Raw genomic sequence first — 220,658 nt, forward strand, 5'->3', positions numbered from 1 at the left:
GTGTTCCGCGAGGTGAGTCAGCGCCGACGGACCGGACTCGGCAGTGACTACCTGATGACCGTCACGTTGCAAGCGGCGCGAGAGGAGACCGCGGTTGCTGGTGATGTCGTCGACGACAAGTATGCGGCCACCGTGACCGGAGCTTGCGTCGTGCTCTGCCTTGATCAGTGCCCGTTCGAGCCCTGCCACATCGATCTCAGCCTGATCCGTGGTCCGCGGTTCCTCGCTGTCGGGTGCGCGCGAGAGGCCGGCAATCGCATCGACATGCGCCAGCAACTCAGCCGCCGCGGCGAGCATCACCCTGACATCCTCTTCCAGCGCGTATTCGTGCAATTCTTCGGCTTCTTCACGAATCATTTCGGAATAGCCGATGATGGCGTTGAGCGGCGTTCGCAAGTCGTGGCGCAGTTTCGCCTCGATCTCGACCCCTGCCCGGTTCTGATTGTCCGCTTTGCCGTGGATCAAGCTGTCGATCAGGCTACTCAATTCGCAAGCAGCGGCGCCAACCTTCTCTAGATCCGGTCTCATGTGGGCCAGACCGAGGTCCTGCACCTGCTCGGTTAGCAACTCCTGAAATCCTGAGATTGCCCGCGCCGGTCCGGCGAGCTGTTGCGCCAGATGGACGGCGATCGCATGGCGTTGGAACTTGTTCTTAGCAGGCATATTTTCAAACCGTCGGTCCGCGCCTCATCGATTCGCGGCAAGCAATTGTTCAATTTTCTGGACAAGTCGCGACAGGTCCACCGGCTTGCTATCGTAGTCATCGCAGCCTGCCTCGAGTGCCATTTCGCGATCGTTGGCCATCGCGTGCGCAGAAAGCGCAATGATCGGGATCCCGGAGGTGGCCGGATCAGCCTTGATCCGCCGGGTCGCCTCCCACCCGTCCATGACCGGCAAGCTCATATCCATGAGGATGAGATCGGGCCTTTCCGAAACGGTGAGTTCCACGCCCGACTGTCCGTTTTCCGCAATGAGGACTTCGAACCCACGCCGTGACAACCGCCGCAAAAGCATGTCGCGGTTCAATTCGTTGTCTTCTACCAGAAGGATCCTCGTCATCTTTAGCTTCCTTCAGCCATGGGGGCGGTTCCGCGATCGGCAATGCTGGCACCTGTCGACCCAAGTGGGAAGATCTGGCGCTCGAGGGCCTCGACCAACTGAGACCGACTATTTGCGCCCTTGATTACAACCGCGACCGCCCTGTCGCGAAGCCACTTGAGCTCGTCCGCCGATAAATCCTTGGAAGTCACGACGACGACCGGAATGTTCTGAAGCTCGGGCACCTGCTGCATCTCGTTCAGGGTCTGGAACCCGTCCATTTCGGGCATCAGCAGATCAAGCAGGACCAGACGCGGTAACAACCGCTTCATCAGCTTGAGGCCGCGCAGGCCATCGCTTGCCTCGTGAACCCGCCAATCCTTCTTGATCAGGATACGCCGAAGGAAGTCGCGGGAGGCTTGATCGTCGTCAATAACAAGCACATCGCGGTTGCCGCCGCCGCAAGCCTCTATTGTTCGTATAAGCTTCTGGGTGTCGATCGGCTTCGTGAGGTATTCGACCGCACCGAGTGAGAGGCCGAGTTCGCGATCTGCAAGTATCGTCGCAAGGATTACCGGAATCTCGCAGAGCTCCTTATCGCCCTTCAGTGAGCGCAGCACTGACCAGCCGTCCTGATGCGGCATGATGATGTCGAGAACGATTGCGGCCGGGCGATGCGCTCGCGCCGCGGCTATGCCTTCCTCGCCGCTTGCTGCTTCGATTGATGCCAGTCCCGCCTCAGCCAAGGACCTGGCGATGAGAGTTCGGGCGGCTGGTTCGTCATCTATGATCAGAACCGCCTGCTCCGAGGGCCTCGACGACAGCGGCTCGGCGGGTTTCTGCTCGCCAGGTTCTTCGTCGCACTCGGCTGGAATCTCCATTGTGAAAGTCGAGCCTTTTCCGAACTCGCTTTTAACGGTTACAACGCCTCCGATCATGCGGCAGAAACTCCGGGTTATGCTGAGGCCCAATCCCGTCCCGCCGTAGTTGCGAGTGGTGGAGGCGTCTGCCTGCGTAAAAGCATCAAAGAGCCGTTCTTGCTGCTTTGGCGTCATCCCGATCCCGGTGTCGGACACTGTGAATATCAGCCAGTCGCCGTCCGATCTCCTCTCGCGTCGAATCGCCAGTGTTACACGGCCCCCCTCGGTGAACTTGGCTGCGTTACTGAGGAGATTGAAGAGGTTCTGACGCAACTTCGTCTGGTCCGAATGCATCTTCCCGAGGTCGCCCGCGAGGTCCATAACGAAACTGTTTCGGTTTTTCGCCATCAGTGGCGCGACTGTGGCCTGGACATCGCGCAACAAGTCGGCGACGTCGAAAGTCTCGAGGAAATTTGCCATCTTATTTGCCTCGATCTTCGACAGATCGAGGATGTCGTTGATGAGCGCGAGGAGATGGCGACCGGCCCCGGCGATCTTTTCCACATCTGGCACGAACTCATTCATTTGCTGGTCGCTCGCCTCTTCGATCAGCATCTCGCTGTAGCCAATGATCGCGTTCAGTGGAGTGCGCAGCTCGTGGCTCATGGACGCGAGGAAGCTGCTCTTGGCCTCATTTGCCGCTTCAGCATGACTCTTGGCCCGCTCGAGTTCGACCTCTCTCTGCTTCAGTTCCGTGATGTCGGTGTAAACGGCGACGGTCCCGCCGTCAGGGGTCTTTCGTTTGCTGACGCGGACCCAGCGTTCTCCGAAGCGACCCTCGTGGACGAAGCCTGCCGGATCCTTCTGGATGCGCAGCCTCTTCGCAATCCATTCCTCCGGCGACGCGCCCTCAAGGTCGACGTGCCCGCTCGCCAAGCGTCTTTTCAGAATATCCTGAAGGCTTTGCCCCGGCAGAGTAGCTCGGTCATTGTCGGGAAAGATTTCGCAGTATTTGCTGTTGGCAAGAAGGACCTTGTCCTCCGAATCGAACAGGACAAATCCGTCAGAAATCGCCTCGAGTGCCGCTCCGATCGTCCGTCTTTGCCGTTCCGCCTCATCCTCCAGTCGTTGCTTTGCAATTGCGCTCGCCCGGAAAAGCCGAAGCGTCCGCGCCATCGCGCCGAGCTCGTCCCCTCCCTCTGCCTGTATTTCGACGTCGTAGCGTCCTTCCGTCAGATTTCCGATTACCCGGTTCAGCCGCCGCAACGGTCCGACGATCGAGCGAAGAACAAGGATGGTGAGAAGTGACCCGATCATCACCACGATGGCCACCAGAACGGCAGCAGTAGTCGCCGTTTTCTGGGTTTCCGTTACGACCTCGTTGCGAGCGGCTTCTGCCTCGGCGCTCGCTCGGTCGACGAGTTTGTTAAGCGCAGCATCCACGTTTGCGCTGTGGGTGCGCGCCTCGGCGAGGAGAGTGTTGCCGATGATGCGGTTGTCTTGAGTATAGCTGTCTGCCGCCTCCAGCGCTGTTTTGACATAGGCATCCATCTCAACGCGGATTTCCCTGACCGCATCCGGTGATGATTTCGAAAGGCGGTCCAGATGTGCCAGTAGTCGCTCGCGCGCCTGCTCGGCATTACGCTGGGAATTCATCAACAAGCTAACCGACAGATCAGTCAGCCAGTATCGCAATTCGCCGAATGTTGCGTGCGCCGCAGCCGCAGTGGACGCGGCGTCGAAAAATGCTTTGGTCTCCGCAGTTCGATCTGCACTGCGATAAAGTGCCTGTGTGAGAAAGATTGACGATACGATAAGGCTGATAAGGCCGGCCGCTGTCAGCGCAGCTATGCGGGCCGAAATCGGTAGATGGGCAAAGGGCCTCGCCGGCGCCGATACCGTTTCCACGCGGTGCGGTGATTGTTCCAAAGCGCTCATTTGAACAAGACGATGCTTATCGCGCCTCCCAGATCGCCCGCTTTGCCGCCCTCCTTTGGGTATCCTGTCACGTCGATCTCGCCCTTCGGCTCGCCGTGGCAGGAAAGACACGAGCCAGTATAGTATTCGGGCAGCAGCATTCGAAATGCAGGGCGCCCATCCGCCTCGGTGACTTCCGTGTAGGCTTCTCCCTTTGCTCTCTGCGGATCCAGCAAGACGCTTTCGATGATCCGTGCTTCCCATGCGTCCGGAAGCGATTTGCGGTTGCGCACGAGTTGCTCTGGCGCGGTCACGCGCACCCGAGCTTCGTTGCCGGCCTTGGCAGCGAACTTGTCATTCATCAGACGCGCAAACACCGCTGGCACGAAGCCTTTGAAAGCGGTTCCCGCGCGGTTGATGTTATCTTGCTGTTCGTCCACCACCTCTCGCATCGCCTCAATCTGGGCCTCAAGCAGACGCCGGTCGCGCTCGGTCAATCCGCCCGAAAGCGGGTCGTGGCCGGTGTGTTTTGAGTATGCGGCGATGGCTTCTCTCGTAATGCGCTCACCGTCGAGGTGCTTGTCGCCAAGAGCAGGATCATTGATGAGCGTCTGATAGTTCGAGATGATGCTTCGCCCCGCACGGAGCAATTCCGCGAGTCGCGTTCCCGTCACGACATCCTCGGTAACTCCCGCTCCGATGGCAGACGAGACGACGAGTGCGCAGCCGACAAGAACAGCGGCAATGAAAGTCCGGGTCAACGTTGACATGGCGGACATTTCCGTTCCCTTCAAGGACGGCCTTTAGGGTATATTAGCATAACACGATAAAAGGCGGGGACCCAGCGGCAAACTTTGCTGGTTCCGCAACGAACAGTCTGGGCGACTTGCGACCCGCGAGCTCGGCCCTTTTTGTTGCGCTGTGGGTCGGCTTGAGCGAGATTCTAATCGCCTGCCCGGCAAAAGCCATGATCACCGCTATGTCAGGCGGGCATGACCGTTGCGAGAATTGAAAATTATGAAGGCAAACCAAGCCTGAACAGGCGCATGCTGCTCAGAGCTGCCGGCCTTGGTGCCCTTGCCGGGCTCGCCGCCTGCGCAACCGCCGTGCTGCCCACCGGCGAAGGCGCCGGTGTCTCTGCTTCCGCGGCCGGCACCCTGAGCGGCATTCGGGCCTCAGCCGGTCTTGGACCGCTTGTCGCCGATCCTCGTCTCGAACAGGCGGCCTTGCAGCAGGCCGGCTACATGGCGCGCCGCGGCCGCATGAATCACACCACCGGCTGGGGCAAGGACTTTGCCTCGCGCGTCAAAGACAATGGCATTGCCGGCGCCGCCGCCGAGAACATCGCCGAAGGCCGCTTCGACCAGCAGAAGCTGTTCGATATCTGGGTGCATTCGCCAGGCCACCGCCGCAACATGCTAGACCCGCGCTTCACCCGCTTCGGCCTCGCCTATGTACGCGACGGCCGCGACAACACGCTTCGCTACTGGTGCCTTGTGCTCGGAAGATAGCACGGTTTCGCCTTTGGTCGGCGGAGTCCGTGCCGGATGATCGAGCCGTCAGTCTTTGCGGCCGCCGAGCAACTCCTCGATGTCCTGCGCACAAACCGGTCTGCTGAAATGATAGCCTTGCATTTCGTCGCAATTGTTCCTGCGCAGGAAGGCCACCTGATCATCTGTCTCAACGCCCTCGGCGATGACCCTCAGGTTGAGATTTTGCCCCAATGAAATCACCGCGCTGGCCACAGCCTGGTCGTTCTCGTCGGCGGCGAGGTCCTTGATGAAGGACTTGTCGATCTTCAGCCGCGCCACGGGAAAGGTTTTGAGTGCGCTGAGGCTGGAATAGCCTGTGCCGAAATCATCGATCGAGATCTGGACACCCAGGCTTTGCAGGGCGTTCATGGTCGCGACGGCGAGCTCGATATCCTGCATGATAAGGCTCTCGGTCACCTCCAGTTCGAGATACCTGGCCTCCAGGCCGCTGTCCTTCAGCGCGCTGACGATGCGATCGATCAGGTTGCGCTCCCTGAATTGCCGCGCCGACACATTCACGCAAACGGTCAAGGGCGGCAGCCCGGCGTCTTGCCAGGCTTTGTTCTGCCGGCACGCCTCATGCAGAACCCAGTCGCCGATCGGTACGATCAGACCTGTCTCCTCGGCGGTCGGGATGAACATCGTCGGCATTATCGTGCCAAGCGTTGGATGGTTCCAGCGTATCAGCGCCTCGACCGCAAAAATCCGACCTGACCGAAGGTCCACTTGCGGTTGGTAGAGCAGAGTGAATTCCGAACGCGCCAAGGCGTTTCGCAACTCTTCCTGAAGCACGAATTTTTCATGCGCCCGGGTATTGAACTCCGGAGCGTAAAACTGGAAATTGTCGCGGCCGAACTCCTTGGCGCGATACATGGCCGCATCGGCATTTGCCAGCAGCGTATCGGGATCAGTCCCATCCTTCGGATAGTTGGCAATGCCTATGCTGGCCGTCGCCCGCACAAGATGCGCTCCGAGCCGAACCGGTTCGGCGAGTGCCGACCTGAGCTTTTGCAAGGTCTCGGAAACGAGATCGACGTTCGCCGGCTGGTCGAAAAGCACGATGACGAATTCGTCGCCGCCAAGCCGCACGACGGTATCGGTTGCCCTCACGCAGTCGACCATGCGACTTGCGACGATCTTCAGAAGCTCGTCTCCGGCATTGTGGCCGAGCGTGTCGTTGACAAATTTGAAATTGTCCAGATCGATGAACACCACCGTCACCCAGCGATCGTATCGCTGGGCGTACAGGACCGCCTGCGAAAGCCGATCCTCGAGCAAGGCGCGATTGGGAAGCCCGGTCAGCACGTCATGATTGGCCATGAAGTGGATCCGGTCTTCAGCCTGTTTGCGTTCGATGGCGATCCCGGCGATGCGCGTGGTGAAATCGATCAGGCGGGTCTCGGCCTCGGTCGGTTCGCGCACCGTCATCGAATACATCGCAAAGACGCCAAGCACCGCGCCCTGATGCGACAGGATCGGGGTCGACCAGCACGAACGCAAACCGTGCGGCCGCGCGAGTTCGCGATAATCCTGCCAAAGCGGATCCTGCATGATGTCAGCGACAATCGCCGGCTCGTGCCGATAGACCGCCGTTCCGCAAGACCCCGCCCGAGGGCCGACCGCGGCGCCGTCGACGGCGTCGGTGTAGTCTTTCGCCAGGCTCGGCGCGGCGGCGTGGCGCAAGTGGCTGCCATCCTTGTCGAGCAGCAAGACCGAACCGAATATCCCCGCCAGTTGGGACTCGACCAGACGCATGAGCCGCTCGAGCACGTCTTCGAGGGGAGCGCTCTTTGCGATCATCTCGAGGATATGCGCCTGCCCATCGCGAAGGATTTCGGCCTGCTTGCGCGCAGTGATGTCGCGGGCAATGCCGACGAGGCCGAAAATGTTGTTTTGAACGTTGCGCAACGGCAGTTTCGTAGACAGGAACCATTTGCCGGTGCCTGACGCATCGACGACGAACTCCTCCTCGTCGATCATCGGTTGTCCGTCGCGCATCAGTTGCTGCTCGACGAAGCGAAATTTCTGCGCAAGATCCGGCGCGTGAAGGTCGAAGTCGCTCAGGCCGATCATGTCGCTCGTGCTGTCTCGACCGCTGTCGGACGCAATGGCTCGGTTGGCGACGACGAAGCGGCTTTCGGTGTCCTTCACCCACATGTAGTCAGGCACCAGGTCGATCAGCGTCTGCAAGGAGATACGCTCGTCGACAACCAAGCGGTTGGCGCTGAGCTCGCTGATGTCCTCGTGCGTGGCCACCCAGCCGCCGTCAGGCATCGGTTGATGGCAGACCTGAATTGTCCGGCCATCGGCGAGCTCGGCTGTCCAGTTCCCCGAAGCAGTGCCCGAATTGACTGCCCGGGCCAACGCCAGATAGGCGTCCGCATTCATTGCCGAGGTCCCGACAGCGACGCGCCGCTCGACGATTTCGCGCAGCGCCGCCCCCGGCTGCAATTGCTCCGGCGCAAGGCGATAGATTTCCGCATAGCGCCGGTTGCACAGGATCAGCCGTTCATCGGCGTCAAAAAAGCAGATGCCTTGCGAGATGTTCTCGATCGCGGTCTGGAACCGCAGTGCCTGGTCTTGAAGCGCTGCAATCGTGGCGCGAAGCTCGCGCTCGAGCGCCTCATATGAGGCAGTCGCCAGTTGTGCCAGCGTCGTCAAATTGGCGGATTCGGGCACTTCGGCGGTTTGCCTGGATGATTTCGTGGCCAAATACAGTTCCTCCCGCTGATGCTTGAGGCAAGCAAAGGAGGCTCGCCTTCAACCCAAAAGCGAGTGCATATTGGTCGGGATATACTAATGGCAGGTGAACCGGCTCAACGCCGACGCGACCGGCACAGGCAACGGAAGCCGTGAGTCGGTCGCGGTTGCCGGAGCCGTGAGACTTAGTCCATATGCGCGGCAGGCGCTCCACCGGCGGGCGGCGCAGCCTTTGGCTTGCGCAGCAGGAAAACAAACGGGACGGCAAGCAGTGTCATCATCATCAGCAGCTTGAAGTCATTGACGTAGGAGACCATCATCGCCTGGATATTGACCATGCCATCCATCAGCGACAGCGCCGTCGGATCGCCGCCCGCCGCTGCCGGCGACGCCGCCCAGAGGTTGGGATTGAACGGATTGATATAGGCCGAGAGCTCAGCGTGGTTGATCTGCGTGTTGCGTACCAGCAGAACCGTCACCACCGACACGCCGATCGACGAGCCAAGATTGCGCACCAGGCTGAACAACGCCGTGGCATCGGTGCGGAAGCGTGCGTCGAGCGTGGCGAAGGCCACGGTGGACAGCGGCACGAACACCATTCCCATTCCAAGGCCCTGGATGACGCCGGAGCTGAGGATAAGCCAGTTGTCCATCTGCGGCGAGAAGCTGGACATCGTATAGAGCGATTGCGCGGTCAGCAGGAAGCCGATGACGACGAGGATCCTGGCATCGATCCTGTGCATGATCCGCCCGACGAACAGCATCGCGATCATCGTGCCGACACCGCGTGGCCCCAGGACGATGCCGATGGTGAGGGTCGGATAGCCGAAGATGGTCGACAGCATTGGCGGCAGCAGCGACATGCTCGCCAAAATGAGCACGCCCATGACAAAGATGAACGCCAGCCCGGTGACGAAATTGCGATCGAGGAAGATCTTCGGGTCGATAAAGGGGTGCTCCGCCGTCAACGTGTGAATGGTGAATACCCAGAAGCCGGTGATGGAAAGACCAAGCTCGATCCATATCTCGATCGAGGAAAACCAGTCGACCTCACCGCCACGATCGAGCATCAGTTGCAGCGCGCCGACACCGAGCGAGAGCATGGCGAAGCCGAAGAAATCGAAGCTGCGCACCCGCCGGGCCACGCTGGGGAGATATGCGGCCATGCCGAGGAAGGCGATGATGCCGACCGGCAGGTTGATGAAGAACACCCAGCGCCAGTTGAAATTCTCGGTCAGCCAGCCACCCAGCGTCGGGCCAAGGATCGGTCCCAGCATGATGCCGGCGCCCCAGATGGCCATGGCCTGGCCGTGGCGTTCCCTAGGGTTGATGTCGAGCAGGAAGGTCTGCGACAGCGGCACGATGGCCGCGCCGAAGACGCCTTGCATCAGCCGGAAGAGAACGATGGTCTCCAGGCTCCAGGCTATGCCGCACAGCATGGAGAAGACGGTGAAGCCGACCACCGCCGTCAGGAACAGCTCCTTGCGACCGAAGCGGTCGGCAAGCCAGCCGGTCACCGGCGTCATGATCGCGGCGGCAACGATGTAGGAGGTCAGCACCCAGTTGATGTTGTCGGGGGAGGCGCCGAGATCGCCGGTCATGGTCGGCAGCGCGACGTTGGCGATCGTCGTGTCGAGCGCCTGCATGATCGTCGCCAGCATGAGCGCAACTGTGATCAGGCCGCGGTGCGGTACTTCGCGAAAGGGTTCTGGGGTGCTCATGACGTAAAACTTCCAGCAGGTAACAAAAACGTGTACATTAGGTTTCCGGACGGCGAGGCCCTCGCTGCAGAGAGACCCTCATCGCGGTGGGACGCGAGCATCGATGTGGGGGTTACATCGACTGAGCGTCTCGACAAAGCGGGCGCCTGCCGCCCGGAAACCTGAGGACCGAAGATCCTGCGCAACGTTGTCTGGTTTAGCCAGGCCGCAGCGCAGCCCGTCTACGCATTCAACTCTTCCTGCGCCTCCCTCGGACCAATCCTGTCACCTGCATCCATCTCGCTGTTTGCCATGCGGCCGCTGTCAGGCCTCTTTACTTGGCCTCGCCTGCCGTGGCGCGGCGGAAAATGCCCGGCAGCCCGCGGGAAACGCCGGTGTCCACCGTGACGGTCGCGCTCATGCCGGTGCGCAGCGCCATCTTGGCGTCGGCGTCGGTCAACTCCAGGCGGACCGGAATGCGCTGCGTGACCTTGACCCAGTTGCCGGTGGCGTTCTGCGCGGGCAGCAGCGAGAACTCGGCCCCGGTGCCGGCGCCAATCGCCTTGACGGTGGCTTCGAACGTCTTGCCCGGATAGGTGTCGACCACGATTTCGGCCTTTTGGCCCGGATTCATGTTGGTGAGCTGCGTTTCCTTGAAATTGGCGTCGACCCAGGTATCGCCGGTCTCGACCAGCGAAAACAGCGGCGTGCCCGAGCCGACATACTGGCCGACCTTGAACGAAGCGGCCTGGCTGATGATGCCGTCGGCAGGCGCTTTGACTGTTGTCTGGACCAGATCGTAGGCCGCCTTGTTGCGTGCGGCGAGCGCCGCCATCACTGTCGGATGCTTGTCGGTCTCGATGTCGGGATTGCCGCCAAGTGCCGCCTTGGCGCTGACGATCCCTTGCTGGGCCACGGCCAGCTGCTGCTTGGCCTTGTCGAGGTCGTTCTTGGCCTCGTCCAGCGACGACTTGGCGTTGATGCCCTTGCGGGCAAGGTCGGCGGCGCGGTCATACTGCGACTGCGCGTACTGGACCTGGCTTTCGTCGGACTTCTCTTGCGCCAGCGCCTGGCTGTAGGCCGCACGCAGCTGCTCGACATTGAGCCGCGCGCCGGCCACCGCCGCATCGGCCTGGGCCAATGCGATCCGGTAGGGCTCGGGATCGATGGCGAACAACACGTCGCCCTGCTTGACAGACTGGTTGTCGAAAATATCGACCTGAACGATGCGGCCCGCCGTATCGGCGGCTATCGACACCTTGGCCTGCTGCAGATTGGCGTTCTCGGTCTCCTGATAGCGGCCGCCGGTCACCCAGACATAGCTGCCGCCGGCGATCAACGCAGCGGGCAGCACAAACATCAAAAGGAAGCGGCCGGCACGACGCTTCTTCTTCGGCGCCACTGGCGCCGGAGCTACCTGCGGAGCGACCGTTACCGGAGCTGCCGCCGGCTTCGCGGGAGCTTCCATCTCCAGCTTGGCCGCATTCTTATCTACTTTGGCTACCGCGTTCATGCTGCTGCGCCTTCCGTATTCTTCACTTTTTCCGAGGGCGGCGTCTCACCATCCGCAAGATTCTGCACCATTGTCTCCAGCGCCTTGACCAGGACGCGGCGATCTTCCGGCGAAACGCCAACGAGCGATTCCTCATACACCTCGCCGGCAAGGCTCTTGACGTGGGCGTAGGCTGCGTTCGCCTTGGCGGTCGGGAAAATCATGCGCACTCGTCTGTCGGTTGCGTCGGGACGGCGCTCGATCCAGCCGCCCTCCTCCATGCGATCGACAAGGCGCGAGACGCTGATCGGCTCGATTTCGAGAAGCTCGGCAAGCCGCGCCTGCGCGACACCCGCCTCCTTGGCGACACGGACCAGAAGCCGCCATTGCGCCGAAGAAAGGCCGAAACCACTAGCGCGCGCCTCGAAGCGCTTGCGCATCAGGCGCTGCACGTCGTGGATCAAAAAGCCCAATCTGTCGATGCCGTCGGAAACCATGAGCGACATATATAATAAGCGTGCTCATAATTCAAGGAGCCGGATTGTGCCAGAAGCCGGTAAGTGTGCATGGCAGTCACATCATGAGCGATTGCGAATGAGCATCGTGACCACGAAGAAAGCGCCGACCGAACTGGTGATGATGCCGATCGGCAGTTCCTGCGGCGGCAGCAGCGTGCGCGCGAGAAGGTCGCTTGCCAGCAACAGCACCGCTCCGAAGAGGGCGCAGCTTGCAATCAGGCGCAGATGAAGCGGGCCGGCCAGGGTCCTGGACAGATGTGGGATCATCAAGCCAACGAAACCTATGACGCCTGCGACCGAGACAAGGATCGCCGTCGAGAAAGCGGCGACGAGAAATGTCATCCTGCGCATCCGCGCAACCGGGACGCCGAGGCTTTCAGCGGCATTCTCGCCGGCCAGGAAAGCGTCGAGCCGGCGGTGGTTCCAAAGTCCATAAACAAGGATGGTGCCTGCGCCCAGAGCAGCCAGCTCGATATTGTCCCAACGGGCCAGCCCGAGCCCGCCCATCGTCCAGAACAACACCGAGTGAGCGGCGCGCTGGTCTCCGGCAAAGACGAGATAGTTAGTCAAGGCGGTGAACATGAACGAGACGGCAAGCCCGGCGAGGATCAGCCGTTCGGGGCCTTGCCCCCTCACCCGCGAAACCAGCAAAAGCACGATGCCGGCGGCCAATACGCCGCCCGTGAAGGCCGCGACCGGCAACGTCCAGATACCGAAATGGTCGCCAAAAATGGTGATGACGGAAACCGCGCCGGCCGCGGCTCCGGACGACAGGCCGAACAAGAACGGATCTGCGAGGTCGTTGCGCGTTACCGTCTGCAGCAGCGCGCCGATGACGCCCAGCCCGGCGCCGACACAGATGGCCATAATCGTGCGCGGTAGCCTAAGATCGAGGACGATCTTGGCAATCGGGATCTTGCCGGCCGGACCGGACACGATGTCTCCGTCCAGCCCGGCGGCATGTCCGAGCGCAGCAATCACGTCGCTCAACGCGATGACCGTCGATCCATAGGCAATCGACAGCAGAGCAAGAGCGGCAATCGCTGCTGCTCCTGCTGTCATCGCCAATTCGAACGCTCTCTGGCGCAAGCTCAGAAAGCTTCCGGGTGCATCGCCCTGGCGATCTTGCCGATCGCCTCGATGTTGGCAGGCCCAGGCGTCAGTTCGGCATAGCGCAGCGCAATGAAGTGCTCATTTTTGACCGCCTCAGTCTCCTTCATCGCCGGATGAGCTTTCAGGAAATCGAGCAGTTTTCTGTAGCCGCCGTCCTGGTAGTCGAGCAGGATAAGAAATTGCGGATTGCGGGCCGCCACCGTCTCCCAATCCGTATTGCCCCAGCTCGTCGGCATGTCGGCCATGATGTTGTCGCCGCCGGCTGCGGCGATCATGGCGCTGGGGATCGCGAACTTGCCTGATGTGAAGGGTTTGTCTTCGCCGGAGTCGTAAAGAAACACACGCGTTCCCGTGCGGTCGCCGATCTTTGCCGTGATATCGGCGAGCTGCGCCTTCCAGTTCGAAACAAGCTTTCCCGCCTCCGCCTCCTTGCCAAAAATCTTGCCCAGCTTTTCGACATCACCATAGAGCAGGTCCATCGAGGCTGCGGGGCGGTTCTGGTCGAGATGGACGCAACTTTCCGTCAGCACCAGCGTCTTGATACCGTGCGGGGCCAGCGTATCGGGCGTCACCTCGCCGCCAGGCTTCATGCCGTAATACCAGCCGGCGAAGAAGAAATCGGGCTCGACGGCGACGAGGTTTTCGAGGGTCGGGTATTTCGGCGCGAGTTCCGGGATCGCGCCCTGCTCGGCCTTGAATTCCGGACCGACCTTATACCATCCGGTGATGCCGGTCAGGCCGACGATCGATGGTTGCAGCCCCAGCGCGAAGGCCATCTCCGCCATGTTCAGATCTTGGATGACGGCGCGCTTCGGCGCGGCGTCGAACGTCAGCGGCGTGCCGCAGCTATCAACGGTTACCGGGAAAGCGAAGGCGGTCTGGGCAAGTAGGAGGGAGGCAAAAGACAGTACGAGGCGTTTCACGGATGTTGCTCCTTGGTCAAATCGGGATGTGAAGAGGCGCGGTTCGGAACGTCGAAGACCGTGAGTTCGCGGTCTTCGGTGGGATGGCGCAGCCAAAGCACGTCAACGCCGAAAATCTCGCGGATCAACTTCTTGGTCAGCGCCTCGCGCGGACTGGCAAGTGCCTGCAGGCGGGCCTCGTTCATCACCGCGACCCTGGTGGCAAATGGCGTGACAAGCGACAGATCATTGAAGCACCGCCACGACGGTCATGCCAAACTGCGATACGAGTTCGAGAAGGTCGCTGCGGGCGCGCGGATCGAGATGATTGGTCGGTTCATCGAGGAACAGGATTTTGGGCTCCTGGGCGATGGCGCGCGCCAACTGGGCGCGTTGCCGCTCGCCACCGGATAGCGAGCCGATCGTGCGGCCGAGCAGCGGCAGCAGGCCGGTTCTGCGAAGTGCTTCAATGACGATGTCGCGTTGCTCGCTCCACCGACGCAAGCCGGCATGCGGGACGCGCCCAAGCTCGACGTAGTCGATCACGGCAAGCCGCGGATCAGGCTGATCGGTCTGGCCAACGACCGCCATGTGCAGTGCCCGCTCGGCGGCCGAAAACCTCTCCAGCCGGCGTCCGGAAAATCTCACATCTCCCGCGCTTGGCCGCAGCGTACCGCATAGCATGCGCAGCAGCGTCGTCTTGCCGGCGCCGTTGGGGCCGATGATGGCGAGGCGGTCGCCCGCCGCTACCGAAAGGCTCACCGCGCTTACCAGGCACCGGCCGACACGACCGATGTCCACGTTTTCTCCCGGCACACCCCGTCCGGTCAACTCATGCTGATGGCAGGTCTCCTGGCTCGCGGGTCTTTGCGCCATCCTGCCTTCCCAGCCTTGCCGGCCAGTGGCATTTCGGATTTTGCTCGCCGCTTACAGTTGCGGGGGCAGCCACGGCCTCGATCCAAAGGATCTCACCGTGTTCCCTTTTCACCCCTTGCCTTGCGACTCGGGGACCATCAGTCAGCCACCCTAGTTTTCCGCCAATCACAGCGCAATAAGTCTTGTCAGAAGGAGCCATATAGACCTCGTGACGTAATAACGTTACATTTAAAAGGACGTTCCAGGCGAGATCGGCGACGTCGCCTATGGCGTCTGCGTCAACGGCGACGACGCCGGCAATTTCGACTACATCGCTGGCGTCGAAGTGTCCGATTTTTCGGACCTGCCGAGGGAGTTTTGGCGTGTGCGCGTGCCGGCGCAGAAATACGGCGTGTTCGCCCATCGTGACCATATCTCGACCATCCGCCGCACGGTCAACACGATCTGGAACAAATGGCTGCCAGCCTCTGGGCACGAGATCGCCGATGCGCCGGAATTCGAGCGTTACGGCCCCGAATTTGATCCGCGCAGCGGCAATGGCGGGCTGGAAATCTGGATACCGATCAAAGGGTGAGGCACGGCAGGCCGACGCCGAAGCGCCGGAAGCGCTGCTACAGTTCCAGGTTCCAGTTCTGGCCGACCAGATCCCTGCCGAAGGAATGGTGGCACTCCTCGTTGGTCAATTTAAAGCCCACAGACTCATAGATGTGGCGGGCGGCGGCGAGCACGTCGTTGGTCCACAGCGTCAGTGTCCTGTAACCCGTGGCGCGGCAAAAGCCGATACATTCCTCGACCAGCCGCTTGCCGATGCCGAGACCTCGCGCCGAGGGCTCGACGTAGAGCAGGCGCAATTTCGCCACCGCGTCCGACTGGCGCACGACGAAGACGGAGCCGACGACCTCGCCTTCCCGCTCGGCGATCCAGCTGCGTTCCCATTTCGGATCGAAGGATTTGACGAATGTGCCGAGGATTTCAGCGACCAGCGCCTCATAGGTTTCGTCCCAGCCATATTCCTGCGCGTAGAGCAGGCCCTGGCGATGGATGATCCAGCCGATGTCGCCGACCTGCAGAGGCCGCAGCGTGTAGGGAATGTTGGGTTCGGCGGTCGCGCCCAGCAGACGCTGCACCGTCTGCATGGCCTTGACCAGCCTGTCCTGTTCGGGAACCGAAAGCCGGTCGAGCAATGCCGCGACCTGGTCGTGCGAGCCCTGGTTCAGCGGCGCGAAAGCCTGCCGCCCGGCCTTGGTCAGGGCGATCGACGAACGCCTTGCATCCGCCTCGATCGTGGCGCGCTCGACCAGATGACGTTCCTCGAATTTCTTCAGCAGCCGGCTGAGATAACCGGGATCGAGGCCGAGATCGCGCCCAAGGTCCGTGGCGGTCAGGCCATCGCGATGCGCCAGTTCATAGAGCACCCGCGCCTCGGTCAGCGAGAAGGTGCTTTTCAGCAGCCCTTCGTCGAGCAGCCCGATCTGGCGGGTATAGAAGCGGTTGAAGGCTCGCACCGCGTCGATCCGCTCCTTGCCTGGGTGATGATGAATGGTCATGGCATCCTCCTGCCGGTAAGATCAGCCATTTAGTTGACTTGGTCAAGTATCTGTTTGAAGCATCCGTTTGAAGCAATTGTTCTGATGATGCTCACCGGGCGCCTTGACTCGCGCGAGTTGCCAGACTATTTCAGCGCCACGTTAGCACTCCCCCAAGATGAGTGCTAACCATGTCCGGCGCCGCCGGACGGAGGAACTGTTCTCACCATTCTCATCGAGGAATAAAAAATGGCAAAGTCGAAGTTCCGCCCGCTTCATGACCGCGTGGTCGTTCGTCGGGTCGAATCCGAATCCAAGACCGCGGGCGGGATCATCATCCCCGACACGGCGAAGGAAAAGCCGCAGGAAGGCGAGATCATCGCCGTCGGTTCCGGCGCCCGTGACGAAGCCGGCAAGCTCGTCCCGCTGGACGTCAAGGCCGGCGACCGTATCCTGTTCGGCAAGTGGTCGGGCACCGAAGTCAAGCTCAATGGCGAAGACCTTCTGATCATGAAGGAAGCCGACATTATGGGCATCATCGGCTGAATATCGGCCTCACCCTCATTTAAATCTTCGGGCTCAATCCAAGCCCCTGCCAGGAGCTAAAAATGGCTGCCAAAGACGTAAAATTCTCCCGCGACGCTCGTGAGCGCATGCTGCGCGGCGTCAACATCCTCGCCGACGCGGTGAAGGTCACGCTCGGCCCCAAGGGCCGCAACGTCGTCATCGACAAGTCGTTCGGCGCACCGCGCATTACCAAGGACGGCGTCACCGTTGCCAAGGAAATCGAGCTTGAAGACAAGTTCGAGAACATGGGCGCGCAGATGGTCCGCGAAGTTGCTTCGAAGACCAACGACATCGCCGGCGACGGCACCACGACCGCGACCGTTCTGGCACAGTCGATCGTCCAGGAAGGCCACAAGGCGGTTGCCGCCGGCATGAACCCGATGGACCTCAAGCGCGGCATCGACCTCGCCGTCGCCGACGTCGTCGCGACGCTGATCAAGAACGCCAAGAAGATCAAGACCTCGGAAGAGGTTGCCCAGGTCGGCACCATCGCCGGCAATGGCGACGTTTCGGTCGGCTCGATGATCGCGGAAGCGATGCAGAAGGTCGGCAATGAGGGCGTCATCACCGTCGAGGAAGCCAAGACCGCCGAGACCGAGCTCGAAGTCGTCGAAGGCATGCAGTTCGACCGCGGTTATCTCTCGCCCTACTTCGTCACCAACGCCGAGAAGATGGTTGCGGATCTGGAAGACGCCTACATTCTTCTCCACGAGAAGAAGCTCTCCAACCTGCAGGCCATGCTGCCGATCCTCGAGGCTGTCGTGCAGACCTCGAAGCCGCTGGTCATCATTTCGGAAGACGTCGAGGGCGAGGCCCTGGCCACGCTCGTCGTCAACAAGCTGCGTGGCGGCCTGAAGATCGCCGCCGTCAAGGCGCCTGGCTTCGGTGATCGCCGCAAGGCCATGCTGGAAGACATCGCTATCCTCACCGGTGGCCAGGTCATCTCCGAAGACCTCGGCATCAAGCTCGAGAATGTCGGCCTGAACATGCTCGGCCGCGCCAAGAAGGTGTCGATCTCCAAGGAGAACACCACCATCGTCGACGGCGCCGGCAAGAAGGCCGAGATCCAAGGCCGCGTCGCCCAGATCAAGCAGCAGATCGAGGAGACCACCTCGGACTACGACAAGGAGAAGCTGCAGGAACGTCTCGCCAAGCTGGCGGGCGGCGTTGCCGTCATCCGCGTCGGCGGTGCGACCGAAGTGGAAGTCAAGGAAAAGAAGGACCGCGTCGATGACGCCCTCAACGCGACCCGTGCGGCCGTCGAAGAAGGCATCGTTCCCGGCGGCGGCGTCGCACTGCTGCGCGCTTCGCTGAGCATCAAGGCAACCGGCGCCAACTCCGACCAGACCGCCGGCATCAGCATCGTGCGTCGCGCGCTGCAGGCTCCGGCCCGTCAGATCGCGGCCAACGCCGGTGCGGAAGCATCGATCGTTGCCGGCAAGATCCTTGAGAACAAGGGCGCGACCTTCGGCTACAACGCCCAGACCGGCGAATATGGCGACATGATCGCCATGGGTATCGTCGATCCGGTCAAGGTTGTGCGCACGGCTCTGCAGGACGCGGCCTCGGTCGCCGGCCTGCTGGTCACCACCGAAGCCATGATTGCGGAGGCTCCGAAGAAGGAGTCGGCTGGCGGCGGCATGCCTGGCGGCATGGGCGGCGGCGGCATGGGCGGCATGGGCGGTATGGATTTCTAATCCAACCCATCAGCCTTCATGTACGGAAAGGGCGGCCGAGAGGTCGCCCTTTTTCGTTGATGGGACGGAGGATGAGAGGCGGTCCGATTCCAAAGCAAGCGGAAGCATACCCCTGACCGTTTCTTCGGCGTCGGCGCAGAACGTGAATTGCAGAGCTGGAGCGTCGGCCCTTCGGCAGGGCTCCGCGCTGGCCTCGATGCCGTGGAAGCGCGAAACGTCAATGCGCCGTGACTGCGATCTCTTTCGCCGGCAATGCCCCCTCAATCAGCGCCGCGACCTCATCGGCTACCGCCAGCACCGGGGCGCGGTCGCGGGTGGCGCGTGCGATCACCATCAGCCCTTCCAGCGATGATTCGACCAGCAGCGCCAGCGCGTGCGCGCGGCGCTCGGGAACCCCTGCCCTGACGAAGGCCGCCCTGAGCAGGCCTATCCATTGCTCGAAGGCCGACCGGCACAACTCAGCCAACTCCGGCATGTCGGTCGGCGAATCCAACACCACGGGCGCGATCGGGCAACCGAGCGTGAACTGGTTGTCTTCCAGCATGCGCGCGACCGATTGGTAGATGTGGTGGACCGCCACCGCCGGATCTTTTTCGGCAGCGAGCGCGGCGTCCAGCCTCTGCGTCACATCGGCGACGCTATCGCGCGTAACCTCGACGACCAGCTGATCCTTGCCGCCCGGAAAGTGGAAGTAGAGCGAGCCTCTCGGTGCGCCTGAGGCGCTCAATATGTCGTTGAGCGACGTGCCGTGGTAGCCGCGCTGCCTTAGCAGCAGCGCCGTCGTCTCGAGTATGCGGGTGCGGGTGTCGTTCGCCATGTCAACCTCTGTCAGGAATGAGCATTATAGGCCTTGCCTCGAATATGACAACCGGTCTATATAATATGTAGATCAGTCTATATATCAGCGAGGGGCGAATGCGTAGTTACCGTCTTGAAGGAACCGGCGTGACCAAGTGCCTGGTGATGCGCGACGGGACGCAGCCGACGCCGAAGCCGCACGAGATCGTCGTGCGTGTCCGCGCCACATCGCTCAACCGCCGCGATACGATGATCCTCAACGGCACCTATCCGCTGACGCCGCGCCAAGGCGTTATCCCGCTGAGCGACGGTGCTGGGGAAGTCGTTGCCGTCGGAGATGCCGTCACCCGCTTTGCCGCCGGCGACCGCATCACCGGCAGCTATTTTGCACGCTGGATTGATGGCCGCATCAATGCCGGGCTGATCGACCAGCTTGGCTGCACGCTGGACGGGATGCTGACTGAATACGCGGTGCTCGACGAGCAATGGGCGGTGTGGCTTCCGGATCATCTCGACTGGCATCAAGCGGCGACACTGACCTGTGCCGGCCTGGCCGCTTGGAATGCCGTGACGGCGGCCGAGATGCCGAAGCCCGGGCAGTGGGTTCTGGTCATCGGTTCAGGTGGCGTCGCGCTGTTTGCGCTGCAATTCGCCAAGCTGCTCGGCTGCCGGGTCGTGGCCGTCAGCTCGCGCGGCGAGAAGCTGGACCGGCTGCGGGCGCTGGGCGCCGACCTCGTCGTCTCGACGGCCGACATGCCGGAATGGGGTGCAGCTGTGCGCGAGCAAACCGGTGGCATCGACCTCGTCGTCGAGACCGGCGGCCCGCCGACCTTCGCGCAATCGATGATCGCCTGCGCGCTTTACGGGCGCATCGTGCTTCTCACCATACAGGATGCGAAAGGCGGGACGGTGCAGATCCCCGGCCCGGTCTACCAGCGCAGCCTCGCCACCATCAGCCGCCTCTTCGTCGGCAATCGCACCAACCTCGAAGCCATGCTGCGCGCCATCTCGGTGCATCGGCTTAAGCCTGTCATCGACAAGGTGTTCGCCTTCGACGAGGCCCAAGACGCCTACCGTTATTTCCAGCAAGGCGACGTCTTCGGGAAAGTGGTCGTCGACGGCGCCTGACTGGTTCGCCCCCAAAATCTGATTGACCCCCTCAAATCAAAGGAGAGACACAATGACCATTCGTGAAGCAGAGGCCCAATGGCAGGGATCGTTGAAAGAAGGTTCGGGCCGGCTGAGGCTAGGCAGCGGCGTATTCGAAGGCGCCTACTCCTTCCCGTCGCGTTTCGAGAACGGTCCCGGCACCAACCCGGAGGAATTGATCGCGGCGGCGCATGCCGGCTGCTTCCCGATGGCGCTGAGCGCCATCCTGGGCCGCGAAGGTTATACTCCCGCACGCATTCACACAATCGCGAAAGCGCATCTCGGCGCCACCGCGGCCGGACCGACGATCACCCGTATCGAGTTGGAGACGGAGGCAAGCGTGGCCGGGCTGGCTGCCGGGGATTTCGAGCGGCTGGCGCAGACGGCCAAGGAGAGCTGCCTCGTGTCGCGGGCGCTGGCCGGCGTCGCGGCGATCACGCTCAAGGCCCGCCTCGTCGAAACCGTTGCTGATCACTGAAGGGAAGGAATATCCAATGACACAGGAACTCATCATCGACATCGCCGCGGCAAAACGCTCCGCCGAAACGGCCGAGATCATGCGGCGCTACAACGACGTCTTCCAGCGCCACGACGCGTCGGCGCTCGACGATCTGGTGGCGGAAGATTGCGTGATCGAGAACACCACGCCGGCCCCGGACGGCGCCCGCCGCATCGGCAAGGGCGCCTGCGTCGAACTGTGGTCGGCGATCGCGACCGGACCCGGCATGCGCTTCGACATCGAAGAAACCTTCGTCGCCGGCGACCGGGCGACGATCCGCTGGCGCTACTGGATGGCCGACGGCAATTCGCTGCGCGGCGTCAACCTGATGCGTGTGGCGGACGGGCAGATTGTCGAGGCCATGGGCTACGTGAAGGCATAAGGCTGTCTACCGGTCCGCCAGCGCCAGTTTGGCGCCGAGCATGACAAAGGCTCCGGCGAAGGTGCGGCGCATCCAGGTCAGCACCTTTGGTCGCGACACGACATGGCTGCGGATCGACGCCGCGAAGATGCCGTAGCCGACAAAGACCACGAAGGTGAGCAGCATGAAGACGCTGCTGAGCTCCAGCATCTTCGACAGCGCATGCGATTCGGTGGTGCTGACGAATTGCGGCAGGAAGGCAAAGAAGAAGATCGACAGCTTCGGATTGAGGATGTTGATGAGGATGCCCGAAGTGATCACTTTGCCGGCCGAGCGCGGCGCGACATTTTCGTCGACGCTCAGGCCGCCCTTCTCCTTCAGCGTGTTCCAGGCCATGTAGAGCAGGTAGGCGACGCCGAGATATTTCAGCGTCTCGAAGGCGACGGCGCTGGTGTGCAGCAGAGCCGCGAGGCCGGTGATGGCGGCCGCCATATGCGGAATGATGCCGAGCGTGCAGCCGAAAGCGGCAATGATGCTGGCACGCGCACCACGCGAAAGCCCGGCGCTCAGCGTATAGAGAACGCCAGTGCCGGGCGAAGCCACGACAATCAGCGACGTCAACAGGAATTCGATGCTCACAGATGGTCTCCCGGTGCTGGCCCTGCCGCCGGCAGCGTAATCAGCGAAACGTGCGGGCACAAGCCAGCCTGAGAGCCTATCCGCATTCAGATCATGCTATTGGCGTGCAGCTTGCTATCCGCGATGGGTTGCCGAACTTCCCAGTGTTCGACGAGCTTACTTTCGTTCAGCCTGAAAATGTCGACGATGGCCAAGCCCTCCTCTTCGGGTTCGCGTTTTGCGTGCATGTGCACGATGACGAAATCCCCTTCGGCAAAAATCCGCTTCACCTCTCCCCTCACGAGGGGAAATGACTGTTTGAGCTGCTGCAGATAGGCTTTGAAGCCGTCCGCACCATCCGCAATGTTCGGATTATGTTGGATGTAGCGTTCGCCAAAATGCATCGAAGCAGCTTCGATGTTGCCCTGGTTTACTGCTTTGTCGATGAAGTCCAGGACGATCGTCTTGTTGGTTTCGAGCGAATTATGACTCTTGGCTGTAACTGGATTTGATGGTTCGTCACGCATGTTTTGCTCCGTGAGGTGGCTGCTTCCGCCTGTTGTGGACAGGAGCGTCCGCAGGCCGACATTGCCAACATAATCAGCCACGCTTGTGAGATGGTCGATATGCCATTCCGCTAGATTCTTATCCAATCGTCTAATATCGTTGTCCGATTCATCATCGGAGGATGGTTCTCATGGATGCCTTGTCCGAAGTTCTTGCTTCGCTGAGATTTGGCAGCGCCATGATCGGCAGCGCGACCCTGCATCGGCCATGGGGTATTTCGGTCGATCCGACAAGGAATGCCGCCATCCACGTCATACAGAACGGCGAATGCTGGCTGCGGCTAGCCGGTGAAAAGGAGCCGATCCGCTTAGGCGAGGGAGACGTCATCCTTGTCGCGAGCGGTATCGGGCATGCCCTTTGCAATCCGGCGGATGCACCGACGGCATCGATATCCGCCGTCCTTTCCGCAAATCGGAGCGGACTGGAACCGAAAAGCGAGAGCGGCGCGACAACTCTTCTTTGTGCGAGATATTCACTCGACGGCGTCGGACCATATCCGATGGTTTCGCTGCTTCCACCGCTGATCCATTTGACCCGAGATCAGATCGACACCAGCGAGCCGCTGCGGCTTGCCCTGGAACTTCTGCAGGTCGAAGCAAAAAGCAATCTCGGCGGTCACGACATTGTCGCCCCACGTCTTCTCGACAGCACGTTGATCTTCTTATTGCGTGCCTGGATAGAACATCAGCCTCTCGGAACAGGCGGATGGTTTGGCGCCTTACGCGATAAAGGCATTGCGCAGGCTTTGCGCCTGATCCACGAGCGGCCGGATGGTCCCTGGACTATCGCTTCCCTTGCCAGCGGCGCGGCACAGTCCCGGGCCACCTTCGCGCGTCGCTTCGCTCAACTCGTGGGACAGCCGCCGCTGTCCTATGTGACTCGCTGGCGGATGAACCTTGCCGCCAAGGCTCTGCGGGAAACGAACCAGAACATTGGCGAGATCGGGTGCGCCGTCGGATATGAGTCGGTGCCGTCGTTCTCGCAGGCATTCAAACGGTTGACCGGACGATCGCCCGGCCTCTACCGCAGCGACTTTCGCTCATCTGACTGACGAATTTCAAAAGTGAGACGCCAGCCCGAGGGCCGTCATTACAGCGTCGGCAGTCCGTGAGCCAGGCGCGCCATCAGGCAGTCGTCATCGCCCGGCATGCAGGCGCGGCAGACGTCGGGACGGATCTCGTAGATGCCGCAGGCGGTCGACTTGCCGACCTCGCCGCACAGTGCCGAACAGCGCGCGCCGTCGCAGCGCATGCCGGCTTCATCGGCAGCCACGTATTTTTGCGGGATAAGGTCGAGTTGCGCGTCATCCTCGGTTGAAAAGCGCGGCCATCTTGACGAGTAGGCGCAGCAGGCGCCACAGGTCTGGCAATCGAAGGCAACCGGATCGGCGCCCTCTTGTGGCGACAAAAAATCCTCTGCGACCGCCAGGGCAAGCAGCCTTGGCGCAGATTTCCGGCCGGCATTTTGCTGCAAGGGTGCTATTTCTTCTTCGGCTTGCGCGGCGGTGCTTCGGCCGGCGACCTGAACAGATCGGTACCCGCTTCGGCGGCTTCACCGGTTTTTGGTGCGGCGGCCGGCTTGGCCGGCTTCACGGCGGCAGCAGGCGCGGCTGGCTGGCCCTTGGCGGAAAACTTGATTGCCATATCAATCCTCGTCAGAGAAACGCGATGATGGCGCATTCGGATTGCGAAGGCGGCCGATGAGCGCCGAAACGGCCGTGATGTTCATTTCTTCGGGCGACCAGTTCCTGGCTTCCTCGATGTGCCGGGGCGCCAGCTCGCGATGCGTGCTGCCACTGTAGGCGGCGTCCTGATAGGTCACGCGCTCGTGCGTCTTGGCGTTTTCCCGGACGTATTCGATCAGATAATTGGGGCATTCGGCACGGCCGCGCACGCCGAGCCGCACCTGGGCATCGCCGTGGACACGCCGGCAGCGCTCGAGCTTTTCGAGCACGCGCCGGACATATTCGACCGGCTTGTCGAGTTCACCCACGACATCGGCGATGGTCGAATCGGCGGCGATCGCCTTTTGAGGCACGCGTTTGGTGGCCATCAGCGTTTGCCCGCGCGTTTCGGCGAGGCCGCGAGCGCTGCCGCCATGTCGTCGGCTTCCTTTTCCAGGCGCAGTTCGCGCAGCCGCGCGGTCTTGGCTTCGCGCGCCTGGCTGACGGCATCCCGTTCGGAATTGATGCGGTCGAGCGACATCGACTGGGTCCGCGTCTTGCTAAAAATGGATTCGGCCTGGTCGCGGGGTCTTTTTGAAGTTGCGGTCAAGGTCTTTCTCCCGGTTCGGAGCGCGCCGCCGAAAAGTGGCGAGACTGGTCTTTCGGCCAGGATCCCGCACAAAGCAATACGGCAGCCGGTTTCAAATTGCTGGAACGTCCTCAGAGACCGTTTGGAAATTCTACTCTGACGGCCGTCTGATGGCCGTCAGAGCGAATTTCGAAACAGCCTCTTAGCACGTCCGGGCCGTCGAGCAGCGCTCTTTCGGCGGTCGAAGCGCAAAAATGAAAAAGGCCAGGCACCGCCTGACCTTCCATGAGAGCGCATGCGCATCCCGAGAGACGCGCAAAGAAACGTTCTTCTCATGCGCATGAACGGGGACTTAACCTCCCGCGATCATGTGCTGGAATTTGCCATTCACCGGTGCCAGTACATCCGTGGTCACCGGTGAGGCTGAATTCCGTTTTAGGCCGCCTTCAACTGGTCGGCGGACATCTTGCCCGACTTGTTGTCGCGGACCATCTCGTAGCCAAGCTTCTGGCCCTCGACGATGTCGCGCATTCCGGCGCGCTCGACGGCTGAGATGTGGACAAAAACGTCGGCAGAACCGTCGTCAGGCTGAATAAAACCAAAACCCTTGGTGGCGTTGAACCATTTAACTGTGCCTGTGCTCATAACGAACCCTTTCCATGGCAAATATTCGTTCGCCGTCATGCGGATGCACAACAACGTTTGTCTCGATTTTGATGGGGAAGTTCGTCAAAGGCGCGCCTCGGCACGCGGATAACAAAAGTCGGTCAAACAAACATCGACAAAATTCTTGTAGACTTCTTTGCGCGCTGTGTCAATTTTTTGATTTGCAACACTCGTGGAGATGCGCGGCGGCGGCAAATACGACAGCGAAAACCGGGCTATTGCCCGCCGAAAAAACCACTTAGCCGGGAACCATTTTGGCGCCGGAGCATTTTTTCGGTGTCGAACGCCGTTCTCGAAAGAGCGATCTTGAGAAAAGGCGGACGATCACCAGGACGCCCCCCGCGCAGATAAAAGGCACGAGGGGCGTTCCTGTGTGATGCGACCATTCGCGCCGCCGCCCCCTGCTCCTCACACCATGCCGCGACTGAGCCCGCCATCCACCGGCAAAGCCACGCCGGTAATATAGGCGGCGGCGTCGCTGGCCAGGAATGCTGCAACCGCACCGAATTCGGCGGGAGTGCCGTAGCGCTTTGCCGGGATATCGGCCTGACTCTCGGCGGCGATCACGGCAGCGTCGACACCCCTGTCGGCGGCGTCCATGGCGTCGAACTGTTTGGTCCGGTCCGTCGCAAAACGGCCAGGCAGCAACAGGTTGACGGTAACGCCGTCCGCCGCCACTTCGCCGGCCAGCGTCTTGGCCCACCCGGCGAGCGACGCACGCAGCGCATTCGAGGCGGTAAGGCCGGGGATCGGCTCGCGGACGGAAGTCGAGGAAACGGCGATGATGCGTCCCCAGCGCCGCGCCCGCATGCCTGGCAGGAAAGAAATGGCAACGCGCATCTGGCTCAGCACCATGCTGGTGAACTGCTTCTCCCAGACGCTCGCATCGAAGACGCTGGCCGCGAAGGGCGGCGGGCCGCCGCCATTGAGCAGGACGATGTCGATCCGCTGATGCTCGTCCTCGACGGCATGGATCAGCCGGGAGACGCTGTCGTGGTCGGAGAGGTCGGCGCTGAAGGTCGAGCAGATGTGGCCGGCGGCCTCGATCGCGCGCCGCGCCACATCCAGGGTCGCCTCCCCTCGTCCGACCAGGATGATCTCGGCGCCTTTCGCCGCGAGCGCTTCGGCAACGCCGAAACCGAGGCCCTTGCCTCCGCCGAGAACAAGCGCCCTCCGCCCCTCAAGATTTGCATCCATCAAGCCAAGCCTCCTGCTGGTTTCACTGGCTATTTCGAGCGACTTCCCTAGCGGACATGCACGATAGCGTCGGCTTCGACCGGAACATTGGCCGGCAAGCCGGCCATGCCGAGCGAGCAGCGGGCGTGCTCGCCACGCGCGCCGAAAACATGGAGCAGAAATTCGGATGCTCCGTTGCCGACCTCCGAATAGGCCGAAAAGCCGGCCGTCGCATTCACATAGACGGTCAGCTTGGCGAATTTCACGACACGGTCAAGATTGCCGTCCAGTTCCTTGTCCAGCCAATAGACGATGTTGGCCGCGCAGAGCCGGGCGGCGTTCTGCGCAGCAGCCAGATCGATCTCTCTGCCGACCTGGCCGATCGCGGCGATCTCCTGCGCGATCTCGGGAATCTGACCGGAGACATAGACGATGTCGGCGACCCGAACCGTCGGCGAGAACGGCAAAGCAGGCCGCTCGAGCGACGGCCAGGCGACACCGAACTCCTCAAATCTTCTTCTGTAGGACAAGGTGGCTGCTCCTGTTTTCGTTCGTGCGAGCGGACCTTGAATTCAGATCGGGCTTTCGGATAGCCTGATAGTGCTGACACAGCTATCAGGAATTCTTATGACTGGAGATATCGACGTCAGGCTGCTGCGTGCCTTCGTCACCGTGGCCGATACGGGAACGGTGAGCCGGGCGGCCGATCGACTTGCCCGCACCCAGGCGGCGGTGAGCATGCAGCTTCAGCGCCTCGAGGGTGAAGTCGGCGCCGAGCTGCTGCGCCGTTCGCCGCGCGGCGTGACGCTGACCGAGGCCGGCGAGATCCTGCTCGCCTTCGCCCGCAAGGCCATCGCGATCGGCGACGATGCCAGGCGCGAGATAGAAGGCCGCAGGCTGGTCGGCCGTGTCCGGCTGGGCATCATCGAGGATTTGGCGGTGACACGGCTGCCGCTGATCATTGCCGACTTCCGCCGCCGGCATCCTTCCGTGGAGATCGAGCTGACATCGGCCAGCAGCGCCGATCTCAGCAAGTCGCTGGGCGAAGGAAAATGCGACATCGTCATGGCCGATCCGGCGCGCTTCACAAAGGCGCCGCGAGGTCATCTGTCACGACAGCTGGTCTGGGCGGCAAGCCGCATGATCGAGATCGATGACGAGGTCGAGCTTCCGCTGGTCATCTTCGAAGGCGCCTGCTCCTGGCAGGACAGAATGCTGGCCTCGCTCGCCGAGGCCGGGCTCGGCTGGAAGATCGGCTGCCGCGTGTCGACTTTCGCGACGCTGATCTCGGCGCTGAGGGCCGGGCTTGGCATCGGCCTTCTGCTGCAGGAAGGACTGCCGCCCGACTGCCAAAGCCTCAACGGACGCTTCAACCTGCCGCCGGCGCCGATGGCGGATTTCGGCGTCTACCTTGCGAGGGACCCGTCCCGGCTGGTCGAGGAGTGTGGCGATTTCCTGCGGGCGGGATTCGAAGTCTAACGAAACGATCCGACGTCATTCACCGTTCCTGGTCGGTCGGGCGGATGACGATCTCGTTGACGTTGACGTGCGCCGGCTGGCTCACGGCGTAGAGAATGGCCGCGGCGATGTCCTCGGCGGCCAGCGCCTCCATGGCGGCGAGCCGCTGGTCGAGCCCAGTCTTCGCCGCCGGATTGGTGATATGGTCGCCGAGCTCGGTGCGCACCAGGCCGGGTTCGATGACGGTGACGCGAACCTTGTCGGAGTAGACTTCGCGGCGCAGCGATTCGGAAAAGCCGACGACGCCGAACTTGGTTGCGGCATAGCCGCTGGCGCCGGGATTGGCGACGCGGCCGGCGACCGACGAGACATTGACGATGTGACCCTTGGCGGCCCTGAGATGCGGCAGCGCCGCTTTGGTGACACCCATCAGCGCCAGCAGGTTGAGCTCGACCATGCGGCGCCAGTCATCGAGCACCGCCTCGGCGGCCGGCGACAGAAGCATCACCCCGGCATTGTTGACGAGGATGTCGAGGCGGCCCCATTCGGCGACAACCTTGTCGACCATGGCGGTGACATCGTCGTTGCTGGTGACGTCGGCCGCGATACGGAGTGCCGTGCCGCCGGCCTTTTCGATACGCGCGGCCAGCGCTTCGAGGCGATCGGCGCGGCGGGCGGCAATCGCCACCTTTGCCCCGGCGGCCGCCAGCGCCACAGCGGTTGCCTCGCCGATGCCCGACGAGGCGCCGGTGACAAGCGCGACCTTGCCGGCCAGTGCGGAAGAAACAGCTGTCATTGTGAAGTCTCCAAAGCCCCTGCCCGATCTTCAGATAGGCCGCGGGCCGCGAAGTGGAAGACCAGCTCGCCGGTTGCTCGGCTCATTCGTCGGGGCCGGGCTCCGGCCATGGCTCCTTCGCCGCCTCCGCATACCAGTGGCGCATCGCCGGCATCGAAAGCACGGCATCGACATAGGCGCGGGTGTCGGGCGCCAGCGTGCCGCCATAGGTGTCGAAGCGGGTGACGACCGGCGCGTACATGGCGTCGGCCGCGGTGAAATGGCCAAACAGGAACGGCCCGCCTTTGCCGTATTTTTCCCGGCATTGCCGCCACAGATCCTCGATGCGCGCCCGTTGCGCCTCACCTTCGGCGTCGAGCGGCTTGTGGCCTTTTGGCCGGCGCAAATTCATCGGCCAGCCATAGCGGACCTCGCGAAAGCCGGAATGCATCTCTGTCGCCGCCGAGCGGGCGTGCGCGCGAGCGCCGATATCGGCCGGCCAGAGCTTCTTGTCGGGAAACAGGTCGGCAAGATATTCAAGGATGGCAAGGGTTTCCCAGACGATCCGGATCTCGCCATTCGGCAGCCGATGGTTCAGCACCGGCACCTGGCCGGTCGGCGATATCCTGGCCAGATTGGCGGCGGTCTCGGGCGTGCGCAGGCGCACAAAACCTTCCTCGAACGGTATCTCCAGATGCTTCATCGCCAGCCATGGCCTCAGTGACCAGGACGAGAAGCATTTGTTGCCGATGAAGAGCGTGAATTCAGCCAAGATGGTCTCTCCGTGTCGAGCCCAGCGGCTCAGTTTGCTTGTGCCGCGGCCAATTGTGCCCCCGGCGTGACGCCGGCGCGAGCGCGGATGGCGGCGACCGCCTTGGTGATATCCGTATTGACCAGCAGCGCCTCGCGACCGGCCGCGATGGTGAGGTCGACCTGATCGACCGGCAATTTCAGCCGCGTCGGGACAGCGTTCAGCTTGGCCTGTGTCGCCTGGTCGAGGTCGGCAAAGGACAGATATTGGACCACGAGTTCAACATCGCGGCAATCCCAGCCGGCAGTCGAGCCGCGATAGGCAGCCACGGTCGAGGTCGGCAAAGCACAGCGGTAGCGGACCAATTCACCGCGCCATTGCGAGACGGCCAGCTTCAGTGCGTCGGCTTCGTCGCGCACCGCGGCCGCCATGGTGGTGCTCGTCACGGCGTCGAGCAACTCGCTAAGCCGCGGTCCGTGGATAGACTTGGCCCAGCTCACGTCGTTGTCGGCGCCGGCGTCGGCAACGATGAAAAGCAGCGTCCTCAACCGGACAGCGGCGGCCGGCGACAGCGGACCATAGGGGGTGCCGGCGGCGGAGCGCTCCAGGGTAAAGCCGGTGACGCCGAGATTATCGGTCAGACCACCGTCCAGCAATTTCACATAGTCGAGGGGATCGGCGTTTTGATAGGAATCGAGCGCGCTGGCATAGGCCTTGAGCCTGATCGAGGCATTGTGATCGGCCAGTGCCCGGCTCAACCATTGCGGCCTGCGGTAGCCGCAATCCGGGCTGGTGGCGGAAACCACGATCGGCGCGAAGACCACCGGCACGGCAGCGGAAGCCGCGACCGCATCAGCCAACCGCATCTTGTCGAGATCGCTACAAAGCGCCGCGAAAGTGTCGTAGCTGAACAGAAATGGCGTGCGGTTATAGATATCGGACGCGTTGATCCAGATGATGGGCCGGTCCGGCTTGGCGAACGCCTCGAATGTCGCATCGTCGAAGAGATTGTCGTTCAGCCATTTGGCAAAACCGCTGCGGTCATTGACGCCGCCATAGTAGGCGCGGACAAGGTTGAACGGCGACAACCTTGTTCGAAGGTCGGCCTCAGCATTCTGGATCAGGAATCGTTCGCGAAAGTCGCGGTAGCCGTCCTCGCCCTTGTAGCCGAAATAGGCGGCAGTCACCGCGCCGCCTGATGCACCGGAAATCATCCTGATGTCATCGACCAGCGTGCGCCGCCGCGGCTGCTCGTCGATGACGATGTCGTCCAGCGCCCGCAGAACGCCGTAGGAGAAGGCCGCGGCCCGGGTGCCGCCACCGGAGAAGGCGAGGCCGAGCACAGTCGAGCCGTCGTCGCCCGGATCTGGAATGAAAGCCGGCGACGGCCTGCCGGCTTCGGGCGTAAAGACGTTGATCGGCCCGACATCATCGGCGACGCAGCCTGCCAAAAGCATGGACGTCGCAACGGCACAGGCAAGGCGAAAACGCATCGAAATCCCCCCGGGCAGAGCCTAGCCGCATTACCGCGCCGGGTGCAACCGGTTGTCCGGCGATGCATGGAACCGAAGCGGTGCCTGACCGTTTGCCTCGCAAATAAAACTCCGGAACTCCAGGAGATGCGCGATGGTGAACAAGGATCAGGTGGCAGGCGTCGCCAAGCAAGCCAAGGGCTCGGTCAAGCAGGCCGCCGGCAAGGCCACCGGCAACAGGCGCACCGAGGCCGAAGGCGACGTCGACAAGGCGACCGGCAAGATGCAGAAGGCTTACGGCGACGTGAAGGACAAGGTGAAGAAGGCGCTTTGACACTGGCCCCCTTCGCGAACCAGGAAAAAGGCGGCTCGGCCGCCTTTTTTGCGCCCTCTCTTACCGTAAGAAAGTCAGGCTTTTGCTGTATGCATTGGTGAAGGTGACCTCGCCATGATTTCCGGCGGCTTCGCCCAGCACCACATCCATGCTGTTTCCGGTCACCCGCGCCAAGGCAAAGCCGCCCATGAAGGCGGCCTTCGGTTTGAACAAGTCGAGCCCGTCACGGCGGTAGATCATCGGCGTTGCGTGCTGGTGGCCATGGAAGATGCCGACGACATTGTAGCCTTTCAGCACGGCCAGCAGCGCCTGCCTGTCGACTTCGCTCCACCAATGCGGCGGACCCGTGCCGCTGTCGTCGAAGGTTCTCTCGGCGGCGTCCCATCTTTCGATCGAAAAAGTATCCCAGCCATAATGCTGGAACAGGATGACCGGGCGGCCGTCGCCGGCATAGGTCGCCAGATCCTGCTTCAGCCATGGCAGGCTGTTGGCGGCGCCGTGGCCGGTATCGCCGGCAAAACGGTGCGTCTGGACAAGATGCAGACCGCCCCAATCCCATGAATAGCAGTCGGTCTCGACGTCGTAGTCGGTCGCCGGCGCAGGCGGCTTGAAGAACACGCCGGGGCGGTGGTTGACCTCGACATAGTCGCGCATTTCGCGGCGGTACCAGTCGACATGCGAGCGCGGGCCGTTCTGGTCGAGGTCGTGGTTGCCGAGGCCGACATAGACGGGCATGTGCACACGGTCGGGGCCGACGCCCTGCTGGTAGCGCTGGCTGAACTGAAGCAGCTGCGTGCCCTCGCTGGGCTGGGTGATCTGGCCGCCGCCGTCATCGGTGATGTCGCCGCCGACGACGAGGCCGAGCGGCGTGCCGATGTTGCCCGTCGAGCGCAGGCCGGTGGCAACGCCTTCGATTTCAGCCGGCCATTGTCTGTCACCGACGCCGTTGAGTGCGGCGACGTTGCGCAGCAAGGCAGCGTCGGTCTTGCCCTCCTGCTCGCAATGCGGGCTCAATCCGTTCGCCATTCGGCAGGCATGGACATCAGCGATAAACAGGAAGGTGGCGTCGATCGGCGGGATGCGCTGCCCGGTCTGGCCGAAGGCCGGGCGCGAAACGGCGCCGGCCGCGGCAACGGCCGCTGCCTGCATCAGGAAGCTGCGCCGAGAAACCGGTAGGGCGGGAATGCGATGCATCATGCGCTAAAATTCAGCACGACGCGGATCGGCAGTCCAGTTGCTCGCAAAGTATGTCGACACGTTCTCCCAGGTCTGGCATTGCTTTCGGCATTCAACTTGCGCGGGCAGAGGAGGACGGCATGAAAACTGCATCCATCGGCATGACAATGGCCATTCTGGCGGTGACGAGCGCAGCGCATGGCGCCGAGTGCATCGACGTCAAATCGGCCAAGGCCGGCTTCATTCTCGAAAGGCCTGGCATCCACAGCGAATTTCGACCGGCAGCGGGCGGAATGGTGGCCGTTGCCAACAAATACCAGTCGCAATCGCCGCAGTCGCAGTACCTGTTCGGCGGACTGATCGAGGTGTTTCGCGACAGCAGCACGGGGCAGCTGGCGATGATCCCGTTTTCCGATCTCAGGAAGGTGTTCCCGCTGAAGGCGGGGGCTAAGAACAAGATCGTGTTTGCCCGCCTCGCACCGAACAAGCCGCCGAAGGGCACCGAGACGCTGGAGATCAACGTCAAGGGCAAGGAGACGTTCAGCCTGGGTGAATGCAAATACTCCGTGCTCGCGGTCAAGCAGACGATCAGGAGCGAGGCCGGCGAGACGCGGGACGAGTTTACCGCGCTTTACGCACCCGACTTGCAGGCAGTTGTGGCCAGGCGCTATGACGAGGGCACCAGCGCCGAAAGCGTGGTCGGCTACGAGCTGATCAAGCCGCTGCCGAATTAAGAGCTCGGCCTCCCCACCTCGGTCATAGTGAGCGACGGCGGCGCCTCTGTCCTGCCGGCGTCAAGGGGCTTTGTGGAGTATCCTGCGACGTCGCCTCGTGACTCCCTGTTCCAAGGCCATCAGGCAGTCGCGCAGCACTCTTGTGTCCTGTGCGGTCTTGGCCATCGACATGGCGCCGGAATAGGTGGCGACGGCGAGCGCTGCGAAGCGCTGCGGATCGGTGCCCTGCTCCCGGCCCGCCTGCTGGTCGGCCCTGATCTTGTCGGCAATCGCCTGACGCCAGGCCGAAAAAATGTCGGCAAGGGCAATGCGGAAATCCGGATCGGCAAGCGACAGTTCGTGCGCCAGATTGTTGAGCGGGCAGCCGCGCACGAATCCCTGCTGCTCCAGCTCCGCCGCGACGGCCGCGAACACGGCGCGCACGCCCTCCCGCGCCGAGCCGGCCCTCCGCACTGGCGCGATCCAGGTCTCCTCGACGGCGGCGGCGACCCGCTCTTCGACGACTGCTAGCGCCAGCGCCTTCTTGGTCGCGAAATGGTGGTGCAGCGCGCCGCCGGTGACGCCCGCCGTCGCCATCAGGTCGCCCATGCTGGAGGCGTGATAGCCGCGTGCCTGAAACGCCTCTTCGGCGACATCGAGCACCTTTTTGCGCATGCCTTCGGGGTCATTGGTGCGTTTTTTAGCCCGCGCCTTTGGGCGGGCTGTGGTCTCTGCTGACATTTCCACACGATAGCAGATTGACAAAACAGGACAACCGGTCTGTTTTATAAAACAGGATGACTGTCCTGTTTTTGAGATCGAGCGATGAACCTGCCTTTGAATGCCGCGCCTAAATCCGATCTGCTCGCCTCGCCCGTCGTCGAACTTCGGCAATACACGCTGAAACCTGGCCGACGCGAGACGCTGATCGGCATCTTCGACAATCATTTGATCGAGGGCCAGGAAACCGCGGGCATGACCATCATCGGCCAGTTCCGCGACCTCGACCGGCCAGATATGTTCGTCTGGTTGCGCGGCTTCGACGGCATGATCGCGCGGAAGCATGCGCTGGCCGCCTTCTATGACGGGCCGGTCTGGGCGGCCTGGCGCAACGCCGCCAACGCCACGATGATCGATTCCGACGACGTGCTGCTGCTGAAACCGGCTTGGCCGGGCGCCGGCTTCGACCTCTCGGGATTGCAGCGAGTACCCCAGACGGATCTCGAAAAACCGAGCGCAAGCAGTGCTTTGCAGGCAATTGTTGTCATCAGGATTCATCATTTGCGACCGGGCCTCGAAGCCGGCTTCGCCAGGGATTTCCAGACCGGGGCTCTTCCGGTTCTTGCCGCACTTGGCGGACAACCGCTCGCCGCCTTCGTCACCGAGCATGCCGAAAACAGCTTTCCGCGGCTGCCGGTGCGGGCCAGCGAAAACGTCTTCATCAGCATCACCGGTTTCGACAGCGCCGAGGCGCATACCCGCCACGAGGCGGCCTTGGCCGCCTCCCCAGACTGGCAGGCGCTTCAGCAGACCGTACAACGGGAATTCGCCAGGCCCGCGGAGGTTTTGCGTCTGTTACCGACGGCGCGATCGCTGCTCGGGCAGCACCCAATTTCGGTATGAACCAACATCGTCGACGCCTCCTACGTCGCCGGAGCCTCCTGGTTCATGCCTGAAAGTGTCTGGCATGGATCGCCTGGTAGCGCGCCGTCCATGCGGTTGCCTGCTCCAGGTCAAGGGAAACGCGCAGCAGACGGTGATCCTCGTTCTTGCGGCCAATGAGCTGGATGCCAATCGGCAGGCCGCCTTTCGACTGGAACAGCGGCAGGCTGGCGGCCGGTTGGCCGGTGACGTTGAAGATTTCCGTGAAAGGCGCAAAGCCGTAAGCCCGGCTCGCCCAAGCCTCGTAATCAAAGAGAGCACCATCGCCATGGATGGCGCCAAGCCGGGGCGGCAGGCCGGCCGTGGTCGGCGTCATGATCAGGTCGAACGCATCGAACGCCCTCGCCATCGCCAGCGAAGCGCTGTGCACATGGTCCTGCGCCCTGAGATAGTCGGCGGCCGAGGACCGTCGAAAACAGTCGAGCGCGTGACGACTGAGGCTTTCGATTTCGCCGGCCCCCGGCATCCGCCCGATCTCGTCGGCGCGCTCGTCAACCAGCCGCGCGACCTCCGACATCCAGAAGATGCTCCAGTCCGCTTCGGCGCTGCCTTCCCGCGGGAAACGCGCCTGTGTGACCTCGTGCCCCATATCCTCGAGGAGGACCATGGCTTGACGTAATTTTTCCTCGATCTCGGGCGCGACCGGCGCGCCATCCGGCCGGTGCGCCAGGCACGCGACGCGCAGATGCTCGCCGGGCGAAGACAGCCAGTCCAGGTAGGACGGCACCGATTTTGACACGGAGTAAGGCGCTCCTTGTTCTGGACCGGCAGTTATGTCCAGCATGGCGGCGCTGTCGCGAACGGTGCGGGACAGGACGTTGTCGGCGTAGAGCCCGGCGCCGACCTGACCTCGACAGGGGCCGACAGGCGTGAGTCCGCGCGACGGCTTCATGCCGAACACGCCGCAACAGCCAGCCGGCACCCGGATCGAGCCGCCGATATCGGAACCGTGGGCGACCGCCACCATGCCGCTTGCCACCGCGGCAGCAGCTCCACCGCTTGAGCCGCCCGCCGTCAGCGAAAGATCCCAAGGGTTCAAGGTGGGGCCGCGAAAGCTGGGTTCGGTGACGAAGTCATTGGCGAATTCAGGCGTGTTTGTCTTGCCCAGCAAGATCAGACCGGCGGCCCGCCATCGCCGGACGATCTCGCTGTCGGGTTTCGGCGCGGCATCCTTGAAGTAGAGCGACGAGTGCGTCGTCGGCCACTCCCGCACATTCACGCCGGTGTCCTTGACCAGGAAAGGAATGCCGGCGAGTGCGGCGTGCCGGTTGCAGCTTGCCGCCGCGGAAAGCGCCCGGTCCGCATCGATCAGTGTCACGGCATTGATGGCGGGATTGATGCTTTGGATTGCTTCGATAGCCGCCTCGACGACCTCGACAACGGACAGTTCGCCCGAACGAACGTGCCCGGCCAGGGCGACGGCATCCAACGCCACATATTCGGAAAGGTTCATGACTGCTCTCAGCCCGGACTGCCGGTCGCGTCGGCCGTCGACTGGGATCCAGCTTTACTCCGGACCTTGAAATATCGGGCGATGGCTGCGGCGACCAATGCCGGATCCTCCCAGTGCGGGTTATGCCCGCACCGCGCCGCGCCCACGAACTCCGCGGCAGGGATTTCTTCGAGGAGCCGCTGTTGGTGCGTTTCGTCGAAGAGCAGGTCGCGCCCGCCAGCAATGACAAGCGCCGGCAGGCGCAGCGTACGCGCCTTGTCGGTAAGATCGACGCGCCGAACCTGCTCCAGGATTGCTCGCCAAAGTGCCGCCGGCATGGCTGACGCCTCCTTTGCAACCATGGTCAGGAAGTCCGCTGGAACCTCGGCCTCGCAGGCATGCCAATAGTCATAGAACGGATCGGCCGGCGATATCGGGTCTCGAAGTGCCCGCACACCAATGGTCATCGGGTGATCCTCACCGATCTGCGGCCGCACCGTTCCGGCCATCAGCACCAGGCCGCCAATCATCTCGGGATAGCGCGCTGCTGCCTCGATCGCCACCATACTGCCCAAGGAATGCCCGACCAGAACCGGCCGCTCGAGGCGCAACCGCTCGATCAAACTCACCACATCTTCCGCGAAATCCGCTGACGCGAAGCCGCGTGTCCCGGCCGGCGAGGCGCCATGCCCGCGCAGGTCTGGGATGATAAGCCGGCGCCCGGCGAGATGCGGCGCCAGCAAGGAGAAGCTGCGGCTCGTGTCGGAGAAGCCGTGCACCAGCACCAGCGCGGGCTCCTGCCCGGCGATTTCGACGCAGGCCGTTTCAGTGCAGCCGGCACCGACCTTGCGCTTGCGGCCGTTCCAGCCAGCCTGATCGACCGATATCAAAGGCCGAGCTGCTGCTTGACCGCGTCGAGCGCGGGCTTGCCATCGAATGTGGTGACACCGGCAAGCCAGGCGCCGAGCCTATCCGGATTCCCTTTGATGGCCTTCAGGCCGGCTTCCTCCGGCTTCAGGCCGTCATTGATGAGATAGCCCATGCCGAGATTTTCGAAATCGATGTCGAAGGCGAGGTTCTTCAGCAACTGCCCGACATTCGGGCATTGCTGCAGATAGCCCTTGCGCACCTGCGTCGTCACCGTCGCGGCGCCGAAGTTCGGGCCATAGAACTTGTCGCCGCCGCTCAGATATTTGAAGTCGTACATCGTGTTCATTGGATGCGGCGCCCAACCCTGGAAGACGATGAAGCGCTTTTCCTTGATCTCGTAGCCGACCTCGGAAAGCATGCCGGCTTCACTCGATTCGACGACCTGCCAGCCATCGAGGCCCAGCGACTTATCGGCGATGGCGTCCATCATCAGCTGGTTCGAGCCCGGCTCGATGCCATACATCTTCCTGCCGAACTTGTCGGCGAACTTTTGCAGGTCGGCAAAATCCTTGACGCCGGCCTCCCAGACGTAAGTCGGCACGGCAAAGGTGTATTTGGCGCCGACGAGATTGACGCGCACATCGTCTACCGAGCCGTCCTTATTATAGGGCTCGTAATAGGTGATCATCGCCGGATCCCAATAGCCAAGGAACACGTCCAAATCATTGTTCTTCAAGGATTCATAGATGACGTTGATGCCCAGAAGCGAGCTTGCCGGCTTGTAGCCGAGCGCATCGAGCAAGACGCTGGTGACGCCGGTGGTGAAGGCAAGGTCGTTCCACCCAGGCTCGGCCATGCGCACGACCTTGCATTGTTCAGGTTCAGCCGCAAAGACCGGCTGGGTCGCCAGCAGGACCCAGAGCGAGGCGCCTATTCCAAGGCTACGAAGCATTTCGGTTCTCCTCATTTCACCAACGGTGTTGACCATTCGGTCCTTATATTGTCCCACCGGTCAATTCTTGATCTCGGCGGACGAAAATGTCAACGTCGGTTTTCGATGCATGGATCCGGCCCGTGAAACTCAAGCGCCTCAGCGACATACGCCGCAAAGAGCTGCGGCAAGCCGCCTTTGCCGTGCTTCAGCGCGAAGGCATAGCTGGCGCCACCATAGAAAAAGTGGCGGCACAGGCCGGCGCGTCGAAGGGCATCGTGCTGCATTATTTCAACAGCAAGCGGGAACTGTTCGAGCACGCCATGCGCGAGTCGAACCTGGTGCTGCGTCATGCAGTGGTCGAGCGGCTGAAGCAGGCGCGCACCCCAATGCAACGGATAGATGCCATCATCGAAGGCAATTTCGAGCCGCATCTCTTCCAGCCGTCCCTCTGCCACGCCTGGCTTTCGCTTTGCGCGGAGGTGCCGCGCGACGAAAAGCTTGCCCGCATTCAGAAGGTGATCCATGCGCGCATGCGCTCCAACCTGCTGTCCGGCCTGCGCGGTCTCACGCCGGCGCGCGATGCTGACGAGATCGCTTTCGGCGTCACCACGCTGATCGACGGGCTGTGGCTGCGGCTTGGCCTGCAGCCAGGCAGCGTTACGCGTGAACAGGCCATTCATCAGGTCAAGGATTTTGTCGCTCTCCGCCTGGCTGTTCGGCGCGATGCAGCCGCTGCCGAATAGACCATCGTGCCCCGACAGCCGAAGTTCATACTGTGAGATAGGCCGGCGGCTTGACCACAATCGGCAACGGCGCTGCTCTCCTTACCAGACAAGACGGCAATGCGCGGGAGTGCTGGATGAGACTAGGCGGCAAACGGGCACTGGTCACCGGCGGCTCGGACGGGATCGGGCTGGCAATCGCCGAGGCTTTCTTGCGCGAAGGCGCTGGCGTGCTGATCGTCGGCCGCGACGGCAAAAAACTCGACGCCGCCCGCAAGCAGCTCGGGGATAATGTCGAAACGCTGTCAGCTGACCTGTCGGCCAGCGCCGGCATCGATGCCGTGGTCGAGCATGTCAGGCGCGGCCCACCTCTCGATATCCTCGTCAACAATGCCGGCGTGGCGTTCCTGATGCCGTTCGAAACCGTCAGCGAGGACCAGTTCCAGCAATCGTTCGCGCTCAACGTCACGGCGGTATTCTTCCTCACCCAGCGACTGTTGCCGCATCTCGCGCCGGGCGGGGCATCGGTCATCAATGTCTCGTCCTATTTTGCGCACAAGATGATCCCAAAGCGGCCGTCCAGCCTCTATTCGCTGTCGAAGGGCGCGCTCAATTCGCTGACCAAGTCGCTCGCCTTCGAGCTCGGGCCGCGCGGCATAAGGGTCAACGCCATCGCGCCCGGCACGGTCGACACCGCAATGCGGCGCAGGTCGATCGAAAACCTGCCGGAAGCCGCGCAGGCCGAGCTCAAGGCCTATGTCGAGCGCAGCTACCCGCTCGGCCGCATCGGCCGAACCAGCGACCTTGCCGGCATCGCGGTCTATCTCGCCAGCGACGAAGCGGCGTGGACCAGCGGCGGCATCTTTGCAGTGGATGGAGGGTACACGGCGGGGTGAGGAGCGCGCGCTCTTCCTTCTCCCCTTGCGGGAGAAGGAAAAGGCGCTGCTTCAACCGATTTGCATCCCCATCGTCCGCAATCTCCGCTTGAAGGCATTTGTGCAACGCGATACGCCGTTTGCAAATTTGCAACCCGGAGAGACTTCGTGAGCGCGCCAGAGACCAGAACCGAAACCGACACGTTCGGTCCCATCGAGGTCGCCGCCGACCGCTATTGGGGCGCGCAGGCGCAGCGTTCGCTGGCCAATTTCAAGATCGGCTGGGAGAAACAGCCGGCCTCGATCGTGCGGGCGCTGGGCATCGTCAAGCGGGCGGCAGCGGAGGCCAATATGGAGCTGAAGCGGCTCGATCCGGCGATCGGCAAGGCCATCATCGAGGCCTCGCAGGAGGTCATCGACGGCAAGCTGAACGAGCATTTCCCGCTGGTCGTCTGGCAGACAGGCTCAGGCACCCAGTCCAACATGAACGCCAATGAGGTGATTTCCAACCGGGCGATCGAGCTTTTGGGCGGCGTCATGGGATCGAAGAAGCCGGTGCATCCCAACGACCACGTCAACATGAGCCAGTCGTCGAACGACACCTATCCGACGGCCATGCACATCGCCTGCGCCGAGCGCATCACTCACGACCTGCTACCGGCGCTAAGACATTTGCATACGGCACTCGAGGCCAAGACCAGGGCTTTCGCCCACATCGTCAAGATCGGCCGCACCCACACCCAGGACGCGACGCCGCTGACGCTTGGCCAGGAATTCTCCGGCTACGCGGCGCAGGTCGCCTCGTCGGTCAAGCGCATCGAAATGACCCTGCCCGGCCTGCAGGAGCTGGCGCAGGGCGGCACCGCGGTCGGCACCGGCCTCAATGCGCCGGTCGGTTTTGCCGAAAAGGTGGCGGCGCGCATCGCCGCGATCACCGGCATCGATTTCGTCACCGCGCCGAACAAGTTCGAGGCGCTGGCCGCCCATGATTCCATGGTCTTCTCGCACGGCGCCATCAATGCCTGCGCGGCGGCGCTGTTCAAGATCGCCAACGACATCCGCCTGCTCGGCTCCGGCCCGCGTTCGGGCCTCGGCGAATTGTCGCTGCCGGAAAACGAACCGGGCTCCTCGATCATGCCAGGCAAGGTCAATCCGACCCAATGCGAGGCGATGACGCAGGTTTGCGTGCAGGTGTTCGGCAACAATGCGGCGATCAGCTTCGCCGGCAGTCAGGGCCATTTCGAGCTCAACGTATACAATCCGCTGATGGCCTATTGTTTCCTGCAATCGGTACAGCTGCTGGCCGACGCTTCCGTGTCGTTCACCGACAATTGCGTCGTCGGCATCGAGGCCCGCGAAGACAACATCAAGGCAGCACTCGACCGTTCGCTGATGCTGGTGACGGCGCTTGCGCCGACGATCGGCTACGACAACGCCGCCAAGATCGCCAAGGCGGCGCACAAGAACGGCACCACGCTGCGCCAGGAAGCGCTGGCCACCGGGCTGGTCAGCGAAGCCGATTATGAGCGGCTGGTGCGGCCGGAGGACATGACGCATCCAGGCTAGGGCGTTGATATCCTGGATCTCAACACCCATGTTGATCGCGAAAACGTTACCTTGGTGAACAATCCGTAACCAATCTGGCATCTTTGGTGAACAGTCGGCCTGCGCTAACTAGACGGGTATCCCAAGCCGTTTGGCCAAATCCTTCTGGAGAGTTACGCATGTCCACCAACACGTCCGCCAATACTTCGTTTGCCGGTTCCGGCACCGCCGCCGGCGCCTCGGGCACGATCCTGCTCGGCCGCATCCTGCTTTCGGTCATCTTCCTGCTTTCGGGTTTCGGCAAGCTGACGGCGATTGCCGGCACCGCCGGCTATTTCGGCAGCCTTGGCCTGCCGCTGCCGATGGTGACCGCCATTGTCGTCGGCCTTATCGAACTGCTTGGCGGCCTGGCCATCCTCGTCGGCTTCCAGACCCGGATCGTCGGCTGGGTAATGGCGATTTTCACCGTCGCCACCGCGCTGGTCGCCCACACCGGCTGGGCCGATCAGATGCAGATGATCAATTTCATGAAGAACCTCGGCATTGCCGGCGGCTTCCTCGTGCTCGCCTCCTCGGGCCCAGGCGCGTATTCGATCGACGCCAAGCGCGGCTGAAGCAGTCCAGCATTTCCTGAACAAAAGGGGCGCGGAATTTTCCGCGCCCCTTTTTCGTTGTCGTTTGTGCCTGTCGGTCCGCTGACCGGAATTCTGCTAGGATCGGGCTCTTGGCCACCCGGCCGACAACGGAGGTTACCATGCCCCGCAATGCGCTGCTTTTGCTTTCCCGACTGCTGTTCGCCGCACTGTTCGTGCCGTCCGGCTTCCACGCGCTGACCGACATTGCCGGCACGACCGGCTATTTCGCCGGCCTTGGCCTGCCGCTGCCGACGCTGGCTGCCTGGGGCACCGGGCTGTTCGAACTGATCGCCGGGCTGCTCATCCTCGTCGGCTTCAAGACGCCGATCGTGGCGCTGCTGCTCGCCGCCTTTTGCGTCGCGACAGCGTTCATCGGCCACTATGGCCAGGGCGGCGGCGATCCGACGCTGACCTTCATGCATTCGCAGATGCTGATGAAGGACATCGCGATATCAGGCGGTTTTCTGGCGCTGGCGATGGCTGGCGCGGGTGCATGGTCGGCCGACGGCCGGATGGCTGCAGGGACTGGCTAAGCTGCCGCCCGGCTCGGCTCATTTGCTGTCGAGAAAGACGAACTCCGCAAGCCTGGTTATGTTTATGGGCTGAGAGAGGAAGCCCCCATGCCCCATTCGGCCGACGCTGATGGTCAGGCAAACCTGTCTGCTTTGTACCGCGATCGGCAACCATTCATATCCATATTGATCTGCCCCCTTGGGGGAGTAGCTCCGAAGATTGCTGTCAATCGCGACATACAGGTAGTTGCGCAGTTGGATCAGGCTTGCCCTCTTAACGTATGGCAACAGGTCGATTCGGCCCGCGACAGGCTCAAGAAAGTTGCCGAGGGGCTGATGAACGGACACGGTTCGATCGACAGCGCCAGGACAGAGATTAACGTCCGCATAAAACGTGTTCATCGAAATCGATCTTTGAAATTTGATCATTTCGTCGCTTATTCTAAATACAAAATAGTTTATCTTTTGCCCGCTTTTAGGTTTTAGAAAACCTGTGAGCAAATTGAACAGTGTTTTTCCGTCTGCGGCTTTTGGATAACTCTTGTCAAACTCAAACGCGCCTTTTGCAGCAACGGAAACCTTGGAAACCGTCTGAGCTCTGGCCGCGTCGAAAATCAACAATGGCAGGATGGAAAGCAGCAGCAGGATTTGACTGGATTTCACGATCTTCTCCCAAGCGTGGAGCTCGCAGCGAATTGCCACATGCAATTGGCGTCGTGCCTGAAACTACTTCACTGAAACGCTAGGCCCGCCCTCGACCGCCAGCACCAGCCGACGGTTGGTGACCCTTGCCAGTTGTGCCAGCCGGCCGGCGGGCCGCTCGCCGTAAAGATCGGCCAGCGCTGCCGGCAGCACCAGCGCCAGCACGCCATTGCCGCGGTTTTCCCATTTCAGTCGCGACATGACGCCGGGCATTGCCGCCGTCAGGAGATAGACGACGCGCAGCAGCGCCGCCAGCACGCGGGCCCGTTCGAGATAGCGCGGTGTCGCCAGTCCGCGGATTTCCGGAGCGGCTTCATTGAACACGCCCTCGTGGCGAAACAGGCTGACAAGCGCCAGGAAGGCGCGGCCGGGATGATCGACGCCGATGAAGGAGGCGTGGGCGATGATGTTGAGCGATTGCTTGCCGCGATATTCGGGATGGGCACGCCAGCCGATATCGGCGAGCAGGCAGGCGGCGTGGCGGTAGCGCGCCTCATCCCTGGTCTCGTCGATGCCGAAGGCGGCGAACGCCTTGCCGGTCCACTCGACAAGCTCATGCGCGTGGTCGACCGAGCGCGAGCGCAGGCGGGCAAGCTCTTCCGCCGCCGAGATCAGCGGATCGGCTTTCTGCTCGGCCTTGTCGAGCAGCGAATAGAGAAAGCCCTCGCGCACGCCCAGCGCCGACACGATGATCTTCGACGGCTGCATCGCCGCCATGATCTCCTGCAGCACGATGGCGCCATAGGGCAGCAGCGACCGGCGGTTCTTGGAGATGCCCTCGATGCCTTTGATCTTGTCGATCTCGGCCTTAGCAACCTGCCGGAGGAAGTTCGCGGCGCTTTCGATGCCGATCTCGTAATGGTGCATGACGCCTAGCGGGTAGTTGGTCATTTCCATGTGTAGCCGGGCGAGATTTCGCCAGGTGCCGCCGACCGTGTAGAACGCCCTGCCCTGCCCGCCCTTCAGCAATTTCGCCCGCGCCAGTTGCTCGCGCGTGATCTTTGCCGCCTGGGTCAGCGAGTTCTTCGCCATGTCCTGCAGGCGCAAGCCGCCCAACGGCAGGGTGATGCCGTCACCGATCGCCTCGCCGTCGATATCGATCAGTTCGAGGCTGCCGCCGCCAAGATCGCCGGCGATGCCGTTGGCCGGGTGGAAACCGGAGATGACGCCGAGCGCCGAATAATGGGCTTCCTCGCGGCCGCTCAGCACCTGGATCTCGGTCTTGAGTACATCCTCGGCGCGGTGGATGAAGTCGGGGCCGTTGACCGCCTCACGGGCGGCGGCGGTCGCCAACACATACATGCGCTCGGCGCCGGCCTGGTCGGAGAGCGCGCGGAAACGGCGGAACTCTTCCATCGAGCGCGTCACCGCCTCGGGATCGAGCTTTCCGGTCGAAACGATGCCGCGGCCGAGGCCGGCGAGCATCTTTTCGTTGAACAGCAAGGTCGGCGAGCGCGCCAGCCCTTCATAGATGACAAGACGGATCGAGTTCGACCCGATATCGATGATGGACAGCGGTCGGCGGTCCTGAAGCCGGCCCTGGGACGCTGAAATCATCAGCCCGTCGCTGCGTTCTGTTTCTTGCGGCGCTTGAACTGCGCGATGCGCTTGGGCGCATGCGACTTCAACGCATCGCCCCGTCCGGACAGGCTCGGATTGGTCATGAAATATTCCTGCGCGTTGAACGGTTCCTCGCCCTCCTCCAGCACAACGCGCCGGGAGGTTCCGTCAGCCAATACGTCGAAACTTTGCTGGTTGTCCATGATGTTGCCGAGCATGATCTGGCCGAGCACCTGTTCATGCACAGTTGGATTGGTGATCGGCACCATGGTCTCGACCCGGCGGTCGAGATTGCGCGGCATCAAATCGGCCGAGGAGATGTAGACGATCGCCCCGTCCGAGGGCAGGCCGTGGCCGTTGCCGAAGCAATAGATGCGGCTGTGCTCGAGGAAGCGGCCGACGATCGACTTCACCCTTATGTTCTCCGACAGGCCCGGCACCTGCGGTCTCAGGCAGCAGATGCCGCGCACGACGAGATCGATCTCGACGCCGGCGCGGCTGGCATCGTAGAGCGCATCGATGATGATCGGATCGACCAGCGCATTCATCTTCATCCAGATGCGAGCCGGCCTGCCATCCAGCGCGTGGCCGATCTCGTCCGAAATATGCTTGAGGATGCGGTTGCGCAGCGTGAACGGCGATATGGCCAGCCGCATCTGCTCGGCCGGCTCGGCATAGCCGGTGATGAAATTGAACAATTGCGCGACATCGCGCGCGATCGTCGGATCGGTGGTGAAGAAGGACAGGTCGGTGTAGATGCGCGCGGTGACCGGGTGGTAATTGCCGGTGCCGAGATGCACGTAATTGCGTAGCCTGCCATCCTCGCGCCGCACCACCAGCGACATTTTCGCGTGGGTCTTCAGCTCGAGAAAGCCGAAGACGACCTGGACTCCGGCGCGCTCGAGGTCGCGCGCCCAGCGGATGTTGGCCTCCTCGTCGAAGCGCGCCTTGAGCTCGACCAGCGCCGTCACCGACTTGCCGGCCTCGGCGGCGTCGACCAAAGCCCGCACGATCGGGCTGTCGTTGGAGGTGCGGTAGAGCGTCTGCTTGATCGCCACCACTTCCTGATCGGCCATCGCCTGGCGCAGGAACTGCACCACCACGTCGAAGGATTCGTAGGGGTGGTGGACGATGATGTCCTTCTCGCGGATGGCGGCAAAGCAATCGCCACCATGCTCGCGGATGCGCTCCGGGAAGCGCGGATTGTAGGGCGTGAACTTCAGATCGTCGCGAGCGACGGCGACGATCTCCGAGATCTGGCTAAGCGCCAGCGGCCCGGTAAGCACGCTGATGCGGCTGGCCGAGACGCCAAGCTCGCCGGCGACGAAGTCGCGCAATTCGGACGGCATCAGCCTGTCGAACTCGATCCGGATGACCGAGCCGCGGCGGCGACGCTTCAGCGCCGTCTCGAACAGCCGCACCAGATCTTCGGATTCTTCCTCGACCTCGATATCGCTGTCGCGGATGATGCGGAACGTGCCGGAGCCCTTGACCTCGTAGCCGGGGAACAGCTTGCCGATGTAGAGACTGACCGCCTCTTCGAGCGGAACGAAGCGGACGTGATGCTTGCGATCCGGCAAGCGGATGAAGCGCCTCAGCGCTACCGGCAGGCGCAAAAGCGCGCTCATTTCCTCGCCGTTCTTGCGGTGGCGCAATTGCAGCGCCATCGAGAAACCGAGATTGGGAATGAACGGAAACGGATGCGCTGGGTCGATCGACAGCGGCGTCAGGACCGGAAACACCTGCTCCTGGAAATGGTCCTCGAGCCAGGTCTTCTCGTCCTTGGTCAGCGCATCGCGGGTGATGCTCTCGATGCCTTCCTTGTTGAGCTGCAGCATCAGCGCCGAAAGGCTGTTCTGCTGGTCCTCCTGCAGGCGCTCGACCTCGCGCAACAGCTGTTCGAGCTGCTGCTCGGGGGTGCGCCCGTCCGGGCTCTTCAGCACGATGCCCTCGCGCACCTGGCCGGCAAGACCGGCGACGCGGACCATGAAGAACTCGTCGAGATTGGCCGCCGATATCGACAGGAAGCGAACGCGCTCGAGCAGCGGATGATTGGCGTTCAGCGATTCCTCGAGCACGCGCCGATTGAATTGCAGCCAGGAAAACTCGCGGTTGACGAAGCGGTCAGGATTGCCGCCTTCGCGGCTCGCAGCCTCGATGGTGATGAATTCGTTCTGGACCGGCTTCAGTTCGTTCATAGTTCCTGCTCTTCTCACACCCGTCCGCGGATTACGGTGTTAACCGGCTTAACTTATCCTCTGACAGGCTTTTGCGACAGTTTCATTTCATCGATCTTGCAAAGAGACGGGTTATGATCCAGATGCAATCGACAAGATCAGGAGACGACGATGGCAGGCGGTTCCATTCCCCATTTCCAGAACGATGCGGGCTATCCGGCAATCGACATCGGCGTCAAGGAATTCATGTGCACCGGCGCCAATCCGCCTTTCGACCATCCGCATGTATTTCTCGACATGGGCGACGACAATGAAAAGGTCTGCCCCTACTGCTCGACGCTCTATCGCTATTCGCCGAAGCTGAAGGCATTGGAAACGGTGCCGCCGGGCTGCCTTTATATCGACCAGGCCGCCTGATTCTCCTGCGACAAGCCTGATGCAGGAAACGCAGTCCCGGCAGGTCGTCATCGCCGGGGCGGGCGTTGCCGGGCTGACCGCGGCACTGGCCTTCGCCGAGCGCGGCTATCGGATAAAACTGTTCGAACAGGCGCAGCACCTCGAGGCTGCCGGCGCCGGCATCCAGTTGTCGCCCAACGCGACACGCATTCTTCGACAACTCGGCGTACTCGATCGGCTGCTGCCGACGGCGGTGCGGCCGGAGGCGGTTGTGCTCAAGGATGCCGCCACGCTGGGCGAGCTGGCGCGCGTACCGCTTGGCCCGGCCGCCGAAACGCGCTGGGGGGCACCCTATCTCGTCGCCCACCGCGCCGATCTGCAGTCAGCGCTGATGCAGCGGGTTTCGGAGCAGCCCGGGATCGAACTGGTCGCTGGCGCGCGGGTGACCGACATCGCAGCCGGACCGAAAGCTGTTGCCGTCACTGCATCGGCTGATGGCGAAACGGTCGAGGCTGGCTGTCTGCTGATCGGCGCGGATGGCGTCTGGTCGTCGGTGCGAGAACAACTGGCCCGCAAAGCGGCCGAATTCGGTAGTAGCCGGTTTTCAGGTGAGCTGGCGTGGCGCGCCACCGTCGGTGCCGACAGCCCTGCTGGCCAAGCCTTTGCAGCGATCGGTGCGCCCGATTGCGTTACCGCATTCCTCTATCCCGGCTTCCATATGGTCGCCTATCCGGTCAGCCGTGGCACTGCCTTCAACCTCGCCGCCTTCACCAGGGGCGAGCGCATCGCCGAGGGCTGGTCGGGGCATGCCAACCCCGCCATCCTCGTCAGCGCCATGCGCGGTACCGCGCCGGCGCTGGTCCGTCTGGCGAGCGAGGCGGCGCCGTGGACGGCATGGCCGATCCACACCGTCGAGCAGCGGCGGTGGACGACACCGGAAGGCGTCGCGCTGATCGGAGATGCGGCGCATGCGATGACGCCCTTTGCCGCACAGGGCGCGGCGATGGCGATCGAGGACGCGGCGACGCTTGCCGGCTTCGTTGCCACCTCGCCTGCCGATCTCAGCGGCGCGCTTGCCGCTTGGGAACAGGCGCGGCGGCCGCGCGTCGCCCAGGTCGCCCGCCGCGGCGCGGTCAACCGCCTCGCCTGGCACGCGGCCGGGCCGGTGGCGATGGCCCGCAACCTGTTCCTGGCGATGCGCTCACCCGAAAAGCTCGCCGCCGATCTTGATTGGCTTTATGGCTAGCGGGCGCGCGAGTCTGGGGATCGGCGATAAAAAGCTCGATAGGCCGGCGGGACAGCGCCCCCCTCTGTCCTGCCGGACATCTCCCCCACAAGGAGGGAGATTGGCAGTTTCGGCGCCTTGCTAGGTCCTGCAACGTTAGAGATTGGCGAAAGGAGGGCTCGAAGGATCGCGGCGTTGATCAGCCGGAACCCTCTTCAATTGTGAAGCCGCATCGACAGGCCGAGCGAGGCTGGCAGCGGGTTCCACCAGCCGGTGCGCAGCCCGGCCGTGCGCAGTGCCGCCGCCGTCCAGGTGTTGCAGCCGATCAGCGCGTTGAAATGGCCATTGGCTTCGAAGAAACGATCGAAGCGGGAATAGGCCGCGTTCTCGATCGGAATGGCCCCGTTCGGCCCCCGCTGGAAGCTTGCTGCAATGAAATCGAGCAGCGCCGCAAAGCGTTCCTCACTTACGTCGAAGCCGGCGACGTCGGGATGCGGCTCGGCGATTTCGCCTGAAATGTCGACATGCATCACCGAAGCATCGACGGTCAGCGCCTTCATCACCGGCACTGCCTTCAGTTCCGACCAGGTCGGCGTCTCGAGATAGAAGGCGCGGCCTCCCCAGCCGAAGACGATGTAGCGGACCTCCGCCATGTCGGCCGGAATGCCGGCATCGACCAGGAAGTGGAAGCGCCGGCGCACGTCGTCGTCGACCGGGATGGCGATGTCGGTGTGGATCGGGTTTTTCAGCACCAGGATGCGGTGGCTTGCGCCGATCGGATCGGCAGCGGCCGCCGGCCAGAGCGGGCGCGGCAGCAGCGTGCCCAGCGCCACCGCAAGGACTGCTGTAACGACCAGCAGGCCAAGAAAACGGGCAAGCTTCTTCATGGGGAAGGCATAGACCAAGCAATGTTCAAGGTGAAGCCTCTCCGGAAATTGCACAGCTGACTTAGAGCTTGACCCGTATCCTCCCCGGGAGGATATGCTGGAGGCATGTCAGATCACCTCCACGCCTCACATCCTTCCATCGTAAAGCGCCTGAAGCGCGCGCAAGGCCACCTTGCGGCGGTGCTGGCCATGATCGAGGCGCATCGCCCTTGCGTTGATCTGGCGCAGCAGCTTCATGCCGTCGAAAGGGCCATCAGCAGCGCCAAGCGCGAGCTGATCAACGATCACATCGAGCATTGCCTCACGGACAGCGTGGAAACCGGCGGCAACTCGCTGGCGGAACTCAAGCAGCTGGCGAAGTATCTATGAATGCCATCGTAGCCCGCATTCTGGACTGGCTCGGGTTCGGCTCGCACGCCGCACATCATCACGGCGATCACGGTTCGCACGGTCACACCCACGGCGTCATCGATGCGACAATTGCTACCACCGACCGGGGCATCTGGGCAATCAAATGGTCGTTCGTAATCCTGGCCATCACCGCGGCGTTGCAGATGGTCGTGGTTGTGCTGTCGGGGAGCGTGGCATTGCTGGCCGACACGATCCATAACATCGGCGATGCGACAACGGCGATCCCGCTATGGATTGCGTTCGTGCTGGCGCGGCGCAAGCCGTCGCGGACCTTTACCTATGGCTTGGGCCGGGTCGAGGATCTGGCCGGCATCATCATCGTGCTCATCATCCTGTTCAGCGCTGTTGTCGCCGCCTACCAAGCCATCGACAGGCTGATCAATCCACAAGTAGTGACACACCTCGGCTGGCTGACGGCGGCGGGCATTGTCGGCTTCCTCGGCAACGAGGCGGTTGCCGTGTTCCGTATCCGCGTCGGCCGCGAAATCAACAGCGCGGCACTCATTGCCGACGGCTACCACGCCCGCACCGACGGACTTACCAGCCTTGCCGTGGTCATCGGAGCCATCGGCGTCTGGCTCGGCTTTTCCTTGGCCGACCCGATCGTCGGCCTGCTGATCACGATTGCGATCTTCGGTATCGTGTGGCAATCGGCCCGTTCGGTGCTGACCCGCATGCTGGACGGAATCGAACCCGGTGTGATGGATGAAATCCGACATGCCGCCGAGCATGTTGCGGGCGCGCATATTGTCGATGCTAAGGCGCGCTGGGTCGGTCATAGATTGCACGCCGACATCGCAATTGCCGCGGACGAAACCTTACCGCTGTCGGCGGCGAACAAGATCGCGGCAGCGCTGAAAGACGAACTGTCCCAGCATATGCCAGCCCTGGCTGAGGCGAATGTCCGGTTTTCAACGGAACGTGGAGAGAACGACCATCCGCACCCTCACGAGCACACGCATGACCACGGCCACATGCACTGACGCTCGCCGATTTTCTGCTAGTCTCGTCCGATGTTCCAGACGCTCGTCGAATTTCAGCGCACGATCTATCTGACGCTCGGCGAGCAGATCAAGCTGCTTGCGGCCGGAGGCAATTGGCTGGCATTCATGGCCTTCCTGCCGATGGGCGTCGTGTTCGGGGCTGCCCATGCGCTGACGCCGGGTCATAGCAAGGCGGTCCTGGCGACCTATCTTGCCGGTTCGGATGCGAAGGTCTCGCGCGGCCTGCTCGTGTCTATCACGCTATCGTTCACGCATGTGACGATTGCCGTTCTGATTGCGGCTCTCTCGCTGCCACTGGTCTCCATAGCATTGGGCAGCGTTGGCCGCGCTCCGCTCCTGGAGCATATCAGTCGTGGGCTGCTCGGCCTCATTGGCGTCTGGATGCTCTGGCGCGCTTTGAGCCACAGCCATCACCACAGGCACGAAGGCGAGGCTGTCGGCGTGATGGCAGGCCTGATCCCCTGCCCGCTGACGCTTTTCGCGATGACTTTCGCGATCTCCAGGGGTGTTCCGGCAGCGGGCGTCCTGTTTGCCATCACCGTGATGGTCGGCGTGGCGCTGACGCTGTCCTGCGTCGCGGTATTGTCGATCGTGTTTCGGGAACGGCTTGTACAGTTTTTCGCGCGCCAGCCACGGCTGTTCGAAACCATCTCCCGGGCCATCGAGGGCGCTGCCGGTCTCGCCCTTGCCGGCGTCGCTGTCTGGCAGATCACATCAGCTTAAGAGAAAACATGGTTTCAGCCACTGCATGGCGTCCGGGCCGGTGCAGCGGTTGGAACGAGCCAAGCCGACGCCGGTCATGTCACATCGATCACGACCATCAGCCCGCCGCCGCCCTTCTCCTCGACATTGTTGTTCGTGGTGTGATGCGGGATGTGGCAATGGATCAGCCATTTGCCCGGACGCTGCGCCTTCCAGATCACGTCGTAGCGCTGACCCGGCCCGACATTGACCGTATCGGCAAGGAAACGACCCGAGGCAGGGATCGTCTCGCCGTCGCGGGCAACGACCTCGAACGGTCCGCCATGGATATGCATCGGATGGATGAAGCCGTTATTGGTGCCGATGAACCGCACCTTGAGCGTCTCGCCGACCTTCATCGGGATCGTCTCGGTCGAGGGATAGGCCTTGCCGTTGATGGTGAAGAAATTCGGCATGCCGCCGTCCATCGGCATCGACGGGTACGTCAGCCCTTCCCGCACCAGCCATTCCTGAAGCTCGATGACGTAATCATGGTCGGCCGCGACCTCATCGGCGGGATTGGCGGGATCGATGATCAGCGCACCGTAGAGGCCGAGCGCCTGGGTCCGGTCCGGCTTGGCGTGGGGGTGGTAGAAATAGGTTCCGTGCTGGGTTGCGGTGAATTCGTATGAATAGGATTGGCCGGGCTCGATCGGCGCCTGCGTGATTTCGGCTGGCCCATCCATCTGGTTCGGCAGGATCAGGCCATGCCAATGCACCGTCGTTTCCTCAGGCAGGCCGTTGGTGACGTTGATCCTGATCCGGTCGCCCTGGCGAATATGAATTCGCGGGCCGGGAATCTGGCCATTATAGGCATAGGCGTCGACCGCAACGTTAGGCAGGATTTGCCAGCGGACCACCGAAGGCCTGAGCTCGAACACCTTGATGCCGTTCTCCATTCGAAAAGGCAGGTCCTGGTCACCCTTTGCCGTCAGATCATAAGAGGCGGCCACAAGGCGAGGATCGGTGGCGGCCATGTCGCGCATCGCGTCGGCCGGCGTGTCGCGGTCCATGATCATGCCTTGCGGCATGATCACCCCGCCGACATCGCGCGCCGACAAGGTTAGGTTCAGCCAGTTCGCCGGCGCGATCATGCCGATGGCGAGGGCCAGCAGGGAGACCATGCTGAGGGCGGCGACTTGCGGGGTCGTGGCATCCGTCTCCATGTGATGACCGGCGCCGCCTTTGCCTTTGTGGGAAGCCATATCGTGGTGCTGCCTGTGATGGCCGCTGGCGTCGGCCTGCTGCATTTGCATCTGCGCGTGTTGCCTCGTGGCAGGCTGCTGCCGACCATTGATGCCGGCTGCCTGCGCGCGCTGCGTCATCAACCCGTGCTTCAGCCCCCGGGCGACCAGCCAGACGTTGGCCGGGTAGGCAAGCGCAAAACCGGCGATGACGCCGATCGACATCACGCCCCAGAATAAGAGCTCCGTCGGTTCCATTGCGCGCATGTCGCGGCCCATCATCAGAAAACTCATGACCGGCGCCATGCCGGCCATCATGAAGTTCATCGAGATGAATTCGGGCAGGAAGCTCTTGCGCACGTTCTCCCAATAGGTGCCGCCCATCATCGATTTCATGAACAGCGACTGGAAGATGAACAGGCCGAAGGCAAAGCCGGCGAGATATTCGACGATCAGGTCGATCCACATCGGCAGGCCGAGCGCCGCCGTGACGGCGGCGGCAAGAATGATGCCGGTGGCATCGCCGGCGACGCAGTGGATGGTGGAGCCGACGCCCTGCTTCCAGAGCGGCTGAGTGAAGAGTTCATGCTCGCCCGGCCGGGGCTCCTTGTCGGCGAGCACGTAGAGTAGCAGGCCGAGCGGACCCATGTAGAGGGTAACCAGGATGAAGCCCCATTTCATCACCACCGGCTCGGGGTTGTTGCGATATTGGTCGAAGCCGACATAAAGCGTCGAAGCCAGCGCCAGCGCGAACCAGACGACGAGGAAATAGTCGATCGGTTGGATGAGCATCAGGATGAGCCCTTAACCTGCCGCCGCACGCGCCCACGCGGCTTGTTATACAACTCCTAATGGCAATGAACGCAGCCGGCGCGCTTATGATCCGTGCCGGCCTTAGTTACCAGGTTGCAAGGTGACCACTCGAGCGGCCTGAAGCACGCTTGCTATCTTCTCGCGCCGCGCACGGTCAGCGCTCGTCGAATACGCGTAAGGCCCTGAGCAAGGCAGCGAGCCCGGTCCGCCGGCCTTGTCACGAACCGGCGTACAGGATCAGTGCAGGATCTGCGACAGGAACAGTTTCGTGCGTTCGTGGCGCGGGTGGTCGAAGAACTCGGCCGGCGTGTTCTGCTCGACGATCTGGCCTTGGTCCATGAAGATCACCCGGTTGGCGACTTTGCGCGCAAAGCCCATTTCATGGGTGACGCAGAGCATGGTCATGCCTTCCTCGGCCAGCCCGACCATCGTCTCCAGCACTTCCTTGATCATTTCCGGGTCGAGCGCCGAGGTCGGCTCGTCGAACAGCATGATACGCGGGTTCATGCACAGCGAGCGGGCGATCGCCACGCGCTGTTGCTGGCCGCCGGAAAGCTGACCGGGATATTTGTTGGCCTGTTCCGGGATCTTGACGCGCGTGAGGAAATGCATGGCGATTTCCTCGGCCTGCTTCCGCGGCATCTTGCGCACCCAGATCGGCGCCAGCGTGCAATTCCCGAGGATGGTCAGATGCGGAAACAGGTTGAAGTGCTGGAACACCATGCCGACTTCGCGGCGCACCTCGTCGATCTTCTTCAGATCGTTGGTCAGTTCCTTGCCGTCGACTATGATCTTGCCCTTCTGGTGTTCCTCCAGCCGGTTGATGCAGCGGATCATCGTCGATTTGCCGGAGCCCGACGGGCCGCAGATGACGATGCGCTCGCCGCGCATCACCTTCAGATTGATGTCTTTCAGCACATGGAATTCGCCGTACCATTTGTGCATGGCGATGATGTCGATGGCGACATCGGTGGTGGAAATATGCATCTTGGCGGCATTGACCTTGATCTCTTCCGCGCTGACGGCGTTTTCTATGGCCATGACAAGGTCCCCTTTTTAGCGTTTGTGGCCGGTGTCGAGACGGCGTTCCGTGTACATTGAATAGCGCGACATGCCGAAGCAGAACAGCCAGAAGATGAAGGCCGCGAACACCAGGCCGGACCTGGCCGTCTGCGGCGTTGCCCAGCTGGCGTCGGAGAAGTTCTGCTTGACGATGCCGAGGAGGTCGAACATCGAGATGACGATGACCAGGCTGGTGTCCTTGAACATGCCGATGAAGGTGTTGACGATGCCGGGAATGACCAGCTTCAGCGCCTGCGGCATGACGACCAGACCCATCTTCTGCCAGTAGCTGAGGCCGAGCGAATCGGCGCCCTCATACTGGCCTTTGGGGATCGCCTGCAGGCCGCCGCGCACCACTTCGGCCATGTAGGCGGCGGCAAACAGCGACACGCCGATCAGCGCGCGCAGGAACTTGTCGAAGCTGACGCCGGCCGGCAGGAACAGCGGCAGCATCACGCTGGCAAAGAACAGCACCGTAATCAGCGGGATGCCGCGTACCGTCTCGATGAAGATCACGCACAGCAGCTTGACGATCGGCATGTTCGAGCGCCGGCCGAGCGCCAGCACGATGCCGACCGGAAGCGACACAGCGATGCCCACGAAGGACAGGCTGAGTGTCACCAGCAGTCCACCCCAAAGCGGGGTTTCGACATAGGGCAGGCCGAACATGCCGCCGAGCAGCAGAACGAAGGCGACGACCGGCAGTGCAAAAAAGAGAAGAATGGCATTCAGCCCCTTGCGCGGTACGCGCGGAATGAGCAGTGGCACCAGCAGCGCCACGAACAGGATGGCGACCAGGATCGGGCGCCAACGCTCTTCCAGGGGATAGCGGCCGAACATGAACTGGCCGAACTTGGCGTTGACAAAGGCCCAGCAGGCGCCGGTCCAGCCGTCCGGCTGGATGCCGCCCTGCGCCACGGTGGCGCAGACCGTGCGGTCCGGTCCCGTCCACTGGGCGTTGATGAAAGCCCAATTGACGATCTGCGGCAGGATCATGGCAACCAGCACGATGCCGATGATGGTCAGGATGGTGTCGCCGGTCGACGCGATCAGATTCTTGCGGACCCAGGCGCCGAGGCCGCGCTCGCTCGACGGCGCCGGCTGCGCCAGCGCCATCTCCGTCCGCACCCAGGACATATCGTGCTCTTGCATGGCCTTATCTCTCCACCAGCGCCATCCTGGCGTTCACCACGTTCATAACCGCCGACGTGATCAGGCTGAGCGCCAGGTACACCGCCATCATGATCACCACGCCTTCGACTGCCTGCCCGGTCTGGTTCAAGACCGTGCCGGCCGTCGCCGTCAGGTCCGGATAGCCGATGGCGATGGCGAGTGAGGAATTCTTGGTCAGGTTGAGATACTGGCTGGTCAGCGGCGGAATAACGATGCGCATCGCCTGCGGCACGACGACAAGCCTGAGGATCGATCCCGAGCGCAGCCCGAGTGCAGCGGCCGCCTCGGTCTGGCCTGCGCTGACGCCCCTGATGCCGGCGCGCACGATCTCGGCGATAAAGGCGGCCGTATAGCACGACAACGCCAGATAGAGTGACAGGAACTCGGGCCTGACCTGAAAGCCACCGACGAGATTGAAGGTCGACTGCTTTGGAAATTCAAAGCTCAGCGGAAAGCCGCTCAGCGCGTAGGCCAGCAGCGGCAGGCCGACGATCAACGCTATGGATGTCCAGAACACCGGGAATGGCTGCCCCGTCGCCATCTGCCGCTGTCGCGCCTTGCGGGCGACGAACCAGGCCATGGCGATGCCGAGGAGCAGTGCGACCAGGATCAGCCAGGATCCCTCGCCCCACATAGCGCGGGGAAAATAGAAGCCGCGCTGGTTGAGAAAGGAGCCGAACGGCAAATTGATGCTGTCGCGCGGCGGCGGCAGCACGGCGAGCACGCCGGAATACCAGAAGAAGATGACCAGCAGCGGTGGGATGTTGCGGAACACCTCGACATAAACGGTGCAGATCTTCCTGATCAGCCAGTTATGCGACAGCCGGCCTATGCCGACGATGAAACCGATGATGGTGGCGGTGATGATGCCGACGACAGCAACGATCACGGTGTTGATAAAGCCAACCAGGATGGCACGGAAATAGGTCGAATCCGATGAATAAGCGATGGCGCTTTCGCTGATGTCGAAGCCGGCGCGGCCCTTGAGAAAGCCGAAGCCGGAAGCGATGTGCAGCCGCGTCAAATTGGCGATGACGTTGTGGGTGACCCACCAGACACCCGCTACCAGCAGGACGAGGACCAGTGCTTGAAAGAATATGCCGCGGACGCGAGGATCATTGATGAAGGAACCGCGGCTTGGCTCCTCGCGAAGAATTTCCTGCGATGCCATTAAACCACCACCCTTCTGGCGACCATCCCCTGGAAAGAGAAACCGGAAGGCAGGAAGCTGTCTTCCGGATCACATTTCGATCAGCGGATCGGCGGAGCGTATTGCAGGCCACCCTTGGTCCACAACGCGTTGATGCCGCGCGCGATCTTCAGCGGGCTGCCCGAACCGACATTGCGTTCGAACATTTCGCCGTAGTTGCCAACTGCTTTGACGATGTTGACGACCCAGTCGTTGGAGACGCCGAGATCGGTGCCGATCTTGGTGTCGGCTTCCTGGCCGAGCACGCGCTTGATCTCAGGATTGTCCGAGTTCTTCATCTCGTCGACATTAGCCTGGGTGATGCCCAGTTCCTCGGCCTGCAACAGCGCAAAGTAGGTCCACTTGACGATGTGGTACCACTGGTCGTCACCCTGGCGCACGGCCGGGCCGAGCGGTTCCTTGGAGATGATCTCTGGCAGCACGACATGGTCGGCCGGCGCGCTGAGCGTCAGGCGGATGCCGTAGAGACCCGACTGGTCGGTGGTGTAGACGTCGCAGCGGCCGGCGTCATAGGCGGCGTTGACCTCATCCAGCTTTTCGAAGACGACGGGGTTGTATTCCATCTTGTTCGCCTTGAAGTAGTCGGCGAGATTGAGCTCGGTCGTGGTGCCGCTCTGCACGCAGACCGCCGCGCCCGAAAGCTGCAGCGCCGAATTGACGCCCGGCAGTTTCTTGGCGTTGATCATGAAGCCCTGACCGTCATAATAGGTGACGCCGACGAAGTTCAGGCCAAGTGCCGTATCGCGGTTGATGGTCCAGGTGGTGTTGCGCGACAGGATGTCGACCTCGCCCGACTGCAGCGCGGTGAACCGCTCCTTGGCGCTGAGCGGCGTGAATTTGACTTTGGTGCCATCGCCGAAGACGGCGGCCGCCACGGCGCGGCAGAAATCCACATCGATGCCTTTCCATTCACCCTTGTCGTCCGGCGCCGCGAAGCCAGCAAGACCTGTGTTGGTGCCGCACTGGATGAAGCCTTTCGCCTTGACGTCGTCGAGCGTGCTCGCGGATGCGGCCGAAGCCGCGAATCCAAACGCGGCGGCGCCCAAAACGCCGATTGCAATGTGTTTCATGACCCACAGACCCTTTTCTGTTTTTTCCAGGCGAACCTGACTTTTTCCCGTGTGAACGCAGCTTCGTATCCCGGCCCATTACCGGAATCCCGCATCGTAACCGACGCGCTGTCTCCCATTCACGAACAACATCGAAGGCGATTATTCCTGTGAGGTCAAGGGAAATGACCAAATCCGAAAGACTTTGAAAACCAACTGGCTGAAATGCCTGAATCGCAGACAAACGCGCCCGCAAATCGGTCAACGCGCCAATAAAGCCGGCAAAATCCGATCGCGCCTTCCCGACCGCGACTTCCCGACCGCGCCGGGCGCCCTGCGGATCTACGGCGCATTGCTGAATTGGCATATTCAAGACCTTTGCCTGGCGAGTGCGGTGCGGTTGCGCGGCCAATGCCGCCGCACTATGGCTAACGACCTACTCACGGGACGAAATGCAATGGCAAAAGACGGCAGCGAGATGGGCATCAACACGCGGCTCGCCCATTCCGGCAACAACCCGCATGACTATTTCGGCTTCGTCAACCCGCCGGTGGTGCATGCCTCGACCGTGCTTTATCCCAACGCGGCGGCGATGGCTTCACGCAGCCAGAAATACACCTACGGAACGCGGGGCACGCCGACCACCGATGCGCTGAACAGCGCGATCGATGCGCTGGAAGGCTCTGCGGGCACGGTCGCGGTTCCATCGGGCCTGGCGGCGGTGACGCTGCCGCTGCTCGCCTTCCTGTCGGCCGGCGATCATCTGCTGATCGTCGATTCCGTCTATCACCCGACCCGCAATTTCGCCGACACGATGCTGAAGCGGCTGGGCATCGAGGTCGAGTATTACGAACCGCGCATCGGCGCCGGCATCGCGGCGCTGATCAAGCCCAACACCAGGGTGGTGTTCACCGAATCGCCGGCCTCCAACACTTTCGAGGTGCAGGACTTACCGGCCATCGCCAAGGCAGCGCATGCCGCCGGCGCCATCGTCATGATGGACAACACATGGGCGACGCCGCTCTACTTCCGCCCGCTCGACCATGGCGTCGACATCTCGATCCATGCGGCGACGAAATACCCGGCCGGCCATTCCGACGTGCTGCTCGGCACGGTCTCGGCCAACGCAGCCTGCTGGAAGCAGCTTTGCGAGACGTTCAACACGATGGGATGCTGCGCCGGGCCGGATGACGTCTACCAGGTGCTGCGCGGCCTGCGCACAATGGGCGTGCGGCTGGAGCACCATCAAAAGAGCGCGCTTGCCCTCGCCGGCTGGCTGGAGGGCCAGCCGGGCGTGGCGCAGGTGCTGCATCCGGGGCTGCCCAGCCATCCCGACCACGTTTTGTGGAAGCGCGATTTTTGCGGATCGAGCGGCATCTTCTCTATCGTCCTTGCAGGCGGCGGACAGAAGCAGCAGCACGCCTTCCTCGACGCGTTGAAGTTTTTTGGCCTCGGCTATTCCTGGGGCGGCTATGAGAGCCTTGCCGTGCCGGTATTCCTGGGCGACCGTACCGTCGCCAAGGGCCCGTATGACGGACCGCTGGTGCGCCTGCAGATCGGGCTCGAGGATGTCGAGGATTTGAAGGCCGACCTGGCGCGCGGGCTGGCGGCGGCCGCAGAGGCCTGAGCCAGCACCTTGCCAGACTGAGTCAGGAATCGGCGTAACAGCCTGGAAACACTGCGATCCTGAGCGGTGTCATGGCGACCGATCAGCCGATGAAGCGGCGTCTACAAAATAGAGACGCCGGCGTGGCGGAAGCGATAGAATAGCTTCTGCCGGCGCTTGATGCGGATCGAGGCTGGCCGGCGGATCGGTCGGGAACCTTTTGTCGGCCGATGCATCCAATATCCCGATGAGAAGCCTATCAGGAGATCGCCAATGCCGGCTGTGTTGACGGCAACGTCCGCCGCTTCCGGCGACATGCAGCTTGTCGGCCGCGCGCTGGCACGCGATGGCGATGCATTCCGCACCATCATCAAGACGCACAACCAGAGGCTCTACCGCATCGCCCGCGGCGTTGTGCGCAACGACAGCGAGGCCGAGGACATCGTCCAGGAGGCCTATGTCAGGGCGTTTGCCCACCTCGAGGCCTTTCGTGGCGATGCCTCGCTCGCCACGTGGCTGTCGCGTATCGTCATCAACGAAGCGCTCGGCCGCTTGCGCAAAAGGCGGCGAATGGTGGCGATACCTGAAAATCCGCAAGCCGAAATCATCCGGTTTCCCCTCAACCCGAGCGACGATCCGGAGCGGACGATGGCGCAACGGCAGATCCTTGAGCTTGTCGAACGGGCAACCGACAGTCTTCCCGATGTCTACCGGCTGGTGTTCGTGGCGCGAGTCATCGAGGGGCTGAGCATCGAGGAGACCGGCGAACTGCTTGGCGTGCGACCAGAAACCATCAAGACCCGGCTGCACCGCGCTCGTGCGCTGGTGCGCAAGGCGCTGGACGACCAGATCGGCCCGGTGCTGCTCGACGCGTTTCCGTTCGCGGGCCGGCGCTGTGAACGGCTGACCAATGCCGTGATGCAGCGGCTTGGTCTTTCCGGATAGGTCGCGTCGATTTTCGCGGGAACGTTTTCCGGCGACCTGCATCCAATGAGCATCACTGAAAACGAAGCCCGATGCAGCTCGGCGTCGGGGCGAAGGAGAGCATCATGTTTATTCGATCGACCACGGCACTGGCCGCATTTTTCCTGCTTAGCGCAGCGCCCTTGTCGCAAGCTGCCGACAAGCCGACCGATCCGCAGATCGCACATATCGCCTACACAGCGGGCGTGCTTGACGTCGAGGCGGCCAAGCAGGCGCTGCAGAAATCGAAAAACAAAGAGGTCGTAGATTTCGCCAAGGACATGGTGCGGGATCACGAGGCCGTCAACAAACAGGCTCTCGACCTGGTCAAGAAGCTCAAGGTCACGCCTGAGGACAATCCGACCAGCAAAGCGCTGACCAAGGCGGCGGCCGAGGAACGTGCCAAGCTTGCCAAGCTCAAGGGCGCGGCGTTCGACAAGGCCTATGTCGCCAGCGAGGTGGCCTACCACAAGCAGGTCAATGGCGCGCTCGAAACTCTGCTGATCCCGTCGGCCGGCAATGCCGAGCTGAAGAGCCTGCTGGAAACCGGCCTGAAAATATTCCAGGGCCACGAACAGCACGCCGAACACGTCGCCGGTATGCTGAAGTGAGGATCGGGCCAATGGTGTCGAGGCGGCATCTGTGGGTTGCGCTGGCGCTGACCATCGGCGCCGCACCTGCCAAGGCCGAAACCATTGAGGTGACGATCGACAAGGTTGTGTTTTCGCCCGGAAACATCGAGGCGAAGGTCGGCGACACGATCAAGTGGGTGAACAAGGACGTGTTCGCCCACACGGCAACCGTCAACGGCGGCTGGGAAGTGATGATCCCGCCGAAGCAGGCAGCAAGCCTGATGGTGAAGAAGGCCGAATCGGTCGATTATTTCTGCCGCTTCCATCCCAATATGAAGGGCCATGTGACGGTGACATCGCCCTGACTGGCTAATGCCTGTCGCGCAAAAGTGTGCAGCGGTTTTGCGATAACGACATGCATAAAACAAGAGCCTAAAGCGCGTCGCATGAGGCCGGTCGAACGCGACGTGCTTTTAGGCCGCCAGCCATGCCGTCCCGACAAGAAGCGTGACCAGCGTCAATGGCAGGCCAACCTTGAAGAAGGCGATGAAGCCCAGCGGCTTGCCGGAGACCCGCGCGTGCTCGGCAACGATCAGATTGGCGACCGAGCCGAGCAGCGTGAAATTGCCGGCCAGGGTCGAGCTCATGGCGACGACCAGCCAGGCACGCTCTGGATTCTCCAGGCCGGGTATGAACGGCCGCAGCGCCAGCACGGCCGGAACGTTGCTCATGATGTTGGACAGCACTGCGGTGAAGCCGGACAGCCGCCAGACATCATTCAGCCCAAGGTCCTTTGCCGAAGCGACGATGTCGGGCGTCAGCAATGTCTTTTCGGCACCGGCGACGACGATGAACAGCCCGGCGAACATGAACAGCAGCGGCCCGTCGATCTCGCGATAGATGCGCTCAGGCTTGATGGCGCGGGTCAGCAACAGAATCGCACCGCCAATCAGCGCCGCCTTGGCTACGGGAACGCCGGCAAAGAAAGCGACCGCCAAACCGATACAGACGACCACCGCCTTGAGCACCTGCCCCGGCAGCATGCGGCCGCGATAGACTTCGGGGCTGAGCTCGGCCTTGCGCGAAAATTCGGCGCGGTAGACGATGCGGATGATGACGATGACGGCGAAGAGGCCGAACGCCGCGACCGGTGCAAGTGCCGCCGAGAAGGCCGGATAGGAAATCCCCGACAGGGCGCCGATGACCATGTTCTGCGGATTGCCGGTGATGGTGGCGACACTGCCGCAATTCGAGGCCGTGGCGGTGGCGATCAGATAGGGAACCGGGTTGCGGTTGATGACGCGGGTGACATGGACGACGATCGGCGCCATGACCAGGCAGATGGCGTCGTTGACCAGGAATGCCGACAGGACGCCGGTCAACAGCGTCACCATCACCAGCAGCATGAATGGCGCATGCGCATGCTCAATGGCGAACCCGCCGAGCGCGCGAAAAGCGCCGGACACTTCCAGATGCGCCACGACGATCATCATGCCGAGCAAAAGCGTGATGGTGTCGAAGCTGATGGCGCGGTAGGCGTCCTCCATGCTGAGCGCGCCGATGGCGATCATCGCCGCACCGCCGAGCAGCGCGATGCCTGCCCGGTCGAGGCGTAGCCCTGGTATCGTGCCGATGGCGACGCCGGCATAGGTCAGGACCAGGATCAGCAATGCCGCCGCGCCCATCGCTGTCATGTGTTGGAAATCCTGTTCGCGACTGGCGAGTGAACCTGTCCGGAATGGACGCTGAAATATTGGCGATCCCGACAGGATTCGAACCTGTGACCATCGGCTTAGAAGGCCGGTGCTCTATCCAGCTGAGCTACGGGACCGCTGGCCGGCCGCATGACCGGCTGATTGTTGGCGCCGGCAGGGCCGGTATGAGATCAATGCGTCCAGGGCGTCCTGCGGTCATAGCGGAAATTCTCCGCATAGGAAATCTGGCGGCGTTTGATTTCCTTCGGCTCCTCGACGCGGAAAGACAGCCCTTCCTTCTCGGCATAGGCGACCGCCTCTTCCCTGGTGTCAAAGGTCAGCCTGATCTGGCTTCGCATGTCGCCGGACGTGGTGTAGCCCATCAGCGGATCGATCTTCTTGCGCTGCTCCGGATCGAATTCCAGCACCCAATAGCCGGTCTTGGCCTTGCCGGACTGCATCGCGGTTTTGGCTGGGCTGAAAATGCGGGCTGACATGACCACCTCATTGCTGGTTGCAAGCACACGACCTCGAAACCAGATTACTATTCTCTGGCCATGCACTAGCCCGTCATTACTGCGCAATGGCGCCGGCAGCAAGGCCGATGGCTTTTTACGCTTGCTTTGGCGGGCCGAAATCAATAGGCAACAGACCGTTCGGAGTGTAGCGCAGCCTGGTAGCGCATCTGGTTTGGGACCAGAGGGTCGGGAGTTCGAATCTCTCCACTCCGACCATTCATCAAGCAAATCTCGTCGGCAGCGCAAGCTGATCACGCTCGAGCGTGATCCGTCGCCGTATCATGCTCAGGCAACGGACGGACAGCACGAGCCTGCGCTGCCCGTCCGATATGGAAGATGTCAGCCCTGGATGAAGGCCAGCAGATCCGGATTGATGATCTCCGGATGGGTGGTGCACATGCCGTGCGGCAGGCCCTTGTAGATCTTGAGCGTGCCGTGCTTCACCAGCTTGGCCGCAAGCAGCGCGGAATCGGCGATCGGCACGATCTGGTCGTCGTCGCCATGCATGATCAGGACGGGAACCTCGATCTTTTTGAGATCGTCGGTGAAATCGGTCTCCGAGAATGCCTTGATGCAGTCGTAATGGGCCTTGGCTCCGCCCATCATGCCCTGGCGCCACCAATTGTCGACGGCGCCTTGCGAGATCTTGGCGCCGTCGCGGTTGAAGCCATAGAACGGGCCGGCCGGCACATCCCTGTAGAACTGGGCGCGATTAGCGGCCAGAGCCGCGCGAAAGCCGTCGAAGACTTCGATCGGCAAGCCGCCGGGGTTGCTGTCGGTCTTGACCATAATCGGCGGCACGGCGCCGATCAGCACCGCCTTGGCAACACGGCCTCCGCCGCCATAAAGCGCGACGTAACGCGCCACCTCGCCGCCACCGGTCGAGTGGCCGATGTGGATCGCATCCCTGAGATCGAGATGCGCCGCGAGCGCCGCAACATCGGCGGCGTAGGTGTCCATCTCATTGCCGGTCGCGGTCTGCGACGAGCGGCCGTGGCCGCGGCGGTCATGGGCGATGACGCGGTAGCCCTTTTCGACGAAGAACAGCATCTGGTTGTCCCAGTCGTCTGAGCTCAGCGGCCAGCCGTGATGGAACACGATCGGCTGGCCCTTGCCCCAATCCTTATAGAAAATCTCGGTGCCGTCATGGGTGGTGAATGTGCTCATCGTCCTACTCCTTGATGGAAAGCTGGGAGGTAACAGGGAAGCTTTTAGCCCCTTCAGCTGGACAAATTATAACAGTGCGGTCAGGGTGAGCATTGGCAAAACGGACATTCAACGTGGCAAAACTGACAAATGACGGCTGCGCGTGATCTGATCGAAATCGGCCTTGTCTTGTATCCCGGCGTGCAGGAAGCAGCCGTGCTCGGCCTGACCGATCTTTTCATGCTGGCAAACCGGCTGGCTGTCGAGCGGTCGCCGGAGGCGGCGAGGCTTCGCGTCAGCCATTGGCAATTGGACGCGGGCAATACCGTAATCCGCACCTTCGACAGCGACCCCGGCGCCGACAATGAACCGGCCATGGTCATCCTGCCGCCGACCCTGCTGCAGCCGATCCCTCGCGAGGCGGCCGCGCCCTATGCCGGCTGGCTCAGGGACCGTCATGCGGCAGGCGCGACGCTCGGTTCGGTCTGTGCCGGCGCCTTCGTGCTTGCCGAGACCGGCCTGTTGTCCGGTCGCGCCGCGACAACGCACTGGGCCTATCGCGACGCGCTGGCGCTACGCTTTCCAGACATCTTGCTCGACGCCGACAGGCTGGTCATCGACGATGGCGACATCATCACCGCGGGCGGCTACATGGCCTGGACCGACCTCGGCCTCAAGCTCGTGGACAGGGTGCTCGGGTCAACCGTCATGATGGACACGGCGCGTTTCATGCTGGTCGATCCGCCGGGCCGCGAGCAACGTTTTTACAGCCCGTTTGCGCCGCGATTGACCCATGACGACGAAGCGATCCTCAAGGTGCAGCATTGGCTGCAGGCGAACGGCGCGCGCGACGTGACGCTCGGCGCCATGGCCGAGCATGCGGGGCTGGAGGAGCGGACCTTTCTGCGACGCTTCCGAAACGCCACTGGCCTCAGGCCGACCGAATATTGTCAGCACCTGCGGGTCGGCAAGGCGCGCGAGATGCTGGAAACCACGATACGATCGATCGACCAGATCGCCTGGGAGGTCGGCTATGACGATCCCGGCTCCTTCCGCAAGGTATTCGCCAGGATAACCGGCCTGGTGCCCGGCGATTATCGCCGGCGCTTTGGCGTGGAATGAGCTGTGATTGCGGGTGGAGAGAGCTGAGGCCCGGCCGCCGCGCAATGGCGCTATCGATTCGATGCTGCCAAAGGCAAGCTCGCCGGGAAGAGAACCCCAACCACCCCATCTCCCGGCGAGCCTACTTACCTGATTGATACGCAATCAGGACCGGGATCAGCCGGCAAGCTCTTTGTTGCAAGACAGATGCCAGTCTTTCTTCTCGAAATGGGACACAGACGGGAATGAGCTCCCTGATGTTCACGCCGAGGCTTTTTGCCTGATGTGCCGGATCAGTCGAATTCCTGAAATTAGCAGCAATGCGCCTCCGACTTCCACGACCAGGATCACGGCCGAGCCCCAGGGAATAGCTGGCCAAAACTCCGAAAAGGCTTGCCTGAGCCAGGTGCTATGAGCAGGCTCCTCGCCGTAGGTCCTGAGCATCAAGTCCGCGTAATCGAAGATCTCTTGGACCACGATCGCCGACCAGAACAGCGATGAGACAAGCCATATCAGTGCGATTCGTCTGACGATCGGGCTCATTCCAATACCTACTGTCAAAAAGATCGACTTGATTAGCACACCCGCCAAACGAGATCATCCCGCTATATCTCGAACTCGCCCTGCCCTTCATCCATGGCGCTGACCGTCTCGGCTGCGAGCGCTCGCGTTATCGGCGTCTTGCGCTCGAGCGCGGTGCGGTCGAGCCGTTCGACCACCCGCATGGCGGTGGCCAGCGAGCGTTCGATGCGGCGCACCAGGTATTGCACGACATGCGGCTCGACCTCGACCTGGCGGTCGGCGAACAGTTTTGTGATGACGCCGGCCAGCAAGAGATCGTCGGGCTCGTGGATCTCGACGGTAGCCGCCGCCTTGAGCCGCGACGCCAGGTCGGGCAGCCTGACGCCCCAGGCGGAGGGAAAGCGGCGCGCCGTCAACAGTAAGGTCGAGCCGGCGCCGCGCACCGCATTGATCAGGTGGAACAGGCCGTGCTCGTCGACCGGGCCGGCGTCGACATCGTCGATCAGGGCCGGATGCGCGCCGAGATTTTCGATACAGTCGCCGATGCGGGCGGCCTCCACTTTCACCGCGTCGGCGCGGGTCCGCCAGATCGAGGCCAGATGGGTTTTTCCCGAGCCGGCCGGCCCAGCCAGCACGACAACCGGCGACGGCCAGTCCGGCCAGCGGTCGACAAGCGCCGCGGCCTGGCTGTTGGTGGCGGAGACGACGAGCTCGTCACGCGAATAGCCGGTGCCGTGGCCTAGATCGAGCGGCAATTGGCGCGGCGGATCGATCTTGTTGTCCGGCATCTGGCTCAACCGCGCGCGCCCCCGCGGCGCCGAACCGGCAGCGGCGGCACCGGCTCGTCGGCATGGCCCTTGTAGAGCGGCGATTCGAGATAGCGCGCGATGGCGAAACGCACCAGAACGGCAACGGCGGCGGAAGCCGGAACGGCGATCAGCAGGCCGACGAAGCCGAACAGCGCGCCGAAGGCAAACAGCGCAAACATCAGCCATACCGGATGCAGGCCGACGCTTTTGCCGACTAACCGCGGCTGCAGGATGTTGCCCTCGATGAACTGGCCGACGAAGAACACGCCTGCCACTGCCGCGATCATGGTCCAGTCCGGCCAGAACTGGACGAAGGCAACGCCGACAGCCAGCACCAGCCCGGTCAGCGAGCCGACATAGGGGATGAACGAGATCAGCCCGGCGAACAGGCCGATGAGGATGCCGAAATTCAGGCCCGTCAGCGTCAGGCCGGTGGCATACATGGCGCCGAGCACCAGGCAGAGCGTACCCTGGCCGCGCACGAAGCCGGCGGTCGCGGTGTTGATGTCCCTGGCGATCGCCCGGACCGTCTTGACATAGTCGCGCGGCACCCAGCCGTCGACGATTGCCACCATGCGGTCCCAGTCGAGCAGCATGTAGAAGGCGACGACCGGCGTCACCACGAACAGGCTGACAACCGAGACCAGCGCCACGCCGGAGCTCCAGATCGAGGTGAAGACCGTAGTCAGGAGACCGAAGCCGGAGGTCAGCAGCGAGTTCAGCCCTTCGCGCAGGCCATTGGCGTCGACGCCGAATTTCTCTTCCAGCCATTTCGGGTCGAAACTGGTGATCAGGCTCTGCAGCCGGGTCAGATAGTCCGGCAGCTTGCTGGCGAAATCAGCCATCTGCGAGGCGAGCACCGGAACCAGGATGACGACGGCCAGCACCAGGACGACGATAAAGGCGATGAGGATGACCACCGTCGCCATCAGCCTGGACAGGCCGAGACGCTCCAGCCGGTCGGCGACAGGGTCGAGGAAATAGGCGAGCACCATGCCGGCGACGAAGGGCAGAAGGATGCCGCTGAAGACATAGAGGAAGACGGCGAGGATGATGGCGCTGACCAGCCAGAAGCGGATCTGGCGGCGAAACGACGCCGATGCCGCAGCCTCCGCTGCCGCGGCTTCGGCCTCGGCGTCGATCGACCGTTCGTCGGGTCCCTGGTGTTCAGGTGCCCCGCGTTCAGGTGCCGGGTGTGGAGCCTTCGCCATAGCCGCTCATATGCCTCAGCCAAGCCACGAGATAGGCCGCGGCCGAAGCCACGGTCAAGACCCCGGACAGCAATATGAGGGCCGGCCTCAGCGGATCGAGACGGATGTCAAAGGCGAGTTCGCCCAACACCACTGCCGCCAGCACGATCTGGATCGCGGTGTTGGCCTTCGACACCAGGAGCGGCTTCATCTCAACCGGATGCGCCATGACGGTGGACAAAAGCACGGCGCAGACGATCAGCGCGTCGCGCGACACCATGGTGATGACCAGCCATAGCGGCAACTCGCCGCTGATGCCCATGACCACGAAGACGGAGACCAGCAGCAGCTTGTCGGCCATCGGGTCGAGATAGGCGCCGAGCCTGGAAAACTGATTGAAATGGCGGGCGATGAAGCCGTCGACGCCGTCGGAAATGCCGGCAATGAGGAAGCCGGCAAAGGCCCAGTCCCAGCGTTCCTGCAGCATGGCCAGCACCACGGCCGGCACCAGCACGAAGCGCATGATCGTGATCATGTTGGGGATGGTCAAACGCATTATCCCGTCGCTCTTGTTTGTCGATACATGATGGAGATGGAGGGTCACGGCAAGTGAGAAGCGACAAAAGTTGGGCCGTGCACGGGTTTGTCGAGAGCGCACTGGCCGCGAAGCTATTTTGGAACAAGCGGCGCAGTGGCTGGACTCTTCGGCAACCATCAAGGCACCATGGCGCAACAAAGAGGGAGTGGAACCTTGTCTTTGGCCGTTGGCGAAGCGCGTAAGTATCTCGATACGTTCATGATGGGACATGGCTTTCGCCGCATCCGGAAAGGCGTCTTCGAAGTCGACCGGAGCGACGATATTGCCTGATTCTCGAAGAAGCCTTTACTGCAAGCTCTGGCGATGTTCATGTGAACATGCTCGTTTACCTGGACTTTCTTACCGTCAGGCCGTTGCTTGAAAGGCTGTACGGCAAAAAATGGATCTGGCCCGGACTGTCGCAGTTTCATCCCGAAACGATATTTAACAATGAGCTGAAAGCTTATGGTCGTTACTTCGAGAACCTTGACCAGACGAGCATAGATAGGTTGCTGGGGAAATATGTCGAGCTGGCGCGACGGATCAGGGCTCAGAATCCGGACCTCGCCAGTTACGTCGCCGGACATAGCGAGCTGCTCGACAAACCTTACGAATTCACACAGCCCTTCGCCGTTCGGATCCTCGCGCTGATTGCCTGCGAAATCGAACTTGGCACTACGAGCGGGTGAGGCAGGCTGTGCACTGGATTCGAACGAACAATAGCGGAATAGCGCTGAGCGGCTACGCCAAGGCACAACTCGACCGCGTCGACATGGTTCTGGCGGAACGAGAGGGACGTCCATAAGGGCGGCAGCTTGGGCGACTGTCCACTCTTTTGTCGAGCCAAGACAGTCTGATCCCGCCGTCATCCTTGCGAGGTGCGGCCGTTCATGCGAAGAGCCCGGGAAAGCAATAGCTTATTTTCCCTACTGCTGAATGACGATGGCGCAGAGAATCACAATCGCTTGGCGAGTAACGCTTTGCTATCTGGCCGGACTGACAGAAAGTCTGCTGGCTTTCGCATCTTTCGGAGCCCCGCACCGCAACATAGCGACGCAAGATCTTCTGTGGGCCTTCGCTCTTGAGCTGGCCGTGGGCGTGGTCGTCTCTTGGCCCCTCTGGCTGACGGCTGCGGTCGTGGCGTTTCTGTTCGCGAGGTCGGTCGTTGCAAATCCAGGTCTGTGGGCTGCCGCGGCGGCTTTGGTCGCCGCCGGCTTCTCGTATGGAATCCTGCCCTTCGACGGTGAAATCAGGTCTCTTGCCACCGTCGGTGGCCTCGCCGCAATTCTGGCGGGGATTTCTTTTTACTGTTGGAGTATATCGCGCCCGGTTCCGCCGGTATCCAACTGAAAACACCATCATCGCGCGCTTGCCTTGCGGGGCAAAACCGTTCATGCGAAGAGCCCGCAAGCGAATGAAACCAGCGACAGGCAAGCGCAACAGATGAGCAGGCGCCGGAAATGAGCAAGCGCAAGAACGGGCTCACCTATGCCGAAGCGGGCGTCGACATCGATGCCGGCAATCTCATGGTCGAGAAGATCAAGCCGCTGGTGCGTGCGACCCGCCGGCCGGGCGCCGATGGCGAGATCGGCGGCTTCGGCGGCCTGTTCGACCTAAAGGCCGCCGGCTTCACCGATCCGGTGCTGGTCGCCGCCAATGACGGCGTCGGCACCAAGCTGAAGATCGCCATCGACGCCGGCAAGCACGATACGATCGGCATCGACCTCGTCGCCATGTGCGTCAACGACATCGTCGTGCAAGGCGCCGAGCCGCTGTTCTTCCTCGACTATTTCGCCACCGGCAAGCTCGATCCCGACCAGGGTGCTTCGATCGTCGGTGGTATCGCCGCCGGCTGCCGGCAGGCCGGCTGCGCGCTGATCGGTGGCGAGACGGCGGAAATGCCGGGCATGTATCACGACAAGGACTACGACCTTGCCGGCTTTGCAGTTGGTGCCGCCGAACGCGGCCAGCTGTTGCCGACCGACGACATCGTCGAGGGCGACGTGCTGCTCGGCCTTGCCTCGTCGGGCCTGCATTCGAACGGCTTTTCGCTGGTCCGCCGCATCGTCGCGATAAGCGGCCTTGGCTGGGGCGATCCGGCGCCGTTCAATGACGAGGCGACACTGGCCGAGGCGCTGCTCGAGCCGACGCGCATCTACGTCAAGTCGATCCTCAAGGCGATCCGCAACACGCATGGCATCAAGGCGCTGGCCCATATCACCGGCGGCGGCTTTCCCGAAAACATCCCGCGCGTTCTGCCCAAGGATTTTTCGGCCGAGCTCGATCTCGGCGCCATCGAGGTGCCACCGGTGTTTTCGTGGCTGGCCAAGACCGGCGGCGTCGCGCCGGAAGAGATGATGCGCACCTTCAATTGCGGCATCGGCATGATCCTGGTCGTCGCCTCCGGTCAGGCGGCGCAGGTCGCCGCCGTTCTGCAGGAGGCCGGCGAGACGGTGACGCCGATCGGCCAGATCGTGCCGCGCCGCGATGCCGGCGTCATCTATCGGGGCTCGATCGGCCTATGACCAGAAAACGCACCGTAGTGCTTATTTCGGGGCGCGGCTCCAACATGACGGCGCTGATCGCGGCCGCCGGCAGCCCGGCCTATCCGGCCGAGATCGTCGGCGTCATCTCCGATCGCGCCAATGCCGCCGGCCTCGGCATCGCCGCGGCTCGCGGCATCGCCACCAAGGTGATTTCGCGCTCCGATTATGCCAGCAAGGAAGCGCATGACGGGGCGATCGATGCGGCCCTCTTGTCGTTCGGCGCCGAAATCGTCGCGCTGGCCGGCTATATGCGCATCCTCGGCGCGCGTTTCGTCGAGAAGTGGCAGGGCCGGATGGTCAATATCCACCCTGCCCTGCTGCCTGCCTTCAAGGGGCTGGATACGCACGCGCGAGCCATCCGCGCAGGCATGCGCATCCATGGCTGCACAGTGCATTTCGTCACGCTCGACATGGATGACGGGCCGATCATCGCCCAGGCCGCAGTGCCGGTGATGGTCGGCGACAATGAGGACACGCTGGCCGCGCGCGTGCTCAAGGCCGAGCACCAGCTCTATCCGCTGGCGCTGGGCCTGGTCGCCGAAGGCAAGGCGCGGATGGAAGGCGGCCGCACGGTGTTTTCGCGCTTCGCCGACGATGCCGACAACGCCACGTCGGTGGTGATCGCGCCCGACCCGCTGCGTGAAGAGACCGATCTTGAGCACCTGGCGCGGATAACGCCGTGATTGCTTTTCAATCGGCTGGGTCGTGAACCCCACAAATTAGCCGTGCGGTGGGCTGCGAAAGCCTGCTGTGTCTCGATAGCGGCCAGATTTTCGGCAGCACAGCGCAAGGACGCGATGTGCCAAAGGCAGACGCCAGTGATATTGATTTCGGGTATAACGAGGTATGACGTCCGTGCCCGAAACGACAGACTATGACACCATCGCCGGGCGTTACTCGGCGATGATCGATGAGCGGCCCTGGAATGCTCTCTACGAGCGCCCGACGACCTTGCATCTCCTGCCACCGGTCGACAATATCGATGTTCTTGATGCCGGTTGCGGTCACGGCTGGTACGCCGATTGGCTGATGTGCCACGGTGCTCGCGTGGTTGCTGTCGACCGTAGCGCCGCAATGGTTGCTCTCGCGCAAAAGCGCGTCGCAGGTCGCGCCCGCGTGATCCAGGGCGACGTGAGCAATCTGCAAGGTATCCTCGGCGACGAGACTTTTGACCTCGTGCTATCTTCGCTCGTCCTCCATTACCTAGCGGACCTACCAGCCGTTTTTTCTGAATATGCGCGGCTGCTTCGACCAACTGGCACGCTGGTATTTTCGACGCATCACCCAGTTCACGATCAAGTCAGCATTCTCGATCCTGGATATTTGAATGCCGAACTGATCGAGGAGGAATGGGGATGGCTCGGGCAGAAAATGCGCTACTATCGAAGGCCGCTACGCGATCTGACTGACCCTCTTGCGGATGCTGGATTTGTCATTGAGCGGATGTGCGAGCCGACGCCAAGTGAGGAACTGAGACTGAAGGACCCAAAGGGATATGATCGACTTTGCCGCCTCCCGGCGTTCATTTTCGTGCGCGCCCGGAAGGGCAGCTCATAGACGATGCGACGTCGCCGACAGCACAGGTAAGTCATAGGAGACAGCTTGATGGCGACCGTCGAAAAAGTCAGCGAGGTGCTACCCGAATGCGGGCTTGGCCAGCCCTTGCGCATAGCCGAAGCGGAGCGATTACGGAAAGCCTGGGCGGAGGGGCTGGAGAGTGGTCCGTCCGCCCCGTTCGACATCGAGGATATAAAACAAAAAGCCCGCAGCAGGTTCGGCAACGCCATCAAAAACCAGCGGAATGGCTGACATCCGGATCGTTGACGGCAAATTATCTCGTGCTTTATTGACTGGCCGAACAATGCGTCGAGATTGTCCGCGTCGTGCATGGCGCACGCGATGTTTCGGCCTTATTTTGAAACCATGATGCAATTGCTGCTCCTGCGTCACGCTAAATCGAGCTGGGACGATCCTGGCCTCATCGATTTCGACCGGCCGCTGTCCGGGCGCGGGCGGAAAGCAGCGCCGCTGGTCGGGCGCGAACTGACCCGGCGCGGCTGGCTGCCGGAGCTGGCGCTGGTGTCGCCGGCGCTGCGCACCCGCGACACATGGCGGCTGGTTTCGGCGGAATTGCCGGCGAAGGTGCAGGCCAAATTTGTCCAGGCGCTCTACGAGGCAGCGGCGGCGGACATCCTCGCCAAGGTGCGGCAAGTAAAGGCGGAGACCGGAACGCTGCTGGTGCTTGGCCACAATCCCGGGTTGGAGGAGTTCGCGCGCGGGCTTGCCGGGGCTGGATCGGATGAAGCGGCGCTGAAAAAGCTGGCGGAAAAATTCCCGACCGCGGCCCTGGCTCGGTTCGACGTCGATGGCGATTGGGCCGGTCTCACCTTCGGCAGCGCCCGACTGACGCACTGCATTTGGCCGAAGGATCTGCGTTAGGGATTTACCAACAGGCCGGGGGAAAAACCGCCGATCCCTCGACCGACCGAGCTTCGCACAAACAAGAGCGGCGGGCCAAGCCCGCCGTTCTTTGTGCTCCCGGGGTTTGAGGAACTAGCGGCCCCAGTTGCCCCGGCCAGATTGGGGCACTACGGGCTGATCCGTGCCGAATCGGGTCGTCGCCCCGGTGTCGACGGCGTTGTGCTCAGCCGCCAGCGGCTTGCGGATGGAACCGGTAAACCCGCTGTCGATAGCGCCGACAGGCGCATTGCCAACAGGCGCGGCCGGCTGGTTGGCACCGTCCGAACCATAGTGGTCGCTGCCGGCAAAGGCGCTGCCCGTGGCGGTGAGGACGATAGCGGCGATGGTAAGAGCAATCTTGGTCATTTCGGGTACTCCAGTGTGCTGGTCATTCGTGAGTTGTCGTTGCTTTCGACGCATTCGAGATGAGAGCGCTGCCCGCGCCGACGAATACGCATCGGCTTTTTCCGACGTGCACGTTGCTGGACGATTTCAGCAACCGAGATTGTGGCTACAGATGAAACCTGCAATTCAAAGTATTCGATTGGCGCAGGATTCGATCCAGCGCTCGTCCCGGCTGATACGCGAAAGCAAGAGTAGCGGGCCGAGCCCGCCGCTCTTTGTGTTCCGGGGCTGTGATAATCAGCGGCCCCAGATGCCTTGGCCGGATTCAGGCGCCACCGACTCGGAAGTCGTCTTGGCACCGGTATGCTCGGAAGTAACCGGCTTGCGGATCGAGCCGGTGAACGTGTTGTCAACGTTGGCAGCAGGAGCGGCCGGCTGGTTGACGTTGTCTGAGCCATAATGGTCGCTGCCGGCAAAAGCAGTGCCGGTGGCAACGAGGATGGCGCCGGCGGTAAGAGCGATCTTGGTCATTTCAGGTACTCCGGTAGTTCTTTGGTCTGTCCGTCAAGTGGCGTGCCTTGGGAAGAATTCGCGTCGCTCGGACCGCCCCGAGATGGGTCCGCAAGCTTGTCGTTTCCAATCACAAAAATTTTGTACGGGTGCGCCAAATTGGCCGCTTGAAATTCGACATGGGGCTCCTTTCGCCACAATGTTCTTATTTCTTTTCAATTGGTTATGCGGTTATTGGTGATTTTCAGCGCGAACATTCTGTGAGCCGGCGTTCACCCATTCCTGTACCCTCTGTCAACAGAACCGAACCGTTCGGTTCAAACTATTTTACGTTTAGCTGGATCAGCGCTTCAGAGCCTCGATCGACATGCCTGCCGACCGATCAATGCCCAGTAAAAATCACGCTGCCAGCTCAGCGCCAGCGGTGTCATGCTTGGGCCGCGCGCTGGCCAGAAGCACGACGGGGCAGTTGCAGGCGGCTAAAACAGCGCTGGCGGTTTCGCCGAAGAACAGGTCCTCACCCGGACGTTGGGTGACACCCATCACGACGATCGCCGCGCCTTTGGCCGCCTCCCTAGTGATCGCCTTGTCGGGTGTGACGCGGGTATGGAACGCGGTGTCGATATGCAGGCCGTAGCGGCCCGCCAAGTCGGCGATGTCTTTCAGCACGGCCTCTTCGCGGCTATGCGACACGGATGTCGACCTGCGCCCCTTGGCTGCTTTTTGCGAGACGTAGAGAACCTTGATCCGCGCCCGGTTTGGACGGGCCAGCGCCAGCGCCAAGTCGGCGGCGCGGCGCGCCACCTGGGTACCGTTGACGGGGACGAGAATGCTGGTGCCGGCCTTCAGCGTTGGCATCTTTTCGGCAGCATTGCCGCCGTTCAGGACCAGGCAAAGCGGGCCGTCAAATCCTGCGGCAATGTCGTTGAGGGCCGGCGCGAAGGCGCCATCGGCGGTCAGCACATTGTCAAGGCCGACCAGCAACAGGCCGTATCCCTTGCGGGCCTCTTCGGCGATCGTCTCACCGGTGGCTTCCAACTCGGTGCGGGCCGTCAGGTGGACTTTGCCGACAAGCGTATCTTCGATCCGTTTTACCGCCTGGGCGCTTTTCTTTGCACCCTTCTTGATTTCCTGCAGGGCGCGCTCCTGTCCCTTGCTGTCGCTCGGCCTGTCAATTCGGCCGTCTTTCGGCTGAAGCAAGGTGGTGGGCAGGCGAAGCAAGGTAGTGGGCATGCCGCTGCCTCCGCCGACCAGTCCGGCGAGATGGGCAGTGAACTTGCCAATCCTGCTGTCGTCGACCAGCACCAGCAGCCGCTCCAGCCTGGAAATGAAGCCGTATTCGTCCAACGCCTCGCGCTCGACACGCTGCTGCTCGTCGTGCCCAACCGGCAGCCGGCCGAGCGCCCAGCGCAGCATCGGCGGCATGGCCAGCGTGGTGATCACGGCCATGGTGACGATCATGGTGAAGAGATTGTGCGACAGGATGTTCATCGACAGGCCGATGCTGGCGACGATCACCTCGGTCGAGCCGCGCGCGTTCATGGCGCTGCCCACGGCGATTGCTCCCTTGAACGACATGGCGGCGAGCCTAGCGCCGATGAACGCGCCGCCAAACTTGCCGATGCTGGCGATAACCACCAGAGCGCCCGTCAGCATGGCAAGCGTCGGATCGGCAAGCACTGTGAGATCGGCGGAAAGCCCCGCCATGCCGAAGAAGATCGGCATGAACAGCGCGGTGATGACGCCGCGCAGCTGGCCTTCGATATGGCTGGAGAGGATGGGCGATTCCCCGACAAGGATACCGGCGACGAACGCACCCAGCACCGTATGCACGCCTATCATATTGGTGATCAGCGCCATCACGCCCATGATGATGAGGATCATGGTGATCACAGCGAACTCGCTGTGGAATTGATCGTTGGTCCAGCGGATCAAGGTGAAGACAAGACGGCGGCCAATGGTGAAGGAGAACACCATGAACAGTGCCACCGCGGCGATGGTGGTCACCAGCGGCGCGAACTGCAGCCTGCCATTGGTGGCGATGCCGAAGGTTACGGCGATGATAAGCCAGCCGATCGTGTCCTCGATGATCGCCGAGGAAATAATCACCTGTCCGAGGTTGCGGCGCATGAAGTTCATCTCGCGCACCACCATGGCGACGATCTTGACCGACGAGATCGACAGCGCGGTGCCCAGGAACAGCCCGGCGACGGTGCGTTGCGTGGCGTCAGACAGCAATGCGTCCGGCAGGAACTGCGCCAGCGCGAAACCGCAGATGAAGGGCACCACGACGCCGGTCGCCGAAATGGAAAAACAGGCCGCGCCAACCCGGCGCACCAGCCGCAGGTCCGTCTCCATGCCGGTCAGCAAAAGCAGCATCAGGATGCCGAGCTGTGAGACGGCGTCGATCATGCCCTTTTGCGCAGGATCGCTGGGAAAGATCAGGTGCTGAGCCGATGGCCATAGCCAGCCGAACAGCGAAGGACCGAGCAGGATGCCGCCGATCAGTTGGCCCATGATTGCCGGCTGGCCATAGCGCTGCAGCACTTCGCCCAGGCCGCGCCCGACAAGCAGCAGCAGGACGATCTCGGCAACGAAAGCGCCTTCGCCCGAACCGCCCATTCCCGAAGCCTTGGTTCCGGCAACAAGCGTCTCCGCCGCCCGGGCCGCTCCTGCGGGGACGAATGCACAAACCAACAGCGCCAGGCTGGAACGTGTCGGAGCCTGCCAAGCCATGAAACCCCCATCGCCCAATACACCTGCCCCACAACGCGCGACAGGCCGTTGCGTTGCTAGACAGGGCATTGCTAGACGTGGACGTCACCGAAGGAGAGTTCGCCGTCGTCGCTCTCCGTCAGGTAGGCTGCCATCAGCAGGCCGGCATAGAGGACGGCGACCAGCACGACGATGGCGCCACCAGGAACTGGACCCAGCGCAGCACTGGCGACGGCCTCACGCATCGACCCGACGAAGCCGATGCGGACGCCTTCGTTTAAGAGGCTGGGGGTCGACAGTTTGAGGATCCAGGCCAGCAGCAGGATCAGCAGCATGTAGATGTAATTCCGACGCAGACGGCGCGCCAAAGCCACGCGTTGCGAAATCAGGAATTTTGGTGCGCGCAGGCTCTCGCCGACGATCAACAGCCAATCGGACGCGAAATCCGGCTGCGGCGAGAATACCTGTGCGAAATAGTGCCGTTCGAACTGGCGCACGCGAGCCCGATAGAAGTCGAAGAAGCGGTATCGCCGCGCCTCGATCCACAGCAGCAGCAGAACAAGCAGCATGGCAAACAGCAGCACGCCATGGTGAGCGCTGGCTGTCGAAAGCGAGACGGACAGCATCGCCGCGACAACCGTTATCGCCCAATTGCTCGTCCGGTCCAGGCGGTCGCGCCACCCAGCCATGCGCGCAATCTCGGCGCGATGGAAGTGGGACATCGTGGTTACGAGTTCGCCGGACGAAAGCGTTCGCCCGATGGGGTCCGGCGCCGCCAACGCTTCTGCCATGACCATGCCTCCACCCGCCATGCGAAACGGCCGGAGGAACATATCGTTCCGAACGCTTCAAGTTGCCGGGCGCAGCCAGACCTTGTTGTCGTGGAAGGCGGCGCCGCCATAGGGCGCCGGCGCATCGGCGCCAGTCAGCACGTTGATGCCCTCGCCGCGCTCATGGGCGCTGTTCGGCCAGATGCCTTCGGCGATGACCACGCCGCGCTTGATGCCGTCGAACAGTTTTGCGTGCAGCACCACTTCGCCACGCTGGTTGCCGACTTCGATGCGGCCGCCGTCGGCGACGCCGAGTGCCGCCGCATCATCGGGATGCAAGAGCAGCTCCGGCCGGCGCTCTTTTGCCTGCGACACCGGCGTTTCGGTGAAGGTCGAATTGAGGAAATTGCGCGCCGGCGAGGTGGTCAGCCGGAACGGGTGCGCCTCGTCCGCCACCTCGATCAGATCGACATGGTCGGGGAATTCCGGCAGGCTCGCCACCGGCCCGAACAGGCCCATGCTTTTCGGTGGCCGATTGGGCGACGCCTGGCCCGTCCAGTCGGCGCGAAAATGAAACTTCTTGTCGGCATGGCCGAAGCCGTCGAGGTAATGCGCGGCATCGAAATCCGGCTGCAAATCGACCCATTTCTGCTCTTTCAGGCTCGAAAAGCTGCCCAGCCCGCGCTTGCCCAGAATGACGTCGATATGCTGCTGCTCGGTCATGCCGAAGCCCGGGCGATCGGCGACACCGAGTCTTTTGCCGAGTTCCTCGATGACGAAATGGTTGGTGCGCGGACCTTCCGGCGGGTCGATCAGCTTCGGCCCGAGCGTGATGTGCTGGTTGCCGCCGCCCTTGTAGACGTCGTCATGCTCAAGAAACATCGTCGCCGGCAGCACCACATCGGCGAGCTTGGCGGTGTCGGTCATGAACTGCTCGTGCACGCAGGAGAACAGATCGTCGCGCAAAAAACCCTGCTTCACCAGCCGCTGCTCCGGCGCGACATTGACCGGATTGGTGTTCTGGATCAGCAGCGCCGTCACCGGCGGGCCCCCATAGAGCGCATCCTCAGCCCCGGTCAGCACCGGGCCGATGCGCGAATGGTCGAGATGACGGATCGCGGGGTCGCGCATCCGCGTGCCTTCGAGCAGTTCCTGATTGAGCTTGAAGATGCCCGAATTGGTATGGAAGGCGCCGCCGCCTTCATATTGCCAGCAGCCGGTGACCGCGGCGATCGAGGCTGCGGCGTGCATGTTGACCGAACCGTTGCGCTGGCGCGAAAACCCGTAGCCGAGGCGGAAGTAGGTCTTGTTCGTCGTGCCGACGAGACGGGCGAAGGTCTCGATTTCGTCGACAGAAAGCCCGGTGATATCAGCGGCCCATTGCGGCGTCCTCGTTTGAAGATGCGCTTCCAGACCATGCGGGTCGTCGGTGTATTTTTCCAAATAAGCGCGGTCGGCCATGCCGTCACGGAACAGCACGTGCATCACCGCGCAGGCCAGCGCGCCGTCGGTGCCGGGCTTCAGCACCAGGCCGAGATCGGCCTGCTTCATCGTCGCGTTCTCGTAAACATCGATGACGACGATCTTGGCGCCGCGTTCCTTGCGCGCCTTGATGGCGTGGGTCATGACGTTGACCTGCGTGACCACGGCGTTGGTGCCCCAGATCACCACGCAATCGGACTTCGCCATCTCGCGCGGATCGGGGCCGCGCAGTGCGCCTGCCCCCATCATCCAGCCGGTCCAGGCCAGATTGGTGCAGATCGAACTGAAGAAGCCGGAGTATTTCTTGGCATGCCTGAGCCGCTCGATGCCGTCGCGCTGCACCAGACCCATCGTGCCGGCATAGTAATAGGGCCAGACCGTCTCCGAGCCGAATTTTGCCTCCGCCGCGATGAACTTTTCGGCGACAAGGTCGAGTGCGGCCTCCCAGCTCGCTTCCTTCCAGGCGCCCTCGCCCTTGGCGCCCGCCCGGACCAGCGGTTTCAGCAGGCGGTCGGGATGATGGACGCGGTCGGCGTAGCGGGCGACCTTGGCGCAGATGACGCCGGCCGTGTAGCTGTTGGCCTTGGCGCCATGGACGCGGCCGATACGCCTGGCGTCAAGCAACTCGACCTCGAGCGCGCAGGTTGAGGGACAATCATGCGGACAGGCCGAATGGCCGATTTTGAGCTTGGCGTGCTGATTCATGGGAGCAAACTAGCCGGTTGTGATAGCGGCGTGTAGGGCCAGTTACACGCCATCAATGCGCTTGAACAAGGCGTTGTAGGCACCGCATTTCGGGCAATGTATGTGGCGCTCGACATGCGATGATCCGGCTCCGGCGTCGATGACCAGCAGATTGCCGTCTCCACACTCAGGACATTTTACGACAGCTCCGGAATTGACGGCCAAAACCTTGGCAGCTTCGATCCACAGTTTTGCCGACATCGTCCTACTCCGCCGTGCCTTCCTCGTACTCCGCCGAGATCGACAGCCATTTCTCCTCGTGGCCGGCCAGCTGTTGCGCGAGTTGTGAGCGTTCCTTGGCCAGCCTTGTCGCGGTCGAGGGGTCCTTTTCGTAGACGGCCGGATTGGCGAGTTCGTCCTCGATCAGGTCGATGCGCTTGCGGAGGCGGTCCATCAGCGCTTCGGTGGCGCGGATTTCCTTGGCCAGCGGCTCGAAAGCGGCGCGGCGCGCGGCTGCATCGCGGCGGCGGTCGGCCTTCGAGGCTTTGTCCGCCTCGCGCTTGCCGCGGCGGTCGCCGGAGACGCCGGTGACCAGCGTCTTGTAGTCCTCGAGGTCGCCGTCATACGGGTTAACCGCGCCCTCCTTGACCAGCCACAGCCGGTCGGCGGTCGCCTCGAGCAGATGGCGGTCGTGCGAGATCAGGATGACGGCGCCGGGAAAATCGTTCAGCGCATGGATCAGCGATTCACGGCTGTCGATGTCGAGATGGTTGGTCGGCTCGTCGAGGATGAACAGGTTCGGCCCCTCGAAGGCCGACAGGCCCATCAGGAGCCGCGCCTTTTCGCCGCCGGACAGGTCTTTGGCGGCGGTGTTCATCTTTTCGGTGGTCAGGCCGAACTGCGCGACGCGGCCGCGCACCTTGGATTCCGGCGCGTCCGGCATCAGCCGGCGGACATGCTCATAGGCGTTTTCGTCGGGCCTGAGGTCGTCGAGCTGGTGCTGGGCGAAGATTGCCACCTTCAGCCCGGGCGCCACGGTCATGCCGCCGGTCTCCGGCTTCAGCCGGCCGGCCAACAGCTTGGCGAAGGTCGACTTGCCGTTGCCGTTGGCGCCGAGCAGCGCGATGCGGTCGTCGGCATCGACGCGCAGCGTCATCTTCTTCAGGATCGGCGCACCCTCGGTATAGCCGACATGGACGTTGTTCAGCGCGATGATCGGCGAGGCCACCGTCTTCACCGGCTCCGGAAAGGAGAACGGCCGAACCGTGTCGTTCACAATCGCGGCGATCGGCTTCATCTTCTCCAGCGCCTTGATGCGCGACTGCGCCTGCCTCGCCTTCGACGCCTTGGCGCGGAAGCGCTCGACGAAGGATTCCATGTGCTTGCGCGCGGCTTCCTGCTTCACGCGGCCCTTCTCCTGCAATTCGCGCTGCTCGGTATATTGGCGCTCGAACTGATCGTAGCCGCCGCGCCAGAACGTCAGCTTCTTCTGGTCGAGATGGACGATCGAATTGACGGCTCGGTTGAGCAGGTCGCGGTCGTGCGAAATCAGCAGCACAGTGTGCGGGTATTTCGACACGTAGTTTTCCAGCCACAGCGTGCCTTCGAGATCAAGATAATTGGTCGGCTCGTCGAGCAGCAGCAGATCGGGCTCGGCAAACAGCACCGCGGCCAGCGCGACGCGCATGCGCCAGCCGCCGGAGAAGGACGAGGCCGGGCGCCGTTGTGCGGCGTCGTCGAAGCCGAGGCCGGCGAGAATGGTGGCGGCGCGTGACTCGGCCGAGTGCGCATCGATATCGGCCAGCCGCATATGGATATCGGCGATGCGGTGCGGATCGGTCGCCGTCTTTTCCTCTTCGAGCAGCGCACTCCGTTCAAGGTCGGCCTTGAGCACGATCTCGATCAGCGGCTCCTCGGTGCCCGGCGCTTCCTGAGCGACCTGGCCGATGCGTGTGTTCTTGGGCAGACTGATCGAGCCGGTCTCGGAGGCGAGGTCGCCGGTGATCGCCTTGAACAAGGTCGTCTTGCCGGTGCCGTTGCGGCCGACAAGGCCAGCCTTGCTGCCGGCCGGCAAGGTCAGCGAGGCATGGTCGAGAAGCAGGCGTCCGGCCATGCGGAGCGAAAGGTCGTTGATGATCAGCATGGCCGCGCTTTTGCACGGGACAACCATGCTTCGCAAGGGCTTGAGCCCCGGTTCGCCGCATAAGGCGCGAAAACCGGCAAGCAGGTGACGTCGACCCCCGCGCACCGCGACTTCCCGCAAAACGCAAAAAGAACCCGCTATCCTGAGGGGGGACAAGGAAAGCGGGTTCTTTCGTGAACGGCGGCCTTGGGAGCGTCCGATCGACACCCAAACACGCAGCAGCCGGGTTTGTTCCATGGGATAGACAAACCATGTGATGAACAAACGCCGGCGTGGCGGCAGGTTTGTCCACAGGGCGTGCCGTTTGTACGCTATCGGACCATGACGCTGCGGAAAGACTCGGCTATTCTTGGATGTGCGGCGGGCCTGATCTCCGCCTGGCCGGCGTCATCAGCTTCCTCCCAAGCGGCGCCGGCCACCCTTTTTTGACCGGCGCCGACGCCATTTGAAGCGGTCATTGTTTCGGCGGCGTGCCGGGCTGATCGCCGCCGGTCGTCGACTTCGGCACCGGATTCTTGTCGACCTGCGGATTCTGCTCGACCGTATCGCCAGGGGCCTTGGTCGGCTGGATGTTGTTGTCGCAACCCGCAACGGTCAGCGCTGCCACAAGCAGCAGGATTGAGCGCTTTTTCATCGCAGTCTCCTCTCGCCGACAACGAGGCGTCGGCGATTTGGTTGCGCGATCGGTGTCGTTCCCGCATTCGCCGAGCAGTCGGGGAACAAAATGCCGCGTCTCCGGTTGCTCCAGAATCAATGGAGGAAGCCATGATCCGTCTGCTTATCGCCGGGGCAATCGTCTATGTTGCCTATCGCGTCGCCAAGAAAGTGATCGACGAGGTGCCCGACGATTTCGATCCGCTGCTGCTGCCGCCACCAGAAGACGATCGCGAGGCGCTGCGGCGGCAATCGGCAAGGATGGGCGTCGAGCCCGGGCGTTAGTCAACGGGCCTGCCCGCAAGGCTTCTTCGTTCACGAGCCCCATTCCGGCTCCGCAAACCGTTGCGAACAAAGCGGAAACGATGCTTGATGGGCGATGAACCTCGCCGCCCGTGATTCGTCCTTCCAGCCGGCCTATCTGGCAAAGCTCAACGCCGAGCAGCGGCTTGCCGTCGAACATGGCGATGGCAAGGTCGCGGGACCATTGCTGGTGATTGCCGGCGCCGGCTCCGGCAAGACCAACACGCTGGCGCACCGGGTCGCGCATCTGATCGTTAGGGGTGCCGATCCGCGCCGCATCCTCTTGATGACATTTTCCCGCCGTGCCGCGGCGGAAATGGCCAAGCGGGTCGAGCGCATCGCCGGCGAGGTGCTGGGCCGCGATGCTTCTGTCATCACCGATGCGCTGAGCTGGGCCGGCACGTTCCACGGCATTGGCGCCAGGCTGCTGCGTGATTATGCGCTGGAGATCGGTCTCGATCCCGCCTTCACCATCCACGACCGCGAGGATTCCGCCGACCTGATGAACCTCGCCCGCCACGAGCTTGGGTTTTCGAAGACCGAAGCCCGCTTCCCGACCAAGGGCACCTGCCTTGCGATCTATTCGCGTGCCGTCAATGCACAGGCGCCGCTCGGCGAGGTGCTGGGTTCGGTGTTCCCGTGGTGCGCCGGCTGGGCCGAACAGCTGAAACAATTATTCGCCAGATATGTCGAGGCCAAGCAGGCGCAGAACGTGCTCGATTACGACGATCTGCTGCTCTACTGGGCGCAGATGGCCGGCGAGCCGGAAATCGCCGCGCATCTGGGTGCACGTTTCGACCATGTGCTGGTCGATGAATACCAGGACACCAACCGGCTGCAGGCCTCGATCCTGACGGCCCTCAAGCCCGACGGATCGGGGCTGACGGTGGTCGGCGACGACGCGCAGTCGATCTATTCATTCCGCGCCGCGGAAGTGCGCAATATCCTGGATTTTCCCAAGCAGTTCGCGCAGCCGGCCGAGGTCGTCATGCTGGAGCGCAACTACCGCTCGACCGAGACGATCCTGGCGGCGGCCAATGCGGTGATCGGCGAAGCGTCGGAACGTTTCACCAAAAATCTCTGGTCGGAGCGTAAATCGGCGGAAAAGCCGAAGCTGGTGAGCGTGCGCGACGAGATCGAGCAGGCGAGCTATGTCTGCCAGGCGATACTCACCGAGCGCGAGGCCGGTACCGTTCTCAAAGCGCAGGCCGTGCTGTTTCGCGCCTCGCACCATAGCGGCCCGCTGGAGATCGAACTGACGCGCCGCAACATCCCCTTCGTCAAATTCGGCGGGCTGAAATTCCTCGATGCCGCCCACGTCAAGGACGTGCTGGCCGTGCTGCGCTTTGCCGAAAACCCGCGCGACCGCGTCACCGGCTTTCGCGTGCTGCAACTTCTGCCCGGCATCGGCCCTTCGGCCGCCAATGCGATCGTCGAGACCATGGCGACGTCGCTCGACGAGACGATGGGGCTTGCGCGCTACCGGCCGCCGCAACGGGCCGCCGACGACTGGCCGGGCTTTGTCGCGCTCTATTGCGGCCTGCGCGCCGGCGCAAAGAAATGGCCGGCCGACATCGAGCAGGTCAGGCTCTGGTACGAGCCGCATCTGGAACGCATCCACGAGGATGCGACGACGCGCCGGGCCGATCTCCTGCAGCTCGAGCAGATCGCCTCCGGCTATGGATCGCGCGAGCGCTTCCTCACCGAGCTGACGCTCGATCCGCCGGACGCGACCAGCGACGAAGCCGGACCTCCGCACCGCGACGAGGATTATCTGATCCTGTCGACCATCCATTCGGCCAAGGGCCAGGAGTGGAAGAACGTCTTCGTGCTCAACACCGTCGACGGCTGCATCCCGATCGACCTAGGGGTCGGCAGCAAGGAGGACGTCGACGAGGAGCGGCGGCTGCTCTACGTGGCGATGACGCGGGCCAAGGATAGCCTGCATTTGGTGATGCCGCAGCGTTTTTTCGTCCACGGCCAGGCAGCGCGCGGCGACCGCCATGTCTATGCCTCGCGCACGCGCTTCATCCCGCGCCCGATCCTTGGTGCCTTCGAGCAGGTGGCTTGGGCCAGCGTCCAGGCCAGGGACGATCCGCGCCGCCAGCCGCAGGTGCGCGTCGACCTCGGCGCCCGCATGCGCGGCATGTGGAAATAGGCACGCGCCCTCGGCGCGCTGCTCACCCGGGCGAGCGAAAAAAACAAATCACGGCAACATGGAACCTCGCGCCGTGATCCGCGTTTCTGCCCGACCCCAGACCGGAGAACGGCGTCCGCCGTGACCTCCGCCCATTCGAGAGGCCAGAATGCACGACAGGACGTTTTCCACACCGGTCGCCCTAACCGTTGGCGCCGGCTACAAGCGGACGATCGCTTCGTTCTCCGAGATGCACGAGTTCCTGACCGAGTTCCCGCCTTCGCGCCGGCGGCTGAGCTATGGCGCCGCGGTAAAGGCCTGCGAGGCGGCACGCGCCGGCGAGATCTCGGCCGAAGCGGCACGCGACGCCCTGATCACCTTCGCCGTGACGGCCGGCATCCTCTGGCCGGCCGCCCAGCCGGCAGTCTCGGTCAAGCCGGTCGTCCGGGGCCTCGGCGGCTACGCCGCCTGACGCAACCTCTTCGTCATCTTGGCCGGCCGGAGATGCGGTCCGTTGTCGGTGGTTTTAGGTCGGCAGATCCTAAATCAGCTGCCTTCTGATGCTCATCCGGGTCACCGCAGTCACAAGAATGGCGCCGATCATGAAATAGATGGTCGCGACAATGTCGCCCTGGTGGAAATAATAACCGGAGTTGAGAAGCGCCAGGACCACGGCGAAGAACGCCACAAGGCGCAAGGGTTCATTGGGCATGCGTGCCAATTCTCGCTGTTGCTGCTGAATGCTGCTGAAGCGGCCGCCCTCACGACCATGCGCTCCATAAAATGTTTTGGCGCTTTTTGCAATCTCGGCAGATCGTCCGCTATCGACCATCCGCTTCACCAGCCGCCCCAGGTTCAGGCGAATGCCCTGCCCTCCTCGCTGCGCTGGAACATCGTCAGGTCCAGTCCGAGGCTTGGCTTGCCCAGAACGGTCAGGATCGCATGCGCCTGGCCGCGGTGGTGGGTCTGGTGGTTGAAGAAGTGGTCGAGCGCCGGCGCCAGCCGCTGCGAGACGGTGCGCATATCCGAGACGGTCATGTAGGAGAAGCGGCCCGACAGCGCCTTGTCGCTCAAGCCGGCAACCCAGTCGATGATCCGTTTGTCCTCGGCCTCGCGCGCCAGCCGCAAGCCTGGCAAGGCGCGGTGCAGGATCGTGTCGAGCCTTGCCGGCGCGTCGCCCTCGCCGGTGAAGCGTTTCATCCAGATACGGTCGGCTGCCAGGAGGTGGTTGAGCGTTCCCATCATCGAGCCGAAGAAGACGCCGACATTGCGGTCGAACTCTTCCTCGTCGAGATCGGCGGCGGCATCGTAGATGCGGCCATTGGCCCATTGATTGTAGGCCGCAAACATCCTGAAATGCTGTTTCATTCTTCTCTCGACCTGCGAGACCCTGTTTCGCGTGGGTCTGTTTCGGGCATAGTTAGACTGCAAGGACGCTGCCGCCAATGACCATTCTGCTCTACGACCTTGTCGGACGCGACGCCGCCCGCCCATTCAGCCCACATTGCTGGAAGGCGGCGATGGCGCTGGCCCACAAAGGGCTCGACATCACCAGCGTGCCGACCCGTTTTCTCGAAGTGCCGAAGGTGGAAGGCGGCGTCTCGAAGCTCGTTCCGGTGATCCGCGACGGCGAGACGGTGGTCGCCGATTCCTTCGCTATCGCGCTCTATCTCGAGGAGGCCTATCCCGAGCGGCCGACATTGTTTCCGGCGACGGCGGCAAGGCGACGGCGCGCTTCATCGAACGTTGGTCGCAGCTGACCATCCATCCCTACGTCACCACCGCTGCGATATTGGACCTGCACGCCATGCAGGACGAGGCGAACGCCGCCTATTTCCGGCAGAACCGCGAGCAGCGCTTCGGCAAGCGCCTGGAGGCGGTATACACCACCCGCGACGCTGGGCTCGCCAGCTTCCGGGCCTCGCTGGAGCCGCTCCGCTCGATGCTTGGCTATCAGCCCTTCATCGGCGGCCCGTCGCCGCTATTTGCCGACTACATCGTTTTCGGCGCGCTGCAATGGGCGCGCATCGCCACGCCCTACCGGCTGCTCGACGACAGCGACGTCGTGGCGCAATGGTTCGAACGATGCCTCGATCTGCATGGCGGCCTCGGCCGCACGGTCGCGGCGGCGGCGATCGCCCCGCTCGATAGTTGAAATCGGCAGTTTCATCGGCAACGCCACATTTTGTTCTTGCTTTGTGCCGGCAGCTATGCTACTAATTTGGGTATGGTGCTGATTCGTACCGACGACCCGCCCGGCTTGCCGAGGCGGGTTTTGTTTTGCCGGTCGAGGTCCAACTGCGTTGCCGGCAGGGACGTTGTCCGGCCTTAACTGAAAGTTGCCAGCCGGCGAAATGCGACAATGCGGGTAGACGAAGTGTCGCTCGAAGCGCCTCATCCGTGCCTGGATCGAAGCAAACAAGACGAACATCCGGCGAACCGGGCAATCACAACAAAGGCAGCGCGCCATGACCGCAAACCCAGAGTTCCCGGCCGACTTTCGCGCCGGGCTCGCCAATCTCTTCCTGTGGCGGCGCGACGTCAGGCGGTTCAAGCCGACGCCGCTCCCCGAAGGGGCGCTGGAGCGGCTGCTCGAGCTTGCCAGCGCCGCGCCTTCCGTCGGGCTGAGCCAGCCCTGGCGCTTCGTCGTCGTCGAGAGCGAAGCATGCCGCGCTGCCGTCAGGGCCTGCTTCGAGCGCTGCAACGCGGAGGCACTCGCAAATTTTTGCGGCGAACGCGCCGCGCTCTATGGGCGCCTGAAGCTTGCCGGCCTGAATGAGGCGCCCTGCCAGCTTGCGGTTTTCGCCGACCGCGCAACCGAGCAAGGGCATGGGCTCGGCCGCCTGACCATGCCAGCCACCATAGACTATTCCGCTGTCATGGCAGTCCACACGATGTGGCTGGCGGCGCGCGCCGAAGGAATAGGCATGGGCTGGGTCTCGATCCTCGATCCGGCCGAGGTGGCGACGATCCTGGACGTGCCGGCGGAGTGGACGCTGATCGGCTATTTCTGTGTCGGCTATCCAAGCGAGGAACACAGCGTGCCGGAACTGGAACGGCAAGGTTGGGAAGTCCGGCGCGCTTCGATCGTGATAAAACGGTAGTGCAACGGCGGCGCTGCCATTCTTTTTGCAGGAAAGCCATTCTCTTTGCAGGGGAGAATGACTCCTCCGCTGCAGGGCAGAATGGATATCATGGATGTTTCGCCGATCGTTAGCATCGCCAACAAGAGACCAAGGCAAAGCCAGTCGTGACGGCCTTGATCTGAGGAAGGGCATAGAATGTTTCGCTGCGAGGTGCAGGCCGAGATCTGGGTCTATCCGGGCAAGGGCGGCTGGCATTTCGTGACGCTACCGCCGGAACCTGGAGCATGGATCAAGACGGCGATGGTGGGGATGGCAAGGCCCTGGGGCTCGCTTGGCGTGGAAGCCGTCATCGGCCAGACCAGATGGCGGACATCGCTGTTTCCCGACAAGAAATCCGGCAGCCTGCTCTTGCCGATCAAGACGGCGGTGCGGGTCCGCGAAGGCCTTAGGGCTGGCGACACGGCCAACCTGACGATCGAGATAGAGCTATGACACATTGGGTCTGGCTGACGGCGACGCGCTGTGCGCCCACCTCCCCTTGGCAAGCCGGCGGGCGGCTTGTATAGAGCCCGCCACCCTCAATTCCACTCTCCATCACAAGGACGATCCCATGGCGCTCGAACGCACCTTTTCCATGATCAAGCCGGACGCGACCCGTCGCAATCTCACCGGCGCCATCACCAAGATACTGGAAGATGCCGGCCTGCGCGTCGTCGCTTCGCGCCGGGTGTGGATGAGCCGCCGCGAGGCAGAAGGTTTCTATGCCGTCCACAAGGAGCGTCCGTTCTTCGGCGAGCTGGTCGAGTCCATGTCGTCGGGCCCGACCATCGTGCAGGTGCTGGAAGGCGAGAACGCCATTGCCAAGAACCGCGAAGTGATGGGCGCCACCAATCCGGCAAGCGCCGCCGAAGGCACCATCCGCAAGCTGCACGCGCTGTCGATCGGCGAGAATTCCGTGCATGGTTCCGATGCGCCGGAAACCGCCGCGCAGGAGATCAAATACTGGTTCTCGGACACCGAGATCGTCGGCTAAGCCGGCATCCCGAACCCATCAAAGAGGCCGGCGCAACGCCGGCCTTTTTCGTTAGCAGACATTTCAGGTTCAGGCTCCTCGACGGGTCATGGGTGCGTTAAGCTCGAGGGCACGGATTAAACGCGGTCGCGACAACGGAGCCGACCAGGCCATGACCAGCACCATTCCCGGCTTGTTTCAGGGCACCGAGATGCCGACCGGCGGCTGGTGGGAGGCGTTGTGGCCCGACCCTGCCGGGGTGTTGACGGCGGTGGGAATGAAGCACGGCATGGATGTGGTCGATCTCTGCTGCGGCGACGGCTGGTTCACGCTGCCAATGGCCAGGGTCGTTCGTCAGGTCATCGCCATCGACATCGATGCCGATCTGCTCGAAGTCGCCCGGCGGCGGCTGGCCGACGGAGGCGCGAGCAATTGCGAGTTTGTGGCGGGCGACGCCTATGAGCTTGCCAGGCTGGTGCCCCGGCCCGTCGACTTCGTCTTCATGGCCAACGCTTTCCATGGCGTTCCGGACCGGCCGCGCCTTGCCCGCGCCGTGCGGGCGACGCTTGGCAGGGCCGGTCGTTTTGCCATCGTCAACTGGCACCAGCAGCCGCGCGAGCAGACCACGGTTCTGGGCGAGCCACGCGGACCGAAGACCGAGCTGAGGCTGTCACCCGGACAGACCACCGCGGCGGCGGAAGCAAGCGGGTTCAAGCTCGCCGAACTGATGGATATACCGCCCTACCACTACGGCGCGGTATTCAAACTCGCGACAAATTGAGAATGCCTGGTGTATGCGGTCGTCGCCCGATAGATCTCGCCCGCCGCCCCCTAGCGGCGGGTTCTGCCAGTCTATTTCGCCTGGCGTTCCTTCACGTTCGCATGTTCGTTCGCCGCTTCCGTGTCGGTGGCCGGCGTCTGTGTATCGTGACCTGTGAACGGGCTACCCTGCCCGGGCGCGAGATCGCCGCTATGACCAGCCTTGTTGGTCTGGAAAGGCTGGCTGTCAGGACTGAGACCATGTTGAAGGGCATCGAACAGATGGTCGTCCGCCTTGGCAAGGCCGGTGAAGGCAAGGAGCGATGCACCGGTGGCGGCAAGGATAAGCGCGTGCGTTTTCATGTCTGGACTCCTTTGAGTTAAGGCCAGAACGAGCCGCAGCCATTCTGGCGGCATCAACGAAGGGACAAACATCCCTTTTGCCTTACCCGCCATCGTATGAGGACGTAACGCGCGCTCTGTCCGGTTTATTCCGGCTGAAACACAACGTGATCGACATGCGGCCGATCAGGCGACCGAATAGCCGCCATCGGCGAGCAGGCCGTGGCCGGAGACGAACGAGGCGTCATCGGAAGCAAGGAAGGCCACGACCGTCGCTATCTCTTCCGGCGAGCCAGCCTTTGATGCGCCGCTTCGGCCTGACGTCTGCGCCGCCACCACAGGTGTGATCGTTTCGGAACGGTCCAAGGCCTGTTGAGAATCAGGGCAGGCCGAGCCGGTGCAGGCCTCACCTGAATATCGACAAGTCTCAACTCGCAGCATTGAACCGCAGGATGACGCGGTCATCCTTGTCGGCGATGATGAGCTTGCCGGCGTCGATATGGTACGACGCTGCCTTGGCCAGCGCCTCGAACAGCGCCTTTTCCTCGGCCATGGTCTCGGACGCGCAGGCCTTGAAGGTCGAACCGATGTCACTGATGGTAATCGTCGAACCATCGACTTTGGCGGTAGCGAAATAGACGTTGCAAGGGCCGCTGCCGCCGGCCTTGCCGGCTTCGCTGATCCGGAATGTCGCCCGCGGCTCGGCAATCACGCCGATGCCGTCGATATATTCGACCAGCCAGCTTTGGCCGAACACGGAAGCTGTCGCCGGCTCGGCGCTCGGCGCCGCCATTTTCAGCATGATGGTCTGTGGCGCGTCGCTGAGCGGGTCGACCTGGTGGCGCGCACCTGTGACGAACAGCAGCCGGTCGTCGACAGTGATGCGCGCCTGCAGAGCGTAGGTCATATCAGGCCGGATCACCTGCGGATCGAAGCTGATCTCGAACTTGATCGGCACCTGGCCGGCCGGCACCACCTTGCGCTCACCGATGATTGCGGCCGGCGCGTCGGCCAGCGACACGTCGGCAAGCTGCACGGAAAGCACGGCATTAGGCGGCAGGGCGATGCGCTCGCGATACATCACCTCGCCCTTGAGGGTCTTTTCGGCAGCCGCGGAATGATCCGGAACGGCCAGGATGCCGAGGGCCAGCGGCACCAGCCCGAAGATGAAGAACTCGGCAATCTTGTCCAGCATGATCCTGCTCCCCTTCCGGCCAAGGGTCTCGCAGGATTGCGGTCAATAAATGGCCGGCAGGGTATGGGAACGGCCGTCGGGATTTTATTCGGACGGCGGCTGCTTCCAGCGGCTCGCCGCCTTGTCGTCGGCCTCCTTGGCGTCGACCCAGCCGCCCTCCGAACCGTCGCTATGGTGTTCCTTCTTCCAGAACGGCGCCCGTGATTTCAAATAGTCCATCAGGAAATTCGCGGCCTCGAACGCCGCCTGCCGGTGGGCGGAAGCCGCCACCACCAGCACGATGTTTTCGCCGGGCGCGATCTTGCCGTGGCGATGGATGGCGGTGAGGCCCTGCAGTGGCCAACGCTCGATTGCCTCGCCGGCGATGCGGGAAATCTCGGCTTCGGCCATACCGGGATAATGTTCGAGCTCAAGCGCGGAGAGCCTGCCTTGCTCGTCGCGGCAAAGGCCGGAGAAGGTCACCACAGCGCCGATGTCGTTGCGACCCTGGGTCAGCCTGGCGATCTCGGCGGCGACATCGAAGTCCTCCGCCTGGATGCGCACCACAGGCACCACCGCGGACATGGTTCAGCCACCGGTCATCGGCGGGAACAGCGCGATCTCGCGCGCGCCGGCGATCTTCTCGCGGTGCTCGACATGTTCCTGGTTGATGGCGACGCGGATCACATCAGGATATTGCAGCGCGTTCTCGTATTCCTCGCCGCGTGATTTCAGCCAGCGCAACAGGTCGGCGACGGTTTCAATGCCGTCCGGCAGTTCGACGTCTTCCTCCGGTCTGCCGATCCGCTCGCGCACCCAGGCGAAATAGATGAGCTTGGTCGACATGTTACTCGTCCATGATGTGCTTGAGGCCGGCGCGGAAATAGTCGTAGCCGGTGTAGAGCGTGACCAGGGCTGCGATCCACAGCAGCACCAGCCCGGTCTGGGTGGTCAGTGGAAAGATCTTGTCGCCGGCGGGGCCTGCAAGCAGGAAGGCAATGGCGACCATCTGGATGGTGGTCTTCCATTTGGCCAGTTGCGTCACCGGCACCGAGACCTTCAGGGCCGCCAGATATTCGCGCAGACCCGAGACCAGGATCTCGCGGCACAGGATGATGATCGCCGCCCACAGCGACCAGCCGGCGATGCCGGCATGGCGGTCGGTGTCGGCGGCGAGCAGCAGCAGGCAAGTGGCGACCAGCAGCTTGTCGGCGATCGGGTCGAGCATCTTGCCGATATTGGAGGTCTGCTGCCAGGCGCGCGCCAGATAGCCGTCGAAGTAATCGGTGATCGAGGCGAGCAGGAAAATGATGAGCGCCGACCAGCGGGCGAAGTCGCTCGATTTCAGATGCCCTTCCAGGAAGAAGCACAGCACGACCAACGGCACCGCCAGAATGCGGGCATAGGTGAGCATGTTAGGCAGGTTGAACGCGCGCTGGGCCATGTTTGGGAACTCTTTCTGCCTGCTTAGTCAAATCAGAAGCGAATGTGGGGGGTCAACAGGCCAGAATCGATTAGCCAGCCGAAATATCGGCAATAGATCTTAGCTCTCGTGAAAATGATTGTAGACCAATTTCGCCACCTGCTCGGAAATGCCGTCAACCTTGACCAGATCCTCAACGGCGGCGCGGCTGACCGCCTTGGCCGTGCCGAAATGCATCAGCAGCGCGCGCTTGCGGCCGGGGCCGATGCCGCTGATCTCGTCGAGCGGGCTCTTGACCATCTCCTTCTTGCGGCGGGCGCGGTGCGAACCGATGGCGAAGCGATGGACCTCGTCGCGCAGCCGCTGGACGAAATAGAGCACCGGATCGCGTACGGGCAGCGAGAATGAGTCCCTGCCCTTGACGAAGAAGCGTTCGCGGCCGGCGTCACGGTCCTGACCCTTGGCGATGCCGATGGCCACGACGCGGTTCTCGATGCCGAGATCGGACAGGATCTTGCGCACCGCCGTCATCTGGCCTTGGCCGCCGTCGATGAGGATGACGTCGGGCCAGGCCGGAAAGCCGCCGGCGTCCTCGACATCGTCGCCCGGTCCGGTAGCGCTCGCCTCGTCCGCACTCTCGGTTTGCGGGGCATCGCCATGTTCCTTCAACAGCCGCGAGAAGCGCCGCTGCATCACCTCGCGCATCATGCCGAAATCGTCGCCCGGCGTGATCTCGGTCGAGCGGATGTTGAACTTTCGATACTGGTTCTTCACAAACCCTTCCGGCCCGGCGACGACCATGGCGCCGACGGCGTTGGTGCCCATGATGTGCGAGTTATCATAGACCTCGATGCGCACCGGCGGCTTTTCCAGGCCGAAGGTCTCGGCAAAGCCGGTGAGCAGCCGCGCCTGGGTCGAGGTCTCGGCGAGCCGTCGGCCGAGCGCTTCGCGCGCGTTCTGCAGCGCGTTGTCGGTCAGGTCCTTCTTCTCGCCGCGCTGCGGCACCGAGATCGACACCTTGCGGCCGGCGCGCGTGGAGAGCGCCTCCGCCAGCAATTCCTGGTCCTCGACGCCATACGACAACAGGATGGTGCGTGGCGTCGGCTTGTCGTCGTAGAACTGCGCCAGGAACGAACCCAGCACCTCGCCAGCTTCGAGCGCCGGATCGGCCTTGGGAAAATAGGCGCGGTTGCCCCAGTTCTGGCCGGTGCGGAAGAAGAACACCTGGATGCAGACCTGGCCGCCCTCCTGATGAATGGCGAAGACGTCGGCCTCGTCGACAGTCTGCGGATTGATGCCTTGATGGCTCTGCACATGCGACAGCGCCGCCAGCCGGTCGCGATAGATGGCGGCGCGTTCGAAATCGAGGTTCTCCGAAGCCTGCTGCATGGCGGCGGAGATCTCCGTCTTCACCTTCTGGCTGCGGCCGGAGAGAAAATCCTTCGCCTCGGCGACAAGCCTTGCATAGTCGCCATGCGAGATCTCGCCGGTGCACGGGCCGGCACAGCGCTTGATCTGGAACAAAAGGCAAGGCCGGGTGCGGTTCTCGTAGAAGGAGTTGGTGCAGCTCCTGAGCAGGAAGGCGCGCTGCAGCGAATTGATGGTGCGGCCGACGGCGCCGGCTGAGGCAAAGGGGCCGAAATAGTCGCCCTTGCGCGAGCGCGCGCCGCGATGCTTGTAGATGCCGGGGGAGACATGGTCGCCGGTCAACAGGATATAGGGAAACGACTTGTCGTCGCGCATCAGCACGTTGAAGCGCGGCCGCAAGCGCTTGATGAGGTTGGCTTCAAGCAGCAGCGCTTCGATCTCGGTGCGGGTGACGACGAACTCCATCGTCGACGTCTCGCGCACCATGCGGCCGATGCGGCTGGTGTGGAACCGACCTTGCGCGTAGTTGGTGACCCGCTTCTTCAGGCTGCGTGCCTTGCCGACATAGAGCACGTCGCCGGCGGCATTCATCATGCGGTAGACGCCGGGCGCGTTGGGCAGCCGCTTGACCAGCGTCTGGATCACCTCGGCGCCGACCATGCCGTCGGCATCGCCGGCATGCGGCGTCCAGTCGATGGCGGTGAAGGTGACGTCCGGACCAGCGGCTGCAGGCTCGACGACCTCCTCGGCTGCCTCGTCCTCGAGGTCGATTTCGGGCGGCAGGTCGTCGGCGCCGCCGCGCGTTTTTTGTTTCTGGTCCATGGGGCTCATTCCGTCATGCCTGTCACATCGGGCGTCTGCCATGCAAGATGCTGGCCGCCGTCAAGCGCGATCATCTGGCCGGTGACCGAGCGTGCCGCCCAGAGGTAACGGATGGTGTCACCGAATTCGGGCAATTCCGGGCCGCGCTTCAGGATCAGGCCGGCAATCTGCGCGTCGAAATCGCTGTCGTGCTGGCGCGTGTTCTTCAAGGTCGGGCCCGGACCGATGGCGTTGACGCGGATGCGGGGACCCAGCGCCTGCGCCATCATCTCGGTCGCTGCCCACAAGGTCGACTTCGACAGCGCATAGGAGAAATAACGCGGCGTCGGCCGCCAGACGCGCTGGTCGATCATGTTGACGATCAACCCCTCACTGCTCTGCGGCAAGGCCCGGGCGAAAGTCTGCGCCAACAGAGCCGGCGCCTTGACATGCACGGCGAAATGGCGATCCCAGGCCGGCCAGTCGAAATCGTCAACACTGTCGTGCTCGAACAGCGAGGCGTTGTTGACCAGCAGCGACACCGGTCCGAGCGCCGCCGCCGCGCGGCCGACAAGGTTGCCGACGGCGTCCATGTCGGTCAGGTCGGCAGCAACCACAGCGGCCCTGCCGTCTCGACCAAAATGACCACTGTTGATCCCGGCCGCCAGTGCCTCCGCCTCGGCCAGCGAGCGATTACAGTGAATGGCGACGGCAAAACCGTGCGCAGCAAGATCCTCGACGATCGCCCTGCCGATCCGCTTCGCCCCGCCTGTCACCAGTGCCGTCGCGGCGACCTTGCTCATCTGTCAATCCTCAATCTGATGCCGATTCCGACCTGCCGGGACCGGGCCGGCAAAATATGGCCTGCCAAGTGTTAAATCCCATTTCCACCTGGGGCAGGATTGTGGCAAAGTGGCCCGGTCGGCATTCTGGCTCGACCGGAATCCGGGCCAGCCCGACCGCAATATAGGGCGCGGGAGCCCTTGCACCAAGCCGTGTGCAGTGCAGCACGGCGAACCTGCTGACATCTCGCTGTTGCGAAGATGCAACGTCAAGGTTCTGCCTCATTCGTGCCAGGGAATGACCCAAGTTCAGGTTCGCTTCAGCCGCATTTCGACACGACATTTGGAACCGTTGAACGCCGGATCCGTTTCACCCCCCGGACGGGTTGAGGGCGCTCATGAAAAAACAAGCCTGTGTCCTGTGGCTTAAGGAGTAAAGAACAATGCAAGCCAATCTTAAATTTGCGCGACCGCTCGCGGTGGCGTTTGGGCTGTTCGCCCTCGGCGGAACCGCCTATGCCGCGGACGTGGTTCAGGAAGAGCCGCCGGCACCTGCCCCGATCGCCGAACTTCCGGTCGCATCCTGGGCCGGCCCCTATGCCGGTGTGAGCGTCGGCTACGGCTTCGCCGGCCATGCCGATGCCAAAACCGTTGGTGTCGACATCGATACCAAGGGCTTCGTCGGCGGCGTCTTCGGCGGCTACAACTGGCAGCAGGAGAACTTCGTCTACGGTGCCGAAGCCGATATCGGCTATAACGGCGTCAAGGGCGACGATGCCGGCATCGAGGCCAAGGGCGGCGTCGAAGGCTCGCTGCGCGCTCGCCTCGGCTACGCTGTTACCCCGGAAATCCTGCTCTACGGCACCGCCGGTGGCGCGCTGAAGAACCAGAAGGTGGAAGCCGCCGGCTTCAGCGACACCAACACCATGCTCGGCTGGACGGCCGGCGTCGGCACCGACATCAAGATCACCGACAATGTGTTCGGCCGTGTCGAGTACCGCTACACCGATTTCGGCGACAAGAACTTCGACGGTATCGGCAAGGTCAAGTCGACCGACAATCGCGTCACTTTCGGCGTCGGTATGAAGTTCTAAGTCGTCCAAGCCACGACACGAAAAAGCCGGGCCTCGCGCCCGGCTTTTTTTTGTGCCCGGTGCCCATCCTGTCGGCATGGGCACGCGTGATCTCGAGGTCAGCGTTGAGCCAGCATCCGGTCGACCAGGACCAGAACTTCGGCTGCTGCGATGAAACCGAGGGCGATAGTGGCGCCATTCGACATGACTGCGACCCAGCCATTGGCGGACACATCTATGAACGGGTAAGCGTATTTCCCTTCAGCGACACCACGAGCCAGGGCATAAGCGAGATAGGCCAGGGGATAGAGCGCCCATAGAAGCGGATCGCGCCACGAGAGCCTCCCCTTTCGCGTGAATAGAAGCCAGAACAATAAGACAAGGACAGGATTGAGTTGGTGGAGCAGAAAGTTTGCTTCGGCGGTCGCGCCAGCCAAAGTGCGCAGCCCTTGGAGCAACACCGCGAAAATCACCCCGACCAGGGCCATCACGGCAGCCGTCCACGCCACCAGCGTTGGATGGTCGAAACGCTCCCCGAGGAGCGCTATGGCTGCGAATACAATGGCGACAAGACCGTTGGTCAGGATCGTGAAATATCCCACCAACACCCACAGCGAGCCAAGCATCGATGCACCGCCCTTGATCAAGGTGCTGAGTTCAAGGCCAATGCCAGTGCACGCGGATAGACAAATGATCAGGGCAAACAAGCGCTGTATCAAATCGCCCTCCCCCACCGGCTTACGTTTGAGAAAGCGACGATAAGACTGGGCGGAACGTCTGTCGACCAAAATGCCCCCAAGACCAACCTTCCAGCCTCGCCGGCCCGGCTCACTCCCAGCATGTCGAAATTGGCCGTTGCGCCTCCCCCGCCAGGAATCCGCTAAAGCGCGTCGCGTTCGACCGGCGGCATGCGACGCGCTTTAGGTTCCTGTTTTATGCATGTCGTTATCACAAAACCGCTGCACACTTTTGCGCGACATGCATTAGGGGAAGATCGGTAGCTTCGCCATCCCCGCCCTCAAGCCGGGATGCCGGGCTTCAGCTCCGGGAATTTCTCGTCGAAGCGTGCCGCCCAGCGCGTCAGCCGGCCGCGGCCCTTTTCCCATTTTCCGGCGAAGCGCAGCGAGAGATAGCCGAGGCAAGCGCGCAGCGCGATCTGGCCGACAGTGATTTTCTTCGGCAGCTTCGGCGGGTTGGCGTTGAGCAGATCGAGCGCGGCCGAAATCTTGCTCCACTGGCGCTCGAGCCAAGGCTGGTAGACTATCTCTTCGGGCCGCGTGCGCCGCTCATAGACCATCGACAGCGCGCAGTCGCAGATGCCGTCGGCCAACGCCTCCAGCACCTCCGCCTCGAGGCGCTTGTCGGGATTGCGCGGAAACAATGCGTTCTTGGACATCCGGTTGAGATGCTGGGTGATGGCGCGGCTGTCGTGGACCGAGCGGCCGTCGTCGAGCACCAGCACCGGGATCTTGCCGAGCGGATTGGCGCCGATCAGCGCGGCCGGCTTTTCCTCGGTCTTTATCGGCACGAGATCGACCGCAATGCCGGCATGAAGTGCTGCCATGCGCACCTTGGAACTGTAGGGAGAAGTAGACGCGTAGAGCAGTCTGGGCATTGTCGATTCCTGTTTACCGGCTACAGCTCCATATGTCCTGTTGGACGCGCAAGAGGACGCGGTAGCATTGTGACTTCGCGCATGACCCTCACCGAAAATCGATTCCGATTGGGGCTCGTGCGTGGGCACTGTTGACGACCGATCATGCTGGCTTCATCAACGGCCAGAGGCGGAAAACCGCGCCGCCAGCGCTCAGCCATTGTCTCGACTTCAATCTGGATGCGATGAGCCGGAGGTGCGGCGGCAGAAGCGAGCAGGTCGGACAATCCAAATCCGATCAGCTACCAACTCGGCCTTGCACCGAAGGTTGGTCTTTGGCAGCCACGAAAATCCCACCGGACTTCGCCGCGTGGCGAAGTCCTGGGAGCTGCGAAAAGACATCTTCCTCCCGCCTCTTTCTCGTCCTGCCCGACCGTCAGCTAGCAAGCGAGGCGCCTGTCCGGCATCCCGCCCTGGCTGTCTTGAGTACTGTCCCCGGCGATCGGAGAGCGGCGACTACTTCTTGGCCTTCGCCTTTGCGGGCGCTGCCTTCGGCTTGGCCGCGGGCGCTGCTTTCTTCACTGCTGCGGAAGATTTTGCAGCGGCGGCCTTTGCCGGTGCTGCCTTCTTCGCAGCGGGTTTCGCAGCGGCCTTTGCAGCCGGCTTCTTGGCCGGTGCCGCCTTCTTTGCCGGTGCAGCCTTGGCCTTGGCCGGTGCTGCTTTTGCCTTGGCAGGTGCTGCTTTCTTCACGGCTGGTTTTGCTGCCGCCTTGGCGGCCGGCTTTTTCGCCGGCGCTGCTTTTGCCTTAGGCGCGGCGGCCTTCGCTTTGGCAGCGGGTGCTGCTTTCTTCACAGCAGTTGCGGCCTTTGCCGCCGCTGCTTTTACTGGTGCTTTCTTTGCCGGTGCCTTGGATGCCGGCGCTTTGGATGACTGCTTAGCCATATCATGCCCCTTCCGTTGTGCCGACGGCCGTTATTGACCCGGCGCGCAATGCATATCTGACTCGCGGCTTGCTAGCCAGCGAAGCATTAGAATGATTTCTGCAGCTTAAGTTTCGGTTACGGCGAGCGCGCGACCATTTTACCGGTGCAAAAATCGGCTGCGAATCTTTGTGTCGCGCAGCGAAGTTCTGCGACAGAAATTCTGCTCGCTCTATCTCGACCGGTCTTCGCGTCAAGCTCAGGACCTTTTCGACCAGCTCTGCGCTTCAACGTCCGACGCTCAGCGCGAACATTGTCAAGAGCGAAGGCGGTCGCCCGCCTCGTCTTGTCCGAAACGATAAACTACAGGTAAGTACGAAGCAACGCGACGAGCACGCCGCTGCACTATCTTGCACGACGCGATGAAAGTAAGCAGATAGCTCGCATTTCTGAAAGACAGGATATCGCTCGATAGATCCGGTCGAGCCGATCTCCTAATCGAAAACGCTCGGCCGTTCAGGCGCCGAGCGGCTCGCGCTGCTTCTGCAGCCGGCGCGAAGGCTCGGCCCTGTGGAGATGGACGGCGAAGGTATCCCATGGCGGCGTGACGGAAATCTGCGCCAGGATGCGCCCCGCTTCACCGCGATGATAGACGCCGTGCAGTACGACGTGGGTCAGCATTTCCTGTCGCGACATCAATGCCTTATCCCCGTCGGTGAACACGAATGCGACGGGCTCGGAGAGCTGTTGCGACGAAACGGTTTCGAGATAATCGAGATACCACCGATCGGTCGCCGCGACTGCGGCACGAAGTTCGTCGAGGGCCGGCGTGTCCTCGCTGGCGTCGGCGGAGTAGCCATGGCTTGCACCAACCAGGTGGGCTGAGAATATGGCTGTGATCGATGAGCCGTATCACGGCCTGCCGTTCCTTGCCGTGAACGGGCGGGTCGAGACTGACGAGCCTTTCCAGCAGTTCGTCATTTGCCCAGGCCTGATAGGCAAACAGGCTGCGAAGCAGGGCGTGCGCACTCATGGTCGGTGTCCTTTTCTGGAAATGCGAGTATGTTGTTCATATTTTCAGGAGAATGGGCGGGCGTGTCTACTCGCATTGCAAAACCGTATCCGCGCATGCGCAAGCAGCCGCGCCAGGCGCGTTCCAGGGCGACCGTAGAGGCGATCGTCGAGGCAGGGGCTCATGTTCTGAGCGGGCTGGGCTGGGCCGGCTTCACCACCAACAAGGTGGCCGAGACTGCGGGCGTGAGCATCGGCACGCTCTACCAGTATTTTCCCGACAAGCTTTCCCTGCTCGAAGCCGTCCGGCGCCGTCATTTCGATCATGTGCTGTCGGTCATTCGCGATTCGGCGGAAGGCCAAAAGCCGCTCAGGAAATTCGCGCAGGAGCTGGTGCGCGGCATGATCGCGGCGCACAGCATTCACCCGACACTGCATCAGGTGCTGCTCGACGAGGCGCCGGGCGATCGCGGCTCCAGGGCCGCCCACGCTTCGTTCCAGACACAATATCTCAACCACTACGCGACCGCCGTCGCCGCCTATCGCAAGCCAAGGAAAGGCGCCGACATGGAGACCGTCGCGCGCGTGCTGTCGTCGGCGATCGAAGGTGTGATCCATAACGCGGCACGCCGGAACATGCTCGCCGCGCCGGAGCTGCAAAAGCAACTCGTCGAACTGATCTGCGCCTACCTATCGGGCGCGGGCCGCATCGGTCGATAGCGCAGGGCACGGCGGAAGTCGGGGATTTCTGTACGTCGGATTCAAACCCGGCTCATGAGATGCGGCAAGGCCGATGCCAGCAATGCCGCACCTGATGCGGCCAAGAGCGTGAGGACGATCTTTCGAAACGTTGCTTCGCTGATGCCGATGTAGAGTCTCGCGCCAAGGAGTGTCGGTATCAACATCGCCGGCGCGACGATGGCAAACATCGGCAGCATTTCGAGCTTGATCTTTCCGGTCGCAAGATAGGCGGCCATCGTCATGGAGAGGGTCACAAGGTTGAAATTCTGGATGACAATGCGCTGCCTGTCCTTTTCCCATTGCCGCAGCACGCACCACAACGTTGGAACCGGGCCGGTGAAGCCGCCAAGCCCGCCCATGATGCCGCCAACCAGACCTATTGCACCGTCTGCAACAGGACCCCCGAACGTGATGGGAGGGAGGCGACGGGCAAAAAGCATCAAGGGACACCAAACGACCAGCAGCGCGCCGAAGATCAACTTGAACAAGTGCACATCCAGCAGGGGCAGGATGGCGACACCGACCGGAATTCCTATGGTCCCGCCGATCAGGAATGGCAGCAGAAGCTTGAGGTCGAAACCCCGGCGGACGGTGACGGCGGCGATGATTTGGCCGGTGAGCGCCCCAAAGACCGCCATGGCAGCAGCAAGCTGGGGCTCCACGGTCCAAACCCAAAACGACATGGCAACCAGGCTGAAAGCGAACCCGGACAGCCCTTGGACGAAACCTGCAACGACCGCCCCAATTGCAACAATATAAACAAGCGAATCCATGTAGTGCTGTTTCCCCGCAAAGTGATCGATGTGGCCGGTTGGCGTTGACCTGCATGGAAATCTACGATTTTCGCAACCTCCGTCCGACCTTGAGCGCCGGACAGTCCACACACCAAAGAGGTATGAATGCCCCCCTTGCCGAGCTTGGCATTTGTCACATGGTTTTCGGCTGACCCCAGATCAGCCGCGGCTTTCTATGCGAATTTCGGAATTGTCTTCAGGCAAGAGCAGCACGGCTCCGGTCCGATACATTTCGCGTTCCAAGGTCAAGGGCTCGCGATCGAACTCTATCCGGCAAACGAAGGAACGACGGCGGAAGGAGCGGGAACGATGATCGGCTTCGAGGTCACCGACGCGGACGAAGCGGCTTCTGCCGCGAAGGCCAATGGTTTTGGAATCATTGCGGATGTCAAGGCGACGGCTATGGGCAGGCGTGTGATCGTCCGCGATCCTGACGGCCGTCAGGTGTTTCTTTTCTCGACCACCTAAGTGACGCAACAATCCATCGGGAATCGGAAGGCACTGGTTCAGCGCAGGACGCGGCAGCGGCCGTTGTAGACCATCCAGCGATCGAAGCCCGAGACGCAGAATTCGACATTGTCGCCTATCGAGGCAAAGCCTTGGCCTTCCTCGATCAGATACCAGATGGTGCGGGCGTGGCCGTCGGAGAGGCTGACGGTGGCGCCGCAATAACGGCGGCCGATCGGCCAGGTGTCGTCGGCCGGCAGATAGCGATGCTGGTGGATGCGCTGGAAATCGACGATCTGCACATCCGGCAGATGCGGCACGTGATGCACCTGATACGAGAAGCGGTCGGTGATTTTGTTCAGCACCCAGGCCTCGCCGCAGACGCCGCTGTCCTCATCGGTATAGATTGCAAGGTCGGCGGCCTGCACCGCCTGAGTAACGCCGAGAGGCGCAGCCAGCGGCGTGCAAACGGCGAGCAGTGCGGCAAGGGCGGATTGGGCGAAGCGAGTCATGGCAGCCTCTCAAGGTCGACTGCGCGCACTGTGCGGATTCGCTGACGCGCGGTCAAGCGGTTGTAGTGACGATGGTTACGGTGACGAAGGTTGCGCTGAGGGAACGGCAAGGACCGCACCTCAAACTACTCTCCCGCCAGCCAGTCCAGCGTCCAATGCGATGGCTGCTCGACAGCAAGCAGCCGGTGCAGCGCCGGCAGCAGCGTCCGCAACTCGCCCTCCAGGGTGAAGGGCGGATTGACCATCACCATGCCGCAGCCGTCGAGGCTCGGCTCGACCGAGGCCGGCCTAATCTCAAAGCCGACGTCGAGCAGCCTGGGAATGCCCGTTTGCTTCAGCGCCTTTCGGAAGGCGGCGACCGCCTTGCGGTCCTTGAGCGGATACCACAGCGCGTAAATGCCGCCTGGCCAGCACCGATGGGCTCTTTGCAGCCCGTCGACCAAGCGACCGAACTCGCCCTCTTCCTCGAAAGGCGGATCGATGAGCACGAGGCCGCGCTTCTCCTTTGGCGGCAGATGCGCGCCGAGCGCCAGCCAGCCGTCGAGCTCGATCACCCGGGTCTGGAAGTCACCGTCGAACAGCGCCTTCAGCCTGGCAGCATCCTTAGGGTGCAGCTCGACCGCCGACAGCCGGTCCTGCTTGCGCAGCAGGTGCCGGGCGATCAGCGGCGAACCCGGGTATTTTTTCACGCCGCCGTCCGGATTGAGCGAACGGACGGCTCCAAGATACGGTGCCAGCAATGCCGCCGCCGGGGCGTCGAGGGCGGCATCGGCCACCCGGCCGATGCCGCCCTGCCATTCGCCCGTCTTTTGCGCTTCGGTTGAGGACAGATCGTAGCGGCCGATGCCGGCATGGGTGTCGATGACCCGAAACGCCTTGTCCTTCTGCTTCAGATATTCGATCAGCCGGCTGAGCACGGCATGCTTGACGACGTCGGCGAAGTTCCCGGCATGGTAGGCGTGGCGATAGTTCAATTGGAGCCCCTGCCCCAGCGCGGCGGTGGCGGCTGCGAGTTCGGATTTTCCGGCCGGCGGCCGCCGAAACGGAATGCCAGCGCCAGCCCGGCCAGGCCGGCCGCCATCAGGGAAAAACCGACCGGCCGCGCCCGGCGGTCGACCTCGCCGGCAGCCGAGCGCAGGACGAGGTCGACGGCCCGCATCGGAATGCCCTCGGCGTCGCCCGGACCGACGGTGAAGATGTAGGAACCGGGGGTAACGCTCGGGATCAGGCCGGCCTCGTCGCGAAAGATCCTGTCCGGCAGCTGTGGGCTGACCTGGCGCGGATTGTCGGAGTGATTGAACTGCAGCGTCGAGGCGAGCACCGTCCTGCCGCCGGTGGCGGCGGTCAGGGTCAGCACGGTGCGCTGCTGCGAGACGATGCGCTCGGCTCTTGCAGTAAGATCGACCAGCACGCGTAGCGGCCCGTCGCGTGCGCTCAGGGCCACCGTCACCGGCTTGAACCGGCCCTGGTCGTAAACCCGCCAGGTGCCGATCTCACGGCCGGAGAAATTGGTCATCGCCCAGGGATAGACGACGCCGATGCCGGTACCGATGAGCAGGATCAGAAGAAACAAAAAGCGCATGCGGACAATGCCCCGTTGATGCAACTACCTCGCATTGGCACCGTCGCGGATACGCTCCATCTCGTCCAGCAACATGTCGAGGCCTATATCGAAGGTCTTGTCAAAACCGGCTGTGCCGAAATATGCCCCGGCAGCCATGACGCCGGGGAAATCCCGCGCTAGCGCTTCATCGCTCACCGTGGTGACCGCCGAAGGCCCTTTGGCGTAGCCGGCCGTCTCGTCAAGGATCGCGCCCATCAGATAGTAGCTCGTGGCTCGGAACAACCGGGCGCTGAGTTCCAAACCGAAACCGCCGGCTTCGAACAGGCCGATCACGTCGTTCAGCTTGGCGAGACATGCCGGCGAATTCATGCGGTAGACCACAATGAACGGCGCAAAGGCCGGATGTTCGGTGGCGACCCGGCGGTATTCCTTCACGGCGACGTGGATCCGCTGGCGCCAACGCATGCCGTCGTCAGGAATCTTGATCGAGCTGATCTGTCGATCGACCAGTGCCTCGTAAAGATGCGCCTGGGAGGGGAAATGATGGTAGATGCTCATCGCTTCGCAGCCGAGTTCTGCCGCCAGCTTGCGCATCGAAAAGCCGGAAAGCCCCTCCCTCTCGATTACCTCGAAAGCCGCATCCTCGATCATCTCGCGAGACAGCCGGCCGCGCGTTCGCTTTTTTTTGACTGATATGTCCATGGTGCCGCTTGACAACTTACGCTGTAAGGTTAATTTTCGACATTACCTTACATCGTAAGGCCAACCAAAACCAGAGGAGAACGCCATGAACAGCTTCCATATCGTTTTCATTCCACGCCCTCTTCGCTTCATCATGCATCCTTGCTCGCCTCCACGGTCCACGCGCTGACCCTGACGCTGGCCTCCGCACCGGCCCGTGCCGACGACTATGACGCAACCATCAAGGACATCCAGTCGACCATGGGCGCTTGGATCTCTATCTTCAACGGCATGCAGGTCGATTTCGATCTTCAACGGCATGCAGGTCGATTTCGATACGTTCAGGAGGGAGACGGGCGGTCAGTAATGCTTTCGTTTTTGGAGCGGGATGCGTTCAAACTGAATTCTCCATCCCGCTCTAACTGTTTGTGTGATCCGCCAGCACCTCATTGATAACCCGCCACGATTTTTCCGCCTCGCGCTGGTTGCCGTCATGTCCCGAAGCGACGATCAGCGCCTTCCAGAGCGCCCAGCCCCGAGCGCGCGCCCAGCTGTGCTCGTCAAGGGAAATGGCGTCGCGGAACGCCTGGCGGCTCTCGCCGTAAAATTCCGTCCATGCGATCACCAGGTCACAGGCTGGATCGCCGATAGCCGAACTGCCGAAATCGACGACCGCGCAGAGCTTGCCATCTTCGACGAGCAGATTGCCTGAGGCAACGTCGCCATGGACCCAGACCGGCGGCCCTTGCCATCGCGAGCCGAGCGCGGTCGCCCACACCGCCTCGGCGGTTGCCTTGTCGATGCGGCCGCCGAGCGCCGAAAGCGCGGCTCGGGTCTGGGCGTCGTAGACTGAAAGCTGGCCACCGCGGTGGAAATTATGCTGACCTGCCGGTGGTCCGCCAGCGGCGTCGATCCGGTAGAGCGCAACCAGAAAGCCGGCCAGCGAACGAGCGAATTCATTGAGATCGGCAATCAGCCCACCAGCCGCCGGCCGGCCGCGAAGCCAGCGATAGACGGACCAAGGCCATGGATAGCCTTCACCGGGCGCGCCTCTGGCCAGTGGCACCGGTATCGGCAGAGGCAAGTGAGGCGCGAGGCGAGGCAGCCAGCGATGCTCCTTCTCGACCTGGGCAACATAGGCGGCAGCGCTGGGCAGCCGCACCGACATTCGATCGCCCAGCCGGAAGGTGCGGTTGTCCCAGCCGCCAGGCTCGACCGGCTCTACCGGCAGGTCCGCCCATTCAGGGAACTGCGCGGCAATCAAGCGGCGAACAAGTGCGGCATCTATCGATATGCTTGGTGTTTGATCATCAGGCGGCATCGGGCTTGCTCAGGTCTTCTAAGCCTTGCGTTCCCAGCGCCGGTCCGGTGTTTGCTGCCAGTAGGTCACGGTGTGGCCGGCCTCCTTCATTGTCTTCCAGTGCGTGCGTGCCGCCTCTAGCTGGGCTGCATCGTGGCCGTCGAACAGGAACACGGCGCGCTGGTAGCCGCCAAGCTCCGGCGGCACCGCGCCATCGACCAGGAAGCGTATCTGCGCCTGGTTCGGATTGTCAGGTCCGACGGTCAGAAGCACCGGCTGCTCGGCGGGATGGGCTTCGCGATCCGTTGCATGGGCCAGGAACGAATCGTCCCGGAAAGTCCACAGATGCTGGTCCAGCGCGTCGCGCCGTTCCTCGGTGCCGGTCTGCACCACGGCGCGCCAGCCGCGATCGATGCTGCGCTCCAGGAGGCCGGGCAGCGCGTCCTCCAGGGTCGATTCGGTCAGGTGATAGAACAGGATTTCGGCCATGACTTCAGTCTAAATCATTTGGCGCGCCGCTCATTGCTCGTAATGATCGCGCACCAATCGGTCGAGCAATCTGACGCCGAATCCGGAAGCCCATGACTGGTTGATCTCGTTGGAGGGCGAGCCCATCGCGGTGCCGGCAATGTCGAGATGCGCCCAGGGCGTGTCCTTGACGAAGCGCTGCAGGAACTGCGCGGCGATGATGGCGCCGCCATAACGGCCGCCAATATTCTTCATGTCGGCATTCTTGGACTCGATCAGCTTGTCGTATTCGGCGCCGAGCGGCATGCGCCACAATCGCTCCTGCGTCGCCTGACCGGCCGCCGTCAGCCGGTCCGCTAGCTCGTCATTATTAGAGAACAGGCCGGCATAATGCTGGCCGAGCGCGACCATGATGGCGCCGGTCAGCGTCGCCAGATTGATCATGAATTTCGGCTGGAAGCGGTCGTTGCAGTACCACAGCGCATCGGCCAGCACGAGGCGGCCCTCGGCGTCGGTGTTGAGCACTTCGATGGTCTGGCCAGACATCGAGGTGACGATGTCGCCCGGTCGTTGAGCGTGGCCGTCGACGGCGTTTTCGACCAGCCCGACAATGCCCACGACATTGACCTTCGCCTTGCGCGCGGCCAGCGCGTGCATCAGCCCGGTGACGGCAGCAGCGCCGCCCATGTCGCCCTTCATGTCCTCCATACCGGAGGCCGGCTTGATCGAATTGCCGCCGGTGTCGAAGGTGACTCCCTTGCCGACGAAGGCGACCGGGCTTTCCTTGGCCTTGCCGCCGTCCCACCGCATGACGGCGATGCGGGCGCCACGCGGCGAGCCCTGCGCTACGCCCAGCAGCGAACCCATGCCGAGCTTCTTCATCTCCTTCTCGGCCAGGATCTCGACCGTGACGCCGAGCGCCTCCAGTTGGGCGATGCGGGCGGCGAATTCCACCGGTCCCAACACATTGGCCGGTTCATTGACCAAATCGCGCGCCAGCAAGACGCCGTCGATCACCGCCGCTTCATCGGCAAAGGCCTTCTTTGCGGCCGCCGGATCGGCCGTGTGAATGGTCACCTTTACCGGCTTTTTTGGCTCACGCTTGCCGTCACCATTGTCCTTTTTGGTCTTGTACTTGTCGAAGGAATAGCTGCGCAGCAGGATGCCCGCGGCAAGCTGAACGGCTTGCCTGCCGCTGACGGCGGCGCCGGGAAGATCGAGCACGACGGCCACTTCGGTTGCCTTGCGAAAGGATGCGGCAATCGTGCCGCCGAGCTTCAGCCAGGCGTAGTCATCGAGATTGGAGCCCTTGCCGGCGCCGACCGCCACCAGCCGCTCGAGCGACGTCCCTTCCGGTGCCAGCACTTCGACCTGGCTGGCGAATTTGCCGGTGAAGTCGGCGACGGGAAAGGCCCGCTCGAGGGTCTTTGCCGGATCGCAGGCCCTGACCGCATCACCGAGGCCGCCCTCGTCGGCCGCCAGAACGAAAACGCTGCCCTTTTTGGGCGCGGCGAATTTGGCGAAGGCGATCGAGGGTCTCGAATTCATCATGTCCTGCTTTCGGGGAAATGCGTTGGATTATCGGGGAGAGGCGTTCGATTGGGCAGATCGGATCTAAGATGCCGTGTTATTGCGTCAGTGAGCGGCGGGTTGAAACAGCTCGATGACATTGCCGGATGGGTCTTCGAGCAGGGTCTGGGAACCGCCGACGCCCGTTATGATATCGTTGCGAAAGACAAGTCCAGCACTCTTGAGACGCGCAACCTCTTCTTTCAGGTCCGGCACCACCAGCAGGATGCGGTTCCAGCCTCCCGGCACCGGCTGCCGGCCGTCGGGCATCGCCCGAGCACCCGAACTGCCGGGTCCGCTTAGAAGGAGCCGTAACGCGCCGCGCGTGACGGAGGCAAAAGCCGGTCGCGCGTCCTGTTGGACGGCGAAGCCCAGATGTCCGCAATAGAAGTCGATCGAGGCGGCGACATCATCGACAATGTAGCGAATGCTGACTGGCGTCATGATCATTGACCTTTCGGTTCGAGCACGTTCCAACAAGGCGTGTCTATTGCGGGCGGAACAGTCGGCATAGTCCTGCTCATTATCGCCGCTTGACAATCCGCGCCGCTATCGCCCTAGCCTGAATGCGGGCATTGGCGAAACAACCGCGAATGCTCGGCCGCATGCCGGTAAACCACAGACCGGGCAATCGCGGGTCGGCTTCGCCGCCGTTGAAAAGCGGAACGCCCTTGCCGTCGAGAACGCCGAGCTTGCCGACCATCTGCTCCAGCCCGGTCCGGTAGCCGGTCGCTGAGATGACGATATCGGGCGTGATAAACCTGCCGTCGTTCAATATGATGCCGTCGCGAGTAAATTCTCGCAATGGCGGCACCACCACGATCATGCCTGCCTTGATGGCGCGAACCGCGCCGTCATCGGCTGCGATCGCGGTGTAGTCGGCGCTCAGACGGCTCGCACCTCCTATGGAGGCCGGCGGAAGCCCGAATTTCGTCAGGTCGCCGAAAACCAGGCGCTGGGTTGTCGCCATCACCGCATCGGCAATCCGTACCGGCAAGCGCGCCATGAAAGGCGAAAGCCTGTGGACGGCGATCTTGCAGATGCGTTTCGGCAGCAATGACGGACCATTGCGGGCCGACAGCCAGATGCTTTCGGCGTCTGCATCCGCAAGATGATTGAGGACGTCGAAACCCGAATTGCCGGCACCGACCACCAGCACCTTTTTGCCGGCATAGTCTTTCGCCTCGCCAAAATCTGCCGAATGGACGATCCGGCCGGCAAAATCCTTCATGCCTTTCCATGCGGGAATAAACGGCTGCCGGTCGCGCCCGGTGGCGACGACGACATGGCGCGCCGGACGGGATCCGGAATTGGTCTGTACGGTCCAGTGATCGCCATCGAACGTGATCTCTTCGACGGCAACGCCGAATGTGACAGGCAGCCGGTGCACTTGGCTGAAATCGTTCAGATGGCGAATGACGGCGGTTCTGTGCGGGAAGGCCGGGGTGCCTGCGGGATAGCCGATGCCGGGCAGCGTCGAGAGATCGCGATGCGTGTTGAGGTGCAGACGTTGGTGCCGCCGATGCCAGGGCTCGGCAAGCCGGCTCTCCTTTTCCAGGACGAGCGTCGGTACGCCGGCCTTCATCAGGGCGTGGGCGGCGGCAAGGCCGGCCGCGCCGGCGCCGATCACAATCGCGCCATCAAAGACCGCTTCCCAACCGGTTTGACTGCGCAATTTTTCCGCTTCCATGCTGGGGCTCAACAGATCCTGACCCGTCTTATCACGCCGCCGCGGCGGCGATCGGCGCGACATTTGGTCGTTTTGCCGCATTTGACAAGACTTTGGCCGAAATCGCTCCCATATGCGACATTGAACCATCCACGATTCGTCGCGGCACGGCCCCGCTTCCCGCCGCAACCTGTTGTTAACCAACAATGTTCGCCCTTTCTTATCCATTGCCGCCGACACTCCGGCCCAGCGGAATTTGCGATACGGGACAGAACCCAGATCGAACCGCCAAACTGAGCCAGTTGTGCAGCCGGCGCCGGACGACTACCTTATTCCAAGGCATGATGCCGTTCGAAACCGCCGAGAAAAGCCTTCATGAAGGTCGTTGAACGTTACATCATGCGCCGTGCTTTCGCGGTATTCGCGCTGGCGCTCGTTTGGACGCTGGCGATCGTCTGGACGACTCAGGTGCTCGCCCGCATCGACCTCGTCACCGATAGCGGTCAGTCGGCCCTCACCTTCTTCGAAGTCGCAGCGCTGATCGTCCCGTCGATCGTTCCGATCGTCGTGCCGTTCGCCCTAGTCGTCGCGGTCGCGCAGATCCTCAGCGTGATGAATTCGGATTCGGAGCTGGCCGTCATCAATGCCGCCGGCGCTTCACGCTGGACCATCGTCAGGCCGATCATGCTTCTGGCACTCGCAGCCAGCGTTTTTTCGTTTGCTGTCGACAATGGCGTCGACCCTTACGCACGCCAGAAGAACCGCGAGTTGATTGCTTCGTCGCGTGCCGATCTGTTGTCGTTGATCATCCAGGAAGGCACCTTCCGCAAGATCGATGATGGCCTGTTCCTGCAGGTTGGCGAACGGCTTCCCGACAATCGCCTCGGCGGCATCTTCGTCGCCGACTCGCGCGAAGAAGGCGTCAATCTCATCTATTATGCCAAGACCGGCAGCATCATCGAACGCGGCGACGAGAAGGTGCTGATGATGAATGACGGCGTCATCCATCGCAAAACCATGACCGGCGACCTCTCGGTAATCCGGTTCACCTCCTACGCCTTCGACTTGTCCGCTTTCTTGTCGGCGTCATCTGACATTCTGCTTTTGCCGAAGGACCGGACGACCCAGTACCTGCTCAATCCCAGTCCGAACGACAAGATGTACCAGCAAAAGCCGAACAGGTACCTGGCCGAGCTCAACCAGCGTTTTTCCGAGTGGTCCTATTCGCTCGTCTTTGCGCTGATCGCGCTTGCGGTCGCCGGAGATGCGCGCTCGCATCGCGAGGCGCGCGTGCACCCGCTGATCACGGCAATCGCGATCGCGCTGTTCGTGCGCTGGCTCGGGTTCTTTGCCGCCGGCAAGGCCGACAAGGTGCCGCAATATGCCTATATGGTCTACGGCGTCCCGATCGTGGCATCGGCGATCGCTATCTGGTTCATCGTTTCCAACCGGACGATGGAACTGCCGGTTGCTTGGGCCGATTGGATAACCAATCTTGCCGGCCGCTTCAATGACGGCTGGAGCGCCGTCAAGCTCCGCTTTGCCCGGCGTGGCGCATCCGGACAGGGAGCCGGCTGATGGGCTGGACTCTGGGTCGGTACTTCTTCTTTCGCTATGTGACGATCACCATCTGGTTCTTCATCGGCCTTTTGGCGCTGGTGTTCCTGATCGATTTCACCGAGCTTTCCGGCCGCACGACCGGCGTGCCGGGCTTCACCTACGCAACTGCGTTCGCCATTTCGGGGCTCCGGATGCCGATGATCATGCTGCAGACGGTGCCGTTCGTCGGCCTGTTCTCGGCGATGGCGACCCTGGTGTCGCTCAACCGCAAATATGAATTGGTCATCGCCCGTTCCGCCGGGGTTTCCGCATGGCAGTTCCTGCTGCCGTGCTGCATCGGGGCGCTGCTGTTTGGGGCCTTGTCGGTTGGCGTCATCAATCCGATAGCCGCGCACGCCTATTCCTGGTCCGAGCAGATCGAGACCCAGCTCCGTTCGGGCAAGTCGAACACCGTCTCGGCCGACGCCGCGCCCTGGATCAGGCAGAAAACCAGCTCCGGCGATACCATCATCGGCGCGCGCGCCATTCTCAATCAAGGCCTGGAGATGGCCGACGCGGTCTTCTTCAGTTTCAGCCCGCAAGGCGACATCATCGAGCGCAAGGATGCCGCGCACGCCTTTTTGCGGGACGGCTACTGGGAATTGCGGGACGTCAAGGTGTTCCGGGACGGCACCATCCAGTCGTTACCCAGCGATCGGCTGCCGACCGATCTCGAGCCGGAATTCGTGCAAGAGCGGTTGGCGCGCCCTGAGACCATCCCCTTCTACGATCTGCCCGGCAAGATCGAGGTGGCCCGCTCCTTCGGCCTCAAGGCAAATGCCTTCGCCATGCAGTTCGATTCCCTGATTGCGCTGCCCTTCCTGCTCGTCGCGATGACGCTGATTGCGGCAACGGTATCAATGCGATTTGCGAGGATGGGGCAGTCGGCGACGATGATTCTGGGTGGCATCGTGGCCGGCTTTCTGCTTTATGTCGTTTCGGTGCTGGTCAAGGCATTCGGCGTAGCGGGATTCGTACCCACTGCCGTAGCGGCTTGGGTCCCGGTTGTCGTGGCTATGTTCTTCGGGGTGACATTCCTGCTATACAAGGAAGACGGCTAGTGAGGGAGGCGGTTTTGCGCAGCCATAGGCACGCCGGTTTGGCACGCCTCTCTGCGGCGAGCGCCTTGGCATGCCTGCTTGCCGGCGCTGCCCCGGTTGCTCCGGTTTTCGCCCAGGACGTCAGTGAGCTGGCAACGAAGGTTCCGAGCGGCACACAGATGCTGCTGGCAGCCGATACGCTGGTCTACGACAACGACAAGCAGACTGTGACGGCCGTCGGCGGCGTCCAGATCGACTATGGCGGCAACCGTCTCGTCGCCCAGCGGGTCGAATACAACCGCAACACCAAACGCCTCGTCGCCAGCGGCAATGTCGAGCTCGTCAACAGCGACGGCACCAAAATCTATTCGCAGCATGCCGACATCACCGACGATTTCGCCGACGGCTTCGTCAACGCGCTGCGTGTCGAGACCGTCGACAAGGCGTATTTCGCCGCCGAAAGCGCGGAGCGCATGGGCGGCGTGCTGACGACGTTCCACAATGGCGTCTACACCGCCTGCGAGCCGTGCGAGGACAAGCCCGACAAAGCGCCGACCTGGCGTATCAAGGCCAGGAAGATCATCTGGAACGGCGAGAAGAAGACGGTTCGCTTCGAGAATTCGAATTTCGAGTTCTTCGGCTTTCCACTGGCCTATCTGCCGGCTTTCGAGATCGCCGACCCGACGGTCAAGCGCAAGAGCGGCTTCCTGATCCCCGGCGTCGCCTACAAGAGCGATCTCGGCGTCGGTGTTAGAGTTCCCTATTATTTCGCGCTCTCGCCGACCTACGATCTAACTGTCACCGGCAGCGGCTATACCAGACAGGGTTTCCTCGGTGAGGCCGAGTGGAGGCAGCGCTTCAACAACGGTCAGTACAGCCTGAAGATTGCGGGCATCCGTCAAGAGAATCCCGACGCCTTCATCGACGACAATGGCCACAACGTCAGTTCGGGTACCGAGGGCGATCCGAACAGGTTCCGCGGCATGATGGGCACCCAAGGCCAGTTCGCCATCAACCCGCGCTGGGACTTCGGCTGGGACATCCTGCTGCAGAGCGACAAGAGTTTCTCGCGCACCTACGATATCGACGGCTTCAACGATAGCGTACACCGCTCCGAGGTGTACCTGACGGGGCTCAACGATCGCAATTATTTCGATGTGCGCGCCATGCACTTCGACGTTCAAGAAGACACCCTCGCTAGCGATCCGACCGCCCGCGCCGCCAAGCAGCCCTGGGTGCTGCCCTCGCTCGACTACGCCTATATCCCCGACATGCCGGTGGCCGGCGGGCAGCTGTCGTTCGACGTCAACGCGCGGATCATAGACCGCGACAGGCTCGATACGGCTCTTGCAGATTCGGGCATCCCTTCGTCCGTCAACAACGTCCGCGGCATCGACGGTCAATCCGGCCGCGTTACCGCTGAGGCCGAATGGAAGCGCACCTTCACCACCGATGGCGGGCTGCTGCTGACGCCGCTGCTGGCGCTGCGCGGCGACGCCGGCTATGTCAACGCCTCCTCGGCCTCGCTCGACGCCGTCAACCAGATGGCGACCAATCTCGGCGTTGACGACGACATGCGTTCGTCGCTTGCCCGCTACATGGCGACCGCCGGCCTTGAGATGCGCTGGCCGGTACTGTTCTCGATGACCAGTTCCAGCCATGTCTTCGAACCGATGGCACAAGTGTTCATGCGTCCGAACGAGCAATATGTCGGCGGGCTGGCGGTCCCCAACGAGGACGCCCAGAGCTTCGTCTTCGACGCCACGACGCTGTTCGAGCGCGACAAATTCTCCGGCTATGACCGCATGGAAGGCGGCACGCGCGCCAATGTCGGGCTGCGCTATTCCGGCGCGTACGACAATGGCTGGAGCACCAATGCGGTGTTCGGCCAATCCTACCAACTCGGCGGCCAGAACTCGTTCGGCACGCCGGATCTGGTCAATGTCGGCGCCTATTCGGGTCTTGAAACCGCAACCTCCGACTATGTCGGCCTTGTCGGCTTCAATAGCCCCAGCGGATTTTCCGGCTCGGTCAGCGGCCGTTTCGACGAGCAAAGCTTCGAGGTCCGCCGCGCTGAGGTAAAGGCCGCCTTTTCAGGCCTGCCCGTATCGCTGAGCGCCAAATACGCCTTCATCCAGGCGCAGCCGCTCTATGGCTTCTCCACGGATCGCCATGAGATTACGCTCGGCGCCTCGACGCATCTTGCTGAGAATTGGCGCGTCTTTGGCACCGGCACGTATGATCTGGAGCAGAGCATCCTGGTCAAGGACGGGGTCGGCTTTGCCTATAGCGATTCGTGCTTTACCTATTTGATGACGTTTTCGGAAAGACGTGACCTGAACACCAAGGAAGTATCGCAGAACGTCGGCTTCAACCTGTCGTTCCGCACGCTCGGCGATTTCGGCTCGTCGCAACGCTCCATCGACACCATCCAATAACGGGAGCAGCAGTCGGCAACGGGGCGGCTGGCGGACGACATTGTTTCGCCGCATAGAGCAGGCACGAATTTCCGCGGCCTGAACTGGGACAGGTTGGGCCGAATCGAGATGGAATTGGGATGCTTTCGATGAGGAAATACCTCTTTTCGGCAGGCTTCGCGCTGCTGGTGGCGGTCTCGATCACCGCAGTGACGCGGCCGGTTTTCGCCAGCGAGATCAAATACGTCGTCAACAATATACCGATCACCACCGGCGACATCCAGCATCGCGCGGCTTTCCTGCGCCTGCAGCACAAAAAGGGCGATGCCGGCCAGGAAATGATCGACCAGACGCTGCGCATGGCCGAAGCCAGGCGGCTCGGCATCCGCATCAGCGACGCGCAGGTCGATGCCGCTTATCAGCGTTTCGCCACGAGCAACAAAATGCCGCTCAAGCAGCTTGACGGCGCCATGGCGCAATCCGGCGTCTCCAAGGAGCATTTCAAGGAGTTTATCCGGGCGCAGATGGCCTGGAACCAGGCGCTGACCGCGCGTCACCGTTCTAGCGACGGCGGCGGCGCCATAAGCGAGCAGGACCTCGTCAAGCGCATGCTCGAGAAAGGCGGTAGCAAACCGAGTGCCACCGAGTACATGCTGCAGCAGGTCATTTTCGTGGTGCCGGCCGCCGAGCGAAGCGCGACGCTGGCCAAGCGCAAACGCGAAGCCGACGCCATGCGCGCCCGCTTCAACGGCTGCAACACCACGCGCGAATTCGCCAAGGGCCTGATGGATGTCACCGTTCGCGATCTCGGCCGGGTGCTGGCGCCGCAATTGCCGCTGGACTGGGCCGAGCAGATAAAAGCTACAAAGGTTGGCGGCGCCACCACGACGCGCGAAACCGACCGCGGCGTCGAATTCATCGGCATCTGCTCGTCGCGCGAGGTGTCAGACGACAAAGTCGCGCAGATGGTGTTCCAGAATGAAGGTTCGAGCGACAAGAACGCCGACGAGCTCTCGAAGAAATATGTCGAGGAGTTGCGGAAGAAAGCCCGCATCATCGAGCGCTGAAGTCGCGATAGCCGTGCCTCACGCAGAGCTTCCGCTGGCGCTGAGCGTCGGCGATCCGTCCGGTGTGGGGCCGGACATCGCCATCGCCGCTTGGCAGGCCCGCGATACCGCCGGCGTTCCGTCTTTCTATCTTCTTGCCGATCCGGCACTGATTGCCGCGCGGGCGCACAGGCTCGGCGCCGATATTGCGATGGCCGAGACAACGCCGGCGCTAGCGCCGGAGATGTTTTCGCGCGCGCTGCCGGTGGTGGCGCTTGCCGCCCGTTTCATCGACAGTCCCGGCCGCCCTGATCCAGCCAACGCCGCCGGCATCGTCGAGGCGATCGACCGCGCCGTCGCCGACTGCCTGGCCGGCCGCGCTGCCGCGGTCGTCACCTGCCCCATTGCCAAGAAGCCGCTCTACGATGCCGGCTTTCGCTTTCCCGGCCACACCGAATATCTGGCGCATCTGGCATCGCTTCATACCGGTACCGAGGTGACGCCGGTGATGCTGCTTGCCGGACCGGACCTGCGCACCGTGCCGGTCACCATCCACATCGCGCTGGCCGAGGTGCCGAAGGCGCTGACGACCGACCTGATCGTCACCACCGGCCGCATCACCGCCGCCGACCTTGCAAACCGCTTCGGAATTGCCAAGCCGCGGCTCGCCATTACCGGCCTCAACCCGCACGCCGGCGAAGGCGGCGCGATGGGCACCGAAGATGAGCGCATCGTACGCCCGGCGGTCGACAGGCTGAGGCAGGAAGGGATCGACGCCTTCGGGCCATTGCCCGCCGACACGCTGTTTCATGCTCGCGCCCGCGCCGGCTACGACGTGGCGCTCTGCATGTATCACGACCAGGCGCTGATCCCGGCCAAGGCGCTGGCGTTTGACGAGGCTGTCAACGTCACGCTCGGCCTGCCCTTCATCCGCACCTCGCCCGACCATGGCACCGCCTTCGACATCGCCGGCAAGGGCATCGCCCGCGCCGACAGTCTGATTGGCGCACTGAAGCTCGCTCGCCTACTTGCCGATACCGGGGCAAAAACTGCAGGCCAATGAGCCCAATCCGATGATCCTAACCCAATGAGCCCAGCCCGATGAGCCCAGCCCGATGAGCATAGACGGGCTGCCGCCGCTGCGTGAGGTGATCGAGCGCCATGGGCTGCAGGCGAAAAAGGCGCTCGGCCAGAATTTTCTGCTCGACCTTAACCTGACAAGCAAGATTGCGCGGACCGCCGGCGACCTGAGCGATGTTACGGTTATCGAGGTCGGCCCCGGTCCGGGCGGGCTGACTAGGGCCCTGCTCCTCAACGGCGCCCAGCGGGTCGTCGCGATCGAGCGCGACGAGCGCTGCCTGGCGGCCTTGGCCGAGATCGCGAACCACTATCCGGGTCGGCTTGAGATCGTGGCCGGCGATGCGCTGAAAACTGATTTTGCAGCGCTTGCCAAAGGAGTGCCGGGAAGCAGCGGGTCGGCGAAAATCGTCGCCAACCTGCCTTACAATATCGGCACCGAATTGCTGATCCGTTGGCTGACCGTGACCGAGTGGCCGCCTTTCTACACATCGATGACGCTGATGTTCCAGCGCGAGGTCGCCGAACGCATTGCAGCCAGCCCCGGCAGCGAAGCCTATGGCCGGCTCGGCGTGCTGGCAGGCTGGCGGACGGAGGCGAGGATTGCCTTCGACGTGCCGCCGCAGGCGTTCACGCCGCCACCCAAGGTGACGTCCTCGGTTGTGCATCTGGTGCCACGCGCCAGCCCCTTGCCGGCAGAGGTGAAACGGCTCAGCCGCTTCACCGAAGCGGCGTTCGGCCAGCGCCGGAAAATGCTGCGGCAGAGCGTGAAAAGCCTTGGCGGCGAGGCGCTGCTCACCCGCGCCGGCATCGATCCGACCAGGCGTGCGGAGACGCTCAGCGTCGAGGAATTCGTGCGGCTGACGAATGCGGTGTGAGGCTGTAATGGAGGAACTTGGAGTGGTCGCTCGGTCTTTCCCACTTATCGAGGCAGGCGAGAAAATATCCACCATACGCTGGCGCAATATCGATTTTGCCGGGCTATATGCGCTATGTTTGTGACGGCGATGCCAGCAGGATCGCGATTGTGTGGGTCACGCGCTGCACCGATCTGCGCCTGTCCGAGGCGGCAGCGTTCCTTGGAGAGAATCGGAATGGCCCCAAGAGGTCACGGGGATGCGAGAGCACTATCCGCAGATCGGACGGACCGACATTGTACAGATCATTGAACACTTGACACCCGCCCAGACAAAGCGTCGCCCCGACTACCCGCCTGAAGTCCGATAAAAGTGTGCTATCTGGTAAACTTCGATCGCACAGAGGAATGCCAGTCGTGACGCTGCAGGAGCCGACCAACACCCGCACGCTAGGTGGATCATGCCAGTGCGGTGCAGTCACCTATAAGGTGACGGACGAGTTCATATTTGCCGTGAATTGCCATTGCTCGATCTGCCGTCGCGCAACCGGCGCAGCGTTCAAGCCACTCGCAGGCATAGAGCGTGTCAAATTGCGCATCACGAGTGGGGAGGACAAAATCCAGATCGTCGACGGCAATAGCTGGCATGACGAGCGATGCAAGCTATGCGGGTCGTTCCTTTTTGCGGTTGTTCGTGACGGCGCGTTCGCCCACATCGCTATGGGGACCCTCGTCGACGACCCAAACATTCGCCCAAGCGCGCACATTTTCGTCGGCTCCAAGGCACCTTGGTTCACCATTACAGACGACCTGCCGCAATATGACGAAAATATTGTCGAAGACAGGAGCGAATTCACGGAAGCGTCGAGCTTCATGTCGTTCCATCAGGAGAGCGATACCGCAAAGCCGCGTTGAACCCCCGGCCGTGCCATCATAGTCCCATACCAGCGCTCAACATTCGGAAATTCGGCAAGATCGACTTGATGCCGCTCGTGCCGCCATGCCCAGCCGAGAATAGCAAAATCGGCGATCGACAGCTCGCCCGAGAAATACTCGACCTCCGCCAGCCTCCGATCGGCGACTCCGTACAGGCGTCGGGTCTCTGCGCTATAGCGTGCCAGTCCGTAGCGGCGGTCCTGGTCGTCGGTCACGCCAAGAAAGTGGTGCACCTAGCCCGGCATCGGACCGAAACCACCCACCTGCCACATCAGCCATTCCAACACAGGGACTTGCGCGCTGAGTCTGGACGGCCAAAAGTGGCCGGTCTTCTGGCCTAGGTAAATTAGGATGGCACCCGACTCGAACACGCTGATCGGTCTACCGTCCGGTCCGGCGGGATCGACGATGGCGGGGATGCGATTGTTGGGGCTAATACGCAGAAACCCAGAGGCATGCTGTTCGCCCTTCGTGATGTCGACCACCTTCACCGTGTAGGGCAGCCCCATCTCCTCGAGCGCGACGCTGATCTTTCGGCCATTCGGTGTGTCAAAAGCCCCATAATTCAATCGGCATGCCAACTCTCTATCGCGTTTTATGCCGACGTTGATCGCTGGTACGAGGGCGTCTCTCTCGTCAACCAACATCGGCAAATGTCAATTATCCCGACAAGTGGACACTATCTTCGTGTGATCGCCACCGTCCCGAAAGACGCCGCAGGCCGGACGCTTACGATAAAGGTGCTCAATCCGTCTTCTCATCGAGCAGCCCCGAGACGAAATCGAACAAGCCCGGCCGGCGATCGCGTCTGAGCCGTTCGGCCGTGACGATGCCGCGCACCTCGGCGAAAGCGCGGTCAAGATCGTCGTTGACGATGACGAAATCATATTCCTTCCAGTGCTCGATCTCATTACGGGCGTTCTTGAGCCGCGTCTCGATTACCGCTTCCTGGTCCTCGGCGCGACGCTTCAGCCGCGCCTTCAATTCCTTCATCGACGGCGGCAGGATGAAGATCGAGACGATGTCGGCGCGCATCTTCTCCTTGATCTGCTGAGCGCCTTGCCAATCGATGTCGAACAGCATGTCGCGGCCTTCTGCCAGCGCCTGTTCGGCCGGCTCGCGCGGCGTCGCGTAGCAATTGCCGTGCACCTCCGCCCATTCGAGCAGCGCATCGGAATCGCGCAGCCGCTCGAACTCGCGCATCGTGCGGAAGTGGTAATGGACACCCTCGATCTCGCTGCCGCGGCGTGGCCGCGTGGTGACCGAGACCGACAATTCCAGGCTGGAATCGCTCTCCAGCAGGTTGCGCGCGATCGTCGACTTGCCGGCGCCTGAGGGCGACGACAACACCAGCATCAGCCCGCGGCGCCGAATGCGGGAACCCACATCCCTAGTGGTCATGGGGCTTGGCAGTCATGTGGCTTGGCATCGGGATCATTCCAGATTCTGGACCTGTTCGCGAAACTGGTCGACGACCGCCTTCAGTTCCAGTCCGATGGCGGTGACCGCGGCAGCATTCGACTTGGAACACAGCGTATTCGATTCGCGGTTGAATTCCTGCGCCAGGAAATCGAGCTTGCGGCCGACGGCGCCACCGCCGGCGAGCAGCGCCCGGCCCGACGCCACGTGCGTCTTCAGCCGGTCGATCTCCTCGCGTATGTCGGCCTTGGTGGCCAGGAACGCCGCTTCCATATGCAGCCGGCTGGCATCCAGATTGGCTGATGCGTCCATCAGCAGCCGGATCTGCTCTGCAAGCCTTTCGCGGATCGTGGCCGGCTCGCGTGATGGATCGGCCTCGGCCCGCAGTGTCAGCGCCTCGATGGCATCGATATGGCCGGACAGCAGGGAACGAAGCGCCGCACCTTCGCCTTGGCGCGCCTGCTGCAGCCCGTCCAGTGCTGCTTCCAGCGCCGACAATATCGCGGTATCGAGCGCACTGCGCGCCTCTTCGGTTTCGATGGCTTCGGGAATGTCGAGCACGCCGCGCAGCGCAAGCAGTCCGTCGGCCGCCGCAGGCGCTACTCCGAACTGCTCCTGCAGCCGCTTGGCCAACCCCGCCAGATCCTTCAGGAAAGCCTCGTTGACCACGGGTTGCGCTTGCGCGCCGGCGGCGCGGCCAATGGTCAGCGTCATCTGGAAATTACCGCGCCCAAAACGCTTTTGCACCGTCTGCCTGACTGCCGGCTCCAGCCGGTCGAAACCTTGCGGCAGCCGCAGCCTGACCTCGACGCTCTTGCCGTTGACGGACTTGGCTTCCCAGGCAATCGAAGTGCCTTCGTGTTCGGCGACACTGCGCGCAAAACCGGTCATACTCTGCAAGTTCATGTTGCCGTGCGTCCCCTTGCCGAATGCCCCTCAAGCCGGAACGATTGCTCCGGACAGGATCATGTGAATTTCAATGCCATAGCAGCCCTTGCACATCCACCCGGACATGCACAGGGCCGACCTGATGGCGTCTGGCCCTACTGGGCGGCGGTAGCCCCCGCATCGTCAACGATGGCTCCCGCCGGCGTGTCGGCTCCGGTATTGGTTGCCCCGGCCTTGGCGGCGTCCTGCGCCTGCTTTTTCAGCAGTGCCCGGTAGCGAGCGACATTCTCGTTATGCTCATCGAGCGTCGCGGCAAAGACGTGGCCGCCGCTGCCGTCGGCGACGAAGTAAAGATCGCTGGTCTTCGACGGATTGGCGACTGCCTCCAGCGCCGCACGGCCGGGATTGGCGATCGGCGTCGGCGGCAAGCCGTTGATCAGATAGGTGTTGTAGGGCGTCGGCTTCTGGATGTCCGACTGATAGATCGGGCGGTCGATGGGTTTGCCCTTGCCGCCGAACAGGCCGTAGATGATGGTCGGGTCCGACTGCAGCCGCATACCCTTGGCCAGCCGGTTGAGGAAGACGGCCGCTACCCGCGAGCGTTCATCGCCCTTACCTGTCTCCTTCTCGACGATCGAGGCCAGGGTGACAAAATCCTCAATGTTGGCGATCGGCAGATCCGGCGCTCGGCGCTGCCAGACTTCGTCGACCAGTCTTTTCTGGTCGGCCAGAAGCTTGTCGACCATCTGCTGGCGTGTTGCGCCGCGGGTGAAGCGCAGCGTGTCGGTGGCGAGGCTGCCCTCGGGTGGAGTGGTCGACGGCATATCGCCGGCCAGTGCGTCCTGCTCAGCGATCCGTTGCAGTGCCTGCTCGACCGTCAGCCCCTCGGGGATGGTCAGCGAATACATCACCGACTTGCCGCTCTTCAGCAGTTCCATGATATCGTGCATCGGAGCCTGCGGCTTGATCTCGTATTCGCCAGCCTTCAGGGCGGAATCATTGCCGAAGGCGCGTACGCCAAGGCGGAAGATGCGGGCGTCGCTGATCAGCCCTCGCCGCTCAAGCTGGTCGGCGATCTCCTGGACGCCGCTATTCGGCTTGACCAGGAAAGTGTCGCCATTGGCCGACGGGCCCGGCTCGTTGAATTCCTGCTTGCCGAAATACAGCGCAACGCCTGCCGCCAGAACCATCAGCATCACCGAAGAGATGACGAAGTTCATGAACACGACGAACTGGCTGCGCGAGGCACGCGAGCGCTTCGGCGGCGGCGTGCCGGCCTCGGGCCGCAACGCCTCGCTGGCCGTCTTCGGCACGATCGGGCCGGGGGTTGCTGCCCGTTGCCCGAATTCCCCGTTATCGGCCGGATTTGTGTTCATAATGCCCTACCAATTGATCTTGCGACGAATCCCCTCGGGCAGAGTAGGGGCGAATATGGCAAAATTGACGGCAGACGCAAACCGGCGGAGCGGTCAGCCATTGTAGCGCTGGAAGACGAGCGAGGCGTTGGTGCCACCGAAGCCGAAGGAGTTGGACAGCGCCACGTCGATCTGCCGGGCTCGCGGCTTGTGCGGCACAAGGTCAATCGCCGTTTCGCGCTCCGGATTGTCGAGATTGATGGTCGGCGGCGCGATGTTGTCGCGAATGGCGAGGATCGAAAAGATCGCCTCGGCAGCACCAGCCGCGCCCAGCAGGTGGCCAATCGACGATTTCGTCGACGACATCGATATCTTCGAGGCGGCGTTGCCGACCAGCCGCTCGACGGCGCCGAGTTCGATCGTATCGGCCATGGTCGAGGTGCCGTGGGCGTTGATGTAGTCGACATCGGCGGGCGTCAGCTTCGCCCGGTTCAGCGCCGCCGTCATGCAACGGAAAGCGCCGTCGCCGTCCTCGGCTGGCGCGGTGATGTGATAGGCGTCACCGGTCAGGCCGTAGCCGGTGACCTCGGCATAGATCTTGGCGCCGCGGGCCTTGGCGTGTTCGAGCTCCTCGAGCACGACAACACCGGCGCCCTCGCCCATGACGAAACCGTCGCGATCGCGATCATAGGGGCGCGAGGCCGTTTGCGGCGCGTCGTTGCGGTCGGTGGAGAGCGCGCGGCAAGCCGCGAACCCAGCGATCGAAAGCCTCGTCACCGGCGCTTCGGCGCCGCCTGCGACCATAACGTCGGCATCGCCCCATATGATCAGCCGGGCGGCATCGCCGATGGCGTGCGCACCGGTCGAGCAAGCGGTGACGACGGCATGGTTGGGGCCTTTCAGCCCATGCCGGATCGAGACCTGGCCGGACACGAGGTTGATGATTTGGCCGGGGATGAAGAACGGGCTGATGCGGCGCGGACCGCGTTCCTTGAGGATCATCGCATTCTCGGCGATGCCTTCGATGCCGCCGATGCCGGAACCGATCAGCACGCCGGTGGCGCACTGTTCCTCATGCGTCTTCGGCTGCCAGCCGGAATCCTTGAGCGCCTCGTCGGCGGCCGCGATCCCGTACAGGATGAAGTCGCCGATCTTCCGCAGTTCCTTCGGCTCGAGAACGGCTTCAGGATTGAAAGTGGCATTGGAGCCGTCACCGCGCGGAATGACGTGGGCGACCTTGCAGGCAAGGTCTTCCACCTCGAATTCGGTGATGCGCTTGGCTGCACTGCGGCCGGTCAGAAGCTCATTCCAGCTGTGCTCGAAGCCCATGCCGAACGGCGAAAGCAGCCCAAGGCCCGTGACGACGACACGCCTCATCGCAGGTCCTCCCCGGTGATGACTGCAAATAGCGTCAGGCCGAGGCCTTGTCGATGTATTTCACCGCATCGCCAACAGTCAGGATGGTCTCGGCCGCATCGTCGGGGATTTCGACGCCGAACTCTTCTTCGAACGCCATAACAAGTTCGACCGTGTCGAGGCTGTCCGCGCCCAGATCATCGATGAAGCTCGCCTGCTCCGTCACCTTGTCGGCATCGACGCCAAGGTGCTCGATGACAATCTTCTTGACGCGCTCTGCGGTGTCACTCATTTGGGCATCCTCGTCTTTTGGTTGTCTGTCTTCGTTAGCGGGCAGAATGCCGCTAATCAAGCTGAAAGATGGTCCTGCCGGAAACGCAGCGGAACAGGACCGATTTTTGCCCGAACCGCCGGGTTGCGGGCGGCATTACACGAAAAATCCCGTGCATCCAAGACGGAATGAAGCGTTTTCCCAAGTGTTAGATCATTGCCATGCCGCCATTGACATGAACGGTCTGGCCGGTGACGTAGGCCGCCTCATTGGAAGCGAGGTAGGCGACGGCAGAGGCGACTTCGGCGCCCGTGCCCATGCGCCGCGTCGGGATCGCCGCCATGATCGCCTCTTTCTGCTTGTCGTTGAGCTTGTCGGTCATCGCCGATTCGATGAAGCCCGGGGCGACGCAGTTGACGGTTATATTGCGGGTGGCGATCTCCTGCGCCAGCGATTTGGAAAAGCCGATCATACCGGCTTTGGAGGCGCAATAATTGGCCTGGCCGGGATTGCCGGTGACGCCGACCACTGAAGTGATGTTGATGATGCGGCCATGGCGGCGCCGCATCATCGGATGGGTAAGCTCGCGGGTCAGCCGGAACACGGCGGTCAAGTTGACCTCGATCACGCTATCCCAGTCGGCATCAGCCATGCGTACGAACAACCCGTCCTTCGTGATGCCGGCATTGTTGACGAGGATGTCGACGCCTTCGAGATCGGCCTCCGCCTTCTGGCCAAGCGCCTTGACCTCGTCGCGATTGGAAAGATTGGCCGGAAACAGCTTGACCCGGTCGCCCAGTTCGGCGGCCAGCGCCTCCAGTTTCTCGATACGCGTGCCGTGCAGGCCGACGATGGCGCCCTGGCCATGCAGCACGCGGGCGATCGCCTCGCCGATGCCCCCCGATGCGCCGGTGACGAGCGCCTTGCGGCCGGTCAATTCGAACATTTTTGTCTCCTGATCTGAGCGAACACCCTTCGCACGGAGCGGGGTCAAATCGCCAGTTGATTATGCAAGCGCCGCCAGCGCCGCCTCGACATCCGCCGCGGATCCGATTGCACTGGTGGCAATATCGCGGTTAATGCGCCGCGCCAGCCCCGACAGAACCTTGCCGGCGCCTACTTCATATAGCGTCGCAACGCCATTCGCGCCGAACCACTCCACCGTTTCGCGCCAGCGCACGCGCCCGATCACCTGTTCGACGAGGCGGCGGGCGATCTCGTCGGGATCGCTCGTCGGGGTCACCGTAACATTGGAGACCAGCGGCACGGCCGGTGCACTCTTCGTCACGGCGGCCAGTGCCTCCCGCATGATCTCGGCCGCCGGCTTCATCAATGCCGAATGGAAGGGCGCCGAAACCTGCAGCATGAGCGCCCGCTTGGCGCCCTTCTCCGTGCATAGCTTCGCCGCCAGTTCGACCGCCGACCTGGCGCCGGAGATTACCAGCTGGCCGCCGCCATTATCATTGGCGATCTGGCAAACCAAGGCTTGCGCGGGATCTTTGGCCGCGCCTTGGGCAGCCTCTGCGCAGGCGGCTTCGACGTCGGCTTGTTCCAGCCCGATGATCGCCGCCATGGCGCCCTCGCCGGCCGGTACCGCCGCCTGCATGGCGTTACCCCGGATGCGCAACAGCCGGGCGGCGTCGGCGACCGAAACGAAACCGGCGGCCGCAAGTGCCGAATATTCGCCGAGCGAGTGGCCGGCGACATAGGTGACCTTGCCTTTCAGGGAGAAGCCGCGCGCCTCCAGCGCCCGGATTGCGGCAAGCGACACCGCCATCAGCGCCGGCTGGGCATTGGCGGTCAGCGTCAGCGTCTCTTCCGGGCCTTCCCAGATAAGCTTCGATAGATTTTCGCCGAGCGCTTCATCGACTTCCTCGAAGATCCGCCGCGATTCAACAAAGGTATCGGCGAGGTCCTTGCCCATGCCGACAGCCTGGCTGCCCTGCCCCGGAAAGGTGAATGCGATGGCCATCGGCGGCTCCCAGCTGCTGGTTCTCGTTGCCTGTGACGCAAGGCGTGCGGCCGAGTCAAGTCCAACCTTGACCGCGCAACGTCGGCCGAGTGCCTGTTTCGGCAGGCTTTTTGGCGATCACTCATGATGAAAACCGCTCACGATTTGTTTGCTGGCTCTTCTTATTTCCGCCACAGGCGCTAGCTTTGCGTGACAGTTCGATGACAGTCGAGTGACGCTTTTGTTGCGGGCCGGGGAACTATTGCAGTGGCAAAGACCAAGAAGAGCGCAGCCGAGGCCGCGCCACAGTTTCTCGAAGGCGATCCGGCCACCGGCTATCTGCCGGGGCGCAAATGGCCTGTCATCCGCTATGGCTTCATCAGCCTGTTGGCCGCGGCCATCCTGGTGTTCTCTATCGAATTGATCGTGCGCGGCAACTTTGCCGGCACCGTCGACTTCTTTCTGCAGCCCTTCAAACCCGGCTGGACCACAATCATCATTTTTGCGCTGATCCTCATAGGGCTCGACGCCGTGCTCGGCCGCAGCCATCAGAGCCTGATGATCCTCGCGCCGCTGACGTTGTCGCTGGCGTTCGTCGGCCACCAGAAGTCGCTCTATCTCGGCGATCCGCTCTATCCGACTGATTTCCTCTATTCTCGGCAGATCGTGGCGCTGATGCCGCTCCTGGTACGCGATCGCCCGGGAACCGCCATTGCCCTGGCGATCGGCGTCGTCGGCGGGCTGTCGCTTCTCGTCTATGGCTGGCGGCTATGGCGCCGCCGCGTTCCGGCGCTCAGCCACAAGGGCCGCCTTGCCCGACTGACGCTGACAGTGCCGCTGATCGCCTTCTTCGTCTCCATCATGGACTATGCCACTTTCTCATGGACGCGCGACCGGCTGCAGATCATCCCGATCATGTGGGACCAGAAGGAAAACTATGCCTCGAACGGTTTTGCGCTCGCATTCGCGCTGAACGTCCCGATGGCCCATGTCTCGGCGCCGCCCGGCTATTCCGGCAAGGCGATCGAAGCGATCGGCAAACCGCAGGTGACGGCCTCGGTACCCGCCGAGAAGCCCGACATCATCGTCGTCATGAGCGAATCCTTCTGGGATCCGACCAAGCTGCCCGGCGTCACCATCACGCCCGACCCTATCCCCAATGTGCGGGCACTGCGCACGGGCTACATGTTCTCGCCCGAATTCGGCGGCATGACGGCCAACATCGAGTTCGAGGCCCTGACCGGCTTTTCCAACGCCTTCCTGCCGGCGGGCAGTATTCCCTACCAGCAATATGTGCGGACACCGACCCCGTCGCTGGCGACCTTCCTGAAAAGTCAGGGCTACCGGGCGCGCGCCATCCATCCCGGCACCAACTGGTTCTGGAACCGGGGAGCCGTCTATGCCGATTTCGGCTTCAACGACTTCAAATCCGAGGAGACGTTGCCGCCCATGCAAAAACGCGGACCGCTCGCGTCGGACGCAGCGATGACCGACGAGATCATCCACGAGGCCGATACCAGCGCCGAGCCGGTCTTCTTTTTCGCCGTCAGCCTGCAGAACCACGGGCCGTATGAGCCCTATCGCTATAACAATCCGACCCATAAGGTGCAGGCGCCGATCAGCCAATGGGCACGTGAATCGCTGTTGAGCTACGCCGAAGGCTCTTCCGACGCGGACCGTGGCCTCGAGCGGCTGATCGAATGGGCGAAGAAACGCCAGCGGCCGACGGTCATCGCCTTCTTCGGCGACCATCTGCCGCCGCTTGGGCCGGTCTACGTCGAGACCGGTTTCCTGAAGGACAATGTCGCGCCGCGCAAGGAGGCGGCCGACCAGATGCTGCTGCACCACCAGACGCCGCTGATCGTCTGGTCAAACCGCAGCGGCCCGGCCGAGGATCTCGGCGCCGTCAGCCCAGCCTTCCTGCCCTATCATATCCTGAAGACTGCCGGCATCAGTCATCCCTATTACACCGGCTTCCTCGGCCAGTTGCGGGAGCACTACCGCGTCATCGACCGCAATTTGCTGTTGGCACCGGCGGGCGACGCCACCCCCGATTGGTCGCGTCAGAAAGAGATCGACCCGGCAATCCGCGACTTCCGTCTGCTGCAGTACGACATGATGTTCGGCAAGCGCCATGCGGCGCCCGATTTCTTCCCCGAAACCACACGCAAAGTGGCTGCGCACACGAGTTGAGCAGCGGCGGCGGAACGGCCGTTGGGCGACTGACGTCGTTCAGTTCGTCAAGTGCAGGTGCGAAATCGAGCTTCCGATTTTCAGGAACACGCTTTCGAGCTGGGTGACGTCGTTGGTCGGGTAATAATCCGACGGCGACGACGCGCAGGCCTCGTAGAGCTTGCGGTTGGCTGCGGTGTCGGCCTGCAGCAGTACTGTGAAGATCTGCACGTCCTGTTTCTTCAACGTGTTGCAGACATTGGTTGTCCAGTCGTCGACATTGCGCGCGGCCGCGGTCTGGTCGCTGGATCCGAACCGACCCGAAGCCAGGAACCCGTAAGAACCATAGTCCGACTTCTGTGGCGTATCCTTCGCGCCATAGACAACATTTTCGCCGTCGGTGAGCAGCAGCACCGTTTTGGTCGTGCCTGACGCCCTGAACGGCGCGCCGTCACTGTAGGGCGGTTCCGGCGAGAGTACCCGCATCCCCCATGACAACCCTTCCGAAACATTGGTCCCCGAGCCGTTCCATTCGATCATCTCACTGACGGCCTTACGCAATTTGTCGAAATCGTCGGTCAGCGGCACTATCGGCGTCGGACAGGCCCGGTTTGGGCCGATGGTCAGGGGGCCTTTCTTGTCGTTGATCAGCCTCATCGTCGAAACACTGTACTTCGCGATATCGCCGGTGAGGCCGGGAAGCAGGGTGATAACCGTATCGTCGAGATAGGAATTGTTGTAGCCGGCCGCCGAATTGCCATAGGAGCTGTTCGGATTTTTGGCGTTACCTGGATCGTCCGGCGCGAAATAGGGTACGAACAGGGTGTCCGGTTTGTTTTGGTCGGGCGAAATGTCGGAAACATTGTTGATTCCGGGCCGCGCCTCGACGCAGCCTCTCCATTCGACGCCCAATTGCTTGAACAGGTCCATATGGTTGACGCGCTTGCCGCCGACCAAGGGGAAATTGGCGCCATTGTTCGGCGATTTGCCGGCCATGTCGATCCAGGCCGGATCGTAGTCCTCGCCCTTGACATTGACCGCGGTGACGAACGGCACCACTGCGACACGTACGCTGCGCGTCGGCGACTTCGCGGCTTGGAGCATATCGATCAAGCCCGTCGCCGCCGTCCGCAATGCGCCGATGCGGTCGTTGCTGGCCATCGACCCGGTATTGTCGAGCACCAGCACGACTTCGAGCTGATTGGTCGATTCGACGGCGCCGGCATCGACGGTGATGCGCTTGTCGTTGCCGAACAGGAAGGCGAAGTTCAAGTTGACATCGGCCGCGGCGACAGCCTTTGTCTGGATGTAATTGAGGCCCCTTTCGACGGTAAGCGTCGCTTCGGCGTTCCTCAACTCGCTGTGGCCGGCGACATTGGCCTGGAAGTAGCGGTCGAAGACGTCCTTGCGCGAAGCCTCGATGTCGCCGAGATGCGAAGATGCAAGGTTCGCGGCATCGAGCGCGTTCTGCAAGCTGACCTTGGCCCTCATCAAGGTGGACACGTCCACGGCAAAGGCGACGGCCGTCAGAACCGCAGGCAGCCCGAACGCCAGCATCAGGGCAAAGTTGCCGCTCTTCGAACGGCAGAATTTGTCGAACAGCATTTTATCCCCAAAACCGCCTTGCTGGCGGCCGCGCGCGAACTGTTCGTTTTGCATTCGCATGATGAACGGCGGGTTGCCGCCACGCCCGCCGGTGCTGGAACTTCGCATGATGGTTAAGGTCCGGTTTCAGGAAATCCGTAAAACCTTGCCATCGAGGTCCGTTGTGCTCTGGAAGATAGGACGCTAGTCGAGCCGTTTGGCCTGTCGTTTGGCCTTGCTTTGCGGTCAAATTCCTGTATAGACGCCCGCAATCTGCCGGTCCTTGCTGGGGGCTGAACGGAGGGCCGGAGGTTTTCGAACCTTCGCGTGGAGCCAGAAGCGCTTCCGCCTCCCGTGTCTCCGCTCTCGACCGTCTCGTCATGCTCCTTTCTTCCCCGTCTTCGCAAGGATTGCGGGTCAGAGAAGTTGCAGAGGCTTTTGCCGCCGGGAACCGGGAGAGAAACGAAGAAAGGCACGAACACTATGGCTCTATACGAACATGTGTTTCTTGCCCGGCAGGACCTCTCGCAGCAGCAGGTCGATGCGCTTGTCGAACAGTACAAGGGCGTCCTCACCGCGAATGGCGGGTCCGTCGGCCGGGTCGAGAACTGGGGACTGAAGTCCCTCACCTACCGGGTCAACAAGAACCGGAAGGCATATTATACACTCATGGACATCACCTGCCCGCCGGCCGCGCTCAATGAGATGGAGCGCCAGATGGGCCTGTCCGAGGACGTGCTGCGTTTCCTGACCATCAAGGTCGATGCGCATGAGGAAGGCCCGTCGGCAATGATGCAGAAGCGCGAAGAGCGCTCGGAACGCGGCGGCTTCGGCGACCGCGACCGTGGCGATCGTGGCCCGCGCTCATTCGGCGACCGCGATCGCGGTGACCGTGCTGATCGTCCGCCGCGCAGCTTCGGCGATGGCGGTGCCGATCGTGGCCCGCGCCGTCCGCGCGAAGGCTTTGAAGGAGCCGCAGAATAATGGTCGACATCAACCAGATCCCAACCCGGCGCCCCTTCCACCGTCGCCGCAAGACTTGCCCGTTCTCCGGCGCCAACGCGCCGAAGATCGACTACAAGGACGTGCGGCTTCTGCAGCGCTACATTTCCGAGCGCGGCAAGATCGTGCCGTCGCGCATCACCGCCGTCAGCCAGAAGAAGCAGCGCGAACTCGCCAAGGCGATCAAGCGCGCCCGCTTCCTCGGCCTGCTGCCCTACGTGGTCCGCTAAGACTGATTAGTTGACCATGATCTTATCCGAAAACCGGTTTCCAGTTTTCGGGATCATGGTCTAGCCAGCGGGCGGTTCGCCGCCCGCTTTTTTCACCGGCCACGACGGGCGTAGCTGGATCGAACACCAAATCCCGGGTTGGATTTCGACAAGAGATCCTAACTGCCGCGACAGGCAGGACAGCGACACAGGCGGCGACGCCCCAGCTTCCTGACCTGTTCCAGACAATTCGGCGCCGATCCTGAGGATAGGTGCCCAAGCGAAGGAACAAAACCATGGAAGTCATTCTTCTCGAACGCGTTTCCCGGCTCGGCCAGATGGGCGACACCGTCAAGGTCAAGGACGGGTTCGCCCGCAATTTCCTGCTGCCGCAGGGCAAGGCGCTGCGCGCCAACGAAGGTAACAAGAAGAAGTTCGAAGGACAGCGCGCCCAACTCGAGGCCCGCAACCTGGAGCGCAAGTCCGAGGCCGCGCAGATTGCTGAAAAGCTCGACGGCAAGAGCTTCATCGCCGTGCGCTCGGCCGGCGAGACCGGCCAGCTCTATGGTTCGGTCTCGACGCGCGACATCGCCGAGCTGTTGACGGCGGAAGGTTTTTCGGTGAACCGCAACCAGATCCTTCTCAATCAGCCGATCAAAACCATCGGCGTCACCAACGTGGCGATCGCGCTGCACCCGGAAGTCGAGGTCACCATCACGCTCAACATTGCCCGCACGGCCGACGAAGCCGAACGCCAGGCCAAGGGCGAAACGCTGACCACCGCCGAAGCCATCTACGGCGAAGACATCAACGACAATGCGCGGCCGGAAAATTTCTTCGATCCGAACGCGGAGTTCGAGGGCGGCGAAGACAACGGCTGATCGTTGTTCGCCGGCATTCGTCGGCTAATACCTATCTGGACCAATGCCCGGGCCTCGCACCCGGGCATTTTTATGCCAAATGGAACTTTTCGAACCCCTATATCTTGATGCAGAATAGGACAGCATGTCTGGCCGAGAGGGGACAATTGGTCATGAATATTCTGCTTAAGCGCGTTCTCGACCGCCTGGTCCGCACAGGCAATCTCAAGGTGACAGGGCCGCAAGGCTCGATGGTGACTTTCGGTGACGGCAGCGGCGAGCCGGTGCACATGCACATCAAGACAAGGCATGCCGAGCGCGCCATCACTTTTGATCCGATGCTGGCGGTGCCGGAAGCCTACATGGACGGTGAACTCGACATTATCGAGGGCGGCGTGCTGGGGGTGATGCGCATTGCGTTCCAGAACATGGGCAGCGGCGGCATCGATGCCACCTGGTCGAAGGCGATCGAGGGTCTGCGCCACGCCTTCCGGCGCCTGCAGCAGATCAACACGGCGTCGCGGGCGCGCCGCAACGTGCAGCGCCACTACGATCTGTCGGGCGATCTCTATCGCCTCTTCCTCGATGAGGACATGCAGTATTCCTGCGCCTATTTCGAGCAGCCGGACATGACGCTCGATGAGGCCCAGGCAGCCAAGAAGCGCCACATCGCCGCCAAGCTCAGGTTGAAAGCCGGCCAGACGGTACTCGACATCGGCTCCGGCTGGGGCGGGCTTGGCCTCTATCTCGCCAAGGCGTTCGACGTCGACGTGCAAGGCGTGACGCTGTCGACCGAGCAGCACGGCGTCGCCACCGACCGCGCGCACGCGCAAGGCCTGCAAAACCGGGTGCATTTCGACCTCAAGGACTATCGCGAGCTCAATGAGCGTTTCGACCGCATCGTCTCGGTCGGCATGTTCGAGCATGTCGGCGTCAATCATTTCCGTACCTTCTTCGACAAGTCGGCGACGCTGCTGAAGCCGGACGGTGTCATGCTGCTGCACACGATCGGCCGTTCCGGTGTGCCGTGGGCGACCAGCGCCTTCATTCGCAAATACATCTTCCCGGGCGGCTATATCCCGTCGCTCTCCGAAGTGATGCCGGCTATCGAAAAGTCGGGGCTCGTCGTCACCGACATCGAGGTTCTGCGGCTGCATTATGCCGAGACGCTGAAGCATTGGGGCGAGCGCTTTGCCGCCAACCGCGACAAGGCCAAGGCGATCTATGACGAGCGCTTCTGCCGCATGTGGGAGTTCTATCTTGCCGCCTCGGAAGCTGCCTTCCGATGGCAGGATCTGGTGATCTTCCAGATCCAGATTGCCAAGAAGAACGACACGCTGCCGGTGACGCGCGACTACATGGCCAGTTGCGAGAAGGCGCTGGAGATGCGCGATCTTGGACGTCGTGAAAAGGCTCCTGCCGCCAAGCCCACTCGCCGCCGCAAGGTGGCGGATCCGGAGTAGACTGCCGGCGATCGCGCCATTGCCGCTTGCCATTGCCGGCTGGCACGCTGAAAAAGGTCTCGTCAACGCGGGACCTTTTTTCATGACCTACCTCCTCTACGTCGCCGCCGCACTTGCCGAGATCGCCGGCTGCTTCTCGTTCTGGGCGTGGTGGCGGCTGGATAAGTCGCCGCTGTGGTTGGCGCCCGGTCTCGTCTCACTGGTGCTATTCGCGTGGCTGCTGGCGCTTGTCGACACCAGTGCGGCGGGCCGGGCCTATGCCGCCTATGGCGGCATCTACATTGCCGCCTCGCTGGTCTGGCTATGGTTGGCGGAAGGCGTGCACCCCGACAGTTGGGATCTTGCCGGTGCCACGATGTGCATCATTGGCGCCTCGGTCATCGTGCTCGCACCTCGGGCTGCGTAGGCCATGGAACTGCCCGCCCCGCTTAGACAAGGCGTCGACCGCCTTCTCGAACAGGTGCCGTTGCCGATGATCAAGCAAGCGGCCAAGACGCTGTCGGACCGCTACCGCGCCGAGTTGCGCGATGGCCGCCTGCACATGGCCGAAGAAATGGCGGTTAAGGCCTATCTGGCAACGCGGCTTCCGGCGACCTATGCGGCCGTCCGTGCCAGCCTCGATGCGGTGGGCGAGTCTCGGCCCGACTATGCTCCGAAGACCTTGCTCGATGTCGGCGCCGGCCCTGGCACGGTGCTTTGGGCCACAATCGATCTCTGGCCCGATCTCGAACAGGCAGTGCTGCTCGAGGCCGGTGCCGCGGTGCGGCGGGTCGGCGAGGCGCTTGCCGCCGAGACAATCCATGCCAAGACCGCCTGGCTGACCGGCGACGTCACCATCGACCTGGTCGATCTGGAGCCGGCCGAGCTGGTGACTTCGGCCTATGTGCTGGATGAGATCGCGCCGGCATCGCTGGCAAAACTAATCGACCGGCTCTGGCAGCTGACCGCCGACACGCTGCTGGTCGTCGAGCCAGGCACGCCGGCCGGCTGGCAGCGCATCCTTGCCGTGCGGCGGCAGCTGATCGAGGCGGGGGCGCACGTGCTCGCGCCCTGCCCGCATGAGGCGCCCTGCCCACTTGTCGCTCCCGACTGGTGCCATTTCGCCCGCCGCGTCGCCCGCTCGCGCCTGCACCGTCTGGCCAAGGATGCCGAGGTGCCGTGGGAGGACGAAAAGTTCATCTTTGTCGCCGCTTCCCGTCATCCGGCCGCTCCGCCCCGCGCGCGGGTGATCGCACCACCGAAATCGGGCTCCGGCAAGGTCTTGCTGAAGCTTTGCCAACAGGATGGTCATGCCGCCGAGCGACTGTTCACGAAGCGCGACGGCGAGACGTTCAAGGCCGCGCGGCGACTGGACTGGGGTGACGCCTTGCCGGAATGATCGGCAGCTATTTTCCTGTTTTGTTCTCGCCCAAGAACGGTTAGGCTCGCCATCTTGATTCGAGTCAATCGAGATTCTTTCCACCGAAGTATCTTGGCTGTGAATCGCGGGCATCAAAGTTGGTTGGTTGGGGACTGATGCAGATAAGTCATCACCGACTTGTCTCGTTCTGATATCGAGAGACCGGGATCAGGACCGGGGACATCATGGCAGAGGCAGCACGAAAATTCGGCGTGGCGGAAACACCGCTCTATCGCGAGGCGCCGAACAACATCGAGGCCGAGCAGGCGCTGCTCGGTGCCATCCTGGTCAACAACGATGCCTTCTATCGCGTCTCCGACTTTCTGAAGCCTGGCCATTTCTACGAGCCGTTGCACAGGAATATCTTCGAGGTCGCGGCCGAGCTCATCCGCATGGGCAAGATCGCGACGCCGATCACGCTGAAGACCTTCCTGCCGGCCGACGAGAAGGTCGGCGACATGACGGTGGCGCAATATGTCGTGCGGCTGGCGGTCGAGGCCGTCACCGTCGTCAACGCCACCGACTATGGCCGCGCCATCTACGATCTGGCCACGCGCCGCGCGCTGATCACCGTCGGCGAGGACATGGTCAACATCGCCTATGACGCGCCGGTCGACATGTCGCCCTCCGACCAGATCGAGGACGCCGAGCGGCGGCTGTTCGAGCTGGCCGAGACCGGCCGCTACGACGGCGGCTTCGAGAGCTTCACCGACGCTGTCAAGACGGCGGTCGACATGGCCAATGCCGCCTATATGCGCGACGGGCATTTGTCGGGCGTCGCCACCGGCTTGCGCGACCTCGACCGTCGCATGGGCGGCCTGCAGTCGTCCGACTTGATCATCATTGCCGGCCGCCCCGGCATGGGTAAAACCTCGCTCGCCACCAACATCGCCTTCAATATCGCGGAGGCGTATGTCCCGGCGCAGCAGGCCGACGGCTCGTTCAAGGCGGCCAATGGCGGCGTCGTCGGCTTCTTTTCGCTCGAAATGTCATCCGAACAGCTCGCCACCCGCATTATTTCCGAACAGACCGAAATCCCGTCGTCGAAAATCCGCCGCGGCGAGATCAGCGAGATGGATTTCGAAAAGCTCGTCGCCTGTTCGCAGACCATGCAGAAAATCCCGCTGTTCATCGACCAGACCGGCGGTATTTCCATCGCTCAGCTGTCCGCCCGCGCGCGTCGCTTGAAGCGCCAGCGCGGCCTCGACGTCATCGTCATCGACTATATCCAGCTGATGCAGGGATCGAGCGCGAAATCATCGCAAAACCGCGTCCAGGAAATCACCGAGATCACCACCGGGCTCAAGGCACTGGCCAAGGAGTTGGCGGTGCCGATCATCGCGCTGTCGCAGCTGTCGCGCCAGGTCGAGAGCCGCGACGACAAGCGCCCGCAGCTTTCGGATCTGCGCGAATCGGGCTCCATCGAGCAGGACGCCGACGTGGTGCTGTTCGTCTACCGCGAGGAATATTATCTGAAGAACCGCGAGCCGAAGCCGGGCACCGACGAATACATCAAGTGGGAACACGAGATGAACGAGATGCGCGGCAAGGCCGAAGTAATCGTCGCCAAGCAGCGCCACGGCCCAACGGGATCGGTCAGCCTCGCCTTCCAGGGCGAATTCACCCGCTTCTCGGACCTTGCGGAAGAGCATCATTTGCCGGATCGGTTCGAGTAGGCATTGTCGCGGAGCAGCCGATTGGACTTTAGCGATATCTACCAAAGGATAAAATTCGAAGAGTATAACATCTCCGAGGATGAACGCGCGCAACTCACTGAATATTTGAGATCTGCCCGGTCAATTTCTCGCACGGAATCGCACGCCGGTTTGCTGGTGTTCTGCTACTCAAGCGAACCTACGCCCGAGAACGTTGAATCGGTGAGGAAATTCCTTGCCAAGCATGTCGAAGACTATACGCGAAGCGCGGCAGTGACCGGTCTTTATCGAGTTTGGAAATTGGGAGCGACAGCTGACATCGACGATCTGCTGAGTTTTTTGGCCCTTTCGTTGGACGAAACTCGGCACGACACCTCTCTGGCGGCGATCGGGTGCGCATTCCTTTTGATGCACCGGCTCAATGATCGTCGCCTCTCGACTGCCCTTATGAGATTGCTGGAGACGTTGCACGATGAAGTCGGGCGAGAGAACGACTTCGCGGTCGGTCTGTTCAGATATGCGTGTTGGTCGGCATACGACAATTGGGCTCTGAGAAACGGCCAGCGCCGCACTCATTTCGATACGATCGAAGATGCTTTGCCGGTTTACTGGGATCGTCCCAAATACCTCTTGGAACCAATAAACTGATGGCCAAATCCCGTATCCAGTTCATCTGCCAGAATTGCGGTTCGGTGCATCAGCGTTGGGCCGGCAAATGTGATGCCTGCGGCGAGTGGAACACGCTGGTCGAGGAAGGCACGTCGGGCGGCATCGGCTCCGGCCCGGCCAACACCCGCAACGCCCGCAAAGGCCGCGCGGTGGTGCTGACCAGCCTTTCCGGCGACATCGAGGACGCGCCGCGCATCGTCTCCGGCATCGGCGAACTCGACCGCGCCACCGGCGGCGGCTTCGTGCGCGGATCGGCGCTTTTGGTCGGCGGCGATCCCGGCATCGGCAAGTCGACGCTGCTCACCCAGGCTGCAGCCGCACTGGCGGCAAAGGGCCACCGCATCGTCTACGTCTCCGGTGAAGAAGCGGTCGCCCAGATCAGGCTGCGCGCCCAGCGGCTCGGCGTCGCCGACACCCCGGTCGAACTCGCCGCCGAGACCAACGTCGAGGACATCCTCGCCACCATTGCCGATGGCAAGCGGCCGGACCTGGTCATTCTCGATTCGATCCAGACGCTATGGACCGACATGGCCGATTCAGCGCCCGGCACGGTGACCCAGGTGCGTGCCGCCGCCCAAGCGATGATCCGCTATGCAAAATCCACAGGGGCGGCGATCGTTCTGGTCGGCCATGTCACCAAGGAGGGCCAGATCGCCGGCCCACGCGTCGTCGAGCACATGGTCGACGCGGTGCTCTATTTCGAGGGCGAAGGCGGCCACCACTACCGCATCCTGCGAACGGTCAAGAACCGCTTCGGACCAACCGACGAGATCGGCGTCTTCGAAATGTCGGACAAGGGCTTGCGGGAAGTCGCCAACCCGTCCGAGCTTTTCCTCGGTGAACGTCACGCGAAATCGCCGGGTGCCGCGGTTTTCGCCGGCATGGAAGGCACACGGCCGGTGCTGGTCGAGATCCAGGCGCTGGTAGCACCTTCGACGCTCGGCACGCCACGCCGCGCCGTCGTCGGCTGGGACGGCGCCCGGCTGTCGATGATCCTGGCGGTTCTGGAAGCCCATTGCGGCGTTCGCTTCGGCACGCATGACGTCTATCTCAACGTTGCCGGCGGTTACCGCATTTCGGAGCCGGCGGCCGACCTGGCTGTGGCGGCGGCACTGGTTTCCTCGCTCACCGGTCTTGCCCTTCCCGCCGATTGCGTCTATTTCGGCGAAATCAGCCTTTCGGGGGCGGTGAGGCCGGTTGCGCATGCGCAGCAGCGCCTTAAGGAAGCCGAAAAGCTGGGTTTCGGAAGCGCGGTTCTGCCCTTGGGCAGCGAGGAACTTGTTGGTGGTAATGGGGCCGGGGGGATCGGAGCCGGCGCTTTCCAGCCCACCGAGCTTGCCGATCTCGTGGCGCGCATAGCCGGCTCTCGGCGCAGCCGCGCCGACGAGCAAGACTGATGCGGCTCGTCGAGTCGTGAAAAAGAGATCGGAGCGGGGCGAAAAACATGCCGATTACGCTGCTTGACGGAATTCTCGTCGGCTTCACCCTGGTCTCGGCGATGCTCGCCATGGTTCGCGGCTTTTCGCGCGAGATCCTGTCGATCATCTCCTGGGCAGTTGCCGCTGCGGCGGCCTTCTTCTTCTACAAGCCGGTGCTGCCTTACATTCAGCCCTATATCGACAACGAAAAGGCAGCCATGGCGGCGGCCGCCGGTATCGTCTTTATTGTCGCGCTGATCGTCGTTTCGGTCATCACCATGAAGCTCGCCGACTGGATCATCGATTCCAGGATCGGCGCGCTCGATCGCACACTTGGCTTCCTCTATGGCGCGGCGCGCGGCATCCTGGTGGTCGCGGTCGCACTGCTGTTTTTCAATTGGCTGGCCGGCGCCAAAGCTCCAGGCTGGATTGCCAACGCCAAGTCAAAGCCGCTGCTCGAATCGATCGGTGCCAAGCTCGAAAGCCTGCTGCCCGAGGACCCGGAAAACGCCATCCTCAACAAGCTCAATCCGAATCAGCCGGCCACCGAGACGCCTCTGGCCCCCGACGCGCCTGCAGCGGAAGCACCTGCCGCCGGCGACGACGCCACTGCTCCGGCACCCGATGACAGCGACGCTCCGCCGGCCGACAATGCGCCCGCGACGCCGGCACCTGCAAACCCGGCGCCGGCAAACTGATTTCGGCAGACTTGCTCGCCTCGAGACTGTCGATCATGTGAACGTCGCACGACGTGCGTTGCTTTCGATGCGCTATGACCTTATATGGCGACTTTAGCGGAGCTTGAGCCCCCAATGGCAGCCTCAGTGGCAGACGCAGACGACGTGCTTTCCGCCGAAGCCGACGACCATTTCCACGACGAATGCGGCGTGTTCGGTATTTTCGGCCGGCAGGACGCCGCAGCCATCGTCACGCTCGGCCTGCATGCGTTGCAGCATCGAGGCCAGGAAGCGGCCGGTATCGTTTCCTATGACGGCACCCAATTCCATGTCGAACGCCATGTCGGCCTGATCGGCGACACCTTCACCAAGCAGCGTGTCATCGACAGCCTGCAAGGCAACCGTGCCATCGGCCACACACGCTATGCCACCACCGGTGGCGCTGGCTTGCGCAACATCCAGCCTTTCTTCGCCGAACTTGCCGATGGCGGCTTTGCCGTCGCCCATAACGGCAATCTCACCAACGCCATGACCGTTCAGCGCGCCCTGCAGAAGCAGGGCGCCATCTTCTCTTCCACCTCCGACACCGAGACACTGTTGCATCTGGTCGCCACCAGCAAGGAGCGCGACCTCAATTCGCGCTTCATCGATGCGGTGCGCCAGGTCGAAGGTGCCTTCTCGCTGGTGGCAATGACGTCCAAGAAGATGATCGGCTGCCGCGACCCGCTCGGTATCCGGCCGCTGGTGCTTGGCGATCTCGACGGCGCCTGGATTCTCGCCTCCGAAACCTGCGCGCTCGACATTATCGGGGCGCGTTTCGTGCGCGACCTGAAGCCCGGCGAAATGGTCGTCGTCACCAGCAAGGGAATCGAGAGCCTGTTCCCGTTCGAGCCGCAGAAGACCCGCTTCTGCATTTTCGAATATGTCTACTTCGCCCGGCCGGATTCTTCGGTCGAAGGCCGCAATGTCTACGAGGTACGCAAGCGCATCGGCGCCGAGCTGGCACTGGAGAGCCCGGTCGAGGCCGACATCGTCGTGCCGGTGCCGGATTCGGGCACACCGGCGGCGATCGGCTTTTCGCAGGCCGCGGGCATTCCGTTCGAGCTCGGCATCATCCGCAATCACTATGTCGGCCGCACCTTCATCCAGCCCGGCGATTCGATCCGCCACATGGGCGTCAAGCTTAAGCACAACGCCAATCGCCGCATGATCGAAGGCAAGCGTGTGGTGCTGGTCGACGATTCGATCGTACGCGGCACCACCAGCCAGAAGATCGTGCAGATGGTGCGCGATGCCGGCGCCAAGGAAGTGCATATGCGCATCGCCTCGCCGCCGACGCGCGCCTCCTGCTTTTACGGCGTCGACACACCGGAAAAGTCGAAGTTGCTGGCCTCGCGCATGTCGGTGGAGGAGATGGCCGAGTTCATCCGCGTCGATTCGCTCGGCTTCCTCTCGATCGACGGGCTCTACCGGGCCGTTGGCGAAGCCGGCCGCGACAACGAACAGCCGCAATTCTGCGACGCCTGTTTCACCGGCCAGTATCCGACCCGGCTTGCCGATTTCGAAGGCTCCGACAATGTCCGCACGCTGTCGCTATTGGCGGCAGGCGGGTCGTAAGGTTGCCGGATCGCCATTTGTCTTCGCCAGGTTACCCCCCTCTGCCCTGCCGGGCATCTCCCCCTCAAGGGGGGAGATCGGCTGAATTGTCGACTTTCGCCAATCGCGACGGTCGCAGAACAGGCGCTGAGCCTGATGAGGGCCAATCTCCCCCCTTGAGGGGGAGATGCCCGGCAGGGCAGAGGGGGGTGCCTCACGCCGACCTTATGGAAGTTCAAGCATGACCCTCGATCTCTCCGGCCGCGTTGCGGTCGTCACCGGCGCCTCGCGCGGTATCGGCTATTTCATCGCCACGGAGCTTGCCGCCGCCGGCGCACATGTGATTGCGGTTGCCCGCACCGTCGGAGGGCTGGAAGAACTCGACGACCAGATCAAAGCAGGCGGCGGACAGGCGACGCTGGTACCGCTCGATCTTGCCGACATGACGGGGATCGACCGGCTGGGCGGCGCCATCCACGAGCGCTGGGGCAAGCTCGACATACTGGTCGCCAACGCCGCCGTGCTCGGCGTCATCGCTCCGATCGGCCATGTCGAGGCAAAGACCTTCGAGAAGGTGATGACCATCAACGTCACCGCAACATGGCGGCTGATCCGCTCGGTCGACCCGCTGCTGAGACTCGCCGATGCCGGCCGCGCTATCGTACTGAGTTCCAGCCTGGCCCACTCCGCACGCGCCTTCTGGGCGCCTTATGCGGCGTCGAAGGCGGCGGTCGAGGCCATGACGCGTTCGTGGGCGCATGAGACCGAAAACCTGCCGCTCAGGGTCAACGCCGCCGATCCCGGGGCAACGCGCACCGCCATGCGGGCGCAGGCGGTACCCGGCGAGGATCCGGAGACTCTGCCGCACCCTTCGGAGATCGCCAAGCGTATCGTGCCGTTGGCCAGCCCTGCGCTCAAGGAGACGGGGCTGATCTTCCAGGCCAAGCACAACCGCTTTGTCGCCTACCGGCAGCCGGAGTAAGCGGCCTGACATCACGCGGCTGTGATGCCGTGGCTTAACGCCGCGCTTCGGCCCAACTTTCGCCGCTTGGCCGGAGTTGCTAGGATCGCACCGACTCCCAAAACAAGCAGAGCGAGGAAATACTCATGGCGGCACCGAGCGTAGCGTTGGTCTGGTATCTGGTGATCGCCGGCCCGCAAGGCGGCATGGTCGTGCTGCCCAGCACCTTCGACACCCGCGAACAGTGCACCTCCGCCGTCACCGAATACCAGAAGCAGCCGACGCCGGCCGGCTGGTCGGTGCAGTGCGTGCCGAGTGCCTCGCCGTTCGCGGACGAGGGCGACGCCGAGGAGCCGTCGGCGCAGTAGGAGCGTCATCTGGCCAAGTTTTGGCAAAGAGGGCAGGCCAGAGGGGGTCGACAGGCGTGGAGCGCCAGCCTCCATCTGCCGCAGCAGGCCGAGCCCCGTCGGACCAACCCCCTCTACCCTGCCGTGCATCTCCCCCTCAAGGGGAGAGATTGGCAGCATCAGCGTCGTGCGCTTACCGTCAGCTCCGGCTTCTGGCTGATGGTCTGCAACACGACGCAGTAGCGCTCGGTCAGCTTGATTAGCGCATCGACGCGCTCCTGCGGCTCGTCTGTGTCGAGGCCGAAGGTCAGCCGGATGGCGCGGAAGCCAACCGGCGCATCCTTTGCCACACCAAGCGTGCCGCGAAAGTCGAGATCGCCTTCGGCTTCCACCGTGGCGGCCCCAAGCTTGAATTCCAGCGCCGTGGCCACCGCCTTCAGCGTGACGCCGGCGCAAGCCACCAGCGCCTCCAGCAGCATGTCGCCGGAGCAGAGTTCGAGCCCGGTGCCGCCGGTCGCCGGATGCAGCCCGGCAATGGCGATCGCCCTGCCTGTCTCGACCTTGCAGGCGATCGATTGGTCGTCGATCGAGCCTTTGGCGCGGAGAGTAATTAGCGCGCGCGAGGCGTCGTCGCGATAGGCCTCCTTCAGCGGCACCTGCATGGCCTTCAATGCGATCGCGTCCATTTCATTTCCCTCCCATAGTTGCCTGGCTTCGCTGCTTAACGGCGGTGTCGGCTGCCCCAAACGCAAGTCCCCGCTGGCGTAGCGCTTGGCAGGGCTTCGCCCCGTATAGCCTGACGATACGGGGAGCATCCAACGCCTTCACACCCTCTCTCGCAACACATTCGTAAGGCCGCCGGACATATGGCCGATATCGCCATCCTGGAAATCCGCGAAAGGGCTTCGCCGGCAGCCTGTTCACCGGGGCTGCCGGTCTGCTGTTTCGATGCATGACGCCTCGATCAAGCTGACACTATGGTGTCAGGACGGGGCAGCGTAAGCTGGTGAGATGACGGAATCGCTGGATATGCCAGGCACAGTGGAAAGCGCCCGCGAACGCACCCTCGGCATCATCCTGGTTTCGGCATCGGCGGCCGTCTTCGGCCTCACCGGCGTGCTGACCAAATCGATCCATTCCGACCCGCTGACGATTACCTGCTGGCGCGGCTTCGTCGGCTCGATCCTGATCAGCCTCTATGTGCTATGGCGTCGCCAGCGCTCCGGCGGTCGCGGCAGCCTGCGGCTCGGCTGGCGCGGCTGGCTGCTGGCGATTGAGGGCGCGCTCGCCAGCATCGCCTTCATCTCGGCGTTCAAGTTCACCTTTGTCGCCAATGTCGCCATCATCTACGCCACCGCCCCTTTCGTCACCGCGCTGCTGGCCCTCCTGTTGGTCCGCGAACCGTTCCGGCTGCAGACGCTTGCTGCCGCTGCCGTGTCACTATGCGGGGTGGCGATCATGGTCTGGTCGGGCTTCGGCACCGGCCATCTGTTCGGGGACGGGCTGGCGCTGCTGATGACGATCGGCAGCGCCCTCTACATGATCATGGTGCGCACCTTCCGCGATACGCCGGTGGTGTGGGCGGGTGCGGTGTCGGCATTCCTTTTGTTCGTGCTCGGCTGGTTCGTCACCGATCCGCTGGCCGTCTCGGCCAGGGACGCATTGCTTCTAGCCACCTTCGGCTCCTCGTTCGCGCTTGCCTCGATCCTGTGGACGGAGGGCGCCCGGCTCATTCCGGCGACCGAGTCCGGACTGCTGGGTTCGGCCGAAGTGCCATTCGCGATCCTGTTCGCCTTCCTGTTCCTGGCGGAAATCCCGCCGGCAGCCAGCATGGTCGGCGGCGCAATCGTGCTTTGCGCCGTGTTCGCTCACGCCGGCCGCGACTGGCTGATGGCCAGGCAGCGCGCAGCGGATGCATGACCAAAATCCTCGCCACGCCCGAGGGCGAGTTGGTGGTCCGATCACGAGAAATCCGTGCCTGAAAATAAATTTGAAACGTCATGGAACCATCATCGGGCTCAGGCATTATGGCTGCGACGGGCCACCCCCAAGTCCCCCCAAACCCCTCGGCCCGTCCTACTCAGAAGCCGACCGCAAGGTCGGCTTTTTCTTTGCTGACTCAACGGGCCAAGCCCAGGTTGCCGCTGAACAACGCGGCCAGATCCTGCGCCGGCCGGTCGGCATCCTCACGCAAGCGGATGGCGAATTCCGCGACCGGCACCGGCGGCAGATCAAGATCGCGCGGCGCCTCGACGATGCCGGAATGAGCGAAGCGCGCCGTCCTCAACGTCAAAGCGATGCCAGCGTGTACCGCCGTACGCAGGCCGGCAAGGCTGGCACTGCCGGCAGCAATGCGATAGCGGCGGCCGGCCGCATCCAGTGCACTGGTCGCTGCATCGCGAAACCCGCAATGGGGATCGAGCAGCGCCAAGGGCAATTCCTCTTGGCGGGTGGCCAAGCCGTTTTGTGAGCAAAGCCAGATCATTGGCTCTTTGAGCACGCCGACTTCGTCCCGCGTCGGCGCCTGTCGCATGGCAATGGCCAGATCAAGGGTGCCGGCTTGCAAAGCCTGCGCCAGTTCGGCGGAGCGGCCGACGCGCAATTCGATCCTGACGCGCGGATGGCTGACAGCGAAGGCCCTGAGAAGCTGCGGCAAGCCGCTGTCGGCGAAATCCTGCGTCGTGCCGATGGCGACGCGCCCATCGGCATGCGCCCCTTTGAGGGCCAGCCACGCCTCGCGGTGCGCAGCAAGAATGCGCCGCGCGTGGCCGACCAGATCCTCGCCCGCCGGCGTCAGGCCACGCCCTCGCCCCTGCGGCACCAGCAGCGGTTCGCCGACTACATCCTCCAGCCGCTGCATCTGCGCGGTCACCGCCGACGGCGAGCGGCCGACGATCGACGCAGCCTGCGCCAGCGAGCCGCTATCGACGAAAGCGAGGAAAGTTTTGAGGAGGTCGGGATCGAGCGCCTGCATAGTTCGACAATATCAAAGTTTTTATCAAAAACAATTCGATTTTTCTGACGCAAGGACGATGGCATGATTTTCTCGACGGCGAAGAGACGCCGCTTGAAACCGAGGAGAAGAAACATGCCGATCATCAATGTCAGCGTTACCGGCAAGCCCGATGCCGCTTTGTCCGCCGCTATTGCCAAGGAGGTGACCGAACTGACGGCCACGCATCTGCGCAAGGACGCGACGATCACAGCTGTCGCGATTTCCTATCTCGACCCCGAGCACTGGTTCGCCGGCGGCAAGTCGCTGGCCCAGCACGGCGCCAACACGGCTTGGCTCGACATCAAGGTCGTCGACGGCACCAACACCAAGCTCGAACTGGAGGCCTATCTCCAGGCAATTTTTGCCGCATTCGGCCGGCTGCTAGGCAAGATCCATGAGGAAAGCTATGCCCTCGTGCACGAAGTGCCAGCGGCCGCGTATGGCTTTGGCGGCAAGACGCAGGAATTCCGCTTCATAAGCGGGAGGATGAAGGCGGCGTAGCTGCGATTTGTGGAGAAGGCAGCCGAGCCCACTGATAGCAGGAGAGACGGAAAAATGAAGCCGCATTGACGTTGATCCAACTTCGGCTAGGTTCTCACCCGAAGCGGCCACTGAAGAGCCGCGACGTGAGATTGTTGGGAGATGCGGCGATGATCCTGACACTGGCGCTGCTTGCGGGTCTTGTCACGGCCTGGCTGCTGATCGGCGTGGTGGAGAAGTTCCGCCTCGGCCTGCGCTTGAGCCAGGCGCTGCTCTACGTGCCGTTCAAGCTCGCCTACCGCATCAACGACGAGCGCATCAAGATTGCCCGCAAGTCGGCAGCCCCGATCATCTACGTCGTCTGGCATCAGTCGCGCCTCGAGCCGGCGCTGATGCTGTCGCTGCTGCCGGAGGACACGCTGCACATTCTCGACCCGGCTTCGGCCAGATCGCCCTGGCTGGAACCATGGCGCGAGCTTGGCCGCACCATCGCTTTCAACGCCGAGCATGTCTTCGTCAGCCGCAGACTGGTGCGCGTGCTGAAGGGCAAGGGCCGGCTCGCCGTTTACCTGCCGAATGCGGTCGAGCCCGACGTCAAGTCGTTTCGGTTGTTCCGCGCCATCACCCGTATCGCCATGCAGGCCGACGCTCGCATCGTGCCGATCTTCGTTGCCGGCGCGCGCAGCCTGCCGGCGTCGCTGACGCCGGCAGACAAGGCGCCGCGCCACTGGTTCCCGCAGCTGTCGATCAGCGCGCTGGAGCCGATGACCATCGCCGAGCTGGTGGCGCGGAACCCCAATCAGGCCTCCAATACCAATGCGCTGTTCGATCGCTTCGCCGAGGCCAGGCTTTTTGGCAGTGATCTCGACCGAGGGCTGTTCCTTGCCATGCGTGATGCCGCCGACCGTGTCGGCGCTTCGCACCTAATTATCGAAGACATCATCGGCGGTGCGCTGAGCTACCGGAAAATGTTTATCGGTGCCAGGGTTTTGGGCCGCCGCTTCGAGGCAATGACAGCGCCGAGCGAAGCGGTTGGGCTGCTCCTGCCCAACGCCAATGGCCTCGTGCTGGCGTTCGTCGGTGTTTTGTCGGCTGGACGAGTGGCAGCAATGATCAACTATACCGCCGGCCCAGCGAGCGTCACCGCCGCGATCCGCACGGCGGTGATCCGCACCGTGGTCTCCTCACGCGCCTTTGTCGAAAAGGCCAACCTCGCCGACATAGTCGAGGCGGTGGAAAAGGGCGGAGCGAAACTGCTGTGGCTGGAGGATGTTCGCGCAAGCGTGACCGTGCTGGACAAGCTCTCTGCCGCCTTGCTGTGGCGCTGGCCGTTGCAGCGCCAGAATGCAGCCAAGCCGGCGGTGATCCTGTTCACCTCCGGCTCGGAAGGCACACCCAAGGCAGTTGTGCTGTCGCACCGGAACCTTCTTGCCAATGCCATGCAGGCCGAAGCCCGCATCACCATCTCGCCGGTCGACATCCTGCTCAACGTGCTGCCGGTGTTCCACTCGTTCGGCCTGACCGGTGGCACCATCCTGCCGCTGGTCACCGGCGTAAAACTGTTCCTCTACCCCTCACCGCTCCACTACAAGCTTATTCCGGAGGTGGCGCGCAAGGTCCGGCCAACGGTGATGTTCGGCACCGACACGTTCCTCGCCAACTATGCCCGCACCGCCAAGGACGGCGATTTTTCCAGCCTGCGCTTTGTCGTCGCCGGTGCCGAGGCGGTGAAGCCGGAGACGCGCCGGGTTTATCGCGAACGCTTCCAGGCCGAGATCATCGAAGGTTTTGGCTTGACCGAGGCCGCACCGGTGGTCGCCGTCAACACCGCCATCCACGGTCGCGACGGCACGGTCGGGCGGCTGCTGCCGGCCATGCGCATGAAACTCGAACCGGTCGAAGGCATTAGCGACGCCGGCCGGCTGTGGCTCGACGGGCCGAACCTGATGATGGGCTACATGACCGCCGATCGGCCGGGCGAGCTACAGCCGCTCGAAGGCTGGCACGACACCGGCGATATCGTCTCGGTCGATCGCGAAGGCTTCATCACCATTCGCGGCCGCGCCAAGCGCTTCGCCAAGATCGCCGGCGAGATGGTATCGCTTGGTGCGGTCGAGATGCTGGTGCAGTCGCTGTGGCCGGAAGAGCATCACGCCGTGGTGGCGGTGCCGGACAGACGGCGCGGCGAGCGCCTCGTCCTGGTCACCACCGCCGACAGTGCCAATCCCGACGAATTGCGCGAATTCGGCAAGAAGGCCGGGGCGGCCGAACTGATGATACCGAACGACATCGTCAAGGTCGAGGAAATCCCGGTGCTGGGCTCGGGCAAGACCGACTATGTCTCGACAAGAAAGCTGGCGCTCGAGAGGCTGGGACTGAGCGCTGCCGCCTGAGGTTTTCCAGACCTTTCCAAAACTCTAGAGGACCACTACCGATAACAGCAGAATGACGCCGACGGCCATCATCAGCAGGCCCGGCCAATTCTGTGACAAGCCGAGAAAACGGAGCCCGCGCCGCCGCGGCTCCAGAGTCGGACCTGGTGTTGCGAGATTGGGCCTCGGGCTATCCGGCGCGGTGGAGACAGCGGCCGGCTCACTGAGCCGCCCGCGCATGATGGCTGCAACCGCCATATATACGAGGCCGGCGACAGTCAGTAATGCGCCAATGAGGATGACAGCCATTTCTCGTATTCCGATGATTCTGGGCCCGATGCGGCAGCTTGCGCGACGTTGACGATCACGAGCAGTCGCTCAAACGGACCTACCGACACAAACGGTCAGGCGCCCAGCAAGTTCCGAAAACGTGGTTTTGAAGGGCGTTCCACAGCGCCGCGTGCGAAATTGGCACCAAATCTGTCAGCCGATGTCCGAGGACGGCACCTTCTCGCCTTCGCGCTTGGCGCGTCTGGAATAGGCGCGCACGCTGAATGGCAAAAACAGCAAATAGCCGGCAACCGAAGCCGTCAGCGTATACCAGGGATAGGTCATCAAAAGCAGGACGTAGAGGACGACTGCGAGGATGATCGGCAGCACTCTGTCGCCCGGTATCCTGACGCTCTTGCCGGAATAGACGGGCAGTCGGCTGACCAGCAGGAACGCCACCAATATTGTAAAGCCGGTGGCAATGAAGGCCGCCAGGCGGCTGGGTTCAAGGCCAAGCCTGAGGAAGAACAGATAGAGCGGCAGCATCACCAGCACCGCACCCGCCGGCGCCGGCACGCCAACGAAATATTCGGTTTGCCACTGCGGACGGTCGAGCTCTTCGTCGAGCACGTTGAAGCGGGCAAGCCTCATCCCACAGGCGATGGTAAACAGCAGCGCCGCGATCCAGCCCGGCGAACCTGCCCTGTCGAGCAGAAAGGCATAAAGCACTAGCGCCGGTGCCACGCCGAAATTGACGATATCGGCCAGCGAATCCATCTGGGCGCCGAATTTGGAGGTCGCCTTCAGCATTCGCGCCAGGCGGCCGTCGATACCATCGAGGAAGGCGGCGAGCAGTACCATCACCACCGCCGGCTCGAAGCGGCCTTCGAAGCCGAAGCGGATGCCGGACAGGCCGGCGCAGATGGCAAGCACGGTGACCAGATTGGGCAGCACCATGCGCATCGGGATTTCACGGATGCGCGGGCCGCCGCCGCCATGCGCCTCGAATTTCTTGAACGGCGGGGCCACCGGTCAGGAGATCCGCACGAGCGGCGTTGCGGCAACGCCGCCGAATTCCGCCAGCACCGTCTCACCGCCAACCGCGGTCTGGCCGACGGCGACGCGCGGCGTCGCCGTCGAGGGCAGGAATACATCGACGCGCGAGCCAAAGCGGATCAGCCCGAAGCGCTCGCCGGTGCCAATGGCGCCGCCGGTCTCGGCCCAGCAGACGATGCGCCGCGCCACGAGGCCGGCGATCTGCACCGCAGCCACCGTGCCGTTGGGGCTCTCGATGACCAGCCCGTTGCGTTCGTTCTCGGTGCTTGCCTTGTCGAGTTCGGCATTGAGGAATTTTCCTGGCCGATGCTCGATCCTGGAAATGCGGCCACGCACCGGGGCGCGGTTAACGTGGCAGGAAAAGACATTCATGAATACCGAGATGCGGGTCATTTCGCCGCCGCCGAGGCCAAGCTCGCGCGGCGGCACGGCCGGGCCGACCGCCGAGACGATGCCGTCCGCCGGGCTGACAACCAGCCGGTCGTCGATCGGCGTGACACGCTCGGGATCGCGGAAGAAATAAGCGCACCACGCGGTCAGAATGAGACTGATCCAGAACAGGGTCGAGGAGAAATAGCCAAGAAAAAGCGTCGCCGCGCCGAACGCAGCGATAAAGGGATAACCCTCGCGATGGATCGGAACGAACGCATTTTTGATCGTGTCAACGAGGCTCATGGGATGAGGGCAACCTTGGTTCCAAGTCCGGCCTCAATAGCGGAAACACCCCTTCGCCGCAACGCGACAATCAGGCGGTCGGGTGTTGGCGGTCGTGCCGCCTCAGGGGCGTCCTTGGCAGCATCCGGACTGCCGAAGTGGTCAACCGGAAATATGTTGATTGCGATTGTCGGCACGAAGCCCCCACGCCCGTCCTTGGCAAGACAGCGCCTCTCATCGGCCTTTCGGCCGTGACGATTTGCGCAAACCCGGAGGTTCTCGGCCCATGCAGAAATCAGCAGCCAGGCAAGCGCAAGTGGTGATGAACGGTCTGGCCTTTGGCGAGTCGCCTCGCTGGCACGATGGCCGGCTGTGGTTCTGCAACTGGGGCACAGGCCAGATCATCGCCGTTGACGCCCTAGGCAACAGCGAGATCGCGCTCATCGTGCCGGCCACCCTGCCCTACTCCATCGACTGGCTGCCGGACGGGCGGCTGCTTGTCGTGTCCGGCCGCGAAGGGCTGATCCTCAGGCAGGAGGCTGACGGGACATTGGTCACCCATGCCGATCTGAGACATCTGTCGAAGAGCCCATGGAACGAGATCGTCGTCGACGGGCGCGGCAACATCTACGTCAATGGTGGTGGGCCGGCTCCGGCTTCCGGCCAGCATTTCGGCCCCGGCACCGTCGTGCTGGTTGCACCTGACGGCTCGGCTCGGCAGGTGGCTGAGAATCTCGCCTTCGCCAATGGCATGGCAGTGACGCCCGACAACAAGACGCTTGTCGTTGCCGAATCCCACGCCAACCGGCTGACCGCCTTCGACATCGCTGCCGATGGCCACCTTTCCAATCGGAGAGTCTGGGCCAATCTTGGCAACGGTTTTCCCGACGGCATCTGCCTCGATGCCGAAGGTGCCGCCTGGTACGCCGACGTTCCGAACAGGCATTGCGTGCGGGTGCGCGAGGGCGGCACAATGCTCGAAAGCGTCGACGTCGATCGCGGCTGTTTTGCCTGCATGCTCGGCGGCAGCGAGGGAAAAACGCTGTTCATCGTGGCCGCCGAATGGCGCGGCTTCGAACATATGATCAGCGATGCCCGTACCGGCCAGGTGCTCAGCATCGAGGCTACCGCGCCGGGAGCAGGCTGGCCATAGAGAGCTTACACCGCGGGAATCCGCTGGTAATTGGCGATATCGGCCCTGACGCCAAGTCGCGCAATGGTCTCCTGAGGATTGAAGCCGATGCGCTCATGCGCGGCCTTGATGATCGGCACGACCTTATCGACAGCGGCCTGCCCTTCCCATTCGACAATGGTCACGAGGTTGAACTCCCCCGGCCCCGAGAATTGCTCGAGCAGGAAATCCTGGACGAACCCTTGCTGCTGGCGCAGCAATTCATGCGTCATCCGGACCTTGGCAAGAATCTCCTCGCGAGCGTTGGCCGGAACGACAAACTTGTCCACCCGGAATACGCTGCCGCCACTAACTGCCTGATTTATCCCATTCATATCGATTGTCTCCGTTTTTGAACGACGCATCTTGCTACGATCCAAAACGGCCTACGATCTCAACTTAAGTTGAGGTCAAGCACGAATTTCAGCTCACCTCCGAGGTGCGGCGGCGGACGACGACGCCGAACTCGTCGCTTTCGCGGGCAATGCGCAGCCGCTCCTCGGCCTCGCTTGCCTCGCGCTGCCGGTCCCACATCGATGCATATAGGCCGCGCTTGGCCATCAAGGCGGCATGGGTGCCGCGCTCGGCGATCTGGCCGTCCTGCAGGACGATGATCTCGTCGGCCGAAATCACTGTAGACAGTCGATGGGCGATGACGAGGGTGGTGCGGCCCTGGCTGACCAGGTCCAGTGCCGCCTGGATCTCCTGCTCGGTGTGGCTGTCCAGCGCCGAGGTCGCCTCGTCGAGCATCAGGATCGGCGGTGCCTTCAAGATGGTGCGGGCAATCGCCACCCGCTGCTTCTCGCCGCCGGACAGTTTCAGCCCGCGCTCGCCCACCATTGAGCGATAGCCGTCGGGCAGCCGCTCGATGAACGGTCCGATCTGGGCCAGTTCTGCCGCCTTGCGCACATCCTCCTCGCTGGCGCCGATGCGGCCGTAGCGGATGTTGTAGGCGATGGTGTCGTTAAACAGCACCGTGTCCTGCGGCACCATGCCGATGGCGGCGCGCAAGCTCTCCTGCTTGACGTCGCGAATGTCCTGGCCGTCGATCAGAATCGTGCCACGCTGAATGTCGTAGAAACGAAACAAAAGCCGCGAAATGGTCGACTTTCCGGCTCCGGAGGGGCCGACGATGGCCACCGTCTTGCCGGCCGGCACCTCGAAGCTGATGCCCTTCAGTATCTTGCGGTTGGGGTCGTAGGAAAAATGCACGTCACGAAACTCGACCTTACCGGCATCGACGGCCAGTGGCTTGGCGCCCGCCCGATCGACGATCTCGCGCTTGACGTCGAGCAGATCGAACATGTTTTCGATGTCGGTCAGGCCCTGGCGAATTTCGCGGTAGATCATGCCGATGAAATTCAGCGGCACCGAAAGCTGCATGAGCATGGCGTTGACGAAGACGAAATCGCCGACGCTCTGCGTGCCTGCCTTCACCTCGAGCGCCGACAGCACCATGACGACGGTCATGCCGATGCCGAAGATCACGCCTTGGCCGAAGTTCAGCCAGCCAAGCGAGGTCCAGGTCCTGGTCGCCGCCACCTCATAGCGCGCCGTGGAACGGTCGAAGCGCTCGGCCTCCATGGCTTCGTTGTTGAAATATTTGACTGTTTCGTAGTTAAGCAGCGAATCGATCGCCTTCGTGCTGGCTTCATTATCGCTGTCGTTCATCTCTCGGCGGATCGAAATACGCCAATCGCTCGCCCTGACGGTGAACCAGACATAGAGCCAGACCGTGACCGCGATCACCAGCACGTAAAGCCAGCCATAGGTGACGGCGAAGATGCCGGCGGTGAGCGCGAATTCGACAATCGTCGGCGCCGTCGCCAGCATGGTGAAGCGGACGATCGTCTCGATGCCCTTGGTGCCGCGCTCGATGACACGCGACAGGCCGCCGGTGCGCCGTTCGAGGTGGAAGCGCAGTGACAATTCATGCATGTGTACGAAGGTGCGGAAGGCGAGCCGGCGCACGGCATGCTGGCCGACCCGTGCAAACAGGGCGTCGCGCAACTGGTTGAAGCCGAGCTGCACCAGCCGCACGGCATTGTAGGCGACGACCAGCATGACCGGCGCTAGCAGGAAGGCCGGCAGCGGCGGCGGAGATTTGGCGTCGCCGGCCAGTGCGTCGGTCGCCCATTTGAAGAAATAGGGTCCGGCCACCAGGGTCAGCTTGGCGGCAACCAGCAGCACGGTTGCCCACACCACCCGCGCCCTCAGGTCGGCGCGGTCGGCCGGCCACATATAGGGCCAGAGATTGCGCAACGTTCTGAAGGTCGAGCCGGAATCGGCGGAAACGGTTTTCTCGGCCATTCTTGTTTACCTTTTTATATCTTAGCGGCCGGAGCAGCAGGAATCGACCAGCGCGGCCAGCGACGCGGAAACATCGGCGAGCGCAGCACGGTCGAGCTCATAGCGCGAGCGCTGGCGGTCAGGCTCGAAGCGGATAAGCCCGGCTTCGACCAGAATCTTCAAATGCTGGGAAACGGTGGACTGCGCCAGGTCGAGATGCTCGACGACCTCGCGACAGCAGCAGGAACGGCTTGCGGAAAGGTGTTTGAGAATTTCGATCCGCGCCGGATGCGAAAGGGCCGCGAGCCGGACAGCGACGGAGCGGCTATCCGGCGTACAGTTGGCCGGCGTGCAGTTGGCCGGCGCGTGTTCATCTGCCGCGCGGCGTCGGTCCGTTACGAGAGAGGATTCGGTCATCGTCCATCGGCGATAAACGATGACTGGCCCTGCCGCAAGCTATCCTGATGGGCAGAACGGCTACTCAGTCTTGACTGGCGCCGTCGTCATCTGGTCGCCCATTGCCTTGAGATCGGCGGGCTCGCCTTCTTTCGATTTCTCCGGCACCTTGAACACCTGCCCCGGCCAGATGCGGTTCGGATTGCTGATCTGGTCCTGGTTGGCGAGATAGATGGTCGAGTAGCGCATGCCCTGGCCATAGACCCGCCGCGAAATCCGCCACAGCGTGTCGTGGCGGCGGATGATGACTGCGCCATTGGCATGTTCGAGCTTGGGGCCCACGGTCTCGGGAGCTTCGCCCGGAGGCGTCGCGACGGCCATTTCGGCCGGGGCCTCGGTGGCAGGAATGGGGGCAGTTGCGGGCGTTTCGGCGGCTGTCGCCGGTGCGGCTTCGGTGGCCGGAGCGTTCGGCTCGGCTGGTTTTACCTCGGCAGGCTTTGGCTCGGCGGGTGCGACGGCGGCAACCGCCTCGCCCGGCTCGCGTTCGAACGGCACGGCGGCACGAGCCACCACCGTCACCCCGTCGGCGTCGAGCGCGTCGACATGGATGGTGTAGGTGCCGACCGGGACGTCGCGTGTCGCTTCGACCAGGAAGTGGCGGTCGGGCGAGGTCTTCGCGTCGCCGAGCAGGATATCATTGGCATAGGCGCGCACCTTGCGGCCGGGATCGGCGACCCCGGCAACGAAAATCTTGTTGCCGTCGATTTCGACGGCTTCGACGACGACCTTGGGCTCCGCCGTGGAAGTAGCAGGCGCTGCCGGTGTGGCGGGCGCTGCCGGAGCCGGTGCGGCTTCAACAGCGGCCGGCGCGGCAGAAGCAGGCGCTGCTGGAACATCAGCCGCCGGGGCGGCCGGCGCTGCGGCAGCCGGCAATTCGGTGCCGGTGGCGGGTGGCTGAACGGCCGCCTGTTCGCCGGTTGGCGGCGAGGCGTCAGATTTTGCCTCAGGGGCAGGAACAGTGAGCAGTTCGGACGGCTTTCCCGGCTCCTCGACCATTGCCAGCACTTGACCGGTGGAATTCTGGGGAATCGAAACGACGGCGGTCTGCGCCGAGGCGGTCACGACATTGTCGGCCGTAGAGCGAAGCGTGATCGTATAGTCGCCGGGCTTCAGCGGATCGTCGAGAATAATGGCAAAGGCGCCGTCGGGACCGGCGACCGTCGAGCCGAGCACAGTCGAACCGTTGAGAATCTCGACCTTGGCGTTGGGCGCTGCATTGCCGGCGACGACGATCGAGCCGTTGCTTTCGACGCGCACGATGTCGAAGGTCGGCACGATCGCACCTGCAGCGGCCGGCGCGGCGGGCGTCGCCGCATCGGTGGACGCGGCGGGCGCAGACGGCAGCCGCCCCTCGGTTGCCGGAGCGACCGGTTTCGAAACCGGCGGCGTCAGCGCCGCGACTTCCGCAGGCGGGGTAGAATTGAGATACGGGTCGAGTGCGCCCGATACATAGGCGGTTCCCGCCGCAGCGACGGAGCCGCCAGCCGCGAACAAAAACGCCTTCAACGGATTAATTGCCATGTTTCCCTGCCCCTTAGCCACCTAATTTCGGTCTAGCCTGTTTTGCCAAAGCCGACAAGAAAAAGCCCGCTCCGGGGCTTGACCATGCCAATAGTCCCTATCACCAATCATAACATGAACACGATTCGATCTGTCTGCGTCTATTGCGGCTCGTCCCCGGGCCGAGATGAAACCTATATCAAGGCCGGACACCTGCTTGGCCGCTCGATCGCCAAGTCCGGCCTGCGTCTGATTTATGGCGGCGGCACTAAAGGTATCATGGGTGCCGTCGCTGAAGGGGCATTAAAGGCCGGCGGCAAGGTAACGGGCATAATTCCACGTTTTCTGATCAACCGGGAGGCGACCGAAACCGCGCTTGACCGGCTCGACGAGCTCGTCATCACCGACAACATGCACGAGCGCAAACACAGGATGTTCGAGAAATCCGACGCCTTTGTGGCGTTGCCCGGCGGCATCGGCACCGTCGAGGAGATCGTCGAGATCATGACTTGGGCGCAGCTCGGACATCATCGTAAGCCGATCGTCTTCGGCAACGTCGGAGGGTTCTGGGATCCGATGCTGGCGCTGCTCGACCACATGGCAACGGAAGGCTTCATCCACACCGCGCAGCGGGTCAAGCCGCTGGTGGTCGAGGACCCGGAAGCGATCGTAGCCGCCATCATGGTGGCGGGATCCTCCGTCGATGCACCGACGGAGGGCGTGCAGTCGGTGATTGATAAAATGTAGAGTGAGTAGGGAGTAGGGAGTAGGGATAGACACGCGCGCCGGTTCGGAAGGTGTTGTACTTTACTATTCACTATTCACTATTAACTCCTTCATTAACTCCTTCCCTACTGCCTTCCTTAAGTCCGCGATGACCGCCCGCTTGTCCTGACGTCGCCAGGCGAGATGGATCGAGACGGTGCGTTCGAACCACGGCAGATCGCGAAACACGATCTGAGGCGGCGCGGCACTCCGCAGGCTGGCCTGCACCGTCGCCAGCCCAAGCCCGGCGCTGACCAAGCCCAACGACGTCAACGGATCGGTCGTCTCATAGGCTATGTCGGGCAGGAAACCGGCCTTCGCACAGGCGGCGAGAAATTGGCTGCGGTTGGTGTCGTCAGGCTGGCGCACCACCGTGATCCAGGTGCGTCCGTCCAGTTGCTGCGGCAGTATCTCCGCGATTTCGGCCAATGGATCGCTTTCCGGCATCGCCAGAACCAGAGGCTCGCGCATGATGAGCAAGGCGGCGATGTCGGGATCGTCGGCAGAAGGAGGCGTGTAGACGAGGCCCAGATCGAGCGATCGTTCGCGCAGCGCTTCGATCTGCGCGGCGGAACGCTGGCCCTTCAGTTGAAGATGAAATTCGGGCCGGTCGCGGCGAAACTGGCGCAGCATCCGAGCGACAAGCCCGGCATGGACCGCACCTTCGACATAGCCGATGGCGAGACGGCCGACCGTACCGCTGGCGAGATTGCGGCCGAGCTCCTCCAGCCGTCTTGCATGGGCCAGCAGCGCACGCGCCTCGGTAAGAAAGGCGCGGCCTTCGGATTGAGATGAACACGCTGCCTCGCCCTCTCGAATAATGTGATGCCCAGTTGCTGCTCCAGCTGCATGATCTGGCGGCTGAGCGGCGACTGCGAGATGTGGAGCAATTCGGCGGCACGCCCGACATTGCCGGTTTCGGCCACCGTGATGAAATAGCGGAGCTGGCGCAGGTCGAACATTGTTGCTCCGATGCTCAAGTCCCGTGAGGTCTCAACTTTAGCCTAATCAGTCTTGGACTGTCTGGCCAGCCGAAGCGAATATTTTCGCCATTCCAACGGCCAACATCAGGAGATTCCGATGCAGTTCTTTGCCCTTCTTGTGCGCAACACCGAAAAGTTCACCGACGCCGATTTCGCGCCTCTGCTGCCCGGCGAGGCCGAGCAGCGCCGCACGCTCTATGCCGAAGGCGCCGTGCGTCAGGTGTGGAATCGAGGCGACATTCCCGGCAGCGGCATGATGTTCGAGGCCGGCAGCGATGCCGACGTGCGCAGCCATCTCGCAACCTTGCCGCTGGTCAAGGCCGGCATGATGGACATTGCCGCCGTCGTGCCGCTGCAGCCCTATCCAGGCTTCGGGCCGAAGCGCTGAGCGACCGTGAAAGAGGCGGCTGCCGGCATTAGGCCCGCCAGCCGCCTTTCTTCGTTACGCGGATCGAGCGGATGCGGCGACGGTCTTGCGCGCCGAAGAAAACATCGACCAGGAGTACATCGCCAGCGCCGCCCAGATCAGGCCGAAGGCGATGGCCTGAACGCTGCCGAAGGGTTCGCCGAAAATCAGCACCGCGATCAAAAAGACGATTGTCGGCGCGATATATTGCATGATGCCGATGGTGGAGAGGCGCAGCAGCCTGGCGCCGAACGCAAACAACAGCAGCGGCACGGCGGTGACCGGTCCGCAGCCGACCAGCAAGGCGGTGTCGTTCAAGGAGCTGGAGACGAAATGATCCTGTCCTGTGGCGATCAGGAAGACGATGTAGCCGAGCGCCGGCACCGACAGTAGCAGCACTTCGAGCAGGAAGCCCTGGCTTGGACCAATTGGCAGCGTCTTGCGGAAGAAGCCATAGGCGGCAAAGGAAAAGGCCAGCACCAGCGACACCCAGGGCAGCTTGCCAGCGTCGATGGTTAGCACCGCGACGGCGATTGCCGCGAGCACCACCGCCGCGATCTGCAGGCGGTCGAGCCGTTCGCCGAGCAGCAGCGCGCCGACAACGACGCTGACCAGCGGGTTGATGTAATAGCCAAGCGCGGTCTCGATCGTGCGGTCGACCGCGATCGCCCAGACATAGATGCCCCAGTTGACCGAGATCAGCGCCGCCGTCAGCAGCGCCATCGAAATGATGCGCGGCGAACGAACGGCCGCTTTGAAATCGGCAGTGCGGCCCGCCCAGACCAGGACGGCGGCCGCGATCGGCACCGACCAGACGATGCGGTGGGCGATGACTTCGGCCAGCGGCAGATGCGCGACAGCCTTCATGTAGAAGGGCAGCAGCCCCCAAAGCAGGTAGGCGCCGAGCGCCAGCAAGAAGCCGCGACGAGCTTTGGTATCGGCCTCGATTTGAAGTACTTGGGTAGCCATGGCCCAAGGCTATGCGCCAGCGGCCCCGGCAAGACCATCGCAAAGTTCTGATGGATCAATGGAGTCTCGCTGATGGTTCAAGAACCCGGAGTTTTCACCAGTTCATTGAAATGCGCGAAGCCCGCAGTCATTTGGTCTCGCCGGGCGCAGGCACCAATTCCATGAATTCCGCTCCAACGGTGTCGTGACGAAAGCCCGTCACGCATTCTGCCACCTCGATCGGAATATCGGCGATAAAGTCTATGGCGGCAGCACCTGCGTCCTCGCGATCCTGATCTGCGAAGCGCTCGCGGCGGATCTCCTCGAAACAGGATGGAAGGTTTCCTGTCGCTTCCAGGTTGCGCGCACCGTCTGCGCTGGTGTGTCGTATGCTCCAGACTTCGTGCCCGTCGCGCCACTGTTCGGCCCATTGCAGCATGACCGTATCGATATTGTGAACGACGACAATGTCCCTGCCCGTCGAAAGGTTAGCCAGGCGCTTCTCGTCCACCAGGTCCATGTTCACGTCGTTAAAAATGACGACAGACCAATTTTGACCAACCGTCACGCCATTGTAGTCAAAATCAAAAACCTCGTCCGATTGTCCGCTCTGAGCCAGACCGAAAGCCAGCGCTGCCTTCGCGAGTGGCAGACCATTGAATGCGACCCAGCTTATCGTGAAGCCCATTTCCTCACTCCGCCGCGATCAGCCCGGCCATGTCGCGGTTCTTCATCAGCTTGTAGACGATCGAATCCATCAGCGCCTGGAACGAAGCATCGATGATGTTTTCGGAGACGCCGACCGTCCACCAGCGCGCACCGGTGCCGTCATGCGATTCGATCAGCACGCGGGTAATCGCCTCGGTGCCACCATTGAGGATACGCACCTTGAAGTCGGCCAGCTCGAGATCGGCGATCTCGCTCTGGAATTTGCCGAGATCCTTGCGCAGCGCAATGTCGAGCGCGTTGACCGGGCCATGGCCTTCGGCGACCGACATCTTCTCCTCGCCCTTGACCAGCACTTTCACAATCGCCTCCGAGACCGTCTTCAGCTGGCCGTTGGCGTCGAAGCGGCGCTCGACCATGCAGCGGAATGAAGTGACGCGGAAGAATTCCGGCACGCCATGCAGCATCTTGCGCGCCAGAAGCTCGAAGCTGGCGTCGGCGCCTTCGTAAGCGTAGCCCTCCGCCTCACGCTCCTTGACCACGGCGATCAGCGCGTCGAGGCGATGGTCGTCCCGGGGCATGTCGATGCCGCGCCGTTTCAGCTCGGCCATGAAATTCGCCTTGCCGCCTTGGTCCGAAACCATGACGCGGCGGCGGTTGCCGACAGTCTCTGGCGGTACATGCTCGTAGGTCGCCGGCTCCTTGGCCAGCGCCGAGGCATGGATGCCGGCCTTGGTAGCGAATGCGGAGGCGCCGACATAGGGGGCCTGCGCTTCCGGCGCACGGTTCAGCAACTCGTCGAAGGCGCGGGACAAGCGCGATATACCGGTCAACGCCTCCGCTGAAATGCCCGTTGCAAAGCGGCCGGCAAAGGCAGGCTTCAACGACAATGTCGGCACGATCGAGATCAGATTGGCGTTGCCGCAGCGCTCGCCTATGCCATTCAGCGTGCCCTGGATATGGCGCACGCCGGCCTCCACGGCGGCAAGCGAATTCGCCACCGCCTGGCCGGTGTCGTCATGGGCGTGGATGCCGAGATGGTCGCCCGGTATGCCGGCCGCGATCACCTTTTCGACGATGGCGCGCACCTCGGAGGGCTGCGTGCCGCCATTGGTGTCGCATAGAACCACCCAGCGCGCGCCGGCATCGTAGGCCGTCCTGGCGCAGGCCAGCGCATAATCGGGGTTGGCCTTGAAGCCATCGAAGAAATGCTCGCAGTCGACCATCGCCTCCTTGCCGGCACTGAGCGCCGCCTCGACCGAGGCCTTGATCGCCTCGAGGTTCTCCTCATTGGTGCAGCCGAGCGCGACGCGGACATGGTAGTCCCAGCTCTTGGCGACGAAGCAGATGGCATCCGACTTCGACTGGACCAGCGCGGTGAGGCCGGGGTCGTTCGAGGCCGACACTCCTGCCCGCTTGGTCATGCCGAAGGCGACGAACTTGGCATCGGCCGTGCGACGCTCGGCGAAAAAGGCGGTGTCGGTTGGATTGGCGCCAGGGTAACCGCCCTCGACGTAGTCGATGCCGAACTCGTCGAGCAGCTTGGCGATGGCGATCTTGTCCTCGACGGAAAAGTCGATACCCGGCGTCTGCTGACCATCGCGCAGCGTCGTGTCGAACAGATAAAGGCGCTCGCGAGCCATCGTCATTTCCCGGCAAACACGTCCGTTGCGCGGATCAGCCTGTCGAGGATGCCCGGCTCCGAATAGGCGTGGCCGGCACCTTCGATCAGATGGAAATCCGCTTTCGGCCACGCCTTGTGCAGCGCCCAGGCATAGCGCGCCGGGCACGGCATGTCGTAGCGGCCGTGAACGATGCTACCCGGTATATCCTTAAGCTTCCATGCATCACGCAGCAGCTGTCCCTCTTCCAGCCAGCCGGCATGGACGAAATAGTGGTTCTCGATGCGGGCGAAGGCCAGGGCATAATCATCCTGGCCGAAGGGACCGCTGGTTTCCGGTTCCGGCAGCAAAGTGATCGTCTCGCCCTCCCACAGGCTCCAGGCGCGAGCGGCCTCGACCTGCGCCACAGGATCGCTACCGACCAGCCGTTTGCGGTAGGCGGCCATCATGTCGCCGCGCTCAGCCTCCGGAATGGGCGCCAAAAACCGCTCCCATTTGTCGGGGAACATCTCCGAGACGCCGAACTGGTAGTACCATTCGAGTTCGGCGCGGGTCAGCGTGTAGATGCCGCGCACGACCAGTTCGCTGACCCGCTCGGGGTGTGTCTCGGCATAGGCCAGCGCCAGCGTCGAACCCCACGAGCCGCCGAACACCAGCCATTTGTCGAAGCCGCACATGTCGCGCAGCCGCTCTATGTCGGCGACCAGATGCCAGGTGGTGTTGGCTTCGAGCGAGGCATTGGGCGTCGATTTTCCACAGCCACGCTGGTCGAACAGGATGACATCGTACAGCGTCGGATCGAACAGCCGCCGGTGCTTTGGCGAAATGGTGCCGCCCGGTCCGCCATGCAGGAATACCGCCGGCTTGGCACCGCGGGTGCCGGAGCGCTCCCAATAGACCTGATGGCCATCGCCAACGTCTAGCATGCCGGACTCGAAAGCCTCGATCTCGGGATAGAGGGTGCGGAATTCGCTGCTCATAGTTTCAGGCCCTGGTGCGGCCAGTTGGCCGTCTCGTGATCGGGATGCTGGAAGGAGATGATTGACTCCTGTCGCGCGTAGAAATCCGGATCGTCGTGGATTGGCGCGTCGAAGATCGTCTCCACCCAAGGCAGCCTGGCGGCGTAGTTGACCTGGATCTGCGGCGCCAGATCGGAACGGTCGTCGAAGGCGCCGATGGCGATCTCGAGCGCGCCGGGCTGGCGGTAGGTCAGCGGCGTGCCGCAGCGGGCGCAGAAGCCGCGATCGATGTTGACCGACGACTGAAAGTAACTCGGCTCCTCGCGCAGCCATTCGACGCCGTCGCTCGGCACTGTCACAAGCGCGCCGAAAAACGAGCCGAACTGTTTCTGGCACATGCGGCAATGACAGATCGAGGGGCGGCCGAGCGCGCCGTGGATGCGGAAGCGCACGGCGCCGCACTGGCAGCCGCCGGTACGAACGGTTTCGGTCATGATCTTTCCTCCGGCGGCCATTGTTCGGTGTCATGGTCGGGATGTTGGTAGGAGACGAGGTCGGCGAGATAGGAGGCAGACGAGACGTCGGCCATCGTTTCCTCACCGGGCAATTCGTGGACATGATCCACATAGGGGAGCTTGGCTTCGACACCCCATTGGATCGTCGGCGCGATCTCCTCGGGGTGGTCGAATGCGGCGATGGCGAGCGCCACGCCGTCGGTCGCTTCGAAGGTCAGCGGCGTGCCGCATTCGGCGCAGAAACCGCGCAACGCCGCATTGGACGAGCGGAAGCGTTTGGGCTCGCCGCGCGTCCAGTCGAGTCCTGCGCCGCGCACCGAGACCAGCGGCAGGTAAAAATTGCCGCTCGCCTTCTGGCACATGCGGCAATGGCAGACGGAGGCATCGCCGAGCGCGCCTTCGACGCGGAAGCGCACTGCGCCGCACTGGCAGCCGCCCGTATACACCGGTCTGTTGTCAAGGCTCATCGCATTTTACTCCGGAGCATGGCAGACCGCCTCGACATTGTTGCCGTCGGGATCGAAGACGAAGGCGCCATAATAGTTCGGATGATAGTGCGGGCGCAGGCCCGGCCCGCCATTGTCCTTGCCGCCGCGTGAAAGGCATCGACCTCGGCACGGCTGCGCGCCGTGAAAGCGACGTGTTGATGATCCTTCGGCTTGTCCTTGCCGGCATGCAGCCAAAACACTGGCCGGTCGCGGCCGTAGCCGCCGACCTTGGCGCCGCCGGTATATTCCTGCGGCACCATGTAGAGCAGCGAGGCACCAAGCGGCGCCATCGCCCTGTCGTAAAAAGCTTTCGACACGTCGAAATCCAAAACGGTGATGCCGAGATGATCGATCATCTTTTTACCTCCCAGGTGGTGATGCGTTCGCCGGTGACAGGGTCCTTGCCGTCCTTCAACTGGATGCCTTGCGCCAGCAACTCGTCGCGGATGCGGTCGGCCTCGGCCCAGTTCTTGGCGGCGATCAGCGCGAGGCGTTTGGCGATCGCTTTGGCAATGGCGTCTTCATCCACCTTGGCTGTTGCGACGTCGAAGCCGAGGAACAGCAGCGATGCCTTCAGCAAAGTGGCAGCATCGTTGTCTTCGGCGGCTGCGTTGCTGCTACCAGCGTCGAAATCAACAGCATCGCCAGCCAACTGGGTCAGCAACTGGAATGCGGGATAGGTGGCGAGGTCATCCGACAGCACTTCGATCACATCCGCCGGCACCGATTTTGCCGTTGGCGGCGCCAGATCGGCCGCTCGCTTCCATTTGCGCAGCGTATTCTCCGCCTCTTCCAGCTTGCGTACGGAAAAGTCGATCGGCTCGCGATAATGCGTCATCAGCATCGCCAGCCTGAGCACCTCGCCCGGCCATTTGCGGCCGCCAAAAGTCTCCGTCTCCAGCAGTTCGGTGATCGAATAGAAATTGCCCAGGCTCTTGGACATCTTCTGGCCCTCGACCTGCAGGAAACCGTTGTGCATCCACACCTTGGCCATCGTTTCGGTGCCGTGGGCGCAACGTGACTGGGCGATCTCGTTCTCGTGGTGTGGAAAGATCAGGTCGAGACCACCGCCATGGATGTCGAACACCTCGCCGAGATAGGCGGCCGACATCGCCGAGCACTCGATGTGCCAGCCCGGCCGACCCCTGCCCCACGGACTCTCCCAGCCCGGTTCCTCGGGCGAAGACAATTTCCACAGCACGAAATCCTGCGGGTTCTTCTTGTGCGCATCGACGGCGACGCGGGCGCCTGCCTGCTGCTCGTCGAGATTGCGCTTCGACAACTGTCCGTAGTCCGGCATGGAAGCGGTGTCGAACAGGACTTCTCCAGCCGCGACATAGGCATGGCCGCGTTCGATCAAGCGTTGAATCAAGAGGATCATGTCGACCTTGCCGTCGGGCCTAGGCTCGACGAACTCGGTGGCGCGCGGCTCGACCGTCGGTTCCAGGCAACCGAGCGCCGCCACGTCCTTGTGGAACTGATCGGCGGTCTTTTCGGTGACCCGCCTGATCGCTTCGTTCAGCGACAGCTTGCCCAAGGCAATCTCGCCGCCGAAATCGCGCAGCGCGCGAGCGTTGATCTTGTCGTCGACGTCGGTGATGTTGCGGACGTAAGTGACATGCGCTTGCCCGTAGAGATGGCGCAGCAAACGGAACAGCACGTCGAAGACGATCACCGGCCGCGCATTGCCGATATGGGCGAAGTCGTAGACCGTCGGGCCGCAGACATACATGCGCACGTTGCGCGGATCGATCGGGAAGAAATCCTCCTTGCTCCGCGTTAGCGTGTTGTAGAGGCGCAGGCTCTTCGATGCGTCAGACATACGTGCGTTCCGGTGCGTTACTTTGTTTGAGCATGATCTTTTGGGATCGTGCTCTGGATGGAGTCGGTCACGCCGAGGCGCAAAATCGAGCTCCAGCCTGCTGGCCGGGGCGTTTGTCCAATCTGGGAGGAGATGAGGCGAAAACGTCCAGGACCAGCGCGAGGCTAGTCGATAATGCAAATGCCGCAAATGGCGAACGACGTTTTCATGGCCGGCTTTATCGCCTTGCCCGGTGTTGCCGTCAAGTCGCTACCTTCGCCAAAAATATCGTTGGCTCACAGGAAATGAGCCACTGAAACATTTTATTAAACAGATCGGCACTGTCATGAAACATTCGCCGGCTAGATCAGCAAGCGTCACGATTTGGTCGGATTCGGCCAGCAAACGCAGACACGAAGACGTTACCAGGGAAGAGAATAATGCCTAAGCAAGAATCCAACCGCGCCAAGCAACCGGCGCTCGCCAGCCATTACCGGGCGATCGGCCCGGCAGCAATCGTCGCAGCTCTTCTGCACACCGCGAAGAAGAAGAAGCCGGCACAGAAGATCGTGTCGCCACGCGCTGCCTGAGAATGCCGTCGGGTGAAGATTGAGGCGCTCACGGTGTCCTGGAAATAGTAGCTTTCGCTAAAATAATGTCATTTGACTGTCGTTCGCGCCGGACTTCTGGCGCTTGACCTTCTCGGGCTCAGGCTCGACGACGCCCTTCTCCTGAATCTCCGGCCCGGTATTGGCGACCTTGTTGACGAGGTCGGAAACCGGGATCGCTTCGAAGAAATCGGGCCGGGTGGGTCTCAGCAGATCGGCCACATCACGCGGCTCGAGCGTGCGGCAATCCAGCCAGCGCGCGAAATCCTCGGGATGGATCACCACCGGCATGCGGTCGTGGATATGGGCAATATCGGCATTGGCGTGGGCGGTCAGAATGGCGCTGGTGTCCATTTCCGAGCCACCCGGCTCGGCATACGTCTCAATCAGCCCGGCGAAGGCGACAAGCCCTCCATGCTTTGGCCGCACCCAATAGGGCTGCCCTCTTCTGCCAGCGGTTTGGTGCCATTCGTAGAATCCCGAAGCCGGTACCAGGGCGCGGCGATGGCGCATGGCAGCGCGAAACGACGGCTTTTCCGAAGCCCCCTCAGAACGCGCGTTGAACAGCAGCGGGAAGTTACGCGTATCCTTGACCCAGGCCGGGATCAGGCCCCAGCGCACCAGCATCGAGCGGCGGTCGGGCAGGTTCGAGCCCGGCGCCTGCGGCAATCCGGCGAGCGCCATCAGCACCGGCTGCGTCGGCGCGATATTGTAGCGGGGCGGAAACTCCTCCAACTCCGCCAGACCGAGAAGGGCGGCGGTCTGGTCCGGAGTGGCGGTCAAGGCAAAGCGTCCGCACATGAATTCAGCTCTCGAATGGGTGACATGTGAAAGTGACCATGGAACCTGCCTTTCGCAACCGCTAAAGCTGTTCGCCGACGGCCGGTCCACAACGGGCTATGCCAATCGAGCGATCGGGAACCCATGGAAGCACGTAAGATCATTCCGGCAGTCTCGGTCTGCGTCGTGCGCGAGAACACGGTGCTGCTGGTCAAGCGGGCCAGACCGCCCTCGCAGGGCCTTTATGCCTTTCCCGGTGGCAAGGTCGAAGCCGGCGAGACGCTGGAACAGGCAGCAAGGCGCGAATTGCTGGAAGAGACCGGATTGCAGGCGCGCAACTACCGGCCGCTGCGGGAAATCCACATCGACGGCAGCGGCAATGGGCATCCGGTCGACTACCGGCTGACGGTGTTTGGGGCCAACTATGCCGGCGGCGAGGCGGTGGCCAGTGACGACGCCGAAACCGCCGCCTTCTATACACTGGCCGAAATGACAGCGATGCAGCTTGCCGATGCAGTGTTTGATATCGCCGACGACCTGCTGGCCACCAGCAAGGGCGGCGCGAACTGAGCTTGAGAATCGCCTTGCAGGCAACAAATTGTTTCAGCACAAGGGCTCATGAACCGCACATCACCGTTTCTCGCCGCCTGCCTCGCCGTCAGTGTGGTTGTCGGCTTGCGTCCTGCCATTGCCGCCGAGGCGCCGTTCGAGCCCGGGCTGTTGCGGCTGGCGGAAGTGCTCGGCTCGTTGCATTTCCTGCGCAATCTATGCGGCGAGAAGGGCGACCGGTGGCGGGCCGAGATGGAAAAACTGATCGCATCAGAAAATCCGAACCCTGAGCGGCGCGCCCGCTTCATCGCCAGCTTCAACCGCGGCTACCGATCCTTCGGCGGCAGTTATACGCAATGCACCGCCTCGGCGACGGAAGCCATCAGCCGCTACATGAAGGAAGGCGAGACGCTGTCTCGCGACATCGCCTCGCGCTACGGGAACTGACGGCGGCAGCTGCCGTTCCGGCAAAGCGGAATCAAGCGTCGGCGCTGTTGGCGGCGGACGCGTTCGACACTTCTCCGCTTGCCTCGGGTGAGGTCTTGGTGCAAACCTGATGTTGCACTTTTGCAACTATGTTAACGAAACGTTAGCGCGCAGATGTGAAATTAACTCAAACTGAAGGTTTCCGTCCCCTTGGCCGGCCTAATCGGGTAAGTTTGAAACGGATCGGACGCAGGTTTGCTTAATGCGACGGGTTTTGTAGAAAACGACCAAAAAAATGTCGCATTTACAAGTACTTACTTCGCCTGCGTGTAAAAGGGACAGCTCAAGCTTGATCCCTATCCAACGGATCACCGCTTGAAAGGGTGGACATCGCAATGGAACATGGCGTCAACGACATCGACGCGCTGGTCAGGGAAGAAAAGCGCCTGACCGCCGTGGAAAGCCACAGCGAAGCCTGGGCGGAAGGATTGTCGGCGGGGATCGAGCCGGAAATCATCGCCGAGGCAGCCCTCGAAACGGCATTCGGCGAGATGCTGCGAACCAATGGCGAGACCTCGGCGCTTGCCCTGCTCGATCGCATGCGCGAAAAGGTGGTTGCCGGGGCCTTCGAGCCCGAAAGGCTGCGGCACTGACCCCGGTTCTTTGACGACGGCGCGTCGCCGGACATCATGTCCGGGCACATCATGTCCGGGCACATGAGTGGGCCTGGAACCAGGGAGTAGCAGGCGGTGAATTTTTCGATATCAGGCAAGCCGCGCGGCCTGGTCCTCAGCATTTGGCTTATCGCCTCCTGCGCCACGATTCCCCTTGCACTGTTTCTTGCGAGCAGTCCCGCTCACGCCCTCAGCGAGATCAAGCGCGAAGACCTGCCTTCGCCGGTCACGCCGCCGCCCGACGGCGACATGTCGCCGCCCGGAAGTACCGTGCCGATGCCCGGCCCGCTCGGCACGACGCCACCTGCAGCCAGCCAGCCGACTCCGTCCGACGAGCCAAGGCAAACCGAACCGAAAGGGCCAGCGGACGACGGCGGCATGGCCAATCCGCATGTCGATCCGGACGCGCCTGTGCCCGAAGTCGTTTACGACCTTGCCAAGTTGCCGGAACCGGTCAGGCGCATGCACGATCTGATCGTCGAGGCGTGCAAAAGCGGCGACATCGAAAGACTGCGGCCGCTGATCGGCACGGGCGACATGATGACCCAATTGTCGCTGGGCGACATGGAGGGCGACCCGATCGCCTTCCTGAAAGGGCTTTCGGGCGACACGGAAGGCCAGGAAATCCTCGCCATCCTGGAAGAGGTGCTCAATGCCGGCTATGTCCATGTCGATGCAGGCACGCCGCAGGATCTCTACGTCTGGCCGTATTTTTTCGCCCTGCCGTTGGACAAGCTCGATGCCAGGCAGCGGGTCGAGTTATTCAAGATCGTCACTGCCAGCGACTATGACAACATGAAGCAGTTCGGCGCCTACATCTTCTACCGCGTCGGCATCACGCCGACCGGGCAATGGACGTTCTTCGTCGCTGGGGATTGAGTGGTCAGGCCTGGCCCTTATTGAGGCAGGGAGCTTAGCCCGCCAACGCCTCGGAAAACTCCACCGCCCTGCCTTGGCCTGGCGTGGCAATCTCGCCTTCCCACATCACGCGCCGGCCCCGAACGATAGTGCCGACCGGCCAGCCGGTCACCTGCCTGCCGTCATAAGGCGTCCAACCGGCCTTGGAGCCTTGCTGGGCGTTGGCGATGATCTCGCGGCGCTTCAGGTCGACGATGGTCAGATCGGCATCGTAGCCGGCGGCAATACGGCCTTTCCTGGCGATGCCGAAAATGCGCTGTGGGCCATGGCTGGTCAGGTCGACAAAGCGCTGCAACGTCAGCCGGCCGGCGTTGACATGATCCAGCATGATCGGCACCAAAGTCTGCACGCCGGTCATGCCTGACGGCGACGCCGGATAAGGTTTTGCCTTCTCGGCCAGCGTGTGCGGCGCATGGTCGGAGCCGAGGACATCGACAACGCCTTGCGCAATGCCCTGCCAGACCCCCTCGCGATGGCGCGCGGCGCGCACCGGCGGGTTCATCTGGATCAGCGTGCCTAACTGCGCATAGTCATCTGCGCTCAGCGTCAGATGATGCGGCGTCGCCTCGCAAGTCGCGACATCCTTGTGCTGTTCGAGGAAGCCTATCTCTTCGGCGGTCGAGATGTGCAGCACATGGATCCGGGCACGGACCTGGCGCGCGATGCGCACCAGGCGCTCGGTGCAGCGCAATGCGGCGATCTCGTCGCGCCACACCGGATGTGAGGACGGATCGCCCTCGATGCGCTCGCCGAGCCGCTCGCGCAGCCGGAACTCGTCCTCGGAGTGAAAGGCGGCGCGGCGGCGTGTGTTCCTCAGGATCGAGGCAACGCCTTCGTCGTCCTCGACCAGCAGGTCGCCGGTGGACGAGCCCATGAACACTTTTATGCCGGCCGCACCCGGCAGCCGCTCGAGATCGCCAGCGTCTTTTGCATTGTCGCGGGTCCCGCCGACCCAGAAGGCAAAGTCGCAATGCATGCGGCCGGTGGCACGCCGCACCTTGTCGGCAAGGGTCGTCTCGCTGGTGGTCAGCGGATTGGTGTTCGGCATCTCGAAGACGGCGGTGACGCCGCCAAGCACCGCTGCCCGCGAGCCCGTCTCCAAATCTTCCTTGTGCTCCAGTCCCGGCTCGCGGAAATGCACCTGGCTATCGACGACGCCCGGCAGGATATGCAGTCCGCGGCAGTCGATTGTCTCGCCGGCCGACGCCTGGCGGAGATCGCCGATGGCAGCGACGCGCCCACCATTGATGCCGACGTCGCGAAAACCCTCGCCGTCGTGGTTGACCACGGTGCCACCTGTCAGGATGAGATCGTAGATGGGGGCCATGCGGATCAGGTCTCTTGCGGGGGAAGTGCCAGCGGCTTACGTAATGGCCGACAGTTTTGCAAGATCAGGCTCGTTTTCCCACCATGCCCTTTGCCTCGCTCAGAGATCGCGCACTCGTTTCCGTGTCCGGGCCGGATGCCGCGCACTTTTTGCAGAACATCCTGACTACCGACCTCGACGTGCTCGGGAGCAGCGAAGCAAAGCCCGGCGCCCTGCTGACGCCGCAAGGCAAGATCCTTTTCGACTTCTTGATCTCGCGCGCCGGCGAAAATGCTTTCCGCCTCGAATGCCGTGCCGAGACCGCTGACGATTTCATGCGCCGGCTGACGCTCTACAAGTTGCGCGCCAAAGTCCAAATTGCCAAGCTAGATCACCCGGTTGTGACCGTCCTATGGGAAAGCGCTTCAACTGCCTCGCAATTTGAATCGGCACCGTTTGCTGATGCGCGGTTCGTCGATGCTATCGTCAAGCGCTTCTATGATGGCACCGCAGAAGGAGGCGACCTTGCCGCATGGCAAGCCTTTCGCATCGCCCATGGCATTGCCGAAAGCGGCAGCGACTATCAGCTCGGCGATGCGTTTCCGCATGACGTGCTGCTCGACGAGATCGGCGGCGTCGGCTTCAAGAAGGGCTGCTATGTCGGCCAGGAGGTCGTCTCGCGCATGCAGCATCGCGGCACTGCCCGGCGCCGGGTGTTGATTGTCTCGGCCGGACGCTCCCTGCCCGCCTCGGGCGCAGAGTTGACCGTGGAGGGGCGGCCTGTCGGCACGCTTGGCTCGACCGCCGGCACGACAGGCCTCGCCATTGCCCGCATTGACCGGGTCAAGGCAGCGTTCGACGCCGGCCTGCCGATCCTGGCTGACGACGTCGCCGTGTCGCTCACCATCCCGCCCTGGGCGAAATTCAGCTTTCCGCTGGAAGCCGTCGGCGCGGAGGAGGCCTGATGGCGGCCGATCGCGCCGGGGCGCCGCCGCGCGCCTGGCAGCGCATGCTGTCCGGGCGACGGCTCGATCTTCTCGACCCCTCGCCGCTCGACATCGAGATCTCAGATATCGCTCACGGCCTTGCCCGCGTCGCGCGCTGGAACGGCCAGACCAGAGGCGAGCACGCCTTTTCGGTCGCCCAGCATTCGCTGCTGGTCGAAACGCTTGTCGGCGAGCTGGTGCCGGATGCCGACGCCGATGCGCGGTTGGCGGCGCTGCTGCACGACGCGCCGGAATATGTCATCGGCGACATGATCTCGCCGTTCAAGTCCGTGATGGGCGGCAGCTACAGGGACTGCGAGATCAGGCTGCAGCGCGCCATCCATCTGCGCTTTTCGCTGCCAGCGGAACTCGACGCGGGACTGCGCAAGGAGATCAAGCGAGCGGATCAGATCGCCGCTTATTTCGAAGCGACGCTGCTTGCGGGTTTTTCAACGGCAGAGGCGACGGAGTTCTTCGGCCGGCCGCGCGGCTTCAATGCCGAGCGCTTCGATGTCACGCCGCGCTCGGTGACCTGGGCGCAGAATGCCTTTCTCAAACGGTTTGCGGCGATCGAGAAGTCGCGACGCCAGACTGCCGTTCCAGCCGGCTGAAAACCGTAAATTAACCGGCAAGGACAAGAGTGCCGTGGTTAACCACGGTCCATAGGCGCGCTACATGCCCGTTGCCGGTATCAAGGCAGGTTCGTCCGTCCGCCGACGACGGGTCAAAGGCGTTGGTCTGCCGCAACGGATTGAAGACGAACTGCGCGAACAGAACGAGCGTTTTTCGGCAGCGGTCGAGAACATGTCGCATGGCCTGTGCATGTTCGATGCCGATGAACGGATGATCATCTGCAATAGGAACTACATCAGTATCTTTCGCCTCGACGCCGAAGTGGTACGGCCCGGCATCCGGTTTTTCGACATCCTCCAGCACAGCGTGGACATCGGCATCGCCTCGCAAAGCGCTGAGCAACTCTATGCCATTCGCAAGCCCTATATCGACCAGGCAAAACCTTCCACCTATGAGGAAACGCTTGCAGACGGGCGTATCGTCAACATTTCGCACCGGCCGCTGGCGTCGGGCGGTTGGGTATCGATCTACGAGGATATCACCGAGCAACGGCGCGCCGAGCAGGAGTTGAAGGAGCAGCACCGCCGTTTCGACGCGGCACTTGCCAACATGTCGCAAGGACTTTTGATGTACGACGCGGACGGCAAGCTGATCGTGCGCAACGAACGTTTTCTGGAACTTTACCATGTCAGGCCGGCCGACCTCCCGCTTGGCATGAGCCACCGTGATGCCTTTAAGCGGCTGCTGGAACTGGGCATTTACACAAAGCTCGACCCCGACAGCGAAATTTCGCAAATCGAAGCCTGCCTGCGGGCGGGCAAAACACACGTAACGCATCGCCATCTTGCCGATGGCAGAACGCTGCTGGTTGCACGCCGGCCGATGAGCGGCGGCGGCTGGGTCGCGACATTCGACGACGTGACCGAGCGCAGGCGCGTGGAAGAGCGCATGACCCACCTTGCGCATCACGACACACTGACCAACCTGCCCAATCGCTCGATGCTTCGCGAACGGCTCGACCAAGCCCTTAGCGAGACGAAAGACGGATCGCTGGCGATATTCTCGCTCGACCTCGATCACTTCAAGGCGGTCAACGATACTTGGGGCCACCCTTCCGGCGACTGGCTGCTGAAATGCGTGGCCGAACGGCTGCAACGGTGCCTGCGCAATGAAACGGACGTTGTCGCTCGCTTCGGCGGCGACGAGTTCGTCATAATCCAGTTCAATCTCAAAAGCCCGGGCGATGCGGAAAAACTGGCCAAACGCATCGTCGAGATCATCGGAAAGCCGTTTCGCGACAAGCGACACGACATGCGCGTCGGCATCAGTGTTGGCATCGCGCTGTTTCCGAATGACGGCAAGGACACCGACACTTTGCTGAAAAACGCCGATATGGCGCTCTATCGGGCAAAGAGCGAAGGGCGCAACCTCTACCGTTTCTTCGAACCAGCCATGGATGCGATGGTGCGCGCGCGCCGGGCGCTCGAAATCGATCTCAGGGCGGCGCTGTCACGCCGGGAATTCGAGCTGGATTTCCAGCCGATCATGAACATCGCCTCCGGCGAAATCGTCGGTGCCGAAGCCTTGATGCGCTGGCGTTCGCCAGTGCGCGGCCTGGTGCGTCCGGACGACTTCATTCCGGCCGCCGAGGAGACCGGGCTGATCGTGCCGCTTGGAGAATGGGCGCTGCGGAAAGCCTGCACGACCGCGGCAGGCTGGGCGCCTTTGCGCATCGCAGTCAATGTCTCCGCCGTGCAGATCAAAAGCGGCACCTTTGCCCGCAGCGTCATCTCGGCGCTGGCGTTCTCGGGCGTGCCGGCCAACCGGCTTGAACTGGAAATCACCGAAACGGTGCTGATGGACGAGAGCGATCTGGTGCTCAAGACACTGAGGCAGCTGCGCGATCTGGGTGTCCGCATAGCGCTGGACGATTTCGGCACCGGCTATTCCTCGCTCGGCTACCTCAGGCGCTTTCCCGTCGACAAGATCAAGATCGATCGCTCTTTCACCCGTGACATCGACAGTCGCGATACCGCGGCGATCGTGCGCACCATCATCGGGCTTGGCGCACAGCTGGGCATCACCGTCACCGCCGAGGGTGTCGAGACCGAAGCGCAGCTTGAATTCCTGCAAAAGGAGGGCTGCGTCGAGGCCCAGGGCTATTTGATCGGCGTGCCATCGAAAGCGTCGGACATCAACCGGCTGCTGACGTCGAACGCGACGATCAGGCAATCCGGCTAAGTGCGACAGCCGGGCGAGCCAGTCATCGGCTCAGCCTGGACATCTGCCATCATACAATGTCTGGATATACCTCGTCGAAGCGCGCGCAGGTCAGAGATGTCCGCTCAACGCCTCCACCATATCCTTGTTCGTCGCCACGGGAACGATCTCGAATTCGACCAGATCCGCCCATTCGATGACCCACCGCTGCAGGAGTGTGACGTCATCGGCCTCCACCAGCAGGAAGCAGCGGCTCATATCCGCTGCGATCCAGCTGTGGTGCACGAGCAGCGCGTCCGGCTTCAGGCGGCCCTGGTCGCGGAAACGGCGGTAGATCTCCTTACGGTCGCAGCCGCGAAAATCCTCGGTTACGAAGAACAGCATCTTTTTCCCCTCAATTCGGATGTCATCGGCCCGGCCGGTCCAATCGCTCCAGGAACCACTGCGTCAGCCGCACCCAGACCTCGTCTTTTTCGCCGGAGTCTTCCCAGCCGTGGTCGAGGTTGGGGTTATCGTTGACCTCGATGACGAAGACGCCGTCCCTGGTCTCCTTGAGGTCGACCCCGTAGAGGCCGTCGCCGATGCAGCGCGCCGCGCTCACCGCCGTCTCGACGACATGGGCCGGCGCTTCCTTCAGGGTGAAGGTCTTGATGCCGCCCTGGTCGGGCTTGCCGTTGGCCTTATGATTGACGATCTGCCAATGCTTCTTGGCCATCAGATAATGGACGGCAAACAAGGGTTGGCCGCCGAGGACACCGACGCGCCAATCATATTCCGTCGGAATGAATTTTTGCGCGATCAGGAGGTCGGAATCCTCCAGCCATTCGGTTGCGAGCGTCTTTAACTCTTCGAAGGTGCCGCATTTCTTGACGCCGCGCGAAAACGAGGAGTCCGGGATCTTCAGCACCAGGGGGAAGCCCAGCGTCTGCGCCGCAACTTCCAGATCCGAGATGCCGGCTATCATCACCGTCGGCGGCACCGGTACCTTGTTGTAGGTCATCAGCTCGTTGAGATAGACCTTATTGGTGCAGCGGATCATCGACAGCGGATCGTCGATGACCGGCATACCTTCCTGCTGGGCGCGGCGGGCAAAGCGGTAGGTGTGGTTGGAGATCGAGGTGGTCTCGCGGATGAACAGCGCGTCGTAGTTGGCGAGCTTGGCCAGATCCCGCTTGGTGATCGGCTCGATTTCGACGCCCATCTTTTCAGCGATCTTGGCCCAGTGGCGCAGCGACGAAATCTCCGACGGCGGCAGTTCCTCATGCGGATCGACCAGCGTGGCGAAAGTGTAGCGCGCCGGCGTGCGGCCCTTGGTGTCACGCCACTCGCGGTTGGTGTAGGTCTCCAGGCACTGGAGAAAGTGCGTTTCCTCGTCCTCGGTCATCCTGGCCAGGGGATGGAAGCCAATCTTGCGGATCGAGGCCCATTCGGCGCTGTCCCTGATGTGGACCTCAAGCGCCGGGGCACGGAACCAGTCGAACAGCAGTTTGGCGAAGCGGTCCCAGATCCTGGACGGTCCGATGCCGAAGAAGATGCAGACCTTCTGCGGGAAAGCGCCGCCCAGGTCCTTGCGGCACTTGTTGAGTGCGAGTTCGAGTTCCGGCAACGCGTGCTCATAGAGCTTGCGCTCCGACAGGTCGATCATCGTTTCGACCGTCGGGATGACCTTATGGCCGCGCGAACCGGCGAGCAGCGAGGCGTAATAGCCGCGGCTCTGGTAGCCGTAATTGTTCGACAGGTTGATGACCTTCGGCCGCTGCCCGCGAAACAGTGCCGGATGGGCAAGGTAGTCGCGATTGGTGATGATCTTGTGCGGCGTCGCCACTTGGTCGAGATCGTTCTGCCGGCCGGTAAGGATGACCCAGGTCATTGGCTGTCGCGCTTTCCGAGAGTGATGGCGGCGCGCAATCCGTCGCGGCCGAATTGCGCCATGTTCATGAAGATGCCGTAAGGCACGGGAATGTTGGCAGCATCGAGGATCGTCTCCTGCCGCTCGTCCTCGACCCAAGGGTCGTGGATCAGGATGTGATCGCCGTCGTCACCGATGGCCAATACCCAGTGCGGAACCTTTTTGCCGAACATCAGGAAGCCGCTGATCAGGACCAGTACCAGTTTTCCCTCTGCGATCGCGGTGCGAATGTCGTCAAGCCCGAATGAACGGTAATTCACCGGGATGCCGTAAAGTTCCGCGCGGCGGCGAAAGTCGACCTGCGCCAGCTCCATCACCCGGCGCTTGTCTTCGCTGCGCACCGATTGCAGGAAAAGCGCGCCATAGAAGGACACATAGATCTCAGCAGCAAGCCCGCTCTCATAGCCGGCGACGGCCAGCCCGAACGGCTCGCAGCCGCCGGGGCCGGACATCATGAAAACAGTCGTCGCCTCACGCCACAGCCGGATTTCCATCACCGGGTCCGGCACGAAGCCGGGGCCGAAGTAAGCCATCGCCATCATCAGGCAGCATGGTCCGCAAGTGAATTCGCAAGTCTGCTGATAAAACGGCACTTCGGTGGCGACCGGAATGTCGCCACGCAAGGTCTTTTCATAGCGCAGCGCCGTGGCGCCATCCTCGTAATAGTCCGGTTCGCGGCCGATCTTGCGGTAGCCGCTCCGCTCGTAGATCTGGATCGCGCGCGGGTTGTCCTCGCGGACTTCCAAACGAAGCATCATGCGGCCGTGCTCGAAAGCAGCGGTCTCGGCCTCTTCCAGCAGAAGGCGGCCAACGCCACGGCCGCCGAAAAATGGACCGACGGCGATCGAATAGAGCCGCGCGACGCCGCTGCCCTTGCGAAACAGCACGACTGCATAGCCGGCGACGCGGCCATCGCTTTCGCCAACCAGCAGTTCGGCGGTGTCGCGTTCGATCAGTTGGCGAAAGGAACGGCGAGAAATGCGGTCGCTCGAGAAAACAGCTTTTTCGATGGCGGCGAGGTCATCGACGTCGGACGCGCGGGCCTTGCGAATCTCGGCAGGCATGCGGGCTCAGAAAACCTCGATTGGGTTGTGGAAACGACCCTAGTCTAAACATCGGTCACACCAGCCGAAGTGCCAGCATTAAGCAAGCGCTATCGCACCTCGATTAGGGCCGAATTGTGACAGTTTTGACAGCAGGCAGGTCGCGCAAAGGCTTTGAGCGACCTCCGTGTTTCGGCATCGGCGCGGCTCCGGAAAAATGAGATCCTGCTCAGCTTTGCAAGGCCGCCAGAAGCTGGCCATAGGCGCTCTTGGCCACCGCGGCCAGCCGCTCGCGCGGCAGCGAGCCGACGACGGCGCAGCCATAACCCTTGTCCAGCCAGTAGACAGCCGCAGGACCATCTTCTTCCGACCCATAGGTGCCCTTGGCCTTGGCAGCCGATTCGGCGGTGACGAAGAGCGAAATGCGCGCGCCCTTGTCGTCCTCGTAAAGCAGCATCGCGGCCTTGCCCTGGCCGGCAGGCAGCAGCCGGCCACCGACCAGTTGGAATCCCTGCGCTGCCAGATCCGGCGCGACGAGCTTCAAACCCACCTGGTTCGACAACCAGCTCTGCAAATGATCCTTGTCGCTTGCCGGCACTTCCACCGCATGCCGCTTTTCGGCGGCATAGATGACGTGGGCGGCGATCGCTTCTTCGGCAAGCTGGTCCTCGGCCGTATTTTCCAGGCCGAGGCCGCCGATGCCGGCAAGATAGCCGCCAGCACCGCCAATCACCAGCATGGCGGCAGCGGCGACCGCAAGCCACCAACGCGAGCGCGACGGCGCCGCTCTGACCACCGACGCCTCGCCAAGCACCACCTTGTTCAGCCGCACCGGTACGGGTTCGTCCAGCACGCCGTTAAAGGCTGCGCGCAATGCTGCCCGGTCGGCGGCGTAGCGTGCACTCTTGGCCTTCATCTCGGCATTGGCCTCGAGCCATGCCTCATAGGCCGTCCGCTCGTCGCCCGGCAACTCGCCATCGAGAGCCATGTGGATGTCGCGTTCGGAGAAATCGCGCCGGCTCATTTCTCGACGATCCTTATCGAGCGGCGGCGCGCGGTATCATCCAGCAGCGCGCGCAGTTCCTCACGCCCGCGCGCGATGCGGGACATCAAGGTGCCGGCGGGAACCCCAAGGATGTTGGCGGCTTCGGCATAGGAAAACCCTTCGATGGCGACCATCACAAGTGCCGCGCGCCGGTCAGGGCTGATCGCCTGCAGCGCGTCGACGATCTCGCGCGAGGCGATGCTCTCGACCTGCTCGGCGGGTGCTGCCTGCGCCTCGCTTGCCTCGAGCGGCAGCATCGCCGCCTCGCCGCGCCGGTTCACCTTGCGCATCTGGTCGATGAACAAATGATGCATGATCGTAAACAGCCACCTCCTGGGGCTTTCTCCTGTCTGCCAATTGTCGAGCCGCACAAGCGCCCGCTCGAGACAATCCTGGACGAGATCGTCGGCGGAATCGCGGTCGCGCAACAGCGAGCGTGCATAGCGGCGCAAACGCGGTATTTCACCAAGGATTGCTGCCTTCTTTTCGTCCATGACCGCTGGTTCTGGAGCCCCTGTCCGTGGTGATTGAACGCGCCTTTGCGGCGCGGCGCAAGCGGCCAGCGCGAAGCGGTCCGCCGCCCCGGTCACCCAAGCAACTGAATAACGCTGCCGATGCCAGCTTTATTCCCGGCCAAATTGAAATCGTCAGCTATTGCTCGTCTCGAGCTTTTCTTTCGCCGCCCTTGTCAGCAGCCGCTGATAAAACAAGCCGATGCCGATGAGCACCGCGCCGAGGCCGATGAAGGACAGCGCCCGCAACACGCCTTCCAGCTCCGACATATCGAAGACGAAGACCTTGAGCACGGCGACCGCGATCAGCGCCGCAGACGCTATGCGCAGCACCTGCGACTTCAGCCAGACACCGGCGGTGAGCAGCACCACGCCGATGGCCAACCAGAGCGCCGAATAGGTATAGGTCTCGAGCTGACCGAGGCCGCTCCACAGGCCGATGAACTCGCCCTTGAACAGCCTCCTGACCGACAGCGTGGCATAGACGAAGGCGAGCACCGCCGCCACAACCGCAAGCATGGCCGCATACCATTTCGGCCGCTTGTCGCGGGTATAGAGCGCCAGTGCGCCTGTCGCGACTGCCGGCAACAGATAGGCCAGGAACAGAAGGTTGAACACCGGAATGCCGCCGGTCGATTCATCCGTCAGCAGCGGGTTCAGCACCACAAAATGCCGGATGACGATGAAGGCGACCGAGAGCACCCCGGCAGCCATCGAGCCGTAACGCAGCACAGAGCTTGGCGAGCGCATGTCGATGGCGACCAGGATTGCACCGGCGCCGATGGCAATCAGCGTATAAATCGCCTGTTCGGCAAGTGTCATCGAGCCGCTGTCGATGACGCCACCATGCATGGCATGACGCACCAGCATGGCAACGGCGAGCAGAGCAAACAGCGCGGCGCCGGCCTCCATGGCGAGGCGCGGCCGGCCATTGGTTGTGCGGGCGAGTTGCCAGGCGGCAAAGCCGAAGGCGAGCGCCGGCACGCCATATCCGAGCAGCAGCCAGTTGAACACGGGTGTTTTCGACAGGAACTCGGCACCGACGATGGTCGGGTCGAAGGCGGCACGGCCGAGCACTGCGATCACCGCACCGACCGAAATCCAGCCAAGCACCGGATAGCTGCGCCAGCGCGTCGCCAGCGCCGGCACAACGGCGGCTGCTCCGAGCAGGATGGTTGTCCAGCCGGAACCAAAGGCCATATGCAACATCAGCAGGCCGGCAATCGCCGCGCCGGCGAGCGCGAAGGAGATGGCAGCGCCGCCGGTCAGCGGCGGCGCTTCGCCGCGCGCTATCCATTCGCCGCCGGCGACGAAGATCCCGACCAAAACGGCCGCTGCGGCCGCATAAGCAAGGTCACGGTCGAGATTGCCGAAGGTGAACCAGAGCGCCAGCAGGATGACCAGTGGCGCGACAGCGCTCCATGCCGCCCATGTGGCGGCGCGCAGCCAGCCAGGAGCCGCAAAACGGCGCGCTGCCCAAAAGCCGGCGCCGATGAAGACCAGGCCCAGCGCGATGCCGATCCTGAGCATCAAGGCATCAGACGCCGCAACCGGCACGCCATCGACACCGAGAGCGCCGCCCGAAAAATCGGCGGCGACCGTGGTCGGCGGAATGATGCCGAGATAGACCAGCACCGTCGCCAGCCCGGCGGCGTGCAGCAGTGCAAGCGCTCGCGGACGGTAGAGCGCTACCGCCACCAGGGCTACGATAAGGGCCGCGCCCTGCAGGGCATCGCCGGCGGCGGCAAAGACCGGATCGACGAACAGGGCCAGCGCTGAAAGAGCGTCGAAGAACCCCGGCGCGATCGACGGCCAGTCGAAGCCGGTGCCGGCGACCGCTTCGCTGCGACGGCCAAGCCACACGAAGGCGAGCACGGCCAGTGTCACCACGTCGATAAAGAGGATGACGGAAAGGTTCGTCCCCGGCGCTTCGGTCATGTAGAAGATGGTCCAGATGCCGGTGGCGACGAAGGCTGCGGCCATCAAGAGCCTCCAGTCGCGGATGCGGGCAATGACGCCGGTGGCGGCGAGCACGATCGCCAGATAGCCAAACAGCGACCACGGATTGGGCGCCTGCGAGGCGACGAGTAGCGGCGTCACCATGGCGCCGAGCAGGCCTACGCCGGCCAGCGCCTGACCGTGGACCAGGCTTGCCGCGATCGTCGCCACCCCGATGGCGCCGAGCAGCGTGAAAGCGAGCGCCGGGCCGATGAAACCGTAAATGCTGTACGCGGCGTAGACGGTGCCGAAGAGGATGAAAGCGCCGGCCGCCGTCAGGATCGCCGGGATATAGGCACCGGCGGCACCTTGCACCGGCACCCTGAAGCCGGTGCGCCGGATGAACTCGCCGCCGGCGACCAGCACCAGCCCAAGTGCCGCCGCCATGGCAAGCCGCACGCGTGGCCCGAAAATGCCGGCCTCAATGGTGTAGCGGATCAGGAACAGGCCGCCCAGCGCCAACGCGATGCCACCAACCCATACCGCCCAGCGGGTACCGAGCGCCGTTTCGACGTCGGATTGGCGGGCGGCTTTCGCCGCTGCCGCCGGTTGCGCCGGCTCGGGTGCGGACGGCGCCGCGGTATCGGCTTCTGCCTCTGTGGCTGATGCGACCGCTGCGGTCTCGGCCCCTGGCGATGCGGCCATGTCGGCTGCCGCCGCCGGCGGGATTGCGCCATCCGCCGGTTTGCTGTCGTTTGCAGCCGGTTCCTTGGCTTGCGGCGGCAGGACAGGCGCGCCCGAAAGCACGAGGCTGCGCAACGCGCCAAGCTCGCGCTCGATCAGGCCGATACGGCGCTGCTGGCGTGAAATGATGACGAACAGCGCGATGATGGCGACGAGGCCAATCAGGCTTTCAAACATGGCGGTTCCCCCAAACCAGGCCAGTCGTCACTGACATTCAATGTTCAGTGACATTCAAATGCGGCGGCCAGACGGCCGGTCCATTCAACGTGCCGCCAGATTGGCCGCCGGAAAGATCGAGCACGTTTCGGTGCCGAAAGCCAGCAGCTTGCCATTGGCATCCTTCAGCGCCGCTTCCGAAACCGCCAGCGTGCGGCCCTTGTGCACCACTTTGCCCTCGCACACCACCTCGCCGGTCCCTGGTGTGATCGGCCGCGTCAAATAATGTCGAGGCCAAGCGGCGAAACCCGGCCGGGGTAGAGTTCCACTTCGCTCACCTGATGGCTTCGCCGACGGCGGTTTCCCCGGCGATTGCCTTGCCGCCCGCATAATGCTTGCGCAAGGCGGCGAGGAAGCCGGCGCGGGCGCCGGGTGGTTCGATACCGCGCGGCTCGTAGACATGGCGGGTCAAAAAGAAGCCGGTCAACCGGAAGGCGTCGTCGATCGCCGCCGGATCGGCGCGCAGGCCCGAACCGCGCTGCAGGAAGGCAGGCAGCGCCAGCATCTTGTCGCGCCACGGCGCGCCCGCCGCCCGCGACACGGCGCGGCCGGATTTCGGCGAGACGTAGGCAAGATCCTGCCTGGTGCCGGTCGCCGCACACTGGCTGAGATCGAGGCCGAAACCGAGTTCGTCGAGAACCAGCAGCTCGAAGCGGGCCACCAGCTCGCCGGCGGCATCGGCATCGTCGAGATGGGCGATCATGACCGCGAGCGTCTCATAGAGACCGCGATGGGCATCGCGCTCGGGCAGAAGACGCAAATGCGCGGCCATCGTCTGCAAGCCGTAAACGGCAACGGCGCTGTCCATCAGCCGGGCGGCGTTCATTTCGATGGCCTCGGCCTGGAAGGTGCCGAGATGTTCGTCGAGCCGCGCCCGCCACAACAGGTCGACGCGGTTGCCGGGCTGCAAGACCGGCTGCTGCTTGCGCGAACGGCCGCCGCGCACGAGACCGAGATGGCGGCCATGCGCACGTGTCATCACCTCGAGAATGGCGCTGGTTTCGCCATGCTTGCGGGTGCCGAGAATGATTCCCTCGTCGCGCCATTCCATGACCAGAGCTTGTCACCGGTTCGATGGCGAAATCAAGATGAGCGACTTATCCGCCGCCAAACCAAAACGGCCCGTAGCGTATCGCTACGGGCCGTTTTTGCGAGATCGTCGTTTGATCAGAACGAGCGCTGGAAGCGGAAGATGCCGCCGATTGCGTCGGCATCGTCGGCATCGAAATTGTCGTAATAATCGACTTCGGCGGTGATCGTGTAACCAGGAACGATGGTGTAGGCGACGTTGGCCGCAACGGCGAAGTCTTTGTCGTCGGTATAGGAGACCTGGGCGTTCAAAGAGGTCTTCTTGTTGACGGCATAGCTGCCGCCGCCCCAGACGGCAAAGTTGCCAGTCCACGGCTTGTAGAAGTTCTTTGCGACGTTGTCGTCGCTGCCGTAGCCCGCCATCACGAACAGGGTCAGGTCAGTAATCGGCTTGACGTCGAGGCGAGCTTTGCCGGCCCATTCTTCCGACGTGCTGTTATAGGCGCCGACGGCGGTGATCGCACCCCAGTCACCCTTGTATTTCACGCCGCCGACGACAAACGGAACGTAGCTGTCGATCGACTGGTCAGCGCCGGAGCCTGTTTCGACCGAGGCGACTGCCGTAAAGCCGTTACCGCCGTCGAAATAGTAACTGATCAGGTTGGTGTCCTTGGTGCCGTACGGGATGATGGTGTCCTGGACGACGTTGCCGGCGTAGCCGATGAACGAATCATAGACAGTTTCATCCTTGCCGACGCGGAAACCTCCAAGCTGGATCCAGGCGAAGTTCAGGGTAACCGCCTTGTTGTCCTGCACGCTGAAATCAACACCGCTCACGGTGTGTTTGGTATTGCCGAAGTTGAAACGGGTCTCGGTGTAGGTCTTCAACGTGCCGAGCTCGGTTTCCTGGCCGGTCCACGTCTTCAAATTGAAGCGGGCATTCTTGTTCCAGGTCTGCTGTTCGTCACCGTCCATAAGGTCGTGGGTCGTCGCGCCGTCGAAAACGCGGCCACCGTCGCCGAAGCTGGCGTCATAGTGTGCGGCAAGAACGACTTCCGCCACCAGATCCTGTTTGAGCATTTCAATGGGAATACGTCCGGCAAGGCCGGGCGCGGGGCCGACCAGCCACGACCAGGCACGCCGCGGATCGGGCATCGCGGATAACACTTCGTTGATACCCGGAGCCGGCCTGCCGTCGACGAACTGCGCCAGAGGAAATACATGTTTGCGGCCACCGGTGCGCAACGCAACGACCGTGCCGCTCCGCTGCCAGCGATGCAGGGTCGAGCGCGATATGCCGAGATTTTCCTGCAGGAAGGTCGACCCGGCGACCCGACCGGCCCAGTCCTCGACCCGCATCGCGTCGAGGTCGCCCGTTCCGGCCAGGGGTTGGATGTCTGCCCCTTGGCCTTCGTGCGCCGTCGACAGAGGCGTCCGGGTACGGCGTTCCGTCGCTTCGGCCGCCAATATCCGCACGAACCGCGACGCCATGCCGGGCAATCTTTCCTGCATGGTGTCGATCGCCCTGATGTCGGTCGGCGCAAGCAGGGCGACGGCGGCGGCAACGGCCCCGGCGACCCTGCCCGCTGCGACGACCGCATCGCTGTTCGTCACCTTGCCTTGCCGCGCCAGCACGCGCTCGATCTCAACAGCGACGGCGTTTGCAAACTCGATCTGACGGATGGGGTCGATGCGATTCCAAGTCCCGGTCATGTCCTAATCTGGCTGTTTGCCCGCCTGTTCCGGTTTGCTCGGAAGCGGGTCTTTCGCACAGCCTATAGGCAGGGTGTATGACGGAGAGACGACAAACGGGAACCACGCACGGTCGCAGTGTCGGCAGGTGCTCCAGCCGATCTAACTGACCGATTTTGCATGAAATATCGGAAATTTCTCAGAACCCGCTCAGGATTTCGGGTCGCGCCGGTGCCAATAAGAAACGGGTCGACCGACGTGGTCCACGCATAGCCTCCCGGAATGATTCGGCCGGCTGTAAAAAATGCAAGTCGACCGATTGGGCAGCCCGGCGACCTCTCATTGTCATCTGCCCGTGAGAGGACTGACATGACTTCGTTCCTGCACCTGGTGCGGCAGCATCAGTTGGCTGCCTTCTTTTCGTTGGCGCTTGCCCTGAGCTGGTTTGCCTTCATCCCGTTCTACCTGTCGAATGGCGATAGCATTCCCTGGTTTACCTTCGGCCCGATGGTCTCCGGATTCGTTGTCGCAGCCCTTTCCGGAGGCTGGGCTTCGGTCAAGGCCATTCTCGCTTCCGTGGTGAAGTGGCGGGTATCTCCGCTGTGGTATCTGGTGGCATTCGGCCTGCCATTCGGCACGCAGCTTGCCTCGATCCTGGTCAATCCGCTGTTCGGCTCGGCGACGCCGGTCTGGAGCAACATTCCTGCTGTCACTGAGATACTGCCGATCATCGCGCTGTATGCGGTCTTCAGCGGCCCGCTTGGCGAAGAGCCGGGATGGCGCGGCTTTGCGACACCGCGGCTGATGGCCAGCCATTCAGCGCTGGCCGGAAGCCTGATCCTCGGCGCGATCTGGGCAATCTGGCATTTTCCGCTCGGCCTGGTCGGCGATCTCAGCGTCTACGGCACGATCAACGTCGTGCTGGCGGCAGTGGTGTTCACCTGGCTCTATCAGAACACCGGCAGTGTGCTTCTCGCCATTCTCATGCATGTCACCCATCAGAACAGCGTGCGCTTCCTGGGCAAGGTGTTCATCGACGCCGACCATGTGCAGCAGCAATGGATCGGTGTTGCGATCTGGGCGGTGGCTGCCGTCGCCATCGTTGTCTTCTACGGTACCGAAAGCTTCGTCCGCAGGTCGGCAACGCAGCCCACCCTCGCTGGCACCGTCTAATTTGCGGCGCCCAAATCAAAAGCCGCTTTCGGCGGCGACAGACCTTGACCCAGCCCTCCAGCCGTAGGCCAATAAAGGCACGGCTTCAGGGAGCGGGCCGTCTCGATGGCGGGTTCGGCCACTGACCAGGTTTTTCAGTTTGGCGGTTTCACGCTCGATCTGGGCAAAGGTACGCTCGGCCGGGCCGAACAGCCGGCCTTCCTGCGGCCGAAAGCCTACGCATTGCTGACGCATCTCGCCCGCCATATCGGCCGTGTGGTGCCGAAGTCGGAACTGATGGATGCGGTCTGGCCGGGTGTTTTCGTCACCGAGGATTCGCTGACGCAGTCGATTCGCGAGATCCGCAAGGTGCTCGGCGAGGAAACTATACGGACCGTATCGAAGCGCGGCTACATGCTGCGATCGTCAGAGACCCGGCCTATGGCCTCGCTTACACCTATCTGGCGCTGTCGCATGTGCTTAACAGCGAATTCGGACCCACCAGCGACGCCGTTCTGACGAAGGCCCGCGACCTGGCCGACCGGGGCATCGCATTGTCGCCGGACCAGGCAACGGCACACCGCATCCAGTCGCTGGTACGGCTCAATATGCGTGAGCACGAGGCGGCCGAGCATCATTTGCGCATCGCGCTCGAGCTCAATCCGGGCGACGCGGACTGTATCGAGCAGATGGGGCATCTGTTGACGATGCGCTGCCGGCCGCTCGACGCGCTCGCCTGGCCGGCACGCGCCATCCGCATCAACCCGCTGCACCCTCATTGGTATCAGTACGATCGCGCGCTCGCGCTATACATGCTGGGCGAATACCGCACGGCTGCCGAGGCGCTGGAGCTGGCGACGCGACCGAGGCCATGGATCCGCACCCGGCTTGCCGCCTGTTACGCTCAGCTGGGCGAGATGCAGGCGGCAAGGCGCCAGACTGCGCTGATCAGCGCTGACGGCTCCAATTTCTCGCCGCTCGACCATGCAAGAACGGGCATCCCCTTCGAAAACGCCTCCGATGCCGAACATCTTGCCGACGGCGTGTCGCTGGCACTTGGGTAATCCTGAGGCGGCCAACAGGCCGCTCGGCGGATCGCCCAAACAGGCTCAGTGCGGAAATTCGAGCCCCATTTCACGGTAGCGCTCGGGATCGTCGCCCCAGTTCTCGCGCACCTTGACGAACAGGAAGAGGTGCACCTTCTGCTCGAGTATGCCTGATATTTCCATGCGCGCGGCCTGGCCGATGGCGCGGATCGTCTCGCCCTTATGACCGAGCACGATCTTCTTCTGGCTGTCGCGCTCGACATAGATGGTCTGGTCGATGCGCACCGAGCCGTCCTTCTTCTCTTCCCATTTTTCGGTCTCGATGTGGGAGGAATAGGGCAGTTCCTGATGCAGCCTGAGATAGAGCTTTTCGCGGGTGATCTCGGCCGCGAGTTGGCGCATCGGCAGGTCGGAGATCTGGTCTTCCGGGTAGTACCAAGGTCCGGCCGGCAAGGTCTCGGCGAGATAGTCGAGCAGGTCCTTGCAGCCGGACCCGGTCAGCGCCGAAACCATGAAGGTGCGCTTGAACGGCACCCTTTCGTTGGCTGCCGCCGACAATGCCAGCAACGTCTCGTGCTTGACCCGATCGACCTTGTTGAGGATCAACACCATCGGCTGCCGGACATCCTTCAGCCGCTGGAGGATGGCGTCGGCATCGCCCCGGATGCCGCGCTCGGCATCGATCAAGAGCAGCACGATATCGGCGTCCTTGGCACCGCCCCAGGCTGTGGTCACCATCGCAGTGTCCAGCCGGCGCTTCGGCTTGAATATGCCCGGCGTGTCGACGAAGACGATTTGCGCGTTGTTGTGGGTGGCAATGCCGCGCACGATGGCGCGCGTGGTCTGCACCTTGTGCGTCACGATCGATACCTTGGCGCCGACCAATTGGTTGACCAGCGTCGATTTCCCCGCATTGGGCGCGCCGATCAGCGCGACGAAGCCGGAGCGGGTAGCGGGAGCTTCTGTTGCCGGAGCTTCGGTGGCGGTCATGCGGCACTCCCTTGATTGAGCCAGACGCCTTCCCGCTGCAGAAGTGCCGCGGCTGCAGCTTGCTCCGCCTCGCGCTTGGAGCGCCCGCTGCCGGTCGCTGGCGGATAGGCGCCGACCTTGACGCTGACGGTGAACAGCGGATCGTGGTCCGGTCCCTCGCGGCTGTCGATTATGTAAACCGGCACCGCGCCTGCCGCCTGATGCGCCCATTCCTGAAGTTCGGTCTTCGCATCGCGGCGGGCGGCGTCGATGGCTTGTGAGCGCGGTTGCCAGTACCTGTGGATGAAGGCACGGGCCGCTTCCAACCCGCCGTCGAGATAGAGCACGGCGATGAGCGATTCCAGTGCGTCGGCGCGCAGATTGACGCGCTTGCGCCCATCGAGGCCGCGTACGTCCGAACCGGCGCGAATGAGTTCCGGCAGGCCGATCTCCTCGGCGATTTCCGCCAGGGCCTCGGCGTTAACCAGGGCGTTCAATCTGAGCGACAGCTCACCCTCGGCGGCGTCGGGAAATGCCGCCAGCAGCATATCGGCAACGACAAGGCCGAGAACGCGGTCGCCCAGGAATTCGAAACGTTCGTAGTCGATACCGGCATGGCTGCCGCGAGCGCTGGCATGGGTCAGCGCCCGCTGCAGGCGTTGGTGGTCGCCAAAACTGTGGCCGGTGCGCTCCTTGAGCGCCTCGGCGAGCGCATCTGCGGTCAGCCGTTTTGTCGCCGCCATGGTCCTAATTGACGAAATGGAACAGGCGCGAGGCTCGCATCTGCGACGGCCATTTCCAGATTTCGAGCGGGCTGGCGCTTCCGCCGATCGAGAAGAAGATGAGGTTGGCGCGGCCGACCAAATTCTCTTCCGGCACGAAGCCGACGGTGAAGCGGCTGTCGGACGAGTTGTCGCGATTGTCGCCCATCATGAAATAGTGACCGGGCGGCACCTTGAACTCTTTGGTGTTGTCGCCGATCGAAGCCTGTGTCAGGTCGAGCGTGTCGTAGGTGACGCCGTTCGGCAGCGTCTCGCGATAGACATCGACCGGCCCGTTCTCCTCGGTGATGTCGTGGTTGTCGATCTGCCCGACCTTGACGCGCGGCACAGCGACGTCATTGATGAAGAGCTGGCCATCCTTGACCTGGATCTTGTCGCCCGGCAGGCCGACGACGCGCTTGATATAGTCGACGGAAGGGTCCGGCGGAAACTTGAACACCACCACGTCGCCGCGCTTCGGCTCGGAGCCCCAGATGCGGCCCGAAAAGATGTTCGGCCCGAACGGCAGCGAGTAGCGGGAGAAGCCGTAAGACCATTTGGTGACGAAGAGATAGTCGCCTTCGAGCAAAGTCGGCCGCATCGAACCGGACGGGATCGAGAACGGCTGGAACAGGAGCGTGCGGATGACCAGCGCAAGCAGCAGGGCCTGGACGATGACGCTGACGGTTTCGCCAAGTCCGCCGGATTTCTTCTGGGTTTTTTCAGCCACGCTCATGTCGTCCTCGATTGTGCGTTGGATGGTATAGAGTCTCGGCGCGCGCTGGGCAACGTCATGCCGGTCGTCAGATGCAATCAATGTGGCGCTTCTTCGACCGGCAACGCTTCAATGATCACAAAGGCTTGAGCGAGCGGAAAATCATCGGTGATGGTGAGGTGGATCACGGCGCGGTGCCCTTCAGGCAGGATTTCGTCCAGCCGCGCTGCCGCCCCGTTGGTCAGCGCCATGGTCGGCTTGCCGCTGGCCAGGTTGACGACGCCCATGTCGCGCCAGAACACACCCTGCGCCAGACCGGTGCCCAATGCCTTGGCGCAGGCCTCCTTGGCAGCGAAACGCTTGGCATAGGAGGCCGCACGCGCCGCGCGGTTTTCGGAGCGCGCCTGTTCGATCTCTGTGTAGATGCGTTGGATGAAGCGCTGGCCATGACGTTCCAGCGACTTCTCAATGCGTCTGATGTCGATGAGGTCGCTGCCGATACCGATAATCATTCGGCGGGAACTTCCGGCCCGGTTTTTCCGGTCTTTGCGGCTCTTTCGGCCAGACGCTTGCGGCGCTGCTCGTGGAAAGTGACCATACCCCAGCGGGTAATGCCGTAAAACAGCAGGCCGAAAACCAAGCCAAGCGGTATTGCGCCAATGGTCATCGGCTTAAGCACCGGTCCCCACAACTGCGCAAAGGAAAGATTATGCAGCATGTCGCCGAGATGCGCGGGTGGGCCATGCGCCGGCAGGTGTTCATGCAGGATCAGCTTGCCGACCTCCCAGGAGGCGGCCCATAGCAGCGGAAAGGTCAGGGGATTGCCGAAGACCGTGCCGAGTGCTGCCGCCACCAGATTGCCGGCGATCAGCCAGCACAGCATGGCGGCAATGATGAAGTGGAAGCCAAGCGGGAAAAACGACGCGAATACGCCCGCCGCAACACCGGCGGCCACGGCATGCGGCGTGGCCCTAAGCCGCAGGATGCGCTTGGAAAAATACCGCAGCGAGCGCGAGAACGAGCGGCGCGGCCACAAATAAGTACGCACCCGCTCGAAAAAACCATCAGGCTTGCGCCGTCGAAAAAGCACTCTGTTCCTGTTCCTAGTTCCATCAATGGCTTCGCGCCGGCTTTTCCCAGCCGGGGCGCGACAGCCCTATGCTGCGCTTTGCGGTCACCGAAAGGCAACTACGACTTTGATATAGCGATGTGCTAGCCGAAGAACAACGAGGCCGACGGCATCCGCTCGGTCGCCACTGCGGCAGCCTTGGGTATCGCCATTCTGAACAGGGCATGATCGCGGCGAATTTGAGGAGCGCCACTCAGGAACGATACTCGCTGACCTCGACGAGGTTGCCGTCCGGGTCACGGAAATAGACCGACATCATCGGGCCACGGGCGCCGATACGCTCGACCGGGCCGACCTCTATGGCTACGCCGTTGGCCGCGAGGCTGGCGCATATCTCGGTGAGCGGCCGGGCGGCAACGAGACAGAAATCCCCAGAGCCGGGAGTCGGCGCCTTGGCCTTCGGCTCGAAGGTGCGCCCGACCTCATGCACATTGATCTTTTGCGTTCCAAACAGCAGCGCCGTTGGTCGGTCCGGCTCGTCGAGGCGCTTGAAGCCAAGCACGCGCTGATAGAAGGCGCAGCTATCGTCTACCGAACGAACTGTCAGCACGAAATGATCGATGCCGGTGATCACGGCGGCGGCTCCGTTATAAATTGCGGCTGCCCGGCTTGATCGCCGGTATGGCGGCAAGCTCGGGCGGCAGCCTGTCGGCCGGATAGGCCGGAACCTCGTATTCGGCGAGCGCGATCAGCGGCACGCCGACATCGGTCTTGCCGGCCGAGCGGTCGATAATGCATGCAGCGGCAACGACTTCGGCGCCAAGGCCGCGCAGGCAGTCGATGGTCTCGCGGATCGACAGGCCGGTGGTGACGATGTCCTCGACAATGACAACGCGCGACCCCTTGGCGATTTCGAAACGGCGGAGCCTGAATTCGCCCCCTTCCCGCTCGACCCAGATCGCCGGCGCACCAAGATGGCGCGAGGTCTCATAGGCCGGGATCAGCCCGCCGATCGCTGGGCCGACGACATAGTCGATCCTGCCGGGAACGCCAGCGCGGATCTTTTCGGCCAGCGCCTTGCACAAGCGCTCGGTCTTGTCGGCATGCATGAAAACGCGCGCCTTTTGCAAAAAGACCGGGCTGCGCAGGCCGGACGTCAGGATGAAATGCCCTTCGAGAACGGCGCCGGCCTCGCGGAAAATGCCCAGCACTTCATCGGTGTTCATCGTTCGCTCCATGCCCATGGTGAATGGTGAATGGTGAATGGTAGTGAGTAGTGAGTAGTGAGTAGTGAGTAGTGAGTAGTGAGAGCACCCTCTTTCACTATTCACTATTCACTATTCACTATTCACCCATTCACGCGTCGCGCGTCGCTGACGCTCGAATTGTCCTTTAGCTGCGACAGCAGCCGGTTCAAGTGCTTCAGATCCCACACTTCGAGATCGATCAGCATTTCGGTGAAATCGGGCGCGGTGCGCACCATCGACAAGGTGTGGATGTTGGCGTCGTTGGATGCGACGACCTGCGCAATGTCGGCCAGCGAACCCGGTGCGTTGATGGCGGTGACCGAGACACGCGCCGGGAACCGCTCCTTGGTGCGCTCGTCAATATCCCAGCGCACGTCGATCCAGCGCTCAGGCTGGTCGTCAAAGGCCTGCAACGCCGGCGACTGGATCGGATAGATGGTGATGCCGGTTCCCGGCTGCACGATGCCGACGATGCGGTCGCCGGGCACTGCCCCCTCCGGCGCGAAGCGCACCGGCAGATCGCCGCGCACGCCGCGGATCGGCACCGCATCGTCACGCGGCTGGTTCTTGTCCTTGCGTGCGGCGCGGCCCGGAATCTGGAACAGCATGCCGGCGGCGTTGCGGATCTTCGACCAGCCCTCCTCGCGCTGCTTGGGCGCGACCAGCGTGACGCGCTCGTCCTTGTAGTCAGGAAATACCGCCTTCATGACGTCGCTGGAGGCGAGTTCGCCACGGCCGACCGAGGCCAGCACATCCTCGATGTCCTTGCGCGCCAGCCGGTGCAGCACCGGCTTCAGGTTTTCCTTGGTGAAGGTCTTGCCGGACCGTTCGAAGGCGCGCTCCAGAATGCGGATACCGAGACCCGAATATTGCTTGCGGATAGCGTTCTTGGTGGCACGGCGGATGGCCGAGCGCGCCTTGCCGGTAACGACCACCGATTCCCACGCCGCCGGCGGCACCTGCGCCTTCGAGCGGATGATCTCGACCTCGTCGCCGTTCTTCAGCTCCGTCATCAGCGGCATGATGCGGCCATTGACCTTGGCGCCGACGCAAGTGTCGCCGACATCGGTGTGGACGGCATAGGCAAAGTCAATCGGCGTGGCGCCGCGCGGCAGCGCGATCAGCATGCCTTTCGGCGTAAAGCAGAACACCTGGTCCTGAAACAGTTCCAGCTTGGTGTTTTCGAGGAAGTCCTCGGGATTGTCGCCTTCGGCAAGCTGCTCGATGGTGCGCCGCAGCCAGGCATAGGCATTGGTCTCCTTCGAGATCGCATGGACGGCACCATTCATCTTGCCGCCGGTATCTTTATAGATCGAATGAGCGGCGACACCGTATTCAGCGATCTTGTTCATCTGGTAGGTGCGGATCTGCAATTCGACGCGCTGGCGCGACGGGCCGACGATGGTGGTGTGGATCGAGCGGTAGTCGTTCTGCTTCGGTGTCGAGATATAGTCCTTGAAGCGTCCGGGCACCATCGACCAGGTGGTGTGGATGGCGCCGAGCGCGCGATAGCAGTCCTCGACCGTCTCGACAACGACGCGGAAGCCGAAAATGTCGGACAGTTGCTCGAACGACAGCGCCTTGGCTTCCATCTTGCGGAACACCGACCACGGCTTCTTCTGCCGGCTCTTGACCTCGGCCTTGATCGAATATTTGTCGAACAGTGTGGACAGTGCCTTCTCGATCTCGGACAGCACGCCCTTGTTGCGCTCGAAAATTTCGGCAAGCCGCGCGGTGACGGCGCGGTAGGCTTCGGGATTGATGAAGCGGAAGGCGATCTCCTCCAACTCCTCGCGCATGCCTTGCATGCCCATGCGGCCGGCCAGCGGCGCGTAGATGTCCATCGTCTCTTCGGCAATGCGCAGGCGCTTGGCTTCCGGCACATGGTCGAGGGTGCGCATATTGTGCAGGCGGTCGGCGAGCTTGACCAGAAGCACGCGCACGTCTTCCGAGATCGCCAGCAACAGCTTGCGCAGGTTCTCCGCCTGCTCGGCCTTCTTCGAGACGAGGTCGAGCTTCTTCAGCTTGGTCAGTCCTTCGACCAGCTTGCCCATTTCCGGACCGAACAATTCGTCGATCTCGGCCCTGGTCGCCGTGGTGTCCTCGATCGTGTCGTGCAGCAAGGCAACGGCAATCGTCGCCTCGTCCATGTGCATTTCGGTGAGGATGGCGGCGACTTCGAGCGGATGCGAGAAATAGGGATCGCCGGAGGCGCGCTTCTGGTGGCCATGCTTCTGCATGGCGTAGACATAGGCCTTGTTGAGCAGCGCCTCGTTGACGTCAGGCTTGTAGCGCTGGACGCGCTCGACAAGCTCATACTGACGCATCATGGCGGGATCTCGCAATGCTGAAATGAATCATGCGCCGCACTGGCGTACGGCGCATGTCATAGATAGCCACGAAACTGCCGACGCGAAAGTGTCGGCAGTTGTTGCTAAGATCAATAATCGTCGCTTTTTTCCGGCGGTACCAGCCCTTCGATGCCGGCCAACAGGTCTTCTTCGGTCATGCGATCGAAGGTGACGTTGTCCTCGGCGTCGTCGGCATCGGTGGCCGCAACAGTGCTGCCGGTCTGGTCGGCAATCGCCTCGCCATCGGCTTCCGGCTCGTCGACCTCGACATGCTTCTGCAGCGAATGGATGAGATCTTCCTTGAGGTCGTCCGGCGATAGCGTCTCGTCGGCGATTTCGCGGAGCGCAACGACCGGATTCTTGTCGTTGTCGCGAGGTACGGTAATCTGCGCGCCCTGGCTGATTTGACGGGCGCGGTGGCCGGCCAGGAGCACCAGCTCGAAGCGGTTGTCGACCTTGTCGATGCAATCTTCAACGGTTACGCGGGCCATGAGTTGCCCCTTTCATGCCTGGATTTGATGGAAAACAGGCGCGGTCCATAACCCGAACGCCGCCAAAATACAAGCTTTTATGGCGGTGCCCAGCTCTGACGCGGGCCGCCTGCGACGACGCAGCGCCGATCACAATTGCTTGCGGTGCCGCATGGTGCCTTGGATTGCCGTAAAACTGGCGTTATCTCGAACGATGAAGGCCAACAGGTCTATTATCAGACCGGCCGATAGTCGCCACGCATTTAGACGACCGCTTATTTCGAAAAAGGACATTTTTCCATGTTCGATCCTCGTGAAAAAATCGCTCTCTTTATCGACGGTGCCAATCTCTACGCCACCTCGCGCGCGCTGGGCTTTGACATCGACTACCGCAAACTTCTGTCGAGCTTCCAGAAACGCGGCTATCTGCTGCGCGCTTATTACTACACCGCGCTGGTCGAGGATCAGGAATACTCCTCGATTCGGCCGCTGATCGACTGGCTCGATTATAACGGCTTCAAGGTGGTGACCAAGCCAGCCAAGGAATTCACCGACTCGACCGGCCGCCGCAAGATCAAGGGCAATATGGATATCGAGCTGACCGTCGATGCGCTCGAGCTCGCCGATGTCGTCGACCATTATGTCATCTTCTCAGGTGACGGCGATTTCCGCACGCTGGTCGAGGCGCTGCAGCGGCGTGGGCGCAAGGTCTCGATCGTCTCGACCATGGCATCGCAGCCGCCGATGATCTCCGATGACCTGCGCCGCCAGGCCGACCATTTCATCGACTTGATGGCGCTCAAGAATGAAGTCGGCCGCGATCCGTCGGAGCGGCCGGTACGCCGGTCCGAGCCGGCCGAAGTCGACGAGGAAGACTATTGACGGTCGTTGCCTTGACCGCGCCCCTGGCCGCCTCTCCCGAACCCGATCGCGACTGCCCGCTTTGTCCGCGGCTGCACGACTTCATCGCCGAGTGGCGGCAGCGCGAGCCGTCCTGGTTCAACGCGCCAGTGCCGACCTTTTTGCCGCCGGAAGGCGAGGATGCGGTGCGCTTGCTGATCGTCGGGCTGGCGCCTGGCCTCCGCGGCGCGAACCGGACGGGGCGCCCCTTCACCGGCGATTTTGCCGGTGATCTGCTCTACAATACGCTGATCGCGCACGGCTTTGCGCGCGGCGAATTCAAAGCGCGACCAGATGACGGGCTGGAGCTTGTCGGTACGGCGATTACCAATGCGGTGCGCTGCGTGCCGCCGGAGAACAAGCCGGTTGGTGCCGAGATAGCCACCTGCCGGACGTTCCTGGTACCGACGATCGCCCGATTTCCAAACCTGCGCGCCGTGCTGGCGCTGGGCTCGATCGCGCACCAGTCGACCGTGCGGGCGCTCGGCCAGCGCGTCGCCGCCTATCCGTTCCAGCATGGTGGGCAGCAGCAGGCCAATGGCATCGCGCTGTTTTCCAGCTATCATTGCTCGCGCTACAACACCAATACGGGCGTACTGACGCAAGCCATGTTCGTCAACGTTTTCAGTCAGATAGAAGCTTTTCTGAAGACTGAGAGCCGGACGACGCCCGCCGGCGCACAAGCCCTAGATTCGGGTGATCGCGAACAACCAGGCCAAGAGATCCAGCAACCATAGTAACAGTGCAAGCTGCAGCGCGACGCGCAGGCGTTGGATGATCCGCCAATTGCTGGCCATGTCGGATTTGATGCGCAGCGCAAGCGCTCGGTGCATCCCATCCATGGTTGCGGGAGGATGCTGATCGACGAAATCCTGGAGCAGCTTCTCGGGATCGAAACGGAACGTATAGTTATAATATGGCCACACCATAATCGCGACCAGCAGTCCGATAAGAAAAAGCAATGTCAGCGCCAGACAGTCCCAAGGTCCTATGCCATCCAGGAGCGCCCTGCCTCCAAGGAGAGAACTCGCGAACGCAGTTGCAAAAATCAGATTTCCAGCGCGCGTATTGAGACTTTCAACCACGCCCTGCTGGTGTTGGAGGCCACGCACCGCCTCCGCATAGACAAACGCCAGGCGGGGATCCCCACCGTCCGTCGCAGCAGGCGGGGCGTTGCTGTCATTGGCTGATGAAGGGCGCTCCGGCATCAAATGTACTTAGCACGGCGCCGCCTGCGATATGAATAGCCACCTTGGCGAAGGCTTCGTCGTTCCCGTCATCGCCCACTGAGGGTGCTCTCGCTGGACAGGAATAGCGTCAATCCGACGCCGTCGCTTCAGGCGCTGCGGCAAACAACGCGGCCAGCGTCGCCGGCCCGCCTTGGAGAACATTCAGGTCGACGTCGCCGCTGATGCCGTCGACGCGGCCCCGGTTGTGGTACTGCCAGTAAATCCAGTCGTTATGGCCTGGCCGCAGCGCCAGCGAACGCAGCCAACGCGGGCGGCCGGCTATCTGCCCGGCATAGGCTTGCGCGGCCTCGTCGGTCACATAGAGGATCGCCGTCTTGCCGAACGCTGCTTCGACCGGGCCGAGGAAGGCTGAGAGTTCGGCGCTCAACTGTTCGGGAGTTGGCCGCTGCGGGCAATTGCCGCCGAACTCGATGTCTACCACCGGCGGCAGCAAAGGCTGATCGCGCGGCACCACCGAGATGAAGTTGCGTGCCTGATCGGCACCCGGCCTGCAGAAGGTGAAGAAGTGATAGGCGCCGACGGCAAGGCCGGCGGCGCGGGCCGCACGCAAATTGGCGGCGAAGGCATCGTCGACATGGTCGCCGCCTTCAGTTGCCTTGATAACGGCGAAGGCGACATCGTCGGCGGCAACACGCCGCCAGTCGATCTGCCGCTGATGATGGGAAACGTCGATGCCCCTGACCGGATATTTGCCGCGGTCCGGAGAAAACGTCTGGAAATAGGCATAGCCGCCGGCCAGGACGAGGCCCGCCAGGAGCAGACCGGCCGCGCCCCACAAGACGATCCGGTTTTTCAAACGAGACCTATCCCTATTGGTCCGCCCTGCCCTCCGCCATGGCTCCGGGCGTTCGTCGCTCGAAAAGCCAAATCACTGGCTTTTCGTCCGCTTCGCGGACCTCTCCTCACCCTCGCTCTTTCAGCAGCCGGCCCTTCTCGCGCGACCAGTCGCGCTGCTTTTCGGTCTCACGCTTGTCGTGCAGCTTCTTGCCGCGGCCGACGGCGAGCAGCACCTTCGCCCGCCCTTGGTCGTTGAAATAGATCTTCAGCGGCACCAGCGTCATGCCTTCGCGGTCGACGCTCTGCGACAGCTTGGCCATCTCGCGCTTGTTGAGCAGGAGTTTGCGGCGTCGGCGCGGCTCGTGGTTGAAGCGGTTGGCCTGCAGATATTCCGGCAAATAGGAGTTGATCAGCCAAATCTCGCCGCCCTCGACCGAGGCATAGCTGTCCTGGATATTGGCCTGGCCCTGGCGCAGCGACTTCACTTCGGTACCGGTCAGCACCAGGCCGGCCTCGATCGTGTCGAGCACCTCATAGGAAAACCGCGCCTTGCGGTTTTCCGCAACAGTCTTGTTGTTGGGATCGGCTTTTCTGACTTGATTCATGATGCGGAGAGGTGGCGCCTCATCCCTAATTTATCAAGCCGGCGTGCTTCATCGCCGCGTCGATCTTCTCGGCGGTCGACGGCTCGACCGTCATTAGCGGCGAGCGCAGCACGTTCTCGACCTTGCCCAGCTTCGACAGCGCATATTTCGCGCCGGAAACGCCGGGTTCCAGGAAAATCGCCTTGTGCAGTGGCAACAGACGGTCCTGCAGGTCGAGCGCCTTGGCGCTGTCGCCGGAAAGCGTTGCCTCCTGGAATTCGGCGCAGAGCCTGGGCGCGACATTTGCCGTCACCGAGATGCAGCCGACACCGCCATGCGCGTTGAAGCCGAGGGCCGAGGCGTCCTCGCCGGAGAGCTGGATGAAATCCTTGCCGCAGGTGGCGCGCTGCTCCGAAACCCGCTCGACCTTGCCGGTGGCATCCTTGACGCCGACGATGTTCTTGAAGTCGTGCACCAATTGCCCCATCGTCTCCGGGCTCATGTCGACCACCGAACGCGGTGGAATGTTGTAGATGATGATCGGCAGGCTGGTCGCCTTGGCGACGGCGGCGAAATGCGCGTAGAGACCCCGCTGCGTCGGCCTGTTGTAATAGGGCGTGACGACAAGGGCCGCGTCGGCGCCCGCCTTCTCGGCATACTGGACCAGGCCAACCGCCTCTTCGGTGTTGTTGGAGCCGGCGCCGGCGACGATAGGAACCCGGCCCTTGGCGACCTCGATGCAGACCTTGACGACTTGGCGGTGCTCGTCATGCGACAGCGTCGGCGACTCGCCTGTGGTGCCGACCGGGACCACGCCCGTCGTGCCCTCGGCGATCTGCCAGGCGATGAACGCGCGAAAGGCTTTCTCGTCGAAACGGCCGCTCTTTTCAAACGGTGTGACGAGCGCGGTCAGCGAGCCTCTCAGCATGTCGTCCAACTCCTTGGGGACTTTCGGGTTTGTCGTGCGCGCCTTCTAGCTGAAAGCGAAGCGGCGCACCATAGTCTCGACATTGTTGCGCGGCAAGCATTGCGCCGGCAATTGCAATTCGAACGACCTCGATAGGGTTTTCTTTACGGGCCCTTCATCACAGACGAATAGGCTTCAATTCATCTGTGCCTGTTGTAGCGTCGAAGAACGGGGATGACCAAATCCATGCCGATCAGGCGGCCTCATCTTTTCGCGCTTATCGGCGCGATCGTCGCGCTGATTCCCGGCGCGGCGATCGGCAGCAGCGTCGATGTGCAGGTCACGTCGGCGATTCCGATGACCGAGCCGCAGAACGATGCGCTGCAGCAGTCGCCGTCCGCCAGCGTCGCGGCGCTGAAGAGCGGTCTCGATGCGCTGGCGGCAAACGACATTGCGCGCGCGCGCCAGGTGCGCGAGGCGCTGCCGGCCAAATCACTCGACCGGCACATCCTTGCCTGGGCGATCGCGCTCTATGGCGGCGACCAGGTGCCGAGCGGCGACATCGCCGATGCGGCAAAAATGCTGCCGAACTGGCCGGGTACGATCGCCTTGCGCAAGAACAGCGAGCGCGCGCTCTATCGCGAGAACCCGACGCCGCAGATCGTGGTGCGGGCGTTCGACGGCAGCCAGCCGCTGACCTTCGAGGGCGTGGTGATCCTGGCGCGCTCCTATGTAGCGCTGGGCGATGCCAAGGCGGCGCGCTCGGTGCTGTCGCCATGCTGGCGCACCGAAAAGCTCGAAGCCGGGGACGAGGCGGCGGTCATCCGCGAGTTCGGCGCGCTGATTCCGGCGGCCGACCATCGCTTCCGCATGGAGCGCATGTTCTATGCCGACCGGGTCGCTTCGGCGCTGCGCGTCGCCGGTCTCGCCGGCGCCCAGCAATTGGCCGACGCCTGGGCGGCAGTCACCAAAGGCGACAGGAACGCGGCCAAGCTGCTGAAGGCGGTGCCGGCAGCGCAGCGGGCGGCCGGCTATCTCTTTGCCGAAGCCGAATATCTGCGCAAGCAACAGAAATTTTCCGACGCCGCGGCGCTGGTGATGAAGGCGCCGGGCGACCGCGACGCTCTGGTCGATCCGGACGCCTGGTGGGTCGAGCGCCGGATGCTGTCGCGCGAGCTGGTCGACCAGGGCGACATGAAGACCGCCTACAGAATAGTCGCCGCGCATGCCGCCGAAAGTCCCGCCAATGCTGCCGAGGCGGAATTCCATGCAGGCTGGTACGCGCTGCGCGGCCTCAACGACCCGAGCACCGCCGCCAAGCATTTTGCGCGAATCGCGGAGCTCGCCCAAGGGCCGATGTCGCTGTCGCGCGCCTATTATTGGCTCGGCCGCGCCGCCGAAGTCGGCGGCCCCGGCAATGCCAAGGATTATTTCAGCCGCGCCGCAAGCTACGGCACGACCTTTTACGGCCAGCTCGCCGGCGAGCGCGTCGGCCGGCAGACCCTCAACATCGTCTACCCACAGCCAAGTGCCGCCGACCGCCAGAATTTCGCCACCCGCGAGGCGGTCAGCGCCATCAAGCGGCTGCAGGAGGCCGGCTATGACCGCTATGCCGAGACGCTCTACCGCGACCTCGCCGGGCAGCTGAAAAACCCCGGCGAGCTGGCGCTGCTTGCGGTGTTGGCGGAAAGACAAGGCAACCATTTCATGGCGCTGAAGATCGGCAAGATCGCCGGCGCCCGCGGCATCGATGTCGGCGCGCTGTCGCATCCGCTCGGCGTCATTCCCGACACCGCCAACATCTCCGGCTCGGGCAAGGCGCTGGCCTATGCGATTGCCCGCCAGGAAAGCGAGTTCAACATCGGCGCAATCTCCAGCGCCGGCGCGCGCGGACTGCTGCAACTAATGCCAGGCACCGCCAAGCAATTGGCGAAGAAGGCCGGCATGACATTTTCTCAGGCCCGGCTAACCACCGATGCCGGCTACAATGCAACGCTGGGCGCTGCCTTTCTCGGCGAGCAGCTCGGCCGTTTCGACGGCTCCTACGTGCTGACCTTCGCCGGCTACAATGCCGGCCCCGCCCGCGCCGCCCAGTGGGTGGCGAAATACGGCGATCCGCGCGGCAAGGACGTCGATGCCGTCGTCGACTGGATCGAGCGGATTCCCTATACGGAAACAAGAAGTTACGTCCAGCGCGTGATGGAGAATTATGAGGTCTACAAGATGCGTATCTCCGGCAAGTACGACATTGTCGGGGATCTGGTGAACGGCCGGGGGTGACGACCGGGCTTCAAGCCAAGTTTGCCGGTCACAGCGTATTTTGTTCTTGCTTTGTGCCGGCAGCTATGCTAGTAATTTAACCATAGTGCTGATTCGCACCGACGACCCGCCCAACGAGGCGGGTTTTTGTTTCAGGCTTTGAAAGTTCCGGACGTCGAGTTGGCGGACAGCGGCCCGCCCTGTCCTGCCGGACATCTCCCCCAGGGTCCCAGCTTCGTGGACAGTGCCTTTCTGCATCCGACGAAACTTGGCGAAAGCGACGATGACAGCCAATCTCCCCTTGAGGGACCCTGCAACTTCGGCGCCTCCCCTATTTGACCCTACCGGCCCCTCGCCTGTAGCAGTTGAAACAAGCCAGCAGCGAGAGGAACGGAGTCCACATGGCAACCGAGCAGGGTTTCTCCGATTTCTTCTACGCCGCGCCGGACGGGCTGTCCCTGCACGCCCGCATCTACGGCGAAGCGAATTCCGGCCGCTGGCCAGTCGTTTGCCTGCCCGGCCTGACCCGCAATTGCCGTGATTTTCACGAGCTGGCGCTTTATCTGTCGACGCAGGCGAAGCGCAAGGTCTTCGCTTTCGACTATCGCGGGCGCGGGCAGTCCGCCTACGATGCCGATATCGGCCATTACAATATCGGCATCGAAGCTGGCGATATTCTCGCCGGGCTGGCGGCGCTGAGCATCGAGGAGGCTGCCCTCATCGGCACGTCGCGCGGCGGACTGATCATCCATGTGCTCGGGGCGATGCGGCCGGCCGTGCTGAAGGCCGTCGTCCTCAACGACATCGGCCCGGTGATCGAGACGCAAGGGCTCGCCCATATCCGCTCCTATCTCGACCCCGCGCCCAGGCCGAAGGCGTACGCAGAGGTGGTCCGCGGCCTGCGCAGCACCCATGGCGCCGATTTTGCGGCGCTGACCGATGCGGATTGGGAGCGGATGGCGTCAGCCCTCTACCGCGAGACCGAGGAGGGATTTCTGCCCGATTTCGATCCGAAACTGGTCGATACGCTGGCGGGCCTCGATCCCAGCCGGCCGATGCCCGATCTTTGGCCACAGTTCGACGCGCTGGCGGCCATCCCAATGCTCGTCATACGCGGCGCCAACTCGAAGCTGCTGTCCGCCGAAACGCTCGAGCAGATGCGGACGCGCCATACCGATATCGAGACGATCACCGCTGACGGCCAGGGGCATGCACCGTTTTTGGAGTCCGGGATCCTGCCGGGCAGGATCGCTGGTTTTTTCGATCGGGTGGAGCGGCGGAGCGGTTGGAAGTAAAACTACGGTAAGTTTAAGTAACTCTCTGCCTTATCTTGTACCTGTGAAGCATTCTGGCAGCGATTAACAGCTCTGCTGGCGTCCCGGAGAATAATTGTTGGATGTCGGCGCCGCCCCTCATCCGCCTGCTGGCACCTTCTCCCCGTGTAGTGACGGGAGAAGGACAGACGGCCGCAACGCTGACGAACTCCCCTCTCCCCGTTTTTTCACGGGGAGAGGGTAAGGGTGAGGGGCAGCGCCGACTTGATGTATTGGCCTGCAATCCGTTGTCAGATCGACCGACTTACGCCAGATCCACCCAAACCGTCAGGATTTGGCGCTTCTCTTCGCGGGCTTTGGTGCCTTGCTTGCGGCCGGCTCACCTTTTGGTTCCCGCCTTGCCGAAGGTGGAGAGGACAACGGACTTGCCCCGCCGTCGTCCGAACCACTGTACCGCGGCGTCTCAAGCACGGTGACGCAACCGTCGAGATCGTTGGTGGCCAGATGGGCGTAGCGCATGGTCATGGACAGCGTCTGGTGGCCGAGCCACATCTGCACACGCCTGATATCGATGCCGCCCTGGACGAGACGCGAGGCGCATGTATGGCGCAATATGTGCGGCACGACCTGATTGTCGGCGCCAAGCCCGACTTCGGCCTTGGCATCGTTCCAGATGGCACGAAACTGCGCCTGGCTAAGCTTGGTGAACGGGCCTTTAGGCCGGCGGCCCTCGGTGGCCGGCAGCTTGATCACCTCTTTTACCCGCTCGGTCATCGGGATGGTGCGGCTGCGGCCGGACTTGGTGATCCAGAAACTGACGCGGTGCTCCTGGATATCGTTCCAGATCAAGCCCAGCGCTTCGCCGAGGCGGCAACCGGTGTCGACGAGAAAGACGGAAAGCCGATAAGCGTCCTCGCTGCGGCTTTTGATAGCGGCAAACAGCCGGGCCTCCTCTTCCCTTTCGAGGAAACGAATCCGTCCCGCCCGCTCTTTCTGGCGGCGGAACTCGGGCAGGCTATGGATATCCCCCATCTTGTGAGCCTTGCGCAGCAGTTTGCTGAGGGCAGCCATCTTCCGGTTGATGGTTGCGTTGCTGTTGCCGCGCTGGCGCAAGGTGCCGATAAGGTTGTCGAGGGTGCTTTGGTCAAAGGCGCTGAAACGCTCCCCAAGGAGAATCTCGTCTATTTCGCCGATGAACGAGCTGACATTGTACTTATGCCGCCCATCATCCCAAAGTATATCCCGGTATGCTGAAAAAAGTTCTCCGATCCTATGCGACTTTACTTCTCGTATCTTGTTATAGCTGTATTTTATCTTTGCAGTCTGAGAAGAAAACATCGAAAAATGATCAGAGGTTCCTCCCTCTTGAATCGCATCGTTCGTCATTATTCGCCACACCCCCGAGTGGATAGGCCTAGACCTACCTGCTTGGCGGTGCCCTTTCAAGAGTTTTAAGCGTTGCGGCCGATTTCATCCACCAGTGGTGGATCCCAACGACATCGTTCCACAACCCTGTTCAGCTACCGAACCCCCTTTTCCTTCTGTTTGCTACCAGTCGCGAAAATAAAACAGCCCGGGCGTTGAAGCGCCCGGGCTGGATTTCAGTTGCTTAAGTCCAGCCCTTAGAACGAGCGCTGGAAGCGGAGGACACCGCCGATGCTGTTTTCGTCGGTAGCACCGGTCCAATTGTCGAAATTGTTGTCACCGAAGTGCAGGTAGTCGACTTCGGCCGTGATCGTGAAGCCGGGAACGATGTCGTAGGCAATGTTCGCCGCGATGCCGACGTTCTCGCCTTCGTCATACGCCGCCTGAAGGTTGAACGAGGTCTTCTCGTTGATGGTGTAAGTGCCACCACCCCAAACTGCCCAGTTGCCGCTCCACTGCTTGTAGAAGTTGCGTGGGATATTGTCGTCCGAACCGTAGCCGGCCATCAGGAACAGCGTCAGGTTCTGCATCGGCGTCACGTCCAGGCGAGCCTTGCCTGTCCATTCTTCCACTGCGCTGTCATAGGCAATGACGCCCGAGATCGAACCCCAGCCCTGCGTGTATTTCACGCCGCCGACGACATATGGAACATAGCTGTCGATCGAATCGTGACCCAGGTGGAGCGCGGTGTTGTCGTCGTTGAGGATAAAGCCTTCACCGGTTTCCAACGACGCCACGGCCGAGAAGCCGTTGCCGGCATCGAAGTAGTACTGGATGACGTTGGTGTCGAAGCCGCCGTAGGGAACCAGCGTATCGTTAATGACGTTGCCGGCGTAACCGGTGAACGTATTGAAGGCCGTTTCGTCCTTACCGACGCGGAGACCACCGAGTTGGATCCAGGCGAAGTTCAGCGAAACGCCTCTGCTGCCAAAGCTGGAGAATTGTGCATCAGGGGTGGCCGGGTTGCCGTCGAGATCGACCCCGTGATAACCGGTTCCCCAGTTGAAGCGGGTCTCGGTGTAGGTCTTCAAGGTGCCCATCTCGGTTTCCTGGCCGGTATAGGTCCTCAGCGTGAAGCGAGCCTGCTTGAAATAGCCGTCGTTGACATCGTCCCTGCCTTCCAAGGCCTCCGAAAGGTCTTGGTAACGGGCACCGGTGAACGCGCCCGCATCGCCGGCGGAGATGTCATAGCGGACATAGCCACCGATGCGCATGCAGATTTCGGTGCCGGGGATGTAGAAGTAGCCAGCGCCGTAGACGTCGCAAATCTTGACGTATTCAGCGGGTTCCGGCTCGGCGACGACGACGGCGTCGGCGGCGCGCGCACCGGAAACTGCGATCAGTGCCGCAGCGGAGCCGAGAAGAAGGCTCTTGATGTTCATTTTCTGACCTCCAGTCAAAAGTTAAAAAACGGGTCTGGGTATTCTTTGCTGAAGGACAGCGTTCCCTGCCCCATCCCCACTACCGAAAAAGATGCGCACCGCGCCGCTCCTTCAAACCCGACATTACCCATGAGGCGGCGGCGTTCAACCACGATCGTACCGGCAAAAGGTTTGTGTTGGCGCTATACCCCGGCGTTGTTGCACAAATGACACGATTTGGCCTCACTCCGAAAGCTCCCGTTAACCAACAGCCCTTCGCAAGCCGTTGCAAACGGCGGATTCCGGCGATGGTCGGCCCGAAATGTGACCATGGCGCGAGTCGCGAACCAGGGAATCGCCGCAGAATCGCCACATCGCTGGGCGGCGCTTTGGCGAAGGGTCGATTTTTCAAGGATAATAGCGCCAGCTTGTTGATTGTGCCGGCGCTTTTCTTTATCCACCGGCGCAACGGAGAGGTGGCCGAGTGGTCGAAGGCGCTCCCCTGCTAAGGGAGTAGAGGTCAAAAGCTTCTCGTGGGTTCGAATCCCATCCTCTCCGCCACCCTACGCCCTGCGGGCTTCGGGTGGCAGGCCACCCGGAACCGCATTTTGGGCGTAGGGTGTCGCCCGAAGCTACGAAGTAGCGTAGGGGGACTATGTGGTACGTCTATTTCCTGCAACTTCGTAACGGCGATGTCTACGTCGGGTCGACCAACGACCTTCGGCGCCGCTTCGAATCGCATCGATCAGGCTATGTGACTTCGACCAAGGCCTATCTGCCTGTAACTTTGAAGTCCTACATCGGGGTTGAAACCGAGGCCAACGCACGGCAACTCGAGCGATATTTCAAGACCGGTTCAGGCAAGGCCTTCGCCAGTAAGCGTTTTTGGCGGACAGGGCCTCACTGACGGCCTTAGGACTTATCTATTTGAAAATATAAATAAAAACAGCCGAACGAGCTGCTTTTTGCCGACCTCCGCCCTCGATTCTGACTGGAGGTCAGAAAATGAACATCAAGAGCCTTCTTCTCGGCTCCGCTGCGGCACTGATCGCAGTTTCCGGTGCGCGCGCCGCCGACGCCGTCGTCGTCGCCGAGCCGGAACCCGCTGAATACGTCAAGATTTGCGACGTCTACGGCGCTGGCTACTTCTACATCCCCGGCACCGAAACCTGCCTGCGCATCGGTGGCTATGTCCGCTATGACATCGGCATCGGCGACGTCGGCTCCTTCGACGGTGCGAAGACCACGGACCAGATGGACGGCGGCTCGCAGGATACCTACTACAAGCACGCCCGATTCACGTTGAAGACCTGGACCGGCCAGGAAACCGAGCTCGGCACCTTGAAGACCTACACCGAGACCCGTTTCAACTGGGGTAACCACAACGATTATCTTGATGACAACTTTAACGGCGGTACGAGTGTTTCGCTGAACTTTGCCTGGGTCCAACTCGGTGGTTTGCGCGTCGGCAAAGACGAATCGGCCTTCGACACGTTCATCGGCTACGCCGGCAACGTCATCCAGGATACGCTAGTCCCCTATGGCGGCTTCGACACCAATGTCGTCCAGTACTACTTCGACGCCGGCAACGGCTTCTCGGCCGTGGCTTCGTTGGAAACCGGTTCGGGCAGTGCCGATGCGGATCCTGGCATTTTCCAAGACAGCAACAGCGGCAATGATTCGATCGACAGCTATGTTCCGTATGTGGTCGGCGGTATTAAATACACGCAGGGTTGGGGCTCGATCACCGGTGTTGCCGCCTATGACAGCACTTGGGAAGAGTGGGCCGGCAAGGTTCGCGTCGACGTTACGCCGATACAGAACCTGACACTGTTCGTCATGGCCGGTTACGGTTCGGACGACAACATCGACCGCAACTTCTATAAGCAGTGGGGCGGCAACTGGGCAGTTTGGGGTGGTGGCACCTACACCATCAACGAGAAGACCTCGTTCAACCTCCAAGCATCGGTTGACGACGACAAGAACTACGGCGTCGCCGCGAACATCGCCTACGATATCGTTCCCGGCTTCACGATCACTGCCGAAGTCGATTGGGCTCGCGACGGTCAGTTTGATAAAGCCTACGATCGCAACTGGACCAATGCCGACGACAAGGACAGCGTCGGCGGGATGCTGCGCTTCCAGCGCTCATTCTAACAATCCGAACCTGATTGAGATCGAACCCGGCGGGCCAACCGCCGGGTTTTTCGTATCGGGCGACGCAGCTAACAACTCTCGGTGCATGAATACAGGCTGCCACTGAATACCTATCGCAGGGCTGAGCTGGTCAATTGTAATGCTCGCCGCGCCCGCTTGTCCGAACGTGCAAAAAATGAAGATCTTGGCACGATCTGAAGGGCTGGCCTACAGGATCAACGGATCTCGACAGCAAGTCACCGTCGACCTCGGCCTGCCGAACGCCACCCACTCGTTCAAAGTTCGGCTAGATCTCCCAAGGCGTGAATCAGCGGCTGAATTGTGCTCTCATATTTTTTCCAGCGCTTGACCGATGATGTATAGATCGGCTGCCGCACCTGCCAGCGGCTGGGGGTATTGACCGACCTGTCCTTCTCGAAAAAGCGCAGGCAGGAATCGTCCCAAGGCAAGCCGAGATGATCGATGAGACGGCGCGACTGCGCCTCCTGATCCGCAATCAGCGTCTCGTAGCGGCTTTCGAAAATACGTCCGGGAAAGACCTTATTCCAATGCCGCATCAAGCGATCATATTCACGGTAGTATAGGCCGAGTGTCTCAAGGTCGGCGTTGTAGGCGTGGTCCTTGGTGAAATGCAAGACGAAGCAGGACACGCAATTGTCGATGGCATCGCGCCGGCAATGAATGATGCGCGCGTGGGGAAAAAGAATTCCAATCACTCCGATAAACTCGAAGTTGTGCGGCATCTTGTCGACTATGCGGAGCGCGGCAGGCGCGTGCTGGCGCAGATAAGACAGGTATTCTTCGGCCAGCGCCCTCGACTGATCCCTCGTCATCGACATGATCGAACTGCGCAGGTCCTCATCCGATTGTGTTCTAAAGCCCATCGAGTTCGCGATTCGGCGCAGCTTCGTAAGCTCCCCGGCGCCATGGACGTCCGGATGGCTCGCGCAGATCTGCTCGGTCAGCGTCGTCCCCGACCGGGGCATGCCCAGCACAAACACAGGCACTTCGGATGGACTGCCGTGGCCAGCCTTGGCTTCCAATAGTGACGGGCTGAATATCTCGATCATGGAATCGACACTTCGGCGGTAGTACTCCAGGTCGAAATCGTGACCAGCGGCCTTTTTTGCCTTCTGGAAGTGATCCATCGCCTCATCGTAGCGCTCGAGATCGTTCAGCACTTTGCCTGCGGCGTGATGGAGCTGGGATGCAGCAACCGGTTCGAGCCTGGGATTGGAGAGTTCGCGCAGGATAGAGTCGAGCTCGGCAGGTTTTTCGGTGAACTTTTGCGTGTCGACCAGGTAGTTGTAGGCTGCCCCAACATCGACGCGACGTTCTATTGCCTGATTGAGATAGGCTCTGGCTTCGTCCATGCGACCGAGGCTGGCGAGCGCACCAGCCAGACCAATTCGGACCATGGGATGGGCGCCGTTGATCTTCAGTGCCTTCTCGTAAAGGGGCAAAGCCATCTCGGCCTTGTCGAAGTTGACGTAGGCACGCGCCAGTCCGCAAAGCGCTTCCACCAGATCGGGCTTCAATTCGCAGGCGCGCTGCAGGTGCCTGATAGCAAGCAAGCTGTCGCCAAGCTTCAGACCGGCCTCTCCCAGGCTAAGGTGGAAATACGGATTTTGAGGCGTCTGGCTTACTGCTCGTGCAAAATATTTGAGAGCCAACTCATCGTCGATACCGAGCCCCAGCGTGCCGAGGATGTACAGCGAAAGCGGGTGGTTTGGCGTGCGGGCGAGAACGCGATGGCATAACTCCTCGGCCTCTGGAAGCCGCTTGGCTTGCTGGAGTTCGAGCGCCTGTCGCAACAGCATGTCGTCAGCTTGCGCGCGCGACGGCGGTTTCGCTTTCGGCGGCTGCACTTTCGGCGCCGGGCGGGACTTTATGTGTTTGGACCAAGCGGGCGGCAGTCGGTTGCTCATCATGTCTCGCTAGCAAAATGATCTGGGAGAATCCAGCCTGACGTGCCCGCCCGCCGCAGAACTTGGCAGCCAGGCCGGGAGCTTAGTCTAGCAACCGGTGCCCCGCCGCAATTGCAGCCCCAGCCCACAAACCTGGCGATTCAGATCTCGTGGCCCACACAAATGCAAATTGCCGACTGCAATTCCCGAGTCAAATCTCGGCGAGATCACCGAGCGACTGGATCAGCGGCTGGATTGCGCTCTCATAGTTTTTCCAGCGCTTGACAGATGAACTGTAGATCGGTTGCCGAACCTGCCAGCGACTGGCCGTGTTGACCGATCCCTCCTTGTCGAAGAAGCGCAGGCAGGTATCGTCCCAGGGCAATCCAAGATGATCGATCAGACGGCGCGATTGTGCCTCCTGATCCGCAACCAGCGTCTCGTAGCGACTTTCGAAGATGCGTCCGGGAAAAACCTTGTCCCAATGTCGCATCAGGCGATCATATTCACGGTAGTACAGCCCGAGTGTCTGCAGGTCGGCGATGTAGCTGTGTCCCTTGGAGAAATTCTGGAAAAAACACGAGAGGCAATTGTCGATGGCGTCGCGACGACAGTGAATAATCCGTACATTGGGGAAGAGAAGCCCTATGAGACCGATCAGTTCGAAATTCCGGGGCATCTTGTCGACGATGCGAAGCGCGGTCGGCGCACGCTCACGAAGATAGGACAGGTGCTCCTCGGCCAGCATTTTGGATAGGTCGGGGGTGATCGGAACGATCGATTGGTCCAAGGTCCGTGCTGAAACCTTCGTGAGGCCGATAGCATTTGCGGCTCGCCTTATCTTTTTCAGCTCTCCGGCGCCATGAACATTCGGGTGGCTCGCGCAAATCTGCTCGGTCAGGGTGGTGCCCGATCGGGGCATGCCCAATACAAACACGGGCACTTCCGACGGGCTTCCATAACCCGCCTTGGCGGCCAACATGTCCGGGTTGAAGAACTCAATCGTGGAGTCGATCCAGCGGCGATAGGTCTCCAGATCGAACTTATAGCCGGCGGCCCGCTTGCCTTTCTTGAAATGATCTATCGCGTCTTCGTAGCGCCCAAGGTCGTTCAGCACTTTGCCGGCAGCGTGATGAAGTGTCGTCGCACTGTCCGGGTCAAGCTTTGGCTCACCAAGCTCGCGCAGGATGGACCTAAGTTCGGCCGGCTCTTCGGTGAATTTGCGCGTACGCACAAGCTCATTATAGGCGGCGGGCATAGCGATGCGACGTTCGATCGCCTCCTTCAGATAGATTTTGGCTTCATCCATGCGACCAAGACCGGTGAGTGCGCTGGCAAGCCCCGTCCGAACACGGGGATGATCGCGGTTGATCTTGAGCGCTTTCTCGTAAACCGGCACAGCCATGTCAGCCTTGTCGAATTCGACGTAAGCGCGTGCCAACGCGCAAAGCGCTTCCAGCAAATCGGGCTTCAACTTCAATGCTTGCTGAATATGCTTGATTGCGAGCGAATATTCGCTGACTTTTAGATAAACTTCACCGAGACTAAGGTGATAAAAGGGGTTTTGAGGCTCCTCGCCGACGGCTCGGGCCAAATATCGCAGGGCCATTTCATCGTCGAGCCCGATGAATAGCGTGCCCATGATATACAATGCCAAGGGATGGTTGGGCGTGCGCTCCAGCACGCGACGGCACAGTTCCCGAGCCTCGGCCAACCGCTTGGCCTGCTGCAAGCCATACGCCTGTTTCAGCAGCGCATCGTCGGCCTGCACGCGCGTCAATGGTTTCGCCTTCGGCGGTTCCACTTTCGGCGCCGGGTGGGACTTTATATGCTTGGACCAGGCGGGCGGCAGTCGGTTGCTCATCATGTCTCGCTAGCAAAATGATCTGCAAGAATCCAGCCTGACCGTCGCCGCCGTTCGTGGAACTTGCGCAGCCCCAGCCGGCAGGCTAGCAAGAAGGCCCTGTTCGAACGAGCCTTTGCCATGCGCCCTCCCCTTACGCCGCTCATCGACGCGCTTCCCTCTACGGTGCCGTTTGTCGGCCCTGAAGCGCAGGAGCGTGATCGCGGCCGCGCCTTTCGCGCCCGCATCGGCGCCAATGAGAGCAGCTTTGGCCCCTCGCCGCGGGTCGTTGCCCGCATGGCCGAGATTGCCGGCGACATGTGGATGTATTGCGACCCCGACAATCACGATTTGAAGGTAGCCGTGGCCCGACATCTCGGTGTCGGCGCCGAAAACGTCGTCGTCGGCGAAGGCATAGACGGGCTGCTCAGCTTGGTGGCGCGCATGTATGTGGCGCCCGGCGACGCGGTGGTGACCTCGCTCGGCGCCTACCCGACCTTCAACTTTCACGTCGCCGGCGTCGGCGGCCGGCTGGTCGCAGTGCCCTACGAGAACGACCGAGAAAACCTCGACGGCCTGCTGGCGGCAGTGGCCAGGGACAAGGCGCCGCTGGTCTATCTGTCCAACCCGGACAATCCGATGGGCAGTTGGTGGGAAGCGGCCGAGCTCAGCCGCTTCCTCGAGGCCTTGCCGGAGACCACAATGCTGGTGCTCGACGAGGCGTATGGCGAATTAGGGCCAGCCTCAGCGATGCCGCCGATCGATGTGGCGCGGCCGAACGTCATCCGCATGCGCACCTTCTCCAAGGCCTATGGGCTAGCCGGCATACGCTGCGGCTACGCGGTGGCCGAAGCCCAGGTGATTCGCGACTTTGAGAAGATACGCAACCATTACGGCGTCAGCCGCATGGCGCAGATCGCCGGTGTCGAGGCGCTTGCCGATCAAGACTGGCTGGAGAGCGTGGTGGCGCGGGTCGCCGCCGGCCGCCTGCGCATCGCCGGAATAGCCGAGGCGAACGGGCTGAAGCCGCTGGCTTCGGCGTCCAATTTCGTCACCATCGATTGCGGCCGCGACGGCGCCTTCGCGCTGAAGGTGTTGCAGGCGCTGTTGTCGCGCGACGTGTTCATCCGCAAGCCGATAGTGCCGGTGCTCGACCGCTGCATCCGGGTCAGCGTCGGCCTCGACCACGAGCTCGACATTTTTGCCGAGGAACTGCCGGGCGCACTGGCGGCAGCACGGGGGAACTGAGGGGCGCAACGCCCCGATTCCAGTGCTGCCCGCTATTTCTCCCCGAGCAGGCGCATGACCCGCTTCAGCGTGTCCGATAGTTCGGCAGCCTGTTCATCGGCCAGGCCGGCCGTCAGCCGGGCGAGATCGCGATCCGCCGCAGCCTGAAGCCTGGCGAGCTCAGCACTTCCGCGAGCGGTCAGCGACAGGATGCGTCGACGCCGATCGGACGGGTCAGTGCGTATCTCGGTCAGGCCGGCGGCGGCGAATTTCCTCAGGACGCGTGTGACATAGGCCGGATCGAGCCGGAGTTCGGCAGCGATTTCGGAGGCCGCCGGCCCGAGATCGAGGTGGAACGCCCGCGCAAGAAACCCTGCCTCACCGTCGCTGTTGGCGGCAGCACGGGATCGGTGGCCCAATTCGAACAGCAGCCTCGCCTCGCCCAGCGTATAGGCGCTGTGCGTCAAGGTCTCGTCGAGCAGCCCAATCAGGCACGTATAGTAGCGGTTGAAGCCGCGGATCTCGGTAACAAGGGCATTCCGTTCGGCCGGCATGTCGACCTCCTTCGGGCTGATCGCTCCTAAGGACCATGATGGTCTATTATTTGACTTAGTCAATCATTCGATGGAGACGCCGCCTATCTCGCACGTGAAGCTGGCGGATAGCGATCGGCAGAGAGACCTTCGATGCACGTTGCCTGGTTGAATTTGCACAGCGATGCGCCAGACTCGACTCAGAAGATGGAGAGCGCGATGGCCGACCGGACGGTGCAGGTACGCATATACGGCAAGGTGCAGGGCGTCAGCTATCGGGTCTGGGCGCGGCGCGAGGCGTCTGGACTTGGCCTTGCCGGTTGGGTGCGCAACGAAGTTGACGGCTCGGTGACAGCCTCGATTGCAGGTGCCGATGCGGCGGTCTCGACAATGATCGAACGTCTCTGGCAAGGGCCGCCAGGGGCAGCAGTTTCGAAGGTCGATGTCGAGGAGATCGAGGCACGCAACATGTCCGCGGGTTTCACGATCGTTGCCTAGCAAGGCATGATCCTGCTCATTCGCTTCCATCGCACAAAATCTCCAGGGTGCAGATAGAGCAAACCTGAAGCCATTGCCTTACCCGAACACACTCCTTGAATTAATTGAACGTTTGTTTTATTGTTCTGAAAAGGCGGCTTGTCATGGCGCGTACGACCGGTTCCGACGGAGAGAAGACCGAAGCTGCGGTCCGCGAGGCGGCGGTCAGCCTGATTGCGCGTCTCGGCTACGAGGCGATGTCGATGCGCCAGCTGGCGGCCGAGGTCGGCGTCCAGGCAGCGGCGCTTTACCGCTATTTCCCGACCAAGCAGGACCTTCTGTTCACGCTGATGCGCGAGCATATGGAAGGCCTGATCGAGGCGTGGCGCACAACACGCCCTGTCGGCGCCGATCCGGCAGCGCGGCTCGCCGCCTATGTCGAAAACCACATCGCTTTCCACGTCGAACGCCGCCATTCCACCCATGTCTCGAACATGGAGCTGCGCAGCCTGTCGCACGAAAGACTCACGCAGATCCTGCGCATGCGCACCGCTTACGAGAAGGAGCTGCGCGCCATTCTGCGCGACGGCGTCGAAGCGGGCTTGTTCAGCGTCGAGGACACCGGGCTCACCGCCATGGCGCTGATCCAGATGATGACCGGCGTCATCGTGTGGTTCCGGCCGGGCGAACGGCTGTCGATCGCCGAAGTCACCGCTACATATCTAGCAATGACAATGCGCCTTGCTGGAGCAAAGAGCGATGGCGCGAGGACGAGCCACGGCACCGTGCGTCCATTCGAGCGCGCAAAGGACGCTGTAGCACTTTGATTTCGCGCATGATCCCGATTTCGGGGTCGTGCGCCGGGAGGAACGGCATGTACACGCAGACGCTCAACTTCGGGCTTGACGAAGACATCGAGGCGCTGCGCGATCTGGTGCGGCGCTTCGCCCAGGAGAAAATCGCGCCGATAGCCGCCGAGATCGACCGCTCGAACGAATTCCCGGCACATCTGTGGGCGGAGCTCGGCGGGCTCGGCCTGCTCGGCATCACCGCCGATCCCGATTTCGGCGGCAGCGGCATGGGCTACCTCGCCCATGTCGTGGCGATGGAGGAGATTTCGCGCGCCTCGGCCTCGGTCGGCCTCTCTTACGGCGCCCATTCCAACCTCTGCGTCAATCAGATCAACCGCTGGGCGACGCAGGCGCAGAAAGAAAAATATCTGCCTTCGCTCTGCAGCGGCGAAAAGGTCGGGGCACTGGCGATGTCGGAATCGGGTGCCGGCTCAGATGTCGTGTCGCTGCGCCTGCGCGCCGAAAAGCGCAATGATCGCTACGTGCTCAACGGCACCAAAATGTGGATCACCAACGGGCCGGATGCCGAGACGCTGGTCGTCTACGCCAAGACCGATCCGGAACTCAATTCGCGCGGCATCACCGCTTTCATCGTCGAAAAGGCCTTTGCCGGTTTTTCGGTGGCGCAAAAGCTCGACAAGCTCGGCATGCGCGGCTCGAACACCGGCGAGCTGGTGTTCGACAATGTCGAAGTGCCGTTCGACAATGTGCTGCACGAGGAAGGGCGCGGCGTCGAGGTGCTGATGTCAGGCCTCGACTACGAACGCGCCGTGCTTGCCGGCGGCCCGATCGGCCTGATGGCTGCGTGCCTCGACGTGGCGATCCCTTACGTGCACGAACGCAAGCAGTTCGGCCAGCCGATCGGCGAGTTCCAGCTGGTGCAAGGCAAGCTCGCCGACATGTATGCGACGATGAATGCGGCGCGTGCTTACGTCTATGCCGTAGCCGCCGCCTGCGATCGCGGTGAGACGACGCGCAAGGACGCCGCCGGGTGCGTGCTGTTCGCCGCCGAAAAGGCGACGCTGATGGCGCTCGACGCCATCCAGCTTTTGGGCGGCAACGGCTACATCAACGATTACCCTACCGGCCGGCTGCTGCGCGACGCCAAGCTCTACGAGATCGGCGCCGGCACCAGCGAAATCCGTCGCTGGCTGATCGGGCGGGAAATCATGGCGGAGGGCGCCTAATGGCATTCTTTTGAGATTTGCCAGAAGCCGCACGATATGGCATACTTCTGGACATATGCCATAAATACAAGCGAGACGGACCATGGCGGGCAGAACGGGAAAGTCCGGATTTGATGAAGATCCGCAAGCACAGTTCGATGCTGGCGCCCGCAAAACGCGGCTTCGGGTTCCGGCGAAACGCGAGCGCGTCAAGCTTGGCGAGGGCGGGCGCTTCGTCATCCCTGCTGCGATGCGCGAGGAGATGGGCGTGAAGCCTGGCGAGGACATGATCCTTCATGTCGAAAACGGCGAGTTGCGGGTAAGATCGTGGCTGCAGAATCTGCGACGCGTTCAGGCCGAATTGTCGGCGCTGAAACAGCCCGGTGAAAGCGTCGTCGACGAATTTCTGAAGGAGCGGCGGGAAGAGCAGCGTCGAAGCGACAAGCGTCTCGACCGGCTTCACGCCGAAGGGACGACAGGAAAGCGGGTGAAATGAAGCCCTACGTCATGGACAGTTCGGCGGCGCTCGCAATCCTGCTCAACGAGCAAGGCACCGAGAATGCTTTGGGGTTCGCGCCGGATGCACAATGCAGTTCGGTCAATGCGGCCGAGATCATTGCCAAGCTGATCGACAAGGGACGCAGCTTGGAACAGGCTGCCGACGACCTCGGAAGTCTCGGCATGCCGATCGCCGTTTTCGACCAAGCGATGGGCATCGCCGCCGGCCAGCTTCGCCAACTGACGCGGCATCGCGGCTTGTCGCTGGGCGATCGGGCCTGCCTGGCGCTGGCGATTCGCGAGAACGCCATTGCCGTCACCGCCGATCGCGACTGGGGCGACCTGGATGTCGGCTGCAAGATCGAGCTGATCCGGTAGCGCCATGGCCCCCCTCACCTCGCAGATCTCGCCCGTCTCCGATATTTTCCGCGCCAATGCCGAGCGCATGCGGGCGCTGGTCGCCGATATTGCGGAAAAGGCTGCTACGGTCGAACACGGCGGCTCGGAGGAAGCGCGTGAGCGGCATGTTTCGCGCGGCAAGCTCCTGCCGCGGCAACGTCTTGCCCAATTGCTCGATACCGGCTCGCCCTTCCTCGAGATCGGCCAGTTCGCGGCGTGGTCGATGTATGGCGAGGACATCTCCTCGGCCGGCCTCATCGCCGGCGTCGGCCGCGTCGAAGGCACCGAAGTCATGGTCGTCGTCAATGACGCCACGGTGAAGGGCGGCACCTATTATCCACTGACGGTGAAGAAGCATCTGCGTGCACAGGAGATCGCATTGCAGAACAATCTGCCTTGCGTCTATCTGGTCGACAGCGGCGGCGCCAATCTGCCCAATCAGGACGAGGTGTTTCCCGACCGCGATCATTTCGGCCGCATCTTCTACAACCAGGCCAACATGTCGGCCGCCGGCATTCCGCAGATCGCCTGCGTCATGGGTTCATGCACGGCCGGCGGCGCCTATGTGCCCGCGATGTCGGACGAGACAATCATGGTGCGCAACCAGGCGACCATCTTTCTCGGCGGGCCGCCGCTGGTGAAGGCGGCCACCGGCGAGGACGTCACCGCCGAGGACCTCGGTGGTGCCGACGTGCACACAAGGCTTTCCGGCGTTGCCGATCACTATGCGCTCGACGACGAACATGCGCTGGCAATATGCCGGCGTATCGTCAAAAACCTGAATCGGAACAAGACTGTAAGCCTGGCCCTGAAGAAATCGATTCCGCCGCTTCACGATCCACATGAACTCTACGGCATCGTACCGACGGATTTGCGCCAGCCTTACGACGTGCGCGAGGTGATCGCCCGCATCGTCGACGGCTCCGAGTTCGATGAGTTCAAGCAGAATTACGGCACCACGCTGATCACCGGCTTCGCCCACCTCAGCGGCATGCCGGTCGGCATCGTCGCCAACAATGGCGTGCTGTTTTCGGAAAGCGCGCTGAAGGGCGCGCACTTCATCGAGCTGTGCTGCCAGCGCAAGATCCCGCTGGTCTTCCTGCAAAACATCACCGGTTTCATGGTCGGGCGAAAATACGAGGCCGGCGGCATCGCCAAGGATGGCGCCAAGCTGGTCATGGCGGTCGCAACGGCCAAGGTGCCGAAGGTGACCGTGATCATCGGCGGCTCGTTCGGCGCCGGCAATTACGGTATGTGCGGACGCGCCTATTCGCCACGCTTCCTGTGGATGTGGCCGAATGCCCGCATCTCGGTGATGGGCGGCGAACAGGCAGCAACGGTGCTGGCCGTCGTCAAGCGCGAAGGCATCGAGCGCAAGGGTGGCGAGTGGAGCGTCGAAGAGGAAGCCAAATTCAAGAAGCCGATCCTGATGAAGTACGAGCATGAAGGGCACCCGCTCTATTCGTCGGCAAGGCTCTGGGACGACGGCATCATCGATCCGGCGAAGACCCGCGAGGTGCTGGCGCTTAGCCTGTCGGCCGCGCTGAACGCCGGGATCGAGGAGACCCGGTTCGGCGTGTTCAGGATGTGAGATGAGCGCAGTCGGCCAGAGGATTCGCGTTCACACCGGCGACATCACGAAGCTGGCGGTCGATGCCATCGTCAATGCCGCCAACACCTCGCTTCTCGGCGGCGGTGGCGTGGACGGCGCCATTCACCGCGCGGCCGGCCCCGAGCTTGAGTTCGAATGCCGGATGCTGAATGGCTGCAAGGTTGGCGAGGCAAAGCTCACCAAGGGCTACAGGCTGCCGGCACGCTACATCATCCACACGGTCGGACCGGTCTGGTAAGGCGGCGGTAAAGGAGAAGCCGAGCTGCTCGCCTCCTGCTATCGCCGGTCACTCGAAATCGCCGCCGCAAAGGACTGCCGGACGGTGGCGTTTCCAGCGATCTCGACCGGTGTCTACCGCTATCCTAAGGATCAGGCGACGCAAATTGCTGTCGGTACCGTGAGTGCCTTCATCGGCCAGAATATCGTTCCGGAAACTGTCATTTTCTGCTGCTTCGACGAGCCGACGGCCGAACTGTATCAGCGGGTCGTTGCTGCACTCGGCAGGGTGTGACCCTGCGCGGGCGACGAACCCGTCCACACCTCCAGACCAATTTTTTTGCTTCTTCATCTGGCCAGCCGAAAGAATCACGGCTATTGGTCATCTCAAATACCAATGGGGATTGGGCGAAGATGAAACGGCGGCTTTTCAAGGAAACAACTGCGTCTATACTTGCGGGGTTGCTTATATTAGCGACGCCTGGCGCCAGTGCAGCGGCGTCGCTGGCTGGGAAAGTCGGCGACAAGCGTTCCTTCGTGTATCTCCCTCAGCAAGGCTCGGAAGGCAATTGCAGGCAGGCCTACAACGCCTATGTGGCTGCGGCCGGTCATTCCGCCTACGCATCGACCATCACCGGAGCAAGGGTCCTGTATTTCGTCTGCGGCGTGCACATTAACGCACCGTCCCAGAAGGCTGCCGAAGCGCTCGCGCTTAAGTCATGCGAATCCGGTCGCAAGAAGTTCAAAGTGGACATGGTCGGCGGCTGCGGCGTAGTCGCTTCCAAGTAGCTTTCGGCATCAAAGCGCCAGATAGCAATGGGGGATAGGGCGAAGATGAGACTTCAGCTTTTTCAGAAAACAACTGTATCCATATTTGCAGGGTTGCTCGTGTTGGGGGCGCCCGGTATCGGAGCAGCGGAGTCGCTGGCGGGAAGCAAGGGCGACAGCCGCTATCCCGTCTATTTCGCACCTGGCTCGACGGGAGGCTGTCAGAAGGCATACAGGGCCTATGTGGCGACCGGCAGCCATTCCGCTTATGCGTCGACTCCATTCAATTGGGCGACCGAGTTCATGATTTGCGCGCGTGCAAATGCAACGTCGCAAAAGGCTGCAGAGGCGCAGGCGCTGAAATCCTGCCAGTCAGCCAAGAGGAGCTACAAGGTCACAACCGCGGGAGCTTGCAGCATCGCTGCCTCCAAGTAGGAGATGCTGTTGGCGTTCGCTCTTCCAGGGGGAAAAATGACACCGAGACACGTCAAAAGTACAATCGCTTCGATACTTGCCGGCTTTCTTGTATTCACGGCACCTGGCATAGGAACGGCGGAATCGCTGGCGGGAAGCAAGGGCGAGACCCGTTTCTACCCCTATTTGCCGAAGAATCCGAAGGATCCATGCACCATGGCTTACAAGGCCTATGTAGCGGCCGGTGGCCATTCGGCCTATGCAAGCACTCCGTATTCCCGGGTGCGTTCGCTGTACATCATATGCGGCTCGCGCTTGAATGCACCATCACAGCAAGCTGCCGAAGAGTTGGCGTTAAAATCCTGTCAGGCCACCCGCAACAGTTATAAGGTTACGACAGGCGGAGGCTGCGAAATAGCCGCCTCCAAATAGCTGAATATCTGCCAGTCTTGGGTTTTTCAAATGGGTTGGGCAATGAAATCTTTATCCATCAGGCGAGCAACCATTGGTACTTGCACTGTTCGTGGCCTCTGCACCGAATATTGGCGCCGCCGAATCGCTAGCTGGAAGCAAGGGCGACGTCCGTTTCTACCCGTATTTGCCGGCAACCGCGGATCGGCCGTGTACCAAGGCATATAAGGCGTATGTGGCGGCCAGCGGCCATTCAGCCTATGCGACCACTCCGTATTCCAGAGTGCGTTCGTTGTACATCATGTGCGGCTCGCGCTTGAATGCGCCCTCGCAAAAGACTGCCGAGGATATGGCTATGAAATCCTGCCAGGCCACCCGCAGCCATTACAAGGTCACGACCGGTGGAGCTTGCGAAATCGCGGCCTCCAAGTAGGCAGGCCTCGCTTGCCTATCCTTTGACGGCCAGATTACAAAGCGGGGTATTGCCGCAGCTCGCGTGAAGAGAATTCGCGCCGTTGGCGGCGAGCTCTGCCTGTGGAGGCCCGATGTTCGCCAAGATCCTGATCGCCAACCGTGGCGAGATCGCCTGCCGGGTGGTCCGCACGGCACGCAGGATGGGTGTGCGCAGCGTCGCCGTCTATTCTGACGCCGACGCTCGCGCCTTGCATGTCGAGACGGCGGACGAGGCGGTGCATATCGGTCCCTCGCCTGCCGGCGAAAGCTATCTGCGGGGTAACAAGATCATCGCGGCGGCCTTGGCCACGGGTGCCGAGGCCATTCATCCGGGCTACGGCTTTCTCTCGGAAAATCCCGACTTCGTCGACCAGGTGGTCGCGGCGGGGCTGATCTTCATCGGGCCGTCGGCGGCCTCGATCCGCGCCATGGGATTGAAGGACGCGGCTAAGCGGCTGATGGAAAAGGCCGGCGTGCCGGTGGTGCCGGGCTATCATGGCGAGGCGCAGGAGATCGTGTTGCTCGCCTCCAAGGCGCGCGAGATCGGCTACCCCGTATTGATCAAGGCGCGCGCCGGTGGCGGCGGCAAGGGCATGCGGCGCGTCGAGCATCCCGATGATTTTTCGGAAGCACTGTCTGGCGCGCGGCGCGAGGCGAAGGCCGCCTTCGGTGACGACCGCGTTTTGGTGGAAAAATATGTCGACAAGCCGCGCCACATCGAAGTGCAGATATTCGGCGACAGTTTCGGCAATGTCGTGCACCTCTACGAGCGCGACTGCTCGGCGCAACGCCGCCACCAGAAGGTGATCGAGGAGGCGCCTGCCCCCGGCATGACGCCGGCGTTGCGCAAGGCGATGACCGAGGCGGCGGTGAAGGCCGCCAAGGCAATCCACTATTCCGG

At 62.4% G+C, this 220,658-nt stretch carries 232 protein-coding genes, 3 tRNA genes, 7 pseudogenes and 1 riboswitch (2 of these 243 cut by a window edge); of the genes and pseudogenes, 104 read left to right on the forward strand and 138 right to left on the reverse strand.

What is annotated here, in order from left to right; all coding sequences use genetic code 11:
* The 4 genes in view from NKJ93_RS08275 to NKJ93_RS08290 are tightly spaced (at most 24 nt apart) and all read right to left on the reverse strand, a layout consistent with a single transcriptional unit that may run on beyond the window.
* Positions 1-663, reverse strand: partial view of an adenylate/guanylate cyclase domain-containing protein gene (locus tag NKJ93_RS08275; protein ID WP_352481731.1) — the beginning only. 903 nt of this gene lie to the left of the window's left edge; only the first 663 of its 1,566 coding nucleotides appear in the window; it begins with the start codon at positions 661-663; its stop codon lies beyond the left edge, outside the window.
* A gap of 24 nt (positions 664-687) precedes the next feature.
* A complete protein-coding gene (locus tag NKJ93_RS08280) occupies positions 688-1,059 on the reverse strand; it encodes a response regulator (RefSeq protein ID WP_023717114.1) in 372 nt (123 codons plus the stop codon).
* A gap of 2 nt (positions 1,060-1,061) precedes the next feature.
* The gene (locus NKJ93_RS08285; protein ID WP_352588542.1) at positions 1,062-3,836 is read right to left on the reverse strand and encodes an ATP-binding response regulator; all 2,775 of its coding nucleotides are present in this window, start codon (positions 3,834-3,836) and stop codon (positions 1,062-1,064) included.
* The gene (locus NKJ93_RS08290; protein WP_023717112.1) at positions 3,833-4,594 is read right to left on the reverse strand and encodes a Tll0287-like domain-containing protein; all 762 of its coding nucleotides are present in this window, start codon (positions 4,592-4,594) and stop codon (positions 3,833-3,835) included. The genes NKJ93_RS08285 and NKJ93_RS08290 overlap by 4 nt, the downstream gene beginning before the upstream one ends.
* Before the next feature lie 213 nt (positions 4,595-4,807).
* Here NKJ93_RS08290 and NKJ93_RS08295 point away from each other — a divergent pair, with 213 nt between their 5' ends.
* Positions 4,808-5,326 (forward strand): CAP domain-containing protein, encoded by a 519-nt coding sequence (locus tag NKJ93_RS08295; RefSeq protein ID WP_023717111.1) that lies wholly within the window; start codon positions 4,808-4,810, stop codon positions 5,324-5,326.
* A gap of 48 nt (positions 5,327-5,374) precedes the next feature.
* Here the strand turns inward: NKJ93_RS08295 and NKJ93_RS08300 are convergent, their stop codons facing one another.
* The 8 genes from NKJ93_RS08300 to NKJ93_RS08335 form a co-directional block, all read right to left on the reverse strand.
* Positions 5,375-8,059 carry an EAL domain-containing protein gene (locus NKJ93_RS08300; RefSeq protein WP_352495546.1) on the reverse strand — a complete coding sequence of 895 codons (2,685 nt, stop codon included), beginning with the start codon at positions 8,057-8,059 and terminating at the stop codon, positions 5,375-5,377.
* A gap of 173 nt (positions 8,060-8,232) precedes the next feature.
* Positions 8,233-9,768, reverse strand: coding sequence for a DHA2 family efflux MFS transporter permease subunit (locus NKJ93_RS08305; RefSeq protein WP_352495547.1), 1,536 nt, complete (start codon positions 9,766-9,768; stop codon positions 8,233-8,235).
* 313 nt (positions 9,769-10,081) lie between these two features.
* On the reverse strand, positions 10,082-11,260 hold the full coding sequence (locus tag NKJ93_RS08310) for an HlyD family secretion protein (protein ID WP_023717108.1): 1,179 nt from the start codon (positions 11,258-11,260) through the stop codon (positions 10,082-10,084).
* Complete coding sequence (locus tag NKJ93_RS08315) at positions 11,257-11,736, reverse strand: MarR family winged helix-turn-helix transcriptional regulator (RefSeq protein ID WP_023717107.1); 480 nt, start codon at positions 11,734-11,736, stop codon at positions 11,257-11,259. The genes NKJ93_RS08310 and NKJ93_RS08315 overlap by 4 nt, the downstream gene beginning before the upstream one ends.
* A gap of 81 nt (positions 11,737-11,817) precedes the next feature.
* Positions 11,818-12,819: a FecCD family ABC transporter permease gene (locus NKJ93_RS08320; protein WP_352481735.1), complete on the reverse strand. Its 1,002-nt coding sequence runs from the start codon at positions 12,817-12,819 to the stop codon at positions 11,818-11,820.
* Between the two features lie 29 nt (positions 12,820-12,848).
* Positions 12,849-13,793 (reverse strand): ABC transporter substrate-binding protein, encoded by a 945-nt coding sequence (locus NKJ93_RS08325; protein ID WP_352588545.1) that lies wholly within the window; start codon positions 13,791-13,793, stop codon positions 12,849-12,851.
* Entirely contained in the window at positions 13,790-13,978 is a 189-nt protein-coding gene (locus NKJ93_RS08330) for a hypothetical protein (RefSeq protein ID WP_352588547.1), read from the reverse strand. Before NKJ93_RS08330 ends, NKJ93_RS08325 begins: the two co-directional genes overlap by 4 nt.
* A gap of 40 nt (positions 13,979-14,018) precedes the next feature.
* Positions 14,019-14,573, reverse strand: coding sequence for an ABC transporter ATP-binding protein (locus NKJ93_RS08335; RefSeq protein ID WP_352588550.1), 555 nt, complete (start codon positions 14,571-14,573; stop codon positions 14,019-14,021).
* A gap of 24 nt (positions 14,574-14,597) precedes the next feature.
* Positions 14,598-14,802, reverse strand: a riboswitch (cobalamin riboswitch).
* Positions 14,803-14,883: 81 nt separating this feature from the next.
* Between NKJ93_RS08335 and NKJ93_RS08340 the strand changes: the two are divergent.
* Positions 14,884-15,222: pseudogene (locus NKJ93_RS08340) on the forward strand (GyrI-like domain-containing protein); the annotation flags it as partial.
* Between the two features lie 37 nt (positions 15,223-15,259).
* On the opposite strand, the gene NKJ93_RS08345 reads toward NKJ93_RS08340, so the two are convergent.
* On the reverse strand, positions 15,260-16,195 hold the full coding sequence (locus tag NKJ93_RS08345; protein WP_023717102.1) for a bifunctional helix-turn-helix transcriptional regulator/GNAT family N-acetyltransferase: 936 nt from the start codon (positions 16,193-16,195) through the stop codon (positions 15,260-15,262).
* 228 nt (positions 16,196-16,423) lie between these two features.
* Here NKJ93_RS08345 and groES point away from each other — a divergent pair, with 228 nt between their 5' ends.
* Entirely contained in the window at positions 16,424-16,720 is a 297-nt protein-coding gene (gene groES, locus NKJ93_RS08350) for a co-chaperone GroES (protein ID WP_006333965.1), read from the forward strand.
* A gap of 62 nt (positions 16,721-16,782) precedes the next feature.
* A complete protein-coding gene (gene groL, locus NKJ93_RS08355) occupies positions 16,783-18,438 on the forward strand; it encodes a chaperonin GroEL (protein ID WP_352481739.1) in 1,656 nt (551 codons plus the stop codon).
* Positions 18,439-18,655: 217 nt separating this feature from the next.
* Here the strand turns inward: groL and NKJ93_RS08360 are convergent, their stop codons facing one another.
* The gene (locus NKJ93_RS08360) at positions 18,656-19,255 is read right to left on the reverse strand and encodes a TetR/AcrR family transcriptional regulator (RefSeq protein ID WP_352495553.1); all 600 of its coding nucleotides are present in this window, start codon (positions 19,253-19,255) and stop codon (positions 18,656-18,658) included.
* Positions 19,256-19,353: 98 nt separating this feature from the next.
* Between NKJ93_RS08360 and NKJ93_RS08365 the strand changes: the two genes are divergently transcribed.
* Genes NKJ93_RS08365 through NKJ93_RS08375 form a run of 3 tightly spaced genes read left to right on the forward strand, consistent with a single transcriptional unit; the run spans position 19,354 to position 21,266 of the window.
* Positions 19,354-20,364 (forward strand): zinc-dependent alcohol dehydrogenase family protein, encoded by a 1,011-nt coding sequence (locus NKJ93_RS08365; protein WP_352515781.1) that lies wholly within the window; start codon positions 19,354-19,356, stop codon positions 20,362-20,364.
* A gap of 52 nt (positions 20,365-20,416) precedes the next feature.
* Complete coding sequence (locus NKJ93_RS08370; protein WP_352588553.1) at positions 20,417-20,863, forward strand: OsmC family protein; 447 nt, start codon at positions 20,417-20,419, stop codon at positions 20,861-20,863.
* Between the two features lie 16 nt (positions 20,864-20,879).
* Positions 20,880-21,266: a nuclear transport factor 2 family protein gene (locus NKJ93_RS08375; RefSeq protein WP_352495556.1), complete on the forward strand. Its 387-nt coding sequence runs from the start codon at positions 20,880-20,882 to the stop codon at positions 21,264-21,266.
* Positions 21,267-21,272: 6 nt separating this feature from the next.
* On the opposite strand, the gene NKJ93_RS08380 is transcribed toward NKJ93_RS08375, so the two are convergent.
* Together NKJ93_RS08380 and NKJ93_RS08385 are read right to left on the reverse strand one after the other, a co-directional pair.
* Positions 21,273-21,884 (reverse strand): LysE family translocator, encoded by a 612-nt coding sequence (locus NKJ93_RS08380; protein ID WP_023722756.1) that lies wholly within the window; start codon positions 21,882-21,884, stop codon positions 21,273-21,275.
* Positions 21,885-21,970: 86 nt separating this feature from the next.
* Positions 21,971-22,516: a nuclear transport factor 2 family protein gene (locus tag NKJ93_RS08385; protein WP_023722755.1), complete on the reverse strand. Its 546-nt coding sequence runs from the start codon at positions 22,514-22,516 to the stop codon at positions 21,971-21,973.
* A gap of 44 nt (positions 22,517-22,560) precedes the next feature.
* Between NKJ93_RS08385 and NKJ93_RS08390 the strand changes: the two genes are divergently transcribed.
* Positions 22,561-23,481, forward strand: coding sequence for an AraC family transcriptional regulator (locus tag NKJ93_RS08390; RefSeq protein WP_352588556.1), 921 nt, complete (start codon positions 22,561-22,563; stop codon positions 23,479-23,481).
* A gap of 38 nt (positions 23,482-23,519) precedes the next feature.
* On the opposite strand, the gene NKJ93_RS08395 is transcribed toward NKJ93_RS08390, so the two are convergent.
* The 7 genes from NKJ93_RS08395 to NKJ93_RS08425 form a co-directional block, all read right to left on the reverse strand.
* Entirely contained in the window at positions 23,520-23,837 is a 318-nt protein-coding gene (locus tag NKJ93_RS08395) for a YkgJ family cysteine cluster protein (RefSeq protein ID WP_036245865.1), read from the reverse strand.
* 71 nt (positions 23,838-23,908) lie between these two features.
* Positions 23,909-24,073 (reverse strand): hypothetical protein, encoded by a 165-nt coding sequence (locus NKJ93_RS08400; protein WP_023722752.1) that lies wholly within the window; start codon positions 24,071-24,073, stop codon positions 23,909-23,911.
* A 1-nt stretch (position 24,074) separates the two neighbouring features.
* Positions 24,075-24,482 carry a hypothetical protein gene (locus NKJ93_RS08405; protein ID WP_023722751.1) on the reverse strand — a complete coding sequence of 136 codons (408 nt, stop codon included), beginning with the start codon at positions 24,480-24,482 and terminating at the stop codon, positions 24,075-24,077.
* Positions 24,482-24,703: a hypothetical protein gene (locus NKJ93_RS08410; protein WP_031195260.1), complete on the reverse strand. Its 222-nt coding sequence runs from the start codon at positions 24,701-24,703 to the stop codon at positions 24,482-24,484. Before NKJ93_RS08410 ends, NKJ93_RS08405 begins: the two co-directional genes overlap by 1 nt.
* 414 nt (positions 24,704-25,117) lie before the next feature.
* Positions 25,118-25,327, reverse strand: coding sequence for a cold-shock protein (locus NKJ93_RS08415; RefSeq protein WP_010915421.1), 210 nt, complete (start codon positions 25,325-25,327; stop codon positions 25,118-25,120).
* Positions 25,328-25,756: 429 nt separating this feature from the next.
* Complete coding sequence (locus tag NKJ93_RS08420) at positions 25,757-26,545, reverse strand: SDR family oxidoreductase (protein WP_023722748.1); 789 nt, start codon at positions 26,543-26,545, stop codon at positions 25,757-25,759.
* A 47-nt stretch (positions 26,546-26,592) separates the two neighbouring features.
* On the reverse strand, positions 26,593-27,054 hold the full coding sequence (locus tag NKJ93_RS08425; protein ID WP_352588559.1) for a RidA family protein: 462 nt from the start codon (positions 27,052-27,054) through the stop codon (positions 26,593-26,595).
* A 97-nt stretch (positions 27,055-27,151) separates the two neighbouring features.
* Here NKJ93_RS08425 and NKJ93_RS08430 point away from each other — a divergent pair, with 97 nt between their 5' ends.
* Positions 27,152-28,003, forward strand: coding sequence for a LysR family transcriptional regulator (locus tag NKJ93_RS08430; RefSeq protein ID WP_352481751.1), 852 nt, complete (start codon positions 27,152-27,154; stop codon positions 28,001-28,003).
* Between the two features lie 19 nt (positions 28,004-28,022).
* Here the strand turns inward: NKJ93_RS08430 and NKJ93_RS08435 are convergent, their stop codons facing one another.
* The 3 genes from NKJ93_RS08435 to NKJ93_RS08445 form a co-directional block, all read right to left on the reverse strand.
* Positions 28,023-28,778 carry an SDR family NAD(P)-dependent oxidoreductase gene (locus tag NKJ93_RS08435; RefSeq protein ID WP_023722745.1) on the reverse strand — a complete coding sequence of 252 codons (756 nt, stop codon included), beginning with the start codon at positions 28,776-28,778 and terminating at the stop codon, positions 28,023-28,025.
* Positions 28,779-28,860: 82 nt separating this feature from the next.
* Complete coding sequence (locus NKJ93_RS08440; RefSeq protein ID WP_023722744.1) at positions 28,861-29,529, reverse strand: glutathione S-transferase family protein; 669 nt, start codon at positions 29,527-29,529, stop codon at positions 28,861-28,863.
* A gap of 29 nt (positions 29,530-29,558) precedes the next feature.
* Positions 29,559-31,001, reverse strand: a complete 1,443-nt coding sequence (locus NKJ93_RS08445) for a patatin-like phospholipase family protein (protein WP_023722743.1) — start codon at positions 30,999-31,001, stop codon at positions 29,559-29,561.
* A gap of 133 nt (positions 31,002-31,134) precedes the next feature.
* Here NKJ93_RS08445 and NKJ93_RS08450 point away from each other — a divergent pair, with 133 nt between their 5' ends.
* Positions 31,135-31,314 carry a CsbD family protein gene (locus NKJ93_RS08450; protein ID WP_352481754.1) on the forward strand — a complete coding sequence of 60 codons (180 nt, stop codon included), beginning with the start codon at positions 31,135-31,137 and terminating at the stop codon, positions 31,312-31,314.
* A 60-nt stretch (positions 31,315-31,374) separates the two neighbouring features.
* On the opposite strand, the gene NKJ93_RS08455 is transcribed toward NKJ93_RS08450, so the two are convergent.
* Complete coding sequence (locus NKJ93_RS08455) at positions 31,375-32,511, reverse strand: metallophosphoesterase (protein ID WP_352481755.1); 1,137 nt, start codon at positions 32,509-32,511, stop codon at positions 31,375-31,377.
* Between the two features lie 119 nt (positions 32,512-32,630).
* Here NKJ93_RS08455 and NKJ93_RS08460 point away from each other — a divergent pair, with 119 nt between their 5' ends.
* On the forward strand, positions 32,631-33,224 hold the full coding sequence (locus NKJ93_RS08460) for a hypothetical protein (protein WP_023722740.1): 594 nt from the start codon (positions 32,631-32,633) through the stop codon (positions 33,222-33,224).
* 60 nt (positions 33,225-33,284) lie between these two features.
* Here the strand turns inward: NKJ93_RS08460 and NKJ93_RS08465 are convergent, their stop codons facing one another.
* Positions 33,285-33,878 carry an LmrA/YxaF family transcription factor gene (locus NKJ93_RS08465; RefSeq protein WP_352588562.1) on the reverse strand — a complete coding sequence of 198 codons (594 nt, stop codon included), beginning with the start codon at positions 33,876-33,878 and terminating at the stop codon, positions 33,285-33,287.
* Positions 33,879-34,028: 150 nt separating this feature from the next.
* Between NKJ93_RS08465 and NKJ93_RS08470 the strand changes: the two genes are divergently transcribed.
* Positions 34,029-34,826 carry an NIPSNAP family protein gene (locus NKJ93_RS08470; RefSeq protein WP_352588565.1) on the forward strand — a complete coding sequence of 266 codons (798 nt, stop codon included), beginning with the start codon at positions 34,029-34,031 and terminating at the stop codon, positions 34,824-34,826.
* Between the two features lie 43 nt (positions 34,827-34,869).
* On the opposite strand, the gene NKJ93_RS08475 is transcribed toward NKJ93_RS08470, so the two are convergent.
* The 3 genes from NKJ93_RS08475 to choX are packed head-to-tail and all read right to left on the reverse strand — an operon-like array spanning position 34,870 to position 38,119.
* Entirely contained in the window at positions 34,870-36,318 is a 1,449-nt protein-coding gene (locus NKJ93_RS08475; protein WP_352588568.1) for an amidase, read from the reverse strand.
* Positions 36,319-36,326: 8 nt separating this feature from the next.
* A complete protein-coding gene (locus tag NKJ93_RS08480; RefSeq protein ID WP_023722736.1) occupies positions 36,327-37,187 on the reverse strand; it encodes an alpha/beta fold hydrolase in 861 nt (286 codons plus the stop codon).
* Entirely contained in the window at positions 37,184-38,119 is a 936-nt protein-coding gene (gene choX / locus NKJ93_RS08485; protein ID WP_352588571.1) for a choline ABC transporter substrate-binding protein, read from the reverse strand. The genes NKJ93_RS08480 and choX overlap by 4 nt, the downstream gene beginning before the upstream one ends.
* Positions 38,120-38,241: 122 nt before the next feature.
* On the opposite strand from choX, the gene betI reads away from it, so the two are divergent.
* The 5 genes from betI (at position 38,242) to NKJ93_RS08510 (ending at position 42,411) form a co-directional block, all read left to right on the forward strand.
* Complete coding sequence (gene betI / locus NKJ93_RS08490) at positions 38,242-38,844, forward strand: choline-binding transcriptional repressor BetI (RefSeq protein WP_502899034.1); 603 nt, start codon at positions 38,242-38,244, stop codon at positions 38,842-38,844.
* Positions 38,845-38,960: 116 nt separating this feature from the next.
* Positions 38,961-39,719 (forward strand): SDR family NAD(P)-dependent oxidoreductase, encoded by a 759-nt coding sequence (locus tag NKJ93_RS08495; RefSeq protein WP_352588577.1) that lies wholly within the window; start codon positions 38,961-38,963, stop codon positions 39,717-39,719.
* Between the two features lie 147 nt (positions 39,720-39,866).
* Positions 39,867-41,264, forward strand: coding sequence for a class II fumarate hydratase (fumC, locus tag NKJ93_RS08500; RefSeq protein ID WP_352588580.1), 1,398 nt, complete (start codon positions 39,867-39,869; stop codon positions 41,262-41,264).
* 158 nt (positions 41,265-41,422) lie between these two features.
* Positions 41,423-41,857 (forward strand): DoxX family protein, encoded by a 435-nt coding sequence (locus NKJ93_RS08505; protein WP_352501902.1) that lies wholly within the window; start codon positions 41,423-41,425, stop codon positions 41,855-41,857.
* A 140-nt stretch (positions 41,858-41,997) separates the two neighbouring features.
* Positions 41,998-42,411: a DoxX family protein gene (locus tag NKJ93_RS08510; RefSeq protein WP_352588583.1), complete on the forward strand. Its 414-nt coding sequence runs from the start codon at positions 41,998-42,000 to the stop codon at positions 42,409-42,411.
* An 18-nt stretch (positions 42,412-42,429) separates the two neighbouring features.
* On the opposite strand, the gene NKJ93_RS08515 is transcribed toward NKJ93_RS08510, so the two are convergent.
* From NKJ93_RS08515 to NKJ93_RS08525, 3 genes are all read right to left on the reverse strand, one after another.
* A complete protein-coding gene (locus NKJ93_RS08515; RefSeq protein WP_352588586.1) occupies positions 42,430-43,053 on the reverse strand; it encodes a hypothetical protein in 624 nt (207 codons plus the stop codon).
* A 63-nt stretch (positions 43,054-43,116) separates the two neighbouring features.
* Entirely contained in the window at positions 43,117-44,649 is a 1,533-nt protein-coding gene (ppx, locus tag NKJ93_RS08520) for an exopolyphosphatase (RefSeq protein ID WP_352588589.1), read from the reverse strand.
* Entirely contained in the window at positions 44,649-46,850 is a 2,202-nt protein-coding gene (locus NKJ93_RS08525; RefSeq protein WP_352495566.1) for an RNA degradosome polyphosphate kinase, read from the reverse strand. Before NKJ93_RS08525 ends, ppx begins: the two co-directional genes overlap by 1 nt.
* A gap of 150 nt (positions 46,851-47,000) precedes the next feature.
* Here NKJ93_RS08525 and NKJ93_RS08530 point away from each other — a divergent pair, with 150 nt between their 5' ends.
* On the forward strand, positions 47,001-47,246 hold the full coding sequence (locus tag NKJ93_RS08530) for a zinc-finger domain-containing protein (RefSeq protein WP_023722726.1): 246 nt from the start codon (positions 47,001-47,003) through the stop codon (positions 47,244-47,246).
* Positions 47,247-47,265: 19 nt separating this feature from the next.
* Positions 47,266-48,471: an FAD-dependent monooxygenase gene (locus tag NKJ93_RS08535; protein ID WP_352495567.1), complete on the forward strand. Its 1,206-nt coding sequence runs from the start codon at positions 47,266-47,268 to the stop codon at positions 48,469-48,471.
* Positions 48,472-48,665: 194 nt separating this feature from the next.
* On the opposite strand, the gene NKJ93_RS08540 is transcribed toward NKJ93_RS08535, so the two are convergent.
* Positions 48,666-49,337: a TIGR02117 family protein gene (locus tag NKJ93_RS08540; protein WP_352495568.1), complete on the reverse strand. Its 672-nt coding sequence runs from the start codon at positions 49,335-49,337 to the stop codon at positions 48,666-48,668.
* Positions 49,338-49,442: 105 nt separating this feature from the next.
* Between NKJ93_RS08540 and NKJ93_RS08545 the strand changes: the two genes are divergently transcribed.
* Genes NKJ93_RS08545 through NKJ93_RS08555 form a run of 3 tightly spaced genes read left to right on the forward strand, consistent with a single transcriptional unit; the run spans position 49,443 to position 51,475 of the window.
* Complete coding sequence (locus NKJ93_RS08545) at positions 49,443-49,706, forward strand: metal-sensing transcriptional repressor (RefSeq protein ID WP_023677629.1); 264 nt, start codon at positions 49,443-49,445, stop codon at positions 49,704-49,706.
* Positions 49,703-50,731: a cation diffusion facilitator family transporter gene (locus tag NKJ93_RS08550; RefSeq protein ID WP_502895887.1), complete on the forward strand. Its 1,029-nt coding sequence runs from the start codon at positions 49,703-49,705 to the stop codon at positions 50,729-50,731. The genes NKJ93_RS08545 and NKJ93_RS08550 overlap by 4 nt, the downstream gene beginning before the upstream one ends.
* A 30-nt stretch (positions 50,732-50,761) precedes the next feature.
* On the forward strand, positions 50,762-51,475 hold the full coding sequence (locus tag NKJ93_RS08555; RefSeq protein ID WP_352481766.1) for a HoxN/HupN/NixA family nickel/cobalt transporter: 714 nt from the start codon (positions 50,762-50,764) through the stop codon (positions 51,473-51,475).
* A gap of 74 nt (positions 51,476-51,549) precedes the next feature.
* Here the strand turns inward: NKJ93_RS08555 and NKJ93_RS08560 are convergent, their stop codons facing one another.
* The 5 genes from NKJ93_RS08560 to NKJ93_RS08580 form a co-directional block, all read right to left on the reverse strand.
* The gene (locus NKJ93_RS08560) at positions 51,550-53,469 is read right to left on the reverse strand and encodes a multicopper oxidase domain-containing protein (protein ID WP_352495569.1); all 1,920 of its coding nucleotides are present in this window, start codon (positions 53,467-53,469) and stop codon (positions 51,550-51,552) included.
* A gap of 258 nt (positions 53,470-53,727) precedes the next feature.
* A complete protein-coding gene (locus tag NKJ93_RS08565; protein WP_502904382.1) occupies positions 53,728-54,477 on the reverse strand; it encodes an amino acid ABC transporter ATP-binding protein in 750 nt (249 codons plus the stop codon).
* 69 nt (positions 54,478-54,546) lie between these two features.
* Positions 54,547-55,704, reverse strand: a complete 1,158-nt coding sequence (locus NKJ93_RS08570) for an amino acid ABC transporter permease (RefSeq protein WP_352481769.1) — start codon at positions 55,702-55,704, stop codon at positions 54,547-54,549.
* 4 nt (positions 55,705-55,708) lie between these two features.
* Positions 55,709-56,896: an amino acid ABC transporter permease gene (locus NKJ93_RS08575; RefSeq protein WP_023719748.1), complete on the reverse strand. Its 1,188-nt coding sequence runs from the start codon at positions 56,894-56,896 to the stop codon at positions 55,709-55,711.
* An 80-nt stretch (positions 56,897-56,976) separates the two neighbouring features.
* Positions 56,977-58,005, reverse strand: a complete 1,029-nt coding sequence (locus tag NKJ93_RS08580) for an amino acid ABC transporter substrate-binding protein (RefSeq protein WP_023719749.1) — start codon at positions 58,003-58,005, stop codon at positions 56,977-56,979.
* Between the two features lie 436 nt (positions 58,006-58,441).
* On the opposite strand from NKJ93_RS08580, the gene NKJ93_RS08585 reads away from it, so the two are divergent.
* The 4 genes from NKJ93_RS08585 (at position 58,442) to NKJ93_RS08600 (ending at position 61,490) form a co-directional block, all read left to right on the forward strand.
* Positions 58,442-59,611, forward strand: a complete 1,170-nt coding sequence (locus NKJ93_RS08585) for a cystathionine beta-lyase (RefSeq protein WP_352588592.1) — start codon at positions 58,442-58,444, stop codon at positions 59,609-59,611.
* 252 nt (positions 59,612-59,863) lie between these two features.
* Positions 59,864-60,535: an RNA polymerase sigma factor gene (locus NKJ93_RS08590; RefSeq protein WP_023719752.1), complete on the forward strand. Its 672-nt coding sequence runs from the start codon at positions 59,864-59,866 to the stop codon at positions 60,533-60,535.
* A gap of 104 nt (positions 60,536-60,639) precedes the next feature.
* Complete coding sequence (locus NKJ93_RS08595; protein ID WP_023719753.1) at positions 60,640-61,164, forward strand: DUF4142 domain-containing protein; 525 nt, start codon at positions 60,640-60,642, stop codon at positions 61,162-61,164.
* Positions 61,165-61,175: 11 nt separating this feature from the next.
* The gene (locus NKJ93_RS08600) at positions 61,176-61,490 is read left to right on the forward strand and encodes a cupredoxin domain-containing protein (RefSeq protein WP_352481771.1); all 315 of its coding nucleotides are present in this window, start codon (positions 61,176-61,178) and stop codon (positions 61,488-61,490) included.
* A 108-nt stretch (positions 61,491-61,598) separates the two neighbouring features.
* On the opposite strand, the gene NKJ93_RS08605 is transcribed toward NKJ93_RS08600, so the two are convergent.
* The 3 genes from NKJ93_RS08605 to NKJ93_RS08615 form a co-directional block, all read right to left on the reverse strand.
* Positions 61,599-62,819, reverse strand: a complete 1,221-nt coding sequence (locus NKJ93_RS08605; RefSeq protein ID WP_352588594.1) for an anion transporter — start codon at positions 62,817-62,819, stop codon at positions 61,599-61,601.
* A 60-nt stretch (positions 62,820-62,879) separates the two neighbouring features.
* Positions 62,880-62,956 (reverse strand) — tRNA-Arg (locus tag NKJ93_RS08610).
* Positions 62,957-63,010: 54 nt separating this feature from the next.
* Complete coding sequence (locus NKJ93_RS08615; RefSeq protein ID WP_352515784.1) at positions 63,011-63,316, reverse strand: ETC complex I subunit; 306 nt, start codon at positions 63,314-63,316, stop codon at positions 63,011-63,013.
* 160 nt (positions 63,317-63,476) lie between these two features.
* Here NKJ93_RS08615 and NKJ93_RS08620 point away from each other — a divergent pair.
* A tRNA-Pro gene (locus NKJ93_RS08620) sits at positions 63,477-63,553 on the forward strand.
* Between the two features lie 123 nt (positions 63,554-63,676).
* Here NKJ93_RS08620 and NKJ93_RS08625 read toward each other — a convergent pair.
* On the reverse strand, positions 63,677-64,504 hold the full coding sequence (locus NKJ93_RS08625; protein ID WP_352495572.1) for an alpha/beta fold hydrolase: 828 nt from the start codon (positions 64,502-64,504) through the stop codon (positions 63,677-63,679).
* Between the two features lie 129 nt (positions 64,505-64,633).
* Here NKJ93_RS08625 and NKJ93_RS08630 point away from each other — a divergent pair, with 129 nt between their 5' ends.
* Positions 64,634-65,605 carry a GlxA family transcriptional regulator gene (locus tag NKJ93_RS08630; RefSeq protein WP_352495573.1) on the forward strand — a complete coding sequence of 324 codons (972 nt, stop codon included), beginning with the start codon at positions 64,634-64,636 and terminating at the stop codon, positions 65,603-65,605.
* Positions 65,606-65,845: 240 nt separating this feature from the next.
* On the opposite strand, the gene NKJ93_RS08635 is transcribed toward NKJ93_RS08630, so the two are convergent.
* From NKJ93_RS08635 to NKJ93_RS08650, 4 genes are all read right to left on the reverse strand, one after another.
* Positions 65,846-66,127, reverse strand: coding sequence for a hypothetical protein (locus NKJ93_RS08635; RefSeq protein WP_352495574.1), 282 nt, complete (start codon positions 66,125-66,127; stop codon positions 65,846-65,848).
* 62 nt (positions 66,128-66,189) lie between these two features.
* Complete coding sequence (hdaA, locus tag NKJ93_RS08640) at positions 66,190-66,894, reverse strand: DnaA regulatory inactivator HdaA (protein ID WP_023719758.1); 705 nt, start codon at positions 66,892-66,894, stop codon at positions 66,190-66,192.
* Positions 66,895-66,899: 5 nt separating this feature from the next.
* Positions 66,900-68,126 carry an AI-2E family transporter gene (locus NKJ93_RS08645; protein ID WP_023719759.1) on the reverse strand — a complete coding sequence of 409 codons (1,227 nt, stop codon included), beginning with the start codon at positions 68,124-68,126 and terminating at the stop codon, positions 66,900-66,902.
* A complete protein-coding gene (locus tag NKJ93_RS08650) occupies positions 68,098-68,655 on the reverse strand; it encodes a CDP-alcohol phosphatidyltransferase family protein (protein WP_023719760.1) in 558 nt (185 codons plus the stop codon). Before NKJ93_RS08650 ends, NKJ93_RS08645 begins: the two co-directional genes overlap by 29 nt.
* A 359-nt stretch (positions 68,656-69,014) precedes the next feature.
* On the opposite strand from NKJ93_RS08650, the gene NKJ93_RS08655 reads away from it, so the two are divergent.
* The gene (locus NKJ93_RS08655) at positions 69,015-69,371 is read left to right on the forward strand and encodes a hypothetical protein (RefSeq protein WP_352588597.1); all 357 of its coding nucleotides are present in this window, start codon (positions 69,015-69,017) and stop codon (positions 69,369-69,371) included.
* A 199-nt stretch (positions 69,372-69,570) separates the two neighbouring features.
* On the opposite strand, the gene NKJ93_RS08660 is transcribed toward NKJ93_RS08655, so the two are convergent.
* Positions 69,571-70,077 (reverse strand): hypothetical protein, encoded by a 507-nt coding sequence (locus tag NKJ93_RS08660; RefSeq protein WP_156948088.1) that lies wholly within the window; start codon positions 70,075-70,077, stop codon positions 69,571-69,573.
* Between the two features lie 65 nt (positions 70,078-70,142).
* On the opposite strand from NKJ93_RS08660, the gene purM reads away from it, so the two are divergent.
* The 5 genes from purM to NKJ93_RS08685 all read left to right on the forward strand — a co-directional run bounded on the left by purM (position 70,143) and on the right by NKJ93_RS08685 (position 73,667).
* Complete coding sequence (gene purM / locus NKJ93_RS08665) at positions 70,143-71,207, forward strand: phosphoribosylformylglycinamidine cyclo-ligase (RefSeq protein ID WP_023719763.1); 1,065 nt, start codon at positions 70,143-70,145, stop codon at positions 71,205-71,207.
* Positions 71,204-71,911 (forward strand): phosphoribosylglycinamide formyltransferase, encoded by a 708-nt coding sequence (gene purN, locus NKJ93_RS08670; protein ID WP_023719764.1) that lies wholly within the window; start codon positions 71,204-71,206, stop codon positions 71,909-71,911. The genes purM and purN overlap by 4 nt, the downstream gene beginning before the upstream one ends.
* 172 nt (positions 71,912-72,083) lie before the next feature.
* A complete protein-coding gene (locus NKJ93_RS08675; protein ID WP_198030504.1) occupies positions 72,084-72,785 on the forward strand; it encodes a class I SAM-dependent methyltransferase in 702 nt (233 codons plus the stop codon).
* 48 nt (positions 72,786-72,833) lie between these two features.
* Positions 72,834-73,037 carry a hypothetical protein gene (locus tag NKJ93_RS08680; protein ID WP_352495577.1) on the forward strand — a complete coding sequence of 68 codons (204 nt, stop codon included), beginning with the start codon at positions 72,834-72,836 and terminating at the stop codon, positions 73,035-73,037.
* A gap of 114 nt (positions 73,038-73,151) precedes the next feature.
* Positions 73,152-73,667: a SixA phosphatase family protein gene (locus NKJ93_RS08685; protein WP_352588855.1), complete on the forward strand. Its 516-nt coding sequence runs from the start codon at positions 73,152-73,154 to the stop codon at positions 73,665-73,667.
* A 114-nt stretch (positions 73,668-73,781) separates the two neighbouring features.
* Here the strand turns inward: NKJ93_RS08685 and NKJ93_RS08690 are convergent, their stop codons facing one another.
* The 8 genes from NKJ93_RS08690 to NKJ93_RS08725 all read right to left on the reverse strand — a co-directional run bounded on the left by NKJ93_RS08690 (position 73,782) and on the right by NKJ93_RS08725 (position 82,971).
* Positions 73,782-74,054 carry a DUF680 domain-containing protein gene (locus NKJ93_RS08690; RefSeq protein ID WP_023719767.1) on the reverse strand — a complete coding sequence of 91 codons (273 nt, stop codon included), beginning with the start codon at positions 74,052-74,054 and terminating at the stop codon, positions 73,782-73,784.
* Positions 74,055-74,330: 276 nt separating this feature from the next.
* Complete coding sequence (locus NKJ93_RS08695) at positions 74,331-74,564, reverse strand: DUF680 domain-containing protein (protein WP_352588599.1); 234 nt, start codon at positions 74,562-74,564, stop codon at positions 74,331-74,333.
* Positions 74,565-74,942: 378 nt separating this feature from the next.
* On the reverse strand, positions 74,943-77,165 hold the full coding sequence (locus tag NKJ93_RS08700; RefSeq protein ID WP_502896909.1) for a cation:proton antiporter domain-containing protein: 2,223 nt from the start codon (positions 77,163-77,165) through the stop codon (positions 74,943-74,945).
* Positions 77,166-77,350: 185 nt separating this feature from the next.
* Positions 77,351-78,049, reverse strand: coding sequence for a DUF2270 domain-containing protein (locus NKJ93_RS08705; protein ID WP_023719770.1), 699 nt, complete (start codon positions 78,047-78,049; stop codon positions 77,351-77,353).
* Between the two features lie 57 nt (positions 78,050-78,106).
* Entirely contained in the window at positions 78,107-80,215 is a 2,109-nt protein-coding gene (locus tag NKJ93_RS08710) for a molybdopterin-containing oxidoreductase family protein (protein ID WP_023719771.1), read from the reverse strand.
* Positions 80,216-80,257: 42 nt separating this feature from the next.
* Positions 80,258-80,455: a hypothetical protein gene (locus NKJ93_RS08715; RefSeq protein ID WP_023719772.1), complete on the reverse strand. Its 198-nt coding sequence runs from the start codon at positions 80,453-80,455 to the stop codon at positions 80,258-80,260.
* Between the two features lie 4 nt (positions 80,456-80,459).
* A complete protein-coding gene (locus NKJ93_RS08720) occupies positions 80,460-82,337 on the reverse strand; it encodes an ABC-F family ATP-binding cassette domain-containing protein (protein WP_352588605.1) in 1,878 nt (625 codons plus the stop codon).
* Between the two features lie 454 nt (positions 82,338-82,791).
* On the reverse strand, positions 82,792-82,971 hold the full coding sequence (locus tag NKJ93_RS08725; protein WP_023719775.1) for a membrane lipoprotein lipid attachment site-containing protein: 180 nt from the start codon (positions 82,969-82,971) through the stop codon (positions 82,792-82,794).
* A 131-nt stretch (positions 82,972-83,102) separates the two neighbouring features.
* On the opposite strand from NKJ93_RS08725, the gene NKJ93_RS08730 reads away from it, so the two are divergent.
* The 3 genes from NKJ93_RS08730 to NKJ93_RS08740 all read left to right on the forward strand — a co-directional run bounded on the left by NKJ93_RS08730 (position 83,103) and on the right by NKJ93_RS08740 (position 85,903).
* The gene (locus NKJ93_RS08730; RefSeq protein WP_023719776.1) at positions 83,103-83,276 is read left to right on the forward strand and encodes a hypothetical protein; all 174 of its coding nucleotides are present in this window, start codon (positions 83,103-83,105) and stop codon (positions 83,274-83,276) included.
* Positions 83,277-83,370: 94 nt separating this feature from the next.
* A complete protein-coding gene (locus NKJ93_RS08735; RefSeq protein WP_352588608.1) occupies positions 83,371-85,452 on the forward strand; it encodes an ATP-dependent helicase in 2,082 nt (693 codons plus the stop codon).
* 148 nt (positions 85,453-85,600) lie between these two features.
* Positions 85,601-85,903: a DUF982 domain-containing protein gene (locus NKJ93_RS08740; RefSeq protein ID WP_023719778.1), complete on the forward strand. Its 303-nt coding sequence runs from the start codon at positions 85,601-85,603 to the stop codon at positions 85,901-85,903.
* A 69-nt stretch (positions 85,904-85,972) separates the two neighbouring features.
* Here NKJ93_RS08740 and NKJ93_RS08745 read toward each other — a convergent pair whose 3' ends face one another.
* A complete protein-coding gene (locus NKJ93_RS08745) occupies positions 85,973-86,272 on the reverse strand; it encodes a hypothetical protein (RefSeq protein WP_352507902.1) in 300 nt (99 codons plus the stop codon).
* 14 nt (positions 86,273-86,286) lie between these two features.
* Positions 86,287-86,799, reverse strand: coding sequence for a DinB family protein (locus NKJ93_RS08750; RefSeq protein WP_352495582.1), 513 nt, complete (start codon positions 86,797-86,799; stop codon positions 86,287-86,289).
* Between the two features lie 77 nt (positions 86,800-86,876).
* On the opposite strand from NKJ93_RS08750, the pseudogene NKJ93_RS08755 reads away from it, so the two are divergent.
* From NKJ93_RS08755 to NKJ93_RS08775, 5 genes and pseudogenes are all read left to right on the forward strand, one after another.
* A pseudogene (locus NKJ93_RS08755) lies at positions 86,877-87,586 on the forward strand (glutathione S-transferase family protein).
* A 313-nt stretch (positions 87,587-87,899) separates the two neighbouring features.
* Positions 87,900-88,535, forward strand: coding sequence for a 5,6-dimethylbenzimidazole synthase (gene bluB / locus NKJ93_RS08760; protein WP_352495584.1), 636 nt, complete (start codon positions 87,900-87,902; stop codon positions 88,533-88,535).
* 177 nt (positions 88,536-88,712) lie between these two features.
* Positions 88,713-89,009 carry a DUF1905 domain-containing protein gene (locus NKJ93_RS08765; RefSeq protein ID WP_352588611.1) on the forward strand — a complete coding sequence of 99 codons (297 nt, stop codon included), beginning with the start codon at positions 88,713-88,715 and terminating at the stop codon, positions 89,007-89,009.
* Between the two features lie 118 nt (positions 89,010-89,127).
* Complete coding sequence (gene ndk, locus NKJ93_RS08770; protein ID WP_023719783.1) at positions 89,128-89,550, forward strand: nucleoside-diphosphate kinase; 423 nt, start codon at positions 89,128-89,130, stop codon at positions 89,548-89,550.
* A gap of 151 nt (positions 89,551-89,701) precedes the next feature.
* A complete protein-coding gene (locus tag NKJ93_RS08775; protein ID WP_352495586.1) occupies positions 89,702-90,310 on the forward strand; it encodes a class I SAM-dependent methyltransferase in 609 nt (202 codons plus the stop codon).
* A gap of 71 nt (positions 90,311-90,381) precedes the next feature.
* Here the strand turns inward: NKJ93_RS08775 and NKJ93_RS08780 are convergent, their stop codons facing one another.
* The 8 genes from NKJ93_RS08780 to NKJ93_RS08815 form a co-directional block, all read right to left on the reverse strand.
* Positions 90,382-90,651: a hypothetical protein gene (locus NKJ93_RS08780; RefSeq protein ID WP_023719785.1), complete on the reverse strand. Its 270-nt coding sequence runs from the start codon at positions 90,649-90,651 to the stop codon at positions 90,382-90,384.
* Between the two features lie 165 nt (positions 90,652-90,816).
* Positions 90,817-90,996: an SDR family oxidoreductase gene (locus NKJ93_RS08785; RefSeq protein ID WP_023719786.1), complete on the reverse strand. Its 180-nt coding sequence runs from the start codon at positions 90,994-90,996 to the stop codon at positions 90,817-90,819.
* Between the two features lie 61 nt (positions 90,997-91,057).
* The gene (locus NKJ93_RS08790; protein WP_352588615.1) at positions 91,058-91,825 is read right to left on the reverse strand and encodes a YbaY family lipoprotein; all 768 of its coding nucleotides are present in this window, start codon (positions 91,823-91,825) and stop codon (positions 91,058-91,060) included.
* Positions 91,826-91,909: 84 nt separating this feature from the next.
* Positions 91,910-92,389, reverse strand: a complete 480-nt coding sequence (locus NKJ93_RS08795) for a molybdenum cofactor biosynthesis protein MoaE (RefSeq protein ID WP_352495588.1) — start codon at positions 92,387-92,389, stop codon at positions 91,910-91,912.
* Positions 92,390-92,392: 3 nt separating this feature from the next.
* Entirely contained in the window at positions 92,393-92,650 is a 258-nt protein-coding gene (gene moaD / locus NKJ93_RS08800) for a molybdopterin converting factor subunit 1 (RefSeq protein ID WP_352495589.1), read from the reverse strand.
* A gap of 1 nt (position 92,651) precedes the next feature.
* The gene (gene pgsA, locus NKJ93_RS08805; RefSeq protein ID WP_127316551.1) at positions 92,652-93,248 is read right to left on the reverse strand and encodes a CDP-diacylglycerol--glycerol-3-phosphate 3-phosphatidyltransferase; all 597 of its coding nucleotides are present in this window, start codon (positions 93,246-93,248) and stop codon (positions 92,652-92,654) included.
* 99 nt (positions 93,249-93,347) lie between these two features.
* Complete coding sequence (gene uvrC, locus NKJ93_RS08810) at positions 93,348-95,426, reverse strand: excinuclease ABC subunit UvrC (protein ID WP_352495590.1); 2,079 nt, start codon at positions 95,424-95,426, stop codon at positions 93,348-93,350.
* Positions 95,423-96,199, reverse strand: a complete 777-nt coding sequence (locus NKJ93_RS08815) for an SDR family oxidoreductase (RefSeq protein WP_023719796.1) — start codon at positions 96,197-96,199, stop codon at positions 95,423-95,425. Before NKJ93_RS08815 ends, uvrC begins: the two co-directional genes overlap by 4 nt.
* Positions 96,200-96,621: 422 nt before the next feature.
* On the opposite strand from NKJ93_RS08815, the gene NKJ93_RS08820 reads away from it, so the two are divergent.
* Positions 96,622-97,272: an outer membrane protein gene (locus tag NKJ93_RS08820; RefSeq protein WP_023719797.1), complete on the forward strand. Its 651-nt coding sequence runs from the start codon at positions 96,622-96,624 to the stop codon at positions 97,270-97,272.
* A 98-nt stretch (positions 97,273-97,370) separates the two neighbouring features.
* Here NKJ93_RS08820 and NKJ93_RS08825 read toward each other — a convergent pair whose 3' ends face one another.
* Together NKJ93_RS08825 and NKJ93_RS08830 are read right to left on the reverse strand one after the other, a co-directional pair.
* On the reverse strand, positions 97,371-98,039 hold the full coding sequence (locus NKJ93_RS08825) for a Pr6Pr family membrane protein (protein ID WP_156948090.1): 669 nt from the start codon (positions 98,037-98,039) through the stop codon (positions 97,371-97,373).
* A 230-nt stretch (positions 98,040-98,269) separates the two neighbouring features.
* Positions 98,270-98,866 carry a glutathione S-transferase family protein gene (locus tag NKJ93_RS08830; protein WP_352588618.1) on the reverse strand — a complete coding sequence of 199 codons (597 nt, stop codon included), beginning with the start codon at positions 98,864-98,866 and terminating at the stop codon, positions 98,270-98,272.
* A gap of 535 nt (positions 98,867-99,401) precedes the next feature.
* Between NKJ93_RS08830 and NKJ93_RS08835 the strand changes: the two genes are divergently transcribed.
* Positions 99,402-99,824, forward strand: a complete 423-nt coding sequence (locus NKJ93_RS08835) for a hypothetical protein (protein WP_210164499.1) — start codon at positions 99,402-99,404, stop codon at positions 99,822-99,824.
* 457 nt (positions 99,825-100,281) lie between these two features.
* On the opposite strand, the gene NKJ93_RS08840 is transcribed toward NKJ93_RS08835, so the two are convergent.
* Positions 100,282-100,665 (reverse strand): DinB family protein, encoded by a 384-nt coding sequence (locus tag NKJ93_RS08840; protein WP_352588858.1) that lies wholly within the window; start codon positions 100,663-100,665, stop codon positions 100,282-100,284.
* A gap of 195 nt (positions 100,666-100,860) precedes the next feature.
* Between NKJ93_RS08840 and NKJ93_RS08845 the strand changes: the two genes are divergently transcribed.
* Positions 100,861-101,496 (forward strand): TetR/AcrR family transcriptional regulator, encoded by a 636-nt coding sequence (locus tag NKJ93_RS08845; RefSeq protein WP_502895886.1) that lies wholly within the window; start codon positions 100,861-100,863, stop codon positions 101,494-101,496.
* A gap of 41 nt (positions 101,497-101,537) precedes the next feature.
* On the opposite strand, the gene NKJ93_RS08850 is transcribed toward NKJ93_RS08845, so the two are convergent.
* Positions 101,538-102,290: a sulfite exporter TauE/SafE family protein gene (locus NKJ93_RS08850; protein WP_023719803.1), complete on the reverse strand. Its 753-nt coding sequence runs from the start codon at positions 102,288-102,290 to the stop codon at positions 101,538-101,540.
* A 126-nt stretch (positions 102,291-102,416) separates the two neighbouring features.
* On the opposite strand from NKJ93_RS08850, the gene NKJ93_RS08855 reads away from it, so the two are divergent.
* On the forward strand, positions 102,417-102,779 hold the full coding sequence (locus tag NKJ93_RS08855) for a VOC family protein (protein ID WP_352481792.1): 363 nt from the start codon (positions 102,417-102,419) through the stop codon (positions 102,777-102,779).
* Positions 102,780-102,817: 38 nt separating this feature from the next.
* Here NKJ93_RS08855 and NKJ93_RS08860 read toward each other — a convergent pair whose 3' ends face one another.
* The 9 genes from NKJ93_RS08860 to NKJ93_RS08900 all read right to left on the reverse strand — a co-directional run bounded on the left by NKJ93_RS08860 (position 102,818) and on the right by NKJ93_RS08900 (position 110,542).
* Entirely contained in the window at positions 102,818-103,270 is a 453-nt protein-coding gene (locus tag NKJ93_RS08860) for a hypothetical protein (protein WP_352515785.1), read from the reverse strand.
* 125 nt (positions 103,271-103,395) lie between these two features.
* Positions 103,396-104,244: a 23S rRNA (adenine(2030)-N(6))-methyltransferase RlmJ gene (locus NKJ93_RS08865; protein WP_352588623.1), complete on the reverse strand. Its 849-nt coding sequence runs from the start codon at positions 104,242-104,244 to the stop codon at positions 103,396-103,398.
* Positions 104,241-104,852: a hypothetical protein gene (locus NKJ93_RS08870; RefSeq protein WP_023719807.1), complete on the reverse strand. Its 612-nt coding sequence runs from the start codon at positions 104,850-104,852 to the stop codon at positions 104,241-104,243. Before NKJ93_RS08870 ends, NKJ93_RS08865 begins: the two co-directional genes overlap by 4 nt.
* A gap of 24 nt (positions 104,853-104,876) precedes the next feature.
* Positions 104,877-105,536 carry a TetR/AcrR family transcriptional regulator gene (locus NKJ93_RS08875; protein WP_352548988.1) on the reverse strand — a complete coding sequence of 220 codons (660 nt, stop codon included), beginning with the start codon at positions 105,534-105,536 and terminating at the stop codon, positions 104,877-104,879.
* A gap of 397 nt (positions 105,537-105,933) precedes the next feature.
* Complete coding sequence (locus NKJ93_RS08880) at positions 105,934-106,836, reverse strand: aminoglycoside phosphotransferase family protein (RefSeq protein WP_352515674.1); 903 nt, start codon at positions 106,834-106,836, stop codon at positions 105,934-105,936.
* Between the two features lie 18 nt (positions 106,837-106,854).
* Positions 106,855-107,304 (reverse strand): DNA polymerase III subunit chi, encoded by a 450-nt coding sequence (locus NKJ93_RS08885; RefSeq protein ID WP_023719810.1) that lies wholly within the window; start codon positions 107,302-107,304, stop codon positions 106,855-106,857.
* Positions 107,305-107,334: 30 nt separating this feature from the next.
* Entirely contained in the window at positions 107,335-108,831 is a 1,497-nt protein-coding gene (locus NKJ93_RS08890; RefSeq protein WP_023719811.1) for a leucyl aminopeptidase, read from the reverse strand.
* 87 nt (positions 108,832-108,918) lie between these two features.
* Positions 108,919-109,302, reverse strand: a complete 384-nt coding sequence (locus NKJ93_RS08895; protein WP_352494878.1) for a VOC family protein — start codon at positions 109,300-109,302, stop codon at positions 108,919-108,921.
* 73 nt (positions 109,303-109,375) lie between these two features.
* Complete coding sequence (locus NKJ93_RS08900; protein ID WP_352481799.1) at positions 109,376-110,542, reverse strand: flavin-containing monooxygenase; 1,167 nt, start codon at positions 110,540-110,542, stop codon at positions 109,376-109,378.
* Positions 110,543-110,896: 354 nt separating this feature from the next.
* Here NKJ93_RS08900 and lptF point away from each other — a divergent pair, with 354 nt between their 5' ends.
* From lptF to NKJ93_RS08935, 7 genes are all read left to right on the forward strand, one after another.
* On the forward strand, positions 110,897-112,099 hold the full coding sequence (gene lptF / locus NKJ93_RS08905; RefSeq protein ID WP_352494877.1) for an LPS export ABC transporter permease LptF: 1,203 nt from the start codon (positions 110,897-110,899) through the stop codon (positions 112,097-112,099).
* Complete coding sequence (gene lptG / locus NKJ93_RS08910; RefSeq protein ID WP_352588861.1) at positions 112,096-113,181, forward strand: LPS export ABC transporter permease LptG; 1,086 nt, start codon at positions 112,096-112,098, stop codon at positions 113,179-113,181. The genes lptF and lptG overlap by 4 nt, the downstream gene beginning before the upstream one ends.
* Positions 113,181-115,598: an LPS-assembly protein LptD gene (locus NKJ93_RS08915; RefSeq protein ID WP_352494876.1), complete on the forward strand. Its 2,418-nt coding sequence runs from the start codon at positions 113,181-113,183 to the stop codon at positions 115,596-115,598. Before lptG ends, NKJ93_RS08915 begins: the two co-directional genes overlap by 1 nt.
* Positions 115,599-115,717: 119 nt before the next feature.
* Complete coding sequence (locus NKJ93_RS08920; protein ID WP_023719817.1) at positions 115,718-116,644, forward strand: peptidylprolyl isomerase; 927 nt, start codon at positions 115,718-115,720, stop codon at positions 116,642-116,644.
* A 13-nt stretch (positions 116,645-116,657) separates the two neighbouring features.
* Positions 116,658-117,686 carry a 4-hydroxythreonine-4-phosphate dehydrogenase PdxA gene (gene pdxA / locus NKJ93_RS08925; protein WP_352588626.1) on the forward strand — a complete coding sequence of 343 codons (1,029 nt, stop codon included), beginning with the start codon at positions 116,658-116,660 and terminating at the stop codon, positions 117,684-117,686.
* 52 nt (positions 117,687-117,738) lie between these two features.
* Complete coding sequence (rsmA, locus tag NKJ93_RS08930) at positions 117,739-118,578, forward strand: 16S rRNA (adenine(1518)-N(6)/adenine(1519)-N(6))-dimethyltransferase RsmA (RefSeq protein ID WP_352588629.1); 840 nt, start codon at positions 117,739-117,741, stop codon at positions 118,576-118,578.
* Between the two features lie 395 nt (positions 118,579-118,973).
* Positions 118,974-119,471: a GFA family protein gene (locus tag NKJ93_RS08935; RefSeq protein WP_352588632.1), complete on the forward strand. Its 498-nt coding sequence runs from the start codon at positions 118,974-118,976 to the stop codon at positions 119,469-119,471.
* Here NKJ93_RS08935 and NKJ93_RS08940 read toward each other — a convergent pair.
* From NKJ93_RS08940 to fabD, 8 genes and pseudogenes are all read right to left on the reverse strand, one after another.
* Positions 119,441-120,061 (reverse strand): annotated as a pseudogene (locus NKJ93_RS08940) (glutathione S-transferase family protein). The gene NKJ93_RS08935 and the pseudogene NKJ93_RS08940 sit on opposite strands and share 31 nt — an antisense overlap.
* A 175-nt stretch (positions 120,062-120,236) precedes the next feature.
* Entirely contained in the window at positions 120,237-120,893 is a 657-nt protein-coding gene (gene gmk / locus NKJ93_RS08945; RefSeq protein ID WP_352588635.1) for a guanylate kinase, read from the reverse strand.
* A gap of 33 nt (positions 120,894-120,926) precedes the next feature.
* Entirely contained in the window at positions 120,927-121,817 is an 891-nt protein-coding gene (locus NKJ93_RS08950; protein WP_023719823.1) for a YicC/YloC family endoribonuclease, read from the reverse strand.
* A gap of 137 nt (positions 121,818-121,954) precedes the next feature.
* A complete protein-coding gene (mltG, locus tag NKJ93_RS08955) occupies positions 121,955-123,175 on the reverse strand; it encodes an endolytic transglycosylase MltG (protein ID WP_352588637.1) in 1,221 nt (406 codons plus the stop codon).
* 93 nt (positions 123,176-123,268) lie between these two features.
* A complete protein-coding gene (gene fabF / locus NKJ93_RS08960) occupies positions 123,269-124,531 on the reverse strand; it encodes a beta-ketoacyl-ACP synthase II (RefSeq protein ID WP_023719825.1) in 1,263 nt (420 codons plus the stop codon).
* Positions 124,532-124,565: 34 nt separating this feature from the next.
* Positions 124,566-124,802: an acyl carrier protein gene (locus tag NKJ93_RS08965; protein ID WP_006203723.1), complete on the reverse strand. Its 237-nt coding sequence runs from the start codon at positions 124,800-124,802 to the stop codon at positions 124,566-124,568.
* A gap of 187 nt (positions 124,803-124,989) precedes the next feature.
* Entirely contained in the window at positions 124,990-125,727 is a 738-nt protein-coding gene (gene fabG / locus NKJ93_RS08970) for a 3-oxoacyl-[acyl-carrier-protein] reductase (protein WP_023719826.1), read from the reverse strand.
* 60 nt (positions 125,728-125,787) lie between these two features.
* Entirely contained in the window at positions 125,788-126,753 is a 966-nt protein-coding gene (gene fabD, locus NKJ93_RS08975; protein ID WP_023719827.1) for an ACP S-malonyltransferase, read from the reverse strand.
* Positions 126,754-126,999: 246 nt separating this feature from the next.
* On the opposite strand from fabD, the gene NKJ93_RS08980 reads away from it, so the two are divergent.
* The gene (locus tag NKJ93_RS08980) at positions 127,000-128,925 is read left to right on the forward strand and encodes an LTA synthase family protein (protein WP_023719828.1); all 1,926 of its coding nucleotides are present in this window, start codon (positions 127,000-127,002) and stop codon (positions 128,923-128,925) included.
* Positions 128,926-128,964: 39 nt separating this feature from the next.
* Here the strand turns inward: NKJ93_RS08980 and NKJ93_RS08985 are convergent, their stop codons facing one another.
* A complete protein-coding gene (locus NKJ93_RS08985; RefSeq protein ID WP_352588640.1) occupies positions 128,965-130,617 on the reverse strand; it encodes a pilus assembly protein TadG-related protein in 1,653 nt (550 codons plus the stop codon).
* 354 nt (positions 130,618-130,971) lie between these two features.
* On the opposite strand from NKJ93_RS08985, the gene rpsF reads away from it, so the two are divergent.
* The 13 genes from rpsF to NKJ93_RS09050 all read left to right on the forward strand — a co-directional run bounded on the left by rpsF (position 130,972) and on the right by NKJ93_RS09050 (position 142,765).
* Entirely contained in the window at positions 130,972-131,472 is a 501-nt protein-coding gene (gene rpsF, locus NKJ93_RS08990) for a 30S ribosomal protein S6 (protein WP_023719830.1), read from the forward strand.
* Complete coding sequence (gene rpsR, locus NKJ93_RS08995; protein WP_006203718.1) at positions 131,472-131,720, forward strand: 30S ribosomal protein S18; 249 nt, start codon at positions 131,472-131,474, stop codon at positions 131,718-131,720. Before rpsF ends, rpsR begins: the two co-directional genes overlap by 1 nt.
* 275 nt (positions 131,721-131,995) lie before the next feature.
* Complete coding sequence (gene rplI, locus NKJ93_RS09000; protein ID WP_023719831.1) at positions 131,996-132,580, forward strand: 50S ribosomal protein L9; 585 nt, start codon at positions 131,996-131,998, stop codon at positions 132,578-132,580.
* A 152-nt stretch (positions 132,581-132,732) separates the two neighbouring features.
* The gene (locus NKJ93_RS09005; RefSeq protein WP_023719832.1) at positions 132,733-134,022 is read left to right on the forward strand and encodes a cyclopropane fatty acid synthase; all 1,290 of its coding nucleotides are present in this window, start codon (positions 132,733-132,735) and stop codon (positions 134,020-134,022) included.
* A gap of 82 nt (positions 134,023-134,104) precedes the next feature.
* Positions 134,105-134,428, forward strand: a complete 324-nt coding sequence (locus tag NKJ93_RS09010; RefSeq protein ID WP_023719833.1) for a YnfA family protein — start codon at positions 134,105-134,107, stop codon at positions 134,426-134,428.
* Positions 134,429-134,431: 3 nt separating this feature from the next.
* Positions 134,432-135,400 (forward strand): small ribosomal subunit Rsm22 family protein, encoded by a 969-nt coding sequence (locus tag NKJ93_RS09015; protein ID WP_023719834.1) that lies wholly within the window; start codon positions 134,432-134,434, stop codon positions 135,398-135,400.
* 206 nt (positions 135,401-135,606) lie between these two features.
* Positions 135,607-137,097 carry a replicative DNA helicase gene (locus NKJ93_RS09020; protein ID WP_352481818.1) on the forward strand — a complete coding sequence of 497 codons (1,491 nt, stop codon included), beginning with the start codon at positions 135,607-135,609 and terminating at the stop codon, positions 137,095-137,097.
* Between the two features lie 21 nt (positions 137,098-137,118).
* Positions 137,119-137,724, forward strand: a complete 606-nt coding sequence (locus NKJ93_RS09025; protein WP_352494867.1) for a hypothetical protein — start codon at positions 137,119-137,121, stop codon at positions 137,722-137,724.
* Positions 137,724-139,142: a DNA repair protein RadA gene (gene radA, locus NKJ93_RS09030; protein WP_023719836.1), complete on the forward strand. Its 1,419-nt coding sequence runs from the start codon at positions 137,724-137,726 to the stop codon at positions 139,140-139,142. The genes NKJ93_RS09025 and radA overlap by 1 nt, the downstream gene beginning before the upstream one ends.
* A gap of 47 nt (positions 139,143-139,189) precedes the next feature.
* Entirely contained in the window at positions 139,190-139,861 is a 672-nt protein-coding gene (locus NKJ93_RS09035) for a CvpA family protein (RefSeq protein WP_023719837.1), read from the forward strand.
* Between the two features lie 114 nt (positions 139,862-139,975).
* Positions 139,976-141,457 (forward strand): amidophosphoribosyltransferase, encoded by a 1,482-nt coding sequence (gene purF / locus NKJ93_RS09040; protein WP_036244955.1) that lies wholly within the window; start codon positions 139,976-139,978, stop codon positions 141,455-141,457.
* A 220-nt stretch (positions 141,458-141,677) separates the two neighbouring features.
* Entirely contained in the window at positions 141,678-142,418 is a 741-nt protein-coding gene (locus NKJ93_RS09045; protein ID WP_352494866.1) for an SDR family NAD(P)-dependent oxidoreductase, read from the forward strand.
* A 125-nt stretch (positions 142,419-142,543) separates the two neighbouring features.
* Entirely contained in the window at positions 142,544-142,765 is a 222-nt protein-coding gene (locus tag NKJ93_RS09050; RefSeq protein ID WP_023719840.1) for a hypothetical protein, read from the forward strand.
* 158 nt (positions 142,766-142,923) lie between these two features.
* On the opposite strand, the gene NKJ93_RS09055 is transcribed toward NKJ93_RS09050, so the two are convergent.
* Complete coding sequence (locus NKJ93_RS09055) at positions 142,924-143,430, reverse strand: OsmC family protein (RefSeq protein ID WP_352494865.1); 507 nt, start codon at positions 143,428-143,430, stop codon at positions 142,924-142,926.
* 343 nt (positions 143,431-143,773) lie between these two features.
* On the opposite strand from NKJ93_RS09055, the gene NKJ93_RS09060 reads away from it, so the two are divergent.
* Positions 143,774-144,664: a DMT family transporter gene (locus NKJ93_RS09060; protein ID WP_352515691.1), complete on the forward strand. Its 891-nt coding sequence runs from the start codon at positions 143,774-143,776 to the stop codon at positions 144,662-144,664.
* Between the two features lie 199 nt (positions 144,665-144,863).
* Here the strand turns inward: NKJ93_RS09060 and NKJ93_RS09065 are convergent, their stop codons facing one another.
* Positions 144,864-145,718, reverse strand: a complete 855-nt coding sequence (locus NKJ93_RS09065; RefSeq protein WP_352588643.1) for a LysR substrate-binding domain-containing protein — start codon at positions 145,716-145,718, stop codon at positions 144,864-144,866.
* 114 nt (positions 145,719-145,832) lie between these two features.
* Here NKJ93_RS09065 and NKJ93_RS09070 point away from each other — a divergent pair, with 114 nt between their 5' ends.
* Positions 145,833-146,240 carry a tautomerase family protein gene (locus NKJ93_RS09070; RefSeq protein ID WP_352481829.1) on the forward strand — a complete coding sequence of 136 codons (408 nt, stop codon included), beginning with the start codon at positions 145,833-145,835 and terminating at the stop codon, positions 146,238-146,240.
* A gap of 149 nt (positions 146,241-146,389) precedes the next feature.
* Complete coding sequence (locus NKJ93_RS09075) at positions 146,390-148,612, forward strand: AMP-binding protein (protein ID WP_352588646.1); 2,223 nt, start codon at positions 146,390-146,392, stop codon at positions 148,610-148,612.
* Positions 148,613-148,636: 24 nt separating this feature from the next.
* Here NKJ93_RS09075 and NKJ93_RS09080 read toward each other — a convergent pair whose 3' ends face one another.
* The 3 genes from NKJ93_RS09080 to NKJ93_RS09090 all read right to left on the reverse strand — a co-directional run bounded on the left by NKJ93_RS09080 (position 148,637) and on the right by NKJ93_RS09090 (position 150,592).
* Positions 148,637-148,900 (reverse strand): hypothetical protein, encoded by a 264-nt coding sequence (locus tag NKJ93_RS09080; RefSeq protein ID WP_023719845.1) that lies wholly within the window; start codon positions 148,898-148,900, stop codon positions 148,637-148,639.
* A 174-nt stretch (positions 148,901-149,074) separates the two neighbouring features.
* Positions 149,075-149,890, reverse strand: a complete 816-nt coding sequence (locus tag NKJ93_RS09085; protein ID WP_023719846.1) for a CDP-alcohol phosphatidyltransferase family protein — start codon at positions 149,888-149,890, stop codon at positions 149,075-149,077.
* A gap of 3 nt (positions 149,891-149,893) precedes the next feature.
* Positions 149,894-150,592, reverse strand: coding sequence for a phosphatidylserine decarboxylase (locus NKJ93_RS09090; RefSeq protein WP_352588649.1), 699 nt, complete (start codon positions 150,590-150,592; stop codon positions 149,894-149,896).
* Positions 150,593-150,857: 265 nt separating this feature from the next.
* Between NKJ93_RS09090 and NKJ93_RS09095 the strand changes: the two genes are divergently transcribed.
* On the forward strand, positions 150,858-151,724 hold the full coding sequence (locus tag NKJ93_RS09095; RefSeq protein ID WP_023719848.1) for an SMP-30/gluconolactonase/LRE family protein: 867 nt from the start codon (positions 150,858-150,860) through the stop codon (positions 151,722-151,724).
* 5 nt (positions 151,725-151,729) lie between these two features.
* Here NKJ93_RS09095 and NKJ93_RS09100 read toward each other — a convergent pair whose 3' ends face one another.
* From NKJ93_RS09100 to NKJ93_RS09115, 4 genes are all read right to left on the reverse strand, one after another.
* Entirely contained in the window at positions 151,730-152,077 is a 348-nt protein-coding gene (locus NKJ93_RS09100) for a hypothetical protein (protein ID WP_023719849.1), read from the reverse strand.
* Between the two features lie 88 nt (positions 152,078-152,165).
* Entirely contained in the window at positions 152,166-154,052 is a 1,887-nt protein-coding gene (locus tag NKJ93_RS09105; RefSeq protein ID WP_352588652.1) for an ABCB family ABC transporter ATP-binding protein/permease, read from the reverse strand.
* A 21-nt stretch (positions 154,053-154,073) separates the two neighbouring features.
* The gene (locus NKJ93_RS09110; protein ID WP_352494862.1) at positions 154,074-154,448 is read right to left on the reverse strand and encodes an ArsR/SmtB family transcription factor; all 375 of its coding nucleotides are present in this window, start codon (positions 154,446-154,448) and stop codon (positions 154,074-154,076) included.
* Positions 154,449-154,508: 60 nt separating this feature from the next.
* Positions 154,509-156,008, reverse strand: coding sequence for a LysM peptidoglycan-binding domain-containing protein (locus NKJ93_RS09115; protein ID WP_023719852.1), 1,500 nt, complete (start codon positions 156,006-156,008; stop codon positions 154,509-154,511).
* Between the two features lie 114 nt (positions 156,009-156,122).
* Between NKJ93_RS09115 and NKJ93_RS09120 the strand changes: the two genes are divergently transcribed.
* Positions 156,123-156,734 carry an LOG family protein gene (locus NKJ93_RS09120; protein WP_023719853.1) on the forward strand — a complete coding sequence of 204 codons (612 nt, stop codon included), beginning with the start codon at positions 156,123-156,125 and terminating at the stop codon, positions 156,732-156,734.
* Between the two features lie 63 nt (positions 156,735-156,797).
* Here NKJ93_RS09120 and NKJ93_RS09125 read toward each other — a convergent pair whose 3' ends face one another.
* Positions 156,798-157,430 carry a LysR family substrate-binding domain-containing protein gene (locus tag NKJ93_RS09125; RefSeq protein ID WP_352588864.1) on the reverse strand — a complete coding sequence of 211 codons (633 nt, stop codon included), beginning with the start codon at positions 157,428-157,430 and terminating at the stop codon, positions 156,798-156,800.
* Positions 157,337-157,714: a LysR family transcriptional regulator gene (locus NKJ93_RS09130; protein WP_352588655.1), complete on the reverse strand. Its 378-nt coding sequence runs from the start codon at positions 157,712-157,714 to the stop codon at positions 157,337-157,339. The genes NKJ93_RS09125 and NKJ93_RS09130 overlap by 94 nt, the downstream gene beginning before the upstream one ends.
* A gap of 118 nt (positions 157,715-157,832) precedes the next feature.
* Between NKJ93_RS09130 and NKJ93_RS09135 the strand changes: the two genes are divergently transcribed.
* A complete protein-coding gene (locus NKJ93_RS09135) occupies positions 157,833-158,123 on the forward strand; it encodes a muconolactone Delta-isomerase family protein (protein WP_023719855.1) in 291 nt (96 codons plus the stop codon).
* 54 nt (positions 158,124-158,177) lie between these two features.
* Here the strand turns inward: NKJ93_RS09135 and rarD are convergent, their stop codons facing one another.
* The 8 genes and pseudogenes from rarD to cysS form a co-directional block, all read right to left on the reverse strand.
* The gene (gene rarD / locus NKJ93_RS09140) at positions 158,178-159,110 is read right to left on the reverse strand and encodes an EamA family transporter RarD (RefSeq protein ID WP_352481840.1); all 933 of its coding nucleotides are present in this window, start codon (positions 159,108-159,110) and stop codon (positions 158,178-158,180) included.
* Positions 159,111-159,237: 127 nt separating this feature from the next.
* Positions 159,238-159,777 (reverse strand): hypothetical protein, encoded by a 540-nt coding sequence (locus NKJ93_RS09145; protein ID WP_051409686.1) that lies wholly within the window; start codon positions 159,775-159,777, stop codon positions 159,238-159,240.
* A 4-nt stretch (positions 159,778-159,781) separates the two neighbouring features.
* Entirely contained in the window at positions 159,782-161,404 is a 1,623-nt protein-coding gene (cimA, locus tag NKJ93_RS09150; protein WP_352588658.1) for a citramalate synthase, read from the reverse strand.
* A complete protein-coding gene (gene pip, locus NKJ93_RS09155; RefSeq protein ID WP_023719859.1) occupies positions 161,401-162,357 on the reverse strand; it encodes a prolyl aminopeptidase in 957 nt (318 codons plus the stop codon). Before pip ends, cimA begins: the two co-directional genes overlap by 4 nt.
* Positions 162,354-162,830, reverse strand: a complete 477-nt coding sequence (locus NKJ93_RS09160; RefSeq protein ID WP_023719860.1) for a GFA family protein — start codon at positions 162,828-162,830, stop codon at positions 162,354-162,356. The genes pip and NKJ93_RS09160 overlap by 4 nt, the downstream gene beginning before the upstream one ends.
* Positions 162,827-163,318 (reverse strand): GFA family protein, encoded by a 492-nt coding sequence (locus tag NKJ93_RS09165; RefSeq protein WP_023719861.1) that lies wholly within the window; start codon positions 163,316-163,318, stop codon positions 162,827-162,829. Before NKJ93_RS09165 ends, NKJ93_RS09160 begins: the two co-directional genes overlap by 4 nt.
* 6 nt (positions 163,319-163,324) lie before the next feature.
* Positions 163,325-163,695, reverse strand: a pseudogene (locus NKJ93_RS09170) (VOC family protein).
* A complete protein-coding gene (cysS, locus tag NKJ93_RS09175; RefSeq protein WP_023719862.1) occupies positions 163,692-165,161 on the reverse strand; it encodes a cysteine--tRNA ligase in 1,470 nt (489 codons plus the stop codon). The pseudogene NKJ93_RS09170 and the gene cysS overlap by 4 nt, the downstream one beginning before the upstream one ends.
* Before the next feature lie 419 nt (positions 165,162-165,580).
* Here cysS and NKJ93_RS09180 point away from each other — a divergent pair, with 419 nt between their 5' ends.
* Entirely contained in the window at positions 165,581-165,730 is a 150-nt protein-coding gene (locus NKJ93_RS09180; RefSeq protein ID WP_023677745.1) for a hypothetical protein, read from the forward strand.
* A 57-nt stretch (positions 165,731-165,787) separates the two neighbouring features.
* Here NKJ93_RS09180 and NKJ93_RS09185 read toward each other — a convergent pair whose 3' ends face one another.
* Positions 165,788-166,549 (reverse strand): SOS response-associated peptidase, encoded by a 762-nt coding sequence (locus NKJ93_RS09185; RefSeq protein WP_023719863.1) that lies wholly within the window; start codon positions 166,547-166,549, stop codon positions 165,788-165,790.
* A gap of 123 nt (positions 166,550-166,672) precedes the next feature.
* On the opposite strand from NKJ93_RS09185, the gene NKJ93_RS09190 reads away from it, so the two are divergent.
* The 4 genes from NKJ93_RS09190 (at position 166,673) to NKJ93_RS09205 (ending at position 169,056) form a co-directional block, all read left to right on the forward strand.
* A complete protein-coding gene (locus tag NKJ93_RS09190) occupies positions 166,673-167,098 on the forward strand; it encodes an NUDIX hydrolase (RefSeq protein WP_352588662.1) in 426 nt (141 codons plus the stop codon).
* Positions 167,099-167,146: 48 nt separating this feature from the next.
* Positions 167,147-167,524, forward strand: coding sequence for a TIGR02301 family protein (locus NKJ93_RS09195; RefSeq protein WP_023719865.1), 378 nt, complete (start codon positions 167,147-167,149; stop codon positions 167,522-167,524).
* A gap of 374 nt (positions 167,525-167,898) precedes the next feature.
* Complete coding sequence (locus NKJ93_RS09200; protein ID WP_023719866.1) at positions 167,899-168,156, forward strand: hypothetical protein; 258 nt, start codon at positions 167,899-167,901, stop codon at positions 168,154-168,156.
* A gap of 96 nt (positions 168,157-168,252) precedes the next feature.
* Positions 168,253-169,056, forward strand: a complete 804-nt coding sequence (locus tag NKJ93_RS09205) for a hypothetical protein (protein WP_023719867.1) — start codon at positions 168,253-168,255, stop codon at positions 169,054-169,056.
* 34 nt (positions 169,057-169,090) lie between these two features.
* Here the strand turns inward: NKJ93_RS09205 and NKJ93_RS09210 are convergent, their stop codons facing one another.
* Positions 169,091-170,422 carry a dihydroorotase gene (locus NKJ93_RS09210; RefSeq protein ID WP_023719868.1) on the reverse strand — a complete coding sequence of 444 codons (1,332 nt, stop codon included), beginning with the start codon at positions 170,420-170,422 and terminating at the stop codon, positions 169,091-169,093.
* 83 nt (positions 170,423-170,505) lie between these two features.
* On the opposite strand from NKJ93_RS09210, the gene ygfZ reads away from it, so the two are divergent.
* The 3 genes from ygfZ to NKJ93_RS09225 all read left to right on the forward strand — a co-directional run bounded on the left by ygfZ (position 170,506) and on the right by NKJ93_RS09225 (position 174,201).
* Positions 170,506-171,366: a CAF17-like 4Fe-4S cluster assembly/insertion protein YgfZ gene (gene ygfZ, locus NKJ93_RS09215; RefSeq protein ID WP_352588665.1), complete on the forward strand. Its 861-nt coding sequence runs from the start codon at positions 170,506-170,508 to the stop codon at positions 171,364-171,366.
* Positions 171,366-171,998 (forward strand): YfbR-like 5'-deoxynucleotidase, encoded by a 633-nt coding sequence (locus NKJ93_RS09220; RefSeq protein WP_352588668.1) that lies wholly within the window; start codon positions 171,366-171,368, stop codon positions 171,996-171,998. The genes ygfZ and NKJ93_RS09220 overlap by 1 nt, the downstream gene beginning before the upstream one ends.
* 64 nt (positions 171,999-172,062) lie before the next feature.
* Positions 172,063-174,201 carry a putative bifunctional diguanylate cyclase/phosphodiesterase gene (locus NKJ93_RS09225; protein ID WP_352588671.1) on the forward strand — a complete coding sequence of 713 codons (2,139 nt, stop codon included), beginning with the start codon at positions 172,063-172,065 and terminating at the stop codon, positions 174,199-174,201.
* A 90-nt stretch (positions 174,202-174,291) separates the two neighbouring features.
* Here the strand turns inward: NKJ93_RS09225 and NKJ93_RS09230 are convergent, their stop codons facing one another.
* The 10 genes and pseudogenes from NKJ93_RS09230 to NKJ93_RS33575 form a co-directional block, all read right to left on the reverse strand.
* A complete protein-coding gene (locus tag NKJ93_RS09230; RefSeq protein ID WP_023719871.1) occupies positions 174,292-174,564 on the reverse strand; it encodes a DUF3303 domain-containing protein in 273 nt (90 codons plus the stop codon).
* Positions 174,565-174,586: 22 nt separating this feature from the next.
* On the reverse strand, positions 174,587-176,050 hold the full coding sequence (locus NKJ93_RS09235) for a RimK family ATP-grasp domain-containing protein (protein WP_023719872.1): 1,464 nt from the start codon (positions 176,048-176,050) through the stop codon (positions 174,587-174,589).
* Positions 176,047-177,153, reverse strand: a complete 1,107-nt coding sequence (locus NKJ93_RS09240) for a peptidase C39 family protein (RefSeq protein ID WP_023719873.1) — start codon at positions 177,151-177,153, stop codon at positions 176,047-176,049. Before NKJ93_RS09240 ends, NKJ93_RS09235 begins: the two co-directional genes overlap by 4 nt.
* Positions 177,154-177,361: 208 nt before the next feature.
* Positions 177,362-178,156: an anti-sigma factor family protein gene (locus NKJ93_RS09245; RefSeq protein ID WP_352481851.1), complete on the reverse strand. Its 795-nt coding sequence runs from the start codon at positions 178,154-178,156 to the stop codon at positions 177,362-177,364.
* Positions 178,153-178,671 (reverse strand): sigma-70 family RNA polymerase sigma factor, encoded by a 519-nt coding sequence (locus NKJ93_RS09250; protein WP_023719875.1) that lies wholly within the window; start codon positions 178,669-178,671, stop codon positions 178,153-178,155. The genes NKJ93_RS09245 and NKJ93_RS09250 overlap by 4 nt, the downstream gene beginning before the upstream one ends.
* Positions 178,672-178,824: 153 nt before the next feature.
* Entirely contained in the window at positions 178,825-181,548 is a 2,724-nt protein-coding gene (locus tag NKJ93_RS09255) for a DUF2339 domain-containing protein (protein ID WP_352588673.1), read from the reverse strand.
* Between the two features lie 84 nt (positions 181,549-181,632).
* A complete protein-coding gene (locus NKJ93_RS09260; RefSeq protein ID WP_023719877.1) occupies positions 181,633-181,809 on the reverse strand; it encodes a PaaI family thioesterase in 177 nt (58 codons plus the stop codon).
* A gap of 52 nt (positions 181,810-181,861) precedes the next feature.
* Positions 181,862-182,638, reverse strand: a complete 777-nt coding sequence (gene recO, locus NKJ93_RS09265) for a DNA repair protein RecO (RefSeq protein WP_023719878.1) — start codon at positions 182,636-182,638, stop codon at positions 181,862-181,864.
* A 116-nt stretch (positions 182,639-182,754) separates the two neighbouring features.
* Positions 182,755-183,651, reverse strand: a pseudogene (locus tag NKJ93_RS09270) (porin); the annotation flags it as partial.
* 162 nt (positions 183,652-183,813) lie between these two features.
* Positions 183,814-184,329, reverse strand: a pseudogene (locus NKJ93_RS33575) (antitoxin Xre/MbcA/ParS-like domain-containing protein); the annotation flags it as partial.
* A 348-nt stretch (positions 184,330-184,677) separates the two neighbouring features.
* On the opposite strand from NKJ93_RS33575, the gene NKJ93_RS09275 reads away from it, so the two are divergent.
* The 3 genes from NKJ93_RS09275 to NKJ93_RS09285 all read left to right on the forward strand — a co-directional run bounded on the left by NKJ93_RS09275 (position 184,678) and on the right by NKJ93_RS09285 (position 186,524).
* Positions 184,678-185,481 carry a CPBP family intramembrane glutamic endopeptidase gene (locus NKJ93_RS09275; RefSeq protein WP_023719880.1) on the forward strand — a complete coding sequence of 268 codons (804 nt, stop codon included), beginning with the start codon at positions 184,678-184,680 and terminating at the stop codon, positions 185,479-185,481.
* Positions 185,482-185,586: 105 nt separating this feature from the next.
* The gene (locus tag NKJ93_RS09280; RefSeq protein WP_352588676.1) at positions 185,587-185,979 is read left to right on the forward strand and encodes a winged helix-turn-helix domain-containing protein; all 393 of its coding nucleotides are present in this window, start codon (positions 185,587-185,589) and stop codon (positions 185,977-185,979) included.
* Entirely contained in the window at positions 185,937-186,524 is a 588-nt protein-coding gene (locus NKJ93_RS09285) for a tetratricopeptide repeat protein (protein ID WP_352588679.1), read from the forward strand. Before NKJ93_RS09280 ends, NKJ93_RS09285 begins: the two co-directional genes overlap by 43 nt.
* A gap of 45 nt (positions 186,525-186,569) precedes the next feature.
* Here NKJ93_RS09285 and era read toward each other — a convergent pair whose 3' ends face one another.
* The 9 genes from era to rpoZ all read right to left on the reverse strand — a co-directional run bounded on the left by era (position 186,570) and on the right by rpoZ (position 194,109).
* Positions 186,570-187,496 carry a GTPase Era gene (gene era / locus NKJ93_RS09290; protein WP_352588681.1) on the reverse strand — a complete coding sequence of 309 codons (927 nt, stop codon included), beginning with the start codon at positions 187,494-187,496 and terminating at the stop codon, positions 186,570-186,572.
* Positions 187,493-188,218 carry a ribonuclease III gene (gene rnc / locus NKJ93_RS09295; RefSeq protein WP_031194250.1) on the reverse strand — a complete coding sequence of 242 codons (726 nt, stop codon included), beginning with the start codon at positions 188,216-188,218 and terminating at the stop codon, positions 187,493-187,495. Before rnc ends, era begins: the two co-directional genes overlap by 4 nt.
* A 4-nt stretch (positions 188,219-188,222) precedes the next feature.
* Positions 188,223-188,972 (reverse strand): signal peptidase I, encoded by a 750-nt coding sequence (lepB, locus tag NKJ93_RS09300; protein ID WP_023719884.1) that lies wholly within the window; start codon positions 188,970-188,972, stop codon positions 188,223-188,225.
* A 77-nt stretch (positions 188,973-189,049) separates the two neighbouring features.
* The gene (acpS, locus tag NKJ93_RS09305; protein WP_023719885.1) at positions 189,050-189,463 is read right to left on the reverse strand and encodes a holo-ACP synthase; all 414 of its coding nucleotides are present in this window, start codon (positions 189,461-189,463) and stop codon (positions 189,050-189,052) included.
* A complete protein-coding gene (locus tag NKJ93_RS09310; RefSeq protein WP_352494847.1) occupies positions 189,460-190,041 on the reverse strand; it encodes a DUF2062 domain-containing protein in 582 nt (193 codons plus the stop codon). The genes acpS and NKJ93_RS09310 overlap by 4 nt, the downstream gene beginning before the upstream one ends.
* Positions 190,042-190,273: 232 nt before the next feature.
* Complete coding sequence (locus NKJ93_RS09315; RefSeq protein ID WP_352481860.1) at positions 190,274-190,654, reverse strand: VOC family protein; 381 nt, start codon at positions 190,652-190,654, stop codon at positions 190,274-190,276.
* 13 nt (positions 190,655-190,667) lie between these two features.
* Entirely contained in the window at positions 190,668-191,246 is a 579-nt protein-coding gene (gene pyrE / locus NKJ93_RS09320) for an orotate phosphoribosyltransferase (protein WP_023719888.1), read from the reverse strand.
* 122 nt (positions 191,247-191,368) lie between these two features.
* A complete protein-coding gene (locus tag NKJ93_RS09325; protein WP_352588684.1) occupies positions 191,369-193,597 on the reverse strand; it encodes a RelA/SpoT family protein in 2,229 nt (742 codons plus the stop codon).
* Positions 193,598-193,707: 110 nt separating this feature from the next.
* Positions 193,708-194,109, reverse strand: coding sequence for a DNA-directed RNA polymerase subunit omega (gene rpoZ / locus NKJ93_RS09330; protein ID WP_352481861.1), 402 nt, complete (start codon positions 194,107-194,109; stop codon positions 193,708-193,710).
* A 279-nt stretch (positions 194,110-194,388) separates the two neighbouring features.
* Between rpoZ and NKJ93_RS09335 the strand changes: the two genes are divergently transcribed.
* Positions 194,389-194,970, forward strand: a complete 582-nt coding sequence (locus NKJ93_RS09335) for a LabA-like NYN domain-containing protein (RefSeq protein WP_023719891.1) — start codon at positions 194,389-194,391, stop codon at positions 194,968-194,970.
* Positions 194,967-195,725, forward strand: coding sequence for a uracil-DNA glycosylase (locus tag NKJ93_RS09340; RefSeq protein ID WP_245278617.1), 759 nt, complete (start codon positions 194,967-194,969; stop codon positions 195,723-195,725). The genes NKJ93_RS09335 and NKJ93_RS09340 overlap by 4 nt, the downstream gene beginning before the upstream one ends.
* Here NKJ93_RS09340 and NKJ93_RS09345 read toward each other — a convergent pair.
* From NKJ93_RS09345 to dapA, 4 genes are all read right to left on the reverse strand, one after another.
* On the reverse strand, positions 195,675-196,196 hold the full coding sequence (locus tag NKJ93_RS09345; RefSeq protein ID WP_352588687.1) for a hypothetical protein: 522 nt from the start codon (positions 196,194-196,196) through the stop codon (positions 195,675-195,677). The two genes, NKJ93_RS09340 and NKJ93_RS09345, sit on opposite strands and share 51 nt — an antisense overlap.
* A 109-nt stretch (positions 196,197-196,305) precedes the next feature.
* Entirely contained in the window at positions 196,306-197,034 is a 729-nt protein-coding gene (locus NKJ93_RS09350; RefSeq protein WP_023719894.1) for a GH25 family lysozyme, read from the reverse strand.
* A 106-nt stretch (positions 197,035-197,140) separates the two neighbouring features.
* Positions 197,141-197,620, reverse strand: coding sequence for an SsrA-binding protein SmpB (gene smpB / locus NKJ93_RS09355; RefSeq protein ID WP_023719895.1), 480 nt, complete (start codon positions 197,618-197,620; stop codon positions 197,141-197,143).
* Positions 197,621-197,645: 25 nt separating this feature from the next.
* Entirely contained in the window at positions 197,646-198,527 is an 882-nt protein-coding gene (dapA, locus tag NKJ93_RS09360; protein ID WP_023719896.1) for a 4-hydroxy-tetrahydrodipicolinate synthase, read from the reverse strand.
* Between the two features lie 225 nt (positions 198,528-198,752).
* Here dapA and NKJ93_RS09365 point away from each other — a divergent pair, with 225 nt between their 5' ends.
* Both NKJ93_RS09365 and NKJ93_RS09370 read left to right on the forward strand, forming a co-directional pair.
* Positions 198,753-200,786 carry a lytic transglycosylase domain-containing protein gene (locus NKJ93_RS09365; RefSeq protein ID WP_352588867.1) on the forward strand — a complete coding sequence of 678 codons (2,034 nt, stop codon included), beginning with the start codon at positions 198,753-198,755 and terminating at the stop codon, positions 200,784-200,786.
* A gap of 380 nt (positions 200,787-201,166) precedes the next feature.
* Positions 201,167-202,060, forward strand: a complete 894-nt coding sequence (locus NKJ93_RS09370) for an alpha/beta fold hydrolase (protein WP_352588690.1) — start codon at positions 201,167-201,169, stop codon at positions 202,058-202,060.
* A 306-nt stretch (positions 202,061-202,366) separates the two neighbouring features.
* Here NKJ93_RS09370 and NKJ93_RS09375 read toward each other — a convergent pair whose 3' ends face one another.
* Together NKJ93_RS09375 and NKJ93_RS09380 are read right to left on the reverse strand one after the other, a co-directional pair.
* On the reverse strand, positions 202,367-203,425 hold the full coding sequence (locus NKJ93_RS09375) for a tyrosine-type recombinase/integrase (protein ID WP_502904379.1): 1,059 nt from the start codon (positions 203,423-203,425) through the stop codon (positions 202,367-202,369).
* A 236-nt stretch (positions 203,426-203,661) separates the two neighbouring features.
* Positions 203,662-204,846, reverse strand: a complete 1,185-nt coding sequence (locus NKJ93_RS09380) for a porin (RefSeq protein ID WP_023719899.1) — start codon at positions 204,844-204,846, stop codon at positions 203,662-203,664.
* A gap of 449 nt (positions 204,847-205,295) precedes the next feature.
* Between NKJ93_RS09380 and NKJ93_RS09385 the strand changes: the two genes are divergently transcribed.
* The 3 genes from NKJ93_RS09385 (at position 205,296) to NKJ93_RS09395 (ending at position 206,982) form a co-directional block, all read left to right on the forward strand.
* Positions 205,296-205,386 (forward strand) — tRNA-Ser (locus tag NKJ93_RS09385).
* A 94-nt stretch (positions 205,387-205,480) separates the two neighbouring features.
* Positions 205,481-205,732: a GIY-YIG nuclease family protein gene (locus NKJ93_RS09390; RefSeq protein ID WP_023721031.1), complete on the forward strand. Its 252-nt coding sequence runs from the start codon at positions 205,481-205,483 to the stop codon at positions 205,730-205,732.
* 98 nt (positions 205,733-205,830) lie between these two features.
* Positions 205,831-206,982 carry a porin gene (locus NKJ93_RS09395; protein WP_352481864.1) on the forward strand — a complete coding sequence of 384 codons (1,152 nt, stop codon included), beginning with the start codon at positions 205,831-205,833 and terminating at the stop codon, positions 206,980-206,982.
* A gap of 275 nt (positions 206,983-207,257) precedes the next feature.
* Here NKJ93_RS09395 and NKJ93_RS09400 read toward each other — a convergent pair whose 3' ends face one another.
* A complete protein-coding gene (locus tag NKJ93_RS09400) occupies positions 207,258-208,910 on the reverse strand; it encodes a tetratricopeptide repeat-containing sulfotransferase family protein (RefSeq protein WP_352588693.1) in 1,653 nt (550 codons plus the stop codon).
* A 190-nt stretch (positions 208,911-209,100) separates the two neighbouring features.
* A complete protein-coding gene (locus tag NKJ93_RS09405; RefSeq protein WP_352588696.1) occupies positions 209,101-210,753 on the reverse strand; it encodes a tetratricopeptide repeat-containing sulfotransferase family protein in 1,653 nt (550 codons plus the stop codon).
* Between the two features lie 120 nt (positions 210,754-210,873).
* Between NKJ93_RS09405 and NKJ93_RS09410 the strand changes: the two genes are divergently transcribed.
* Positions 210,874-211,980 (forward strand): pyridoxal phosphate-dependent aminotransferase, encoded by a 1,107-nt coding sequence (locus NKJ93_RS09410; protein WP_352588699.1) that lies wholly within the window; start codon positions 210,874-210,876, stop codon positions 211,978-211,980.
* 32 nt (positions 211,981-212,012) lie between these two features.
* Here the strand turns inward: NKJ93_RS09410 and NKJ93_RS09415 are convergent, their stop codons facing one another.
* Positions 212,013-212,513: a MarR family winged helix-turn-helix transcriptional regulator gene (locus NKJ93_RS09415; protein ID WP_352588702.1), complete on the reverse strand. Its 501-nt coding sequence runs from the start codon at positions 212,511-212,513 to the stop codon at positions 212,013-212,015.
* 198 nt (positions 212,514-212,711) lie between these two features.
* On the opposite strand from NKJ93_RS09415, the gene NKJ93_RS09420 reads away from it, so the two are divergent.
* The 12 genes and pseudogenes from NKJ93_RS09420 to NKJ93_RS09475 all read left to right on the forward strand — a co-directional run.
* Positions 212,712-212,990 carry an acylphosphatase gene (locus NKJ93_RS09420; protein ID WP_352494841.1) on the forward strand — a complete coding sequence of 93 codons (279 nt, stop codon included), beginning with the start codon at positions 212,712-212,714 and terminating at the stop codon, positions 212,988-212,990.
* A 143-nt stretch (positions 212,991-213,133) separates the two neighbouring features.
* The gene (locus tag NKJ93_RS09425; RefSeq protein WP_023718354.1) at positions 213,134-213,796 is read left to right on the forward strand and encodes a TetR/AcrR family transcriptional regulator; all 663 of its coding nucleotides are present in this window, start codon (positions 213,134-213,136) and stop codon (positions 213,794-213,796) included.
* 47 nt (positions 213,797-213,843) lie between these two features.
* Positions 213,844-215,007, forward strand: a complete 1,164-nt coding sequence (locus tag NKJ93_RS09430) for an isovaleryl-CoA dehydrogenase (RefSeq protein ID WP_352588705.1) — start codon at positions 213,844-213,846, stop codon at positions 215,005-215,007.
* Between the two features lie 82 nt (positions 215,008-215,089).
* Positions 215,090-215,482: an AbrB/MazE/SpoVT family DNA-binding domain-containing protein gene (locus tag NKJ93_RS09435; protein WP_023718356.1), complete on the forward strand. Its 393-nt coding sequence runs from the start codon at positions 215,090-215,092 to the stop codon at positions 215,480-215,482.
* Entirely contained in the window at positions 215,479-215,862 is a 384-nt protein-coding gene (locus tag NKJ93_RS09440) for a type II toxin-antitoxin system VapC family toxin (protein WP_023718357.1), read from the forward strand. The genes NKJ93_RS09435 and NKJ93_RS09440 overlap by 4 nt, the downstream gene beginning before the upstream one ends.
* 4 nt (positions 215,863-215,866) lie before the next feature.
* Positions 215,867-217,474 (forward strand): carboxyl transferase domain-containing protein, encoded by a 1,608-nt coding sequence (locus NKJ93_RS09445; RefSeq protein WP_352494838.1) that lies wholly within the window; start codon positions 215,867-215,869, stop codon positions 217,472-217,474.
* Position 217,475: 1 nt separating this feature from the next.
* Positions 217,476-218,006, forward strand: a pseudogene (locus NKJ93_RS09450) (O-acetyl-ADP-ribose deacetylase).
* Between the two features lie 119 nt (positions 218,007-218,125).
* Positions 218,126-218,500, forward strand: coding sequence for a hypothetical protein (locus tag NKJ93_RS09455; protein ID WP_352494837.1), 375 nt, complete (start codon positions 218,126-218,128; stop codon positions 218,498-218,500).
* 45 nt (positions 218,501-218,545) lie between these two features.
* Entirely contained in the window at positions 218,546-218,914 is a 369-nt protein-coding gene (locus NKJ93_RS09460) for a hypothetical protein (RefSeq protein WP_023718361.1), read from the forward strand.
* Between the two features lie 36 nt (positions 218,915-218,950).
* Positions 218,951-219,325, forward strand: coding sequence for a hypothetical protein (locus tag NKJ93_RS09465; RefSeq protein WP_023718362.1), 375 nt, complete (start codon positions 218,951-218,953; stop codon positions 219,323-219,325).
* 73 nt (positions 219,326-219,398) lie between these two features.
* Positions 219,399-219,737 carry a hypothetical protein gene (locus tag NKJ93_RS09470; protein WP_352588708.1) on the forward strand — a complete coding sequence of 113 codons (339 nt, stop codon included), beginning with the start codon at positions 219,399-219,401 and terminating at the stop codon, positions 219,735-219,737.
* 112 nt (positions 219,738-219,849) lie between these two features.
* On the forward strand, positions 219,850-220,658 hold the beginning of the coding sequence (locus NKJ93_RS09475) for an acetyl/propionyl/methylcrotonyl-CoA carboxylase subunit alpha (protein ID WP_352588711.1). Its footprint extends 1,180 nt past the window's final position; the window shows 809 of its 1,989 coding nt (coding positions 1-809); its start codon is at positions 219,850-219,852; its stop codon lies beyond the right edge, outside the window.

The sequence above is a fragment of the Mesorhizobium sp. M0028 genome (assembly GCF_040323855.1).
Taxonomy (GTDB): Bacteria; Pseudomonadota; Alphaproteobacteria; order Rhizobiales; family Rhizobiaceae; genus Mesorhizobium.

Bases quoted from the DNA above. Each gene is read 5' to 3' on its own strand.
- NKJ93_RS08280 (WP_023717114.1), bottom strand. From the start codon at position 1,059: ATGACGAGGATCCTTCTGGTAGAAGACAACGAATTGAACCGCGACATG.
- NKJ93_RS08285 (WP_352588542.1), bottom strand. From the start codon at position 3,836: ATGAGCGCTTTGGAACAATCACCGCACCGCGTGGAAACGGTATCGGCG.
- NKJ93_RS08290 (WP_023717112.1), bottom strand. From the start codon at position 4,594: ATGTCCGCCATGTCAACGTTGACCCGGACTTTCATTGCCGCTGTTCTT.
- NKJ93_RS08295 (WP_023717111.1), top strand. From the start codon at position 4,808: ATGACCGTTGCGAGAATTGAAAATTATGAAGGCAAACCAAGCCTGAAC.
- NKJ93_RS08305 (WP_352495547.1), bottom strand. From the start codon at position 9,768: ATGAGCACCCCAGAACCCTTTCGCGAAGTACCGCACCGCGGCCTGATC.
- NKJ93_RS08310 (WP_023717108.1), bottom strand. From the start codon at position 11,260: ATGAACGCGGTAGCCAAAGTAGATAAGAATGCGGCCAAGCTGGAGATG.
- NKJ93_RS08315 (WP_023717107.1), bottom strand. From the start codon at position 11,736: ATGGTTTCCGACGGCATCGACAGATTGGGCTTTTTGATCCACGACGTG.
- NKJ93_RS08320 (WP_352481735.1), bottom strand. From the start codon at position 12,819: ATGACAGCAGGAGCAGCAGCGATTGCCGCTCTTGCTCTGCTGTCGATT.
- NKJ93_RS08330 (WP_352588547.1), bottom strand. From the start codon at position 13,978: ATGAACGAGGCCCGCCTGCAGGCACTTGCCAGTCCGCGCGAGGCGCTG.
- NKJ93_RS08345 (WP_023717102.1), bottom strand. From the start codon at position 16,195: ATGACCATTCATCATCACCCAGGCAAGGAGCGGATCGACGCGGTGCGA.
- groES (WP_006333965.1), top strand. From the start codon at position 16,424: ATGGCAAAGTCGAAGTTCCGCCCGCTTCATGACCGCGTGGTCGTTCGT.
- groL (WP_352481739.1), top strand. From the start codon at position 16,783: ATGGCTGCCAAAGACGTAAAATTCTCCCGCGACGCTCGTGAGCGCATG.
- NKJ93_RS08360 (WP_352495553.1), bottom strand. From the start codon at position 19,255: ATGGCGAACGACACCCGCACCCGCATACTCGAGACGACGGCGCTGCTG.
- NKJ93_RS08365 (WP_352515781.1), top strand. From the start codon at position 19,354: ATGCGTAGTTACCGTCTTGAAGGAACCGGCGTGACCAAGTGCCTGGTG.
- NKJ93_RS08370 (WP_352588553.1), top strand. From the start codon at position 20,417: ATGACCATTCGTGAAGCAGAGGCCCAATGGCAGGGATCGTTGAAAGAA.
- NKJ93_RS08375 (WP_352495556.1), top strand. From the start codon at position 20,880: ATGACACAGGAACTCATCATCGACATCGCCGCGGCAAAACGCTCCGCC.
- NKJ93_RS08390 (WP_352588556.1), top strand. From the start codon at position 22,561: ATGGATGCCTTGTCCGAAGTTCTTGCTTCGCTGAGATTTGGCAGCGCC.
- NKJ93_RS08400 (WP_023722752.1), bottom strand. From the start codon at position 24,073: ATGGCAATCAAGTTTTCCGCCAAGGGCCAGCCAGCCGCGCCTGCTGCC.
- NKJ93_RS08405 (WP_023722751.1), bottom strand. From the start codon at position 24,482: ATGGCCACCAAACGCGTGCCTCAAAAGGCGATCGCCGCCGATTCGACC.
- NKJ93_RS08415 (WP_010915421.1), bottom strand. From the start codon at position 25,327: ATGAGCACAGGCACAGTTAAATGGTTCAACGCCACCAAGGGTTTTGGT.
- NKJ93_RS08420 (WP_023722748.1), bottom strand. From the start codon at position 26,545: ATGGATGCAAATCTTGAGGGGCGGAGGGCGCTTGTTCTCGGCGGAGGC.
- NKJ93_RS08430 (WP_352481751.1), top strand. From the start codon at position 27,152: ATGACTGGAGATATCGACGTCAGGCTGCTGCGTGCCTTCGTCACCGTG.
- NKJ93_RS08435 (WP_023722745.1), bottom strand. From the start codon at position 28,778: ATGACAGCTGTTTCTTCCGCACTGGCCGGCAAGGTCGCGCTTGTCACC.
- NKJ93_RS08445 (WP_023722743.1), bottom strand. From the start codon at position 31,001: ATGCGTTTTCGCCTTGCCTGTGCCGTTGCGACGTCCATGCTTTTGGCA.
- NKJ93_RS08450 (WP_352481754.1), top strand. From the start codon at position 31,135: ATGGTGAACAAGGATCAGGTGGCAGGCGTCGCCAAGCAAGCCAAGGGC.
- NKJ93_RS08455 (WP_352481755.1), bottom strand. From the start codon at position 32,511: ATGATGCATCGCATTCCCGCCCTACCGGTTTCTCGGCGCAGCTTCCTG.
- NKJ93_RS08460 (WP_023722740.1), top strand. From the start codon at position 32,631: ATGAAAACTGCATCCATCGGCATGACAATGGCCATTCTGGCGGTGACG.
- NKJ93_RS08465 (WP_352588562.1), bottom strand. From the start codon at position 33,878: ATGCGCAAAAAGGTGCTCGATGTCGCCGAAGAGGCGTTTCAGGCACGC.
- NKJ93_RS08470 (WP_352588565.1), top strand. From the start codon at position 34,029: ATGAACCTGCCTTTGAATGCCGCGCCTAAATCCGATCTGCTCGCCTCG.
- NKJ93_RS08475 (WP_352588568.1), bottom strand. From the start codon at position 36,318: ATGAACCTTTCCGAATATGTGGCGTTGGATGCCGTCGCCCTGGCCGGG.
- choX (WP_352588571.1), bottom strand. From the start codon at position 38,119: ATGCTTCGTAGCCTTGGAATAGGCGCCTCGCTCTGGGTCCTGCTGGCG.
- NKJ93_RS08495 (WP_352588577.1), top strand. From the start codon at position 38,961: ATGAGACTAGGCGGCAAACGGGCACTGGTCACCGGCGGCTCGGACGGG.
- NKJ93_RS08505 (WP_352501902.1), top strand. From the start codon at position 41,423: ATGTCCACCAACACGTCCGCCAATACTTCGTTTGCCGGTTCCGGCACC.
- NKJ93_RS08510 (WP_352588583.1), top strand. From the start codon at position 41,998: ATGCCCCGCAATGCGCTGCTTTTGCTTTCCCGACTGCTGTTCGCCGCA.
- ppx (WP_352588589.1), bottom strand. From the start codon at position 44,649: ATGATTTCAGCGTCCCAGGGCCGGCTTCAGGACCGCCGACCGCTGTCC.
- NKJ93_RS08525 (WP_352495566.1), bottom strand. From the start codon at position 46,850: ATGAACGAACTGAAGCCGGTCCAGAACGAATTCATCACCATCGAGGCT.
- NKJ93_RS08530 (WP_023722726.1), top strand. From the start codon at position 47,001: ATGGCAGGCGGTTCCATTCCCCATTTCCAGAACGATGCGGGCTATCCG.
- NKJ93_RS08535 (WP_352495567.1), top strand. From the start codon at position 47,266: ATGCAGGAAACGCAGTCCCGGCAGGTCGTCATCGCCGGGGCGGGCGTT.
- NKJ93_RS08540 (WP_352495568.1), bottom strand. From the start codon at position 49,337: ATGAAGAAGCTTGCCCGTTTTCTTGGCCTGCTGGTCGTTACAGCAGTC.
- NKJ93_RS08545 (WP_023677629.1), top strand. From the start codon at position 49,443: ATGTCAGATCACCTCCACGCCTCACATCCTTCCATCGTAAAGCGCCTG.
- NKJ93_RS08550 (WP_502895887.1), top strand. From the start codon at position 49,703: ATGAATGCCATCGTAGCCCGCATTCTGGACTGGCTCGGGTTCGGCTCG.
- NKJ93_RS08555 (WP_352481766.1), top strand. From the start codon at position 50,762: ATGTTCCAGACGCTCGTCGAATTTCAGCGCACGATCTATCTGACGCTC.
- NKJ93_RS08560 (WP_352495569.1), bottom strand. From the start codon at position 53,469: ATGCTCATCCAACCGATCGACTATTTCCTCGTCGTCTGGTTCGCGCTG.
- NKJ93_RS08565 (WP_502904382.1), bottom strand. From the start codon at position 54,477: ATGCATATTTCCACCACCGATGTCGCCATCGACATCATCGCCATGCAC.
- NKJ93_RS08570 (WP_352481769.1), bottom strand. From the start codon at position 55,704: ATGCAAGAGCACGATATGTCCTGGGTGCGGACGGAGATGGCGCTGGCG.
- NKJ93_RS08575 (WP_023719748.1), bottom strand. From the start codon at position 56,896: ATGGCATCGCAGGAAATTCTTCGCGAGGAGCCAAGCCGCGGTTCCTTC.
- NKJ93_RS08580 (WP_023719749.1), bottom strand. From the start codon at position 58,005: ATGAAACACATTGCAATCGGCGTTTTGGGCGCCGCCGCGTTTGGATTC.
- NKJ93_RS08585 (WP_352588592.1), top strand. From the start codon at position 58,442: ATGGCAAAAGACGGCAGCGAGATGGGCATCAACACGCGGCTCGCCCAT.
- NKJ93_RS08590 (WP_023719752.1), top strand. From the start codon at position 59,864: ATGCCGGCTGTGTTGACGGCAACGTCCGCCGCTTCCGGCGACATGCAG.
- NKJ93_RS08595 (WP_023719753.1), top strand. From the start codon at position 60,640: ATGTTTATTCGATCGACCACGGCACTGGCCGCATTTTTCCTGCTTAGC.
- NKJ93_RS08600 (WP_352481771.1), top strand. From the start codon at position 61,176: ATGGTGTCGAGGCGGCATCTGTGGGTTGCGCTGGCGCTGACCATCGGC.
- NKJ93_RS08605 (WP_352588594.1), bottom strand. From the start codon at position 62,819: ATGACAGCGATGGGCGCGGCGGCATTGCTGATCCTGGTCCTGACCTAT.
- NKJ93_RS08615 (WP_352515784.1), bottom strand. From the start codon at position 63,316: ATGTCAGCCCGCATTTTCAGCCCAGCCAAAACCGCGATGCAGTCCGGC.
- NKJ93_RS08625 (WP_352495572.1), bottom strand. From the start codon at position 64,504: ATGAGCACATTCACCACCCATGACGGCACCGAGATTTTCTATAAGGAT.
- NKJ93_RS08630 (WP_352495573.1), top strand. From the start codon at position 64,634: ATGACGGCTGCGCGTGATCTGATCGAAATCGGCCTTGTCTTGTATCCC.
- NKJ93_RS08635 (WP_352495574.1), bottom strand. From the start codon at position 66,127: ATGAGCCCGATCGTCAGACGAATCGCACTGATATGGCTTGTCTCATCG.
- hdaA (WP_023719758.1), bottom strand. From the start codon at position 66,894: ATGCCGGACAACAAGATCGATCCGCCGCGCCAATTGCCGCTCGATCTA.
- NKJ93_RS08645 (WP_023719759.1), bottom strand. From the start codon at position 68,126: ATGGCGAAGGCTCCACACCCGGCACCTGAACGCGGGGCACCTGAACAC.
- NKJ93_RS08660 (WP_156948088.1), bottom strand. From the start codon at position 70,077: ATGAACGGTTTTGCCCCGCAAGGCAAGCGCGCGATGATGGTGTTTTCA.
- purM (WP_023719763.1), top strand. From the start codon at position 70,143: ATGAGCAAGCGCAAGAACGGGCTCACCTATGCCGAAGCGGGCGTCGAC.
- purN (WP_023719764.1), top strand. From the start codon at position 71,204: ATGACCAGAAAACGCACCGTAGTGCTTATTTCGGGGCGCGGCTCCAAC.
- NKJ93_RS08680 (WP_352495577.1), top strand. From the start codon at position 72,834: ATGGCGACCGTCGAAAAAGTCAGCGAGGTGCTACCCGAATGCGGGCTT.
- NKJ93_RS08685 (WP_352588855.1), top strand. From the start codon at position 73,152: ATGATGCAATTGCTGCTCCTGCGTCACGCTAAATCGAGCTGGGACGAT.
- NKJ93_RS08690 (WP_023719767.1), bottom strand. From the start codon at position 74,054: ATGACCAAGATTGCTCTTACCATCGCCGCTATCGTCCTCACCGCCACG.
- NKJ93_RS08695 (WP_352588599.1), bottom strand. From the start codon at position 74,564: ATGACCAAGATCGCTCTTACCGCCGGCGCCATCCTCGTTGCCACCGGC.
- NKJ93_RS08700 (WP_502896909.1), bottom strand. From the start codon at position 77,165: ATGGGCGGTTCGGGCGAAGGCGCTTTCGTTGCCGAGATCGTCCTGCTG.
- NKJ93_RS08705 (WP_023719770.1), bottom strand. From the start codon at position 78,049: ATGGCAGAAGCGTTGGCGGCGCCGGACCCCATCGGGCGAACGCTTTCG.
- NKJ93_RS08710 (WP_023719771.1), bottom strand. From the start codon at position 80,215: ATGAATCAGCACGCCAAGCTCAAAATCGGCCATTCGGCCTGTCCGCAT.
- NKJ93_RS08715 (WP_023719772.1), bottom strand. From the start codon at position 80,455: ATGTCGGCAAAACTGTGGATCGAAGCTGCCAAGGTTTTGGCCGTCAAT.
- NKJ93_RS08720 (WP_352588605.1), bottom strand. From the start codon at position 82,337: ATGCTGATCATCAACGACCTTTCGCTCCGCATGGCCGGACGCCTGCTT.
- NKJ93_RS08725 (WP_023719775.1), bottom strand. From the start codon at position 82,971: ATGAAAAAGCGCTCAATCCTGCTGCTTGTGGCAGCGCTGACCGTTGCG.
- NKJ93_RS08730 (WP_023719776.1), top strand. From the start codon at position 83,103: ATGATCCGTCTGCTTATCGCCGGGGCAATCGTCTATGTTGCCTATCGC.
- NKJ93_RS08735 (WP_352588608.1), top strand. From the start codon at position 83,371: ATGAACCTCGCCGCCCGTGATTCGTCCTTCCAGCCGGCCTATCTGGCA.
- NKJ93_RS08740 (WP_023719778.1), top strand. From the start codon at position 85,601: ATGCACGACAGGACGTTTTCCACACCGGTCGCCCTAACCGTTGGCGCC.
- NKJ93_RS08750 (WP_352495582.1), bottom strand. From the start codon at position 86,799: ATGAAACAGCATTTCAGGATGTTTGCGGCCTACAATCAATGGGCCAAT.
- bluB (WP_352495584.1), top strand. From the start codon at position 87,900: ATGACCGCAAACCCAGAGTTCCCGGCCGACTTTCGCGCCGGGCTCGCC.
- NKJ93_RS08765 (WP_352588611.1), top strand. From the start codon at position 88,713: ATGTTTCGCTGCGAGGTGCAGGCCGAGATCTGGGTCTATCCGGGCAAG.
- ndk (WP_023719783.1), top strand. From the start codon at position 89,128: ATGGCGCTCGAACGCACCTTTTCCATGATCAAGCCGGACGCGACCCGT.
- NKJ93_RS08775 (WP_352495586.1), top strand. From the start codon at position 89,702: ATGACCAGCACCATTCCCGGCTTGTTTCAGGGCACCGAGATGCCGACC.
- NKJ93_RS08780 (WP_023719785.1), bottom strand. From the start codon at position 90,651: ATGAAAACGCACGCGCTTATCCTTGCCGCCACCGGTGCATCGCTCCTT.
- NKJ93_RS08790 (WP_352588615.1), bottom strand. From the start codon at position 91,825: ATGCTGGACAAGATTGCCGAGTTCTTCATCTTCGGGCTGGTGCCGCTG.
- NKJ93_RS08795 (WP_352495588.1), bottom strand. From the start codon at position 92,389: ATGTCCGCGGTGGTGCCTGTGGTGCGCATCCAGGCGGAGGACTTCGAT.
- moaD (WP_352495589.1), bottom strand. From the start codon at position 92,650: ATGTCGACCAAGCTCATCTATTTCGCCTGGGTGCGCGAGCGGATCGGC.
- pgsA (WP_127316551.1), bottom strand. From the start codon at position 93,248: ATGGCCCAGCGCGCGTTCAACCTGCCTAACATGCTCACCTATGCCCGC.
- uvrC (WP_352495590.1), bottom strand. From the start codon at position 95,426: ATGAGCCCCATGGACCAGAAACAAAAAACGCGCGGCGGCGCCGACGAC.
- NKJ93_RS08815 (WP_023719796.1), bottom strand. From the start codon at position 96,199: ATGAGCAAGGTCGCCGCGACGGCACTGGTGACAGGCGGGGCGAAGCGG.
- NKJ93_RS08820 (WP_023719797.1), top strand. From the start codon at position 96,622: ATGCAAGCCAATCTTAAATTTGCGCGACCGCTCGCGGTGGCGTTTGGG.
- NKJ93_RS08830 (WP_352588618.1), bottom strand. From the start codon at position 98,866: ATGCCCAGACTGCTCTACGCGTCTACTTCTCCCTACAGTTCCAAGGTG.
- NKJ93_RS08850 (WP_023719803.1), bottom strand. From the start codon at position 102,290: ATGGATTCGCTTGTTTATATTGTTGCAATTGGGGCGGTCGTTGCAGGT.
- NKJ93_RS08855 (WP_352481792.1), top strand. From the start codon at position 102,417: ATGCCCCCCTTGCCGAGCTTGGCATTTGTCACATGGTTTTCGGCTGAC.
- NKJ93_RS08860 (WP_352515785.1), bottom strand. From the start codon at position 103,270: ATGACTCGCTTCGCCCAATCCGCCCTTGCCGCACTGCTCGCCGTTTGC.
- NKJ93_RS08870 (WP_023719807.1), bottom strand. From the start codon at position 104,852: ATGCGCTTTTTGTTTCTTCTGATCCTGCTCATCGGTACCGGCATCGGC.
- NKJ93_RS08875 (WP_352548988.1), bottom strand. From the start codon at position 105,536: ATGGACATATCAGTCAAAAAAAAGCGAACGCGCGGCCGGCTGTCTCGC.
- NKJ93_RS08880 (WP_352515674.1), bottom strand. From the start codon at position 106,836: ATGCCGCCTGATGATCAAACACCAAGCATATCGATAGATGCCGCACTT.
- NKJ93_RS08885 (WP_023719810.1), bottom strand. From the start codon at position 107,304: ATGGCCGAAATCCTGTTCTATCACCTGACCGAATCGACCCTGGAGGAC.
- NKJ93_RS08890 (WP_023719811.1), bottom strand. From the start codon at position 108,831: ATGAATTCGAGACCCTCGATCGCCTTCGCCAAATTCGCCGCGCCCAAA.
- NKJ93_RS08895 (WP_352494878.1), bottom strand. From the start codon at position 109,302: ATGATCATGACGCCAGTCAGCATTCGCTACATTGTCGATGATGTCGCC.
- NKJ93_RS08900 (WP_352481799.1), bottom strand. From the start codon at position 110,542: ATGGAAGCGGAAAAATTGCGCAGTCAAACCGGTTGGGAAGCGGTCTTT.
- lptF (WP_352494877.1), top strand. From the start codon at position 110,897: ATGAAGGTCGTTGAACGTTACATCATGCGCCGTGCTTTCGCGGTATTC.
- NKJ93_RS08920 (WP_023719817.1), top strand. From the start codon at position 115,718: ATGCTTTCGATGAGGAAATACCTCTTTTCGGCAGGCTTCGCGCTGCTG.
- rsmA (WP_352588629.1), top strand. From the start codon at position 117,739: ATGAGCATAGACGGGCTGCCGCCGCTGCGTGAGGTGATCGAGCGCCAT.
- gmk (WP_352588635.1), bottom strand. From the start codon at position 120,893: ATGACCACTAGGGATGTGGGTTCCCGCATTCGGCGCCGCGGGCTGATG.
- NKJ93_RS08950 (WP_023719823.1), bottom strand. From the start codon at position 121,817: ATGAACTTGCAGAGTATGACCGGTTTTGCGCGCAGTGTCGCCGAACAC.
- mltG (WP_352588637.1), bottom strand. From the start codon at position 123,175: ATGAACACAAATCCGGCCGATAACGGGGAATTCGGGCAACGGGCAGCA.
- fabF (WP_023719825.1), bottom strand. From the start codon at position 124,531: ATGAGGCGTGTCGTCGTCACGGGCCTTGGGCTGCTTTCGCCGTTCGGC.
- NKJ93_RS08965 (WP_006203723.1), bottom strand. From the start codon at position 124,802: ATGAGTGACACCGCAGAGCGCGTCAAGAAGATTGTCATCGAGCACCTT.
- fabG (WP_023719826.1), bottom strand. From the start codon at position 125,727: ATGTTCGAATTGACCGGCCGCAAGGCGCTCGTCACCGGCGCATCGGGG.
- fabD (WP_023719827.1), bottom strand. From the start codon at position 126,753: ATGGCCATCGCATTCACCTTTCCGGGGCAGGGCAGCCAGGCTGTCGGC.
- NKJ93_RS08985 (WP_352588640.1), bottom strand. From the start codon at position 130,617: ATGCGAAGTTCCAGCACCGGCGGGCGTGGCGGCAACCCGCCGTTCATC.
- rpsF (WP_023719830.1), top strand. From the start codon at position 130,972: ATGGCTCTATACGAACATGTGTTTCTTGCCCGGCAGGACCTCTCGCAG.
- rpsR (WP_006203718.1), top strand. From the start codon at position 131,472: ATGGTCGACATCAACCAGATCCCAACCCGGCGCCCCTTCCACCGTCGC.
- rplI (WP_023719831.1), top strand. From the start codon at position 131,996: ATGGAAGTCATTCTTCTCGAACGCGTTTCCCGGCTCGGCCAGATGGGC.
- NKJ93_RS09005 (WP_023719832.1), top strand. From the start codon at position 132,733: ATGAATATTCTGCTTAAGCGCGTTCTCGACCGCCTGGTCCGCACAGGC.
- NKJ93_RS09010 (WP_023719833.1), top strand. From the start codon at position 134,105: ATGACCTACCTCCTCTACGTCGCCGCCGCACTTGCCGAGATCGCCGGC.
- NKJ93_RS09015 (WP_023719834.1), top strand. From the start codon at position 134,432: ATGGAACTGCCCGCCCCGCTTAGACAAGGCGTCGACCGCCTTCTCGAA.
- NKJ93_RS09020 (WP_352481818.1), top strand. From the start codon at position 135,607: ATGGCAGAGGCAGCACGAAAATTCGGCGTGGCGGAAACACCGCTCTAT.
- radA (WP_023719836.1), top strand. From the start codon at position 137,724: ATGGCCAAATCCCGTATCCAGTTCATCTGCCAGAATTGCGGTTCGGTG.
- NKJ93_RS09035 (WP_023719837.1), top strand. From the start codon at position 139,190: ATGCCGATTACGCTGCTTGACGGAATTCTCGTCGGCTTCACCCTGGTC.
- purF (WP_036244955.1), top strand. From the start codon at position 139,976: ATGGCAGCCTCAGTGGCAGACGCAGACGACGTGCTTTCCGCCGAAGCC.
- NKJ93_RS09045 (WP_352494866.1), top strand. From the start codon at position 141,678: ATGACCCTCGATCTCTCCGGCCGCGTTGCGGTCGTCACCGGCGCCTCG.
- NKJ93_RS09050 (WP_023719840.1), top strand. From the start codon at position 142,544: ATGGCGGCACCGAGCGTAGCGTTGGTCTGGTATCTGGTGATCGCCGGC.
- NKJ93_RS09055 (WP_352494865.1), bottom strand. From the start codon at position 143,430: ATGGACGCGATCGCATTGAAGGCCATGCAGGTGCCGCTGAAGGAGGCC.
- NKJ93_RS09060 (WP_352515691.1), top strand. From the start codon at position 143,774: ATGCCAGGCACAGTGGAAAGCGCCCGCGAACGCACCCTCGGCATCATC.
- NKJ93_RS09065 (WP_352588643.1), bottom strand. From the start codon at position 145,718: ATGCAGGCGCTCGATCCCGACCTCCTCAAAACTTTCCTCGCTTTCGTC.
- NKJ93_RS09070 (WP_352481829.1), top strand. From the start codon at position 145,833: ATGCCGATCATCAATGTCAGCGTTACCGGCAAGCCCGATGCCGCTTTG.
- NKJ93_RS09075 (WP_352588646.1), top strand. From the start codon at position 146,390: ATGATCCTGACACTGGCGCTGCTTGCGGGTCTTGTCACGGCCTGGCTG.
- NKJ93_RS09080 (WP_023719845.1), bottom strand. From the start codon at position 148,900: ATGGCTGTCATCCTCATTGGCGCATTACTGACTGTCGCCGGCCTCGTA.
- NKJ93_RS09090 (WP_352588649.1), bottom strand. From the start codon at position 150,592: ATGAGCCTCGTTGACACGATCAAAAATGCGTTCGTTCCGATCCATCGC.
- NKJ93_RS09095 (WP_023719848.1), top strand. From the start codon at position 150,858: ATGCAGAAATCAGCAGCCAGGCAAGCGCAAGTGGTGATGAACGGTCTG.
- NKJ93_RS09100 (WP_023719849.1), bottom strand. From the start codon at position 152,077: ATGAATGGGATAAATCAGGCAGTTAGTGGCGGCAGCGTATTCCGGGTG.
- NKJ93_RS09105 (WP_352588652.1), bottom strand. From the start codon at position 154,052: ATGGCCGAGAAAACCGTTTCCGCCGATTCCGGCTCGACCTTCAGAACG.
- NKJ93_RS09110 (WP_352494862.1), bottom strand. From the start codon at position 154,448: ATGACCGAATCCTCTCTCGTAACGGACCGACGCCGCGCGGCAGATGAA.
- NKJ93_RS09115 (WP_023719852.1), bottom strand. From the start codon at position 156,008: ATGGCAATTAATCCGTTGAAGGCGTTTTTGTTCGCGGCTGGCGGCTCC.
- NKJ93_RS09120 (WP_023719853.1), top strand. From the start codon at position 156,123: ATGAACACGATTCGATCTGTCTGCGTCTATTGCGGCTCGTCCCCGGGC.
- NKJ93_RS09130 (WP_352588655.1), bottom strand. From the start codon at position 157,714: ATGTTCGACCTGCGCCAGCTCCGCTATTTCATCACGGTGGCCGAAACC.
- NKJ93_RS09135 (WP_023719855.1), top strand. From the start codon at position 157,833: ATGCAGTTCTTTGCCCTTCTTGTGCGCAACACCGAAAAGTTCACCGAC.
- rarD (WP_352481840.1), bottom strand. From the start codon at position 159,110: ATGGCTACCCAAGTACTTCAAATCGAGGCCGATACCAAAGCTCGTCGC.
- NKJ93_RS09145 (WP_051409686.1), bottom strand. From the start codon at position 159,777: ATGGGCTTCACGATAAGCTGGGTCGCATTCAATGGTCTGCCACTCGCG.
- cimA (WP_352588658.1), bottom strand. From the start codon at position 161,404: ATGACGATGGCTCGCGAGCGCCTTTATCTGTTCGACACGACGCTGCGC.
- pip (WP_023719859.1), bottom strand. From the start codon at position 162,357: ATGAGCAGCGAATTCCGCACCCTCTATCCCGAGATCGAGGCTTTCGAG.
- NKJ93_RS09160 (WP_023719860.1), bottom strand. From the start codon at position 162,830: ATGACCGAAACCGTTCGTACCGGCGGCTGCCAGTGCGGCGCCGTGCGC.
- NKJ93_RS09165 (WP_023719861.1), bottom strand. From the start codon at position 163,318: ATGAGCCTTGACAACAGACCGGTGTATACGGGCGGCTGCCAGTGCGGC.
- cysS (WP_023719862.1), bottom strand. From the start codon at position 165,161: ATGTCTGACGCATCGAAGAGCCTGCGCCTCTACAACACGCTAACGCGG.
- NKJ93_RS09180 (WP_023677745.1), top strand. From the start codon at position 165,581: ATGCCTAAGCAAGAATCCAACCGCGCCAAGCAACCGGCGCTCGCCAGC.
- NKJ93_RS09185 (WP_023719863.1), bottom strand. From the start codon at position 166,549: ATGTGCGGACGCTTTGCCTTGACCGCCACTCCGGACCAGACCGCCGCC.
- NKJ93_RS09190 (WP_352588662.1), top strand. From the start codon at position 166,673: ATGGAAGCACGTAAGATCATTCCGGCAGTCTCGGTCTGCGTCGTGCGC.
- NKJ93_RS09195 (WP_023719865.1), top strand. From the start codon at position 167,147: ATGAACCGCACATCACCGTTTCTCGCCGCCTGCCTCGCCGTCAGTGTG.
- NKJ93_RS09200 (WP_023719866.1), top strand. From the start codon at position 167,899: ATGGAACATGGCGTCAACGACATCGACGCGCTGGTCAGGGAAGAAAAG.
- NKJ93_RS09210 (WP_023719868.1), bottom strand. From the start codon at position 170,422: ATGGCCCCCATCTACGATCTCATCCTGACAGGTGGCACCGTGGTCAAC.
- ygfZ (WP_352588665.1), top strand. From the start codon at position 170,506: ATGCCCTTTGCCTCGCTCAGAGATCGCGCACTCGTTTCCGTGTCCGGG.
- NKJ93_RS09220 (WP_352588668.1), top strand. From the start codon at position 171,366: ATGGCGGCCGATCGCGCCGGGGCGCCGCCGCGCGCCTGGCAGCGCATG.
- NKJ93_RS09225 (WP_352588671.1), top strand. From the start codon at position 172,063: ATGCCCGTTGCCGGTATCAAGGCAGGTTCGTCCGTCCGCCGACGACGG.
- NKJ93_RS09230 (WP_023719871.1), bottom strand. From the start codon at position 174,564: ATGCTGTTCTTCGTAACCGAGGATTTTCGCGGCTGCGACCGTAAGGAG.
- NKJ93_RS09235 (WP_023719872.1), bottom strand. From the start codon at position 176,050: ATGACCTGGGTCATCCTTACCGGCCGGCAGAACGATCTCGACCAAGTG.
- NKJ93_RS09240 (WP_023719873.1), bottom strand. From the start codon at position 177,153: ATGCCTGCCGAGATTCGCAAGGCCCGCGCGTCCGACGTCGATGACCTC.
- NKJ93_RS09245 (WP_352481851.1), bottom strand. From the start codon at position 178,156: ATGAGCCGGCGCGATTTCTCCGAACGCGACATCCACATGGCTCTCGAT.
- NKJ93_RS09250 (WP_023719875.1), bottom strand. From the start codon at position 178,671: ATGGACGAAAAGAAGGCAGCAATCCTTGGTGAAATACCGCGTTTGCGC.
- NKJ93_RS09255 (WP_352588673.1), bottom strand. From the start codon at position 181,548: ATGTTTGAAAGCCTGATTGGCCTCGTCGCCATCATCGCGCTGTTCGTC.
- recO (WP_023719878.1), bottom strand. From the start codon at position 182,638: ATGGAATGGCGCGACGAGGGAATCATTCTCGGCACCCGCAAGCATGGC.
- NKJ93_RS09275 (WP_023719880.1), top strand. From the start codon at position 184,678: ATGACTTCGTTCCTGCACCTGGTGCGGCAGCATCAGTTGGCTGCCTTC.
- NKJ93_RS09280 (WP_352588676.1), top strand. From the start codon at position 185,587: ATGGCGGGTTCGGCCACTGACCAGGTTTTTCAGTTTGGCGGTTTCACG.
- era (WP_352588681.1), bottom strand. From the start codon at position 187,496: ATGACCGCCACCGAAGCTCCGGCAACAGAAGCTCCCGCTACCCGCTCC.
- rnc (WP_031194250.1), bottom strand. From the start codon at position 188,218: ATGGCGGCGACAAAACGGCTGACCGCAGATGCGCTCGCCGAGGCGCTC.
- lepB (WP_023719884.1), bottom strand. From the start codon at position 188,972: ATGAGCGTGGCTGAAAAAACCCAGAAGAAATCCGGCGGACTTGGCGAA.
- acpS (WP_023719885.1), bottom strand. From the start codon at position 189,463: ATGATTATCGGTATCGGCAGCGACCTCATCGACATCAGACGCATTGAG.
- pyrE (WP_023719888.1), bottom strand. From the start codon at position 191,246: ATGAACACCGATGAAGTGCTGGGCATTTTCCGCGAGGCCGGCGCCGTT.
- NKJ93_RS09325 (WP_352588684.1), bottom strand. From the start codon at position 193,597: ATGATGCGTCAGTATGAGCTTGTCGAGCGCGTCCAGCGCTACAAGCCT.
- rpoZ (WP_352481861.1), bottom strand. From the start codon at position 194,109: ATGGCCCGCGTAACCGTTGAAGATTGCATCGACAAGGTCGACAACCGC.
- NKJ93_RS09335 (WP_023719891.1), top strand. From the start codon at position 194,389: ATGTTCGATCCTCGTGAAAAAATCGCTCTCTTTATCGACGGTGCCAAT.
- NKJ93_RS09345 (WP_352588687.1), bottom strand. From the start codon at position 196,196: ATGCCGGAGCGCCCTTCATCAGCCAATGACAGCAACGCCCCGCCTGCT.
- smpB (WP_023719895.1), bottom strand. From the start codon at position 197,620: ATGAATCAAGTCAGAAAAGCCGATCCCAACAACAAGACTGTTGCGGAA.
- dapA (WP_023719896.1), bottom strand. From the start codon at position 198,527: ATGCTGAGAGGCTCGCTGACCGCGCTCGTCACACCGTTTGAAAAGAGC.
- NKJ93_RS09365 (WP_352588867.1), top strand. From the start codon at position 198,753: ATGCCGATCAGGCGGCCTCATCTTTTCGCGCTTATCGGCGCGATCGTC.
- NKJ93_RS09370 (WP_352588690.1), top strand. From the start codon at position 201,167: ATGGCAACCGAGCAGGGTTTCTCCGATTTCTTCTACGCCGCGCCGGAC.
- NKJ93_RS09375 (WP_502904379.1), bottom strand. From the start codon at position 203,425: ATGACGAACGATGCGATTCAAGAGGGAGGAACCTCTGATCATTTTTCG.
- NKJ93_RS09380 (WP_023719899.1), bottom strand. From the start codon at position 204,846: ATGAACATCAAGAGCCTTCTTCTCGGCTCCGCTGCGGCACTGATCGCA.
- NKJ93_RS09390 (WP_023721031.1), top strand. From the start codon at position 205,481: ATGTGGTACGTCTATTTCCTGCAACTTCGTAACGGCGATGTCTACGTC.
- NKJ93_RS09395 (WP_352481864.1), top strand. From the start codon at position 205,831: ATGAACATCAAGAGCCTTCTTCTCGGCTCCGCTGCGGCACTGATCGCA.
- NKJ93_RS09400 (WP_352588693.1), bottom strand. From the start codon at position 208,910: ATGAGCAACCGACTGCCGCCCGCTTGGTCCAAACACATAAAGTCCCGC.
- NKJ93_RS09405 (WP_352588696.1), bottom strand. From the start codon at position 210,753: ATGAGCAACCGACTGCCGCCCGCCTGGTCCAAGCATATAAAGTCCCAC.
- NKJ93_RS09410 (WP_352588699.1), top strand. From the start codon at position 210,874: ATGCGCCCTCCCCTTACGCCGCTCATCGACGCGCTTCCCTCTACGGTG.
- NKJ93_RS09415 (WP_352588702.1), bottom strand. From the start codon at position 212,513: ATGCCGGCCGAACGGAATGCCCTTGTTACCGAGATCCGCGGCTTCAAC.
- NKJ93_RS09420 (WP_352494841.1), top strand. From the start codon at position 212,712: ATGGCCGACCGGACGGTGCAGGTACGCATATACGGCAAGGTGCAGGGC.
- NKJ93_RS09425 (WP_023718354.1), top strand. From the start codon at position 213,134: ATGGCGCGTACGACCGGTTCCGACGGAGAGAAGACCGAAGCTGCGGTC.
- NKJ93_RS09430 (WP_352588705.1), top strand. From the start codon at position 213,844: ATGTACACGCAGACGCTCAACTTCGGGCTTGACGAAGACATCGAGGCG.
- NKJ93_RS09435 (WP_023718356.1), top strand. From the start codon at position 215,090: ATGGCGGGCAGAACGGGAAAGTCCGGATTTGATGAAGATCCGCAAGCA.
- NKJ93_RS09440 (WP_023718357.1), top strand. From the start codon at position 215,479: ATGAAGCCCTACGTCATGGACAGTTCGGCGGCGCTCGCAATCCTGCTC.
- NKJ93_RS09445 (WP_352494838.1), top strand. From the start codon at position 215,867: ATGGCCCCCCTCACCTCGCAGATCTCGCCCGTCTCCGATATTTTCCGC.
- NKJ93_RS09455 (WP_352494837.1), top strand. From the start codon at position 218,126: ATGAAACGGCGGCTTTTCAAGGAAACAACTGCGTCTATACTTGCGGGG.
- NKJ93_RS09460 (WP_023718361.1), top strand. From the start codon at position 218,546: ATGAGACTTCAGCTTTTTCAGAAAACAACTGTATCCATATTTGCAGGG.
- NKJ93_RS09465 (WP_023718362.1), top strand. From the start codon at position 218,951: ATGACACCGAGACACGTCAAAAGTACAATCGCTTCGATACTTGCCGGC.